This window comes from Streptomyces sp. NPDC028289, assembly GCF_055565975.1.
Genome location: NZ_JBVHTI010000003.1, coordinates 167239 through 391496 on the forward strand (window position 1 = coordinate 167239; position 224258 = coordinate 391496).

Consider the following 224258-nt stretch of genomic DNA (forward strand, 5'->3'; position numbering starts at 1 on the left):
CGGCAGCGCCCTGTGGGACCTGTCGACGTACCTCTTCTGCTGGATCCTCGGCTTCGCGCACCGCGACGGCGTGCTCCAGCGGATGAAGCCGGCCCTGGTGATCGTGGGCTCGCTCGCCGCCGTCGGCTACGGCGGCTGGTACGCCTTCTCGCACCAGGCCGACTTCGGCACCTACGACCTGGACGAGAACCCCCTCGCGCAGGCCTTCTGGTCGGCGGGGTTCGTGATGCTGCTGATGTGGGCGAAGGCGTACTTCAAGATCGACTTTGCCTGGCTGACGCGGTTCAGGAAGCTCGACCGGACGGTCACGATCTTCAACGCCCGTGCGGTGACGATCTACCTCTGGCACGAGATCGCCCTGGTCCTCGCGGTCCCGCTGATCGACCAGATGTGGAACGTACCGGCGTTCGAGAAGTGGCTCCCGCTGGACAGCCAGTGGTTCATGTTCGGCGTCGGCTGGCTCCTGATCGCGGTGTTCATCGTGGCGTGCGGCTGGGTGGAGGACGTGGCCGCGAAGAAGAAGCCGAAGCTCCTCCCCTGAGGACGTGCTGCAAGAATGGCGAGCGTGACCCGCGCTTCCCTGAACAAGCAGCCGCACGAAGTCGCCTCGATGTTCGACGACGTGGCGGAACGGTACGACCTGACCAACGACGTGCTGTCGCTGGGCCAGGACCGGCAGTGGCGGAAGGAGGTCGCCAAGGCGGTCGACGCGCGCCCCGCGCAGAAGATCCTGGACCTGGCGGCCGGCACGGGCACCTCCTCCCAGCCGTTCGTCCGGGCCGGCGCCTATGTCGTGCCCTGCGACTTCTCCCTCGGGATGCTCCAGGTCGGCAAGCGGCGCAACGCCTGGATGCCCTTCACCGCCGGGGACGCCACCCGCCTGCCGTTCGGGGACGACACCTTCGACGCCGTGACGATCTCCTTCGGGCTGCGCAACGTCCAGGACACCGACGCGGCCCTGCGCGAGATGTACCGGGTGACACGGCCCGGCGGGCGGGTCGTGATCTGCGAGTTCTCGCACCCGACCTGGGCGCCGTTCCGGACCGTCTACACCGAGTACCTGATGCGTGCCCTGCCGCCGGTCGCCCGCGCGGTCTCCTCCAACCCGGACGCCTACGTCTACCTCGCCGAGTCCATCCGCGCCTGGCCCGACCAGCCCGCCCTGGCCGGACGGCTGCGGGAGGCGGGCTGGTCGAAGGTGGCCTGGCGCAACCTCACCGGCGGGATCGTCGCCCTGCACCGGGGCTTCAAGGAGGCCTGAGCCCCGACCGGGGACTCACAGGCTGCTCACCTCGAAGGTGGTGTCCCCGGGCTGGTCCAGCTCCCGTTGCAGCCCGCCCCTGGGCGGCCGTGGGATGCGGGGCTCGCGCACGCCCCCACCGCCCTCGCCCTCACCGAAGTCGAACCACACGTACACCATCGAGTCCCGCGGCACCTCGGCACCGGGCTGCGGGAACTGGCGCACGACGTAGTCGACGACCGTGAGATGGAATTCCGGCCGGTCCGGCGCGTTGAGGAACAGGCCCCGCGACCGGGCGGTCTCGCGCGCGTCCACGGCCATCAGTCCGACCAGCCGCGGCACGCGCACTTCGGGTGTTTTGGGTGTTATATGCACAGATGTCACCCCCAGCGGTACTGGAAGGGTAACCCCCGGCATGTGGCGGCCGGAAGCTCCAAGTGTCTTTCTGTAACAGATCGTTACTCTGTGTAATCGTGGGCGGTGTTGTCCCGCAGGTCGAGCCGGAAGCAGAGCGCCTCCTCCGCGAAGCGCGGGTGCGGGAACGTCTCCGCCAGTTCCATCCCGAGGCGCCGGGTCACCGCGAGGGAGCGCTCGTTGCCCGGCCGCACCATCGCCACCACCTTCGGTACGCCGGCCGCCCGCAGCCGCTCCAGCGTCACGCGCGCCGCCTCGGTCGCATACCCCTTGCCCCAGTGGTCTCGTCCGAGCCGCCAGCCGATCTCGATCTCCCCCCTGGGGCCCCACTCCTGCGGCCACGGCTGGGCGCCGGTGAAGCCGATGACCTGCCCGGCCTCGTCGGTCATCGTCCACAGGCAGAAGCCGAGCTCGGCGTCGTGCCGGCGCTGGCGGGCGGTGAGCTCCTCGTAGACGGACAGCTCGGCGGACCGGCCGCCGTGGAACTCCATGACCTCCGGGTCGTCGAAGACCCGGTGCCAGGCGAACGCGTCCTCGTGCGTGGGTACACGCAGCCGTACCGCGGGGAGAGCTCGGTTCACAGGGGCAGCCCTTCAGCAGGGTGATCAGTACTGCTGAATAGACTGCCCATGTCCAGTGCCGGTCGGCACGCAGATTTCGAGCCTTGGGGAGACCCCGCCGTGACCGAGCCCCTCTCCGAAAACACCGCCGATGTCATCGTCGTCGGCGCGGGGCCAGCCGGCTCCACGACGGCCTACCACCTCGCCAAGTCCGGCCTCGACGTCCTCCTGCTGGAGAAGACCGAGTTCCCGCGCGAGAAGGTGTGCGGAGACGGACTCACCCCGCGCGCGGTGAAACAGCTGGTCGCCATGGGTATCGACATCTCCGAGGAGGCCGGCTGGCTGCGCAACAAGGGTCTGCGCATCATCGGCGGCGGCACCCGCCTCCAGCTGGACTGGCCGGATCTCGCCTCCTTCCCCGACTACGGCCTGGTCCGCAAGCGCGACGACTTCGACGAACAGCTCGCCCGCCAGGCGCAGAAGGCGGGGGCGCGGTTGTACGAGCGGTGCAACGTCGGCACCCCGATCGTCGACGACCGCACCGGCCGGATCACCGGCGTGCACGCCAAGCTCGGCGAGGAGAAGCGCGAAGTCACCTTCCACGCCCCGCTCGTCGTGGCCGCCGACGGCAACTCCACCCGGCTCTCCCTCGCGATGGGCCTGCACCGCCGCGAGGACCGCCCGATGGGCGTGGCCGTCCGGACCTACTTCACCTCCCCCCGTCACGAGGACGACTACCTGGAGTCCTGGCTGGAACTCTGGGACCGCCGCGGCCCCCAGGACCGTCTCCTTCCCGGCTACGGCTGGATCTTCGGCATGGGCGACGGCACCTCCAACGTGGGTCTCGGCGTCCTGAACACCTCCGACTCCTTCAAGGAACTGGACTGGCGCGAGGTCCTCAAGGCCTGGTGCGCCTCCATGCCCGAGGACTGGGGTTACACCCCCGAGAACATGACCGGCCCGATTCGCGGCGCCGCTCTCCCCATGGCCTTCAACCGCCAGCCCCACTACACCCGCGGCCTGCTCCTCGTCGGCGACGCCGGCGGTCTGGTGAATCCCTTCAACGGCGAGGGCATCGCCTACGCGATGGAGTCCGGCCAGATCGCCGCCGACGTCATCGTCCAGGCCCACGCGCGGGCCACGCCCGGCGGGCGCGAGCTGGCCCTGCAGCGCTACCCGCGCGTCCTCAAGGACACCTACGGCGGCTACTACACGCTGGGCCGCGCCTTCGTGAAGCTCATCGGCAACCCGAAGGTCATGCAGATCGCCGCCCAGCGCGGCCTGACCCATCCGCTGCTGATGAAGTTCACCCTGAAGCTCCTGGCGAACCTCACCGACCCGACCGGTGGCGACGCGATGGACCGCATCATCAACGGCCTGAGCAAGGTGGCCCCGAAGGCCTGACCGCTCCTAGGAGCCGATCGCCTCGATGTTGGCGGCCCGGCGGGCGTACACGTCCTCCCGCCGGTCCGCCACCTGCCGCAGCGCTTCCTTCCGCTCCCGCTTGGAGAGCCGGTCGAGATACACGCGCCCGTTCACATGGTCGGTCTCGTGCGCCAGGCAGCGGGCGAAGTACCCGGTTCCCTCGATGGTGAGCGGATTGCCGTCCTTGTCCAGTCCGTGCACGACCGCCCGTTCCGGTCGTGGTACGTCCATCACTGCGCCCGGTACCGACAGGCACCCCTCGCTGTCGTCGAGCAGCCGCCGCCCGGCCGGGTCGGGTGCCTCCAGGACGGGGTTGACGATGTGCCCGACATGTCGGACACCGCCGTCGTCGGGGCAGTCGTACACGAACAGCCGCAGGTCGACCCCGACTTGGTTCGCCGCGAGGCCGGCTCCCTCGGCGATGTACATGGTGAGGAACATGTCGTCGATGAGTGCGGCGAGGTCGGGACCGAACTCGGTGACGTCCCGGCACGGCTTGTGCAGGACGTCCTCGCCGGTCTCGGTGATCCGGCGCACCGAACCGCGCCGGGCCTCGGGAGCGTGCCGGGGGTAGTAGTCCATGGGGTTTCCCTGGACGAAGACGCGTGGCATCGCGGTGTCTCCTTCTCGGATCTCGGGGCCGCCGCTCCGTGCGAGCGGCCTGCACCGAGCATCCCAGGAGCCACCGGATCACGGGCGGACCTGTGGAAAACCCTCGTGGTGGCCTGCGGCCTGTGGAAAACCGGGAGAAGGGCGAGCACGCCGGAAGGGCCGCTGCCCCCGAGCGGCTGCGGCCCTACCGTGCTTGCGTGATGCCTGAGTTGTCCTGGTTGCCCGGGTTGTCAGAGCACCCGCACCGCGCCGGTCGGCGGGTCGTACGACAGCGGGTGCTCACCGACGCCGCTGGAGGGGTTCTGCGCGCCCACGAACATGCCGTCGCCCACGTACACCGCCACGTGGTAGGCGCTGCCGGCGCTGCCCCAGTAGAGGATGTCGCCGGGCTGGAGGTTGCTCAGCGAGACCTGGGTGCCCTGCGTCGACTGGTCCTGGGAGACGCGCGGCAGGCTGACGCCGACCGACTTGAAGGCGGCCTGGACGAGACCCGAGCAGTCCCACGAGTTGGGGCCCGTGCCGCCGGAGACGTAGGCGTCGCCGATCTGCGCCTTCACGAAGGCGACCACCGCGGCGGCCGAACCGGTCGCCGTGGACGCGCTCGTGGAGGTGCTGGAGCTCGTGGAGGCGCTGAGGGTGGTCCGCTCGGCACTGCGCGAGGCGGCGCGTTCCGCGGCGGCCTTACGGGCCTCCTCGGCCTTCTTCTTCTTGGCCTCGGCCTTCTGCTTCGCCTCGGCGAGGTCAGCCTTGGCCTGCTTCGCGGCATTTGCGGCGGCCGCGTCGCGCTCGGCCTGGAGGGTGTAGTTCGCCGCGGCCTGCTGCGTGGCGTCGGCGGACTGGGCCACCTGGGTGGCCAGATCGGCCGTCAGGGTGGGCAGTTCGAGCGTCTGCGTCACGGGTTCGGCGGCACTCGCCGAGGCCGCGCCCGCCGCTGCCATGCCGAGGACGCCACTGGCAACTCCGGCGCGCACGGCGATGCTTGTCGTCGCGCTGCGGCGGGGCTTCCGGTGGCTGCGTATGTGAGCGGTGTGGGACATGGGAACAACCGGTATCAGGGGCTCCTTCATATCTACAAGAAACGTGTGCTGCGCCACAGTTGCTCAATCGAGACCGTGAATCCCTCGGGTGACTTTCTTTATTGACGCCGTAACGGACATTGCGGACGCCTGTGATCAAGCCCGTGATCACGCTCTTTCGCTGGTACGTCCGGATTGCCCCCCGCTTACCATCGGTTTGGATGGTTGGCCAAGCCCCGTTCTCAGGCGCCTCTCATGGATGTGGCGGAGGTCACGGAACGGTTACCTGGAGGGGTGCGTCTCGCGCGGGATCGAGCCGGGACCGGAGCGGCGTCGGGCCGGGGCCGGATCCGGGTCGCGGTCCGCCCCGGGTTCGTGAACGCGCGCACGCGTCCACACCGCACCCCGCGCCTCCCTCTGATGTGTGAATGCGGCCCTCTATCAAGACGCTCCGTCCATCGCGAATTTGCATGCAGGGGAACTCTCTTGATATTGAGACGCTCGCCCGAGACCCCCTCCCGCCAGCATCAACGGTCGAAAATGTCACGTCTGGTGATCAGCTGAACGCTTCGGGTGTGAAGATCACCGCTCATCCGACTTCATGATCGATCGTCAGGTGGTGGAGATCACAAAGCTTGTGTAATACCCCGTGTCGCAGATCACAGAGCGGCGGGCATAAGATGCGAGGCAGTTGGGCTTGTGACCTGCTTCACATGTTCGCGATCTTCGCCCGGGACGCGCGGGGTTCGCGTGACGGACGAGGCAGGTGGGGAGCCCGATCCGAACCGCCACCAGTCAGTGCCGACTGAGAGGAGCGAGGAGCGGTGAACGCCTATGCGCCCATCCTCGTACTGGGAGCCCTCGGGGCAGGCTTTGCGATCTTCTCCGTGGTCATGGCCACGCTGATCGGTCCGAAGCGGTACAACCGCGCCAAGCTCGAAGCCTACGAGTGCGGAATCGAGCCGACCCCCACGCCGGCCGGCGGCGGGCGTTTCCCGATCAAGTACTACCTGACGGCGATGCTCTTCATCGTCTTCGACATCGAGATCGTCTTCCTCTACCCCTGGGCCGTCACCTTCGACGCCCTGGGTGTTTTCGGGCTCGTGGAGATGCTGCTCTTCGTGCTCACCGTCTTCGTCGCCTACGCGTACGTGTGGCGGCGCGGCGGCCTGGAATGGGACTGAGGGGCTTTACGTCATGGGACTCGAAGAAAAGCTGCCGAGCGGATTCCTGCTGACCACCGTCGAGCAGGCCGCGGGCTGGGTGCGCAAGGCGTCCGTCTTCCCCGCCACCTTCGGCCTCGCCTGCTGCGCCATCGAGATGATGACCACCGGCGCCGGCCGCTACGACCTGGCCCGCTTCGGCATGGAGGTCTTCCGCGGCTCACCCCGCCAGGCCGACCTCATGATCGTCGCCGGCCGGGTCAGCCAGAAGATGGCGCCGGTGCTCAGGCAGGTCTACGACCAGATGCCCAACCCCAAGTGGGTGATCTCCATGGGCGTCTGCGCGTCCTCGGGCGGCATGTTCAACAACTACGCCATCGTCCAGGGCGTCGACCACATCGTCCCCGTCGACATCTACCTGCCCGGCTGCCCGCCGCGCCCCGAGATGCTGATGGACGCGATCCTCAAGCTCCACCAGAAGATCCAGACCTCCAAGCTCGGCGTCAACGCGAGGGAAGCGGCCCGGGAGGCGGAGGAGGCGGCGCTCAAGGCCCTGCCCACGATCGAGATGAAGGGGCTGCTGCGGTGAGCGACGCGAACGGCCACAACGGGGTCAACCCCGAGAAGGACCTCGCCGCCGACAACCTCCCCGGCCGGCGCGGCCAGGGTGGTGAGGAGATCCGCGTCCAGCGCGGCATGTTCGGCGCGAACAACGGCGGCGACACCTCCGGCTACGGCGGCCTGGTCCGCTCGGTCCGGCTCCCGGGACCGGCCACCCGCCCCTACGGCGGCTGGTTCGACGAGGTCGCCGACGAGCTGGAGGGCGCCCTGGAGGAGCAGGGACTGCTCCCGGACAACGCCATCGAGAAGACGGTCGTCGACCGCGGCGAGCTCACCTTCCACATCGAACGCGAGCACCTGCCCCGCGTCGCCCGCACCCTGCGCGACGACCCCGCCCTGCGCTTCGAACTGTGCACCGGCGTCAGCGGCGTCCACTACCTCCACGACAAGGGCCGCGAGCTGCACGCCGTCTACCACCTGCGCTCGATCACCCACAACCGGCTGATCCGCCTGGAGGTCAGCGCCCCGGACGCCGACCCGCACATCCCGTCCCTGGTCTCCGTCTATCCGACCAACGACTGGCACGAGCGCGAGACCTACGACTTCTTCGGGATCGTCTTCGACGGTCACCCGGCCCTGACGCGGATCATGATGCCGGACGACTGGCAGGGCCATCCGCAGCGCAAGGACTACCCCCTCGGCGGCATCCCCGTCGAGTACAAGGGCGCCCAGATCCCGGCTCCGGACCAGCGGAGGTCGTACTCATGAGCACGCAGCACGCAACTCCGCGGGAGACCACCGAGGGCACCGTATACACGGTCACCGGCGGCGACTGGGACGAGGTCGTCCAGTCCGCGGCCCGCGCCGACGACGAACGCATCGTCGTCAACATGGGTCCCCAGCATCCGTCCACCCATGGAGTGCTCCGCCTCATCCTGGAGATCGACGGCGAGACGGTCACCGAGGCCCGCTGCGGCATCGGCTACCTCCACACCGGCATCGAGAAGAACCTCGAGTTCCGCACGTGGACGCAGGGCACCACGTTCGTGACGCGCATGGACTACCTGACGTCCTTCTTCAACGAGACCGCCTACTGTCTCGCCGTCGAGAAACTCCTCGGCATCGAGGACCAGATCAGCGAGCGCGCCGACATCATCAGGGTCCTCCTGATGGAGCTGAACCGGCTCTCCTCCCATCTGGTGTGCATCGCGACCGGTGGCATGGAGCTCGGCGCCACCACGATCATGATCTACGGATTCCGTGATCGTGAAATGATTCTCGATCTCTACGAGCTCATCACCGGCCTGCGGATGAACCACGCGTACATCCGCCCCGGCGGCCTCGCCCAGGATCTGCCGCCCGGTGCGGTCGACCAGATCCGCGAGTTCGTGAAGAAGATGAGGAAGAACCTCCCGGAGTACGACAAGCTCGCCACCGGGAACCCCATCTTCAAGGCCCGCATGCAGGACATCGGCTACCTCGACCTGGCCGGCTGCATGGCCCTCGGCGCCACCGGCCCGATCCTGCGCGCCGCCGGCCTGCCGCACGACCTGCGCAAGGCACAGCCCTACTGCGGCTACGAGACGTACGACTTCGAGATCCCGACCGCCGACACCTGCGACGCCTACGGCCGCTTCCTGGTCCGCCTGGAGGAGATGCGCCAGTCGCTCGGGATCGTCGAGCAGTGCCTGGACCGGCTCCAGCCCGGACCGGTCATGGTCGCCGACAAGAAGATCGCCTGGCCCGCCCAGCTCGCCCTCGGGCCGGACGGACTCGGCAACTCCCTCGACCACATCAAGAAGATCATGGGCACCTCCATGGAGGCCCTGATCCACCACTTCAAGCTGGTCACCGAGGGCTTCCGGGTCCCGCCCGGGCAGGCCTACGCGGCCGTCGAGTCACCCAAGGGCGAACTCGGCGTGCACGCCGTGTCCGACGGCGGCACCCGCCCCTACCGGGTCCACTTCCGCGACCCGTCCTTCACCAACCTGCAGGCCATGGCGGCGATGTGCGAGGGCGGCCAGGTCGCCGACGTCATCGTCGCGGTGGCGTCCATCGACCCCGTGATGGGAGGCGTCGACCGGTGACCACCTCTTCTTCGGAGCGCGGTGTCAGCCTGGGCATGCCCGAGCTGCCCGCACCCGCGTACCCGGACGACGTCCGGGCCCGCCTGGAGGCGGACGCGCGCGACATCGTCGCCCGCTACCCCGACTCCCGGTCCGCCCTGCTGCCGCTGCTGCACCTCGTGCAGGCGGAGGAAGGGCACGTCACGCGGACCGGGATGCAGTTCTGCGCGGACGTCCTGGAACTGACCACGGCCGAGGTCACCGCCGTCGCCACCTTCTACACCATGTACCGGCGCAAGCCCTCCGGCGACTACCAGGTGGGCGTCTGCACCAACACGTTGTGCGCGGTGATGGGCGGCGACGCGATCTTCGAGACCCTCCAGGAGCACCTGGGCGTCGGCAACGGCGGGACCACCGGCGACGGCAAGGTCACCCTGGAGCACATCGAGTGCAACGCGGCCTGCGACTTCGCGCCCGTCGTGATGGTCAACTGGGAGTTCTTCGACAACCAGACCCCGGCCAGCGCCAAGCGCCTGGTCGACGACCTGCGCGCGGGCCGGGACGTCGAGCCCACGCGCGGCGCCCGGCTGTGCACCTTCAAGGAGACCGCGCGGATCCTCGCCGGCTTCCCCGACGAGCGGCCCGGGGCCGTGGAGGAGAGCGGCAGCGCGGGACCCGCGTCGCTGGTGGGCCTGCGCCTGGCACGGGGCGAGGCCGCACCCGCGCGCGTGGTCCATCCGCGCGGAGGTCCGCAGGAGGAGACGCAGGGACGGCAGGACCGGCCGGTGCACGAGGCGTCGCCTGCCGAGCACCTCAGTTCCCATGACGCACCGCAGGAGACCTCGGCCTCCGATCCGTCGCACCCGGCAGGGCCTGCCGCTGAGGAGGGGGAGTGATGACGGTGGTACCCGACCTCAAGGACACCAGCCCCGAGAAGCTGCTGGCACCCGTGCTGTCGGCCTTCTGGGACGAGGACCGGTCCTGGACGCTCGACGTCTACCGGCGGCACGAGGGATACGAGGGGCTCCGCAAGGCGCTCGCCATGTCACCGGACGACCTGATCGCCTATGTCAAGGAGTCCGGACTGCGCGGCCGCGGCGGCGCGGGATTCCCCACCGGGATGAAGTGGCAGTTCATTCCGCAGGGAGACGGCAAACCGCACTATCTAGTTGTCAACGCTGACGAATCCGAGCCCGGGACCTGCAAGGACATCCCGCTCCTCTTCGCCAACCCGCACAGCCTCATCGAGGGCATCGTGATCGCGTGCTACGCCATCCGGTCGTCGCATGCCTTCATCTACCTGCGTGGTGAAGTCGTCCCCGTCCTGCGTCGGTTGCACGAGGCCGTACGGGAGGCCTACGCGGCCGGCTACCTCGGCGAGAACATCCTCGGCAGCGGACTCGACCTGCAACTCACCGTGCACGCCGGCGCCGGCGCGTACATCTGCGGTGAGGAGACCGCACTGCTCGACTCGCTCGAAGGCCGCCGTGGTCAACCGCGGCTCCGTCCTCCCTTCCCGGCTGTCGAAGGGCTCTATGCCTGCCCGACTGTTGTGAACAACGTCGAGTCCATCGCCTCGGTTCCCGCCATCCTGCACAAGGGCAAGGAATGGTTCAGGTCGATGGGGAGCGAGAAGTCGCCCGGCTTCACGCTCTACTCCCTCAGCGGCCACGTCGCGAGCCCCGGCCAGTACGAGGCACCGCTCGGCATCACCCTGCGCCAGCTCCTCGACATGAGCGGCGGGATGCGCCCCGGCCACCGACTGAAGTTCTGGACCCCGGGCGGCTCCTCGACCCCCATGTTCACCGACGAGCACCTCGACGTCCCGCTCGACTACGAGGGCGTCGGCGCCGCGGGTTCCATGCTCGGCACCAAAGCACTCCAGTGCTTCGACGAGACCACCTGCGTCGTCCGCGCCGTCACCCGCTGGACCGAGTTCTACGCCCACGAGTCCTGCGGCAAGTGCACCCCCTGCCGCGAAGGCACCTACTGGCTCGTGCAGTTGCTGCGCGACATCGAGGACGGCAAGGGCGTGATGTCCGACCTCGACAAGCTGAACGACATCGCCGACAACATCAACGGCAAGTCCTTCTGCGCCCTCGGCGACGGCGCAGCGTCCCCGATCTTCTCCTCGCTCAAGTACTTCCGCGAGGAGTACGAACAGCACATCACGGGCCGGGGCTGCCCCTTCGACCCGGCCAAGTCGACGGCCTGGGCGGACCGCCCGGAGGTGAACGCATGACCGTGACCACGAGTTCCCCCTCCTCGGGGGGAACGGCGGCGGTCCCGCCGGAGGACCTCGTCACGCTGACGATCGACGGCATCGAGATCAGCGTGCCCAAGGGCACCCTGGTCATCCGCGCCGCCGAACAGCTCGGCATCGAGATCCCGCGCTTCTGCGACCACCCCCTGCTCGACCCGGCCGGCGCCTGCCGCCAGTGCATCGTCGAGGTCGAGGGCCAGCGCAAGCCCATGGCCTCCTGCACGATCACCTGTACGGACGGGATGGTGGTGAAGACTCACCTCACCTCGCCCGTCGCCGAGAAGGCCCAGCACGGCGTGATGGAGCTGCTGCTCATCAACCACCCGCTGGACTGCCCGGTCTGCGACAAGGGCGGCGAGTGCCCGCTGCAGAACCAGGCGATGTCGCACGGCAACGCCGAGTCCCGCTTCGACGGCCGCAAACGCACCTACGAGAAGCCCGTCCCGATCTCCACCCAGGTGCTCCTCGACCGCGAGCGGTGCGTGCTGTGCGCCCGCTGCACCCGGTTCTCCAACCAGGTCGCCGGCGACCCGATGATCGAACTCCTGGAGCGCGGCGCGCTGCAGCAGGTCGGCACCGGCGAGGGCGATCCGTTCGAGTCGTACTTCTCCGGGAACACCATCCAGATCTGCCCGGTCGGCGCGCTGACCTCGGCGGCGTATCGCTTCCGCTCCCGGCCCTTCGACCTGATCTCCTCGCCGTCGGTGTGCGAGCACTGCTCGGGCGGCTGCGCCACCCGCACCGACCACCGGCGCGGCAAGGTCATGCGACGGCTCGCCGCCAACGATCCCGAGGTCAACGAGGAGTGGATCTGCGACAAGGGACGCTTCGCGTTCCGGTACACGCAGCAGAAGGACCGCCTGGAGACCCCGCTCGTCCGCAACGCACAGGGCGTCCTCGAACCCGCCTCCTGGCCGGAGGCCCTCGAAGCCGCCGCCCAGGGCCTGGCCGCCGCCCGCTCCCGGGCCGGCGTCCTCACCGGCGGCCGGCTCACCGTCGAGGACGCCTACGCGTACAGCAAGTTCGCGCGCGTGGCCCTCGACACCAACGACATCGACTTCCGCGCGCGCGTGCACAGCAGCGAGGAGGCCGACTTCCTGGCCGCGCGGGTGGCGGGCCGCGGTCGCGACCTGGACGGTACGGGCGTCACCTACACCTCCGTGGAGAAGGCGCCCGCCGTCCTCCTGGTCGGGTTCGAGTCGGAGGAGGAGGCGCCCGGCGTCTTCCTGCGGCTGCGCAAGGCCTGGCGCAAGCACAAGCAGCAGGTGTTCTCCCTCGCCACGTACGCCACGCGCGGGCTGGAGAAGGCCGGCGGCACACTGCTGCCGGCCGCGCCCGGCACCGAGACCGAGTGGCTGGACGCCCTCGCGAGTGGCGTCGGCCTGGAGGAGTCCGGTGCCCGGGCCGCCGAGGCGCTGCGCTCCGACGGCGCGGTGATCGTCGTAGGAGAGCGGCTGGCAGCGGTCGCCGGCGGCCTCACCGCCGCCGTACGGGCCGCCACCGCCACCGGCGCCCAGCTGGTGTGGATCCCCCGCCGGGCCGGTGAGCGCGGCGCGATCGAGGCCGGTGCGCTGCCGTCGCTGCTGCCGGGCGGCCGTCCGGCCACCGACCCACGCGCGCGTGAGGAGGTCGCCGCCGCCTGGGGCGTCTCCGAACTCCCGCTCCGCTACGGCCGCGACACCGGCCAGATCGTCGAGGCCGCCGCCCGCGGCGAACTCTCCGCCCTGCTGGTCGCCGGCGTCGAGGTCGCCGACCTGCCCGACCCGGCACGCGCGCGTGCGGCACTCGAAGCCGTCGGCTTCCTGGTCTCGCTGGAGCTGCGGCCCAGCGAGGTCACCGAGCACGCCGACGTCGTCCTGCCGGTCGCCGCGGTCGCCGAGAAGGCCGGCACCTTCCTCAACTGGGAAGGCAGGGCGCGTCTCTTCGAGGCCGCCCTCAAGCCCGAGCAGATGACCCGGCGGCTCCCGCCCACCGACGCGCGCGTGCTGCAGATGCTCGCCGACGCCATGGACGTCCACCTCGGTCTGCCCGACCTGCGCACCGCGCGGGCGGAACTGGACCGGCTCGGCGCCTGGGACGGACCCAAGGCCTCCGAACCGCTGGAGACGGCGGCCTCGCTGCCCAGGCCCGCCGCCGGGGAGGCCGTGCTCGCCGGGCACCGGCTCCTCCTCGACCAGGGTGTCCTCCAGGACGGCGACGAGGCACTGGCAGGCACCCGGCACGCCGCCCACGCGCGCGTGTCCGCGGCGACCGCCGCCGAGGCGGGCGTCGAGAACGGCGGCCTCCTCGCCGTCACCGCAGGCTCCGGCACCGTCGAACTCCCGCTCAGGATCACCGAGATGCCCGACCGCGTGGTCTGGCTCCCGCTGAACTCGGCCGGCGGCGGCGTCGCCTCCGACACCGGGGCGTTGCCCGGCTCCCTCGTCCGCATCGGCCCGGCGGCCACCGCCGGTGAGGCACCCAAGGAGGTGGAGGCATGAGCCCGTACCTCGCCGCAGAAGACCTCTCCATGTTCGGCCGCGACCCCTGGTGGATGGTCGTCATCAAGGCGGTCTTCTGCTTCGCCTTCCTGATGGTGACCGTGCTGATCTCCATCGTGATGGAGCGCAAGGTCGTCGCCTGGATGCAGCTGCGCATCGGCCCCAACCGGCACGGCCCCTGGGGCATGCTCCAGTCGCTCGCCGACGGCATCAAGCTGATGCTCAAGGAAGACGTCGTCGTCAAACGCGCCGACAAGGTCGTCTACGTCCTCGCGCCGATCGTCGCGGCCATCCCGGCGTTCATGGCCATCGCGGTCATCCCGTTCGGCCCGGCCGACAACGAGATCTCCATCTTCGGCCACCGCACCACGATGCAGCTCACCGACCTGCCGATCGCGATGCTCTACGTCCTCGCGGTCGCCTCCGTCGGCATCTACGGCATCGTCCTCGCCGGCTGGAGCTCCGGTTCCACCTACCCGCTCCTCGGCGGCCTGCGCTCCTGCGCCCAGATGATCTCCTACGAGATCGCCATGGGCGCCGCGTTCGCCTCCGTGTTCCTGTACTCCGGGTCGATGTCGACGTCGACGATCGTCGAGCAGCAGCAGGGCCGCTGGTACATCCTGCTGCTGCCGGTCTCGTTCATCATCTACGTCGTCACCATGATCGGCGAGACCAATCGCGCCCCCTTCGACATGCCCGAGTCCGAGGGCGACCTGGTCGGCGGCTTCAACACCGAGTACTCGTCGATCAAGTTCGCGATGTTCATGCTCGCCGAGTACGTCAACATGGTGACGGTCTCGGCCGTGTCGACCACCCTGTTCCTCGGCGGCTGGCGGGCCCCCTGGCCGATCAGCACCGTCTGGGCGGGCGCCAACCACGGGTGGTGGCCGATGCTCTGGTTCGTCGCCAAGGTCGTCCTGCTGCTGTTCGGCTTCGTCTGGGTGCGCGGCACGCTCCCGCGCGTGCGCTACGACCAGCTGATGAAGCTCGGCTGGAAGGTCCTCATCCCGGTCTCCGTCGTCTGGCTGATGCTCGTCGCGACGGTGCGGACCCTGCGCAACCAGAACTACGACTTCGCCGACATCGCCCTCTACGTCGGCGGCGGAGTCCTCGCCCTGCTCCTGCTGTCCTTCGTCGTCGACATCTTCCGCGACAAGGGCAAGGAGGCCGCACAGCCCGCCGCCGAACCGGCCGCGTTCGACCCGATGGCGGGCGGCTTCCCCGTACCGCCGCTGCCCGGACAGGAACTGCCGCCGGTGCCCCGGCGCACCCCCCGCCGGGAGCGAGAGCTGATTGTCAGTGGCGGACCGGACACTGTCAGTGACGGACCTACGGATGGAAAGGAGGCGTCCGATGGCTGAGGAGCCCAAGGAGACCAAGCCCGGTTTCCAGAACCCCGTCGCCGGCTTCGGCGTGACCTTCAAGGCCATGTTCAAGAAGCGGCTGACCGAGCAGTACCCGGAACAGGCGAAGACCACGGCCCCGCGGTTCCACGGACGGCACCAGCTCAACCGCCATCCGGACGGCCTGGAGAAGTGCGTCGGCTGCGAGCTGTGCGCCTGGGCCTGCCCCGCCGACGCCATCTACGTGGAAGGCGCCGACAACACCGACGAGGAGCGCTACTCGCCCGGCGAGCGCTACGGCCGCGTCTACCAGATCAACTACGCCCGCTGCATCCTGTGCGGCCTGTGCATCGAGGCGTGCCCCACGCGCGCGCTCACGATGACCAACGAGTTCGAACTGGCCGACAGCAGCCGCGCCAACCTCATCTACACCAAGGAACAGCTCCTCGCCGGCCTCGAGGACGGCATGGTCGACTCGCCCCACGCGATCTTCCCCGGGACCGACGAACAGGACTACTACCGGGGCCTGGTCACCGAGGCCGCGCCCGGGACCGTGCGCCAGGTGGCCGTCTCCAAGGGTGAGAAGCCCGGGGAGCAGGACAGGGAGGTGGACGCATGAGCCCACAGCTCGCCGCCTACGCCACCTCCACCGGCGAGGCCTTCCAGTTCTGGGTCCTCGGCACCGTCGCCGTGATCGGCGCCCTGTCCACCGTCTTCATGAAGAGGGCCGTGCACAGCGCGCTGTCGCTCGCCGGAACCATGATCGTCCTGGCGGTGTTCTACCTCGCCAACGGCGCCTACTTCCTCGGCATCGTGCAGATCGTCGTCTACACCGGCGCGATCATGATGCTGTTCCTCTTCGTGGTGATGCTGGTGGGCGTGACCGCCGCCGACTCCCTGAAGGAGACCATCAAGGGCCAGCGCTGGCTGGCCCTTCTGTGCGGGGTCGGCTTCGGCGTCCTGCTCCTCGCGGGCATCGCCAACGCCTCCCTGAAGGACTTCGCGGGCACCGGCCAGGCCAACGCCAACGGCAACGTGGAGGGCCTCGCCGCCCTCATCTTCACCAAGTACGTGTTCGCCTTCGAAATCACCGGCGCCCTGCTCATCACCGCTGCCATCGGTGCCATGGTGCTCACCCACCGCGAGCGCACCGAGCGCGCCAAGACCCAGCGCGAGCAGTCCGAGCAGCGCGTCCGCGAGGGCAAGCACCTGCCGCCGCTGCCCGCCCCCGGCGTCTACGCCCGGCACAACGCCGTCGACATCGCCGGCCTGCTCCCCGACGGCACCCCGTCCGAGCTCACCGTCAGCAAGACGCTCCGCGACCGCGGCCAGATCCGTGACGTGTCCGCCGAGGCGCTCGGCGACCTGCGGGCCCTGGAACAGCGCTCCGAGGAACGGCTGGAGCGGACCCCGGTCGAGCCCGCGCACTTCAAGCGCAGCGAGGAGGCGTCGAAGTGAACCCCGTCTACTACCTCTACCTCGCCGCCCTGTTGTTCACGATCGGCGCCACCGGTGTGCTGATCAGACGGAACGCGATCGTCGTCTTCATGTGCATCGAGCTCATGCTGAACGCCTGCAACCTCGCGTTCGTCGTCTTCTCCCGGATGCACGGCAATCTCGACGGCCAGATCATCGCCTTCTTCACGATGGTCGTCGCCGCCGCGGAGGTCGTGGTCGGGCTCGCGATCATCGTGTCGCTGTTCCGTACCCGCCACTCGGCCTCGGTCGACGACGCCAGCCTGATGAAGCTGTAAGGGGTCGCTGAATCGTGGAGAACCTGATTGCGCTGCTCATCGCGGCGCCTCTGCTCGGAGCGGCCGTCCTGCTCGTCGGCGGCCGACGCCTGGACGCCGTAGGACACTGGGTCGGCACGATCCTGTCGACGACGTCCTTCGTGTTCGGCGTCATCCTCTTCGCCGACCTGCTCGGCAAGAACCCCGAGCACCGCACCCTGATGCAGCACCTGTACACCTGGGTGCCGGTGGAGGGCTTCCAGGCGGACGTCACCTTCCGCCTCGACCAGCTGTCGATGACGTTCGTCCTGCTGATCACCGGCGTCGGCTCGCTCATCCACCTGTACTCCGTCGGGTACATGGAGCACGACGAGCGCCGCCGCCGCTTCTTCGGCTACCTCAACCTGTTCCTCGCGGCGATGCTGCTGCTCGTCCTCGCCGACAACTACCTGCTGCTGTACGTCGGCTGGGAGGGCGTCGGCCTCGCCTCCTACCTGCTGATCGGCTTCTGGCAGCACAAGCCCAGCGCGGCGACCGCGGCCAAGAAGGCCTTCATCGTCAACCGCGTCGGCGACATGGGCCTGTCGATCGCGATCATGCTGATGTTCACGACGTTCGGCACGTTCGCCTTCGGCCCGGTCCTCAGCCACGCCACCGACGCCTCCGAGGGCAGGCTCACCGCGATCGGCCTCATGCTGCTGCTCGCCGCCTGCGGCAAGTCCGCCCAGGTACCGCTGCAGTCCTGGCTCGGGGACGCCATGGAAGGCCCCACCCCGGTCTCCGCCCTCATCCACGCGGCGACCATGGTGACCGCGGGCGTCTACCTCATCGTCCGCTCCGGAGCCATCTTCAACGCGGCCCCCGACGCCCAGCTGGTCGTCACCGTCGTCGGCGCCGTCACCCTCCTCTTCGGTGCGATCGTCGGTTGTGCCAAGGACGACATCAAGAAGGCCCTCGCCGGCTCGACCATGTCGCAGATCGGCTACATGGTCCTCGCCGCCGGCCTCGGCCCTATCGGCTACGTCTTCGCGATCATGCACCTGGTGACGCACGGCTTCTTCAAGGCCGGTCTCTTCCTCGGCGCCGGCTCCGTCATGCACGGCATGAACGACGAGGTCGACATGCGCAAGTACGGCGGCCTCCGCACATACATGCCCGTCACCTTCATCACCTTCGGCCTCGGCTACCTCGCCATCATCGGCTTCCCCGGCCTGTCCGGCTTCTTCTCCAAAGACAAGATCATCGAAGCGGCGTTCGCCAAGGGCGGCACCGAGGGCTGGATCCTCGGCACCTGCGCCCTGGTCGGCGCGGCCATCACCGCCTTCTACATGACGCGCGTGATGCTGATGACGTTCTTCGGCGAGAAGCGCTGGCAGCCCGACGAGCACGGCCACGAGCCGCACCCGCACGAGTCCCCGAAGGTCATGACCATCCCGATGATCGTCCTGGCGGTCGGCTCGGTCCTCGCCGGTGGCTTCTTCAGCATCGGCGACCGCTTCCTGCACTGGCTGGAGCCGATCACCGGCCACAGCGAGGGCGACTCCCCGATCAGCGCGGGCGTCGTCACCGGCGCCACCATGGTCTGCCTGATCATCGGTGTCGGCATCGCCTACCTGCAGTACGGCCGCCGCCCCGTCCCCGCCGTCGCCCCGCGCGGCTCGCTGCTCACCCGCGCGGCCCGCCGCGACCTCCTCCAGGACGACTTCAACCACGTCGTCCTGGTCCGCGGCGGCGAACACCTCACCCGCTCCCTTGTATATGTCGACCACACCCTGGTTGACGGCGTCGTCAACGGCACGGCGGCGGGCTTCGGCGGGCTCTCCGGCCGACTGCGCAAGCTCCAGAACGGCTACGCGCGCTCGTACGCGGTCTCGATGTTCGGCGGCGCTGCCCTCCTGGTCGCCGCGACCCTGCTGATGAGGGCGGTCTGATACCGATGTCCTTTCCTCTGCTGACAGCGACGGCGGTCCTCCCGGCCGTCGGGGCGGTCGCCACGGCCGCCGTACCGGCCGCCCGGCGCACCGCCGCCAAATGGCTCGCGCTGCTGGTCTCGCTCGCCACGCTCGCCCTGGCGATCGCCGTCATGGTCCGCTTCGACCCCGGCGGCGCCCGCTACCAGCTCACCGAGTCCCACGCCTGGATCAGTGACTTCGGCGTCCGCTACGAACTGGGCGTCGACGGCATCGCGGTCGCCCTGCTCGCCCTGACCGCTCTGCTGATCCCGTTCATCATCCTGGCGGGCTGGTACGACGCCGACCCGCTGGAGACCGGCAGCAAGCGGTGGCGGCCCACCCAGGGCTTCTTCGCCCTGATCCTGGCCGTCGAGGCGATGGTGATCATCTCCTTCGAGGCCACCGACGTCTTCCTCTTCTACATCTTCTTCGAAGCCATGCTCATCCCGATGTACTTCCTCATCGGCGGCTTCGGGGACCACGCCCACGCACAGGGCGAGGAGGCCGCGTCGACGCAACGGTCGTACGCCGCCGTGAAGTTCCTCCTCTACAACCTGGTCGGCGGCCTGATCATGCTGGCCGCGGTGATCGGCCTCTACACGGTCTCCGGGAACTTCTCCCTCGCCGAGATCGCGCAGGCCCGCGCGAACGGCACGCTGCACATGGCCACCAGCACCGAACGCTGGCTGTTCCTCGGCTTCTTCTTCGCCTTCGCCGTGAAGGCGCCGCTGTGGCCGCTGCACACCTGGCTGCCCAACGCCATGCAGGAGTCCACCGCCCCCGTCGCCGTCCTCATCACCGCGGTCGTCGACAAGGTCGGCACGTTCGCGATGCTCCGCTTCTGCCTCCAGCTCTTCCCGGAGGCGTCGAAGTGGGCGACACCCACCATCCTCGTCCTCGCCCTGATCAGCATCATCTACGGCGCACTCCTCGCCGTCGGGCAGCGCGACATCAAGCGACTGGTCGCCTACGCGTCCATCTCCCACTTCGGATTCATCATCCTGGGCATCTTCGCGATGACCAGCCAGGGCCAGTCCGGCGCCACCCTCTACATGGTCAACCACGGCATCTCCACCGCCGCCCTGATGCTGGTCGCCGGCTTCCTGATCTCCCGGCGCGGCTCCCGGCTCATCGCCGACTACGGCGGTGTGCAGAAGGTCGCCCCGGTCCTCGCCGGCACCTTCCTGATCGGCGGCCTGGCCACCCTGTCCCTGCCCGGCCTCGCGCCCTTCGTCAGCGAATTCCTGGTCCTGGTCGGCACGTTCACCCGCTACCCGGCCATCGGGATCATCGCCACCTTCGGCATCGTCCTCGCCGCGCTCTACACCCTCGTCCTCTACCAACGGACGATGACGGGGCCGGTGAAACCGGCGGTCTCCGCGATGCCCGACCTGAAGGCACGCGAACTCGTCGTGGTCGCCCCGCTGATCGTCCTGCTGATCTTCCTGGGCGTCTATCCGAAGCCCGTCACGGACATCGTCAACCCGGCGGTCAAACAGACCATGTCGGACGTACACAAGACCGACCCCAAGCCCGCAGTGGAGGCGGCCAAGTGAGCGCAGCAGCCGTCCACAGCCTGTGGACAACCGCAGCCGAGCCGATCTCGAAGATCCCGGCACCGAAAATCGAGTACGGACAGCTGTCACCCACCCTGATCGTCGTCGGCGCGGCGATCGTCGGAGTGCTGGTCGAAGCGTTCGTACCGCGCAAGTCCCGCTACTACGCCCAGGTGTTCGTCTCCGCCGTGGCCCTGTGCGCCGCCTTCGCGGCGGTCGTCGCCCTGGCCGCCGACGGATACGGCACCACCAAGGCGCACATCGCCGCCATGGGCGCCATCGCCGTCGACGGACCGTCCCTGTTCCTCCAGGGCACGATCCTGCTGGCCGGCCTCGTCGGCCTGTTCACCTTCGCCGAACGCCGCCTCGACCCCGAGGCCCACGGAAACCGCGTCGACTCCTTCGCCGCCCAGGCCGCCTCCGTGCCCGGCAGCGACAGCGAACAGGCCGCCGTGAAGGCCGGATTCACCACCACCGAGGTCTTCCCGCTCCTGCTCTTCGCCATCGCCGGCATGCTGGTCTTCCCCTCCGCCAACGACCTGCTGACGCTCTTCGTGGCCCTGGAGGTCTTCTCCCTCCCGCTCTACCTGCTGTGCGCCCTGGCCCGCCGCAAGCGCCTCATGTCCCAGGAAGCCGCCGTCAAGTACTTCCTGCTCGGCGCCTTCGCCTCCGCGTTCACCCTGTTCGGCATCGCCATGCTCTACGGCTACGCCGGCTCGGTGTCGTACGCCACCATCGCCCAGGTCGTCGACGGCACCGTCACCAACGTCGACCCGGCCCTCGCCAACACCACGGGCAACGACGCGCTCCTCCTCATCGGCGCCGCCATGGTCGTCATGGGCCTGCTCTTCAAGGTCGGCGCCGTCCCCTTCCACATGTGGACCCCCGACGTCTACCAGGGCGCGCCCACCCCGGTGACCGGCTTCATGGCCGCCGCCACCAAGGTCGCCGCCTTCGGCGCACTGCTGCGCCTCCTGTACGTCGTCCTGCCCGGCATGCGCTGGGACTGGCGGCCGGTCATGTGGGGCGTCGCGATCATCACCATGCTGGGCGGCGCGATCGTCGCGATCACCCAGACCGACATCAAGCGGCTCCTCGCCTACTCGTCGATCGCACACGCCGGATTCATCCTCGCCGGTGTCATCGCGACCTCGAAGGACGGCGTGTCGTCCGTCCTCTTCTACCTGGCCGCCTACTCCTTCGTGACCATCGGAGCGTTCGCCGTGGTCACCCTGGTGCGCGACGCGGGCGGCGAGGCCACCCACCTGTCCAAGTGGGCAGGCCTCGGCCGCCGCTCACCGCTCGTGGCAGCCGTCTTCGCCGTCTTCCTGCTGGCCTTCGCGGGCATCCCGCTGACCTCCGGCTTCGCCGGAAAGTTCGCCGTCTTCAAGGCGGCGGCCGAGGGCGGGGCGGTCCCGCTCGTCGTGATCGGTGTGATCTCGTCCGCGATCGCCGCGTTCTTCTACATCCGCGTGATCGTCCTGATGTTCTTCAGCGAGCCGAGGCCCGAGGGGCCCACGGTCGCCGTGCCCTCCCCGCTCACCATGGCGGCGATCGGCCTGGGCGTCGCCGTCACCCTGGTACTCGGCGTGGCACCGCAGTACTTCCTGAACCTCGCCAGCCAGGCGGGAGTGTTCGTGCGCTGAAGCCTTCCGTGCGCCCCTGGGCCCCGGTTCCCCGCACAGGACCGGGGCCCACGCGCGCGTAGCGGGCACACCGCCACCGGGACACCGCCGCCATGGCTATGGCTACGCGGCTACGGGCACGTCACCGTGGTATTCCACTGCGCGAACAGACCGCTCGGATTGTCCTTCCAGATCCACGCGCGCAGCGTGTACACGGGCCCCGTGACACCCGGCACGGTCGTCGGCCCCTGGAACGGCTGCCCGAACAGCGTCGGCGCCGCGGTCCCGGTCCCCGCCCGCACGATCCACTCCACCCCTGCCAGGGCCCGGCCACCGTCGGCGTCGGTCTCGTAGAGGAGACCCGCGGGCTCGGCCGGGTCCAGACTGCCGACACCTGCGGTCCTCACGTAGTGGTAGCCCGCGCCACCCTTGTTGTTCCGGGTGTCCTTGTCGCAGGAGCCGGCCGGGGGGCGGGCGTACCCGTCCGTGACCGCGAACGGCTCGTACTGGTAGTCCGCCGTCGCCGTGTACGTCGGGGTCAGATCCGTCCACAGGAACGGGTCGGAATCGGGGACGGGAGCCGCGCCGGCGGGAACCGCGGCCAGAGCGAACGGCACGGCCAGCGCCAGAACGGTGCCGGCGATGCGGGACCTGAGAGACATCCTGAAGCTCCTTGGGGCGGAAGAGGCACGCGAGCGGCACCTCCGTACAACACGGGCCTCCCCGGTCCCGCCCGTGCAGCATCGCCCGCGCCTCTCCCCGGCCGCCACGCGAAGACCGCCAAAGGACTGAGGACACCGCCGGACGGGGGAACCCCGCACTCGCACCCCTCTCCCGGGCGGGCAGCCTGTGGATAACTCCGGCGCTGTCGGTCCGGACCCCTATCGTGGAGGCAGTGGTCGAAGGACGACGTACGGGGGACACGACGATGGGCGGGACGGGCGGGACCGACGAGATGCCAGGGACGACCGAGACGCCGGGGGCGCCACAGGCGCACGGCCCGGCGGACAGCGAGGCACTGGCCACGCTGCACCGGGTCTTCGGGTACGACGCCTTCCGGGGCGAGCAGGAAGCGATCATCGACCATGTGGTGGCGGGCGGCGACGCCGTCGTCCTCATGCCCACCGGCGGCGGAAAATCACTGTGCTACCAGATCCCCGCCCTGGTCAGACCCGGTACGGGCATCGTGGTCTCACCGCTCATCGCCCTCATGCAGGACCAGGTGGACGCCCTGCGCGGCCTCGGCGTCAACGCCGGGTTCATCAACTCCACCCAGGACTTCGACGAGCGGCGCGTGGTCGAAGCCCAGTTCCTCGCGGGCGAGCTCGACCTGCTCTACCTCGCCCCCGAGCGGCTCCGCCTGGACTCCACGCTCGACCTGCTCACCCGCGGCAAGATCGCCGTCTTCGCCATCGACGAGGCGCACTGCGTCTCCCAGTGGGGCCACGACTTCCGCCCCGACTACCTCACCCTCTCCCTCCTCGGCGAGCGCTGGCCCGACGTCCCGCGCATTGCGCTCACGGCCACCGCCACCCACGCCACCCACCAGGAGATCACCCAGCGGCTGCACATGCCGACGGCCCGGCACTTCGTGGCCAGCTTCGACCGGCCCAACATCCAGTACCGGATCGTCCCCAAGGCCGACCCCAAGAAACAGCTCCTCACCTTCCTCCGCCAGGAACACGAAGGCGACGCGGGCATCGTCTACTGCCTCTCCCGCAAGTCCGTCGAAGCCACCGCCGAATTCCTGACCCGCAACGGCATCGACGCCGTGCCCTACCACGCCGGCCTCGACGCGGGCACCCGCGCCGCCCACCAGTCCCGCTTCCTGCGCGAGGACGGCCTGGTCGTCGTCGCCACCATCGCCTTCGGCATGGGCATCGACAAACCCGACGTCCGCTTCGTCGCCCACCTCGACCTGCCCAAATCCGTCGAGGGCTACTACCAGGAGACCGGCCGCGCCGGCCGCGACAGCCTGCCCTCCACCGCCTGGATGGCCTACGGCCTCAACGACGTCATACAGCAACGCAAACTCATCCAGTCCGGCGAGGGCGACGAGGCCTTCCGCCGCCGCGCCCAGGCCCACCTCGACTCCATGCTCGCCCTGTGCGAGACCGCCCAGTGCCGCCGCGGGCAACTCCTCAACTACTTCGGCCAGGACCCCGACCCCGCGGGCTGCGGCAACTGCGACACCTGCCTCACCCCGCCCGAGACCTGGGACGGCACCGTCGCCGCCCAGAAGGTCCTCTCCACCGTCGTACGACTCCAGCGCGAACGCGGGCAGAAGTTCGGTGCCGTCCAGATCGTCGACATCCTGCTCGGCAAGCGCACCGCCAAGGTCATCCAGTTCGACCACGACCAGCTGTCCGTCTTCGGCATCGGCACCGACCTCGACGAAGGCGAATGGCGGGGCGTCGTCCGGCAGCTGCTCGCCCAGGGACTGCTCGCGGTCGAGGGCGAGTACGGCACCCTGGTGCTCACCGAGGCCAGCGGGACGGTCCTGCGGAGGGAACGCGAGGTCCCGCTGCGGAAGGAACCGAAGAAACCGGCGGTCTCGCGAGCGACCGGAGGCTCCGGATCCTCCGGCAAGAGCAAGGCGAAGGCAGCCGTGGCAGAGCTGCCCGAGGAACTGCTCCCCGCCTTCGAGGCCCTGCGCGCCTGGCGCGCCGAGCAGGCCCGCGAACAGGGCGTACCCGCCTACGTGATCTTCCACGACGCCACCCTGCGGGAGATCGTCAGCCGGTGGCCCGAGTCCGTCGCCGAACTCGCCACCATCGGCGGCGTCGGCGAGAAGAAGCTCATGACCTACGGAGAGGGCGTACTCGGGGCACTGGCCGCCCTGAAGACGCCGGCCACCACCCCGGCCCCCGCGACGACGGGGACCGGGGACGAGGACCACTGGCCCGAGATGGACGCGGAGCCGGAACCGGAGGACTGGATATAGCAGCCGCGGCGGCAGCGGGGGAGCCGCCTACAGCCCCCTCGCCGCATACGCCCTGACATCCGCGTCCGGGTCGGCCGTCGCCGTGGCCAGAGCCGTGCGGGCCTCCTCGGCACCGGCGTGCCGGGTCAGGGCGAGTACGGCAGCCTTGCGGACGTCGGCGTTCCTGTCGGCGAGGGACTTGGCGAGAGCCGGCACCGCCACGGCGCCGCCAGCGGCACCCAGCGCCCTGGCGGCACCGACCCGCACCTGCCACGCCGGCTCGCCCAGCGCGGCCACGGCGGCCTCGGCCAGGGGCGCCGGACAGCCGACGCCCGCCAGGGCCTCGTACGCCGCACCCCGGACCAGCACATCGGAGTCCCCGACGAGCACGGTCAGAGCATCCAGAACGCCGTCCCCTCCAGAGACGGCACCGGCGGCCCCCACCGTCCCGAGGGCCTTCGCCACCGTCACCCGCACCTCACGGGAGGGGTCGGCGACGGCACCCGCCAGGGCGTCGGCGGCATCCACCGAGACCAGGGCCCGCACCGCCTCGATCCGCACCGCCGGATCGGGGTCGGCCAGGAAACCGGCGAACAGACCGGCGTCACCCAGGCGCAGCGCCCGCAGCACGTCCAGCGCGGCCGCCCGCACCAGGGGATCGGTCACACCGAGCGCGTCGACGAGGGCGTCGCCCAGCGCCGGACCGGACGGAAGCGTCTCGACCAGCTCACGCAGCGAGGCCGCGGCCACCGAACGGACCCCGGCATCGGGATCCGCCAGCGCACCGGCCAGCGCCAGCCCGACCCCCGCCGGAGCCGTCTCCGTCAGCACCGAAACGGCGGTACGGCGCACCGAGGCATCGAGGTCGGTCAAGTACGGCTCAAGAGCAGCGAGTTCGGGCTCCTCGTCGGCGAGGGCGAGGAGCCCAAGCAGGCGGGGTGAGACCGGCGCGGCCCGCTCCGGCTCCACCGGCCGCACGGCGGCAGCCGCCACCGGCCCCGCGGCCACCGGCGGCACGTCCCGGGCACCCGCCGTGGCCACGTCCAGCGGACGCACCTCGCCGATGTGCCGGGACGGACCGCCGACCGGGGTGAACTCCTCGACCGGCACCAGATACGGAGCCACGGGACGAGCCGTGAACTCCATCGCACCAGAGGGGGACTTGTGCAGATCGAGATGGTGGAGCCAGGAGGCGTCGTCACGCTCGGGGTGATCGAGCCGGTCGTGGTAGAGACCCCAACGGGACTCGGTACGGGCCAGGGAGGCACGCGCGGCCATCTCGGCACAGTCGCGGATGAAACTCACCTCGGCACAGCGCATCAGTTCGTGCGGGGTACGGGCACCCATGGCGGCGATGTCCTCCCGCATCCGCTCGAAGGACTCCAGAGCGAGCGAGAGCCGCGCCCCGGACTTCGGCGGCGCCACGTAGTCGTTCACGAAACGGCGCAGCTTGTACTCGACCTGGGACTGCGGCGGCCCGTCCGGATGGCGCAGCGGGCGGTAGATCAACTCGTGCGCCTCACGCACCTGGCCCGTCGGCAACTCCCCCTCGTACGCCGAGTACTGGGCGGCATCAGCACCCGCCAGATCACCGAAGACGAACGCGCCGATCATGTAGTTGTGCGGGACACAGGCCAGGTCACCGGCCGCGTACAGGCGGGGGACGGTCGTACGGGCGTGGTCGTCGACCCGGACCCCGGAAGCGGAATGCCCGCCGCACAGCCCGATCTCCGAGATGTGCATCTCGATGTCATGGGTCCGGTAGTCGTGCCCCCGCCCGGAATGGAACGTGCCACGGGTGGGCCGCTCGGTGGAGTGCAGGATGGACTCCAGGGCGGAGACCGACTCCTCGGGAAGGTGGCTCAGCTTCAGGTAGACCGGGCCACGGTCCGAGGCCACCTCGGCGGCGAACTCCGCCATCATCTGCCCCGACCAGTAGTCGGAGTCGACGAACCGCTCACCGTGCCGGTTGACCTGGTAACCCCCGAACGGGTTCGCGACGTACGCGCAGGCAGGCCCGTTGTAGTCCTTGATCAGGGGATTGATCTGGAAACACTCGATCCCCGTCAGCTCCGCGCCCGCGTGGTAGGCCATGGCGTAACCGTCACCGGCATTGGTCGGATTCTCGTACGTCCCGTACAGGTACCCGGAAGCCGGCAGCCCCAGCCGCCCGGCCGCACCCGTCGCGAGAACCACCGCACCCGCGCGGACGGTGACAAAGGCCCCCGTACGGGTGTTGAACCCCGCCGCGCCCACCGCGCGCCCGCCCACCGTCAGCACCCGAACCGGCATCACACGGTTCTCGATCCGGATCCGCTCCCGCATCTCACGACGCCGCAACTGCCGGTACAGGACCTTCTTGACATCCTTGCCTTCCGGCATCGGCAGTACGTACGAACCGGAGCGATGCACCTGGCGGACCGCGTACGCGCCATGCTCGTCCTTCTCGAACTTGACCCCGTACGACTCCAGGCGCTGGACCATGGCAAAACCGCGCGTCGCCGTCTGCCGGACCGTGGACTGGTCGACGATCCCGTCGTTGGCACGGGTGATCTCGGCGACGTAGTCGTCGGGCTCGGCACGGCCCGGGACGACCGCGTTGTTGACACCGTCCATGCCCATGGCGAGCGCCCCGGAGTGACGGACATGAGCCTTCTCCAGGAGCAGCACGTTCGCACCGCGCTCGGCGGCGGTCAGCGCGGCCATGGTGCCGGCGGTGCCGCCGCCGACGACGAGAACGTCACAGGTCAGTTCCTCGGCGTCGGAGACGGCGGGAATCCCCGGAGGGGCCGGAGCGGGAGCGGGGGCGGGAGCGTTCGCGGGGGTGGTCACCGGGATGCCTTTCAGATGCCGAGCGAGGAGAGGACGGTACGGCGCAGGGCCACACGGGCCGGCTCGTCGAGGGCGCCGCGCTCACGCGGACGCGGAACATCACGCACAGAGGCCACCCGGCCGGCGGCGAGCAGGGCCACCCGATCACCGAGGAAGAGCGCCTCGTCCACGTCATGGGTGACGAAGACAACGGTCGCACCCGTGCCGCCCAGCACCTCCACCAGCAGGTCCTGCATGCCGGAACGGGTCTGGGCGTCCAGCGCCCCGAACGGCTCGTCCATCAGCACGGCACGCGGTGAACCGGCCAGCGCACGCGCCAGCTGCGCCCGCTGGCGCTGCCCACCGGACACCCGGTGCGGCAACTGCCCCGACTGCGCGGCCAGCCCGACCCGGCCCAGCCACGCCTCCGCCTGGGCACGACGCTCGGAACGCGCGACCCCCTTGATGGCGAGCGGCAGCTCGACATTGCCGCGCAACGTGCGCCAGGGCAGCAGCGCATCCTCCTGGAAGACCAGCGCCCGGTCGGCCGACGGCCCCGTCAACACCGCGCCGTCCTGCGACACCGTCCCGGCCAGCGGGGACAACAGCCCTGCGAACGTCCGCAGCAACGTCGACTTGCCACACCCCGACGGCCCGACCACGGTGAGGATCTCCCCGGGCCGGACGTCCAGCGCCACATCGTGCAGCACCGGGGCGTCCGGACGGCCGAGCACCGCCGCACCCAGCGTGAGCCGGGCCCCGCGTGCGGCATCCGGCACCGGAACGACCGTCGGCGCGGCCACCTCAGACGAAGTGCTCATCGCGCGCCTCCTGGCCGGTTTCGCCGCGGCCCTGCTGCTGGGCATCGGACTGCTTCTGGGACTCACCGTCCGCCTGCACTGCGACCGGAGCGGCGACGACGGCGGTCACCGCAGCGCGCGGCCGGCCGGCGGGGACGTACGACGTACGGGGCAGCCAGCGGGTCAGCCACCGGCCGAGGAGTTCCACGGCCGTCGAGGTGACCCAGCCGAGCACACCGATCGTGACCATCCCGACGAACACACCCGGGTAGTTGACGACCGTGTAGTCCTGCCAGGTGCGGTAACCGACCCCGTACTGGCCGGAGATCATCTCGGCGGAGATCACACAGATCCACGAGACGCCGATACCGACCGACAGCCCGCCGAGGATGCCCGGCAGCGCGCCCGGCAGCACGACCGAACCCAGGATCCGCCACCTGCCGCCCCCCATCGTGCGCACCGCCTCCTCCCACACCGGAGTGAGCGCACGCACCGCGTGCCGGGTGGAGACCATCACCGGGAAGAAGGCGGCGGTGCAGGTGATGAAGACAATGCCCTGCTCGTTGGAGGGGAACAGCAGGATCGCGACGGGCACCAGAGCGATCGCCGGGATCGGGCGGAGCACCTCCAGAACGGGGCCGAGCAGATCCTCGGCGAGACGAGAACGGGCCACGAGCACACCCGTCGCCACACCCAGCACGGCCGCCAGCGCGAAACCGCTCAGGATGCGGGTGAGGCTGTCGGTGAGATCCGTCCAGTAGTCGCCGCCGGAGACCCGGTCGGCGAAAGCACGGGCGACGTCGGTGACCGTCGGGAACTGCGAGAAACGCAGCCACAGGTCGACCTTCAGGCTGGTCAGCAGTTGCCACAGCCCCAGGGCGGCGGCCAGCGACGCCACCCGCAGTACATACCGGCTCACGACGCCCGCCGCAGCGCGTCGTCATAACTGACGACCTGCGCGCCGTCGTGCGCGTCGACGTACGCCTGCGCCGTCGCCTGCGTCACGAACGGCAGCAACTGCTCGCCGTCCGCCACCCACACCGCCTTGTCGGCGAACCAGAGGGTATGGGTGGTGGTATCGGGGACGTAGGCGGCGCGGATGCCACCGCTGTGCTTGACGACGTAGGCCAGCAGCTCCTTGGGAGAAGCGAAGCTCGTCGTCTTCTCGCTCCCCTTCGCCCAGACCTCGCTCGCAGACGTCGGCGGTGCTGCGGCGAGCCGCCTGGCGTAGTCGGTGCTGCCCAGGGCCTTCTTCACGTACTGGTCGTCGACGAACGAGTCCACGTCGACGTCACCCGTCAGCTTGGCGGCCTTCAGCACCGAGACGTCCTGCTTCAGCGCGGAGACCAGCGCAGGCTTGACGGCAGGGTCGAAGGTGGCGATGCCGTGGGCGCCGTTGTAGAGGTAGACGACCTCCGCGGGCAGGCCGGTGGCCTGGGCGACCTTCTCGGCAGCCGCCACGGGATGGGCGTTGAGGTAGTCGGTGGTCTCCGCCTGGGCCTTGAGGAAGGCTTCCAGGACGGCGGGTCGCTGCCGGGCGAAGCCTTCGCGGGCGGTGACGCCGTGGAAGGTGGGCAGGTTCAGTTGCGCGCCGTCGTAGAGCGCCTTCGCCTTGCCCTGGTAGGCGAGCAGGCCCGGCCAGGCCACGAACTGGGACAGCGCGTCGACGCTGCCCGCCGACAGCGCGGAAGCGCCCACCGCGGGCTGCTGGTTGAGCTTGGAGATGCCCTTGTCCGGATCGATGCCGGCGCGCTGCAGGGCGCGGACGAGGGTTCCGTCGGCAGCGGACCCGATGCTCGTCGAGACCTTCTTGCCCTGCAGGTCCGCCAAGGAGGTGAGCTTGGAGCCGGGTGCGGTGACCACGGTGTTGAGGCCGCCGCGGAGGTTGTAGCCGGTGACGGAGACCAGGTGGGTGGGCTGGCCGAGTTGTTTGCCGCGGGCCGCGTTGAGCAGCAGCGGGAAGTCGCCCATCGAACCGATGTCGATCTTTCGGGCGGTCATCTGCGCGGTGATCGGGGCGCCCGTGGCGTAGTCCTGCCAGTCGACCTTGTAGGTGTGGCCGTCTTGGAGGGCGTTGAGCTGCTGCTCGAAGTAGCCGAGGGAACGCAGCAGGGTGCCCGCAGTGACGGTGTTGATGGTCTTGGACTGGTAGCCGACGGTGATGGTGACCGTGTTGCCGTCTCCGGCCTGGGCGCTGCCGCCGCAGGCGGAGAGCGGCAGGAGAAGGAAGGCTGCGGATACGGCGGTCGCTTTGCGTTTCATGGGAGTTGTGGGGCCTCTCACCGGAGCAGATAGGGCATGTTGACCGTGACGGCTCCGGTGGGACAGCGGGCCGCGCACGGGCCGCAGTACCAGCACTCGTCGACGTGCATGTAGGCCTTGCCGTTGCTCTCGTCGATGGCGAGGGAGTCCAGCGGGCACATGTCCACGCAGAGGGTGCAGCCGTCGATGCACTTCGACTCGTCGATGGTCACGGGCACGTCGGCCCGCTGGGGTGCCAAAGGCATGGCTGTCTCCAGGAAACGGGTCAGGCGGGGGTGGTCAGAGGGCGCGGTGCAGGAGGCCGCTCATGGTGATGCGGTCGCCGCGGAAGCGGATGAACTCAAGGTCGACGGGACGACCGTCGGCGAGGTGCGTGAGCCGTTCCAGCATCAGGACGGCCGCTCCGCGCGGGGCCTGGAGAACGGCGGCGGAGTGGGCGTCCGCGTTCACCGCCTCCAGGGTGATCTCGGCGTGGCCCAGGGGCTGTCCGGTGATGGACTCCAGGAGCCTGAAGACGTCGTTGTTCTCCAGGTCGGCCCCGAGGAGGGCGGTACCGATGTCGAGGGGGATGTAGGTGAGGTCCAGCGAGAGGGGAAGTCCGTTCAGGCGGCGCAGGCGTTCGATGTAGAGGACGTCGGCGCCGGGCGGGACGCGGAGGCGTTCAGCGACGGGGGTGGGTGCCGCGGAGGGTCCCACGGTGCGGACCTCGTTGGTGACCTGGCCGTGTTCGTGGAGGGTTTCCGCGAGGCCCATCAGGCGGTCGAGTCCGTGTGGGTACTTGCGGGCGACGACCACGGTGCCCACGCCGGGCAGCCGGTCGACCAGCCCTTCCGCCCGCAGCAGGTCCAGGGCCTGGCGGACGGTGTTGCGGGTGGCGCGGTAGTCGTCGGCGACGGTGGACTCGTGCGGGAGGGTGCCGTCCGGGAAAGCGCCGGTGAGGATCTGGTGGCGCAGGAGGTCGGCGAGCTGCCGGGCCTGGTCCGCACGCAACCGGCGACGTGTCCGGTGGGCGGCGACCGTGGTCGCGGCGCCGTGACCGGAGTGGTCTCGGATGCGGTCGGTGGGTGGCATGGCTGGAACCATACCGACGAGGTAGGGAAGAGGGTGTTGCGGAAATGTTGCGCCACTTGAGGCACTGTCTGACGTGCCGCTGAACTGGGCTTTTAGGGCTGGCGCGGGGAAGATCTGCCACCGGGGTGCCGGTCTGCGCACCCGCGCACCCAAGGAGTCGAACCCTTCTGAGGGCGGCTCTCCGGTCCTACCGTCCGCAGACAGGCAGGCGGGCTCGCTCTAGCCGAGCGCCGTCAGTCCCGGTGCGAAGGCGATCAGGAGCGGCAGCAGGGGGACCAGGGCGGCCACCGTCGTCGTCAGGGCCCGCTGGCGGCGCAGCAGCCGTGGTGGCGGTTCCAGCAGGCGGTCGACCCGCTCGCCGAGCAGCCGGCGGCTCGACGCGCAGGACAGGACCCCGCGGTGCTGGTTCAGTTCGATCAGGGCCAGTGCGGTGGTGAGGTGGCCGCAGCGGCGGGACGCCGTGTCGTCCGCGGCGAGTTCGACGAGCCGGTGGGTCTGGCCGCAGAAGTGGGAGAAGAGCGGCACGCGCGGGAAGCCCGTGGCCAGGGCGCTGGACAGGTGGAGCAGCCAGTCGTGATGGGCGCGGGCGTGGCCCCGTTCGTGGGTGAGTACGGCGTCGAGCTGGTGGTCGGTGAGACGGTGCAGTGCCCCCGTCGTCACGACCAGCTGGGGTGGATGGCCCGGCATCCACCAGGCGTCCGGGTACTCGTCCTCCAGCACCAGCATCGGTCCGCGTGCCGCGGGCAGTCCCGCCGGCAGCTCGGGTGCCCGCTCGCGCAGGTGTGCGCGGGTCCGGTCGCGGCGGCGCCGGGCCTCGACCAGTTCGCGGGCGAGCATCGCCGTCGTCCAGGCGGCTCCGGACGCCAGCAGCACCGTGAGGGCGACCGCCCAGGCGGGCGCGACGGAGAGGTCGTACGCGGCGGTGACCGCCGGTGGCGCCGGCGCGAACACCCGGTCGCGCACGGTGTGGAAGACGGCTGCCGCGCCCAGGGTCAGTGCGGCCAGGCAGCACATCAGCACGGTGGCGACCAGGCACTGCCACACCCACAGCGCGACGACCGGTTCCCGCTCCGGCCACAGGGACCGCACCAGGGCACGCGGCGCAGGTACCGCGGCCGTCAGGGCGACGACGGTCAGCAGGAGCAGGCAGACGGTCATGCCGGGGCTCCGTTTCCTGATCGGAGATGTGTGCGGGTGGTGGGTGGTGCGGGGGCGATACGCCGTTGCGTGACATGGTGCGTGCGCCGGCGCGTCACGTGGCGCGTGCGCCGACGCCTCGCATGGTGCGCGTGCGGGCGCATCGCATGGTGCGTGTCCCGTCAGTATGACGGTGCCGGGCGCTCCGGGTCAGGTGTCGACGACGATCCGGGCGCCCCGCTCCCCGGTCCGGCAGCCCGCGCGTGGTTCCTGCTCCCGTGCCGCCTCCGGCAGCACCCCGTCCGCGGAGCCCGCCGGCCGCACCAGGCCACGAAGTCCCCGCTCACCTCGGTCGGCCGGGACGGCCCGGCGTCTCCCTCACCCCGCCACGACCCGCCCGCTGACCTCGCCGAGCCCCACCCGGCTGCCGCCCGGCCCCGGAGCCCATCCCGACATCGTCACCACGTCCCCGTCCTCCAGGTACGTCCGCTTCCCGTCCGGGAGTTCGAGCGGATCGCGTCCGTTCCAGGTCAGCTCCAGCAGTGACCCGCGCTGCCCGGGCTCCGTGCCGCTGACCGTGCCGGAGCCGTACAGGTCGCCGGTGCGCAGGGAGGCGCCGTTGACCGTCAGATGGGCGAGTTGCTGGGCGGCGGTCCAGTACATGGTGGAGAACGGTGGCTCGGACACCGTCTGTCCGTTGATCGCGATCGACATCCGCAGGTCGTAACCGGCGGGCTCCTCTGCGGCGTCGTCGAGGTACGGCAGCAGCGGATGCGTCCGCCTCGGCGGGGCGATCCGTGCCTCCTCCAGCGCGTCCAGCGGTGTGATCCACGCCGAGACCGAGGTGGCGAACGACTTGCCGAGGAAGGGGCCGAGGGGGACGTACTCCCAGGCCTGGATGTCCCGCGCCGACCAGTCGTTCAGCAGGCAGAGGCCGAACACGTGCTCCCTGAAGTCGCCCAGCGCCACCGGGCTGCCCTGTTGTGACGGGGTGCCGACGACGAAGCCGACCTCGGCCTCGATGTCCAGCCGTACCGACGGGCCGAACACCGGTGCCGGGTCCGAGGGCGCCTTCCGCTGCCCTGAGGGCCGTACGACGTCCGTCCCCGACACCACGACCGTGCCCGCGCGGCCGTGGTAACCGATGGGCAGGTGCTTCCAGTTGGGGGTGAGCGGCTCGACGGCGTCGGGGCGGAAGATGCGGCCGGCGTTCCGGGCATGGTTCTCGGAGGCGTAGAAGTCGACGTAGTCGGCGACCTCGAAGGGGAGATGCAGGGTCACCTCGGGCAGCGGGTGGAGGAGCGGGGCGAGCGTCTCCCGGTGCGCGGGCACGGTCACCCAGGCGGTCAGGGCGCGCCGTACGTCCGACCAGGCGGTGCGGCCGGCGGCCAGCAGCGGGTTGAGAGTCGGTCGGGCCAGCAGCGAGGCGTAGGGGGAGCCGAGGGCGAGGGCAGCGGCGCCGGCGTCGAGGACGTGGTCGCCGAGGCGGACGCCGACCCTCCGTTCCGTGCTCTCGGAGGTCGAGAACACGCCATACGGAAGGTTGTGCGGGCCGAAGGGATCACCCTCGGGGACCTCGAAGGGGGTCAAGGGGGGCATGGGGTGGCTGCCTCGCTCTCATCCGTGCCGCGCGGGGGACGGCCATGTGGCGACGTCGCTATGGCGTTGCGCGGCATTCCATGTGGTCGCGCCACACGTTACGGGTGAGTTGCCTGTCGTGACAGTGTCTAAAGAGTTCGCAATGTCCTAATAGGCCTTGCTGGAGTAGGCAATTCCGGCTTAGCGTCCTTTGGGGGACACGGACGGGGTGGGTCCGGTCCGTAGAGGGGGACACGTGGGGGGACCCGTGGCCAGGAATGCCGTCAGCGTGCCGTTCGAGGCGGACCGCGACGTGCCGGGCCTGATCGTCAAGTTCGGCGACTATCCGCTGCATCACGGCGGGGTCGGCGCGATTCGCAGTCTGGGCCGCCTGGGCGTTCCCATGTACGCGATAACAGAGGACGCGTACACGCCGGCGGCTTCGTCCCGTTATCTCAAACGGGCGTTCGTGTGGCCGACAACAGGCGCCGAGGAACCGGACCACCTCGTCGAGGGACTGCTGCGCATCGGCCGCCGCATCGGCCGTCCGACCGTGCTGATCCCCACCGACGAGGAGGCCGCCGTCCTGATCGCCGAGCACCAGGACGCGCTCGGCGACCGCTTCCTCTTCCCGCGCGTCGACCCGGGACTGCCCCGCCGGCTGGCGAGCAAACAGGGCCTGCACGAACTATGCGTGGAACACGGCATCCCGAGCCCGGCGGCCGCCTTCCCCGACTCGTACGACCAGATCGTCGACTTCGCGGAGAAGGCCCGCTTCCCCATCGTCGCCAAGAACCGTGAGGCGTTCGTCCGGCGCAAGCAGCCCGCCGTCAACGGGACGACGCGGATCGCCACCCGGGAGGGGCTGCTCACCCTCGCCCGTGACTGGGGCACCCATCCGGGTGTCATCCTCCAGGAGTACCTGCCGAGGGAGGAGGCCGAGGACTGGATCGTGCACGCCTACTTCGACGCCGACTCCACTCCGCGCGCCCTGTTCACAGGAGTCAAGGTCCGCTCCTGGCCGCCGCACGCCGGCATGACCGCGAACGCGTACGTCGTCGACAACCCGGAACTCGCCGACCTCGCCGCGCGTTTCATCAAGCAGATCGGCTTCACCGGCATCATCGATCTGGACCTGCGCTACGACCGGCGCGACGGCCAGTACAAGCTGCTCGACTTCAATCCGCGCATGGGCGCCCAGTTCCGGCTCTTCGAGAGCGAGTCGGGGGTGGACGTCGTCCGCGCCATGCACCTGGACCTGACCGGGCGCCGCGTCCCGGAGGGGGAACAGCGGGCCGGCCACCGGTACGTCGTGGAGAACATCGACCTGCCCGCCCTCCTCGCCTACCGCCGCAGCGGCTACACGACGCCGCACGCACCGAAGCGGCCGAGCGGGACCGAGTTGGCCTGGCTGGCGGGTGACGACCCGATGCCGTTCGTCACGATGCTCGCCCGCTTCGTGCGTCCGGGCGCGAAGCACCTCTACCAGCTGTGGCGCACCAACCGCCGCGGCTCCAGCAACGCCACGAAGTAGGCACCACGTTCCTGGGGGAGGGACTTCGTGATCGAACCGGTAGCAGTCATCGGTGCCGGGCCCTTCGGCCTGTCCACCGCCGCTCATCTGCGGGCGCGCGGCATCCCGGTCCGGGTCTTCGGCGACCCCATGGTCAGCTGGCGCGACCACATGCCGGCCGGGATGATCCTGAAGTCCACCCCGGCCGCCTCCAACCTGGACTGCCCGCAGCACGGGCACACCCTCGCCGACTACTGCGACGCCGCGGGCATCCGCCGACTGGTGACCGACGAGGACGTCATCCCGGTGGAGACCTTCATCGGCTACGGCGAGTGGTTCCAGCAGAAACTGGTGCCCCGACTGGAGCGGGTCCGGGTGGTCTCCGTGGACCGGCACAAGGCGGACCGGCACAAGGCGGACCGGCACAAGGCGGACCGGCACAACGCGCAAGGCTCGGCGGGTTTCGAACTGAAGTCGGACTCCGGGGAGTCGTTCACGGCCCGTGCGGTCGTCGTCGCCACCGGCCTGTCCGGGCTCGCCCGCCTCCCCGCCGAGCTCGCCGAGGCGGGCGCCGACGGACCCGCGGGACCGGTCTCGCACAGCTCCCAGCACCACGACCTGACCCGTTTCTCCGGCAAGGACCTGATCGTCGTCGGTGCCGGGCAGTCCGCGCTGGAGACGGCGGCCCTCGCCGCCGAGGCAGGCGCCCAGGTGCGGGTGGTCTCGCGAGGGCGCGGCAAGGTCGCCTTCGGCGCCCCGCCCTGGGACCAGCCGAAGCTGCGCCCCGAGTCGCCGTTCGGCCGTGCCTGGTCCCTGTGGGCCCTGAGCTACTACCCGCACCCCTACCGCTACCTCCCGGCGCAGGCCCGCCACTGCCTGGTCCGCCGGGTGCTCGGCCCGCTCGGCGCCTGGTGGCTGCGCGACCGCTTCGAGGGCAAGGTCGAGGTCCGCGAGGTCGCCGCCGTGACCGGCGCCGAGACCTCCGCAGGCGCCCCGGTCCTCACCGTCCGCACCCACGACGGCGGCACCGACCGCCTCACCGCCGACCACGTCATAGCCGCCACCGGCTATCGCGTGGACACCGCCGCGATGGACTTCCTCGGCCCCGGGCTGCGCACTCGTCTCGCCGTCACGCGCGGCGCCCCGAGACTCGGCGCCGGATACGTCTCCTCCGTACCCGGCCTGTACTTCACGGGCCTCCCGGCGGCCGCGTCGTACGGTCCTGTGATGCGGTTCGTGTGCGGTACGGAGTTCGCCTCTCCGCGCCTGGCCAGGCACCTGGCTGCGGCCCACGTCTGACACCCCGGGGCCGAACCGTCACCCGGCGCCCGCGAGGTACAGCCCCAACAGCCCCTGCACGCTGTCCAGTTGCACGGCATCGCCGTCTCCGTCGAACCAGAGTCCGAGCCATGGGACCTCTTCGACGTACAGCGCACCGCCGGCCGGGCCCCGGGGCAGTTGCCGGGCATCTCGGAAAACATCACGCCCGCTACTGACAGCGGCCCCATCACGGAGACGGCGGGCGCCACTTGAGGCCGAAACGCACGGTGAGTCCCCGGGCCGTGCTGTCCGTATTCTCTGATCATGGTCGCACCCTCCCCGTACTCACTGATCGCCACCGACCTGGACGGCACGCTGCTGCGCGGCGACGACACCCTCTCGGAACGGTCGCTCGCCGCGCTCGGGCGGGCCGGCCGGGCCGGAGCTCAGCACCTCGTGGTGACCGGTCGCCCGGCCCCGAGAGTGCGCCCGCTCCTCGACGACCTCGGCTGCACGGGACTCGCGGTCTGCGGCCAGGGCGCGCAGGTGTACGACGCCGGCGCGAACCGGCTGCTGTGGTCGGTCACCCTGGACCGGGAGCTGGCGGAGACCGCACTCGGCAAGATCGAGGCCGAGGTCGGCCAGGTGTACGCGGCGGTCGACCAGGACGGCGTGGACGGGCTCACGCTCATCGAGCCGGGCTATCTGATGCCCCATCCCACGCTGCCCGCGCTGCGCGTCGCCCGGCGCGACGACCTGTGGTGCGCGCCCATCAGCAAGGTGCTGTTGCGCCACCACACCCTGACCGACGACGAACTGGCGACGACCGCCCGCTCGGTGGTCGGGTCGCTGGCGACGGTCACGATGTCGGGGCCGGGGACCGTCGAACTCCAGCCGTGCGGGGTGACCAAGGCGACCGGGCTCGCGCTGGCCGCCGACCGTCTGGCGCTGAGCCCCGGGCAGGCCATCGCCTTCGGCGACATGCCCAATGACATCCCGATGTTCGAGTGGGCGGCCTACGGGGTGGCGATGGCCAACGCCCACCCCGAACTCAGGGCGGTGGCCGACGAGATCACCACGTCGAACGAGGACGACGGCATCGCCGTCGTCCTCGAAAGACTCTTCGGCTGACGCGGAACGTCGATCAGTACGCGCCGTGGACGTTGTCGATCGAGCCGTACCGCGCGGCGGCGTAGTTGCAGGCGGCGGTGATGTTCGCGACCGGGTCGTAGATGTCGAACGACGTGCCGTCCACGTGGTACGCCTTGAACGTCGGGTCGATCACCTGGAGCAGGCCCTTGGACGGGATGCCCTTGGCCGCGTTGGAGTCCCAGAGGTTGATGGCCCGCGGGTTGCCGGAGGACTCCCGCATCAGGTTGCGGTATATGCCGTTGTAGGTGCCCGGGATGTGCTTCTCCGCCATGATCGCGAGCGACTCGCGGATCCAGCCGTCGAGGTTGTTCGGGTACCCGGCGAGGGTCGTCGAGGCCGTCGTGGTGGAGCCGGCGGCGGACGCGGTCGTGGCCCCGATGAGCGGGAGGGCGAGGACGGCGGCGCCGGTTCCGACGACGGCGAGCGTGCGGACGATGCGGTTACGGCGGGGACGGCGGTGCTGAACGGCAGCAGGCATGGCGAAGTTCCTCTCCGTCGCCTGCGAGGTGAGCTGTCGGGTTCGGGCTCGGGGAGTGCCCGGCCACATCGCCCGAAGGCGATGAGGCTTCACCCCTAGCCGTTCCGGAACGACGTCTGTTCTCTGACGTCGGCCGTCCGGTCCGGCGACTTACCTGGGTCTCCCGCTCCTGCCGTGCGAATGAACTCGTCGATGGGTCACTACGGGCGGCGGCAGGATTCGGCGTCCGCCCGGCGAGCCGGAACGTATGCGAGAGCACATGTCCGAAACAAGAGGCTGATTCACACAACGTGCTGATTGACCTTGATCTGTGCCGTATGGGGCACTTGATCCTTTGCTGCCGCCAACCCTCAACTGGCCCACGGGAAAAGGAAAGGAAGGGGCGCCCCGCAGGCCGTACAAGCCTTGCGGCATTCGGGCCCGCGTGACCTACTTCACGAATTCGCAATAACGGCAAAGCGGACATGATGGATTCACGGAATCCGCCTTTTTCATGGTTCAACAGAAAACTTCACCACTTGCATTCCCGTGGAATGCCCCCTGCGGGGGCGCTTCCGACGGCCCCGATGTGAGCATTTTCGGCGAATAGTCCAGAAGTGTCGGATTAGGTATATTTCCGGCATGTTCTCCGTCGACCCCTCCGTCAACTTCGGAAGCCTCGGCTGTGCGCGCGTGTCGTCGGGCATGCCCAACGGGGAGGTCGAGGCGGATGGTTGACGGGGCCCGGCATCGAGCGTCGTTGCGTGCGCGCGTGATTCTCGTCACGTTGAGACAGGGGAGGCGCGGAACCGGTAATCCCCGGTGCGCGTGTCCAACGCGAGGGCGGAACCTCCCCTGTGGTGTGCGTCGTTGTCATGGCGGCGGCCCCGGGCGAGGCTCGAACGTGTCGACGCTCCGTGAGCCGACGGGGTGAGGTGCGGGCGCCACACGCGCGCAGGGATGCCGTTCTGCCGGCCGAGGAAATGACGGTCAAGGAGATGCGGATCGAGAGGACGTGGGTCAACGGAACGCGGAGCTCGACGTGCGAGGTCTCGTGGAGGAGAGCAGACGAGCGTGGACGGGGGCGAGGTGTTGCCGTCCGTGCATGGTGTGCCCCTGCGGGCATGGGTGGGCGGTGGAAGGGGTACGCCCGGGCAGGTGACGTCGGCCGGGGAGGTGTGGTGGTTTCCGGGCGGCGGTCATCCGGAGGGTTCGCCGCCGGACGGGCCCTCGGGCGCCTCGCCGGATCCGGACCCGGCGCGGAGCCCGGTGCGGGACACGGCCTGGGCCTCGGTTCGGGACAACTGCCCGCACTTCCTGTTAAGTCAGTGGATGTCAGGTCGTATCGGCTGATCAAAAACATAACGGTCGTGATCCGATAGCGCCCGGGGTGTAACCGTGGGCGCTATCGGTGATCGAAACCTGACCGGATACGCTGACTTGAGTGATGGCAGCGACCTATCGACAAACCGTGTAATCGCCAGTAGACACCAGCAGACAGGAGACCCCTCGTGACCGTCGTCGGGCCGTTCGGGCTGAGCGTGCGGGACCAGGCTCTGGAAGCCGATGTCCAGGCCGGATTGACGGCTGTCGAGGAAGGCTTGCTAGACGCCACCAAGAGCGAGGTCCCGTTCATCACGGAGGCCGCGCAGCACCTCGTGCGGGCCGGGGGGAAGCGGTTCCGCCCGCTGCTGGTGATGCTCGCCGCGCAGTTCGGCGACCCGTACGCCCCCGGTGTCGTGCCGTCGGCCGTCGTCGTCGAGCTCACCCACCTGGCCACGCTGTACCACGACGACGTCATGGACGAGGCCGCCGTGCGCCGCGGTGTCGACAGCGCCAACACCCGCTGGGGCAATTCGCTGGCCGTCCTCACCGGAGACTTCCTCTTCGCCCGCGCCTCCCAGATCCTCGCCGACCTCGGTCCCGAGGCGGTCCGGGTCCAGGCCCTCGCGTTCGAGCGCCTGGTGACCGGTCAGATCCTGGAGACGGCAGGCCCGTCGGACGGCCGGGACCCGGTCGAGCACTACCTCGACGTGCTCAGCGGCAAGACCGGCTCGCTGGTCGCGGTCTCCTGCCGCTTCGGCGCGATGCTGTCCGGCGCCGACGAGACGGTCGTCGACGTTCTCACCCAGTACGGTGAGCGGCTCGGCGTCGCCTTCCAGCTCGCCGACGACGTGCTGGACATCGCCTCCGACTCCCACGAGTCGGGGAAGACCCCGGGGACGGACCTCCGCGAAGGCGTGCCCACGCTTCCGGTGCTGCGGCTGCGGGAGCGGGCGGCCCGACTGGGGCTGGCCGAGGACATCGCCCTGTGCGAGCTGCTGGACTCCGACCTCACGGACGACGCGCGGCACGCGGAGGCCCTGGCGGCGCTGCGGGCGCACCCGGCGCTGGAGCAGGCCCGCCGGGACGCGGTTCGGTACGCGGAGGAGGCGCGGGCCGCGCTGGGTCCGCTGCCGGAATGCGACCCGAAGGTGGCACTGGTGGAGCTGTGCGACGCGGTGGTGCACCGAGCCGGCTAGCCCTCCGGCCGGCGTTGCGGGCTCCGGGCTCCCGGAAAGCAGCCTCCGTGTGACTCAGGTCACATTCTTGGACTGAGTCCAATCCGGGACGTGTTCCGTACTTCTCCGCAGAAGCCGACGCAGGGGGCGTCGGCTGACACAGGGGGAGAAAACGGAATCATGGTCATCGAAGCAACGCGCCGCAAGAGCCTCGTCGCCGCTGCCATCACCGTCACCGTCACCGCTCTCGGCTGTGCCGCCGTCCCGGCGTCCGCCGCCACCGGCCACAGCCACACCAGCCACAGCTCCACCACCTCCGTCGTCCTCGCCGCCAGCCTGCGCGGTGCCAACGAGGTGCCCGTCGCCGGTGGGCCCGCCGTCGGGGACAAGGACGGTGCCGCGCTGGAGTTCATCCAGGTCAAGGGGGACAAGGTGACCGTCGCCGTGACCTGGCGCGGCACCGGCAGGCCCACCGACCTGCACATCCACCAGGGCGCCAAGGGAACCAACGGCGGCGTCAAAATCGACTTCGGGAAGCTGCTGAAGAAGGCCAGGGGCCACAGTGTCGCGGGCAGCGTCAAGGTCACCGACAAGGCCCTGCTCGCGCAGCTCACCACCGACCCCGGAGCCTTCTACGCCAACCTGCACACCGCCGAGTTCCCCGGTGGAGCACTCCGCGGCCAGCTGCACGCCGTCACCACGGTCTCCGACCTCAAGGGCGGCTTCCAGGCCTCCGTCGTCACCGGCAAGCAGATCTACGAGTGCAAGCCCGCCGACGGCGGCGGCTACGCCTTCGCCCAGCGCGACGTCAGCGCCAAGCTCGGCGGCGGCATCCGCCACTCCTTCGTCGCACCGAACTCCGGTACCCCGCAGTGGGCCGCACCCGACGGCACCGCGGTCACCGGAGCCGTCCTGACCAAGACGGCGAACGGCACCGGCAACATCCCCGAACTGGACCTCAAGACCACCCGGTCCGGCAAGAAGCACGGGCTGCTCGCCCGCACCGGCGAGATCCTGCGCCTCAACACCGTCGGCGGCGTCGCTCCGGCCGGCTCCTGCACCCCGGGTGCCGTCGTCGGCGTCCCCTACCGGGCGGACTACGTGTTCGTGCAGCACTGAGCCGACACGGCACGTGAACTGAGCTGACACGGCACGTGGCAGGAGCAGGCCCGGCACGTGACAGGAGGCGTCTTCGCGGCACGACCCCTACGGGTCGGGGGAGGCGCCTCCGCCCTTGTGTCATACCGCAGGTGTACGCGGAGTTGGCTCCGTGGTCTGACGCTTGTCCGCCCCCGATTTGGTGAGATGGAAACCACGGAAATCACCACCACTCACCGATTCGGGTGAGAATGGCGGCTCAGGGTGGGACACGTGCGAGGACGGCCGCCGCCGACGACGGAGGTAAGGCACACATGGCACCGTACGAATCCGACGACAGCACGGGGGCCACGCAGGCCGACGGCGAGCTGCGCGACGAGATGCGCGCCGAGCGACGGCGCAAGGCCGCACGATACGTCGTCCCCGTCGCGGTGGTGGGCGTGGCCGCAGCCACCATCGGCCTGGTCCCGGCACTCGCCGACTCCGGCGACCCCGACCTGCCGAAGATCACCGCGCAGGAGCTCATCGACAAGATCGCCAAGTCGGACGTGCAGCAGTTGTCCGGCACCGTGAAGATCAGCACCGACCTCGGCCTGCCCGACCTCGGCGGTCTGGAGAGCAGCCTGATGTCCGGGGCGGCCCAGGGCGGCGGCGACGGCTCGTCCGCCGACCCGACCAGCAAGCTCACCGAGCTGGCCTCCGGCACGCACACCCTGCGGGTGGCCGCCGACGGCCCCGAGAAGCAGAAGGTGTCGGTACTGGAGAGCGGCGCCGAGTACAGCCTCATCCACAACGGCACCGACGTGTGGGGCTACGACAGCAAGTCGAACGAGGTCTACCACTCCACCGCCGCCGACTCCGGCAAGGCCGAGCAGCACGAAACCCCGGCCACCCCCAAGGACTTCGCCGACGAGGTCCTCAAGTCGGTCGACGACACCACGTCGGTGACGGTCGACGGCACCGCCCAGGTGGCCGGCCGGGACGCCTACCGGCTCGTCGTCAAGCCCAAGCAGTCCGGCACGACGGTCGGCGCGATCAGCATCGCGGTGGACGCCAAGACCGGTACGCCGCTGAAGTTCACACTCACCCCGTCGAGCGGCGGAGCTGCCGTCGTCGATGCCGGCTACACCCAGATCAGCTTCGCGAAGCCGGCCGTCTCCACCTTCGACTTCACCCCGCCCAAGGGCGCCAAGGTCACCGAGGGCGACAAGGCCGGCAAGGCGGGCGGGGCCGATGAGGGCACCGGGACGGACCAGGGCGGCAAGGCCTCCGAGGCGCCCGGCCACGGTTCCGCCAAGGACCTCGACAAGTCCGGCTTCGACGTCCTCGGCAAGGGCTGGAACTCCATAGCCGTCCTCGACACCGGCAGCAAGGGAGGCGTGCCCACCGGCTCCGCTTCCGGCAGCGGCGACCTGAGCGGCTTCCTCGGCTCGCTCGGCGACCCCGTCTCCGGCAAGTTCGGCAAGGGCACCGTCTTCTCCACCCGGCTGATCAACGCCCTGATCACGGACGACGGGAAGGTGTACGTCGGCGCCGTGGACAAGGCTGCGCTGGTGAAGGCGGCCGACGCGGGGTAGCAGAGGGGCAGCGCGGCTTCGGTGAGTACCCTCTGCCGCACGACGAATCGAGGGAGCCGATGGACCGACCGTCCGTCACGGAGCGGGAGCCGGAGGACCCCGGGGAATCCCCGAGCCCCGGGGAGTCCCGGCGCCCCGGGGGCCCGGACGCCCCGGGGGACGACGCGCCGGTGGCCGCGGGTGTCATCGACACCCGTGGCCTCACCAAGCGCTACCGCGGCGGACAGCTCGCCGTGGACGGTCTCGACCTGACCGTTCCCGCGGGCAGCGTCTTCGGCTTCCTCGGCCCGAACGGCTCCGGCAAGACCACCACCATCCGCATGCTGATGGGCCTGATCGCACCCACCTCGGGCACGGCCCGCGTCCTCGGCCACCCAATGCCGCGCGCCTCCCGCGTCGTACTGCCACACGTCGGTGCCCTCATCGAGGGCCCGGCGCTGTACGGCTTCCTCTCCGGCCGCGACAACCTGCTGCGGTACGACGCCGCCGACCCGGCCGCCGACCCGCGCACCCGGCGCGCCCGCGTCGAGGCCGCGCTGGACCGGGTGGGCCTCGGGGCCGCCGCGGCCAAGAAGGCGAAGGCCTACTCCCTCGGCATGAAGCAGCGCCTGGGCCTCGCCGCCGCGCTGCTCCAGCCCCGCAAGCTGCTGGTCCTGGACGAGCCGACCAACGGCCTCGACCCGCAGGGCATGCGGGAGATTCGCTCCCTGGTGCGGGAACTGGCCGGGGACGGCACCACCGTGTTCCTCTCCTCCCACCTCCTCGACGAGATCGAGCAGGTCTGCACCCACGCGGCCGTGATGGCGCAGGGACGGCTGATCGCCCAGGGCGCGGTGGCCGACCTGGCGGCCGGGGCGCGCGGTCGGCTTGTGGTGACCACCCCGGACCCCGTGGAGGCGGCCCGGGTGCTCAAGGAACAGGGCGTCGCGGACGTCGTCGTCGCCGAGGACCGGGTGACCGGCGAGCCGCCCGAGCGCGACCTCGCCGAGGTGAACGCGGCGCTCGTCACCGCGGGCGTCCGGGTCCGCGGCTTCACCGTGGAACGGGCCTCGCTGGAGGACGCGTTCGTGGCACTGACCGGGGAGGGTTTCGATGTCGCGGGCTGACCTGGCCGCCGTGGACACGGCGGCCGTACGGCCGAACCCGCTGTGGAGCCTCGGCCTGCTGCGCAGCGAACTCGTCACCACGTTCCGCCGCTGGCGCACCCTCGCCCTGCTCGGTGTACTGGCGGCGGTGCCGATCCTCGTCGGGGTCGCCGTCAGGATCGAGACGCGGGGCGGCGGACAGGTCGGCCGGGGCGGCGGCGACGGCCCGGCGTTCATCACCCAGGTCACCAACAACGGACTGTTCCTGGTGTTCACGGCGCTGGCCGCGACGCTCCCGTTCTTCCTGCCGATGGCCGTCGGGGTGGTGGCCGGGGACGCGATCGCGGGTGAGGCCGATGCCGGCACCCTGCGCTACCTGCTGGTCGCGCCGGCGGGCCGTACCCGCCTCCTGCTCGGCAAGTACGCGACGACGATGGCCTTCTGCCTGGTCGCGACCCTGGTGGTGGCGGCCTCCGCACTCGCCGTCGGCGCGCTCCTCTTCCCGCTCGGTGACCTGACGACGATCTCAGGCACCCGGATCTCCTTCGCCGACGGTCTCGGCCGCGCCCTGCTGATCGCTCTGGTGGTCGCCGCGTCCCTGGCCGGCGTCGCCGCCCTCGGCCTGTTCGTGTCCACCCTGACCAACAGCGGCATCGCGGCGATGGCGACGACCGTGGGCCTGGTCATCACGGTCCAGATCCTCGACCAGATACCCCAGTTGCACGCGCTGCAGCCGTACTTCTTCTCCCACTACTGGCTGTCCTTCGCCGACCTGATGCGCGACCCCGTCTACTGGGACGACCTGGTCAAGAACCTGGAGCTGCAGGCCCTGTACACGGCGGTGTTCGGATCGGCGGCCTGGGCGCGGTTCACCACGAGGGACATCACCGCCTAGCGGGTGCCCTAGGGTCCTGGTCAGGCCGCGCCCCGCCGGGCACTCCTTCCTGGTGCGAGGCTGTGACGTCGCGGTGACGTGCGAGCCGTGCCGAGCGGAGACACTGGACCGTACGCACGAGTACGACCTGGGTACGACCGGATGGTGACGCCGGGGGAATGAGGGCCGATGTCCCGACTCAGCCGCGAGGAGAAGCGGGAAGTCCAGCAGGAGGGGCGCCTGGCACCCGTCGACGTCCGGGTGGCGGGCGCGGCGGCGTCCGTGGACGGCGTACCGCTGCTCCCGAGCCCCGGTGAGGAGCCCCAGCAGGCGGTCCTCAACCACCTCCAGCGCCTCGCCCGCGCCAGCGGCCGCCCGGTCCTCGCCACCGTCCACGACACCCGCATCGGCTACGTCGTCCCCCTTCAGGTGAACCTGGACGGTTCCAGCAGCTTCACGGGCGACCCGGTACGACTGGCCGCACCGGCCGCCGAACCCATGGAACAACCCGCACCGAGGACATCCGCGCCGACGGCACCGGCACCGGCGCCGAAGGAACCCGCGCAGGCCGCGGCGCCGGCGTTCCCCCAGCAGGTGTTGCATGCGGCACCGCAACCGCCCGCCGCCCCGCCGGCACCGCCCGCCCCGTCGACCGTCCCGCCGGCCGTGGTCCCGCCTCTGCCGCCCGCGCCCGGCACCGTGCGGCCGCCCACCGGAGTCTTCGGCCCGCCGCCCGTCATGAGCCCTCCCGCCCCCGCGCCTGCCCCCGCTCCGTCCTCTGAGAAGGCCCCCGCCCTCGCCCCGGTAGAGCCGTTGGCAGACCGGGACCCGGACCCCGACCCGCGCTTCACCCCCACCCCCGCCCGCGGCTTCGACGCGGTCGCCGAGGAGGTGCTCGGGGACGAGCCCGTGACGCTGACGGCGGAAGGGGCCGCGCTGCTCACCGAGCCGGTGGCGCGGATCAACGAGGCCGTCCGGACGGGCCGTATCGAAGCGGCGGCCGAGCTCGCCGAGCGCACCGTCGCCAAGGCCGCCGCGGTCCTCGGCGAGGACCACACCGAGGTCCTGCACCTGGGCGAGCTGACCGCGTACATCTCCTACCTGGCGGGCGACCCGGTGCGGGCCTTCCACCTCTCCCTGGACCTGGCCCGGCAGCGCCGGCACACGCGGGACGGCGAGGCGGCGTACGGGAACGTGCGGAGCGCGGCGACCGCCTGGCGCGCGGTGCGCGACCCCGAGCACGGACTGCGCCTGGGCCGCGAGCTGATCGACCTGTGGGCGCAGCTCACCGCCGAGGGCGGACCGGCGGCCGACGACGCCGAGGAACTGGAGTCGGCCCGCGCCCGGATGGCCCGCCTCACGGAACGCGCCCGTCGCGCGGCCAGGAACGCCTGAGCGTCGCCGTCACTGCACGCAGAACTCGTTGCCCTCCGGGTCGGCCATCACGGTCCACGCCCCGGAGGGCTCGGAGACATGCCGCACCACGACCGCGCCCAGCGCCTCGAGGCGCGCCACCTCGTCCGCCCGCCTCCCCTCCCCGGCGTGCAGGTCGATGTGGAGCCTGTTCTTGCCGGACTTCGCCTCCGGCACCCGCTGGAACAGCAGCCGCCGCCCCAGTCCCGTCCCGCGCTCCTCGTCGTACGGGTCGTCCGGGTGCCGTACGGCGATCAGGTCGCGGAAGGCGGCACGGCCGTGGTACTCCAGGGTGGCCGCGCCCGGCAGCGCGCCCAGCTCCAGCAGCCGTTCCACGAACACGCTGTTGTCCTCGGCCACGTAGTGCAGCGCGGCGGCCCAGAAGTCGGCCTGCGCGTGCGGGTCACGGGCGTCGACGACGAGCTTCCAGTGCAGGGGTGCGGGCGTCTGCGTCATGCCGCCCACTTATAGCCGACGGCCCGGACGGTCACACCTGGGTTGCGGGAGTCTCCGCGACCGGGGCGGCCGGCCGTGGTAGAGGCGCCACCGCGAGTGCTCGTGCGGCCCGGCGGGCGGTGCGCAGCGCATCCCAGGTGAGCAGGGTGAGGGCAAGCCAGACCAGGGCGAAGCCGGCCCAGCGCGCGGCGGGCATCGCCTCGTGGAAGTAGAGGATGCCGAGCAGGAACTGGAAGACCGGCGCCAGGTACTGCAGAAGACCGAGCGTGGAGAGCGGCACGCGGATCGCGGCGGCGCCGAAGCAGACCAGTGGGACGGCGGTGACGATGCCGGTGGAGGCCAGCAGGGCCGCGTGCCCGGCGCCGTCGTTGACGAAGCTGGACTCGCCGTGGCCGGCCAGCCACAGCAGATAGCCGAGCGCCGGCAGGAACTGGATCGCCGTCTCTGCCGCGAGTGACTCGATACCGCCGAGGTTGACCTTCTTCTTGACGAGCCCGTAGGTGGCGAAGGAGAAGGCGAGGACGAGGGAGATCCACGGCGGCTGCCCGTAGCCGACGGCCAGCACGACGACGGCGGCGAATCCCACGCCCACCGCCGCCCACTGCGCGGGCCGCAGCCGTTCCTTCAGCAGCAGCACGCCCATGGCGATGGTCACCAGGGGGTTGATGAAGTAGCCGAGGGAGGCCTCGACCACGTGCCCGGCGTTCACCGCCCAGATGTAGACGCCCCAGTTGACGGTGATCACGGCGGCGGCGACCGTCACCAGGGCCAGTCGGCGCGGCTGCCGCAGCAGCTCGCCGGCCCACGCCCAGCGCCGTACGAAGGCGAGTGCGACGGCGACGAAGACGAGGGACCACACCATCCGGTGGGCCAGGATCTCCACCGACCCGGCGGGCTTCAGCAGCGGCCAGAACAGGGGGACCAGTCCCCACATCCCGTAGGCCGCGAAGCCGTTCACCAGTCCTGTCCGCCGCTCACCCTTCGATATGCCGGCCACCGGCCCTCCTCACACCCAGCTTCAGCACGCCGGGACGAAGGTAGCGCCGAGCACCCCGGTCTGTCATGGCCGTATCGGTATACGGTCATGACAGACCGGGGTGACCCGTTTCCGGGTGCCTTACTTGAGCGCGGCGGCGATCGCCTCGGAGATCGGGGAGGTCGGGCGGCCGGCCAGGCGGGAGAGGTCGCCGGAGTCGACGACCAGCTCGCCCTTGGCGATCGACGCGTCGACGTCGACCAGGATCCCGGCGAACATCTCCGGCACGCCGGCGCCCGTCAGGATGGACTGGAGCGCCTCGGCGGGCACGGAGTTGTAGGCGATCTCCTTGCCGGTCTGCTTCGTGAGCTCGGCCGCGTACTCGGCGAAGCTCCAGGCGACGTCGCCGCCGAGCTCGTACGTCTGGTTCTCGTGGCCCTCGCCGGTCAGCACGGCCACCGCGGCGGCCGCGTAGTCGGCGCGGGAGGCCGAGGAGACCCGGCCCTCGCCGGCGGCCGCGACGACGGCGTTGTGCTCCAGGACCGGGGCGAGGTTCTCGGTGTAGTTCTCGTGGTACCAGCCGTTGCGCAGCAGGGTGTACGGCAGGCCGGAGGCGAGCAGCACCTCCTCGGTGGCCCGGTGGTCGTCCACCAGCGAGGCGTGCAGGCTGCCCGGGGCGCTGGTGTACGCCAGCAGGGCGACGCCGGCCGCCTTGGCGGCGTCGATGACGACCTTGTGCTGGGCGGGACGGCCCTTGTCGAACTCGTTGCCGGAGATCAGCAGCACCTTGTCGCCGGCGGCGAAGAGACCGTCGAAGGTCTCGGGGGTGTTGTAGTCCGCCACGGCGATCGTCACGCCCCGGGCGGCGAAGTCGGCGGCCTTGGCCTCGTCGCGCACGACGGCGGTGATCTGCTCGGCCGGGACCTTCTCCAGCAACTGCGTCACGACGTGACGGCCGAGGTGTCCGGTGGCTCCGGTGACAACGATGCTCATGGTGTGCGATCTCCTTGTGGGGTTCCGATGCCACTAACCCTAAGGGAAGCGCTAACCACAGGAAAGTACCCACTTTGAAGTAAGGTACTGGCATGCCCGTAAGTGCCTCCGAAGCCCGAGCCGAAGTCGCAGCCCGAGCCGAAGTCGAAGTCGTAGCCGCACCGCGGACCGGGACGTACGTCGTCGGCGCGGAGATGTGCCCGTACCGCCTGGTCCTGGAGCACGTCACCAGCCGCTGGGGCGTCCTGGTCCTGATCCAGCTTCTCGACCGTCCGCACCGCTTCAGCGAGCTGCGCCGCGCGATCGGCCGGGTCAGCGAGAAGATGCTCACCCAGACCCTCCAGACCCTGGAACGCGACGGCCTCGTCCACCGCGACGCCAAGCCCGTCATCCCGCCCCGCGTCGACTACTCCCTCACCGACCTCGGCCGCGAGGCCGCCCAACAGGTGCGGGACCTGGCCCTGTGGACCGAGCGGCGGATGGCGGACGTGGAACGGGCCAGGAAGGCGTACGACGACGCCAAGCGCGCCTGACGCCTGCCCTGCAGGCCATCGCCTGCAGGCCATCGCCTGCAGGCCATCGCCTGCAGGGCAGGCTGGAAGGCCCTGAGGCCGCTGCGGACGCGAGTGGGGCCCGGACGCACCGTCCGGGCCCCACTCGCACACTCACACTCGCGACCGGTCAGCCCACGACCGTCCAGGTGTCCCCGCCGGCCAGCAGGGTCGCGAGGTCGCCCTTGCCGTGCTGTTCGACCGCGGTGTCCAGCTGCCCAGACATCTGCACGTCGTAGACGGGCCGTTCCACCGAGCGGAAGACGCCGAGGGGCGTGTGGTGCAGGGAATCGGGGTCGGCCAGCCGGGACAGCGCGAAGGCCGTGGTCGGGGAAGGGGAGTGGGCGTCGTGGACGAGGACCTCGGACTCGTTGTCCGCGGTCACGTCGACCACCTTCAGGTCACCGGTGAGCCGGTCGCGTACGACACCGCGCGCGTCGTCCGCGCCGAAGCGGATGGGCTTCCCGTGCTCCAGGCGGATCACCGCCTCCTCGGCCGACTGCTTGTCCTTGAGGGCGTCGAAGGCGCCGTCGTTGAAGATGTTGCAGTTCTGGTAGATCTCGATCAGGGCCGTGCCCGGGTGGGCGGCGGCCGCGCGCAGCACCTCGGTGAGGTGCTTGCGGTCGGAGTCGATCGTGCGGGCGACGAAGGACGCCTCCGCACCGATCGCCAGCGACACCGGGTTGAACGGGGCGTCCAGTGAGCCCATCGGTGTCGACTTGGTGATTTTGCCGACCTCGGAGGTCGGTGAGTACTGCCCCTTCGTCAACCCGTAGATGCGGTTGTTGAAGAGGAGGATCTTCAGGTTGACGTTGCGGCGCAGGGCGTGGATGAGGTGGTTGCCGCCGATCGACAGCGCGTCACCGTCACCGGTCACCACCCACACCGACAGGTCACGCCTGCTGGTCGCCAGCCCGGTCGCGATCGCGGGGGCGCGGCCGTGGATGGAGTGCATGCCGTACGTGTTCATGTAGTACGGGAAACGCGACGAGCAGCCGATGCCCGAGACGAAAACGATGTTCTCCTTCGCCAGTCCCAGTTCCGGCATGAACCCCTGTACGGCGGCCAGGATCGCGTAGTCACCGCAGCCCGGGCACCAGCGCACCTCCTGGTCGGACTTGAAGTCCTTCATGGACTGCTTCGCCTCGGCCTTGGGGACGAGCTGCAGCAGCCCGTCGTCGGCGTCGGTCGTGGCGTCGGTCATGGCGTCAGTCATGGATGGCCTCCTTGAGCGCCGTGGCGAGCTGCTCGGCCTTGAACGGCATGCCGTTGACCTGGTTGTACGAATGCGCGTCCACCAGGTACTTCGCCCGGATGAGGGTGGCGAGCTGACCGAGGTTCATCTCGGGGATCACCACCTTGTCGTACCCCCTCAGCACGGCCCCGAGATTTCTCGGGAACGGGTTGAGGTGCCGCAGATGCGCCTGCGCGATCGGCTCACCGGCCGCCCGCAGCCGCCGTACCGCCGCCGTGATCGGCCCGTACGTCGATCCCCAGCCGAGCACCAGGGTGTGCGCTCCGTCCGGGTCGTCGACCTCGAGGTCGGGGACGTCGATGCCGTCGATCTTGGCCTGCCGGGTGCGGACCATGAAGTCGTGGTTGGCGGGGTCGTACGAGATGTTGCCCGTGCCGTCCTGCTTCTCGATGCCGCCGATGCGGTGTTCGAGACCGGGAGTGCCGGGGATGGCCCACGGGCGGGCCAGCGTCTGCGGGTCGCGCTTGTACGGCCAGAAGACCTCGGTGCCGTCCTCAAGGGTGTGGTTGGGGCCGCTCGCGAACTGCACCCGCAGGTCGGGAAGCTCCTCCAGCTCCGGGATCCGCCAGGGCTCGCTGCCGTTGGCCAGGTAGCCGTCGGAGAGCAGCATCACGGGCGTCCGGTACGTCAGCGCGATCCGGGCCGCCTCCAGCGCCGCGTCGAAGCAGTCGGCCGGCGTGCGCGGGGCGATCACCGGGACCGGTGCCTCGCCGTTGCGGCCGTACATCGCCTGCAGCAGGTCCGCCTGCTCGGTCTTGGTCGGCAGCCCGGTGGACGGCCCGCCCCGCTGGATGTCGACGACCAGCAGGGGCAGCTCCAGCGAGACCGCGAGCCCGACCGTCTCCGCCTTCAGGGCGACACCGGGGCCGGAGGTCGTCGTCACCGCCAGCGAGCCGCCGAACGCCGCCCCCAGGGCCGCGCCGATGCCGGCGATCTCGTCCTCGGCCTGGAAGGTCCGCACACCGAAGTTCTTGTGCTTGGACAGCTCGTGCAGGATGTCGGAGGCCGGGGTGATCGGGTACGACCCGAGGAACAGCGGCAGGTCCGCCTGTCGGGACGCGGTGACCAGGCCGTAGGCCAGGGCCAGGTTCCCGGAGATGTTCCGGTATGTGCCGACCGGGAACGCGGTCGTCGCCGGAGCGATCTCGTAGGAGACGGCGAAGTCCTCCGTCGTCTCGCCGAAGTTCCAGCCCGCCCGGAAGGCCGCCAGGTTGGCTTTCATGACCTCGGGTTTGCGGGCGAACTTCTGCTGGAGGAATCTCTCCGTGCCCTCGGTCGGCCGGTGGTACATCCATGACAAGAGGCCGAGCGCGAACATGTTCTTGCTGCGCTCGGCCTCCTTGCGGCTGAGGTCGAATTCCTTGAGTGCCTCCACGGTGAGCGTGGTCAGCGGCACCGGATGGAGGCTGTAGCCGTCGAGTGACCCGTCCTCCAGGGGCGAGGCGTCGTAGCCGACCTTCTGCATCGCCCGTTTCGTGAACTCGTCCGTGTTGACGATGATCTCCGCGCCGCGCGGCAGATCCCCGATGTTCGCCTTCAACGCGGCCGGGTTCATCGCGACCAGTACGTTCGGCGCGTCACCCGGGGTGAGGATGTCGTGGTCGGCGAAGTGCAACTGGAACGACGAAACCCCCGGCAGAGTGCCTGCGGGGGCCCGGATCTCGGCGGGGAAGTTCGGCAGGGTGGACAGATCGTTGCCGAAGGACGCGGTCTCCGACGTGAACCGGTCACCGGTGAGCTGCATACCGTCACCCGAGTCCCCCGCGAACCGGATGATCACCCGATCGAGGCGCCGGACGGCCTTCACACCGCCCGGCTTGCGCTGCTCTCCAACGACGGTTCCGTCGGCCTGTTCCGTTGTCCTGCTGACCTGGCTGGTCACTGAACTGGACCTCCTTCGAGGCGGCTGTCCGGGCGTGGCCGTCCCACGGACCATCCCGTAATCAACCCTACGTCGGTTAGGGTCGCCTTCCCGTGCCTGCTCGCATGCTGGACGGAGTTCTGAGACGACCTGTCGCCCTGACTTGTCACGATTTTCCCTCCCCCTGGCCGCCATCCGGTGCCGACACGGTGCCGTCGGCCCGTCAGGAGTTCAGATACGTCAGAACGGCCAGAACACGCCGGTGATCACCGTCGCTCTGGGAGAGCCCGAGCTTGAGAAAGATGTTGCTGACGTGCTTCTCGACGGCTCCGTCGCTCACCACCAGCTGCCGGGCGATCGCCGAGTTCGTCCGCCCCTCGGCCATCAGCCCCAACACCTCCCGCTCCCGCGGGGTGAGGCCCGCCAGCACGTCCTGCTTGCGGCTCCGCCCCAGCAGCTGGGCGACGACCTCCGGATCGAGCGCCGTACCTCCTTCGGCGACCCGCACCACGGCGTCCACGAACTCCCGCACCTCGGCGACCCGGTCCTTCAACAGGTACCCCACGCCCCGGCTGGAACCGGCCAGCAGTTCGGTGGCGTAGCGCTCCTCCACGTACTGCGACAGCACCAGCACCCCGAGCCCCGGATACGTCTTCCGCAGCCGAACGGCGGCCCGGACGCCCTCGTCCGTGTGTGTCGGCGGCATTCGCACATCCGCGACCACGACGTCCGGCAGCGCGCCCTGGGCATCCAGGTCGGCGATGGTCTTGACCAGCGCCTCCGCGTCCCCGACGCCCGCGACGACGTCATGCCCCCGATCGGTCAGCAGCCGGGTAAGCCCCTCCCTGAGCAGCACGGAATCCTCGGCGATGACCACCCGCACCCTGTCCTCCACGATCTCCCGGCCCCCCACACCCCGTCCGGCGTACATGCCTGCCCTGTCCGAAAGTCCAGCATTCCAGCATTCGGATCGGAGTGCGTGCGGGTAACGACAGGAGGCGAACCAAAACAGGCCGCGGGGTACGGACGAATGCCGGTCCGCACCCCCTCTCGGCCCGCACTCCCTCTCAGCCCGTCCGGCTGAGGACGAGAGCCGGTCCGCACCAGCCCGTCCGGCTGAGGACGAGAGCCGGTCCGCACCCCCCCCAGCCCGTCCGGCGTTTGAGGACGAGGCCGTTCAGGCCGAAGCGGGGGTCCGGGGGCGGCAGCTCCCGAAACGGGCGGTCGAAGGGGGCCCACCCCCTGGAAGGACGGGACGGGTAGGGGCGGCGGGGGCCGAGAACCCGCCCTCAGCCACGCCAGGGCAGCTCCGCCGTCACCCGCGTAGGCCCGCCCACCGGCGAGTCCACCACCAGGATCCCGTCGACCGCGTCCAGCCGCTCGGCCAGCCCCGCCAGCCCTGACCCCCTCGCCGTGTCCGCACCCCCCACCCCGTCGTCCACGACCTGCAGCATCAACCGGTCCGCACTCCGCCACACATCCACCGTCGCCTCACTCGCCCGCGCGTGCTTGCTGACGTTCTGCAGCAACTCGGACACCGTGAAGTACGCGATCCCCTCGATCGCCGCCGCCGGCCGCTCCGCCAGATCGACCTCCACCCGCACCGGCACCGTGCACCGCGAGGCCACCGAGGACAGCGCCGCATCCAGCCCCCGGTCGGTCAGCACGGCCGGATGGATCCCGCGGGCCAGGTCCCGCAGCTCCTGCAGCGCGGTCTTCACCTCACCGTGCGCCTCGTCCACCATCCGTGCCGCGACCTGCGGATCCTCCCGCAGCTTCTCCTTCGCCAGTCCCAGATCCATGGCCAGCGCCACCAGCCGCGCCTGCGCCCCGTCGTGCAGATCCCGCTCGATCCGCCGCAGATCGGCGGCGGCGGTGTCCACGACGACCCCCCGGTCCGACTCCAGCTCCACCACCCGCGACGCCAGCTTCGACGGCCCCAGCAGCCCGTTCACCATCACCCGGTCCACCAGCGTCAGCGCCCGGACGATCCACGGCGTGGCCAGCGTGAACAGCAGTCCCACCAGCGCGGTCACCGTGATCTCGAACGGGTTGTCGAGGTAGACACTGTGGTGAGCGTCGCCGTACAGCTGGAGCCCGCCCTGCCCAGCCCACATCGGGAACACCCAGAACCACAGCGGGTACGTCAACAGGGCCCAGCCGTACGCCCAGAAGTTGAGGGCTACGACGAAGGAGAACATCGACCAGGGGAACTGCAGGACCGCATACAGCAGATGACGCCAGGACGTGCCGCTCTTCAGCACCGCGCCGACCCAGGCGAAGAACCCCGGCTTGCGCATCCGCAGCGGCTCCGGGTCGGCCACCTCCAGCTTCAGCAGCCCGCGCGCGCGTGCCCGTTCCAGTGCCCCGAAGCCACGGCACCCGGCGAGGGCCACCGCCAGCAGCGGGATCCCGACGAAGGTCACCAGCAGCCCGGCACCGAGGGACAGCATCGTCACGGTCCACACGAACAGCGTGACGCCGACCGGCAGGCCCAGCAGGACATAGCCGAACTCACGCCAGCTGCGCGCCTCGAACGGCGCCCGCAGCACCGCCGGCACCCGATGCGGGCGCTCGCCGTACGGCTCGTAGCCGTATCCGTGGTCCTGCCCGTACCCGTACTCGTGTCCGTACTCCGTGGCCATCGGCGCCGTCCCGTCCTGTTCCAGCCTCATCGGCCCTGTCCTGCGGTATCTCCACCCTGCTCTGCAGCAGATCGCGGAACCATGGAGTCCGTCGGCGTCTTGAGCGGGGGGTTTTCCCCACCCCCTGCGCCGCCTACGCCCGGTCGCGCCAGGGCAGCTCCGCGGTCACTGTCGTGGGCCCACCGGCCGGTGAGTCGACGACGAACAGGCCGTCGACCGCGCCCAGCCGGTCCGCGAGCCCGCGCATCCCGGAGCCGCCGTCCAGGCTCGCCCCGCCGCGCCCGTCGTCCCGTACCTGGATCAGCAGCCGGTCGTCGGCCCGCCACACGTCCACCGAGGCGGTACGCGCCCCACTGTGCTTGCTGATGTTCTGCAGCAGCTCGGAGACGGTGAAGTAGGCGATGCCCTCGATCGCGGGCGCCGGTCTGGACGGCAGGTCGGCGGTCACCTGGACCGGCACCGTGCAGCGCGAGGCGACCGAGGACAGCGCCGCGTCCAGCCCCCGGTCGGTCAGCACCGCCGGATGGATGCCCCGGGCGAGATCCCTGAGCTCCTGCAACGCCAGCTTCACCTCGCCGTGCGCCTCCTCGACCATCGCGGCGGCCGCGTCGGGATCCTCCAGGAGCTTCTCCTTCGCCAGGCCAAGCCCCATCGCCAGATTGACGAGCCGGGCCTGCGCGCCGTCGTGCAGATCCCGCTCGATGCGCCGCAGGTCGGCGGCGGCCGTGTCGACGACCACCCCCCGGTCCGACTCCAGTTCGGCGATACGGCGCTCCAGCTCGTCGGAGGGCGACAGCAGGCCGCGCACCATCGCCCGGTCCACGTTCGCCAGCCCGCGCGCGACGAACGGCAGTACCGGCCACAGCACGAACAGCGAGACCAGCGTGACGCAGAAGGTGAGGACGCCCCACGGCAGCCGGATGAAGTCGTACAGCAGCGTCCGCCAGCCCACCGGGTCCTTCAACGTCATCCACAGCCGCCCGGAGCGCGCACCGCGCCGGTTCCACGGCAACGGGGTCGGCTCCTCCACCCGCACCCCGAGCAGCGCACGCGCGCGTGCCCGTTCCAGCTTCCCCAGCTGCCGGGCGCCCAGCAGGGTCAGGGCGAGCAGGGGTATGCCGATCACCGTCAGCGTCAGTACACCGCTCACCCACACCGTCGTGACGACATAGACGAAGCCGAACAGCGACATCGGCAGATTCAGCAGGAGGTGCGCGATCTCCTTCCAGGTGTGACCGTCGAAGGCGAAGCGCACGGGCGGCAGTCGCTCGCGGTCCTCACCGTCGTCGGCGAAGATGGGGGATCGGGGTGCTGGTGCGGTCATATGCGCCAGCGTGCCGTGTGCCGTGGTACGACGCCATGGAGTTCCCCGCCCGGGCCACCCTGGGGAAAACCCCACCAGCCGGCCCCGGTCCCGTGTCTCCGGGGTGTCCCACCGCCTGACTGCCTGCTTACCGTGTCTTTATCAGGGCCTAGACTCCCGTGCGTACAGATCGTCGAATCAAGAGTTGACTGAGGTCACGGCACCGGGCCGGTCGGGCCCGTGGTCTGTCGAGGGAGTGAGGGACGGGCGATGCGGGAGACGGTGGGCGGTGAACCGACCGTGGTCCTCGCCGCGGACTACTTCGCGTCCTACTCGGTCGTGGGACTGCTGACGCTGGTCGGCGTGGTCTTCGTCGCCGTGGCCTTCGGCGCCGGCAAGCTGCTGCGCCCGGTTGTCCCCACCCCCGAGAAACTCCTCACCTACGAGTGCGGCGTCGATCCCGTCGGCGAGGGCTGGGCCCACACCCAGGTCCGCTACTACGTCTACGCCTTCCTCTACGTCATCTTCGCCGTCGACTCGATCTTCCTGTTCCCCTGGGCGACGGTCTTCGCCGCCCCCGGCTACGGCGCGACCACGCTCGTGGAGATGTTCGTCTTCCTCGGCTTCCTCGCCGTCGGCCTGCTGTACGCATACAAGAAGGGCGTCCTGACATGGACGTGACGCCGGAACCCGTGCCGCTGCCGGAGCCGAAGCGGCTGGGCACGCTCGCCCGCCTCGCCCCCGAACCGATGAAGGTCGTCCTCAACTGGGGCCGCCGCTACTCGCTCTGGGTCTTCAACTTCGGTCTCGCCTGCTGCGCGATCGAGTTCATCGCCGCGTCGATGGCCCGCCACGACTTCATCCGCCTCGGCGTGATCCCCTTCGCGCCGGGCCCCCGCCAGGCCGACCTGATGGTGGTCTCGGGCACGGTCACGGACAAGATGGCCCCGGCGGTCAAGCGCCTGTACGAGCAGATGCCCGAACCGAAGTACGTCATCTCCTTCGGCGCCTGCTCGAACTGCGGCGGCCCCTACTGGGACTCCTACTCCGTCACCAAGGGCGTCGACCAGATCATCCCCGTCGACGTCTACGTCCCCGGCTGCCCGCCGCGCCCCGAGGCGCTCCTCCAGGGCATCCTCAAACTCCAGGAGAAGATCGCGGCGGAATCCCTGGGTGAGCGCTACGGCACCCCCCGCCCCTCCGCCGCGGCCCTCCAGAGCGGCCTGGTCCTGCCGCCGGCCCCCACGGGGGCCGAGCACGAAGGGGACACGCGATGACGGCCCCGGCCGGCTGGCTGCCGGCCCCCGTCGAGGAACTCTTCGGCACGGACGCCACGGCCGACGAGTCCTACGACGTCCTGACGGTCGACGTTCCTCCCTCCTCCTGGCTCGCCGCCCTGGAGATCGCCCGTACGACTCTTTCCTGCACCTACTTCGACTGGCTGAGCGCGGTCGACGAACCCGGCACCGGATTCCGCGTCTCCGCCCACGTCGTCGCCCTCGCCCCGGTCCGCCGGCTGCTCCTGCGCACGACGGTCCCGCACGCCGCCCCCGAACTCCCGTCCGCCGTCGGCGTCTACGCGGGCGCCCGCTGGCACGAACGCGAGACCCACGAGATGTTCGGCGTCCGCTTCACCGGCCACCCCGGCCTGGACCACCTCCTCCTCCCGGAGACCTTCGAGGGCCACCCCCTCCGCAAGGACTTCGTGCTCGCCGCCCGCGTCGCGAAGGCCTGGCCCGGCGCCAAGGAACCGGGCGAGTCCGACCACGGCGGTCCCAAGCGCCGCCAGATGCTCCCCCCGGGTGTCCCCGACCCGAACGAGTGGGGCCCCCTCAAGGGCCAACTCCCGGCCGCCCCCGCCCGCCCGGCCCGCACCGCGGCAAGCCGCGCAGCAGGCGACCGGCCGCCCCGCGCGGCCGACGACCGCCCGGTGCGCCGCTCCCGCACGGCCGCGGAGGGCTCGGCGAGCCAAGCGGCCGAGGCCGCCGAGGCGACTGCGGCGCCGGGTGCGGCGGGGCCGACGGCCACTCCGCGCAGGGCACGGAGCGCGAGCGCGGGGTCGGCTTCGCAGCGGGCAGCCTCCGGTGCGGAGGACGCGCCCACTGAGGCCGCTCCGGAAGGCGTCGGCGCAGAGGGGACCGCTCGGGCGGCGGGGCCGTCGGCTGCTCCCCGCGGGCCACGCCGGACGCGTACTGCCTCGGGCGGCTCCACTTCCCAGCGCGCGCAGGAAACGGAGACGGAGGCAGAGACGGACACGCCGGAGGTGCCTGCCACCCCGGCCCGCCCCGCAACCCCCCGCAGCTCGGACGCGCCGTGGCACCACGCCCGTCCGGCCTTCGACGAACCGGAGGCCGGGGGGCCAGGTGGCGGAACGTCGGCCGACCCGACGGAGGGTGCCGAGACCGGGACCAGGGCAGAGGAGCCGGCGGCGGGGGAGCCGACGGCACCGGACCCGACCGGGCCGGAGCCGACCGGACCGGAACCAACGGCCTCGGCGTCGGGTTCGGATACGGGTTCGGATCCGGGGGAGTCGAACCCGGCCGCGCCCGCGGAGCCCGAGCCGAACCCTGCCGAGTCCGCGCAGCCCGGGGAGCCCGGGGCGCCCGGCTCTGAACCATCAGCCCCGGAGGCACCGGCCTCCGAAGCCCCCACCCCTGAGCCCGCGCCAGAAGCTCCTACCCCCGACGACACCGCCCCCGAACACCCTGCCCGCGACGACGACCCCCCAGGAGGCCCGCAGTGAACGACGCTCTGGACGTCGCCCTGCGACTCCTCCTCGTGTTCGTCGTCTTCCTCACCTTCCCTCTGATCGTCGGTCAGACCGAGCACAAGGTGATGGCCCATATGCAGGGCCGCCTCGGCCCGATGTACGCCGGTGGTTTCCACGGCTGGGCCCAGCTGATCGCCGACGGCGTGAAGTTCGCGCAGAAGGAGGACGTGGTCCCGGCCGGCGCGGACCGCCGCGTCTTCCAACTGGCCCCCGCGGTGGCCCTCCTCCCGTATCTGCTCGTGCTGCTCGCCATCCCGATCGGCCCGGGCGAGGGCGCGGTCGGCCAGGTCCTGGACGCGGGTGTGTTCTTCGTGCTGGCCGTGATGGGCGTCGGCGTCCTCGGCTCGCTCATGGCCGGCTGGGCCAGCGCCAACAAGTTCTCCCTCCTCGGCGGCCTGCGCACCGCCGCCCAGCTCCTCGCCTACGAACTCCCGATGCTGCTCGCCGCCGCCTCCGTGGCGATGGCGGCCGGTACCGTCTCCCTGCCGGGAATCGTCGGCGCCTTCCACTGGTGGTGGCTGCCCTGGCAGATCACCGGCGGCCTGGTCTTCTTCGTCGCCGGCCTCGCGGAACTCCAGCGGCCGCCGTTCGACATGCCCGTCGCCGACTCCGAGATCATCTTCGGCGCGTACACCGAGTACACCGGCCTGCGCTTCGCCCTGTTCCTGCTCGCCGAGTACGCCGGGATCGTCGTCCTGTGCGGCCTGACCACCGTCCTCTTCCTGGGCGGCTGGCACGGCCCGTGGGGTGCGGACGGCCTCGGCTGGCTGTGGACCCTCCTGAAGACGGCGCTCCTCGCCTTCGTCGTGATCTGGCTCCGCGTGACCTACCCCCGGTTGCGCGAGGACCAGCTGCAGAAGTTCTCCTGGACCCTCCTCGTCCCCCTTTCTCTCGCCCAGATCGCCCTCACCGGCATCGTCAAGGTGGTGATCTCCTAGTGGCCCCCATCCCTGGCTCGGGCCTGGCCAAGGGCCTGGCCGTCACCCTGCGCACGATGACCCGGAAGTCGGTCACCGAGCAGTACCCGGACGCCCTTCCCGACCTCCCGCCCCGCACCCGCGGTGTGATCGGGCTGTTCGAGGAGAACTGCACGGTCTGCATGCTCTGCGCCCGTGAGTGCCCCGACTGGTGCATCTACATCGACTCCCACAAGGAGACCGTCCCGGCGGCGGCCCCGGGCGGCCGTGAGCGCAGCCGCAACGTCCTGGACCGCTTCGCCATCGACTTCTCCCTGTGCATGTACTGCGGTATCTGCATCGAGGTGTGTCCTTTCGACGCCCTGTTCTGGTCCCCGGAGTTCGAGTACGCCGAGACCGACATCCGCGAGCTCACCCACGAACGCGACAAGCTCCGTGAGTGGATGTGGACGGTCCCGGCCCCGCCCGCCCTCGACCCCGGCGCGGAGGAGCCGAAGGAGATCACCGCCGCCCGCAAGGCCGCTGAGAAGCTCGAGGCCGCCCAAGCTGCCCAGGTCGCTCAGACCGAGCAGGCCGCCGACCGGGTCGAGCCGGGGGAGGGGGAGGCGTGAGCCCGCTCGCCCAAGCGCCGCACGGCTTCCTGTCCCCGACCGGCGTCGAGATCGCGTTCCTTCTCGTCGGCCTGGTCACCTTCGGCGCCGCCCTCGTCACGGTCACCACCCGCCAGCTGGTGCACGCCGCCCTGTGGCTGGTGGTCGCCCTCGGCGGGCTCGCCGTCGAATACCTCCTGCTCACCGCCGAGTTCATCGCCTGGGTGCAGGTCCTCATCTATGTGGGTTCCGTCGTCGTCCTCCTTCTCTTCGGTCTGATGCTCACCAAGGCCCCGATCGGCCGCTCCCCGGATGCCGACTCCGGAAACCGCTGGGTCGCGCTGGCCGTCGCCGTGGCCGCCGCGGCCGCTCTGGTCTGGGTGGTCGTGGACGCGTTCCGTACCACCTGGATCGACCTGGACGGCGCCGCCGCCGGCTCGACGAAGGTCACCGGCGCGAGCCTCTTCCAGAACTGGGTCCTGCCCTTCGAGGCCCTCTCCGTCCTCCTCCTGGCGGCCCTGGTCGGCGCGATCGTCCTGTCCCGGAAGGCGAAGGCGGAGTCGGCCCCGCCCCCCGTGAACGGACGGGTCGTCACGCAGAGTTCCCCCTCCGCCACAGATTCCGGGATTCACCCGATCGAGCAGGAAAGCGATCAGGAGAACGAGCGGGAATCCGAGCAGGAATCCGAGCAGGAAGGCGCCCGCTGATGCACCTCGCCTATCCCGCCGTTCTCTCCGCTCTCCTCTTCTGCACCGGCCTGTACGGCGTCCTCGCCCGCCGCAACGCGATCCTGGTCCTGATGTCGGTCGAGCTGATGCTCAACGCCGTCAACCTCAACCTCGTCGCCTTCGACGTCTGGCTGAGCAAGGCCGCCCGGGACGCACTGCACTCCGGCCAGGCCCTGACCCTGTTCACCATCGCCATCGCCGCCGCCGAGATCGGCATCGGCCTGGCGATCGTCCTCGCCGTCTACCGCAACCGCGGCACCTCGGACATCGACCGGCTCCGCGACACCGCCGAGGGCCACGAGGGCGGCACGCCCACGGGCGGGTCGGCCGACGAGAAGGCTGAGGCCACCGCGTGACCACGACCACCCTCGCCGTCCTCGTCCCCCTCCTGCCCTTCCTCGGCGCCGCCGCCGGACTGCTCCTGGGGCGCACCGCTCCCGGGTTCGTCCGCCCGCTGGCGGTCCTGCCGGCGCTCGCCGCGCTGGCCCTCGCCTGCACGGTCGCCGCCGACCAGGGCGGCGGCCAGGCCGTGGACGCCCACACCGAGCTCACTCCGACCGGCTCGGTCCCGATCGAACTCGCCCTGCACATCGACGGCTTCGCCGCCCTCGTCGCGGTCCTGGTCGCCTTCGTCGCCACCTGCGTGCAGATCTACTCGACCGGCTACCTCCGCGACGACCCGCGCTACCCCTCGTACGCCGCCCTCGTCTCCCTGTTCACCTCCGCGATGCTGCTGGTCGTCTACTCCGGCGACCTGATCGTGCTGCTGGTCGGCTGGGAAGTCATGGGCATCTGCTCCTACTTCCTGGTCGGCCACTACTGGGAGACTCCCGAGGCGCGCGCCGCCTCCGTCAAGGCCTTCCTGGTCACCAAGCTCGGCGACGTGCCGTTCCTGATCGGCCTGTTCGCGCTGGCCACCGATGCCGGGTCGTTCCGCATCACCACGGTCCTCGGCACCGTCGCGAACGGCGGGCTGCACCATCCGACCCTGGTCGGCCTGCTGCTCCTGTGCGGCGTGGCCGGCAAGTCCGCGCAGTTCCCGCTGCACACCTGGCTCCCCGACGCGATGGCCGGCCCGACCCCCGTTTCCGCGCTGATCCACGCCGCGACGATGGTCGCCGCCGGTGTCTACTTCGTCGCCCGTCTCCTTCCGGTCTTCGAGGCCAGTGCGGCCGTGATGGTCGTCCTCGCCGTCATGGGCGCCGTCACGATGGTCGGTTCGGCCCTCGCCGCGCTCGCCCAGGACGACATCAAGCGGGTCCTCGCCTACTCGACGATCGGTCAGCTCGGCTACATGACCGGCGCCCTCGCCGTCGGCGACCGTGGTGCCGCCGTCTTCCACCTCCTGTCGCACGGCGCCTTCAAGGCACTGCTCTTCCTCGCGGCCGGCGTGATCATCCACGCCTCGGGCACCAACTCGCTGGCCGTCATGTCCCGCACCTCCGGCCTGCGCGACCGCGTCCCGGACGCCTACTGGACGATGACCGTGGCCCTGCTCGCGCTGGCCGCGATCCCTCCCTTCAGCGGCTTCTTCTCGAAGGAGTCCGTCCTGGGCGCCGCCGAGCATGTCGCCACCGGCCACACCGAGCAAGCCCCCGGCAGCGCCGGCTGGATCGTCCTGGTCGCAGGCCTCGTCACCGCCCTGCTCACCGCCGCGTACGCGACCCGGCTGTGGCTGCTCACCTTCCGGGGCCGGGGGGCCGAGGCACCGGACCACGGCAGGCAGCCGCTGTCCATGACCGTCGTCCTGTGGGTCCTGGCCGTGCCGTCCCTCGCGTTCGGCGGGTTCGCCTACCGGTCGCTGCCCGGCTGGTTCGACAGCCGCGCCCTCACCCCGACCCTGACCACCTCGATCCTCGGCACCGGCCTCGCGCTCGCCGGCGGACTCGTCACCTACGGCGCCTGGCAGCGCACCAGGACGCCGGCCGCCCGCGCCCCGCTGGGTGCCGTCGCCGCCCACCCGGAGGGCGACGCCGGACTGGTCGAGGCCGAGGCCATCGCCGCCCACAGGCCCGCGTTCGGCGACGTGGCCTACGCACCCGATCCGGCGGACCCCGGCCGGCTGCTGCTCGGCCCGCTGCACCGGCACGCGGCCGAAGGCTTCCACCTGGATGCCGTCTACGACGCGCTGTTCGTCCGCCCGGTCCTGGCCGCGGCGAGCCTCGTCCAGTTCCTCGACCGCGAGGTCGTCGACACCTACGTCCGAGGCGCGGCCGCCGCGCCCCGCCTGCTCGGCGCCGCCGTACGGCGCGCCCAGACCGGCAACGTCCAGACCTATGTGAGCGCGCTGCTCGCCGGCACCGTCGTCCTGGCGGTCGCCGTCCTCCTCGTCGCCACGGGAGCGTGAGCAGGCGTGATCGATATCAGCGAGTCCGTGATGCAGTTCCTTCTGGCATTGATCGTCGTAGGCCCGCTTCTCGGCGCCGTCGCCGCCCTGCTGCCCGCCCCGCCCGGGCTGAAGGGGAAGACGCCCGAGCAGGCCGTACTCCGGCACGGCGTGACCGTGACCGGCGCGATCCTCGTCGCCGCGATCGTCCTCGCGCTCGGCTTCGACAGCGGCCACCCGTCGAAGATGCAGGCCACGACCGACATCAGCTGGATCCCCGCACTCGACGTGCGCATCCACCTCGGCATCGACGGCATCTCCCTCCCCCTCGTGGTCCTGACCGCGCTGCTGACCTTCCTCTGCGCGCTCTACTCGTACTTCAACCCGCCCGCGGGGCCGTCCCCGAAGGCCTTCGTCGCCCTGCTGCTCGTCCTGGAATCCGGCGTCCTCGCGAGCTTCGCCGTCCTCGACCTGCTGCTGTTCTTCCTCGCGTTCGAGACGGTGCTCATCCCGATGTACTTCCTCATCGCCCGCTGGGGCGGGGCGGGACGGACCCGGGCCGCCTGGAAGTTCATCCTCTTCACATTGCTCGGATCCGTCGTCATGCTGCTCGGCCTGCTCCTGATCGGAATCAAGGCGGGCACCTTCGACATGGTGGCACTCGCCACTGGCAACGGCCGGTCGCTGACCACATCCGTGCAGGTCATCGCCGTTCTTGCGATCGGGATCGGGCTCGCGGTCAAGACCCCGATGTGGCCGCTGCACAGCTGGCTGCCGGACGCCCACACCGCCGCGCCCACCGTCGGCTCCGTGCTGCTGGCCGGTGTCCTGCTGAAGATGGGCACGTACGGGTTCGTCCGGATCCTGCTGCCGGCCGCGCCCGACGGTTTCCGCACCTTCGCGCCCTATCTGGCCGCCTTCGCAGTCGTCGGGATCATCTACGGGTCGTTGGCCTGCCTGAACCTGGCCAAGCGCGGTGCGAAGGGCGACCTCAAACGGCTGATCGCCTACTCCTCCGTCGGCCACATGGGCTTCGTCCTGCTCGGTATCGCCACCATGACCCCGACCGGCGTCAACGGCGCCCTGTTCGCCAACATCGCCCACGGCCTCATCACCGGCCTGCTGTTCTTCCTGGTCGGCGGCCTGAAGGACCGCACCGGCACGACCGACCTGGACACCCTGGCCGAGGAGACGGGGGCCGCGCTGTACGGCAGGGCACCGCGCCTCGGCGGACTGCTCGCGTTCGCCGCCGTCGCCTCGCTCGGGCTGCCGGGACTCGCCGGGTTCTGGGGCGAGATGCTGGCCCTGTTCGGCTCGTTCAAGCCCGCCGCCGGCCTCAGCCGCCCGGCCTTCCTGACCTTCATGGCGATCGCGGCCTTCGGCACCCTGCTGACGGCCGCCTACATGCTGGCCGTGGTCCGCCGCGTGTGCATGGGCGCCGCATCGCAGGAAGTGCCGAGGCTCGCGGACGTCCGCAGCTACGAATTCGCGGCCTGGACCCCGCTCGTCGCCCTCACCGTCGTCGCCGGACTGTGGCCGAAGGCCCTGCTCGGCCTGACCGACCCGGCCGTGCAGCAGCTCCTCGCAGGAGGCACCCGATGAGCGCCCTGGCCCAGCCGCTGGCCGCGAACCTCGTCCAGTCCGTCGACTGGCTCGCCATCGCCCCGCCCACCCTCACCGCGGTCGTCGGCCTGGTCGTCCTGGTCGCCGACCTGTTCGTACCCGAGACCAGGAAGCCGCTCCTCGGCTGGATCTCGGTCGCCGGACTCGCCGCGGCCGCCCTCCTGCTGCTCCCGCTCCTCGACCACGACCGCAGCACCTTCTGCCTGACCGGCAGCACGCGCGCGTGCAGCTACACAGCTGACCGGTTCACCCTGGTCGTGCAGTTCCTCGTCCTCGGCGGTGCCCTGCTCACGGCCCTGCTGTCCGTCACCACCCTGAAGGACGGCAACCGCCGCTTCCCCCAGGGCGAGTTCTGGTTCCTGCTGCTCTCCTCGGCCGCCGGCGCCGCCCTGCTGCCCGCCTCCCGCGACCTCGCCACCCTGATCGTCGCCCTGGAGGTCGCTTCCCTCCCCGCCTTCGCCCTCGTCGGCATCCGGCACGGCGACGAGAGGTCCTCGGAAGCGGCCCTGAAGTTCTTCCTGTCCTCGGTGACCGCGACCGCCGTCAGCCTCATGGGCATCAGCTTCGTGTACGCCACCACCGGCAGCCTCTACCTCACCCAGGTCGCCGGCCGCCTCCAGCACGTCGACGGACAACTGCACACGCTCGCCCAGACGGGCGTCGTCCTCACCCTTGTGGGTTTCGCGTTCAAGACGGCCGCCGTCCCCTTCCACTTCTGGGTGCCCGACACCTACATCGGAGCCCCGCTCCCGATCGCCGCGTACCTGTCCGTCGTCGGCAAGGCCGTCGGCTTCTCCGGGCTGATCCTGGTCACCGTCGTCGCCTTTCCGTCGTACGCCGACGTCTGGGGCCCCGCGCTCGCCGCCCTGGCCGCGCTCACCATGACCATCGGCAACGTGGCGGCCCTGCGCCAGCAGGCCACGCGCGCGTACAGCGCGGTACGACTGCTCGCCTGGTCGTCGGTGGGCCAGGCCGGCTATCTCCTGGTGCCGATCGCCGCCGCCGGATACACCGCGGACGCCCAGAAGGCCGTCGGCTCCACCGTCGCCTACGCCCTCATGTACGCCGCCGTGAACCTCGGCGCCTTCGCGGTGGCCGCCGCCGTCGCCCGTACCGCGCGGCTCAACCGGATCTCCGACTATCGCGGCCTGTACGCCAGGAACCCGCTCGCCGCCCTGCTCCTGGCGTTCTTCCTGCTGTGCCTCGCCGGACTCCCGCCCGGCATCATCGGCCTGTTCGCCAAGGTCACCGTCTTCTCGGCGGCCGTCCACGCCGGCCTCGGCTGGCTCGCCGTCGTCATGGCCGTCAACGTCGTGATCGCCCTCTACTACTACCTCCAGTGGACGGCCCTGCTGTTCCGTGCCCCCGAGGGCGAGCCCGCCAGGCACCGCCTCCCCGCCCCTCTCACGGCCGCGCTCGCCCTCACCGGCACCCTCGGCGTCGTCCTCTCCGGCGCTCCGCAGCTGGTACTGCGCTTCGCCACCACCGGCCTGTTCTGAGGGGCCTCACGCGCGCGTGCGAACCCGTCTGCGCCCGGGCGCTGCCTCTCACCCGGACGGCTCACCCGGCGCACAGCGGACACAAGGGAACTAGTGGCCGTCGCCTGGCGTTGACCAGTGCGGGAGGGTCCACTGGACGTGACACCACGACACCGGTGGCATCGCAGATCGGAAGGCAGCACCTAAAGCAAAGGGTTCCCCTGCCGCACGACTTGGAGGGCGTACCGTGCACCGCCGGCACAACGGGCTCAGGACCGCAGTTCTCCTCGGGGGATTGTCGGCACTCATCATCGTCATCGGCAGCTTCTTCGGCCGAACGGGTCTGATCGTCGCGGTCCTCGTCGCCATCGGCACGAACGCGTACGCGTACTGGAACAGCGACAAACTGGCGCTACGCGCGATGCGCGCGCGCCCCGTGAGCGAGTTCGAGGCCCCGGCCCTGTACCGGATGGTCCGCGAGCTCTCCACCCAGGCCCGCCAGCCCATGCCCCGCCTGTACATCTCCCCGACGGAGGCACCGAACGCCTTCGCCACGGGCCGCAATCCGCGCAACGCCGCCGTGTGCTGCACGGAGGGGATCCTGCGCATCCTGGACGAGCGCGAACTGCGCGGCGTCATCGGCCACGAACTCAGCCACGTCTACAACCGCGACATCCTCATCTCCTCGGTCGCCGGCGCCCTCGCCTCGGTGATCATGTTCCTGGTCAACTTCGCCTGGCTCATCCCGGTCGGCCGTTCGGACGACGACGACGGCCCCGGCTTCCTCGGCCTGCTGCTGATCATGATTCTGGGTCCGCTGGCCGCCAGCCTCATCCAGCTCGCGATCAGCCGCTCCCGGGAGTACGAGGCGGACGCCTCCGGCGCCCAGCTCACCGGCGACCCGCTCGCCCTCGCCAGCGCCCTGAGCAAGCTGGACGCCGGCACCAAACAACTCCCGCTGCCCCCCGAGCCCCGGATCGAGACCGCGAGCCACATGATGATCGCGAACCCCTTCCGTCCGGGCCAGGGACTGTCCAAGATGTTCTCGACGCACCCGCCCATGGCGGAACGGATCGCCCGGCTAGAGAAGATGGCAGGTCGCCCTCAGTGAAGACCATCCTGAACATCATTTGGCTCGTCCTGAGCGGCATCTGGCTGTTCCTCGGCTACCTGCTGGCCGGCGTGATCCTCTGCATTACGATCATCGGCATTCCGTTCGGTATAGCTGCTTTTCGTATCGGCGTGTACGCCTTGTGGCCCTTCGGCTACACGACCGTGGAACGCCGCGACGCGGGTGCCCCCTCCTGCGTCGGCAACGTCCTGTGGCTGGTCCTCGCGGGCTGGTGGCTGGCCCTCGCCCACATCGTCACCGGTGTCGCGATGTGCCTGACGATCATCGGCATCCCGTTCGGCATCGCCAACTTCAAGCTGATCCCGGTCTCCCTGCTCCCGCTCGGACGCGAGATCGTCCCCACGGACCAGCCGTTCGCAACCCGCTGACCGCACCTCGTCCGACCCAACCCGGCGCCTTCGTCCGACCCGACCCGGCGCCTCCGGCACACGAGTTGTCCACAGGCCGGAGCGTCGGCGGGAGGTTGTCCACAGGCCGGGCCGACTGTCGGTGGCGGCCTGCATCATGAAGCCATGACCGAGATCGAGCAGTTGCTGACACGGGTGACCGTTCAGGCCCGCAACTCCCGGCCGTGGGGCTGGCCTTCGCTCCCCGCGCCCGTCGACGCCGCCACGCTCGACCGCGCCGGTCAGACCCTCGGCTTCCCGCTGCCGCCCCTCCTCGCCGCGCTCTACGAGCGGGTGGGCGACGGCGGTTTCGGCCCGTCGTACGGCCTGCTGCCCCTGCTCGATTCCGCGCCCTCGGGGGAACCGGCCGCCGTCGCCCAGTACCTCGCCAACCGCGAGTACGGCCGCAAGAACCCGGACTGGCCCTGGCCCGAGGGTGTCCTGCCGATATCCCACTGGGGCTGTGGCATGTACGCGTGCGTGGACTGCCGGGCCCCGCAGGCCACGGTCCTGCTCTACGAGCCCAATGCCGACGACGCCGACGGCGCCTGGTTCGTGGACGCGCCCAGCCTTACTGACTGGCTGCACATCTGGCTGGAGGGCACGGGCTGGTACGAGGAGACCGACACGGGCACGGACCTGGCGCCCTGGGCCGACTTCCGGACCCGCACGGCCCCGGAGCAGGCTCTCTGAGAGAGGGCGCCTCCGGAGCGCGGCCGCCACCGTCCCGCGCCGCAGCTCGCGGCCGCTGCCGTAGTGGCTGCCACCGTGCCTACCGGGCCGCCATCCACCGCCGTACGGCGTACGCCACCGCACCCACCGCCAGTACCGCCGCCCCCGCGGCCACCGAGGTCACCGGAAGCGCGAAAGCGAGGATCACGCACCCCAGCAGTCCCACCACCGGTACCACCCGCGCCCGCGCTGCCGGATCCAGCGTCCACGCCGAGGCGTTGGCCACCGCGTAGTACGCCAGCACACCGAAGGAGGAGAATCCGATGGCGCCCCGCACGTCCGCCGTCGCCGCCGCCACGGCGACCACCGCGCCGACCGCCAGTTCCGCGCGGTGCGGGACCTGGAAGCGTGGGTGCACCGCGGCCAGCGCCCGCGGCAGATGACCGTCGCGGGCCATGGCCAGCGATGTCCGCGACACTCCGAGGATCAGGGCCAGCAGCGAGCCGAGCGCGGCCACCGCGGCCCCCACCCGCACCACGGGCACCAGCCCCGGCACCCCGGCCGCCCGCACCGCGTCGGCCAGCGGCGCGGCCGCCCGCCCCAGCCCGTCCGTGCCCAGCACCGAGACCGCGGCCACCGCCACGCACGCGTACACCACCAGAGTGATCCCCAAGGCCAGCGGGATCGCACGCGGAATGGTGCGCGCCGGGTCCCGCACCTCCTCACCGAGGGTCGCGATCCGCGCGTACCCGGCGAACGCGAAGAACAGCAGGCCGGCGGCCTCGAGCACCCCGCCCACGCCCGCCGAGAGCCCGATGTCCAGCCGCCCCGCGTCCGCCGCCCCGGACGTCAGGCACACGACCACCACGGAAGCGAGGACCGCCAGTACCACGGCCACGATCACCCGCGTCAGCCAGGCCGACTTCTGGATGCCGCCGTAGTTCACGGCGGTCAGCGCCACCACGGCCGCGACCGCCACCGCGTGCGCCTGCCCCGGCCAGACGTACGCGCCCACGGTGAGCGCCATCGCGGCGCAGGACGCCGTCTTGCCGACGACGAACGCCCACCCCGCGAGGTACCCCCAGAAGGCGCCGAGCCGCTCCCGCCCGTACACGTAGGTGCCGCCCGACTGCGGGTACCGGGCGGCCAGGCGCGCCGAGGACATGGCGTTGCAGTAGGCGACCAGCGCGGCGACGGCCAGCGCGGGAAGCAGCCCCGACCCGGCCGCGCGGGCCGCGGGGCCGAGGGCGGAGAACACTCCGGCCCCGACCATCGAGCCCAGGCCGACGACCACGGCATCGTGCACGCCCAGTGTGCGCCGCAGACCGGAAGGAGGAGTGGAAGCCATGCGGCGCACCCTACTGATCACTGCAACCGTGCGGTATCGCGCAGGCGTCCTCGTCATCGACAGGGCACGAACACACGCGCGACGGACACATGCGGACCGCTCGACGGCCCGTCCGGCCCAACGTGTCCGGCACAGCCGGCCCGGACCTGAATCACAGGGCCGGAAGAGTGCGAACGCAGCGCGGAAGGGCAGGTTCAGGTCATGGGCATCATCAGCTGGATCATCCTGGGACTGTTGGCCGGCGCCATCGCCAAGTTCCTGCTGCCGGGACGCGACCCGGGCGGCTTCATCGGCACGACCCTCATCGGCATCGTGGGCGCGTTCCTCGGCGGCTGGATATCGGCCCGCTGGCTGGACCACCCGATCGCCAAGAACTTCTACGACGGCGCGACCTGGGTCGCGGCGATCGGCGGCGCACTGGTCCTGCTGATCGCCTACCGCATCCTGTTCGGCAACTCGCGCGACTGACCACCCTCGGCCGGAGCCGACCCACGAGAGTACGAGAAGGGCGGGCACGACGAGGTGCCCGCCCTTCTCGTACTTCGAAGGCGCTGCCTACCGGTAGTTCACGAACTGGAGCGCGAAGTCGAAGTCCTGGCCCTTCAGGAGCGCGATCACGGCCTGGAGGTCGTCGCGGCTCTTGGAGCTGACACGCAGTTCGTCGCCCTGGACCTGGGCCTTCACGCCCTTGGGGCCCTCGTCGCGGATGATCTTCGCGACCTTCTTCGCGTTCTCCTGGGAGATTCCCTCCTCGATCGACGCGAAGATCTTGTACTCCTTGCCGGAGAGCTGCGGCTCACCCGCGTCCAGCGCCTTCAGCGAGATGCCACGCTTGATCAGCTTCGACTGGAAGACGTCGAGGATCGCCTTGACCCGTTCCTCGGAGTTCGCCTGCATCAGGATCTTCTCGCCGGACCAGGCGATCGAGGCGTCCACGCCCTTGAAGTCGTAGCGCTGCGAGACCTCCTTGGCGGCCTGGTTGAGGGCGTTGTCGACCTCCTGCCGCTCGACCTTCGAGACGATGTCGAAACTGGAGTCGGCCATGTCCTGTGGCTCCTTGTATCGGGGGGTGTGACGGGATGCGTTGCGGCGCGCGGCGGCCGCCGGGCCCGGGGTGGGGACCGGGCCGCATCCGCACCAGCCTAGCCATCCCGCGTCCCGCGGGCGGCGATCAATCGGGTGGCGGAGCACCCCTGTGGATCGGGTATTGTTTACGTCGTTGCCAGGGAGCACCGCCGAAAAGCGGTTCGATCTGGTGGCAGAACCCCGGCGGTGTGCCCGAGCGGCCAAAGGGAGCAGACTGTAAATCTGCCGGCTCAGCCTTCCCAGGTTCGAATCCTGGCGCCGCCACACGGGAACGAAGGGCCCGTGACCTGCGATCAAGCAGGTCACGGGCCCTTCGTCATGTGCCCGTGCGTATGCCTTGACGCGGAAGGAGCCCCGCGGACGCGGGGCGAGGCGTGATGAAGATCATGGAGGCGCTTCGTCGGTGAGGCGGCCGGGCAGCAGTCCGTCACGGATGCCCCGCTCCGGGGCACACTGAACACATGTCCTCCCGACGCAGAACCTGCCCGGTGTGCCGCCGTGAAATCGCCGTCGTGGCGGGCCGTTTCGCACGGCACGACCCGCCCGGGGCGCGGGAGGCCGGGGAACTGGTCTCCTGCTCCGGCTCGCGGCAGCAGGCCCTGATCGGGGCCGTAGAGCCCTCGTTGGACGGTTACGTCGTGCCGGAGTTCCCCGGGCAGCTGCCGCTGTTCTGAGAACTCAGTTCCCGGCCACCGACTTCACGGCCACCGTGACCGGCGTCGACCCGCCGATCAGCTCCAGGGTCAGGCCGGCCGTCGCCGAGGTGTCCACCAACTCGGCCAGTACGGCGGCCACATCGTCGCGCGTGACCGCACCCCGGCCCGTGTGCGCCTCCAGACGCACCAGACCCGTGCCCGGCGCGTCCGTCAGCGCACCGGGGCGCAGGATCGTCCAGTCCAGGGCGTTCTGCCCGGCCACATATGCGTCGGCCGCACCCTTGGCCCGCAGATACACGTCGAAGACCTCGTCGCCCTGGTGCGCCGGATCCGCGCCCATGGAGGAGACGACCACGAAACGGCGCACGCCCGCGCGCACGGCCGCGTCCGCGAACAACACCGCCGCGCCCTTGTCCACCGTCTCCTTGCGGGCCGTGCCGCTGCCCGGGCCCGCGCCCGCCGCGAACACCGCCGCGTCCGCCCCCTGCAGAAGAGCCGCGGCCTCGTCGACCGACGCCGACTCCAGGTCCAGCAGCACCGGTTCGGCACCGGCCGCCCGCAGGTCGTCGCCCTGCTCGGCGTTGCGGATGATTCCCGCGACCTCGTCCCCGCGCGCGGAGAGCAGCCGCTCCAGCCGCAACGCGATCTGACCATGACCACCAGCGATGACAATGCGCATGTTTCAGACCGTACGCCCGAAGCCCCGCATCCGCTGCACGACTTCATGCGCCCCACACGCCCGGGTGGTTCCGCCCGGCGCGCGGGGCCGGTTCCAGCGCGCGACGGGGATCCCTCGCTCCGAGCCGCGCGCTCCCGCGCCTCGGCCCGCGCGTGGGCGGTCGCGCTCCCGTGCCCCTCAGGACAACTCCCCTCGCCCCTGCCGCGGCAGCCCCAGTTCCGCTGCCACCGCAGAGTTGCAGTACTCGCGGACCGCGCTCGTGCGTGCCACCACGCGCCCCCGGTGCACCACGATCCGGCTGTAGGCGAGCGAGAGCGCGCCGGCCAGGTGGTCGCCGCGTACCGCGAGGAGTTCGGCGGGGAAGCCGGCCTCGACGCGGACCTCGGGAAGGCCGAGGGCGGCGCGGGAGGCGGTGCTCACGGCGTCGTAGGCGTCCTCGGGGCGCAGTCCGTGCCGGGAGGCCAGGAGATAGGCGGCCTCCAGGGGGTCGCCGCGGCCGACGGGATTCGACAGGTCGCGCAGGGCGCCGCTGCCGGCGGCGATCCGTACCCCGGCCGCACGCAGCAGCCGTACCGGTGCCGTGCCACGGCGGTCCACGGCACCGCAGCCGCCCTGGGGCAGGCACACCACCGTGATGCCGGCCGCGGCGAGCTGGTCCGCGACCCGCGCGGCCACCTCGGCGGGCAGGCGTGCGAGTCCGGCGCACGGTCCGAGGGCCACGCCGGGGCGCATGCCGCCCGCCATCGCCGCGAGCCTGGCCAGCCGGGCCGGGTCGGTGGCGTCCGTGTGCAGGTCGACGGGGCAGCCGTGTTCGGAGGCCACCTCCAGGACCGCCTCCGCATAGCCGGTGGGGTCGGGGTCCAGGTCGGGGCAGCCGCCCACCACGGACGCGCCCATCTTCGCGGCGTCCCGCAGTATGGCGAGCCCGTCGGCGCCGGCGATCCCGGTCAGCACGCGCGGCATCGCGACCGCTGTGAGCTCCGCGAGCCCGCGCAGCGAGCGGCGCGCCTGGAGGACGGCGGCAAGGGCGCCCAGGCCCTGGACGTCGCCCACGCGCACGTGCGCGCGTACCGCCGTCGCACCGTGTCCCAGTTGCAGCAGGACCGCCTCGGTGGCGCGGCGCTGGACGTCCTCGGGTTCGTAGGAGACCGGGCCGTCGTGTTCGGCGGAGAGCGCGGTGTCGCCGTGGGCGTGCGGTTCGGCCGGGGCGGGGAGGAGGAGGTAGCCGGTCAGGTCCACGCGCGTGCCGCCGGTGCGGGCCGGCCCCGGGGCCAGGCTGCCGGCCGTACCCACCGCCTCGATGCGCCCGCAGCCCAGCCGTACGTCCACGGTCCGGCCGTCGGTGAGCCGTGCCCCGCACAGCAGGAGTGCGGCGGGGTCGGGCTGGCCAGAGGAACCCTGCGGGTTGGGCGACGACGAGGGCGGCTGCGGCTGGCTGTCGGGCATCGCGCTCCATGAGGGTCGGTCCAGGCATTGGACTCAAGATCACGCAGAGTGAGTCGAGCCTAGGGTGGCGAGCCGCGTGCGGCCGGGAGGAGCGCAATAGTCGTACCGGAGCCGTCGGACCTGCGGGGAACGGTTCGGCACGCGCGCGTGGGGAGTGCCGGAAGGGGCCCGGGAGGCCGTCGTGAGCCGTGCGGAAGGGGCCGGGAAGGGCGGCGGGAAACGGATTTGGGTGAACGGCGGCCGAGCGTGTAATGTCTTCATCGCTCGCCCCAATAGCTCAGTCGGCAGAGCGTCTCCATGGTAAGGAGAAGGTCTACGGTTCGATTCCGTATTGGGGCTCTGGTGTGGGAGGTTCCCGTCGCGAGGCGGGGGCCGATCTCATCAAAGCGGTGTAGCTCAGTCGGTAGAGCAAGCGGCTCATAATCGCTGTGTCACCGGTTCAAGTCCGGTCACCGCTACTGACAGTAGCCGATTGCGGGGTCGGTCCTTCGATCGGCTACTCTTTCTTGCGTTGAATCAGTCCATCCGTTCGTCTTAGGAGCACTCACGTGGCTGCCACCGACGTCCGCCCGAAGATCACGCTGGCCTGCGTGGAGTGCAAGGAGCGGAACTACATCACCAAGAAGAACCGGCGTAACAACCCGGACCGTCTTGAGATGAAGAAGCACTGCCCGCGTTGCAACGCGCACACTGCGCACCGCGAGACGCGATAGCAAACAGGCTCGTCCGTGAGGCCGTCCCCGACTCGGGGGCGGCCTCACGGCGTTTCGGCCGATGCCTTTCCCGCTACTTTGTGGGGCAGCACAGCAGACATCAGGAGGTGCCGGGCCAATGGCGCTCGACCAGTCCTTCGTGGGACGGACCTACCCACCCACCGAGCCCTACGAGGTGGGCCGGGAGAAGATCCGTGAGTTCGCCGAGGCGGTGGGTGACACCAACCCCGTGTACACGGACCCGGAGGCCGCCAAGGCACTCGGCTATTCCGATGTGATCGCCCCGCCGACTTTTGTTTTCTCGATCACCTTCCGCGCGGCTGGCCAGGTCGTCGAGGACCCTCAGCTCGGCCTGGACTACAGCCGGGTGGTGCACGGCGACCAGAAGTTCGCCTACCGGCGTCCCGTCCGCGCCGGCGACCGGCTGACCGTGACGTCGACCATCGAGGCCATCAAGTCCCTCGCGGGCAACGACGTCATCGACATCCGCGGTGACGTCCACGACGAGGCGGGCGAGCTCGTGGTGAGCGCCCTGACCAAGCTGGTGGCCCGCGCGGCCGGCGCAGAAGAAGGCGGGGCGTGAGGATCCGATGACGTCGAAGATCGCGTACGAGGACGTCGAGGTCGGCACCGAACTGCCGGCCCAGACCTTTCCCGTGACCCGCGCCACGCTGGTGCGGTACGCGGGCGCCTCCGGGGACTTCAACCCGATCCACTGGAACGAGAAGTTCGCCAAGGAGGTCGGCCTGCCGGACGTCATCGCCCACGGCATGTTCACCATGGCCGAGGCGATCCGTGTCGTCACCGACTGGACCGGCGACCCGGGTGCGGTCGTCGACTACGGCGTCCGCTTCACCAAACCCGTCGTCGTGCCGAACGACGACCAGGGTGCCCTGATCGAGGTCAGCGGCAAGGTCGCGGCCAAGCTCGACGACAACACCGTGCGCGTCGACCTGACGGCGATGAGCGCCGGGCAGAAGGTGCTGGGCATGTCACGGGTGGTCGTCCGGCTGGGCTGAGTCCGGCGGCTCGGTAAGGGGCGCCCTCCTACGCGGGGCGCTCCTTACCTGTATGTGGCGCCCGGGATACCTGTATGTGGCGCACGGGATGCAGCGGCCTGGTTCCCCGGCCCTTGACTTGGTTAGTGATTGAGTACTAACTTTCTCGCATGGTCAGGATGAGTGCGGAGGAGCGGCGCGAGAGCGTCATCCGCGCGGCGATCGCGGAATTCTCGCAGAGGGGCTACTACGGCACCTCCACCGAGGCGATCGCCAAGCGGGTCGGGGTCTCGCAGCCGTATCTCTTCCGGCTCTTCCCGGGCAAGAAGGCGATCTTCGCGGCCGCCTCGCAGCGCTGCATCGACGAGATGCGCGAGCTCTTCGAGAAGGCGGCCGAGGGGTTGCAGGGGGAAGAGGCCCTGCATGCCATGGGCGACGCGTATGTGCAGCTCATCCAGGAGCGGCCGGAGCGGCTCCAGATGCAGATGCAGACGTACATCACGGTCGCGGCCGCCGAGGCGGAGGGTGAGCACGAGTTCGGCGAGCTCGTGCGGGCCGGCTGGGGGCGGCTGTGGGACGCCGTCCATCTGCTCTCGGGGGCGGATGTCGACCGCACCACGACCTTCCTGGCCAAAGGGATGCTCATCAACACCTACGCGGCCATGGGGTTTCCGACCGGGCACCGGGTCTGGCAGGGGATGTACCCGGATGCCGGGACCACGGGGCGGCTGGACAAGTGCGGCGACGGGTGAGGGGGCCGGTCCGCCTGCCCTGGCCCGGTCTTTTCATGTGCCGGAAACTTAGTGATCGATAACTATCCACAGCACGCTCTGGGGGAGCGATGTCAGAAGAAACCGCACGTCGTGGGGGCGCCGGATGGGCGCTCGTCATCACCAGCGTCGCCGGGTTCATGGCGGCCCTCGACAACCTCGTCGTCACCACCGCCCTGCCCTCCATCCGCAAGGACCTCGGCGGAGCCCTGGACGACCTCGAATGGACCGTGAGCGCCTACACGCTCACCTTCGCCGTCCTGCTGATGTTCGGCGCCGCCCTGGGCGACCGCTTCGGCCGGCGCCGGCTCTTTCTCGCCGGGCTCACCGTCTTCACCGGCGCCTCCGCCGCCGCGGCCATGGCGCCCGGCATCGACTCCCTGATCGCCGCCCGCGCGGTGCAGGGCGTCGGCGCGGCCATCATGATGCCGCTCACCCTCACCCTGCTGACGGCCGCCGTGCCCAAGGCCAGGCGCGGAATGGCCTATGGCATCTGGGGTGCCGTCAACGGACTCGCGGTCGCCTCCGGGCCGCTCATCGGCGGCAGCCTCACCGAACACGTGTCCTGGCACTGGATCTTCTGGCTGAACGTACCGCTCGGCCTCGCCCTGCTGCCGCTCGCCCGCCTCCGCCTCGCCGAGTCGCACGGCACCGGCGCCCCGCTCGACGTCCCCGGCACCCTGCTCGCCAGCGGCGGCCTCTTCGGGATCGTCTACGGCCTGGTGCGCGGCCCCGCCGACGGCTGGACCAGCCCGCTCGTGCTCACCGGGCTGTTCGCGGGCGCCGCCCTGCTCGCCGGCTTCGTCCTCCACGGCAGCCGCGCCAAGAACCCCATGCTGCCCATGCGGCTCTTCCGATCCCGCGCCTTCTCCGGGATCAACGCGGCCAGCCTGCTGATGTTCCTCGGGATGTTCGGGTCGATCTTCCTGCTCAGCCAGTACATGCAGGGCGTGCTCGGCTACTCGCCCACCGAGGCGGGCCTCCGGATGCTGCCCTGGACGGGCATGCCGATGATCGTCGCGCCGATCGCGGGCATCCTGTCCGACCGCACAGGCGGCCGCCCCGTCGTCGCGGCCGGGCTCTTCCTGCAGGCCGCCGGGCTCGGCTACCTGGCCTCCGTCGTCACCGCAGACGCCTCCTACGGCGCCCAGCTGCCCGGCCTGATCGTCAGCGGCATCGGCATGGCCCTGTACTTCGCCCCGGCCGCCAACCTGGTGATGTCCGCCGTACGTCCGCAGGAACAGGGCATCGCCTCCGGCGCCAACAACGCGTTGCGCGAGGTCGGCGGCGCACTCGGCGTCGCGGTCATGTCGTCCATCTTCTCCGCCCAGGGCGGCTACGAGAGCGCCCAGAGCTTCGTGGACGGCCTGAAGCCCGCCCTGGTCACCGGCTCGGCCGTGGTGGCACTCGCCGGGATCGCCGCCCTGGCCATCCCCGGCCGACGTCGCGCAGCGCGGCTCGTGGCCGAGGGGGAGCCCGCCCCGGCGCTGGAGACCGTCGGCGGCTGACGACGCCGCTCGTGGCGGCCGGACCGCCGACGGCGTCTCGTAGTCTTGGGCGCGTGCAGGAACTCCACGACGCCCCCCTCGCCCCCCTCACCACCCTCCGGCTCGGCGGCCCCGCCACCCGGCTGGTCACCGCGACCACTGACGCCGAGGTGATCGCCGCCGTCCGCGCGGCCGACGACAGCGGGACCCCGCTGCTGGTCATCGGCGGCGGATCGAACCTGGTCATCGGTGACAAGGGCTTCGACGGCACCGCCTTGCGCATCGCCACCACCGGTATCGAACTGCGCGGTACGACGCTGGAGCTGGCGGCCGGCGAGGTGTGGACCGACGCCGTCGCCCGCACCGTCGAGGCGGGCCTCGCGGGCATCGAGTGCCTCGCGGGCATCCCGGGGTCCGCGGGGGCCACGCCCATCCAGAACGTGGGGGCGTACGGGCAGGAGGTCTCCTCGACCGTGACCGAGGTCGCCGCATACGACCGGCGGACCGGCGAGACGGTGACGCTGGCCAACGAGGAGTGCGCGTTCTCGTACCGCCACAGCCGGTTCAAGGCCGACCCCGAGCGGTACGTCGTCCTGCGCGTCCGGTTCGGGCTGGAGGACGCGGGCGGGCTGTCGGCGCCGGTGCGGTACGCGGAGGCCGCGCGGGCGCTCGGGGTGGAGCCGGGAGACCGGGTGCCGCTCGCCGACGCCCGCGAGACCGTGCTCAAGCTGCGCGCCGGGAAGGGGATGGTGCTGGACCCCGAGGACCACGACACCTGGTCGGCGGGCTCCTTCTTCACCAACCCGATCCTCACGGACGAGCAGTTCGCCGCCTTCCACGCGCGCGTGCGGGAGCGGCTGGGCGACGCCGCCGAGCCGCCCGCCTACCCCGCCGGGGACGGACGTACCAAGACCTCGGCGGCCTGGCTGATCGACAAGGCCGGGTTCACCAAGGGGTACGGCAGCGGAGCGGCCCGGATCTCCACGAAGCACACGCTGGCGCTGACCAACCGGGGCGGGGCCACGACCGAGGACCTGCTGGAGCTGGCGCGGGAGGTCGTCGCCGGGGTCCGCGAGGCCTTCGGCGTGACCCTCGTCAACGAGCCGGTGACCGTCGGCGTGAGCCTCTAGGAGACGGACGCGAGCCTCACCGGCTCGCCGGAGGAGGCTCAGTACGCCACCCCCACCCCCTGCTTCACCGTCCCCTGGTCCTCGGTCATCGCCAGCATCGCGTGGGCCACGTCCGCTCGTGCGATGAAGCGTCCCTTGCGCGGGAAGCCGCCCACCACCGTGCGGTAGGTACCGGTCAGCGGCTTGTCCTTCAGGCGCGGCGGGCGTACGGAGGTCCAGTCCGTGCCGCTGCGGGACAGTTCCGCCTCCATCTCGCGCAGGTCGTCGTAGACCGGCCTGAGGATCGTGGCGACCAGACCGCGCATGGTGCGGTCCAGGAGGCCGTCGTCGTCCGGTTCCGGGCCCACCGGCGCGGCGCTGACCACCACCAGCCGTCGTACGGCCTCCGCCTCCATGGCGGCCAGGACCGTGCGGGTCAGCCGGGCGGCGACGCCGGCGTCGCCCCGGCTGCGCGGGCCCAGGCCGGACAGGACCGCGTCCCGGCCGGTCAGTGCCGGGCGGATCACCTCGGGGTCGGTGAGGTCCGCGCGGACCACTTCCAGGCCCGTGCCGGTCACGGTCAGCCGGGCGGGGTCGCGGACGACCGCCGTGACCCGGTGGCCGGACGCCAGTGCCTGACGGACGATCTCCCGGCCGATCCCGCCGGTCGCGCCGAACACAGTGAGATTCATGACTGCTCCCGTTCCAGCACAGTGATGCTGACGAGGTGGGTGAGTATTCACTCACCTCTGCTTGTCTCTAGAGTGGGTAAGCACTCACTAACCCGTCAAGGCTTCTCGGGAAGTCCGTCGGAATCGCCGGAAGGGGCATGTGATCCTTGGATGCCATGGAGCAGAAACCGGCCCGCGTCCGCATCCTCGACGCCGCTCACGAGCTGATGCGCACCGTCGGGCTCGCCCGTGCCACGACCAAGGAGATCGCCAGGGCGGCCGGCTGCTCGGAGGCGGCCCTCTACAAGTACTTCCCGAGCAAGGAAGAGCTGTTCGTGCACGTGCTCACCGAGCGGCTGCCGCGGCTCCTCCCGCTCCTGGGCGAGCTCACCGTCGAACCCGGACGGGGCAGCCTGGAGGACAACCTCACGCAGATCGCCCGTCAGGCCGCCCTCTTCTACGAGGAGAGCTTCCCGATCACCGCGTCCCTGTACGCCGAGCAGCAGCTCAAGCGGAAGCTCGACGACACCCTCCGCACCATCGGCGCGGGACCGCATGTGCCGATGAGGGCTCTGGACAGCTACCTGCGCGCCGAGCAGGCGCTCGGCCGGATCCGCCCCGACGCCGACACGTCCGCGGCCGCCGCCCTGCTCCTCGGCGCCTGTGTCCAGCGCGTCTTCTCCTACGAGGCGACGGCGACCGGCGAGCGCCCGCCGGTGGACACCTTCGCCGCCCGCATCGCCCGCACCCTGCTCGGCGGGCTCTCCGTCGCCGAGGAGCCCGCCCGCCCGTGACCGTGGATCAGGACGCCGGGGCGACCAGCCAGGCGTCGATGTCCGCCAGGAGCCCGGACTTCACGTCCTCCGGCGCCGCCGAGCCGCGGACCGACTGGCGGGCCAGTTCCGCCAGTTCGGCGTCCGTGAAGGCGTGGTGCACGCGCGCGATGTCGTACTGCGCGGCCAGCCGGGAGCCGAACAGGAGCGGGTCGTCGGCGCCCAGGGCCATCGGCACACCCGCCTCGAAGAGGGTGCGCAGCGGGACGTCCTCGGGCTTCTCGTAGACGCCCAGGGCCACGTTGGAGGCCGGGCACACCTCGCAGGTGATCTCCCGGTCCGCCAGGCGCTTGAGCAGTCTCGGGTCCTCCGCCGCCCGGACGCCGTGCCCGATCCGGGAGGCGTACAGGTCGTCCAGGCAGTCCCGCACCGACGCCGGGCCGGTCAGCTCGCCGCCGTGCGGGGCCGCCAGCAGGCCGCCCTCGCGCGCGATGTGGAACGCCCGGTCGAAGTCCCGCGCCATGCCCCGCCGCTCGTCGTTCGACAGCCCGAAGCCGACCACACCCCGGTCCGCGTACCGGACGGCGAGCCGGGCCAGCGTGCGCGCGTCCAGGGGGTGCTTCATGCGGTTCGCGGCCACGAGCACGCGCATCCCGAGGCCGGTCTCCCGGGAGGTCGTCTCCACCGCGTCCAGGATGATCTCCAGGGCCGGGATCAGGCCGCCGAGGCGCGGGGCGTACGACGTCGGGTCCACCTGGATCTCCAGCCAGCGCGAACCGTCCTTCAGGTCCTCCTCGGCGGCCTCCCGGACCAGGCGCCGGATGTCCTCGGGCTCTCTCAGGCAGGAGCGCGCAGCGTCGTACAGCCGCTGGAAGCGGAACCAGCCCCGCTCGTCGGTGGCCCGCAGTCTCGGTGGTTCGCCGCTGGTCAGGGCGTCGGTCAGCGCCTCGGGGAGGCGTACGCCGTATTTGTCGGCCAGTTCCAGGACGGTTCCCGGCCGCATCGAACCGGTGAAGTGCAGATGCAGATGAGCTTTCGGCAGCTCAGAGACATCACGTACGTGCTCCATTCCAGGATCCTGCCGTACGTACCTGCCGTACCGGTAGCCGATTCCCTATTAGTGGCCTTGCTCGCACACGAGAACGCACACGAGAACGCGTACGAGAACGGGCCGCCTCCCCGGTGGGAGACGGCCCGCACGCGCGCGTGCAGCGCGAAGAGGTACCAGGCGTCAGACGTCAGTCCTTGGCCTCGGCCAGCAGCTTCTGCATCCGGCTCACGCCCTCGACGAGGTCCTCGTCACCCAGCGCGTACGACAGGCGCAGGTAGCCGGGCGTGCCGAACGCCTCGCCGGGGACGACCGCGACCTCGGCCTCCTCCAGGATCAGCGCGGCCAGCTCGACCGAGTCCTGGGGGCGCTTCCCGCGGATCTCCTTGCCGAGCAGCGCCTTGACCGAGGGGTAGGCGTAGAAGGCGCCCTCGGGCTCGGGGCAGACCACGCCGTCGATCTCGTTGAGCATCCGGACGATCGTCTGGCGGCGCCGGTCGAAGGCCTCGCGCATCGTCGCCACGGCCTCCAGGTCACCGGTGACGGCGGCCAGGGCGGCGACCTGCGCCACGTTGGAGACGTTCGACGTGGCGTGCGACTGGAGGTTCGTGGCCGCCTTGACGACGTCCTTGGGGCCGATGACCCAGCCGACCCGCCAGCCGGTCATGGCGTACGTCTTCGCCACGCCGTTGACGACGATGCACTTGTCGCGCAGCTCGGGCAGGATCGCCGGCAGCGAGGTGAACTTCGCGTCGCCGTAGACCAGGTGCTCGTAGATCTCGTCCGTGAGGACCCACAGACCGTGCTCCACGGCCCAGCGGCCGATCGCCTCGGTCTCGGCCTCGCTGTAGACCGCGCCGGTCGGGTTCGACGGGGAGACGAAGAGCACGACCTTCGTCTTCTCGGTGCGGGCCGCCTCCAGCTGCTCCACGGAGACGCGGTAGCCGGTGGTCTCGTCCGCGACGACCTCGACCGGGACACCGCCGGCCAGGCGGATGGACTCCGGGTACGTCGTCCAGTACGGGGCGGGGACGATGACCTCGTCGCCCGGGTCGAGGATCGCGGCGAAGGCCTCGTAGATGGCCTGCTTGCCGCCGTTGGTGACGAGGACCTGGGAGGCGTCGACCTCGTAGCCGGAGTCCCGCAGCGTCTTCGCGGCGATCGCGGTCTTCAGCTCGGGCAGACCGCCGGCCGGGGTGTAGCGGTGGTACTTCGGGTTCTTGCACGCCTCGATGGCGGCCTCGACGATGTAGTCCGGCGTCGGGAAGTCGGGCTCACCGGCGCCGAAGCCGATCACCGGGCGCCCGGCGGCCTTGAGGGCCTTGGCCTTGGCGTCCACGGCGAGGGTGGCGGACTCGGAGATCGCGCCGACTCGGGCGGAGACCCGGCGCTCGGTGGGAGGGGTTGCAGCGCTCATGGGGCCCATCGTTTCAGACCGGAAACCTGCCCGGCACGCCGGTTTCACGGACTGAACAACTACGGGCCGAACCATGAACAAGCGTGCGGATCCGCCCCCGGGCCAGGACGATCTTCCGTACGGTCGGCCCGGACTGCCGCTTTCTGTTCGACGCGGCGCCGCGGACCACGTACACTCTCCACTCGTTGGCCTTCAGCGGCCGTGCCTGAGCCGGTGCACACCGAGCGCCCGGCCGGATGCGGTACGTTGGGGACACAGCAAAGGGTCGTAGCTCAATTGGTAGAGCACCGGTCTCCAAAACCGGCGGTTGGGGGTTCAAGTCCCTCCGGCCCTGCTACACACACCGCCAGGATGTGTGCGCATGTACGTACAAGCATTGCACCGCCGTGCGGCTCCAGAAACCGGGCGCGGCACGGCCATGACCCGGGACCAGGTGAGGACGAATGACGGACGCCGTGGGCTCCATCGACACGCCTGATGCCGACGAGGTGCAGGAGTCCAAGAAGAAGGGCCGCAAGGGCGGCAAGCGGGCCAAGAAGGGCCCGCTGAAGCGCCTTGCCACCTTCTACCGCCAGATCATCGCGGAGCTCCGCAAGGTCGTCTGGCCGACTCGTAACCAGCTGACGTCGTACACCACCGTGGTGATCTTCTTCGTCGCCATCATGATCGCTCTGGTGACCGTGATTGACTATGGACTCAACCACGCGGCCAAGTACGTCTTCGGCTGAGCACAGAGCGAAGGGCGCCGTGGTACCGGCGCCCGTTTTCGCATGTTCCACCCCTATGTATCCAGGAAGAAGCAGCCATCGTGTCTGACCCGAACCTGAACGACGCCGTCGAGCCCCAAGAGGCCGTCGAGGACGAGCTGGACATCGTCGAGGGCGCGGACGAGCAGGACGAGTTCGAGGCTGCCGAGGCCGAACTGGGGGAGCCGGCCGAGGAGACCGCGGTCCACGTCGAGGACGAGGACACGGCGGAGGACGAGGACGCCGACGAGACCGAAGAAGCCGAAGAGGCCGAAGAGGTTCTCGAGGAAGCGCCCGCCGAGCCGGTCGACCCCGTCCAGGCGCTGCGCGAGGAGCTGCGGCTGCTCCCCGGCGAGTGGTACGTCATCCACACGTACGCCGGCTACGAGAACCGCGTGAAGACCAACCTGGAGCAGCGCGCCGTCTCGCTGAACGTCGAGGACTACATCTTCCAGGCCGAGGTGCCACAGGAAGAGGTCGTCCAGATCAAGAACGGCGACCGCAAGACGATCAAGCAGAACAAGCTGCCCGGTTACGTGCTGGTCCGCATGGACCTGACCAACGAGTCGTGGGGCGTCGTCCGCAACACCCCTGGCGTCACCGGCTTCGTCGGCAACGCGTACGACCCGTACCCGCTGACCCTGGACGAGATCGTCAAGATGCTCGCGCCGGAGGCCGAGGAGAAGGCGGCGCGCGAGGCGGCGGAGGCCGAGGGCAAGCCGGTGCCGCAGCGCAAGGTCGAGGTCCAGGTGCTGGACTTCGAGGTGGGTGACTCGGTGACGGTGACCGACGGTCCGTTCGCCACGCTGCAGGCGACGATCAACGAGATCAACCCGGACTCCAAGAAGGTCAAGGGTCTGGTGGAGATCTTCGGGCGTGAGACGCCGGTCGAGCTTTCGTTCGATCAGATTCAGAAGAACTAGAGGCAGCACCTCAGCTGCGAGCCGGTCGGGGCTGGTCGCGCAGTTCCCCGCGCCCCTTTCGGGGCGCCCGAGTGGACGTCCGTGCCAGGTCAGGTGCCTTTCTCCGGCCCCTGACCTGCTCGGTTTTTGGCCGCGCATCTATACCCGTTATCGTTGTGCGGTATGCCTGCGTTCGGGTTGGTCCCCTCGCGCAGGCAGGACCCGAAATGAAAGGACCCGGAGAGCTATGCCTCCCAAGAAGAAGAAGGTCACGGGGCTCATCAAGCTCCAGATCAACGCCGGTGCGGCGAACCCGGCCCCGCCGGTCGGCCCCGCGCTCGGTCAGCACGGCGTCAACATCATGGAGTTCTGCAAGGCCTACAACGCCGCGACCGAGTCGCAGCGCGGTTGGGTCATCCCGGTGGAGATCACGGTCTACGAGGACCGCTCCTTCACCTTCGTCACCAAGACCCCGCCGGCCGCGAAGATGATCCTCAAGGCCGCTGGTGTCGAGAAGGGCTCCGGCGAGCCGCACAAGACCAAGGTCGCCAAGATCACCCAGGAGCAGGTCCGGGAGATCGCCCAGACGAAGCTTCCCGACCTGAACGCCAACGACCTGGACGCCGCGTCGAAGATCATCGCCGGCACCGCCCGCTCCATGGGCATCACGGTCGAGGGCTGAAACCCACCTTCGTAGAACCACCGTGGTAGGGCCTGCTCGGCCCGTACACCACGACTCCTTCGGAACACACAGGAGCAAGTTGTGAGCAAGCGCAGCAAGGCTCTCCGCGCTGCGGACGAGAAGATCGACCGGGAGAAGCTGTACGCCCCGCTCGAGGCCGTCCGTCTCGCCAAGGAGACCTCCACGACCAAGTTCGACGGCACCGTCGAGGTCGCCTTCCGCCTGGGTGTCGACCCGCGCAAGGCCGACCAGATGGTCCGTGGCACCGTGAACCTCCCGCACGGCACCGGCAAGACCGCCCGGGTCCTGGTCTTCGCGACCGGTGACCGTGCCGAGGCCGCGCGTGCCGCGGGCGCCGACATCGTCGGCGCCGACGAACTGATCGACGAGGTGTCGAAGGGCCGTCTGGACTTCGACGCCGTCGTCGCCACCCCGGACCTCATGGGCAAGGTCGGCCGCCTCGGCCGCGTCCTCGGCCCGCGTGGTCTGATGCCGAACCCGAAGACCGGCACCGTGACCCCGGACACCGCCAAGGCTGTGACCGAGATCAAGGGCGGCAAGATCGAGTTCCGCGTCGACAAGCACTCGAACCTGCACTTCATCATCGGCAAGACGTCCTTCGACGACGACAAGCTGGTGGAGAACTACGGCGCGGCGCTGGAGGAGATCCTCCGTCTGAAGCCGTCCGCCGCCAAGGGCCGCTACATCAAGAAGGCCGCGGTCAGCACCACCATGGGCCCCGGCATCCCGGTCGACCCGAACCGCACCCGCAACCTCCTCACCGAGGAGGACCCGGCCGCCGTCTGAGCCCCGCGCTCGGTCCGGTAGCCGCGTCAGGGACGCGACACCAACAGGACGGGCCCCGCAACCTCTCGGTTGCGGGGCCCGTCCTGTTGTTTGAGTGACTCCCGGCGCGTTGTCGGTGCCCTGGGTTAGCGTCGGGGTACGGGGCCGGGGGACGGAAATTCATGGGGGTGGGCGGGATGAAGAGCAGGCGAGTACGCCGTACGGCCGTCTCGATCGCGGTGGCGGCCGCGCTGACCGGAGTGGCCGCCTGCAGCTCCTCGGGCGGCTCAGGAGGCTCAGGAGGCTCCGGCAAGGAGGACAAGGCCGGTGCCCGCGCCGCCACCAGGGTCAGCCCCATCGCCGCGCTGCGCTCCGCGGAGAAGTCCACCGACAAGGCCGACTCCGCCCGGGTCCGCTCCACCACGACCATGGGTTCCCTGCTGTCCATGACGACCGACGGCAGCCTCGCCTGGGACGACGGCATAACCGGCACCGTCACCATCACCTACACCGGCGGCAGCACGGCCGAGCTGATGCGGAAGCTCGGTACGACGTCGATGGAGGCCCGCTACCTGCCCGACGCCTACTACGCGAGGATGAGCGACACGTTCGCCGCGCAGACGGGCGGCAAGCACTGGATCCGGTACGGGTACGGCGACCTGGCCTCCGTCGCCGGCGGCTCGGGCGCCCTGCTCAAGGACCAGATGCAGAACACCACGCCCAACAAGTCGGTGCAGATGCTGCTCGCCTCCGGGGACGTGAAGAAGGTGGGCGAGGAGAAGGTCGACGGCCAGGCCACCACCCACTACGCGGGCACCGTGGACATGGCTGACCTGGCCGGGCGGAGCAGCAGCCTCACGGCGGGCCAGCTGGCCGCCCTGAAGAAGCAACTCACCCAGGCAGGCGTCAGCACCGAGACCGTCGACATCTGGGTCAACGGCCAGGACCTGCTGGTCAAGAAGACCGAGAAGGCCGCCACGGCGAACGGCACGATGACCCAGACCGCGCACTACAGCGACTACGGCGTCAAGATCAGCGCCCAGAAGCCCCCGGCCGGCGACACCGAGGACTTCAAGACGCTGCTCCAGAAGCAGGGCGCGACGACCGGGCTGACCTCCTGAGCAGTGGATGGCAAGGGACCGATTTGCTCGACAGTGCACAGGTCCCGTACTCTCCTACAGAAGCCAAAGACCGCTGGTCGTTGCCGTGTGCTTGCAAGAGCGTGCGGTGGCCGAAGGATCCGCTGAACCGCGGACGACCCGCGCAGGTGACTGTGGAAGTGCTCCCGGAGCCGCATGCATCGCGTGTGTGACCTCGGTCGAGCTACGCCCCGTGCGCCTGCGCCGGGGCGTTTCGTTTTCCCCAGCCCCTTCCGAGCGGTCCTCATCACCCGGAAGGAGGCCGACGCTCTATGGCAAGGCCCGACAAGGCTGCCGCGGTAGCCGAGCTGACGGAGCAGTTCCGCAGCTCGAGTGCCGCCGTGCTGACCGAGTACCGGGGTCTCACCGTGGCGCAGCTCAAGACGCTGCGCCGGTCGCTCGGTGAGAACGCCCAGTACGCCGTGGTGAAGAACACGCTGACCAAGATTGCGGCCAACGAGGCCGGGATCACGACGCTCGACGACCTGTTCAACGGTCCGACGGCGGTCGCCTTCGTCACCGGTGACCCGGTGGAGTCGGCGAAGGGTCTTCGTGACTTCGCCAAGGACAACCCGAACCTCGTCATCAAGGGCGGTGTCCTTGACGGCAAGGCGCTGTCCGCCGACGAGATCAAGAAGCTTGCGGACCTCGAGTCCCGCGAGGTTCTGCTCGCCAAGCTGGCGGGCGCCCTGAAGGGCAAGCAGACGCAGGCTGCTCAGGTCTTCCAGGCGCTCCCGTCGAAGCTCGTCCGCACCGTGGACGCGCTTCGCGCCAAGCAGGACGAGCAGGGCGGTGCCGAGTAACTCGGCTCGCGAAATGACCGCCGCCTGAGGCAGCCCGCCGAAGGCAACGGTCGTAGCGGGCCGAACGTACGCCCGCCAGACATGTACATACGGCACCAGCCGAATTAGTGGAAGGAAAGCCATCGTGGCTCTCACCCAGGACGAACTGCTCGCCGAGTTCGAGGGCATGACCCTCATCCAGCTCTCCGAGTTCGTGAAGGCGTTCGAGGAGAAGTTCGACGTCACCGCCGCCGCCGCGGTTGCCGTCGCGGGCCCGGCCGGTCCGGCCGCCCCCGCCGAGGCCGTCGAGGAGAAGGACGAGTTCGACGTCATCCTCACCGGCGCCGGCGACAAGAAGATCCAGGTCATCAAGGTCGTGCGTGAGCTGACCTCGCTCGGCCTGAAGGAGGCCAAGGACCTGGTGGACGGCGCCCCGAAGCCCGTCCTCGAGAAGGTCGCCAAGGACGCCGCCGAGAAGGCCGCCGAGTCCCTCAAGGGCGCCGGCGCCTCCGTCGAGGTCAAGTAACACCTCCGAGGTCGGCCAAGACCTCTGTGTGCTGAAACACCCCCTCGGGGGCTGTAACGCGCAGACCGCGAAGAGCGATCATCCATCCGGGTGGTCGCTCTTCGGCGTTCCTGGAAGGCCGACCACGGTTGCCTTGCACCCGCGCCGTCGGGAGGTATGGTGATCTTCGTCGTGTCACCGGGCGCACCGGGTTTGCGCAGGGGGGCCTTGACGAACCGCACGCAGCGCGCAATTCTCAGGACGCGTCGCCAGAACGGTCCGAATCCGAGGCATGGATCGGCGACGAAGAGGGCAGTATCAACGTGCGTTGAGGGCAGGCATGACGCAGGCGTTGACGATGAAGAGGGTCTCAGAAAATGGAGACTGGACATCAGTGTGCCAAGTGGCTACACTGACCCTTTGCGCTGCCTGTTAGCCTTCCCCTGCCCGTCACCAGGGGTCTGCCCTCACCCGAATGCCGACGACCGAACCTCCTCTGAACTGGGGTTTCTGTCTCTGTGTCCGGGAAGGGACCGGGGAGCGCGTAGTGAGTCCGAGCCCTCGGAAGGACCCCCTCTTGGCCGCCTCGCGCACTGCCTCGAACGCGAATATGAACAACGGCGCCAGCACCGCCCCGCTGCGCATCTCCTTTGCAAAGATCAAGGAGCCTCTTGAGGTTCCCAACCTGCTCGCGCTGCAGACCGAGAGCTTCGACTGGCTGCTCGGCAACACCGCCTGGCAGAGTCGGGTCGAGGAGGCTCTGGAGTCCGGTCAGGACGTCCCCACCAAGTCCGGTCTGGAGGAGATCTTCGAGGAGATCTCCCCGATCGAGGACTTCTCCGGGTCGATGTCGCTGACGTTCCGCGACCACCGCTTCGAGCCGCCGAAGAACAGCATCGACGAATGCAAGGAGCGCGACTTCACGTACGCCGCCCCGCTCTTCGTCACGGCCGAGTTCACCAACAACGAGACCGGTGAGATCAAGTCCCAGACGGTCTTCATGGGCGACTTCCCGCTCATGACGAACAAGGGCACCTTCGTCATCAACGGCACCGAGCGTGTCGTGGTGTCGCAGCTGGTCCGTTCGCCCGGTGTCTACTTCGACTCGTCGATCGACAAGACGTCCGACAAGGACATCTTCTCCGCCAAGATCATCCCCTCCCGGGGTGCCTGGCTGGAGATGGAGATCGACAAGCGCGACATGGTCGGTGTCCGTATCGACCGCAAGCGCAAGCAGTCCGTCACCGTCCTCCTGAAGGCGCTCGGCTGGACCACCGAGCAGATCCTCGAGGAGTTCGGCGAGTACGAGTCGATGCGCGCCACCCTGGAGAAGGACCACACCCAGGGCCAGGACGACGCGCTGCTCGACATCTACCGCAAGCTGCGTCCGGGCGAGCCGCCCACGCGCGAGGCCGCGCAGACGCTGCTCGAGAACCTGTACTTCAACCCGAAGCGTTACGACCTGGCCAAGGTCGGCCGCTACAAGGTGAACAAGAAGCTGGGCGCGGACGCCCCGCTGGACGCCGGTGTGCTGACCGTCGAGGACGTCATCTCGACGATCAAGTACCTGGTCAAGCTGCACGCGGGCGAGACCGAGACGGTCGGTGACAGCGGTGGCACGATCGTCGTCGAGACCGACGACATCGACCACTTCGGCAACCGTCGTCTGCGCAGCGTCGGCGAGCTCATCCAGAACCAGGTCCGTACCGGCCTGGCCCGTATGGAGCGCGTCGTCCGCGAGCGCATGACCACCCAGGACGTCGAGGCGATCACGCCGCAGACCCTGATCAACATCCGGCCGGTCGTCGCCTCCATCAAGGAGTTCTTCGGCACCAGCCAGCTGTCCCAGTTCATGGACCAGAACAACCCGCTGTCGGGTCTCACCCACAAGCGCCGTCTGTCGGCTCTTGGCCCGGGTGGTCTCTCCCGTGAGCGGGCCGGCTTCGAGGTCCGTGACGTGCACCCGTCGCACTACGGCCGCATGTGCCCGATCGAGACCCCCGAAGGCCCGAACATCGGCCTGATCGGCTCGCTCGCCTCCTACGGCCGGGTCAACGCGTTCGGTTTCGTCGAGACCCCGTACCGCAAGGTCGTCGACGGCCAGGTCACCGACGAGGTGGACTACCTGACCGCCGACGAGGAGGACCGCTTCGTCATCGCGCAGGCCAACGCCGGCCTCAACGACGACATGCGCTTCTCCGAGGCCCGCGTCCTGGTCCGCCGCCGTGGCGGCGAGGTCGACTACGTCGCCGGTGACGACGTGGACTACATGGACGTCTCGCCGCGCCAGATGGTGTCGGTCGCGACCGCCATGATCCCGTTCCTGGAGCACGACGACGCCAACCGTGCCCTCATGGGCGCGAACATGATGCGCCAGGCCGTGCCCCTGATCAAGAGCGAGTCCCCGCTCGTCGGCACCGGCATGGAGTACCGCTCCGCGGTCGACGCCGGCGACGTGGTCAAGGCCGAGAAGGCCGGTGTGGTCCAGGAGGTCTCCGCGGACTACATCACCACCGCCAACGACGACGGCACGTACATCACCTACCGCCTGGCCAAGTTCGCCCGGTCCAACCAGGGCACCTCGGTCAACCAGAAGGTCATCGTCCTGGAGGGCGACCGGGTCGTCGAGGGCCAGGTCCTCGCCGACGGTCCCGCCACCCAGAACGGCGAGATGGCCCTCGGCAAGAACCTGCTCGTGGCGTTCATGCCGTGGGAGGGTCACAACTACGAGGACGCGATCATCCTGTCGCAGCGCCTCGTGCAGGACGACGTCCTCTCCTCGATCCACATCGAGGAGCACGAGGTCGACGCCCGTGACACCAAGCTCGGCCCCGAGGAGATCACCCGGGACATCCCGAACGTCTCCGAGGAGGTCCTCGCCGACCTCGACGAGCGCGGCATCATCCGCATCGGCGCCGAGGTCATCGCCGGTGACATCCTGGTCGGCAAGGTCACCCCGAAGGGTGAGACCGAGCTGACGCCGGAGGAGCGCCTGCTGCGCGCGATCTTCGGTGAGAAGGCCCGTGAGGTCCGTGACACCTCGCTGAAGGTGCCGCACGGCGAGACCGGCAAGGTCATCGGTGTGCGCGTCTTCGACCGCGAGGAGGGCGACGAGCTGCCGCCGGGCGTGAACCAGCTGGTCCGCGTCTACGTCGCGCAGAAGCGCAAGATCACCGACGGTGACAAGCTCGCCGGCCGGCACGGCAACAAGGGTGTCATCTCCAAGATCCTGCCGATCGAGGACATGCCGTTCCTGGAGGACGGCACCCCGGTCGACATCATCCTGAACCCGCTGGGTGTGCCGTCCCGAATGAACCCGGGACAGGTCCTGGAGATCCACCTCGGCTGGCTCGCCAGCCGCGGCTGGGACGTCTCCGGCCTCGCCGACGACTGGGCCCAGCGGCTCCAGGCCATCGGCGCCGACCAGGTCGCCCCGCGCACCAACGTCGCGACCCCGGTCTTCGACGGTGCCCGCGAGGACGAGCTGGCGGGTCTGCTGCAGCACACCATCCCGAACCGCGACGGCGACCGCCTGGTGCAGCCGACCGGCAAGGCGCGGCTGTTCGACGGCCGCTCGGGTGAGCCGTTCCCGGACCCGATCTCCATCGGCTACATGTACATCCTGAAGCTGCACCACCTGGTCGACGACAAGCTGCACGCCCGGTCGACCGGCCCGTACTCGATGATCACCCAGCAGCCGCTGGGTGGTAAGGCCCAGTTCGGTGGCCAGCGGTTCGGCGAGATGGAGGTGTGGGCGCTGGAGGCTTACGGCGCCGCGTACGCCCTCCAGGAGCTGCTGACCATCAAGTCCGACGACGTCACCGGCCGCGTGAAGGTCTACGAGGCCATCGTCAAGGGCGAGAACATCCCCGAGCCCGGCATCCCCGAGTCCTTCAAGGTCCTCATCAAGGAGATGCAGTCGCTCTGCCTGAACGTGGAGGTGCTGTCCAGCGACGGTATGTCCATCGAGATGCGTGACACCGACGAGGACGTCTTCCGCGCTGCGGAGGAGCTCGGCATCGACCTGTCCCGGCGCGAGCCGAGCAGCGTCGAAGAGGTCTGACGGGAGTCCGGCGGGCCCTGAGGAATCAGGGCCCCGCCGACCCCCAGGCCCCCGTTTCAGACCACAGACTTACAACCCTGAGAGGGATTGACGCATAGTGCTCGACGTCAACTTCTTCGATGAGCTCCGGATCGGCCTGGCCACGGCTGACGACATCCGTCAGTGGAGCCACGGCGAGGTCAAGAAGCCCGAGACGATCAACTACCGCACGCTCAAGCCGGAAAAGGACGGGCTCTTCTGCGAGAAGATCTTCGGCCCCACCCGGGACTGGGAGTGCTACTGCGGCAAGTACAAGCGCGTCCGCTTCAAGGGCATCATCTGTGAGCGCTGCGGCGTCGAGGTGACCCGCGCCAAGGTGCGCCGTGAGCGGATGGGCCACATCGAGCTGGCCGCGCCCGTCACGCACATCTGGTACTTCAAGGGTGTCCCGTCGCGCCTCGGCTACCTGCTGGACCTGGCGCCCAAGGACCTCGAGAAGGTCATCTACTTCGCGGCGTACATGATCACGTTCGTCGACGAGGAGCGCCGTACCCGCGACCTGCCCTCCCTGGAGGCGCACGTCTCCGTGGAGCGCCAGCAGGTCGAGAACCGCCGGGACGCCGACCTGGAGGCCCGCGCCAAGAAGCTGGAAAGCGACCTGGCCGAGCTGGAGGCCGAGGGCGCCAAGGCAGACGTGCGCCGCAAGGTGCGCGAGGGTGCCGAGCGTGAGATGAAGCAGCTGCGCGACCGTTCGCAGCGCGAGATCGACCGTCTCGACGAGGTCTGGACCCGCTTCAAGAACCTCAAGGTCCAGGACCTGGAGGGCGACGAGCTCCTCTACCGCGAGCTGCGGGACCGCTTCGGCACGTACTTCGACGGTTCGATGGGTGCCGCGGCGCTGCAGAAGCGCCTGGAGTCCTTCGACCTCGACGAGGAGGCCGAGAAGCTCCGCGAGATCATCCGCACCGGCAAGGGCCAGAAGAAGACCCGTGCGCTCAAGCGCCTGAAGGTCGTCTCCGCGTTCCTGCAGACCAGCAACAGCCCCAAGGGCATGGTGCTCGACTGCGTGCCGGTCATCCCGCCGGACCTCCGCCCGATGGTGCAGCTGGACGGTGGCCGCTTCGCGACCTCCGACCTGAACGACCTGTACCGCCGTGTGATCAACCGCAACAACCGCCTGAAGCGGCTTCTCGACCTCGGCGCGCCCGAGATCATCGTGAACAACGAGAAGCGCATGCTCCAGGAGGCCGTGGACGCCCTCTTCGACAACGGTCGTCGTGGTCGCCCGGTCACCGGTCCCGGTAACCGCCCGCTGAAGTCCCTGAGCGACATGCTCAAGGGCAAGCAGGGTCGTTTCCGTCAGAACCTGCTCGGCAAGCGAGTCGACTACTCGGCGCGTTCCGTCATCGTCGTCGGCCCGCAGCTGAAGCTGCACCAGTGCGGTCTGCCCAAGGCCATGGCGCTGGAGCTCTTCAAGCCGTTCGTGATGAAGCGCCTGGTCGACCTGAACCACGCGCAGAACATCAAGTCCGCCAAGCGCATGGTGGAGCGCGGCCGCACCGTCGTGTACGACGTCCTCGAAGAGGTCATCGCCGAGCACCCGGTGCTGCTGAACCGTGCGCCCACCCTGCACCGCCTCGGCATCCAGGCCTTCGAGCCGCAGCTGGTCGAGGGCAAGGCCATCCAGATCCACCCGCTCGTGTGCACCGCGTTCAACGCGGACTTCGACGGTGACCAGATGGCCGTGCACCTGCCGCTGTCCGCGGAGGCGCAGGCCGAGGCCCGCATCCTGATGCTGTCCTCGAACAACATCCTCAAGCCCGCAGACGGCCGGCCGGTGACGATGCCGACCCAGGACATGGTCCTCGGTCTGTTCTTCCTCACCACCGACTCCGAGATGCGGGACGTCAAGGGCGAGGGCCGGTCCTTCGGCTCGGCGGCCGAGGCGATCATGGCGTTCGACGCGGGCGAGCTCTCGCTCCAGTCGAAGGTCGACATCCGCTTCCCGGTGGGCACCATCCCGCCGCGCGGCTGGACCCCGCCGGCCGTCGAGGAGGGCGAGCCGGAGTACCAGACGGGCGACAGCTTCCGCCTGCGTACGACCCTGGGCCGCGCGCTCTTCAACGAGCTGCTGCCCGAGGACTACCCGTTCGTCGACTACGAGGTCGGCAAGAAGCAGCTCTCCGAGATCGTCAACGACCTCGCCGAGCGCTACCCGAAGGTCATCGTGGCGGCGACGCTCGACAACCTGAAGGCGGCCGGCTTCTACTGGGCCACCCGTTCCGGTGTCACCGTTGCCATCTCCGACGTCGTCGTTCCCGAGGCGAAGAAGGAGATCGTCAAGGGCTACGAGGCGCAGGACGAGAAGGTCCAGAAGCAGTACGAGCGCGGTCTGATCACCAAGGACGAGCGCACGCAGGAGCTCATCGCGATCTGGACCAAGGCGACCAACGAGGTCGCCGAGGCGATGAACGACAACTTCCCGAAGACCAACCCGATCTTCATGATGGTGAACTCGGGTGCACGAGGCAACATGATGCAGATGCGTCAGATCGCCGGTATGCGTGGTCTGGTGTCGAACGCGAAGAACGAGACGATCCCGCGTCCGATCAAGGCGTCGTTCCGTGAGGGCCTGTCCGTGCTGGAGTACTTCATCTCCACGCACGGTGCCCGTAAGGGTCTGGCGGACACCGCTCTGCGTACCGCCGACTCGGGTTACCTCACCCGTCGTCTGGTCGACGTCTCCCAGGACGTCATCATCCGCGAGGAGGACTGCGGCACCGAGCGCGGCCTCAAGCTGCACATCGCGGAGGTCGGCGCGGACGGCGTGCTGCGCAAGGCGGACAACGTCGAGACCAGCGTGTACGCCCGTGCGCTGGCCGAGGACATCGTCGTCGACGGCGTGGTGCTGGCCCCGGCCAACACCGACCTCGGTGACGTGCTCATCGACGAGCTGGTCGCCCGTGGCGTCTCCGAGGTCAAGACCCGCTCGGTCCTGACCTGCGAGTCCGCCGTCGGCACCTGCGCCATGTGCTACGGCCGCTCGCTGGCCACCGGCAAGCTGGTCGACATCGGTGAGGCGGTCGGCATCATCGCCGCCCAGTCCATCGGTGAGCCCGGTACCCAGCTGACGATGCGTACCTTCCACACCGGTGGTGTGGCCGGTGACGACATCACCCAGGGTCTGCCGCGTGTCGTCGAGCTCTTCGAGGCCCGTACCCCGAAGGGTGTCGCCCCGATCTCCGAGGCCCAGGGCCGCGTGCGGATCGAGGAGACCGAGAAGACCAAGAAGATCGTCGTCACCCCGGACGACGGCAGCGACGAGATGGCCTACCCCATCTCCAAGCGTGCCCGTCTCCTGGTCAGCGAGGGCGAGCACGTCGAGGTGGGCCAGAAGCTCACCGTGGGTGCCACCAACCCGCACGACGTGCTGCGCATCCTGGGTCAGCGTGCCGTCCAGGTCCACCTGGTCGGCGAGGTCCAGAAGGTCTACAACTCGCAGGGTGTGTCGATCCACGACAAGCACATCGAGATCATCATCCGGCAGATGCTGCGCCGCGTGACGATCATCGAGTCCGGCGACGCCGAGCTGCTGCCCGGTGAGCTGGTCGAGCGCTCGAAGTTCGAGCACGAGAACCGTCGTGTGGTCCAGGAGGGCGGTCACCCGGCCTCCGGCCGTCCGCAGCTGATGGGTATCACGAAGGCGTCGCTGGCGACGGAGTCGTGGCTGTCCGCGGCCTCCTTCCAGGAGACGACCCGAGTCCTGACGGACGCGGCGATCAACGCCAAGTCCGACAGCCTCATCGGTCTGAAGGAGAACGTCATCATCGGTAAGCTCATCCCGGCCGGTACGGGTCTGTCCCGCTACCGCAACATCCGGGTCGAGCCGACCGAGGAGGCGAAGGCCGCGATGTACTCGGCCGTCGGCTACGACGACATCGACTACTCGCCGTTCGGCACGGGCTCCGGCCAGGCCGTTCCGCTGGAGGACTACGACTACGGTCCGTACAACCAGTAGTAGTTGGTTCTGAAGGGCGGTCACCCCGTTTCGTACGGGGTGACCGCCCTTCGGCGTCGGGTCAGCGTGCGGTGATCTCCAGGGCGGTGACGACCACCGTTGCCACGGCGGCCAGCGCGCCGATGCTCGCCAGCGGCCACCGCGTCCGCTCCAGGGCGTCCAGCCGCTGCTCATGGTCGGCGAGCTGCTTGTCGGTCTGGTCGCTGCGCTGGACCAGCAGCGCGAGCGAGCCGTCGACCCGGGCGAACCCGGCCTCGACGGTCCCGCGCAACCGCTCCAGCTCGACGGCGACGGCGGTCGGATCGGACAGCGAGGAAGGTGCGGAGGGTTCGTTCACGCATTCCCCCCTGCCTGGTCCGGCTCCGTCCTCGCCAGGCTCAGCAGCGCGGCGTCGGCGTTCGCCGGCGTGTCCGTCCGCAGCCACGCGGGCAGCAGCGCCTGTACGGCGGGCACGGCCATGACCCTGGTGACGCCGGCCGCGACGGCCAGCGCTCCGGCGACCCAGGGCAGGGTGTCCGGGATGCCGGCGGCGTCGACGACCGCCGGCAGCAGGACGCACAGGCCGACAGCGGTCTGGACGACGGTACGGAGGGTGCGCTTGGCGGCCTCTGACATCGTGAACCTCGTTTCTCGGAAGGCCTTTCAGCCGCTGTACGGGACCTTCAGCGCCGCCCAGGACTTCGCGCCCGGCCAGCCGTCGGCCGAGGAGCCGGTGTAGCCGAGCCTGCGCTGCCACTTCGCGTACGACGCCCGGTCGGCGTCGGTCCACTGCGGGCCGGGTCCGTCGGCGTACGCGGAGCAGCCGTTCGCGACCAGCCGCCTGCCCATCGCGGTGACGATCGCGGACTTCGGGTTCTTCCTGAACCAGTCGGCACCGGGGAAGGGCTGGTAGGCGGGGGCGCTGGGTGAGGTCTTCGTCTGCAGCCGGGCGGCGACCCGGCTGCGGAAGTCGGCCATCGCGAAACCGCGCGGGTCGATCTTGGTGTTCGTCCACTCCTTGTGGCCGATCACCGACCGTGCGCTCCAGCCGTGCGCCCGGCACAGCGCGGCCGACGCCCGGACCATGGCGTCCAGCTGGACGTCGGGCCAGGGATCCTTGCCGTCGCCGAGGTTGACGCACTCGAAGCCGTAGAAGTGGACGTTGCCGTCGGTGTCGTTCTGGTTCGGCGCCGGCAGCGAGGCGCTCTCGGCGACGACGGCGTTCAGGACGTCGCCGTCGCCGCTGCCCGCGTGGTTGGCGCGGCCGTTGCCGACCAGGTGGACCGTGCCGTCCTTGGCGATGACGCCGTGGCAGAGCGGGCCGGGCAGGTCGGAGCGGCCGTTGAAGCACATGCTGACGGAGGTACCGGTGCCGGAGGTGACGGTGTGGTGGATGATCACGCCGTTCACCGGGCCCCAGGCGCCGTGCCCGGCGCGGTTGTGGGTGCGCCAGCCGTCGTGCTCGACGACGGTGACGCCTTCGGCTCTGAGGGCGGACAGGAGGGCGTCTGCGGAGAGGGGTGTGGCCATGGGCGGGTCCTTTCGGGCGTGGTGGGCATGAAAAAACCCGGGCCGGAGTGGGCGGCTCGGGTGGTGTGCGGGCTGCGGGCTGCGGGTGGTGGGGGCTGGTCGCGCAGTTCCCCGCGCCCAAAAAAGCGGCTGCGCCGCCAAGAACGCGTCTACGGGGTGTCGGTGCCCGGGTCCGTGCTGGTGGGTGTCCACTTCGCGCACAGGGCGCTGTAAGCCGTGGTGTTCTCCTCGAAGTTGGCGAGGGCCGCGGCCACCGCGCGCTGGATGGCGGTCTGGTCGGGGACCACCGGGGCCGTGCCGACGGGCAGGACGGTGACCCGTCCGTAGCCGCGCAGCACCGAGTTGTTCGCGCCGTTCTCGGTGAACTGGGCGGTGATGTTGACGGGCGAGTACGTGCCGGTGATCGAGTCCGGGCCGATGATGTCGCTCAGGCTGGTGTCGGAGACGTTGACGTGGACGGTGTGGCCGGCCTCGGTGAGGGTGGCGCGGCCGGCGAAGTCGATGGCGAGGCCCCAGGGCTGGCTGGTGTCGATGTCCATGGCGGGCGGGGTTCCTTTCTCTGCGGTGGTTCAGGTCTGGCGGCCGTGCATCAGCACGGGGTTGACGTAGACGGTGCCGCCACTGGCGCTGACGGCGGCCTGGACCTCGACCTTGAGCAGGGCGCCGAAGACCGCGCCGAAGTCGGAACTGACCAGGCCCGTGTAGTCGAAGTCCGTGTTGGCGCTGACGACGGTGCCCCACTGGACGCCGTTGACGAGCACCTGGACGGAGCCGGTGTAGCCGGAGGTGACGCGGGTGTTCATGAGGAGCCGCATCTTCGGCTGCCAGGCGACGTTGTAGGACGTCGCGATCGTCGTCATGGACGTCGACGTGGTCCGCGGCCAGCGGGTGTAGTCGGAGTCCTGGGGCGGCAGCATGGCGAGCCAGGGCCGGGCGAGGCCGCCGTGGCCGATGTCGTCCGAGAGGATCTCGCGCTCGTCGGTGTCGTAGACACGCAGCGGCTGGTCGGAGGTGGCGGTGCCGTCGCCGTTGTACATGCTCAGGGCCCGGCTGCCGGTCTGGCGCCGGAGTTCCATCTGGTACTCGTCGCCGTTCCACCTGCCGACCCGGAAGACGGTGGTTCCGTCGGTCGGCCCGACCGAGAGGGAGCCGGAGACCGTGCTGAGGGGCGGCCGGGTGTTGACGGCGGTGGACAGCTGCTGGATCCGGCGTTCCATCTGGGTGAGCCGGTCGATGATGTCTTCGGGGAGCTGGGGCATCAGGCGGCCTCCTCCAGGTAGAGATCGGCGGTGTCGGGACGGCCGCGCTGGGCCGGGCTGACCTTGACGCCGATGATCCGGTAGCTGGCGTCCAGGCCCTCGGTGAACCACTCGTCGGTGATCCGGATGCGCGCGGTCCGGCCGAGCAGGGCGGTCGGCACCAGGTCGTCGAGCCGGATGCTGATCTCCGGGATCACCACCGCGCCGGTGGCGGCGGTCAGTTCGGCGCGGGCGAGGGCGTCCAGGGTGTTCTGGTCGGTGACGTCGTTGTGGTCGGAGGTGAGGTCGATGCGCGGGTAGCCGCCGTGTCCGGTCCCGGTTCCGATCAGCTGGTCGTCGGAGGCGACGTCGGAGGCCAGCGGCCGGGACTCGGTGGACTGGTCGTCGTTGACGGAGGCGCCCCGGGCCCGGGCGGTGGTGCCGCCGCGGGTGGCGTCGCGCGGGAAGGAGTACGACAGGATCGTGCCGGGCCGGTCCAGGACCAGGGGCGTGGAGCCGGTCTCGATCCGCGGGGAGCCCAGCACCAGCCGGCGCACCCGGGTCCCGGCGACCGGGTCGGTGTAGACGGTGATGTGGTACTCGAAGCCGTTCTCCAGGGCGGCCAGCGCGTCCAGCGCGTCCTGGTAGGAGGTCTCGTCACCGTCCCGGTAGGTGATCGTGCGAAGCACCTGCGAGGTCTCGGTGCCGGGGGTGACGAGGATGTTCCCGCCGTCGAGCTGGGTCTGCATGTGGTCCCACAGGCGGCGGGCGATGTCCAGCTGGTCGGCGTCGGTGAAGGGCAGCTTGAACAGGGGGTCGTACGTGGGGCCTTTCGCCCGGATCACCCGGCGTCCCGCGTACGACTCGAAGGTCGCCGCCTGGATGCCGAGGGTGAGGATGCCCTGGTCGTCGCTCTGCAGGGTGCTGGTCCAGATGATCCCGCCCCACCACAGGTCGGTGCCGCGCTGGAGGTAGACCGCGGTACGGCCCTCCTCGATGCGGCGGACCCGGGCGGCCATCTCCGCGTTCGGGACGGGGATCGTGCCGGACAGGGAACCGGCCTTGCCGATGTAGTCGTCGACCGTGACGTCGCGCAGCGGCAGGATGTCGATGGTGCGGTCGGTGAGCAGGTCGCAGAAGATGGCCCGGTACGGGGTGTTGGCGGTCGTGCTCATGAGGCCGCCTCGTAGGTCGCGCCGCCCCTGATGACGTTGCCGGCGGCCCAGGTCCAGGGCGTCAGGGCGTCCGCGGCACCGGTGTTGGCGAGCGCGGCCGCGCTCGGCTGGCCGGAGATGACGAGCAGTTCGAAGGTGCTGGTGGTGGCGCAGTACAGGCGGGCGGTGGCGCGGACGGTGTTGGAGACGCCGAGTTCGGCGTAGCCGAGGTGCGGTTGCACGGAGGCCGCCGTGACCGGCAGCGAGAACCGCCAGTTGTCGCTGGTCGTCGCGCCGGTGCCGTAGGTGGTGGTGCTGCCGAACGCGATCGAGAAGGTCATGTGCACGGTGGTGCCGAACTTCACGTACCGGCCGCTGACCGTGGCGTTGCCGAAGGCGGGCAGGGCGCTGCCGCTGCCGGTCGTCCAGCTCGGCGTCCAGTCCTGCCAGGTGGGCAGCACCGGGTAGTTGGTCCAGGCGGAGCCGCTCCAGCGCTGCAGCTGGCCGCCGAGGTCGCGGTACTGGCCCGGGTAAGCGCCGCCGGCGGTGTCGGTGGTGACGGGCAGGATGCCGCCGAGGCCGACGGTGGCGGTGCGCAGGCCGGTGACGGCGCTGGTCCAGGCTATGGCGCCGGCACCCGCGCCCGCGCCGGCCGGGACGGTGACCTGGTACAGCGGCAGCGACAGCCCCGGTGCGGCGGGCGTGGCCGGAGTGGCGGCGGGGGTGCCCTGGACGATCTCGACGACGGCCTCGTTGCGGCCCAGACCGTCGTACAGGTCGTCGTACACCCGCAGCACGACCAGGTCGATCCGGCCGTACTGGGCGTCGCCGTCGGCGAAGACGAGGGTGAGGGACTCGGTGAGCGCGAGCGGGTAGGCGCCCCGGGCGTCGGTGCCCTGGAGGACGGCCCGGCCGGGGCCGACCGTGGCCGTCATGGTGCCGGTGACGCCGGTCAGGGTGAAGCCGGACAGGCGGGTCTGGCCGTCGGACGAGCCGGGCAGGACGCCGGAGCGGGTGGTCACGGGCGAGGTCGGGGTGAGGGCGCCGAACGAGACGAGTCGGGTGTCCTCGCGGGTCTGGCCGTCCGGGGACAGCCAGCCGGAGCGTACGGGCATGGTGAACTCCTCTGCAGAGTAGGTAAGTTGGCCGGGCCGGCGGGGGTGGCGATGTTGTCGACGGCGCAGGTGACGACCGAGTCGCCGGACCGGTGGAGCGCGGTCACCGTGCAGCTCGTCCCGGCGGCCGGCGCGTGGCGGAAGACGGTGGAGGCGGATGCCCGGCCCGCGGTGACACGGGCGTTCAGGGTGGGAGAACCCCCGTGGTCAGGAAGCGGACTCGTAGGTGCCGTAGACGGACAGCACGTCGCCGGAGGCCCAGGTCATGGGTGCCGATTTGTCCCAGATGGCGGTGGTCGCGGCGATGCCGTCACGCAGCGAGCGGACGACGCCGCCGTTGACCGTCGCGAGCAGGCCGGTGCCCTGGTAGAACAGCTGGGCCGACGAGTCGAAGGCGACCGTGGTCAGCACCCGCCCGTCCAGCTTCCACGCGGTGGAGACCGGCGCGACCGGCAGCGAGAACGTCCAGTTGGCGTTGGCGTCCTGGGCGGAGAGGTTGGTCGTCGAGCCGATCAGCAGATAGATCCGCACGTGCACGACCGTGCCCGTCTTCACGTACGACCCGGTCAGCGTCCCGTTGCCGATGCTCGGCGCTGTACCGGTCTCCGCACGCCACACCGGCGTGTAGTCGGTCCAGCTCGGCACCGGCTGGTACGACACCCAGGCCGACCCGTTCCAGCGCTGCAGCAGCCCGCCGGAGGAGTCCCGGTACTGCCCGGTGTAGCTCGCGGTCGTGACGGCGCCGGCCGGGGCGATCCCGCCCAGCGCGCTCGGGTACGACACCCACGCCGACCCGTCCCAGCGCTGCAGCGCGCCCCCGGAGTCCCGGTACTGGCCCGGGTAGGCGCCGTTGCCGGTCTCGCCGTACACCGGCAGGATGCCGCCGACCGCGACGGTCGGGGTGCGCAGGTCGGTGAGGACGGTGGTCCAGTCCAGGCCGCCCTTGCCGGCGCTGGCCCCGGCGGGGACCCTGACCTGGTAGACCGGCAGCGCGATGGCCGGGGCGGCGGGCGCGGCCGGGGTGGCGGCCGGGGTGCCCTGGACGATCTCCAGGGCGGCCTTGGTCTGCCCGGAGTTGTCGTACAGCGAGTCGTAGATCCGGAGCACGACAAGGTCGATGCGCGGGTTGGTCGCGTCACCGTCGGCGAAGGTGAGGGTCGCGGGCTCCGGCAGGGTGACCGGGTAGGCGCCCTGGGTGGCGCCGGCCGCGATGACGGCCCGGCCCTCGTGGACGGTGGCCTTCATGCTGCCGCCGGTGCCCTCCATCCAGAAGCCGGACATCCGGTAGAGGCCGTCGTAGGACCCCGGCAGGATGCCGGAACGCACTTCGAGCGGGTTGACCGGGGTGGTCGCGCCCAGCTGGGTCAGCCGGGTGTCCTCGCGGGTCTGGCCGGTCTCGGCCACCCATGAGCTGCGCAGGTTCATCTGCTGTCTCCTGTGTCTGCTTGCGTGCGGGGGGTCAGGAACGGAGCCATTCGGCGGTGAGGCCGGTGGCGTAGCCGGAGCCGCCGAGGGTGGTGATCGTGGAGCCCGAGTTCTGCAGCCCGTAGAGCGCGAGTTTGTCGCCGGCCGCGCACTTGACCAGCGCGCCGCCGCCGACGCTGGTCGCGCCCGGACCGGCGCCGACCAGCCAGGTGGCGCGCGGCAGCCCGGAGCCGTTCTGGTAGATCCGGGCGCCGCGCGAGCCGGTCGTCGACTCGGTGAACCAGGTGATGGCCGCGGTCACCCGCCACCACCCGGCCCGGGGCACGGTGTACGTGTTCGACCCGGACCAGCCGCCGACGTCGTCCACGTCGGTGGTGGACATGGTGATCTGGGTCCAGCTGCCGGTGGCCACGGACTGGGCGGTGCCCTGCTCGACACTGAGCAGGATCTTCGAGCGGCCCTCGGCGTACTGCCACGCGCTGCCGTCCCAGCGCTGCAGCAGCCCGCTCGCGTTCTCCTGGTACTGGCCCACATAGCTGCCGGTGCTCAGCGCGCCGGTCGGGGCGATCCCGCCGACCGCCTTCGGGTACGACACCCACGCGGTGCCGTCCCAGCGCTGGAGGGTGCCCGGGGTGTCCCGGTACTGGCCGGCGTACGCGCCGTTGAAGCCGCTCGCCGGGACGATGCCGCCGAGCGCCGCGGTCGCGTAGCGAAGGCTGGTGACCGCCGTGTCCCAGGCGAGCCCACCGGTCCCGGCCGAGGCGCCGGCGGGGACGAGGACCCGGTAGAGCGGCAGGGCCTGGCCGTTCGGGGCGCTGGGCACGACGGGAGTGGCGGCAGGCGTGCCCTTCACCAGCCGTACGACCGCCGTGGCAGCCCCCGATCCGTCGAACTCGTCGTCGAGCACGGCGAGTTCGACCAGGTCGATCCGGGAGTACTGGGCGTCGCCGTCCGGCACGGTGAGGGTCTCCGGGTCCGTCACGGCCACCGGGTAGCACCCCTGGGGGATCAGCGCGCTCTGCACGAAGGCCCGCCCGGTGCCGATCGTGAACGTCATCGTCCCGGTGCCGCCGGTGAGAACGAACCCGCCGGGCACGACGCCGCCTCGTGCCTTGAGCGGGACGTTCTCGGCCGTGCTCGCGTTGACGGTGAGCAGGCCGGAGAGGGTGAGCCGGGTGTCCTGTCTGGTCTGCCCGGTGGGGCTGAGCCAGGAGGCTGCGACCGTCATGCGATCACCACTCCGCCGAGCGCCAGCGGACGGACAGCTGCGCGCCGGTGTCGTAGGTGTCGGGACGGAACGCCAGCTGGGCGCGGCCCGGTTCGAAGGCGAAGAGTTCCTCGGGGCTGCTGTCGGTGGCGGCGGTGTGGCGGCGGGAGGCGGTGGCGTTGAGGGTGACGGTGCCCTCCGCGGTGTCGACGACCAGCTCGTCGCCCGCGGCGAGGGTGATCTCGTAGCGGAGCTTGCGGCCCGAGGTCCGGTCGGTGACGGTCGGGTAGGCGCAGGGGCCGGTGAAGGTGAGCACGGGGTGGGTCGGCGCCGAGCCGTTGTTGTCGGCGTTGACGTCGCCCGTGGAGGCCGCCTGGCCCCAGTACAGCGGCCAGGTCAGCGGCCAGGTGAGCCCGCTCTCCGGCTGCGGGGCACCGGTCGCGGCCGTCTGCTCGTCGACGGCGTAGCGGCGCGGGTCCGTCGCGTACCACTGCACGGACGCCTTGGAGACGCCCTGCGTGGTGTACGTGCGGTCGGCGGCGAGCACCCGCTGGCCGACCCGGGCCCGGACGGCCAGCGTCTCGCCGTGCAGCCGCACCGCGAGCCAGCGCTCCGAGTCCCCGAGCAGCAGGGCCTGGCGCAGGGCGCGGGTCACGGAGAGGTAGGAGTCGGTGTCGTCGGACGGCGGTACGGTCCACACCGTGCCGCCGACCTTGCGGGGCTTGGCGTACCGCGCACCCGGCCAGGCGCCGTGCGCGGTGGGGTGGTCGGCGTCGGTGGTGTCGTAGTCCGGGAGGTCCTCCCAGCCGGTGAGCCCGTCACTGCCGATCTCGTACGGCGTACCGGGGCCCATCAGCAGTCCGGCCCACTGCATCTGCCCGTCGCGGGTGATGAGTGAGCCGGGGGGAACGTCGTCGGTGTATGCGGTTGTGGTCAGGTCGGCCATCGGGCCTTCACCTCACAGGGGTCAGGGACAGGCGTGGGCGGAGGCCAGGAAGAGCAGGTCGGTCGCGGTGGCGTGGGCGCCGGCGCCGTGGCTCTCGTGGAACTCCTCGATGCGGTGGGGGCTTGGGCCCACCGAGGTGGGGTGTCTGCGGGCGAGGGCGGTGAGGGGGAGCACCTTGCCCGGCCGTGCCGCGCCGGGGACGGCGACCCCGCCCTCCGCCAGCATCGGGATCTTGCTGAGATGCACGCCGAACTTCTTGCCGAAGAAGCTGAAGCTGAGCTTGTTCAGCCCGTCGATCACCCAGTTCGCGAAGGCGACGAGCCCCTGGATCGGGCCCTTGATCACCCCGGCGACGGTCTGCGCGCCGGTGGTGACGAACTGGCCCATGGCGTTGAGGGCGTGGGAGGTGGCGTCCTTGATGCGGGTGAAGCCGCGGGGGATGTCCCTCGTGATCCAGTCCAGGACCGGCCGGACGGCGCTCTTGAACCCGCTCCAGACCGCCGAGACCTTGCCGCTCAGCGCCCGGGTGTCGCCGGTGGTGAGCGCCTTGAGGACGGCGAAGCCGGAGCCGATGAGGGTGCCGAGGGCCGTGAGGACGCCGGTGATGACGGTGAGGTAGCCGGTGACGTACGTGTTCACGGCACCGGCGACGGCCTTGAGGATCGGGGTGAGGATGGTCAGGTAGCTCTGGACGTACTGGAGGATCAGCTTGGCGAGCTGGTCCATCAGGCGCTGCCCGGTCTCGGAGTTGACGGCGATGTCGATCAGCCAGCCGGCGACGGGCAGCAGGATGCCGGTGACGAAGCCGATGGGGTTGGCGCGGGTCAGGACGTTGATGAGGATCATCACGCCGGAGCCGATGGTCATGGCGGTGCCGAAGGCGTCGAGGAGACCGCCGAGGGGGCCGGCGAGATCGACGAGGCTGAGGATCAGGGACATGACGCCGCCGAGGCCGGTCAGGAGCATGCCCAGCTTCGAGCTTGCGCCCCTGGTACGGCCCTTGAGGGACTTCACCCCGCCTGCCGCGGTGGAGGCCGTCCGTCCGTTCTGGGTGACGGAACGGGCGGTCGCCTCGGCGGCCTCCTTCGTCTTCCGTACGGTCCCGACGGCCTCGGCCGCGGCTGAGGCGAGGCGGTCGACACCGATGACGGCGTCCTTGAAGCGGCTGGTGACGGTGCGCAGCGCCGTGACGCTCTGTTCGGCACGCGCGCGCAAGGACCGCACGGTGGGGATGAAACCACCGACCGGGTTGGCCGGTACGGCCCCGAGCGCGGCACTCATCCTCGCGCCTTCGCCAGGAACATCAGCGCGTCGGCGGTGCGCTGCGGGCTGCTGGTCTCGGCCGCGTAGTAGTGCTCGATGTGCAGCGCGCCGGCGCCGTCGGTGGCGCCGGACGTCCTGCCGCGCGCGGCCGCCCGCTTCAGCAGCCGGTCGAGCTTGCTCAGCGGCAGTACGGCCTCCGCCTCACCGGCCTCGGCCAGCAGCGCCGGGACACCGCCCGAGCGAGGCATGACGACACCGCCGGTGGCCAGCGCCGGGATCCTCGGCAGGCTGACGCCGAAGGTCTTGCCGCCGACCATGGGCACCCAGCCCGGGATGGAGACGTGGATGCCGTTGAGGGCGCCGATCGCGGAGTTGATGATGCCGATGACCGCGTTGATCGGGCCGCGGACCGCGCCCTTGATGCCGTCGAAGGCGCGGCTCGCGATGCCCTTGAGCCCGCCCCAGATGCTGGAGAGCCGGTCCTTGACCGCCTTGAAGGCGCTGGGGATCGCGGACTTGATCCAGCTGACGACCGGGGAGATGACGGCCTTGATGCCCTTCCACACCCCGGAGACGACCGAGCGGATCGCGTTGAGTACGCCGCTGATGATCGTCTTCCACATGGTGACGTAGGTGCGGATGACGGTGGCGACGGCCTTCACGATGTTCGTGATCGCCGTCTTGATGCCGCTCCAGACCGACTTGATCAGCTTGCCGGCGTTCTTCATGATCGGCCCGATGGCCTTCATGACGTTGCTGATCACGGTCTTGATGACCTCGAAGGCCTGCTTGAGGACCTTCTGCATGGTCTTCGAGTTGGTCACCATGTCGATGACCTTGTCGATGAGCGGCTGGAGCAACTGCATGAGCAGGCCGAAGAAGTTGCCCTTCATCGACTTGTTCATCTTGTCCTGGCCCTTGGCGGCCTTGCTCGCCCCGGACTCGTACTTCCCCAGGTTCTTCCCGGCACTGGAGCCGGTCTTGCCGGCCTTCGCGACGGATTTCTCCGCCTTGTCGGAGGCGGACTTGAGGTCCTTCAGCTCCTTTCCGGAGTCCTGGGCGGCGGACTTGAGGCTCTTGAGCTGTCCGGCACCCTTCTGACCCGCGCTGCCGACGTTCTTCGCCGCCGTACCCGCTCCAGAGGCCTTCTCCTTGAAGTCCTGGAGGGAGCCGGACGCCTTCTTCAGTGAACTGACGAGGCTCATGTGTGGTCTCCTCGGCGTGGGTGTCAGCTCGCGGCCGTGCCGGCCAGCTCGCGCATTTCGGCGTTGAGCTCACGGATCGAGCCGGCGAGTGTGTCGACGGACTGGTGGTTCTTCGCCGCGCTCTCCAACTTCTTGGCGGCGGAGGCCATCTGGCGCATCGCGCGGGGGGTGGCGAGACCGCGCACCTTTTCGCGGTAGGTACCGACCTCGGCGTTGAGGAGATTCATCGCGTCTTTGACGCGGGTGATCTCGGCAACCGAGGGAAGATTCGGCTGCTGTGCCTCGGGCTCCGGCCGCTGGAGCCCGGGAAGACCGTTCTCCCCGACACCGAAGAACCGCCGCTGTTCCTGTCGTTCCTGCGGGGTCCCGCGACTGCGACCCCAGAGGATGCCCTGCCGCTCCCGCCCGGTGAAGGCCAGCGTCAAGGCCTTTACGGCTGCTTCCAGATCGAAGAATTTGACGCCGATAGCACCGATGGCAGCGGCTGCGGCACCCAGCCCCAGAATGATTTTCGCTACCACGTCCTTGCCGTTCAGGACTTCAAGAAATGCCTTTACCGGCTCCCAGTCCTTGACCAGGTCCTGCCACCTTTTCTTCTCTTCGTCGTCCTTCTTTCCGGCGTTCTCGATGGCGGTCTTCAGGGATGCGATCTTCTTGTCCAGGTACTGCTGCGTCACGGCAGCATTTGCACCCTGCTGAGGCCGGCTCTTGTCCAGCTTCTGCTCGATGTCTGTGACCTTGTCGTAGACATCGTCCGTACTGTGCTTTCCCATGGGGCAGCCTTCTTCTTGATGTGCGGATGTCATCTGAAATCCGCACATGTCGGGTTGATTTGGAGTGGGGCGGGTATTCCTTTCGGACTCTCGCTATTGCTTGGTCGATGCAGGCCGAGTTACTCTTTACCGAGGCACTCGGAGGGGGAGGAACTGTGAGAATCCTGTTCTGGTTCATCGGGACCGGTTTTATAGTGCTCGCGTTCATCTGTTTCGTGGTCGCTGTGACCATTTGGAATACGGCGCGTACCGATCCGGATTACCCTCGGAAGCCCAAGCACGTTATTGCATGGGCCGGTGGCGGGGTTTTGAGTCTGGGTCTGATGTTGCTCTTCTATTCGCTGTGATCCGTCTCTGTCATGTCGCGGAGTGGCCCGGCGTGCTCCCCTTCGAGGCGTTGTGCAGGATCACTGAGGTGTGGGGGAAATGAGAGTCGGGCCGCTTTGATCATCTTCCTGGTGTATGCGCCGGCAGAGGGGTTCGAACCGGAGGCCGATGTGGCGGTACGAGCTGGAACGCGAACATTCCATCGACCGACGTCATTTACCGGGACGAAAGCAATGAAAGGCACTACGTCACGATGTCGGCCGAGGATCTTGGGCTCGCGGAAGACGAGTCCGTCGTCAGCGTCGTTTACGACCCTCGCAAGCCGGACCGGGCGACTACCGAAAAGGTCCTGAAGAAGGCGATGTGGAGGACTCAGGTGGGATACCTGGTCATCGTGGGTCTGTGCCTGGCCGCAGCGGCGACTGCATTGGGCGCGGTCGCTTTCTCTCAGTAGCGACCGTCTTTCTTCCCGCGCGCACTCCGCGCCTGGAGGTTCTCGTGCCCCTCGCGCCGGCGGCCCTGTTCAGCCTGGATCAGGAAAGGGCGCCTGCCGCCGCTGCGGCCACGATCAGCAGGGTGAAGAGTGACTGAACCACGACGCCCGCGCGGGAGCCGAAGGACGCGAGGTAGCGCACGCTCTCCGCGGACGACGGCTTTCGTTCCTCGTACACGACGGCGACGTCCTCTCCTTCCCACGGTGGCGGTTTCGGGGCCGTGGTCAGGAACCAGATCCACCCTGTGCTTTCGCAGCCGCCGATAGCGCAACTGCTGGGGTATGAACAGCAGCGATACGACGCCGAAGGGACGGCGTGATTCGTGCCTGCGGCGAGTGCGGTGTGCACGGGTTTACGGGGCCTCGCCGGCCGGCTGCGGGCCCAGGACGAAAAGCGCCAGGACCGTCACGCGGACTGCCGCGCCGGCCGCCAGGGCCGTGAGGAAGCCGTCCACGTGGATGCCGGAGCCCGTCCTGGCGGTGATCCACGAGACGAGGAGCCAGATCAGGGTGTCCTGGACGATGCCGATCGCCGCGAGGACCAGGAGCGGGATCGCGGGGGCGTTCCGGATGTCGCTCGGGTAGATGTGGATCAACTGGTTCAGGATGACGAAGACCAACCCGGCCACCACGAAGCCCACCCACGGCGTGTCGAAGTCCACCACGCGCACGCCGGGGAGGAGGGTGGCCAGCGCCATACCGAGGTAAGTGCCCAGGACCCGTCTTCGTTTGTACACGACAGGGATCTCGGGTCACCGGTCACCGCGGGGGCAAGGGGTGTCCCAGAGCCTCGGTGAACTTCGTCCAGGCCGCCCGCCCGACCGTGGTCGAGGGGAGATGGAGGGGGTCCTTGGAGTCGCGGATGGCGATCAGGGGGCCGGCGGCGGCTATCTCGACGCAGTTGTTCGCGGATGCCTCGGAGTACGAGGACTTGACCCACTTCAACTCGGGCACGGCGGCTTCCTCTTACAGCTCCTTGATGACGCCGAGGACGGCGTCCCTCGATTGGCTGCGATTCAACGCTACTTGTTCGACCGCGTCCATACGACGCCGGAAGTTGGCCAGTTGGCCGGGGGCGTCGATGAAGACCGCGCCGGTGGGGGAGTCCACCTGCACGGTGTCGAGGTGCGGGCTGGTGGCCGACGCGTAGAGCACGGAGTCGCCGCACATGGGGAAGCCGCCCGCGCTGAACGGGATCACGAGGAGCGTGACGTTCTCGCGCTCGCTTTCCGCGAGCAGGTGGTCGAGCTGGGCGCGGGCCACCTGCCGACCGCCCACCTGCATACGGAGCGCCGTCTCGTGGATCACGCCCCGGTACGGCACGGCCGGCTCCTTGGTGATCACCGAGTGGCGGGCGAGGCGTTGGGCGATGCGCAGTTCGACCTCAAGGCGTGGCAACGCCGGGATGAACAGGTCGAAGAGGGCGCGGGCGTGGTCCTCGACCTGGAACATGCCCGGCACGTGGGCCGTCTGGAGCGTGCGCAGCGACGCCGCGTGGTGCTCCAGCTCGGCCAGGTCCAGGAAGTCCGGGGGCACCTTGCCCCGGTACTCGTCCCACCAGCCGGAGTTGCGCCCGCCCGTCATCGTCGCCAGCGCGTCGACCAGCGTCGGATCGTCGCACTCGTAGATCGCGGCCATCCGCCGCAGGCGCTGCTCACTGATGCCGAAGCGGCCCGCCTCCGTGTTGGAGATGGTGGTGCGGTCGGTGCCCAGAAGCTCGGCCGCGCGCGGGGCCGACATCCCGATGGCTTCCCGCAGCCGTCGTAGCTCGGCGCCGAAACGGCGTTGCCGGACCGTCGGGGCCTGCCTGGGTGCCATGTCGTCCTCTCGTCGCTCGCGCACAGTCTGCCGACCTGCACCGGACCCGTCCATCGAACATCGGATTACAACTCGTTGGAGTGAACTCGGTCTCACGGGTTGGGAGTCGGCGCTACGGTGTGGCGCAAGCCACTCCTCGACTCCCGTGAGGTGAACGATGGACCCCTGCTGCTTCGACACCACCCCCACCCGCGTCGGCTGGGACGGTTCCGTTCTCGATCCGCTTCGGCCCGTTGCCGAGGCCCGGTGTCGGGCGCGGGTGTGGGTTCGGGAGCGATGGCAGTTGCCCGAGCTGGTCGACTCCGTCGAGCTGGCCGCCGGGGAGCTGTGCGCGAACGCCGTACGGCACGGGGGTGGGCTCGCCGGGCTGGAGCTGGTGCTGGGGCGGGGTGGGCGGCGGTTCGCGCCGCCGTCGCTCCGGGTGGTGGTGGTCGATCGGGAGCCGGGGCGGGTGCCTCAACTCGCCCTCAACAGCGACCCGTTGGGTGAGAGCGGGAGGGGGCTGCGGCCGGTCGAGGCGGTGTCGCGGCGGTGGGGGTGGCACCGGGCGGGGTGCGGCGAGAAGTCGGTGTGGTGCACGTTCGCCGTGTGAGCCGGGGTTCAGGGGCGGCTTCGGCGGGCTTCTGTCAGGGCGTCCGTCCAGCCGGCGGCGTAGGCGCGGGACTCGCGGGTGAGCAGTTCCTCGTACAGCCGGTCGAGCAGTGCCTCGCGGTCGGGCGCGGGGGAGTGCAGGAGGTGGGCGAGGCGGGAGTAGGTGTCGATCGGCTGCTGCGGGAAGTTGCTCGGGCCAGTCGCCATGTCGTCGTCCTGCTTTCCGGTCTGTCCGCTGGGCTGGTGGTACAGGTGGGCGCTCCTGACGCGTTCGAAGCGTCTGTTCGAACTAGTGTACGAGTAATCTGTTGGTGTCGCTCCGTGTTTGGCGAAGCCGAATTGTTTCACTCTCCGTTGCCACCGGGTCTGGACCTGCGGCGTTGCGAGGGTGCAGTGGATGTTGTGTCAGATCCGTGGAGTAGGATCCGGCCGTTCTCCCGTCGGTGAATCGAAAGTGAACGGTGCGGCCTGACAAGGGACCTGAGGGCCTGTCATACGACGGTGGACGGCCACCGGGCGGCCGTCCTCGCGCGGGGGGCGCGATGGGGCAGGGACGAGAGCAAGGCCTACGGGGTGGACGGGGACGCGAGCAGCGCGCGACAACGGCACGTGATCGACTGGCTGGAACAGGCAGCTGATCTGCCACATCTCATCGCTCGTCTCTCCGAGCTGGTGCTGAGCCTCGGCTACCAGCCCGAGGACCTGGTCATCCTGCCGCGAGGCGAGCTCGACCGGCGGGAGACGGCCGCCTACAGCGCCGGCTGGGCCGATGTGGTCGACGAGCAGCTTCCGGCCGTACGGCGGGCGTACGAGCAGCGGATCACGGCTGCCTATCTCCAGGGGCAGGAGGACGCCCGGAGCGGACGGCGACCTCGGCGCGCCCGCAGGACGGAGACGGAGAGGGAGCAGGGCGGTGATGTGATTCCGCTGCCCTATGTCCAGCTTCTGCGGCCGCCGTCCGAATTGACGCGGGTAGAGCAGCGTGGGGAGCGGGAGCGGTCCGTCGCGGACGGGACGCCGTGGGACGGCTTCGTCGACGAGGCCGACGACACTGAAGATGCCGACGACGTCGATGACGTCGACGGTGATGCCGACGCCGGGCCCGGTGCCGACACCCTGCTGTCCGCGCGGGAGGTGCGGGGGAAGCGGGCGGTGCCGGCCGCCGCCGAACGGCGTTCGGTCGTGCGGCGGAACGGACGGCCCAGTGTGCCTCCGTTGAAACGCGATGGCTCCGGCGGTGGCCGGGACAAGGGGCGTCGGGCGGAGGACCGGGGGCAGCAGGAGGCCGCCGACGCGCCCGGTACCCGGCTCTCCGACCGGGCCCGGGCCCTCGCGGACGAGCTGGAGGGCCGGGCCCCCGGTCGGCGCCGGGACGAGTGAGCGGCGGCCGACCGGGGCGCCGTACGGCCTGGTCAGCCGAAGAAGCGGGCCAGCTGGACGGCCGACGGTGCCGAATCGGAGGCGGGCGGGGCCGCGGCCGGCTCGGGGTCCTCTTCGGCCGAGGGCGGTCCCGCGTCGTCGTACGACGGCCTCGGTACCGGCGCCGGAGGCTCCGGCTGGTCGCCCTCCTCCGAGTTGACGCTCGCGAACATCCAGTTCGCGGCCGCCAGATGGTCCACCGCGGCGGCGAGGAGATGGTCGGAGACCGACCACTCGGCGGCTTCGCCGTGCAGCTCCCTGTTCAGCGCGCTCTCGCGCGGCAGGTGCTTGATGAGCAGCGCGAGACGCCGTGCGGTCAGCGTCTCGCGGTGCCAGTCGAGCAGGTCGATGCCGTAGTAGCGGAGCAGGTCCGCTTCGAGGGCCTCGGCGTGTTCGTCCACGAACCCGACGAGGCTCAGCCTTCCCCCAGGCCGAGCCCCGTCTCCTTGCCGTAGGCCTCCAGGATGGCGGCGATGTCCTGCATGGTGACCTCGTGCTGTTCGAAGCGGGTGAACTGCTTCTCGCCGAGCAGCAGGCGCAGCAGCCCGTCCACGTCGTTGTCGTCGAGCTTGCGCAGGGCCTTCGCGGTCGCGCGCGTCAGCTCCGTGGGCAGGGTGTAGCTCTCGCTGTCGAGTTCGAACGACCAGGTACGGCCGAGGGCTTCGAGGCGCTGGGCGCGCGCGGCGTTGACGTCGAAACGGGCCATGGGGACTCCTTGGGCAGAGAAGGAAAGAGGAGGAGGCAGGGGTGGGGCGGACCGGGGTCCGCCCCACCCCGGGGGGGGTCAGGACGCGGCGTACGCGGCGTCCTTCATCACGAAGCTGGCCAGCGCCGAGCCGTCGGCGGCGGCCATCGCGGTGTAGGTGATGCCGAGCTGGGCCGCCGACTTGCGGGCCAGCTTGATGTCGTCCGCCGCGGTGACCTGGCCGCGCGGGATGCCGAAGCGGTAGGTCACGGTGGTGCCGTCGCTCGCCCGGACGTCCGTGAACTCCAGGCCGAGGGCGCGCACGTCGGCGAACGGGCGGTCGGCGATGTCGTACTTGTAGACACCGGTCGAACCGGTCACCGCGTCCACCGTGCCGCCGCCCATGAAGAACGGCAGCGTGTCCTCGTTGAACTGCATCAGCGAGAACTTCAGGGTGAGGTCGCGGTCCGAGTACACGAAGTGCACCGGGCTGACGGCCTGCCACACGTCGACCGGCTCCAGCTTGTCCTTCTTGGAGAAGGTGACGCCGTCACCGGAGGTGAAGCCGAGGTTCTTCCAGCTCGCCCAGTCGGTGGCGGTGTCGGAGGAGAAGGTCGTCGGCACCTTGGTGTCGGCGGTGGCGACGTAGAGGCGGCCTACGCCGGCGATGCGGATCTCGGAGGAGTTGGTTCCGGCCATGGTGGTTTCTCCTTGTTATGAGGTGGGTTGTTCGGGTGGGGTGCCGTACCCGGCGGTGTCCGGGTACGGCGAAGGCCCCGCCGGGGTGGCGGGGCCTTCGGTCTGTGGGGTGCGGAGCGTCGTCCGCCGGTCGTCCGTCAGTAGACGTCGACGTACACCTTCATCACGGTGACGTAGCGGTTGGCCGCCGAGTAGAGGTAGTCGGGCAGCCAGCGCGGGCCGTCCTGTTCCTCGACCTCCGTGACGAGGTTCGTGCCGTACCGGTTGTTCGCCATCGACAGCAGGATCTGCCGGGCGTCGTTGGCCAGGACGTGTGCGGCCTGCTTGGTCGGGCCGTACACCTCCAGCTCGATCAGCGGCTGGTCGACGTGGCGTTCGCCGACCCAGGCGCCGCCGCGGCGGTTCACGAAGACGGCGGGGGTGGTGCCGTCGAAGCCGGTCGGCGCCTGTACGGCGACGGTGGCGCCGGAGAGCCGGGGGTCGTCGGCCAGGACGTCGACGATCATCGCCTCGACGTCGGGGAACGAGGCGGGTGGGGTGGGTGTGGTCATGCGTCACCTCGGGGCAGCGGGTGGGATGCGTGCGGAGGGGGCGGGGCGCCGGGCACAGCTCCGCCGCTGCACCAACTGTGACAGAGAGCGTGCGCGCACGCAACTAAATCTGTGAGGTGGTTGAAGGGAGGGATGGGGTTCCCTGAGGTGGGGGGCGCTGCGGGTGGTGGGGGCTGGTCGCGCAGTTCCCCGCGCCCCTCACGGGGCGCCTGCGCCACCCCCCGTGAAGAGCACCCGTCGGCCCACGGGTCTCCTTGATGGCGCGTCCAACAAAAAGGCGTTCAGTCCGCGGTCGTCGTCGCCGCGTCCACCGGCTGGTCGTGTGCGTCGTTCGGCAGGAACTGTTCCACCACCCGCACGAACATCTCCCGTCGGTCCGACGGCACCCCCAGCAGGTCGGCCACCTCCTCCAGTGTCGGCCGGCGGGCGAACTCCGCGCTCGGTGCGGGCGCGGCCAAGTAGTCGTGCGGGTCGGCCAGTTCCTCCGCCGTCAGGCGGCCGGATCGGATCAGCATCTCGCGGACCGGGACGCCCAGCACGCGGGCGAGCCGGCGCGTCGTCTCCAGGTCCGGCATGCTCTGGCGCTGCAGTAGACGGGTGACGGCGGCCCGGTGGACCCCCGCTTCGTCCGCTATCCGCGACTTGCCGCCGCCGCGCGGGCTGTCGATGTCGTAACCGCGGTCGCGCATCAGGTCTTCGACCCACGCGGCGAACGCGTCCAGATCCTGGCTGGTCATCTGAGGGCTCGCTTCCTTTAGAGGGCAGCAAGTTTAGCTTGCTTGCGCGCACGGAATTACGTGCTCTCGTGCAAGCACTGAGGAAAGTCCGCGCAATGCGGGGAGATTCGGTGGTGGCGCATGCCCGAGTGGTCCCGATCCTTCCATGATCTCCCGAATGGGTCAGGGGCATATTTGTTGCGGGCGCGCGCGCAATCTGTAAGTCTGGACGGCGCTCGCCTCACACCAGCCCCACTGGAGCCACATTGGGAGGCCCCATGACCGTCACCGGCAGCTCATGCCCACCACCCGCCTGGCAGGCCGCGGCCGCCTGCGCGGGGCTTCCGCCCCGGGTCGTCTTCTCGAAGAAGGTGAAGGAGGCCGCCCCCGCGTTGCGCGCCTGCGCCCGCTGCCCGGTCCGGCGTGACTGCGAGGAGGCCGTCGCCCCCGCCGACAACTGGTTCGACGGCGTCTGCGGCGGCCGGCTGTGGCGCCGCGGTCGTCCCGTCGAGATCCCCGCGCACCTCCTCCCGGCCATGCAGAGCCCGGTCGTCCAGGGCGCCCTGCGCCGCGGAGGCTCCGTTGCCTGACCGTCGTACGACCCCCGCACACCCACCCTCCGAAGACCGCGCCGCCGACAACGCCGCCGACAACGCCGCCGACAACGCCGCCCTCTGGATCGGCCTGCTCCTCCAGCAGTTCCCCGAGCTGGCCGTCGAGCTCGCTCCCGGCCGCGGCGCCATCCCGGCCCACCGGATCACGCCCGCCCCGCCCCCCGCGGACCTCGCCGGCCGGCTCCGGGAGGAGCGCGCCGAGGCGCTGCTGCTCCAGCAGGCCCATGGACTCGTCGCCCCCGGTCACAGCGCCGCGCCCCTGCGGCTGCACATCTCCGACACCATCCGCGACATCACCGACGGGGTCGTGGAGCTGGAGGAAGCGGTACGGGACCGGCTCGGGCTGCCCCGTGTCCGCCGTGCCCCGGTGCCCGAGCGGCTGCGCCGGATCGTCGGGCTCCTCGACGGCATCGCCGCCGACCCCGTCCTCGCCGCCCACGTCCGGGACGAGACCCGCCGGATGGCCCGGCGCTGCGCCCGCGCCCTGGGTGACACCGAGACCGTCGTCCGCGTCTCCGGGCGCTGCCCCTGGTGCGACTCCGTCTCCCTGCGTGCCTTCCCGGACCGCGCCGCCGTCCTCTGCGTCAACCCGGCCTGCCGGTGCACCGACCCCGACTGCGGCTGCCACGACGACCCCGCCTACCGGCACACCTGGGACGAGGGGGAGTGGAGCCACCGGTGAAGACGGCCCAGGGTTCCCCCACCCTCATCCCCGGCTCCCTCGCCGCGCAGGAGGCCGGCGTCGCCCCGGCGACCATCCGCAAGTGGGTCCAGCTGGGCCACCTCACGGCCGCCGGCAAGGCGGGCCGGGCGGCGCTGTTCCGCCTGGAGGACGTCTTCGCGGCGGAACGGGCGGCCGCCCGTCGCCCGTAGCGCCCATAGCGGACGCAGCGGACGCAGCGGACCAGGGGCGGGGGCCACCGTGGCCCTCGCCCCTCCGCTCGTATCCGCCCCTACGGAATCCCCAACTCGAAGATCACGTAGTGCGCGTACCACCCCGAGGCCACCGCGGCCGTGGAGAAGAACACCGCGAGGGCCGGCCACCGCAACCGGCTCATCGCCGCCGCCGGAGCCAGCAGCAGCGGGAAGACGGGGAGCAGGTAGCGCGGGGTGTTGCCGAACATCTGCTGGGTGCCGAGGATCGTCACGATCGAGGCGAGGGTGTAGGCCGTCAGCACCAGCGGTGGCCGTTTCCGCAGCAGGAGCGCGACGAGGAACGGCAGCGCCACCACCACCTGCACGGCGATCAGGTCCGGGACCGAGTAGGCGAAGAGGTAGTCGCCGTGGCCCACCGCCACGTTCCGCAGCACGTCCAGGGTGTACGCGCCGAAGTCGAAGTAGTGGGCCCAGGCCTCGCGCTGGAGCGAGAAGTACGCGCCCGGGCCGCCCATCGACCAGCCGACCCAGGCGATGTAGGTGAGCAGGCCGAGGGGTGCGGCGACCGCCGCGTACAGCGGGGCCGCGACGCCCTGCTCGCGCCTGCTGTCCCGGCGCAGCAGCGTCGCCAGCGCCGCCAGGCCGACCGCGCCGATCAGTACGGCCGCCGTGGGACGGCTCAGGCCGGACAGGAAGGCGAGCAGGCCCGCCGCCACCCAGCGGCGTCTCATCACGGCGTGGCAGGTCCAGGCGGCGATCGCCACGAACAGGGACTCCGTGTAGACCGCCCACTCGACGCCGGCGGCGGGAGCCACGGCCCACAGGCCGGCCGCGATGGTGCCGGCCCGGGCGCCGGCGAGCAGCGAGATCACCGCGTAGATGCCGGCCGCCGCGACGAAGGAGCAGAGGACCGAGACGAGGATCGCCGCGCCGTACAGGCCGAGGCCGGTGACTTCCGAGACGGCCCGGACCAGACCCGGGTACAGGGGGAAGAACGCGACCGAGTTCTGCTCGGCGCTGAACTGGCCGCCCGGGGCCAGGGGCCGGAGCGGCTCGGGGTGGTAACCCTTCTGCGCGACCTGGAGGTACCACCAGCCGTCCCAGGTGGACAGGACGTCCCACCAGTGGGCGCCGCCGCCGAAGCGGGGGTCCTTGGTGCGGTAGTCACCGGCGGACGTCAGCAGCCAGGCGAAGACGAGGAGGCCGGTGAGCTTGGCGGCGCCGTAGAGGGCGAGGGGCGGGAGGTAGGGGCGGGCGGCCGACGGGAGCGGGAGACGGAGGGGACGCTGCGGGTTCGCGGTGGTCGGCGCGGTGTCGCTCTGAGCTGCGCTCATGACTGTGAAGCCCCCATAAGGAATGCGCCGCGCGCAGTGCCGCGAATGGCCTCCGGGCGTCTGCGGGTCCGTCGTGGCTGGTCGCGCAGTTCCTCCCCCAGCCTTCGGCCGGGGGTGCCCCCAGCGCCCCCTACGGGGCGCTCCTGGGGACCGGCGATCAGAAGATCTGATCAGCGTCGCACAGCTGTGAATCCGATCGGCGTCAGCTCGCGCCGCTCTCCGTTCGCGTGTCGTTCGTCTCCGTGGTATAGCAGAAGGCGCCCCAAAACCCCAGCTCACGCCCCACGCAACCGGTCCCCCTTCTTTTGTTTTGACCGGAGTGATTGCGCTGGGTACGCTCAGACCTTGTGCCTGGGGTGTGCCCTGACCCTCGTGCGTGCCTTCAAACCGCACCGGAGTGACGAAGCGGCCACCGCGATCCGCGCCCCCTTCTGCCTCGCGGCAGGAGTCCGCGGAATCCGACACACCCGACCGCGTGGGTCGGCGACGTTCCAGGTTAGCTTCACCATTCGGCACACAGAAACCGGAGAAGTAGTGCCTACGATCCAGCAGCTGGTCCGCAAGGGCCGGCAGGACAAGGTCGAGAAGAACAAGACGCCCGCACTCGAGGGTTCCCCTCAGCGTCGTGGCGTCTGCACGCGTGTGTTCACGACCACCCCGAAGAAGCCGAACTCGGCCCTGCGTAAGGTCGCGCGTGTGCGTCTGACCAGCGGGATCGAGGTCACCGCTTACATTCCGGGTGAGGGACACAACCTGCAGGAGCACTCCATCGTGCTCGTGCGCGGCGGCCGTGTGAAGGACCTGCCGGGTGTTCGCTACAAGATCATCCGCGGCTCGCTCGACACCCAGGGTGTCAAGAACCGCAAGCAGGCCCGCAGCCGCTACGGCGCCAAGAAGGAGAAGTAAGAATGCCTCGTAAGGGCCCCGCCCCGAAGCGCCCGGTCATCATCGACCCGGTTTACGGCTCCCCTCTGGTGACCTCCCTGATCAACAAGGTGCTGCTGAACGGCAAGCGCTCCACCGCCGAGCGCATCGTCTACGGCGCCATGGAGGGTCTGCGTGAGAAGACGGGCAACGACCCGATCATCACGCTGAAGCGCGCGCTGGAGAACATCAAGCCGACCCTCGAGGTCAAGTCCCGCCGTGTCGGTGGTGCGACGTACCAGGTTCCGATCGAGGTCAAGCCCGGTCGCGCCAACACCCTCGCGCTGCGCTGGCTCGTCGGCTACTCCCGCGCCCGTCGCGAGAAGACCATGACCGAGCGTCTGCTCAACGAGCTTCTCGACGCTTCGAACGGCCTCGGTGCGGCCGTCAAGAAGCGCGAGGACACGCACAAGATGGCCGAGTCCAACAAGGCCTTCGCGCACTACCGCTGGTAGTCGCTACCCCCATCGAGACCGAGAGAAGACCGAAGCCTTATGGCTACCACTTCACTTGACCTGGCCAAGGTCCGCAACATCGGGATCATGGCCCACATCGACGCGGGCAAGACGACCACCACCGAGCGGATCCTGTTCTACACCGGTGTGTCGTACAAGATCGGTGAGGTCCACGACGGCGCTGCCACCATGGACTGGATGGAGCAGGAGCAGGAGCGTGGCATCACGATCACCTCTGCTGCCACCACCTGTCACTGGCCGCTGGAAGACGTCGACCACACCATCAACATCATCGACACCCCGGGCCACGTCGACTTCACCGTCGAGGTGGAGCGTTCGCTGCGCGTGCTCGACGGTGCCGTGACGGTGTTCGACGGCGTCGCCGGTGTCGAGCCGCAGTCCGAGACGGTGTGGCGTCAGGCGGACCGCTACGGCGTTCCGCGTATCTGCTTCGTCAACAAGCTCGACCGGACCGGTGCCGAGTTCCACCGCTGCGTCGACATGATCAGCGACCGCCTGGGCGCTCAGCCGATCGTCATGCAGCTCCCGATCGGTGCCGAGGCCGACTTCCAGGGCGTCGTGGACCTCGTCCGCATGAAGGCGCTCGTGTGGTCCGCCGAGGCCACCAAGGGCGAGATGTACGACGTCGTCGACATCCCGGCCACCCACACCGAGGCTGCCGAGGAGTACCGCGGCAAGCTGCTGGAGGCCGTGGCCGAGAACGACGAAGAGATCATGGAGCTGTACCTGGAGGGCGAGGAGCCCTCCGAGGAGCAGCTGTACGCCGCGATCCGTCGTATCACCATCGCGTCCGGCAAGTCCGACGGCACCACGGTCACCCCGGTGTTCTGCGGTACCGCGTTCAAGAACAAGGGTGTTCAGCCCCTGCTCGACGCGGTCGTGCGCTACCTCCCCTCCCCGCTCGACGTCGAGGCCATCGAGGGCCACGCCGTGAACGACCCGGAGGAGGTCGTCAAGCGCAAGCCGTCCGACGACGAGCCGCTGTCCGCGCTGGCGTTCAAGATCATGAGCGACCCGCACCTCGGCAAGCTCACCTTCGTCCGGGTCTACTCGGGCCGCCTGGAGTCCGGCACCGCCGTGCTGAACTCCGTCAAGGGCAAGAAGGAGCGCATCGGCAAGATCTACCGCATGCACGCGAACAAGCGTGAGGAGATCGAGTCGGTGGGCGCCGGCGACATCATCGCCGTCATGGGTCTGAAGCAGACCACGACCGGTGAGACGCTGTGCGACGACAAGCAGCCGGTGATCCTGGAGTCCATGGACTTCCCGGCCCCGGTCATCCAGGTCGCCATCGAGCCCAAGTCGAAGGGCGACCAGGAGAAGCTCGGCGTCGCGATCCAGCGCCTGGCCGAGGAGGACCCGTCCTTCCAGGTCCACTCGGACGAGGAGACCGGCCAGACCATCATCGGTGGCATGGGCGAGCTGCACCTCGAGGTGCTGGTCGACCGTATGCGCCGTGAGTTCAAGGTCGAGGCCAACGTCGGCAAGCCGCAGGTGGCGTACCGCGAGACGATCCGCAAGGCCGTCGAGCGCGTCGACTACACCCACAAGAAGCAGACCGGTGGTACCGGTCAGTTCGCGAAGGTGCAGATCGGCATCGAGCCCCTCGAGGGCGGCGACACGTCGTACGAGTTCGTGAACAAGGTGACCGGTGGCCGTATCCCGAAGGAGTACATCCCTTCGGTGGACGCCGGTGCGCAGGAGGCCATGCAGTTCGGCATCCTCGCCGGTTACGAGATGACCGGTGTCCGCGTGATCCTGCACGACGGTGCCTACCACGAGGTCGACTCCTCCGAGCTCGCGTTCAAGATCGCCGGTTCGCAGGCCTTCAAGGAGGCCGCGCGCAAGGCGTCCCCCGTGCTCCTTGAGCCGATGATGGCCGTCGAGGTCACCACGCCCGAGGACTACATGGGTGAGGTCATCGGCGACATCAACTCCCGCCGTGGTCAGATCCAGGCCATGGAGGAGCGGGCCGGTGCCCGCGTCGTGAAGGGCCTCGTGCCCCTCTCGGAGATGTTCGGTTACGTCGGCGACCTGCGCAGCAAGACGTCCGGCCGGGCCAGCTACTCCATGCAGTTCGACTCCTACGCCGAGGTTCCGCGGAACGTCGCCGAGGAGATCATCGCGAAGGCCAAGGGCGAGTAAGTACCGCGTTTAACACGGCGCGCACACACGCCTTAGGCTTGACCCCGGAGCCTCACGGGTCGTTCCTCCGCATTCGTGGTGGAACGACCCGGGGCCCGGGACCCAACAGCAAAGATCACCTGGCGCCGACTGAACCTAGGCGTACAGAACCACTCCACAGGAGGACCCCAGTGGCGAAGGCGAAGTTCGAGCGGACTAAGCCGCACGTCAACATCGGCACCATCGGTCACATCGACCACGGTAAGACGACCCTCACGGCCGCCATTACCAAGGTGCTGCACGACGCGTACCCGGACCTGAACGAGGCGACCGCGTTCGACAACATCGACAAGGCGCCCGAGGAGCGTCAGCGCGGTATCACCATCTCCATCGCGCACGTCGAGTACCAGACGGAGACCCGTCACTACGCGCACGTCGACTGCCCCGGTCACGCGGACTACATCAAGAACATGATCACGGGTGCCGCGCAGATGGACGGCGCGATCCTGGTCGTGGCCGCCACCGACGGCCCGATGCCGCAGACCAAGGAGCACGTGCTCCTGGCCCGCCAGGTCGGCGTTCCGTACATCGTCGTCGCCCTGAACAAGGCCGACATGGTGGACGACGAGGAGATCATGGAGCTCGTCGAGCTCGAGGTCCGTGAGCTCCTGTCCGAGTACGAGTTCCCGGGCGACGACCTGCCGGTCGTCCGTGTCTCCGCGCTGAAGGCGCTGGAGGGCGACGCCGAGTGGACGCAGTCCGTGCTCGACCTCATGACCGCCGTCGACGAGAACATCCCGCAGCCCGAGCGTGACGTCGACAAGCCGTTCCTGATGCCGATCGAGGACGTCTTCACGATCACCGGTCGTGGCACCGTCGTCACCGGTCGTATCGAGCGTGGTGTCCTCAAGGTCAACGAGACCGTCGACATCATCGGCATCAAGACCGAGAAGACCACCACCACGGTCACCGGCATCGAGATGTTCCGCAAGCTGCTCGACGAGGGCCAGGCCGGTGAGAACGTCGGTCTGCTGCTCCGTGGCATCAAGCGCGAGGACGTCGAGCGCGGCCAGGTCATCATCAAGCCGGGCTCGGTCACCCCGCACACCGAGTTCGAGGCGCAGGCCTACATCCTCTCCAAGGACGAGGGTGGCCGCCACACGCCGTTCTTCAACAACTACCGTCCGCAGTTCTACTTCCGTACGACGGACGTGACCGGCGTCGTGACCCTCCCCGAGGGCACCGAGATGGTCATGCCGGGTGACAACACCGAGATGAAGGTGGAGCTCATCCAGCCCGTCGCCATGGAAGAGGGCCTGAAGTTCGCCATCCGCGAGGGTGGCCGCACGGTCGGCGCCGGCCAGGTCACCAAGATCAACAAGTGATCTCGGCCCGCAAGGGCTGACCTGGCAGGTCTGAAGGGGCCCGTACGACTTCGGTCGTACGGGCCTCTTCGCTGCTTCGGCAGGAACTCACTGCATGTTCTGCACGGGTGGATGGTCGTACGACGCCTCGCACACGTACACCTGGAGGCTGTAGCCGCGCCCGATGGTGATCTGCGTGTCCAGCGCCGGTCCGAGGGAGTGGTAGCCGGTGTATCCCACGTCCTCCACCGGTGCCCAGCTGCCGCTGCCGCCGTCCCACTCGGTGCCGTCGATCGTGAGCAGGGGCCGCACCCCGGCGCCGCACTCGGCGCAGGCCATGGGGAACGGGTCGGAGAAACTCCAGGGCGCGTGTCCCCCGAGCTTCCATCCCGGGGCGACGGCCAGGTCGTACTGGTAGCAGACCTCCGGCTCCTCGTCCTCGCCCTCGATGCCCTCCTCCCACTCGTGGATCCGGTCCGCCAGCTCCTGAGGCAGCTCGTGCGGGGCCGGGTACTCGGTGACGGTCTCGGGGTGCAGCACACACGGCTCGGGCAGATAGTCGTCGCTGCCGATGACGGCGGGCCGCGGGGGAGCGGCGAGCGCGGTCACGACGTCGGCGGCCCGGCGCCAACGCAGCTCGACCCTCGGCGAGTAGTCGTCCTCGGGATGGTCGAAGGCGCACCACAGCACCTGGAGCAGATCGGCGCCCTCGGGCCGGGGCAGTGTCGGCACATCCGCGGCACGTATCTGCGCGACCGGCACCAGCGGCACCGGCCCGTCCAGGGCTGCCCGGTACGGCGTGGTCCCCCGGTCGACCAGCGCGCGCTCCTCCTCGGTCAGCAGGTCGGCGCCCTCGGCGCGCGGCCGGGCCCAGGCCTCGCGCAGGACACGCCGGCCGACGTGGACGTCGTCCGGCGCCACACCGTGCTGCCAGGGACCCGCATGCTCCGGACAGGTCGGCCACGGCTCCTCGGCCGGCCACAGCAGGGGCCCGCCGACGGAACTGCCGGCCGCGGTGGGCACACCGGCGCGGGGATGCAGACGGACGGCGGTGCGGGCGAGCGGAGCCAGTTCGGGGAAGACCGCGGTGATGTCCAGGGGGCGGGGCGGCGTCGTACGGGTCGTCATGGCCGGAGGCTACCGGCCCGGTCTGACAGCACCGCCTCGAAAGTATTCGTCGCGTACGACCCGTTCCCCCCAAGGGCCCCTCGCTCCACTATTTGTCATGCCGCTGACCAAATTCGGGTGGAGGGGTGAGGCATGTCCGTGCGTCGTAGGACCGTCCTGGGTGCGGGGCTGGCCGCCGTGCCCGTACTGTCGTCGGGCGTCGCGTGGGCCGGGGGCGACGGCGCACCGCGGGCGACCGACCCCGGCGCGTACATCTCCTTCACCGGCGGGGCGTTCTCGCTGGTCGGCGCCCCGGTCGTGGTGAGCGCCGACGACCACCCCGGAGTCGTCCGGGTGGCGGGCGACCTCCGTGACGACATCGAGCGGGTGACGGGCGTACGCCCGGCCGCGACGATCGCCCGCCGAGCGGTCCTCGTCGGCACGATCGGCCGCAGCCCGCTGATCGACGCCCTGGTGGCATCCGGCAAGCTGGACGTGACGGGGATCCGGGGCCGCTGGGAGACCTCGCTCCAGGCGGTCGTCGACCACCCCATGCCCGGTGTGGACAAGGCGTTCGTCATCGCGGGCAGCGACCCGCGCGGCACGATCTTCGGGGCCTACGACGTCTCGTACGGGATCGGCGTCTCGCCCTGGCACTGGTGGGACGACGTCCCCCCGGTCCACCGCGACCAGGTGTGGGTGCTCCCCGGCAGGTTCACGCAGGGCACGCCGGCGGTGAAGTACCGCGGCTTCTTCATCAACGACGAGAACCCGGCGCTCGGCACCTGGGCCCCGGCGTACTTCGGCCCCGGCAAGACCCCGGGCTATCCCGGTGGCTTCAACGCCGACTTCTACGCGAAGGTCTTCGAGGTCCTGCTGCGGCTGAAGGGCAACTACCTCTGGCCCGCCGTCTGGGGCCGGGCGTTCGCGGAGGACGACCCGGCGAACCACCGCACGGCGTCGGCCTACGGTGTTGTCATGGGCACGTCCCACGAGGCGCCCATGATGCGGGGGATCGAGGAGTGGAACCGCCACGCGGCCGGCGGCACCGACCCCTACGGAGGCACGGGCGAGTGGTCCTACCTCCGCAACGCCGAGGCCATCCGCGCCTACTGGCGGGCCGGCATCCAGCGCATGGTCGACGAGGGCATCGAGGGCGTGGTCACCCTCGGCATGCGCGGCAACGGCGACACCGGCCTCCCCGACGGCGACGGCATCGAACTGATGCAGGAGATCATCGCGGCGCAACGCCAGATCATCGAGGAGGTGACGGGAAAGCCGGCCGCCGAGACCCCCCAGGTGTGGACCCTGTACAAGGAGGTCCAGCGCTACTGGGACCGCGGGCTGCGCGCCCCCGAAGACGTCACGGTGGTGCTGACGGACGACAACTGGGGCAACATCCGCAAGCACCCCTCGCCCGAGGAGCCGCGCGATGGCGGTTACGGCCTCTACTACCACTTCGACTACGTCGGAGCGGGCCGCAACTACAAGTGGGTCGACACCGCGAACCTCCGCAACGTCTGGGACCAGCTCCACCAGGCCCACGCCTACGGCAACCACGGCCTGTGGGTGGCCAACGTGGGCGACCTGAAGGGCAACGAACTCCCGACGGAGTTCTTCCTCGACTACGCCTGGAACCCGGACCGCTGGCCCTTCGACCGGCTGGACGAGTGGGAGCGGAGATACGCCCGCCAGAACTTCGGCGCGGAGGCGGCGCCGGAGATCGCCGAACTTCTTGCCGCGTACGGCCGGTTGCAGGCGCGCCGTAAGCCGGAGCTGCTCAACCGCCGCATCACTCTCTCCGGCGCCGGCGAGGTGGTCTACGACGACCGGCAGACGCCCTTCTACTTCGGCCACGACGAGCTGGAGCGGGTGGCGGAGGAGTGGCGGGACCTGGGGAGACGGGCGAAGCGGATCGCCCGGCGGCTCCCGGCGGCCGTCCAGGACGCGTGGTTCGAGCTGGTCGGTTACGAGGTGACGGCGACCGCGAACCTGTACGCGCTGCGCGAGGCCGAGTTCACGAACCTGCTCTACGCCCGCCAGGGCAGGGCCGCGACGAACGACCTGGCGGCGCAGGCGGAACAGGGCCTGGCGGCCGATCTCGCCCTTGCCGAGCGCTTCAACACCCAGGTGGCGGGCGGCAAGTGGCAGGGCTTCCAGACCCAGCCGCACATCGACTACGGGGACGTGGACCGGTACGGCCCCAACGCGCCCTGGCAGCAACCGGAGAAGGACAACGTGGCCCTCCCGGACGTGCTCTTCCCGGCGGTACGGCGGATCGAGGTGCCGGAGGCGGCCGGACTGGGAGTGTCGGTGGACCCCGACGCGGGGTCCATGACCCTGCCGCCGTTCAGCCCCTACCAGACCAGGCCGCAGCAGTACGTCGAGATCTTCAACCGGGGCCGTACGCCCTTCGACTACCGGGTGTCGGTGTCGGCGCCGTGGCTGACGGTGGACCGTCCCCGTGGCCGGGTGACGGACCAGGTGCGGGTGGTGGTGCGGGTGGACTGGTCCCGGGCCCCGGCCGGCCGTGCGGAGGCGACGCTGACGGTGAGCGGGGCGGGGGAGTCGGTGACGGTGGGGTGCGTCGCCGAGCGGCCGTCTCCTCGTGGGCTGCGGGGGTTCGTGGAGGCGGGCGGCTATGTGGCGGTCGAAGCGGAGCACTACGACCGCGCGGTCGGCGAGTGGCGCCGGCTGGACGGGATCGGCCGCACCGGGGCGGGGATGACGGCGTGGCCGGTGACGGGCGGCCGGGGCGACTCCCCGGACTCCTGGCCCCGGCTGGAGTACCAGGTCAGCCTGGTGTCGGACGGCGAGGTGACGGCGTGGGCGTACCTGTCCCCCCGCAACCCGGCGCTGCCGACGGGCACCGGTCTGCGCTACGCCCTGTCCTTCGACGACGAGGCGCCCCGGCCCGTCGACATCACGGCCGGCGCGGACGACGGCCTCCTGAACGCGGTCTGGGCCCGCAACACCTCCGACAACGTGAACCGCACGGCGACTCGGCACACCGTGGGATCCGGCGTCCACCGCCTGACGTTCTGGTCGGTGGACCCCACGGTGGTGGTGCAGCGGCTGGTACTCGACACGGGCGGCCTCACGCCGACGTATCTGGGGCCGCTGGAGAGCCGGCGGCTGTAGTGGCCGCCGGCTCCGCGGGACCCAGGGCTCAGCCGAAGGCGAGCTTTCCTGTCCAACTGCCGATCACCGTGCTGTAGCCGCCGATCGCAGCCTTACCGCCGAAGTAGAGGCGCACGCTGCCGCTGCTCATGTGGGCGTACAGGTCGGGGATCCCATCGGCGTTGACGTCCGGGACGGCGAAGAAGCGCGGCACGTCGGTGCTGGACCAGCCGCTCGCCGCGTATTCGGCGTCGAAGCCATCAGCACTCGCCGCCGCGGTGGCGAGGGAGAGGAGGTCGACGCCGGTGCCGGCCGAGTTGGCCTTGCCCTTGCGCAGGAGCAGCCGTCCGGAGTCCGAGCGGTAGATCATGTCCGGGATGGGGACTGTCCTAAAGATTGTGTATGCCCCGGTGTGACCCGTCTGGCATGAGGTGTCCCCTCTGCTGGGAAGGATCACGGATGGGCATCAAGGACGAACGGCCCCGCGAGAGTTCGCACATCGTACGCACGGGGGCCGAGTTGGCGAGACTGACCGAGCTGGACCAGGAGTTGGCCGAGCAGCTGGTGAACCGGGCCCGCACTGAGGGGGTGAACCTGGTCGGGGAGAACGGCCTGCTGAAAGGATTGGTGAAGCTGGTCCTGGAGGGCGCGCTGGAGGCCGAGATGACCGAGCACCTCGGCTACGAGAAGGGCGATCGGGCCGGTGCCGGCTCGGGCAACTCGCGCAACGGCACCTCCCGCAAGCGGGTGCTGACCGATGTCGGCCCGGTCGAGCTGGACGTCCCGCGCGATCGGGCGGGAAGTTTCAGCCCGCAGATCGTGCCCAAGCACACGCGCCGCGTCGAGGGGTTCGACGAGGCCATCCTGTCCCTCTACGCCAAGGGCCTGACCACCGGCGAGATCCAGGCGCACCTGGCGGAGATCTACGACGTGGACGTCTCCCGCGATCTGATCTCGCGGGCCACCGACAAGGTCACCGAGGAGCTCGAAGCCTGGCGCCAGCGGCCGCTGGACCGCGTCTATGCCGTCCTCATGATCGACGCGATCGTCCTGAAGATCCGCGACGGTGCAGTCGCCAACCGGCCCGTCTACATCGCGGTGGGTATCAATCTCGAAGGCGAACGGGACGTGCTGGGCATGTGGGTGGGCTCCGGCGGCGAGGGCGCCAAGCAGTGGATGGCCTGGCTGGCCGAGCTGAAGAACCGCGGCGTCGAGGACGTGCTGATCGCCTGCTGCGACGGGCTCAAGGGCCTGCCCGACTCGATCAGCAGCATCTGGCCCCTGGCCGACATCCAGCTCTGCGTGGTCCACATGGTCCGCAACAGCCTCAAGTACGCCTCCACCAAGCACTGGTCACAGATCGCCAAGGAACTCCGACAGGTCTACACGGCCGCCACCGCGGCTGCCGCTGAGCAGCGGTTCGCCGAGTTCGAAGAGACGTGGGGCGGCCGATATCCGGCCCTGATCGCGGTCTGGCGCAGAAACTGGGAACACTTCGTCATGTTCCTCCGCTTCCCACCCGAGATCAGAAAGATCGTCTACACGACGAACATGATCGAGAGCCTCAACTCCCGCTTCCGCCAGGCCACCCGCAGGCGCGGGCATTTCCCGAACGACGAGGCGGCTCTCAAGGTGCTCTACCTCGTCATCCGCGACCGCCAGCCCAACCGGCGCAACCCCCACCGGCCGGACCCATAACTGGAAGGAGGCCATCAACATCCTCGCCGGCTACTACGGCGACCGCGTCACCGACAACCAGTAGCACCGCCACACCACACAGAAGAAGCGTCAGCACCAGGGCTTACACAAAGAAAAAGACACTCCCCACCGGCGAGCTCGACGGCGAGTTGGTCTATACGGTCAACCGGAGCAAGATCAATCCTGACGCCCATGCTCTGGCCGAGAGCCTTGGATATCGACGGGTCTATGGTGTACGGCTCGCCGGCCCAGGCCAGACGGATGCGGAGCAGATCATGCTCAACGCGGTGGATCGAGGCGAGGTTGGGTCGAGCGGGCGCATAGCTACATCGCGGGTTCCTTGTGGCCCAGAGCGCCAGGATTGCGGTGGAAGAATTGGCGGTGGGGCGTATCCAGATATTCGAGTGGTGGGCAGATGGGGTGTCGGAACTGGCTAGTGAGATTGAGGACTGAGCGTGTACCTGTGGGATCGTGAGATGCAGTCATATCGTGACCGGCTGCAGAGTATTCCTCCATCTGGAAGACTCGCTCTCGCTGTGTCTGTGATGGATTGGACGCTTGGCGAGATGGGGCAATTGACGGCTGGGCCTGTCAAGGACTATATCGATGAAGGCATGCGGGCCGCTCAAGTGGCAGTCCAGTCAGGGGCTGAGGAGTTGACGCTTTCCGAGGAAATGCTCGACTCCTGGAATGACGTCGACGACCAGGCCGATGAACCTGGCACCACGCACATAATGTCGGCCCTTCTCGCGTGTTCGGATGCGCCAGAAGGACTCTCAGGAGAAGTACTCTTCGGAGTTCTGTGCTTCTGCTATGAGGCATTGAGGGAGAGGTTTGAAGTCTCGGTGGGTAGTCTGGAGGCCGAGCTGGCGAACCCCAAGTGCGTCGAGGCGATTTCCTTTCAGAAGGCTCGTATCGCGGAGTTCCTCGTAGGCGGATGACCGCGTTGGACGCTGAGGCAATAAATTTCAGCCATGGCCGCTACCAGTCCGAACAGGCCATTTGATCAGCCAGCTTACTTCCTCCTCGTATGCTAGGAGCACTATGCTCGCCCGCAATTCCCGTGGTCATACCCTCGTGGCGGTAACAGCGACTGCGGTCGTCGCCTTGGCCCTTCCGCTCCTGGCGGCCACCGCTTCTGCCGCAACCCCCGCCAAATACGCTGACGACTTCAACGGCGACGGCTACCGCGACTACGTGACGGGTGGCAGTGGCTCGTTCGCGGTCACGTACGGGACGGCGAACGGACCTGGCACCACCACCAAGACGTTCACGCAGAACAGTCCGGGCATACCGGGGAAGACCGGGGACGCGGGAGGGTACGCGGATGCCTTCGGTGAGTCCCTGGCGACTGCCGACTTCGACCGGGACGGGTACGCCGACGTGGCCGTGGCCGACAAGACCGAGAAGGTGGGCGGCAAAGTAACGGTCGGCGCGGTCACCATCGTGTGGGGGTCGAAGGCGGGACTGGCATCGAGCGCGACCCGTCTGCCGCTCAAGTCCCCCCACGCGAATTACGAGTTCGGCTGGTCCATCGCGGCCGGCGACTTCAACGGCGACGGCAAGCCCGACCTGGCGGTCGCCGACGTCAGTGAGGTGTACGTCTATCGGGGCGGCTTCGCGAAGTCCGGCAGCACCGGCAAGATCACCCAGCATCGCCCCAGCCGGGGCGTCAGCGAAGTCTTCGAACCCACCGGCCTCGTCGCCGGAAAGGTGACGAAGGACAAGGCCACCGATCTGTACGTGCTCGGGCAGGGTGAGAAGAACGGGCACATGACACAGGCTGCGTGGTTCCTGAAGGGCGGTTCCACGGTCACCTCCGGCACGTTCACGACGTACGACAAGACCTCGCCGGACTGGGGCCCGACCGGTGTCGTCGCGGACTTCGACAAGAACGGTTACGGCGATCTCGCCGTCAGCGACATCCCGTACAACAACCACGCCGGCTCCGTGGTCGTCATACGTGGCGGGACCAAGGGTGCCGTGAGTTCGTACCGTCTTACGCAGTCCACCACCGGTATAGCCACCGCGGCAGCCAAGGACGAGCAGTTCGGTCATTCCATCTCTGCGGGTGACAGCAACCGGGACGGCTACCCGGACCTCGCCGTCGGTGTGCCGTACGAGAAGGTGGGCTCCGCCAAGGAGGCCGGTGGTGTGCACGTACTGCGCGGCAGCCGGAAGGGCCTGACTGGCGCGGCCTCTCAGTGGTTCACCCGTACAACAGCGGGCGTGCCGGGCGATGCCGTTCAGTATGCGGCCTTCGGTGTCCATGTCCGCCTGCGTGACGTCAACCGTGACGGCTACGCCGACCTCCTGGTCTCCGATCAGTTCGAGAACTACGACACCAGTGTTCTTCTCCCAGCCGGTACGAAGGGTGTGGGAACGACCGGGAGCCGCGAACTGGCCGTGCGGGCCGACTTTCCGCAGTGACCGACGGTCAGTGACCATGTCATGACCTGTGCTCCCGCAACAGCTCGACCGCCCGGTCGAACGCCGAGTCCCGCCCCTTCGCGAACTCCTCGGCTGTCTAGGCGGGAGGTGGGGGGGCAACCACTCGCGATGGTGACCTCCGGCACGTGATTGACGCTTCCGCCTCAGAGCGCCGGACGCCGGGTAGCCCCGGCGATCCGGTAGGCGGAAGCCAGGAGCAGCCTTAGCCCCGCGGCGCGAAGAGCAGGTTGCGGGTGTGTGGTGGCCGGGGCTCGTTCCAGGGGACCAGCGCGCCGTCGTGCTCGGCGATCCAGTGGACGTCGTAGCCGAGTGGTTCGAACTCGGCGATGAGGTCGTCGAGGGCGGCGTCGACCAGGGCCTCCATCACCAGGGTCGGCCGGTCCCGCTTCAGCACCTGGCGGGCCCCGCGGAGCACCGACATCTCGTGCCCCTCCACGTCGATCTTGACGAGGTCCAGCTTGGTCTCGGCGAACACCTCGTCGAGGGTGAGCAGTTGGATGCGCTTCCGCTGGGCGTCGGGGGCGGCACCGCCCTCCAGGGTGGAGCCGGTGGAGAGCAGGTTCCCGGAGAAACGGACGCTGATGTCGGCCCAGCCGGGCTCGCTGGAGACACCGGCCTGGTGGAGCTTGACGTTCTGGACGCCGTTGGAGCGGACGTTCACCGAGAGCCGGGCGTGGATCTGGTCGACCGGCTCGAAGGAGTGCACCTTCGCCTTCGGGTTGGCGTGTGCGGCGATCATCGAGAAGTAGCCGACATGGGCGCCGACGTCCGCGATGGTCGAGCTCTGCGCGGCCAACCGCGACCAGGTGGCGAGCGTGCCGGGCTCGTAGCCGAACGTCCCGTTCCACAGGGTGTCCATGGCTACCGCATCGTCGTTCACGCAGAACATCACGAACGGCGGACAGTACGGCGACTCGATCTCCACGTAGCCCCGGTAGGGGAATTTCTTGCGGTGCACGCGGATGATGTCCCCGGTGGCGGCAGGCCGGACCGACGGTGCGTGGGCCAGCATGCGGGCGTTGGCGGCTTCGACCTCGGAAATACGCATTGGGCGATGGTAAAGCCGGGGTCAGAAAATGTCACAGGGTTTGGAAATGATCAGAAAGGGCAGCGCGCAGGTTTTACGGGCGGCGAATTCGGAGGTTGTTCATTTCGAATAACCTGGAATTAACCTGCCTTTTCGCTCGGGCTGCCTACCCCTCTGTGTCTGCGAAGAGTTCGGTCGTGGTGGTGGCCGTGGCGGCGCGGGTCAGCCACGTGGTGAGGGTGTCGTGGTCGTCGCAGGTGGTGATGCGGTCGCGGGCTTCGTCGCTGACGTCGATGCCGCGGCCGCTGAGGACGACGAGGAGGGCTTCGGAGAGGCCTTCGGCGCGCAGGGCCTGGGCCGTCTGGGACTGGAAGATGGAGAGGTCGACGGCCATGAGGTGCCTCCAAAGGTCCGCGGCGGGCGTCTTGCCCAGGCCTTGTTCGGTGAGCTCGATGTAGATGCTCGCGGTGTCTTCGTCGTCGGCCTGCAGGCCCTTCAGGGCGGCTGCCAGTGCTTTCAGTATGGCATCGGACTCAGGCGCGCGGCTGTGCAGCGCGGAGGACAGCACGGCGAGGGAGATGTCCTTGGCGGCCGCTTCCGGCGTGTCGATGACGGGCACGGTGTCCGGGCCCAGGACGAGTGGGCGCAGGGTGAGGGTGGGCCACTGCGGGGGACCGAGGCAGACCTGCCGCGCCGCCCAGGCGGCCGTGTGCCTGTCCTGGCAGACGACCAGCAGTACCGCCGGCATCTTGTACTTGGCGTAGAGATACGCCAGGTAGTAGGCCCAGCTGGCGGGCTTGTCGGCGTCCTGACCTCCCTGGGCCTCCACAGCGAGCAGGAAGCTGTCGTCCTTCACCGTGTCGAGGCGGAGGAGGGTGTCGACGCGGCGTTCCAGGGGGCGGTTCTCCGTCAGGTCCGTGGGAAACGGCGACGCCGAGAGCGGATCGCTGAAGGAGACGCCGAGCGCCCTTACGGCTCGGGGGAAGAGCCCCGGATCCTGCTGGAAGATCCGGTGCATCGCTTCGTGCGGGGAGCTGACCATGAGGAGGGCTCGGGACCTCTCGGCGTGGGGATTGGGCTGGTCATGCCGCTCTCGTTAGCGGCTGGTGGGTGCGGCAGTCCCGGCAGCGGCCGGGTTGGGCCGCGCGGAACGGGCGGTCGCAGCCGTCGCAGTCCTGGAAGGGGAGCGGACGCGGCGGGGCGGGCGGTGGTGGCGGTGGCAGGAGCTCCGTGAGGCGGTGGGCCAGGAGGCCCGCCGGGTGGAGGAGCGGCTCGGCCGGGAGGCAGGACGTGAGGGCGCGGCGTACGGCTTCGGGCGAGGCGCCGCGCTCCAGCCAGGCGTCGACGGCCGGGGCGAGCCGTCGTACCTCGCGTTCGGGGAGGAGGAGACGTGGGTCGTCGTGGTGGAGGCGGGAGAGGAGGGTGGTGGCCGCGCGCTGCGCATCGGGCGTGCCGAGGGTGCTGCGCGTGGGTTCCGGCAGAGGTGGCTTCGGAGGGCCGGGCGCCGGTGCCGGAGGATGCGCCCGATCCGGGCGGGGCGCCGGTGCCGATGCCGGAGGGGGTGGTGGTGGCGGTGGCGGCGTAACCTCTCGTACCTCCTCCGCCCCCGTCGGCCGGTTGTACGACACCGTCCGTGAGACCACCCGGCCGTTCGGCAGCCGTTCGCGCGTCCGGGACAGGTAACCGTGGGCTTCCAGTTCGCGCAGCGCCGCCGCGATCCGCACCTCGCCCTCCGGGAAACGCCCGGTCAGCGACTTGATGTCCACGCGGGCGCCGGTCGGCAGCGACTGGATGTGGCCGGCGAGTCCGATCGCGGTGAGGGAGAGTTCGCGGTGCTGGAGGAGGCGGTTGTCGACCACCGTGTACCGCGTGGTGAGCCGGACGTTGACGTGGGTCACCCCGTACGAGGGGTTCGACCCCGGAACGACTGACCCGGCGCGCGAGGGCGCGCTAGTGTGCTCTGCATCCATCGGGAAGGTACTGCTTCCTGGGTGGTCAGGCCCTCGATCGGGATCGCTACTCCCGGCCGGGGGCCGTCGTATGTGCGGGGGGTGCGCCGTCTGCGTGCTCGCATGGTCACCCGGTGTTGTCGCGGCGAGCATATGCCGGGCAACCGGCACCGAATCCAGCCCAGTTGGCCATGTTCACTCCGGAGAGTGACGGGCGGCGCCGGGGAGGCGGGTGGGGTTGGGGAGGGGGATTTCCCTGGGGTTTTTAACTACTTGGCGGCGGGCGTCACCGTCTCGCGGCGGACCGCGTGACGGTCAGTTCGGCCCAGACGGTCTTGCGGGGGCGGGGCCCGAGGGAGACGCCCCAGCGGTCGGCGAGGGCCTCGACGATCACCAGTCCGCGGCCGTTCTCGTCCTCCCCGGAGGGGAGGTGCAGGCGGGGGCGGCGCTCCTCGCAGGTGTCCGTGACCTCGATGCGGACCGTGTTCCCGACGACGTACATCAGCAGCCGGAAACCACGGCCCGCCGTCCGCCCGTGCGTCGCCGCGTTGGCCGCCAGTTCCGCGACGACGTGCGCCGCGTCCTCCGACGGCAGCCCCCACGACCGCAGTTGCTCGGTCGCCAGCAGCCGCGCCAGCCGGGCTCCTCTGCGTGTGGGTGACAGCAGCACGCTGAAGTTGCGGATCGGGCAGTCGAGGGGGGTGGAGATTTCCTGGTTCACGTCACTCAGCGTGGCCGTCCGTGCCTACCGTGAACAGTGACGAAGTCGTTGCGTACGGTCACTGTCCGCTGCTTGTCCGGTGCTGTCCGGGCTGTCGGACGCGGGCGTACGGGTAGGGCGTCGTCGAGGCACGGTCGTACGACGGAGGGGTGCGGGATGAGCGTGGAAGGCGCGGTGGCGCGGCTCAGGAGCGAGGCGGACGAGCCGGGTTGGGAGGTGGATCCCGATGACGAGTGGGGCGTCGCAGTCATCGCGACCGTCGGGCGGCAGCTGAAGCTGCGGCGGGAGGCGGTGGGGATGCGGGCCGCCGAGTTCGGGGTGGCGGTCGGGTACGGCGAGGACATGGTCTACAAGATCGAAGGTGGGAAGCGGATTCCCCGGCCGGAGTATCTGGACAGGGCGGACGAGGTGCTGGGGGCGGAGGGGCTGCTCTCGGCGATGAAGGAGGACGTACGGCGGGTCCGGTACCCCAAGAAGGTGCGCGACCTGGCGCAGCTGGAGGCCAGGGCGGTCGAGCTCCAGCTCTACGACCCGCTCCACATCCACGGGTTGCTGCAGACACCCGAATACGCGCGCGGGCTGCTCCGGATGCGTCGCCCGGCATACAGCGGGGACGAGGTGGAGCGGTTCATCGCCGCGCGCGTGGCCCGCAAGGCCGTCTTCGAGCGGGACCCGGCGCCCGAGCTCAGCTTCGTTCTGGAGGAGTGGACGCTTCGGCGTCCGCTCGGCGGGCGGGCGGTGCTCCGTCAGCAGCTGGAACACCTGCTGGAGGCAGGGCAGTTGCGGAACGTCGAGCTTCAGGTGATGCCGATGGATCGTGAGGAGCACGCGGGGGTCGACGGCGGAATCGAGGTGCTGAAGTCCGAGGACGGCTCGGCGGTGGGGCGTTCGCCCGCGGTGGCCAACGGCCGACCGGTGTCCGATGCGAAGCAGCTCCGTATCCTTGAACTGCGGTACGGCATCATCCGGGCGCAGGCGCTCACACCACGTGAGTCGACGGCCTTCATCGAACAACTGCTGGGGGAGACATGATCCGCAGGACCTCGGCCGAGGACGCCTCCGGTCTGACGTGGTTCAAGAGCAGTTACAGCAGCGGCAGTGAAGGCGACTCCTGCGTCGAAGTCGCCATCAGCCCCGCCACCGTCCACATCCGCGACTCCAAGAACACCGCGACCCCCTCCCGCGGTCCCCACCTCACCTTCCCGCCCGCCACCTGGACGGCCTTCCTCTCCCACACGGCCGCCGCCGGGGAGTGAGGTACGCCCGCAGGTACGCCCGCGAGTTGTTCGCGCCGCTGGGGGCGGTCGTCGCCGTGGGCGCGCTGAACGCCACCGGCACGTGGTCGTTCGCGGATGTCTCGGTCGGCGCGTTCCTGGCGGGCAGACGGCAGCAGTGGGACCGCCTCTTCGCCGCGGTCTGCTAGAAGACCGGCACGTCGGCCGCGCGGGCCCGATCCGCCGGCTCGGCGACCTTCCCCAGGCAGGCCTCGCCGTTGTGGACGTCCTTCAACAGGGCGCGCCGCATGTCGATGACGAGCAGTGCGGTGCCCGGCATGCCGTGCGCCTGTTCGCGGTGGCCGCCGACTACTCCGCCTTGTTCCCGCCACCACCCTGTTGCTGCTGACCCTCCGGCCGCACCGCGTCCTTCGCCTTCTTCGCGAGGTCGTCGTCCAGCTTCTTGAACTCGCGGACCACGGTGTCGGACATGTCGGCGAGGGAGTCGATCTGCTTGGTGATGTCCTCGCGGCCGTCGTGCCAGTTGGACTCGAAGTCGTCGAGGGCGTTGTAGACGGTGCTGCTGCCGACGTCGTCCTGGTAGGACTCGAACATCTTCTTGGTGTGGTTGAGGCGTTCCTTGATGGAGCGCAGCTTGCGGCCGTAGTCCTCAAGCTCGCTCAGCGGTATGGCGAGATCGCTCTTGCCGTTGCCCACGTGACCGTCCCCCGTTCGCGCGTCTCGTAGTCTGGGCCGCACCGTATATCAGATCATCGGGGGAGGGGTGGCGTACAGCATGGCCCGCTACATGGAGACGCTGACCATCGAGCGCGGCGGTTTTCGGATCAAGGTGCCTGAGTCGTGGTGGGAGTTCGACGTGCGGCCGGAGTCGCGGGACGACTCGATCCGGCGGATGGTGAACGAGCGCATCGCCCAGCATCCGGAGCTGGCGCAGTACCGGGACACGTACGTCGGCTTCCTGCGCAAGTCCGCGGCCGACGCGTGGAAGTCGGGCGCGATGTACTGCGGCTGCATGGCGGAGAGCTTCGGCGGCGACACCCCGATCACCGGCTCGGTCACGGTCTCGCTGGTCGGCGGCCGTACCCGCGAGGGCGCGCCGCTCTCCAACGACCCTGCCGCCATCGCCGCCCAGCTCGCCCCCAAGGAGGCCCACCGGGAGGGCGACTCCTGGCGCAAGGTGACGACTGTCGACATCCCCGGCGTGGGTCCCGCCGCCCGGACCTACGGCATCGAGGACATCCCGATCCCCGAGGACAGCCTGGGCCGCACCATCCGCGCCGTCCTGATGCAGACCTTCATCCCGGTCCCAGGCCAGGAGGGCAAGGTCGCCCTGGTGGCCGGCAGCAGCCAGGTCCTCGACCTCGCCGACTCCTTCTTCGACATCTTCGACGCGATCACGTCGACGTTCCGGTTCGCGGACTGACCCTTTGCGGTGGGAGACGCGGTGGCGGACCGGCGAGGGTCTGCTGGGGTTCGACGACCCTGCGGAGTGGGACGCCGCGTTCGAGCGCGGCGAGGATCATCTCGGTACGGCGGTGATCGGGCTGGCGTTCCACTGCCCGCTGGAGGAGGCGTCTCCCCGGATCGTGAGCGCGATGAGACTCCCGGACCAGGAGGAGCGAGGTTACGCCTGCACCGCGGCGGGCACTGCGGCCCGCCTCAACCGCCGGCTGACCCCCGAGCTGTTCGCCGCGCTGCACGCCGAGGGGCCGGGCGGACCGGCCGGGGACGCGATCGGCGACACGCTCACCTTCGTGCCGTTCCTGGACCTGCCACCGTGGTTCAAGCGCCAGTGGGTGTACGTGACCGTGCGCGGCACGCTGGAGCACTGGTGGCTCCACTCCGTGGACGCCATCTGGGACGGTCGGCGGACCCTGCGCGGACACCGACGCTGAGCCCCTGTCGGGCACGACCCACTCGACCGTCGGGCTTCACCTCGAACGTCCGTTCCTTGTAAGTTCGCGTGTGCACAGGTTTGTTGACGGGGCGTACGCGACGGGGGTTGCGGGATCATGGCGGGGTACCGACCGGCGGACTGGCATCCACTCGACCTGGACAGGGACCCGACCCCCGGCGATCCGCAGCGCGTCCGTACCCTCGCCGCGCAGCTGCACGACTTCGCCGACGACGTCTCCGATGCCCTGCGTCTGGTCAAGGGCATGGCCGGTGAGGACACCCTCCTGCAGTGGGCGGGCAAGTCGGCGGAGGTGTTCAAGGAGCAGTTCAAGGACGTTCCGAAGAACCTGAAGAAGCTGAAGAAGTCCTACGAGATGTGCGGGGACGCCCTCGCGGACTACTGGCCGAAGCTGGAGCGGGCGCAGGCGCTTGCCGACAAGGCTCTGGCCAAGGCGAAGGAGGCGCAGTCGGACCTGTCCTCGGCCAAGTCCCGGCTCTCCTCCGCCGATTCCTGGGTGACGCGGGCGACGAAGGAAGCGGACAAGTACAAGGACGACCCCACCGGCAGCAAGTCCACCGCGGACAAGCCGGACGAGGGTAAGGTGCGGGCGGCCACCCGGGACGTGCAGAGCGCCAAGTCCGCCCACACCCAGGCCCAGTCGGACGTCACCAGCGCGCAGAGTGCCCTCGACGCGGCGAAGAAGATGGCCGAGGACGCGCGGAAGATGCGCGACGACGCGGCCGGGGAGGCGAAGCGGAAGATCGACGAGGCCTCGGATGCCGGTATCCCGAACCGGCACTGGTGGCAGGACGTCGGGCACTGGTTCGAGGACAACTGGGACACCATCGTCACCGTCTGCAAGGTCGTCGTCGCGGTCGTCGGGATCATCGCGATGATCATCGGCGGGCCCATCCTCGGCGCGATCGTGCTGGTGGCCGCGCTCGTCGTGCTCGCGGACACGCTCTACAAGTACTCAAAGGGCCAAGCGTCGCTGTGGGATGTGGCGTTCGCCGCGCTGGACTGCATACCCGGCGGCAAGGGCATCACGAGCCTGGGCAAAATCGCCAAGGGGCTCCGGACCTTCGGGAAGACCGGGCTCAAGGGCATGGCGCTGGGGGTGAAGGGGCTCGGCAGGAACGTCCGTGAGCTCGGCAGGCCGATGAAGAAGCTCTTCACCTGCGGTGACCCGATCGACATGGCCACGGGACAGATGGTCATGCACGAGACCGATGTGTCCCTCGACGGGGCCCTGCCGTTGCTCCTGGAGCGCAGCCATCGTACGGGGGTGGCGACGGGCAGGCTCTTCGGCTCCGCCTGGACCAGCACGCTCGACCAACGGTTGCTGCTCGACGCCGCCGGTGTACGCCTCGTCTGCGCCGACGGCATGGTTCTGCACTACCCGATGCCCGATCCCGACGTCCCCGTCCTTCCGGTCGCGGGTCCGCACTGGCCACTGAGCGTGGACGAGGCGGCGGGCGGCGTGTTCACGCTGGAGCAGCGCGAGAGCGGCCATATCCTCACCTTTCGGTCGCAGCCCGGCACAGCCGCCGACGAGGTGCCGCTGTCTGGGATCAGCGACCGCAACGGCAACACGATCACGCTGCGGTACGCGGACGGGCTGCCCAACGAGATCTTCCATCACGGCGGTTACCGCATCGACGTAACCTGCGAGGAGGGACGGATCACTGACCTGACGCTCGCCAGCCACCCCGACCGGCCGAGCCTCGCCCGTTACGGCTACGACCGGAACGGGGACCTCGTCGAGGCCCACGACTCGGGTGAACTTCCCCTGAAAATCGCCTACGACGCCGACCACAGGGTCACGGGCTGGGAGGACCGCAACGGAGCGTGGTACCGGTACGCGTACGACTCCGCCGGGCGGTGCGTGTCCGTACGCGGCATCGACGGAATCCTCGACTACACCTTCGAGTACGACGAGGAGTCACACCGGACGGTCGCCGTCGACTCGCTCGGAAACGTCACGCGGTACCAGTTCAACGACGTCTACCAGATGATCGCCGAGACCAACCCGCTCGGCCACACCGTCCGCCACGAGTGGAGCGAGCGCGACCAGCTGCTGTCCCGCACGGACGCTCTGGGACGCACGATGACCATGGACTGGGACCACGCCGGACGTCTCGTCGCCGTCCGGCTGCCCGACGGGCGCGCCTCCACAGCCCGGTACGACGACCTGGGCCTGCCCGTCGAAATCACGGACTACGACGGCACGGCGATCCACCAGGAGTGGGATGCGCGGGGCAACTGCTTGTCCCTGACGGAAGCCGGCGGAGGGACCACCCGCTTCACGCGCGACCGGACGGGGGCAGTGGCCTCGATGACGGACGCCCTGGGAGCGGTGACCCGGTTCGAGAACAACGCGGCAGGCCAACCCGTACGCGTGACCGATCCGCTGGGTGCTCGGACCCTGCTGCGCTACGACGCCCTCGGACACAACACGGAGATCGTCGACCCGCTGGGCAGGACGACCCACCAGACCTGGACCGTCGAAGGCCGCCTCACCTCACGGACCACCCAGGACGGGGCCCGCGAGGCCTGGAGTTACGACGCGGAGGGCAACCGCACCGCCCACAGTGACGCGCTGGGCCGGACCACCCGGTTCGAGTACGGCGCGTTCGACATGCTCTCGGCGCGCATCACGCCGGACGGTTCGCGATACGCCTTCCGCTACGACAGCGAACTGCGCCTCACCCAGGTCATCAACCCTGACGGCCGCACCTGGGGCTACACCTTCGACGCGGCCGGCAACCTCCTGAGCGAGTCCGACTTCGACAGTCGTACCGTCGGCTACGCGTACGACGCGGCGGGACAACTCGTCGGTCGGACCAACGCCATGGGCCAGACCGTCCGGTTCGGCTACGACTCGGTGGGCAACCAGACCGAGAAGAGGGTGGACGGCCTGGCCACCGTCTACCGGCACGACGGCGCCGGGCGGCTCACCGGCGCCATCGGACCGGTCAGCACTCTCACACTGCGCTACGACCCCGCGGGCAACATCGTCAGCGAGGCCGTGGACGGCCATGAACTCACGACGGCGTACGACGTTCTCCAGCGTCCCGTGCGGCGTACCACACCAGCCGGCGTCGTGACGACGTACTCCTACGACGCGGCAGGCAACCGGGTCGCCCTGAGCACCGAGGGCCATGTCCTGACCTGCGCATACGACGCCACGGGCCGCGAGATCACGCGTCGGCTCGACAGTGGCTGCGTGCTCACCTCCATCTGGAACACGGGCGACCGTCTCGCTGAGCAGAGCCTGACGCGCCCCGGATCCGCCGAGCCGGCGCTGCACCGGTCCTACGCATACGCGGCCGACGGGAACCTCACCGCTGTGCAGGACCGGTTCCTCGGCCGGAGGTCCTTCGGCCTGGACCCGATGGGCCGGGTCACCTCGGTCCGGGCCGAAACCTGGACCGAGGCGTACGCGTACGACGTGGTCGGCGGCATCACACGCGCCGACTGGCCGGACAGGCAGCCCGAACCGGAGGCCCGTGGCGACCGGGTTCACGCCGGCGGCCGTGTCGTCCGGGCAGGTGCCCTCCGCTACGAGTACGACGCCGCGGGCAGAGTCGTCCTGCGGCGCAGGAGTCGGCTGTCCCGGAAGCCCGACGTGTGGCATTACGAGTGGGACGCCGAGGACCGGCTCGTCTCCTGTACCACACCGGACGGCACCCGCTGGCGCTACCACTACGACGCGCTCGGCCGACGGGTCGCGAAACAGCGGCTGGGACCGGACGGGGAGACCCCCGTGGAGGAGACCCGCTTCGTGTGGGACGGTCCGCACCTGGTGGAACAGACCACCCGGACGCCGGATGACGAGATGACGCTCACCTGGGAGCGCGACGACATGACGCCCCTGACCCAGTTGGAACGCCGCAGGTCGGACGCGCTTTCCCAAGACGAGGTCGACCGGCGTTTCTATGCGGTCGTCACCGACGTGGTCGGCACCCCGACCGAGCTGGTGGACCACAGCGGGGAAACCGCGTGGCGGGCACAGACCACCCTCTGGGGGCTGACCCGTACTGAAGCTGCCGCGGGTACTGGTACCCCCCTGAGGTTCCCCGGCCAGTACGAGGACATCGAGACGGGGCTCCATTACAACTGCTTCAGGCACTACGACCCGGCCACCGGGGTGTACATCAGCCCCGATCCGCTGGGCACGGAAGCCGGCCCACGGCCGCACGGGTACGTGCTCAACCCGCTGACCTGGGTGGACTACCTGGGACTGAAATCGTGCTCCCAGCTCCTGCGGGAGAACATGGTCAGGGAGGGCCGGCTCGTCAACCCGGGTCAGGCGGCGGCCCACATCGTCCCCTCCGGCTTCAACCGCTCGGGCGGTCCTCGCATGCGGGCCCTCCTGTCGAAGTACAAGGTCGACGTCAACGACGCGGCCAACGGCATCGCCCTCGGCCACCCCCGCCCGCACAACTTCACCCACACCGACCGGTTCCTGGGCCGTCTCGACGCCCATCTCCACAACGTGGTGGCCGACCGTGTCGCACGCGGATACGGGGACCGGGCCATCCGTACCGTTCTGCGCCGGGAACTGCGGAGCGTCGGAAAGCAGATCGAGGGCGAACTCGCCGGTGTCACGCACGCCGTGCCGAGTACCGCCTACTGGACGGCATAAGGATGACTCCATGACCTCTGACCCGACCTCCGTATCGGACCCCTCGGCCCCCTCCGCGGTGTACCGCCTCCTGGCCGGCAAGCGGAACCTGCGGACGCTGCGCCTGGGAGATGCGCTGATCGATCTCAAGCGCCGGCAGTTCCAGGGACCGCAGGTCGCTCTGCCGGACGTGTTCGAGGCCGAGTGGACCGGTGACCCCAAGGCGCGCAAGGCCGAGTTCGCCTCCGACTATCCGGGTGCGCCGATCCTGAGCCGGCGTCTCGTCGACCGGGTCGGGCAGGAGCGGCTGGAGCAGGCCGGGCGGCTGGTCCCCGTCCGTACACCGGGCCCCGACCCGGACGAGTACGCCCTGTACGTGGTGGAGCCTCTCGTGGACTGCGTGGACACTCGCAGGTCGGACCGGCCGAAGAAGGCCACCGGGGAGATGAGGAAGATGGTCTTCCGTCCGGAGGCGGTGCCTGCCGAGTTGCCGGCGTTCCGGGTTCCGCAGTTCCCTGTCGCGGTGTGCTGGACCGGCTGGATGCGTGATCTGCTGGGCGAGATCCTCGGAGACCATCTGGAGGCCCGCCTGCTGTGGTCACCGGAGCCCTCGGCCGCTCCACACCCCGATCCGTGGGGGTTGTGATCCCGGCACACGCAGCGCTCCCGATCGGCCGGTCCTCTGGCTTGTATGGATGGTGACGCGATGTCTGGCATGTCCCGACGGGGCCCGGCGGTCTACCGGCTTCTGCCGAGCCTGAGCGACTACGAGACGCTGCGTCTGGACGGGACGGACCAGAGCCGGCTCATGCGCTGGCAGCGTCTGGGCGGCGAAGAGGAGCGACCCACCTGGCTGCGTGCCGAATGGCTGGACGACGACGGCACTCCCAGGAGTGAGTTCCCCAGCGGCAGTCCCGGAGCGCCCGTGCTCAGCCGCCGTCTGGCCGAGGGGTTCGGGGACGAACTGCTGTCGGCCGGGAACCTGGTACCCGTCGAGATCCGCAACGGCAAGGGCGACGACTACGTCCTGTACCTCGTCGATCAGGTGGTCGACTGCCTCGATCAGCGCAGGTCGTCCAAGCCGAAGCGGAACGGCGAGATCAAGAAGCCCGTGTACCGTCCCGAGGCCCTGCCGACCCGGCTGCCTGCGTTCCGCCTGCTGCAGTTCCCCCGTGCCGTCCAGTGGAACGGCTGGGCCGTCGACCGGCTGCTCGACCTCACGGGGGACCAGATCGAGGCTCGTCTGACCTGGTCCGAGGACCCCGCGGCCAAGCCTCACCCCGACCCCTGGGGATTCTGATCGCGCCCTGTCCGACGCCGAGCGTCAGCGCAGGGTCGGTACCCCGCCCCCCTCGGCCCGCGTCAGTGTGACTCCGGTCAGACCGCGCAGTCGGCGCTCCGCGAGAGCCGCGAGCTGGCCGGCGCCCGGCGGGGCGGAGCCCAGACCGATGGCGTAGCGGACCGGGTTCGTGGTGAAGGGGCGGGGCCAGGCGTGGCAGTCGGGGACCGACGTGGAGAGGTCGCTGAGGAGGGCTCGCATCCTGCCCCGCACCCGGCCCTCGTCCGCGTCCCGGCCCACGGTCAGGACCGCCCAGGCCGCGTGGCGGCGGTGGAGCGGGGGCGGGGCGAGGAGTTCGGCCCGGGGACAGGGGTCCGCGGTTCCTTCCAGCAACTCCCAAGCGCGGAACAGCTCTTGGGCCACCAGGTCACGCATGCCCGCCGTCACCTGGTCGGTGCAGGGGCGTACGGGGGCGGAGGGGGTCGTGACGGTGAGGGGGAGGAGGGGCTGGGTCGGATCGGGTGTCCGGCCCACCGGTTCCCGCCAGTCCCAGGCCGCCCAGGTCGCGAAGAAGTGCCGTAGGAGATCGCCCGGCGCGAGGTCGCCGGCCTCGGCCGTGGTGCGGGCGGCCAGGACGGACCAGGCCAGGCCCGGCAGGCCTCCGAACGGCGCCGAGTCCAGGCCCCGGGCCTTCGCCCACGCCTTGACCTGCGTGGCCAGCCGGGCGAAGGCAGGCCCGCGCCCGCCCACCGAGGCCAGCACCGCGTCGGCGTCGCTCACCGCGCTGAGCGCGATCGCGGCCTCCTCGCCCAGCTCGGTCCGGCGTGAAACCGCCTCCGCGGGGTCCGTCGAACCTGTGGTGACCACGACCAGGTCCACGTCCAGCCCGTCGATCCGCAACCGCAGACCGGGTACGCGGGCCCCGACCACCTCGCGCACGTCCGTCGCCTCGGGGAGAGCCGCCGCCCACCGTGCCCTTATGGCGGGGAGCCCGACCGTGCCGGGCAGCACCGCCACCAGGTCCAGGTCCGCACCGGGCAGCGCGCAGCCCATCCGCCGGGAGCCGACGACGTGTACGACGGCCTCGGGGAACGCGTCCTCGATGCGGCGGGTGGTCTCCTCGGCCACCCGCGCCACCGTGTCCTCGTCCTCCGCCCCGCCCCGCGCGGCCTCCTGCGCCCACCGCACCTCGCCCGTCCCCAGCGTCACCGTGGCCCGCACCCGCATCGGCTCGTCCCCGCGCCGCGAGAGCAGTGTCAGCTCGCCGACCCTGACCGGCATCGGGGCGAGCCGGGCCGCGCAGGCGTCGGCCAGGGCGTTCGGGTCGGTGGTGCGGCCCAGGCTGAGGTGAGGGGTGAACCCCGGGTGGCGGCCGCCGCAGCGGGGGAAGTGGCGCAGGAGCGTGCGGTGCAGGTCGGCCCAGGGCTCCTCACCCGCGGCGGCGGGGTCGAGCCAGACGGTCGCGTCGTCCCGGTGGCCGAACCACTGCACCCCCTCCAGCCGGGCGTCGAAGGGAGCGGTCGCGGCCGTCGCGAGCACCGCCGCCGCCCGCTCGAAGGCGTGTTCCGGTACGAATCCGAAGAGCAGGTTCACATGCGGGGGCCAGCGGTGGATCTGCGGGTCGTGGTCCCGGCGGATCTCCTGGAGCGGGGCCCACAGCTCCTCGGGCGGGAGCCACGCCAGCGCCGTGCGGGGCGTCGGTCGTTCGGCAAGGGACTCCGGGGCGTCCGTCTCCCGAGCGCCCACCGCGAGCTCGGCCAGCACACCGTAGTGATCGGAGATGAACGTCCCCTCCGCCGACGGCACGTCACCGCACAGTTCGGCGCGCCGTACCCGCAGCCCCTCCCCACGCAGCAGCAGCCGGTCCAGCCGCGAGGCCCGGCCCGTCAGCGAGGAGATCGCGGCCAGCGGATTGCCGCCCGGGTCGAAGGTCGGGGTGGTGTCGTCGGCGCCGTGCACCTCGCTCCACGCGTCCCGCAGGCCCAGCGTCACCTGCGGTGTGGAGCCGCCGTCGTTGAAGTCGCCCATCAGGAGCAACTCGGCGTCTACGCCCGCCAGGCCCTCGGCGATGCGGGTGAGCTCCGCCGTGCGCCGGTCGGCGCCGTTCTCCGAGTGGTCGCTGCTCAGATGGGTCGCCGCGATGACCACGGGCCGCCCGGCCGCCTCCACGACGAGGGCGGTCACCGCCTTGTGCGGGCCCAGTTCGTGGTGCGCGGCCTCGATGACGGGGAGCCGGCTCAGGAGCAGCAGGCCGCACGTGTCGACGTCCCGCCCGCGCGGGTCCGTGCCCAGGGTCCAGCCCGCCCGCACCCACTCCTCGCCCAGCAGGAGGGCGAAAAGTTCGGCCTCGACCTCCTGCAACGCGATCACGTCCACGTCCGCTTCGCGCAGGGCCCGCGACAGGAGAGGTCTGCGCCTCGCGGTGTCGATGCGGTCGCCGTCGTACCGGTCCCAGAGCGTGTTCCAGGTCAGTACCCGCACACCCCCGGACGCCCGCACACCCCCGGACGCCCGCACACCCCCGGACGTGTCCCCCCGCCGCGAGGGCACGGCCCCCCAGTCCGCGCCGTCCCACGCGTACGGCGTACGTGCCGTGAAGAACGGCGCCCTGAGCAGCCGGGCCTCCCGGACCCGCCCTGCCTCCGTCGCGTCGATCCGGTCCGCCCCCGTGGCCCGGTCCCACACCACCTCGCCGTCGGCCTCGATGAACAGGACCCGGTGCCAGGGGATCTCGCCCCCGGGCACGAACGCGGGCAGCGGAACACGCTTGGGCGCGGCACCGCGCTGGAGGACGCCCAGCACGAAGCGCGCCGGGTCGAAACGCGCGTCCCAGCGCACCCGGTGGTAGATCTCCTCGCTCGTACGCACGCGTCAGACCTCTTCCTCGACGGTCCCGCCCGCCCCGATGTACCAGGTGCGATGGGCGTCGCCGGGGTACGGCGGGACGAACCGCCGCAGCTGGCCGGTGAGCACGTCGGGCGGCACCGGGTGCTCGCGGCGGGCGTTGCGCCGTACCAGCTCGTCCTCGTCGACCAGGACCACGGCGTGCGTGATCAGGGCGTCGTGGCGGTGGGCGATCCCGTGCACGAGCGAGCGCTGCTGCTTGGTGAGGGACGTGGCGTCCCACACCGCGGTCCCGCCGCCGGCCAGGGCCCGGTCCAGCCGGCCGAGCCCCTCGCGGAGGACCTCGCCGTTGGCCCGCTGGTCGGCGCGTGAGCCGCGCGCCTCGCGCAGGTCGTCCAGGGAGACGTACGCCTCCACGCCCGGGAGCCCCCGTGCGAAGGTGCTCTTGCCGCTGCCGGCCGGGCCGACCGTCTGGACCAGCTTCGGGAACGCGCCGGACCGCCACCGCCAGGTCGCGGCGACGGCCTCGTCGGCACTGCCGATCCGCCCCAGCGCGTACGCCTCCCGGGCTTCGGCCCGGCACCGGGCGGCCGCGTCGGCCGGCAGCCCGGCGAACGCCTCCCGCAGCCCGAGGCTCCGCACGTCCTCGGCGTGCAGCGCCGACCACTCCACCTGCTCGCGCGCCGCGTCCGTGCGCGCGGTGGCCCGGGCCACCGCATGCAGCAGACCCAGGTCGGCGGCGTACGACAGGCGTACCAGACCGGCCCGCCGGTCCTCGTCCGGATACGGCCGGTGCAGCGCCGGGTGCAGCCCCACGAGGTCGGCGACCCGGCGGGCGAGCGGTATGCCCGCCACCGTGGCGAGCCGCGCCGCCAGCCGCCCCCGCCGCACCCCGTGCAGCAGCGCGGCCAGGACGCCGGCCAGCAGGTCGTCCCCGGACCGCCCCGCCGGATCGAAGCGGCCGACGGCCCGTGCGTCGCCCTCGCCGGGCAGCCCCACGGCCTCCTCCAGCGCCCGCACGTCGACGGCCGCTCCCGACCGCACCGCCCACAGGGCCGCCCCGGCCCCGAGCCCGTTCTCGACGACGGCCGCGTGCATCCAGTGCGTGTCCGTCCGCACGTGTCCCGCCCGCACCCACTTGGCCACGCGGTCCCCGAACTCCCGCGCGTCGAACCCGTCCGCGACCCGGACGACGTAGCCCTCCTGACGCCCGGGATCCAGCCGCAGAGCGCGCAGCGCGCGCTCGTGGAACACGCCTCGCCACAGCACCCGGGGAACGGGAACGCCGAGCCCGCGCAGGAAGACCACCGTCCGGTCCCAGTCCAGGCAGCGTCCCTCCGCGTCCCAGACCGAGAAGCCGTAGAAGTAGCTCTCCAGGTCGTCGTACGCGATCGAGTGCCGGGCGAACATGTTCTCCCCGCACACCCGCCACCCGTCCGGGAGGGCGTGGCCGATCCGGGCCTGGAGTGCCTTGACCCAGGCGCGGGAGGGATGATGGGCCGAGTCCGGCGAACGGGCGTGCAGGCCGTCGGCGTAAAGGGTGGTGTTCTCGCCGTCGAGCTTCTCGGTCACGACGACCTCGCGGCCGCGCAGGCCGGACAGGTCGGTGACCCGGAGATCGTCGGAGGTCGCGCCGGGCGACCAGGGCAGATGCCGGGTCCGCGGATAGTGCGTGCGCATGGTGAACGTCCCCCGTGACAGCTGTCGTCCCTGTTCAGCGTAGGGGTGCGGGGTGGCGGCGGGCGAGCGGATTACGGTGCGGCCGGGACCGGCCGAGGCCCCCGGGAACGTCGCTGCGGAGGGTCCCGGTTTGACCTGCGTCACTCCGGGGGTATGCTCCCCGGCCCGATTGGCCAGCCCCCCGCCCTCTATGGCAGACTGTCCGAGTTGCTCGGTCGAGTGTTGATGCTGCGCGCCTCCCGCCGGGAGGACCGGAAGCGAGTCCCACAGTACTCGTCGTCCTAACTGCCACTACGGCAGCACTGGGGCGGACGTACGGGAATCTTTCGGGAAGTGCGGTGCGGCACCGGCCAGGCACCCGGTGGGCCTTCCGCCCCCGGCTTGCGGTTCCGGAAGGGCCGTGTGCATTCCCCGCAGGGATGTTCGAACAAGGGGCATCTGTGTCAGCGGGAGCGCGACACGCCCGACCGCGTGGGTCGGAGAAGAGAAGCAGTCACCGGGTTCCAGAGCGTGCAGAGAAGGACTACTGAGTAGCCATGGCGGGACAGAAGATCCGCATCCGGCTCAAGGCCTACGACCACGAGGTCATCGACTCCTCGGCGAAGAAGATCGTCGAGACGGTGACCCGCACTGGTGCGTCGGTCGCGGGCCCGGTGCCGCTGCCCACTGAGAAGAACGTGTACTGCGTCATCAAGTCGCCGCACAAGTACAAGGACTCGCGCGAGCACTTCGAGATGCGCACCCACAAGCGCCTGATCGACATCCTCGACCCGACCCCCAAGACCGTTGACTCTCTGATGCGACTCGACCTCCCGGCCGGTGTCGACATCGAGATCAAGCTCTGAGGCCGGTGATCTGAGAATGGCTAAGCAGATCAAGGGCATCCTGGGCGAGAAGCTCGGCATGACGCAGGTGTGGGACGAGAACAACCGTGTTGTTCCGGTCACCGTCGTCAAGGCCGGCCCCAACGTCGTCACCCAGGTCCGTACCAACGACGTCGACGGCTACGAGTCGGTCCAGATCGCCTTCGGCGAGATCGACCCGCGCAAGGTGAACAAGCCCCTCAAGGGCCACTTCGCCAAGGCCGACGTCACCCCCCGCCGTCACCTCGTCGAGATCCGTACGGCCGACGCCTCCGAGTACACCCTCGGTCAGGAAGTCACCGCCGAGGTCTTCGAGGCCGGCGTGAAGGTCGACGTCACCGGCAAGAGCAAGGGCAAGGGCTTCGCCGGTGTCATGAAGCGTCACAACTTCAAGGGCCTCGGCGCCGGTCACGGCACCCAGCGCAAGCACCGCTCGCCCGGTTCCATCGGTGGCTGCGCCACCCCGGGCCGCGTGTTCAAGGGCCTCCGCATGGCGGGTCGCATGGGCAACGAGCGTGTCACCACCCAGAACCTGACCGTCCACGCCGTTGACGCGGAGAAGGGTCTGCTGCTCATCAAGGGCGCGGTTCCCGGTCCGAACGGCGGCCTCGTCCTGGTCCGCACCGCGGCCAAGGGGGCCTGAGGTAACCGATGAGCACTGTTGACATCCTTTCGCCTGCCGGCGAGAAGACCGGTAGCGTCGAGCTCCCCGCGGAGATCTTCGGCGTGGAGAAGGTCAGCATCCCGCTGATCCACCAGGTCGTCGTCGCGCAGAACGCGGCCGCCCGCCAGGGCACGCACAAGACGAAGACCCGTGGCGAGGTCCGTGGTGGTGGCAAGAAGCCTTACCGCCAGAAGGGCACCGGCCGCGCCCGTCAGGGCTCGACCCGCGCGCCGCAGTTCGCCGGCGGTGGCGTCGTCCACGGCCCGCAGCCGCGTGACTACTCGCAGCGCACCCCCAAGAAGATGAAGGCTGCCGCTCTGCGTCACGCCCTCACCGACCGGGCGCGTCACAACCGCATCCACGTCGTCACCGGCGTGGTCGAGGGCGAGACCCCCAGCACCAAGGCCGCCAAGTCGCTGTTCGGCAAGATCTCGGAGCGCAAGAACCTGCTCCTGGTCGTCGACCGCGCCGACGAGGCCGCGTGGCTCTCCGCCCGCAACCTGCCCCAGGTCCACATCCTGGAGCCGGGCCAGCTGAACACGTACGACGTGATCGTCTCGGACGACGTGGTCTTCACCCAGGCCGCTCTCGAGTCCTTCGTCGCCGGCCCGAAGGCCAACGACACCGAAGGGACCGAGGTCTGATGGCTATCCGTCACCCGAGCATCGCCTCGAAGGCCGCCAAGGCGGCCAAGGCCGCGCGCGTCGCCAAGGCGCGCCGCCACGAGGCCGAGGGCAAGAACACCGTCGAGACGCCGCTCAGCAAGTCGTACACGGACCCCCGTGACGTGCTGCTGAAGCCGGTCGTCTCGGAGAAGAGCTACGCGCTCCTGGACGAGAACAAGTACACGTTCGTCGTCGCCCCGGGCGCCAACAAGACCCAGATCAAGCAGGCCGTCCAGGCGGTCTTCTCGGTCAAGGTCACCGGGGTCAACACCCTCAACCGCCAGGGCAAGCGCAAGCGCACCAAGACCGGTTTCGGTCAGCGCGCGGGCTCCAAGCGCGCGATCGTGACCCTCGCTGAGGGCGACCGTATCGACATCTTCGGCGGTCCGACCGCGTAAGCGGGTCGGATCGTCCGATATCGGACGAGGACTGAGAAATGGGAATCCGCAAGTACAAGCCGACTACGCCGGGCCGTCGTGGCGCCAGCGTCGCCGACTTCGTCGAGGTCACGCGGTCCACGCCGGAGAAGTCGCTGGTCCGCCCCCTGCACAGCAAGGGCGGCCGTAACAACGCCGGTCGTGTGACCGTTCGCCACCAGGGTGGCGGACACAAGCGCGCCTACCGAGTGATCGACTTCCGTCGTCACGACAAGGACGGCGTGCCGGCGAAGGTCGCGCACATCGAGTACGACCCCAACCGCACCGCGCGCATCGCGCTGCTGCACTACGCGGACGGCGAGAAGCGCTACATCCTCGCCCCGCGCAACCTGCAGCAGGGCGACACCGTGGAGAACGGTCCCGGGGCCGACATCAAGCCGGGCAACAACCTGGCCCTCCGCAACATCCCGGTCGGTACCACGGTCCACGCGATCGAGCTCCGTCCCGGTGGTGGCGCCAAGTTCGCCCGTTCCGCGGGTGCCTCGGTGCAGCTGCTCGCCCGTGAGGGCGCCATGGCGACCCTCCGTATGCCGTCCGGCGAGATCCGCATGGTGGACGCGCGCTGCCGCGCCACCGTCGGTGAGGTCGGCAACGCCGAGCAGTCGAACATCAACTGGGGCAAGGCCGGCCGCAAGCGGTGGCTGGGCGTCCGCCCGACCGTCCGTGGTGTCGTGATGAACCCGGTCGACCACCCGCACGGTGGTGGTGAGGGCCGGACCTCCGGTGGCCGTCACCCCGTGTCCCCGTGGGGCAAGAAGGAAGGCCGTACTCGTTCGCCCAAGAAGGCGTCGAACAAGTACATCGTCCGCCGCCGCAAGACGAACAAGAAGCGCTAAGGACGGGTTGAGATGCCTCGTAGCCTGAAGAAGGGGCCCTTCGTCGACGACCACCTGATCAAGAAGGTGGACGCCCAGAACGAAGCCGGCACCAAGAACGTCATCAAGACCTGGTCCCGTCGCTCCATGATCGTCCCGGCCATGCTGGGGCACACGCTCGCGGTGCACAACGGCAAGACCCACATCCCGGTGTTCGTCACCGAGTCGATGGTCGGCCACAAGCTCGGCGAGTTCTCGCCGACGCGCACCTTCCGGGGTCACGTCAAGGAAGACCGGAAGTCGAAGCGCCGCTAGTAGCGGATCGCATTCAGACACGTAAGTAACTGAGAGGGACAACCATGGAAGCCAGGGCCCAGGCGCGGTACATCCGCGTTACGCCCATGAAGGCCCGCCGCGTGGTGGACCTTATCCGTGGCATGGATGCCACGGAGGCTCAGGCTGTTCTGCGATTCGCTCCGCAGGCAGCCTCCGTGCCGGTCGGCAAGGTGCTCGACAGCGCCATCGCCAACGCCGCGCACAACTACGACCACACCGACGCCGACAGCCTCTTCATCTCCGAGGCCTACGTCGACGAGGGCCCGACCCTGAAGCGGTTCCGGCCGCGCGCCCAGGGCCGTGCCTACCGGATCCGCAAGCGGACCAGCCACATCACCGTGGTCGTCAGCAGCAAGGAAGGAACCCGGTAATGGGCCAGAAGGTTAACCCGCATGGGTTCCGGCTCGGTGTCACCACGGACTTCAAGTCCCGGTGGTACGCCGACAAGCTGTACAAGGACTACGTCAAGGAAGACGTCGCCATCCGTCGGATGATGACGTCCGGCATGGAGCGCGCCGGCATCTCCAAGGTCGAGATCGAGCGCACCCGTGACCGCGTCCGCGTGGACATCCACACCGCGCGTCCGGGCATCGTCATCGGCCGCCGTGGCGCCGAGGCCGACCGCATCCGCGGCGACCTCGAGAAGCTCACGGGCAAGCAGGTCCAGCTGAACATCCTCGAGGTCAAGAACCCCGAGACGGACGCTCAGCTGGTTGCCCAGGCCGTTGCCGAGCAGCTCTCCTCCCGCGTCTCCTTCCGCCGTGCCATGCGCAAGAGCATGCAGTCGGCGATGAAGGCCGGCGCCAAGGGCATCAAGATCCAGTGCGGCGGCCGCCTCGGCGGCGCCGAGATGTCCCGCTCGGAGTTCTACCGCGAGGGCCGCGTGCCCCTGCACACGCTCCGCGCGAACGTGGACTACGGCTTCTTCGAGGCCAAGACGACCTTCGGCCGTATCGGTGTGAAGGTCTGGATCTACAAGGGCGACGTCAAGAACATCGCCGAGGTCCGCGCCGAGAACGCCGCTGCCCGCGCCGGCAACCGCCCGGCCCGTGGTGGTGGCGCTGGTGACCGCCCGGCCCGTGGTGGCCGTGGTGGCGAGCGGCGCGGTCGCAAGCCGCAGCAGGCTCCCGCTGCCGAGGCCCCCCAGGCCGAGGCCGCCGCCGCTCCGGCTGCTGAGAGCACCGGAACGGAGGCCTGACCGACATGCTGATCCCCCGTAGGGTCAAGCACCGCAAGCAGCACCACCCGAAGCGTCGCGGTGAGGCCAAGGGCGGTACGACGGTCGCGTTCGGCGAGTACGGCATTCAGGCCCTCACGCCGGCGTACGTGACCAACCGCCAGATCGAGGCGGCCCGTATCGCGATGACCCGCCACATCAAGCGTGGCGGCAAGGTCTGGATCAACATCTACCCGGACCGCCCGCTCACGAAGAAGCCCGCCGAGACCCGCATGGGTTCCGGTAAGGGTTCTCCGGAGTGGTGGATCGCGAACGTGCACCCGGGCCGGGTCATGTTCGAGCTGTCCTACCCCAACGAGAAGATCGCCCGTGAGGCCCTGACTCGCGCAGCCCACAAGCTGCCGATGAAGTGCCGGATCGTCAAGCGCGAGGCAGGTGAAGCGTGATGTCGGCCGGTACCAAGGCGTCCGAGCTGCGCGAGCTGGGCAACGAGGAGCTTCTGGGCAAGCTCCGCGAGGCCAAGGAAGAGCTGTTCAACCTCCGCTTCCAGGCGGCCACGGGTCAGCTCGAGAACCACGGCCGTCTGAAGGCGGTCCGCAAGGACATCGCGCGGATCTACACCCTGATGCGCGAGCGTGAGCTGGGCATCGAAACGGTGGAGAACGCCTGATGAGCGAGAGCAATGTGACTGAGAAGACCGAGGCGCGCGACAGCTTCCGCAAGACCCGTGAGGGTCTCGTCGTCAGCGACAAGATGGACAAGACCGTCGTCGTCGCCGTCGAGGACCGCGTCAAGCACGCCCTGTACGGCAAGGTCATCCGCCGTACGAACAAGCTCAAGGCGCACGACGAGCAGAACGCCGCGGGCGTCGGCGACCGTGTCCTCCTCATGGAGACCCGGCCGCTGTCCGCGACGAAGCGCTGGCGCGTCGTCGAGATCCTCGAGAAGGCCAAGTAAGTCTCCTGCGGGGCATCCCTCGCAGGACAGTTCCGCCAGGCTCGGCAGGGGCCCTCGTCACTGAGGCCCCTGCCGGGAACCGGCAGACAAACAGGAGATAGACGTGATCCAGCAGGAGTCGCGACTGCGCGTCGCCGACAACACTGGTGCGAAGGAGATCCTTTGCATCCGTGTGCTCGGTGGCTCCGGTCGCCGCTACGCGGGCATCGGTGACGTCATCGTCGCCACCGTCAAGGACGCGATCCCCGGTGGCAACGTGAAGAAGGGTGACGTCGTCAAGGCGGTCATCGTTCGCACCGTCAAGGAGCGCCGCCGTCCGGACGGCTCGTACATCCGCTTCGACGAGAACGCCGCCGTCATTCTGAAGAACGACGGCGACCCTCGCGGCACCCGCATCTTCGGCCCGGTCGGCCGTGAGCTGCGCGAGAAGAAGTTCATGAAGATCATCTCGCTCGCGCCGGAGGTGCTGTAAGCATGAAGATCAAGAAGGGCGACCTGGTCCAGGTCATCACCGGTAAGGACAAGGGCAAGCAGGGCAAGGTCATTGCCGCTTACCCGCGCGACGAGCGTGTCCTGGTCGAGGGTGTCAACCGGGTCAAGAAGCACACCAAGGCCGGTCCGACCGCTCGCGGTTCGCAGGCCGGCGGCATCGTCACCACCGAGGCGCCGATCCACGTCTCCAACGTCCAGCTGGTCGTTGAGAAGGACGGCAACAAGGTCGTCACGCGTGTCGGTTACCGCTTCGACGACGAAGGCAACAAGATCCGCGTTGCCAAGCGGACGGGTGAGGACATCTGATGGCTACCACCACTGCTCCGCGTCTGAAGCTGAAGTACCGCGAGGAGATCGCGGGCAAGCTGCGTGACGAGTTCAAGTACGAGAACGTCATGCAGATCCCCGGCCTCGTCAAGATCGTGGTCAACATGGGTGTCGGCGACGCCGCCCGTGACTCGAAGCTGATCGAGGGCGCGATCCGCGACCTGACCACCATCACCGGTCAGAAGCCGGCCGTCACCAAGGCCCGCAAGTCCATCGCGCAGTTCAAGCTGCGTGAGGGTCAGCCGATCGGTGCCCACGTCACGCTCCGTGGCGACCGCATGTGGGAGTTCCTGGACCGCACCCTGTCGCTCGCGCTGCCGCGCATCCGCGACTTCCGTGGTCTGTCCCCCAAGCAGTTCGACGGCCGTGGCAACTACACCTTCGGTCTCACGGAGCAGGTCATGTTCCACGAGATCGACCAGGACAAGATCGACCGTACCCGGGGTATGGACATCACCGTGGTGACCACGGCGACCAACGACGCTGAGGGCCGCGCGCTCCTTCGTCACCTCGGCTTCCCGTTCAAGGAGGCGTGAGCGAGATGGCGAAGAAGGCTCTGATTGCCAAGGCCGCCCGCAAGCCCAAGTTCGGTGTGCGTGGCTACACGCGCTGCCAGCGCTGCGGCCGTCCGCACTCCGTGTACCGCAAGTTCGGCCTGTGCCGCGTGTGCCTTCGTGAGATGGCTCACCGTGGCGAGCTGCCGGGCGTGACCAAGAGCTCCTGGTAATCCCGACTTTTAGGGATTCCTGAAGCTCTCGGTAAGCAATGGGCGTGTCAGGCGTCCGCCCCTTCATGGCTTAGGCTTGGAGGGTTGGGCGCCTGACGGTCGCCTTTACGACTTACTACGCCGTAGGTCCACCGCACCGCACCCGCCTCGTCTCGGATCGAGGAGAGGGATGGGCACCTGGAAACCCCGGCGAGAGAGGCCGAAGGCCAATTCATGACCATGACTGATCCGATCGCAGACATGCTTACGCGTCTGCGGAACGCGAACTCGGCATACCACGACTCCGTGACGATGCCGGCGTCCAAGATCAAGTCTCACATCGCGGAGATCCTCCAGCAGGAGGGCTTCATCACGGGCTGGAAGGTCGAGGACGCCGAGGTCGGCAAGAACCTCGTCCTGGACCTGAAGTTCGGTCCCAACCGTGAGCGCTCCATCGCGGGCATCAAGCGCATCTCCAAGCCCGGTCTCCGGGTGTACGCGAAGTCCACCAACCTGCCGAAGGTGCTCGGCGGCCTGGGCGTGGCGATCATCTCCACGTCGCACGGGCTCCTCACCGACAAGCAGGCCGGCAAGAAGGGCGTAGGCGGAGAAGTCCTCGCCTACGTCTGGTAGCAGAAGGGAACGGAGGAAACAGCTATGTCGCGCATCGGCAAGCTCCCCATCGCGGTTCCCGCCGGCGTGGACGTCACCATCGACGGCCGCACGGTGAAGGTCAAGGGCCCCAAGGGCGAGCTGACCCACACCATCGTGGCTCCGATCGACATCGCCAAGGGCGAGGACGGCACTCTCGCGGTGACCCGCCCCAACGACGAGCGTCAGAGCAAGGCCCTGCACGGCCTGTCCCGCACGCTGGTGGCGAACATGATCACCGGCGTGACCCAGGGTTACGTGAAGAAGCTCGAAATCAGCGGTGTCGGTTACCGCGTGACCGCCAAGGGCTCGAACCTCGAGTTCGCGCTCGGTTACAGCCACCCGATCCTGGTCGAGGCCCCCGAGGGCATCACCTTCAAGGTCGAGGCTCCGACCCGTTTCTCGGTCGAGGGCATCGACAAGCAGAAGGTCGGCGAGGTCGCGGCCAACATCCGCAAGCTGCGCAAGCCCGACCCGTACAAGGCCAAGGGCGTCAAGTACGAGGGCGAAGTCATCCGCCGCAAGGTCGGAAAGGCGGGTAAGTAAGCCATGGCATACGGGCAGAAGATCCTCAAGGGCGACGCCTACAAGCGCGCCGCGATCAAGCGCCGTCACATCCGGATCCGCAAGCGGATCGCCGGTACGGCGGAGCGTCCCCGTCTGGTCGTGACCCGCTCCAACCGCCACATCGTGGCGCAGGTGATCGACGACCTGAAGGGCCACACCCTGGCCTCCGCGTCCACGCTGGACGCGTCGGTCCGTGGTGGCGAGGGCGACAAGTCCGCGCAGGCCAAGCAGGTCGGCGCCCTGGTCGCCGAGCGTGCCAAGGCCGCCGGTGTCGAGGCCGTGGTGTTCGACCGTGGTGGCAACCAGTACGCCGGGCGCATCGCCGCCCTGGCGGACGCCGCCCGCGAGGCCGGGCTCAAGTTCTGAGCCGCTTGTAGCTAGCGGAAAGAGAGAGGTAATCCAATGGCTGGACCCCAGCGCCGCGGCAGCGGTGCCGGTGGCGGCGAGCGGCGGGACCGGAAGGGCCGTGACGGCGGCGCTGCTGCCGCCGAGAAGACCGCGTACGTTGAGCGCGTCGTCGCGATCAACCGCGTCGCCAAGGTTGTGAAGGGTGGTCGTCGCTTCAGCTTCACCGCGCTGGTCGTGGTGGGCGACGGTGACGGCACCGTGGGTGTCGGTTACGGCAAGGCCAAGGAGGTGCCGGCCGCCATCGCCAAGGGCGTTGAGGAGGCCAAGAAGCACTTCTTCAAGGTCCCGCGTATCCAGGGCACCATCCCGCACCCGATCCAGGGTGAGAAGGCTGCCGGCGTCGTTCTCCTCAAGCCGGCCTCGCCGGGTACCGGTGTTATCGCCGGTGGTCCCGTGCGTGCCGTCCTGGAGTGCGCCGGTATCCACGACGTGCTGTCGAAGTCGCTCGGCTCCGACAACGCGATCAACATCGTGCACGCGACCGTGGAGGCCCTGAAGGGCCTGCAGCGTCCCGAGGAGATCGCGGCCCGCCGCGGTCTGCCCCTCGAGGACGTCGCCCCCGCGGCTCTGCTCCGTGCGCGTGCCGGGGCGGGTGCGTAATCATGGCGCAGCTCAAGATTACGCAGGTCAAGTCCTACATCGGCAGCAAGCAGAACCACCGTGACACCCTGCGCTCCCTTGGTCTCAAGGGCATCAACACGCAGGTCGTCAAGGAGGACCGCCCCGAGTTCCGCGGCATGGTGCACACCGTCCGCCACCTCGTGACGGTCGAGGAGGTCGACTGATCATGGCGGAGCAGAACCCGCTCAAGATCCACAACCTCCGTCCGGCCCCGGGCGCCAAGACCGCCAAGACCCGTGTCGGTCGTGGTGAGGCGTCGAAGGGTAAGACGGCTGGTCGTGGTACCAAGGGTACGAAGGCCCGTTACCAGGTTCCGGAGCGCTTCGAGGGTGGCCAGATGCCGCTCCACATGCGCCTCCCGAAGCTGAAGGGCTTCAAGAACCCGTTCAAGACCGAGTACCAGGTCGTGAACCTCGACAAGCTGGCCGCGCTGTACCCGGAGGGTGGCGAGGTCACCGTCGAGGGTCTCGTCGCCAAGGGTGCCGTTCGCAAGAACAGCCTCGTCAAGGTCCTCGGCCAGGGTGAGGTCTCCGTGGCGCTGCAGGTGACGGTCGACGCCGTCTCCGGCTCCGCCAAGGAGAAGATCACCGCCGCCGGCGGCACCGTCACCGAGCTCGTCTGATCGTTTCGGACGTCTCGATGACGTAAGCATTTCCCGACCGGGGATACCTCACAATGGGGTATCCCCGGTTGGTCGTTCCTCGGGGGGCAGTACGGCCGGTAAGGTGGCCAGCACTGTTCTTTTTCCCATTCGTCGAACCTCAAGACCGTCACCCTTGACGCACTTGCGCGGGGGTCGCAGGAGGCACCGTGCTCACCGCGTTCGCCCGGGCGTTCAGGACGCCCGACCTGCGCAAGAAGCTGCTCTTCACGCTGGGCATCATCGTGGTCTACCGGGTCGGTACGCACATCCCGATCCCGGGTGTGAACTACACGTCTGTGCAGCAGTGCGTGAAGGAGGCCTCGGGCAACCAGGGTCTCTTCGGCATGATCAACATGTTCAGCGGCGGCGCGCTGCTGCAGATCACGATCTTCGCGCTGGGCATCATGCCGTACATCACGGCCAGCATCATCCTTCAGCTGCTGACCGTGGTCATCCCGCGCCTGGAGGCCCTGAAGAAGGAGGGCCAGGCCGGTACGACGAAGATCACGCAGTACACCCGGTACCTGACGGTGGCCCTCGCCATCCTCCAGGGCACCGGTCTGGTCGCCACCGCGCGCAGCGGCGCGCTCTTCAACGGCTGCTCGGTCGCGTCGAGCATCGTCCCGGACCAGTCGATCTTCACGACGATCACGATGGTCGTCTGCATGACCGCCGGTACGGCCGTCGTGATGTGGCTCGGCGAGCTCATCACCGACCGCGGCATCGGCAACGGCATGTCGATCCTGATGTTCATCTCGATCGCCGCGACCTTCCCGTCCGCGCTGTGGGCCATCAAGAAGCAGGGCACCCTGGCCGACGGCTGGATCGAGTTCGGCTCGGTCATCGCGATCGGCCTGGTCATGGTCGGGCTCGTCGTCTTCGTCGAGCAGGCGCAGCGCCGCATCCCGGTGCAGTACGCGAAGCGCATGATCGGCCGTCGTTCCTACGGTGGTACGTCCACGTACATCCCGCTCAAGGTGAACCAGGCGGGTGTGATTCCCGTCATCTTCGCCTCGTCGCTGCTGTACATCCCGGCCCTCGTGGCGCAGTTCGCGGGCGGCAGCTCGGGCTGGAAGAGCTGGATCGAGCAGAACCTGACCAAGCAGGGGGACAGCCCCACGTACATCACCCTGTACTTCCTGCTCATTGTTTTCTTCGCGTTCTTCTACGTGGCGATCTCCTTCAACCCCGAGGAAGTCGCCGACAACATGAAGAAGTATGGTGGCTTCATCCCGGGCATCCGGGCTGGCCGACCGACCGCTGAGTACCTGTCGTACGTGCTCAACCGGATCACCTGGCCGGGTTCGCTGTATTTGGGACTGATCGCTCTCGTACCGACAGTGGCGTTGGTGGGCTTCGGGGCGAGCCAGAACTTCCCGTTCGGCGGGACCAGCATCCTCATCATCGTGGGTGTCGGTCTCGAGACGGTGAAGCAGATCGAGAGCCAGCTCCAGCAGCGCAATTACGAAGGGTTCCTCCGCTGATGCGTATCGTCCTCGTCGGGCCGCCGGGTGCCGGTAAGGGAACGCAGGCCGTCCGCCTCGCCGAGATGCTGGCCATTCCGCACATCTCCACGGGCGACTTGTTCCGCGCCAACATCAGTAAGCAGACCGAGCTCGGCAAACTCGCCAAGTCCTACATGGACGCCGGTGACCTCGTACCCGACGAGGTCACCATCGCGATGGCCAAGGACCGCATGGAGCAGCCGGACGCGGAGAACGGCTTCCTGCTGGACGGCTTCCCGCGCAACGTCTCGCAGGCCGAGGCGCTGGACCGGCTGCTGAGCGACGAGGGCATCGTGCTGGACGCCGTCCTGGACCTGGAGGTCCCGGAGGCGGAGGTCGTCAAGCGGATCGCCGGCCGGCGCGTCTGCCGCAACGACTCCTCGCACGTCTTCCACGTGACGTACAGCCCGCCGAAGCAGGAAGGCGTGTGCGACATCTGCGGCGGCGAGCTGTACCAGCGCGACGACGACTCCGAGGACACCGTCCGCACCCGGCTCGAGGTCTACCACACGCAGACCGAGCCGATCATCGACTACTACAAGGCGCAGGGGCTGGTCGTGACGATCTCCGCCCTGGGCCCGGTGGACGAGATCACGCAGCGGGCGCTGGAGGCGCTGAAGCGCGAGAAGGCCGAGAACAACTAGATCGCGGTTCTTCCGGCCGCGGCGCCCTTCCCCGGACCTCGTCCGGGGCCCCGGGGTGCCGCGGCCGTAGTGTTGTACAGGTAACCCAGTCCACGTGAGTGACGGAGAGCGCAGGCCGCCCATGGTGCAGATCAAGACCCCCGAGCAGATCGCCAGGATGCGTGCGGCGGGGCTGGTCGTGGCCGCGATCCACGCGGCGACCCGCGAGGCCGCGGTTCCCGGCGCCACCACCAGGGACCTGGACGAGGTTGCCCGCAAGGTGCTCGCCGAGCACGGCGCGAAGCCGAACTTCCTCGGGTACGGCGGCTTCCCCGCGACGATCTGCACCTCGGTCAACGAGGTCGTGGTCCACGGCATCCCCTCCGACGACGTCGTCCTGAAGGACGGCGACATCATCTCCGTCGACGCGGGCGCGATCGTCGACGGCTGGCACGGTGACGCCGCCTACACCGCCTTCGTGGGCTCGGGTCACGCCCCTGAGCTGATCGAGCTCTCCCGGGTGACCGAGGAGTCGATGTGGGCCGGCATCGCGGCCGTCAGGCAGGGCAACCGCCTGGTCGACGTCTCCCGGGCCATCGAGACCTACATCCGCCGGCAGCCCAAGCCCGGCGGTGGCCGCTACGGCATCATCGAGGACTACGGCGGCCACGGCATCGGCACCGAGATGCACATGGACCCGCACCTGCTGAACTACGTCGACCGCCGCCGCGGCAAGGGGCCCAAGCTGGTCACCGGCTTCTGCCTCGCGATCGAGCCCATGGTCTCCCTCGGCACGCCCAGGACCGAGGTCCTGGAGGACGACTGGACGGTCATCACGACGGACGGCACCTGGTCCTCGCACTGGGAGCACTCCGTCGCCCTCACGGAGGAGGGCCCGTTGGTGCTGACGGCTCCCGACGGGGGCCGGGCGAAGCTGGCGGAGCACGGGGTCACGGCGGCGCCCGACCCGCTGGGCTGAAGATCGCAAAGAGAGCACAAAGCCCCCTGAGAATCGATCCTGTGTTCTACCTATGAGGATATGATCATGGGCGACCGGCAGGGGGCGGTCGCGTGGTGCTGTCTGCCTCGCTGTGCCTGCTTCCCTGTCATGCACATGATGAAAGGGAAAACGGTGGGTTCCACTCTGAAGCGAACGGTCGGCATCCTCGCGGGGGCGGCCGCTCTGGCCATCACGACCGGCACCGCGCCCGCGTTCGCGTCCGCGGCCGGGTGCCACGGCGGCGCCTGTGTCCGGGTCGACGGCTCCGGCCTCAAGGTCAACTGGATCCAGGCCTACTCGGGCGACGAGACCTTCCACGGCAAGTTCAAGATCTACGCCGAGAAGATGGGGTACGTGAAGTACTCGCCGCTGACGACGTACTACAACAACGGCAACCACTTCACGTACTACCGGGTTCCGATCAACGCGAACTGGAAGGACGGCACCGACATCTGCGTGCAGGCGCTCCTGGACGGCACGCACGACGACGGCACCGCCTGCGAGACCGTCGAGAAGTAGGCGTCGGGAAGCAAGCAGCCAGAAGTAGGCAGTAGTGAGCGGCCGGGGGAACGGCCGCTCGCCCCGCCCCGTCCGTCGCGCATAACGCGCCGACGGGCGGGGCATTGTCATGGGCAGGTGCGGACTGCGAGTGAGTTCGTCTTTTTCTGGGCGCTGACGTAGACTGACTCGTCGGCTCTCGTGCACCCGCATGTCCGCATGCCCCTCGTGAGTCGATCAAGGTAGTCGATTCGAAGGGCGAAGCGTGGCCAAGAAGCAAGGTGCCATCGAGATCGAGGGCACTGTCGTCGAGTCTCTTCCGAACGCCATGTTCAAGGTCGAGCTCCAGAACGGCCACCAGGTCCTGGCACACATCAGCGGCAAGATGCGTATGCACTACATCCGCATCCTCCCTGACGACCGGGTCGTGGTGGAGCTGTCTCCGTACGACCTGACGCGTGGCCGGATCGTCTACCGATACAAGTAGATCTTGCCCACGTCCCGCGTGAGCGGGGCCGCCGGCAACTGACCCGGAGAACCTCAATCCCATGAAGGTCAAGCCGAGCGTCAAGAAGATCTGCGACAAGTGCAGGGTGATCCGCCGTCACGGTCGGGTCATGGTCATCTGCGAGAACCCGCGCCACAAGCAGCGCCAGGGCTGACGCACGACCGATCCCTCTGCATCCATCGCAGAGATTCGCGCGACGCAAGCTGAACATGTTCATACGCAGAATCCAGGTGCCACGGCGCCTGACACCCCCGGTTCGGAGGCCGGGGACCCAGTACGTACCTGATACGGCGGCTGGGAACCGGTTCTGCGGAAGACCTCCGAAGATCACCAGGAGCCATTGAATGGCACGCGTTTCCGGTGTTGACATCCCGCGCGAAAAGCGCGTGGAGGTCGCGCTCACCTACGTGTTCGGCATCGGCCGGACACTCTCGCAGCAGACGCTGGCCGAGACCGGCATCGACCCGAACACCCGCGTTCGCGACCTGACCGAAGAGCAGCTGGTCGCCATCCGCGAGTACGTCGACAACAACATCAAGACCGAGGGTGACCTCCGTCGCGAGATCCAGGCCGACATCCGCCGCAAGGTCGAGATCGGCTGCTACCAGGGTCTGCGTCACCGTCGCGGTCTGCCCGTCCGCGGTCAGCGCACCAGCACCAACGCCCGCACCCGCAAGGGTCCGCGTCGCGCCATCGCCGGCAAGAAGAAGCCGGGCAAGAAGTAGTCCGCAGCGGACAACGCTTCATCAGCGGTCTTCGCTGTAGGACCGACCACCTCCCCGTAGGAGTTACTAGATGCCCCCCAAGGGTCGTCAGGGCGCTGCCAAGAAGGTGCGCCGCAAGGAAAAGAAGAACGTCGCTCACGGCCACGCGCACATCAAGAGCACGTTCAACAACACGATCGTCTCCATCACGGACCCGTCCGGCAACGTGATCTCCTGGGCCTCCGCCGGCCACGTCGGCTTCAAGGGCTCCCGGAAGTCCACGCCGTTCGCCGCGCAGATGGCCGCCGAGTCGGCTGCCCGCCGCGCCCAGGAGCACGGCATGCGCAAGGTCGACGTGTTCGTGAAGGGCCCGGGTTCCGGTCGCGAGACCGCGATCCGCTCCCTGCAGGCCACGGGCCTCGAGGTCGGCTCCATCCAGGACGTCACCCCGACCCCGCACAACGGCTGCCGTCCGCCGAAGCGCCGTCGCGTCTGACGTCGCTCCGCAGGGCTGCTCGGGCGGTACGGCTCCGTAAGGGTCGTGCCGCCCGTACCCTTGCAGTACCCGCACTCTCACGGGCGCGGTTCCGTCGGGCGTCAAATAGCGGGCGTCCACGAAAGAAGGATCTGATCCGAACATGCTGATTGCTCAGCGTCCCTCGTTGACCGAAGAGGTCGTCGACGAGTTCCGGTCCCGGTTCGTGATCGAGCCGCTGGAGCCGGGCTTCGGCTACACCCTCGGCAACTCCCTCCGTCGTACCCTCCTCTCGTCGATCCCCGGCGCTGCTGTCACCAGCATCCGGATCGACGGCGTGCTGCACGAGTTCACCACCGTGCCGGGCGTCAAGGAGGACGTCACCGACCTGATCCTCAACATCAAGCAGCTGGTCGTCTCCTCGGAGCACGACGAGCCCGTGGTGATGTACCTGCGCAAGCAGGGTCCGGGTCTGGTCACCGCCGCCGACATCGCGCCTCCGGCCGGTGTCGAGGTGCACAACCCCGATCTGGTCCTGGCCACGCTGAACGGCAAGGGCAAGCTGGAGATGGAGCTGACGGTCGAGCGTGGCCGCGGTTACGTCTCGGCCGTGCAGAACAAGCAGGTGGGTCAGGAGATCGGCCGTATCCCGGTCGACTCCATCTACTCGCCGGTGCTGAAGGTCACGTACAAGGTCGAGGCGACCCGTGTCGAGCAGCGCACCGACTTCGACAAGCTGATCGTCGACGTCGAGACGAAGCAGGCGATGCGGCCGCGTGACGCCATGGCCTCCGCGGGCAAGACCCTGGTCGAGCTGTTCGGTCTCGCCCGCGAGCTGAACATCGACGCCGAGGGCATCGACATGGGCCCGTCCCCGACGGACGCCGCCCTCGCCGCCGATCTGGCGCTGCCGATCGAGGAGCTGGAGCTCACGGTCCGCTCCTACAACTGCCTCAAGCGCGAGGGCATCCACTCCGTGGGTGAGCTCGTGGCGCGTTCCGAGGCCGACCTCCTGGACATCCGCAACTTCGGTGCGAAGTCCATCGACGAGGTCAAGGCGAAGCTGGCCGGCATGGGCCTGGCCCTGAAGGACAGCCCGCCCGGATTCGACCCCACCGCTGCGGCGGACGCGTTCGGCGCGGACGACGACGCGGATGCGGGCTTCGTGGAGACCGAGCAGTACTAAGAGCTCGGGCCTTCCGGTCCGTACTCGGGTGCGGGTGCGCTGTGGCTTGTCGCGCAGTTCCTCCCCCAGCCTTCGGCCGGGGGTACCCCCAGCGCCCCTTCCGGGGCGCCCCTTCGGGGACGCCCCGGATCTCCGACAGACAACCGTCTGCTCGGATACTGACCCCGGTACCTGACACGGCCGGGGCAGACACACAGGAGAAGAACCATGCCGAAGCCCACCAAGGGTGCCCGTCTGGGCGGCAGCGCCGCGCACGAGAAGCTGCTCCTCGCGAACCTCGCGAAGTCGCTCTTCGAGCACGGCCGTATCACCACCACCGAGGCGAAGGCCCGCCGCCTGCGCCCGTACGCCGAGCGTCTGGTCACCAAGGCGAAGAAGGGCGACCTTCACAACCGCCGTCAGGTGCTCCAGGTCATCACGGACAAGAGCATCGTGCACACGCTCTTCACCGAGATCGGCCCGCGGTACGAGAACCGCCCGGGTGGCTACACCCGTATCACCAAGATCGGTAACCGTCGTGGCGACAACGCGCCCATGGCTGTCATCGAGCTGGTGGAGGCGCTGACCGTCGCCCAGCAGGCGACCGGTGAGGCCGAGGCCGCGACGAAGCGCGCGGTCAAGGAGGCCGAGGAGACCAAGGTCGAGGAGACCAAGGTCGACGAGGCTCCGGCCGACGAGGCTGCCGAGGAGTCCAAGGAGGCGTAAGCGTCCTTTGGCTGCGGCGCCGTCGTGGTTGCTCGCGCAGTTCCCAGCGCCCCTTGAGGGGCGCGTCAGTGGGCCCGTTCCTTTCGAGGGGCGGGCCCGCTTTTCTTGCCCTGAGAGGATTCTCCTGTGAGTGACGACGTTCAGCCCGGCCATGTGCGCATCCGTCTCGACCTGTCCTACGACGGCACCCACTTCCACGGCTGGGCCAAGCAGGCCGGCGGGAAGCGGACCGTGCAGGGGGAGATCGAGGATGCGCTGCGGGTCGTCACGCGGTCGCAGGACACGGTGTACGAGCTGACCGTGGCCGGGCGCACGGATGCCGGGGTGCACGCGCGGGGGCAGGTGGCGCATGTCGATCTGCCGGCCGGGGTGTGGGAGGAGCAGCGGGAGAAGCTGCTGAAGCGGCTCGCGGGGCGGCTGCCGAAGGACGTGCGGGTGTGGTCCGTCGGCGAGGCGCCGGCCGGGTTCAACGCGCGGTTCGCGGCGCTGTGGCGGCGGTACGTGTACCGGGTCGGGGACCGGCCGGGAGGCGTGGACCCGCTGCTGCGCAACCACGTGCTGTGGCACGACTGGGAGCTGGATGTGGCGGTCATGGACGCCGCCGCGAAGTCACTCGTCGGGGAGCACGACTTCGCCGCCTACGCGAAGAAGCGTGAAGGGGCGACGACGATCCGGGAGATCCTCGGCTTCGGCGTGAGCCGACGCGGCGACGGGGTCGTCGAGATCGAGGTCCGGGCCGACGCCTTCTGCCACAACCAGGTGCGGTCGATGGTCGGCGCGCTGTTGTTCGTGGGGGACGGGCACCGGGGCGTGGAGTGGCCGCGGAAGGTGCTGGACGCGGGGGTGCGGGACAGCGCCGTGCACGTCGTACGGCCGCACGGGCTGACCCTGGAGGAGGTCGCGTACCCGGCGGCCGACCAGCTGCTGGAGAGGCAGCGGCAGGCACGCCGGGTACGGGTGCGGACGGTCTGAGGGGTCAGCCGGCCAGGGCCTTCTTCACTGTCGGCTTGAGGAAGGGCGCCAGGGACTTGGCGTAGCTGCCCGTCATGTGGCTGTTGTCGAAGTAGACGATCTGGTCGGCGATCACGGTCGGGCAGACGTTGTCGGCGCAGAACGCGGGCAGTGAGTCGATGACCGTGGCGCCGTGGCGTTCCGCCACCTTCTGCTCGATGACACGGAAGTCGGCGTATTCGACCGCCGTCTTCTCGTCGGGACTGCAGGCGGTGACGTCGTGGATGTGGGTGGCGAGGCAGTCCGGGACGTTCCGGCCGGGCTGCGGGGTGTCGGTGATGTAGATGAGCTTGGCGCCGGAGGCCTCGAACTTCTTGAACGCCTTCTCAGCGCCGGCCTCGGTCACCTCGCGGCGGATGCGGCTGGTGACGACGATGACGTCCGGCTTGAGGTCCTCGATGCTCTGGAACGCCGACTCCCGCCAGCTGTCGCACTCGGAGTACTCACGGTTCAGCTCGGGGTTCTTGATCGCGTAGACCTCGGGGGAGCAGCCACCCTTCGCCATGGTCACGACCTTCACGTGCAGCGACTGCCCGAGCTCGTTGAACGCGTCACCCCACTGCCAGGCGTGCGAGTCGCCGATCACGACGAGCGTGCGCTTCCCCGTCTTGTCGCCGATGACGCAGTTGTCGCGCATGACGAACTTCTCGACGTCCGTGTTGTCGATGCAGCCGTAGTGGGTCGCGTCCTTGGGAGCCGTCGCCAGCGCGTTCAGTGCGGTCCCCGACAGTTCGCTCTGGGTCACGGCTTTCTGCACCGACGCCTCGCCGGCGTACCCGGTGGCGCCCCCGTTCACGGCGGCGGCCGAGGTGGCGAGGTTGAGAGGGATGAACAGGGCGCATGCCGTGGCCGCGGCGGCGCTCGCGGTCGCCGTGCCGCCGGCGAAGATGCCCTTCCAGGGGGTCGCCACCAGCTGCGGGTTGTTCCGGAACCGGGCCTCGACGGCGTAGTACATGAAGACGGCCAGGATGAAGGACAGCGAGAGCACCCGGAAGCGGTCCGAGTAGGTGATGTCCCGTCCCACGACGTCGGGCCACAGGACCAGGATCGGCCAGTGCCAGAGGTACCAGCCGTAGCTCACGTTGCCGACGTAGTTGGTCACCGGGTTGTGCAGGATCCGCTCCACACCGAGGCGGGGATTGGCGCAGCCACCGGCGATGATCATGCAGGCGCCCAGCACGGGGCCGGCCACCGCGTAGCCCGGCAGCGGGGTCTCCTTGGTGATGACGAGCGCGGTGCCGATGGTGGTCACCAGGCCCAGCCAGGAGATCACCGCCGCCAGCCCCTGGTTCATGCGGGAGAGCAGCGGTGCGCCGAGGGCCAGCAGGATGCCGGAGGCGAGCTCCCAGATACGGGTCTGGGTGCCGAAGTAGGCGAGGGGCTGGTTCTCGGCGGTCTGCTTGACCGAGAGGTACAGCGACCCGCCGATCGCAGCCACCAGGAACAGCCCCACCAGGGCGCGGTTGCGGAAGATCTTGCGGGACAGCCAGGCCGTGACGACCAGGACGATCGGAGCGGCCACATAGAACTGCTCCTCGATGCCCAGCGACCAGAAGTGCTGGTAGGGGGACTGCGTCCCGTCGTTCGCGAAGTAGTCCGTGCCCGTCTCGACGAGGCGCCAGTTCATGAAGCTGAGCGCTGCGCTGAGACCGTCCTTCATGGTCTCGCGGAACCTGAGCGGGCTGGCGTACAGCCAGGCCACGACCGCCGTGGTGATGACCACGACGGCCATGCCCGGGGCGAGCCGCCGCATCCGGCGCGCCCAGAACTTGCTCAGCGACACCTTGCCGGTCTTGTCGATCTCGGCGAGGAGCTGGCTGCCGATGAGGAAGCCGCTCAGCACGAAGCTGACGTCCACGCCGCCGTGGATGTCGAGCAGACCGACGTGCATCGTGACCACCATCATGATGGCTACGGCACGCAGGCCCTGGATGTCCGGCCGGTACTTGCGCAGGCGTTCCGCCTGCGTGGCCGGTGAGCGATGGCTGGTCAACGGTTCTCCAGTAACTGTGTCCGGTCGGACCGGCGACTTCAGTGGGCCGTCAGGCAGGCGGCAGCCGTACCGCTGACGCGCACCCCTTGGCTGGGAATGCGGATGCCGCACGACAACCGCAGCTGGGCGGGCAGCTCGTTCTCGGCGCCGACGTGCGCGTGGCAGCCCACCACGACCTCGCGGAGAAACGATTCGTTGCCGATCGACGAGTCGTGGTCGACCACGGATTCGTGGATCCGGGCGCCCTCGGCCACGGTGACGTGCGCGCCGATGATGGAGCGGTCGACGACCACACGCGGGCCGACGACCGCGTAGGGGCCGACCGTCGAGCCGCCGGTGACACGGGCGCTCGGGTGCACGGTGGCCGTGGGATGGACCAGCGCCTCGGCCGGCGGCCCCACCAGGGGCGAGGTCGCCCTGCCGGTGACCAGGTCGGCCGACCCCTGGACGAAGGCCAGCGGGGTGCCGAGGTCGCGCCAGTAGTCGTCCGTGGTGTGGCCGAAGACCCGCCCGCCGTCCGCGACGAGCCGGGGGAAGGTCTCCTGCTCGACGCTGACCTCCCGGTCGCCGGGGATGGCGTCCAGGACGGACCGGCGGAAGACGTAGCAGCCGGCGTTGATCTGGTCGGTGACGCACTCCTCCTGGGTCTTGGGCTTCTCCAGGAAGGACAGCACCCGTCCGGACCCGTCGGTGGGCACCAGGCCGAAGGCCCGGGGATCGGCGACCCGGGTGAGGTGCAGCGTCACGTCGGCCTCGTTGGCCTCGTGGTACGCCAGGACGCCGCGCAGGTCCACGCCGGAGAGGATGTCGCCGTTGAGGACGAGCACCGGGGCGTCGGCCGGGCCGCGCAGCAGCCGTCCGGCGTTGCGGATCGCCCCACCCGTGCCCAGCGGGACCTCCTCGACGGCGTAGGAGATGTCCAGGTCCCGTGAGAAGCCCCGGAACTCCTCCTCGAAGAGGCCGGCGAGATAGGACGTGGCGAACACCAGGTGCTCGACACCGGCGTCCATCAGCTTGGCCACCTGGTGGCGGATGAAGGAGGAGCCCGCGACGCCCAGTAGCGGCTTCGGGGTGTGGTTGGTCAGTGGACGCAGGCGGGTTCCCTTGCCGCCCACCAGAATGATGGCTTCCTGCATGAATGCCTCGCTCGGTCAGCTAGCGGTGGTGGTTCCGGGACCTGCGTAGTCCGAGGTGAAGCACGTCTTGATCGCTTTCTCGGACTGAGGGCGGCCGGCGAAGTCGAGCCGGGAGGCGACCTTGTCGTCGGGCTTGGTGTTGGGGTCGTCGTCGAAGTAGATCGACCACCAGTAGACGCCGCTCATCTTCCGTTCCTGGACGACCTTGCAGACGGCGGTGTACCAGTTGGCCTGCACCTCGGGGTTGACCGCCCGCTTGGTGTAGAAGTCGCCCGGGGCGTGGTAGGCGCCGTTCATGGCGCCGATGCCGGCCTCGGCGACGGTGATCTTGGGGAGGGAACCGGTGGCCTTCCTGTTCAGCCACTTGTTCCAGCCGGCGACCAGGTCCTGCACCGAGGCGTCGTCGTCGACCTTGACCGGGAAGTAGGCGTCGATGCCGAGATGGTTCACCGGCATGGTGATGGGTCCCTCGACGTAGTTGTCCCAGTTCGCGTCGTAGGCGACCTCGCCGCTGAACACCTTCTCGGCGTCGTCCACGACGGTCTCCCAGTGCGGGTCGCCCTCCAGGGAGTTCAGCTCGGTGCCGATGACGAACGTGGCCGCCTTCTCGCTCTCGGCCGCCTTCAGGTACGGGGTGACGAACTTCTCGTACGAGGCGAACCAGGCGCTGCGGTCGGCGGGCTTGATGGAGCCGCGCCAGCCGTCCTCGGCCTTCAGGGAGTGCTCGTCCATCAGCGGCCGGATCGTGGTGCGCAGCCCGGCCTCGTGGAAGATCTCCAGGACGCGGGCGAGCCGGTCGGGGGTCGGGGTCTTGTCACCCCGGCTGACCGCCGTCGAGGCGAGCTTCCCGGTGAAGAACGGGAAGGAGACGCTGACCGAGTTGGCGTGCAGGCCGACCAGGTAGTTCGCGTGCAGCCGGGCCTGCTTCTCGATGTAGGCGAGGGAGTGCTTGGGGTTGTCCTCCCAGTAGAGCTGGGCGCCCCACTGCGGCATGCCCTTCTTCCACTCCTTGTCCACCTTGGCGACCTCGGTGGTCGGCGAGGGTGCCGCGGAGGTCCTGCCGTCGCCGCTCGTGGAGCCGGCCGGTCCGCTGTGCTCCTTGCCGTCGAGCACCAGGTGGGGCACGAACGAACCGGACGACCACTGCAGCGGGTGGTCGCCGACCACGAAGGGGGTCGCCACCACGAGGGCGATGACGGTGACGGGGAGCACGGCGAGCAAGGGCAGGCGTGCGCGCTTCATGACTGTGGGGTCTCTTCCGGGTCAGGCGGGCTTGGCGATGACGACGAACTTGTTCTCCTCGCGGCGAATGAACTTCCACAGGCCCTTGATGCCGCCGATGCCCTCGATGAGGGAGAAGAAGGGCAGCATGACGAGGACGGCCATGGGTTCCCACCACCTGCGCCTGCCGTTGAGGGAGGCGATCGCGTTGAGCCGCAGCCCTTCCCAGTACGCCCAGATCACGTAGGCGAAGCTGATCGACCAGAGGACGACCACGGACTGGGTCACGGGGGAGGTGTTCATGTCGCCGATGAACCAGGCCACGAACAGGATCGTGCCGACGTGCTGGAGCGGACCGAGGATCCAGCTCGTCACGCAGATGGTCAGGAACCAGCGGTAGCGCAGCGGCACCTTGCGGTTGAAGCAGAGGGCGACCAGGCCCCAGGCCCAGCGCTCGCGCTGCTTGATGAAGTCCTGGGTGTTGGCGGGCGAGGCGCCGTAGCAGCGGCCGTTGAACCAGTCGCTGCGCCCCGGGTAGAGGCGGCAGAAGGTCAGGGCCAGCCGGGCGTCCTCGACGATCTCCTTGGGGCCGAAGTCCCAGCCGATCTCCGCCTCGATGGAGGCACGGATGACGAGCAGCTCGCCGTGCACGCCGGCGGCCGGGGTACCGAGGCCTGTGAAGGCGCGGAACCGGGCGATGTCGTCGGCGGGACGGATCGCGTCGGCGAACCAGGTGAGCATGGACACGGCGTTCTCGCGCGGGTACGTCAGGATGCCCTGCGCCATGTGCTTGACCTCTTCGGGGGTCGCACGGCGCTGCCGGTTGATGAACTGGGCCAGGGACGCGGCGGTGTCGGGGCCGACCCCGGTGTCGTCGTCCATGTGCAGCACCCACACGTGGTCGAGGGCCTCGCCCTCCTCGATGCGCAGTTCGTGGGCGTAGTTGTTGGCGCGGGCCTTGAAGCGGGTGCCGTTCTTGGTCTGGTAGGCCTTCGGGACCGTGACCACGCGGATCAGGTGGCTGGTCGCGGCCAGCGCGTCGATGCGCTCGGCGGCCTCGCAGCCCTCCTCGGTGAGCACGTCCACGCGCATGTACGGGAACCACTCCGGCAGGTGCTCCACGTAGGAGAGGACGGAGCGCTCCAGGGCCGGGTAGGTGTCGTGGCGCCCGATCGTCGGCACCAGCACGGTCAGGAAGTCCTGCTCGACCAGGGCCGGCGGGGTCATCAGATGGGCCTTGCGGATCCGGCGGCGGATGAGCAGGAAGCCCTGGATCGACACCAGCACGCCGGGCACCGGAAGGGCCCAGCAGATGGTGATCAGCCAGGCCAGCGGCGAGTCGCTGGGGGTGTAGGACCACAGGCTGAAGAGGGTCAGGAACACCAGCGGGATCAGGAACGGGAGGATGCCCGGTTTCCAGTCAGCAGTGCGCTTGGCCAGCTTCGCGTTGTGTCGCGAATGCGGGGTTCCCCCGTCGACCACTGTCGATGCCATACGGCTACATGCTCTTCCGTGAGATCGGTGGCTGCCGGACGGCATGGCTCGGCGACGGGTGTGGTGACACGAGAAACCTCGTCTCGCCGCACACGTTGCGGGCCGTGATGTTGCCCCCGGTGCCGTCTTCGGCGTTCTGCGGCCGGCTCAGATGCCCCCCCGGGCGACCTGCGCCCCGGCCATGCAAGAAAACAAATCCTGCCACGTAAGAATCAGCCAAGAAACATCTGTGAGCAAGATGTAGTGGGAAAGTAATAATTCTATGGCTTGTGCAACGAAGCCCAGTCGAAGCCGGAGTGCTCGCCTCCGGTGCCGGTGATGACCTGCGAAGACGTGTACGTCCATTTCACGTCTTCTGGGGTGTTTTTCCCGCTCGGACCGGAGACATTGGTGTAGGTCAGGGCCTGGCCCCACACCGTCCAGAGCACCCACGGGGTGTCCGAAAGTGTGCTGTGCTGAGCGGAGCCGAGCGGAACGTAGAAGGACTCGGCCAGGATGCGGGGGCGGTCGTAGCGCTCCAGGCCCCGGTGCCAGACGTCGGTCCAGGGCCTGCCGTGGAACGGTCGCCGCGGGGTGTCGCTGTAGTCGTCCACGCCCACGACGTCGACGTACCGCCCGCCCGGGTAGTAGGCGCCGGGCTCCCGCGCGAAGGTGCCCTCCCAGGCGCTGGGGGCCCAGACGAAGAGCAGGTTGTGCAGGCCGCGGTCGTGCACCAGGTAGTCGTATGTGACATGCCACAGCTTCCGGTAGGCCGCCGGATCCTGCCCCGCCCACCAGAACCCGTGCCCCGGCCTGGCGTTCATCTCGTGGTACGGCCGTAGCAGGACCGGCACCCCGTGCTCCGCGAGGTAGCCGAGGTGGTCGGCGAGATAATCCAGGTCCAGCAGCAGGGCCCGGTGCTCGGCGGTGCCCGGGGTGACCACCCGGCCGAACCAGCCGCTGTCCCGGGCCGCCGGGGAGTTCTGGTAACGGGTCTGCTCGAAGCCCTTGACGGTGCTGCCCGGGTAGGGCTGGTGGAAGGAGAAGCCGACGATGCCCGCCGGGCCGCCCCCGTTCTGCGGCAGGTTCACCCGGGTCCCGGAGGCGCAGTCGAGGTGCGTGCCAGAGGGGTGGTAGGAACCGTCCGCCGGCCGCGGCAGCCCCGCCCACACGCCGAGCGCCAGGTCCACCGCGTCCTCGACGTACCCCCAGCACCTGCGGCAGCTCGGCCACGAGGAGCGGGAGTACGTGCGCGGCTCGCCCACCGCCCAGCCCGGCTGTCCGTACCCGGGCCCCAGGTCCACCTCCACGAACCCCGGGAACCTGCCGGTGATGTCGTGGGCCTTCTTGTAGTAGTAGCCGGGCTGCTTGGTGCCCCGGTAGTCGCCGTACGACGCGTTGTAGCGCTCGTTGTGCAGCTCGACGTGCTGGCCGATAACCGTCCGTGACGGTTCGCCGCGCCGCGCCCGGTTCTCCAGGCCGGCGAGCAGGGCGTAGACGCGGCGGGCGGCGGGCGTCGCCTCGGGATCGCGGTTCCGCAGTTCGGTGGGGACGAGCGAGGGGGGCCGCGGGGAGTCCCCGGCGTCCCGCCAAGCCCACCACACAGCCGACGGACCCAGTAGCCCGGCGGCGGCACCCGCCCCTATGAGCGCGACCCGTCTCCGCATGCGCATGACCCCCGCCCGCCCCCGTATCTCTCCCCGACCGGCCCCCGCCCTCTGGCCGAAACCATTCTGCCCCGCCCCGAGCAGGGCGCACGGGAGGGGCAGCGTCCTGTAAGGGGCGCTGGGGGTACCCGGCCGAAAGCTGGGGGAGGAACTGCGCGACCAGCCACGATGGCGGCGCCGCAGTGCACCTGGTTGAGCTGGAAGCCGGCCGCGTCGATGGCGTTCTGGATGGCCGGCTGGTCGTCGGTGGAGTCGTCGCCGAGGGCGCCGTACGCGGTGTCCCGCACGTTCAGCCGGCCCGCGGCGGCCGCCTCCGGCACCGGCGCGGGCCGGCGAGCAGTCTGCGTCTGGACGTGTCCGTCATGAGTCCCCCCAAGGGCGCGACGACCGGTGATGGCCCTGATCACCGGTCAGGTAGGGGGAGGCTCTCACGCGCCTCGCGGACGGGTCACCGGTCGGCCGCCGCCGACGCCTGGGCCTCGCCGCGGCGGTGGATCTGGCGGAAGGTGAACTCCGCCAGGTCGTCGCCGGCCTGGAAGACCTTGGTGTCCTTGGTGGTGACGTCCTTGCCGTTCAGGAAGCCGGCGGTGGTGAAGTACGCGTAGCGGCCGTACGCGTTGGTCGTCGTACGGCAGACGCCGGAGTCGCAGAAGGCCTTCACGCCGGAGCCGGCCAGGGCGGTCACGAAGCCCTTCTTGTCGGCCTCGGTCTTGGCCTTGCTCGCCTGCGCCTCGGTGTTGAACACGGCCACGCCGACCGTGACCGCGACGCCGTCCTTGGAGTAGGTGACCCGCAGCAGGCGGGTGCAGCCGTCCTTGTCGAGGACGGTCGGGAGGGTGCCCTTGGCGGCCGTGGAGCACTTCTTCGTGTCGGCCGTGGCGCCCTTCTTGTAGACCGTCCCGCCCATGGTCAGCTGGGTGCCGGGGAAGAGGGTCTCGGCGCTCAGCGGTGCCGTGTCCTTCTGCACACTGGATATGAACTCCTGCGGGTCCAGCGGTGGCGGCGCGCTGGTCGGCGCGAAGGACGGCGCCGAGCCGGCCGTGTCGCTGGGCAGCGAGCCGCTGGCCGGCAGGTTGGTGGGCGTGCCGGAGGCCTTGTTGTCGCCGTTCGCGGACACCACGGCCATCGCGACGGCGGTGCCGATCGCCAGCGTGGCGACCACGCCACCGCCTATGAACAGCACTCTGCGCCGCTTGTTCCGCGTTTCCGAGGCCTCGGCGAGCGACGCCCAGTCCGGAGTCTGGCCGGTGCCGCTGCCCCACGGCTGCTGAGACTGCGGTTTCCACGGATCCCACTGGGACTGAGGTCCCCCCTGCCCATAACTCATGGGGCGCATCTTAGACGGGGGCCGGGCGGTACCGGTGCGACTGTACGAACGGAGAACGGGGACCTTCAGGAGACCTTTGGGGGACCTTTGGGGGCAGGACGGCGCATCCTGGTACGGCCGTGCTCCCGGGATTTCCCGCCGCGGTCGGCGACGGCTCGTCCGGATGTCGGCGGGAGCTCGTTTTGACCCGTCCGGGGCCACCCTTGTACGCTTGCTCTTCGTTGTGTATTGGCTCGCTCGTTCTCACGGGAGTGGCCTCTACCTAGGTTCCCTGGAGCAGTTACCAGTGGGCGGCATACGGGCAGCGTCCCCGGCATTGTCGTCCCCAGCTGCACGATCGCTTCAGTGATGCCATGTGTCAGCACCCATCCACTGAAGAAGAAGGCTGCGAAGTGCGTACGTACAGCCCCAAGCCCGGCGATGTGACTCGCCAGTGGCATGTCATTGACGCTCAGGACGTCGTCCTGGGCCGTCTCGCCACCACCGCCGCGTCCCTTCTCCGCGGCAAGCACAAGCCGATCTACGCGCCCCACGTCGACACCGGTGACTTCGTCATCATCATCAACGCCGACAAGGTGCACCTGTCCGGCAACAAGCGGACCCAGAAGATGGCGTACCGCCACTCCGGCTACCCGGGCGGTCTGCGCTCCGTCCGCTACGACGAGCTGCTGGACAAGAACCCCGAGAAGGCCATCGAGAAGGCCGTCAAGGGCATGCTCCCCAAGAACACCCTGGGCCGTCAGATGCTCACCAAGCTGAAGGTCTACCGAGGCGAGAACCACCCGCACGCTGCGCAGCAGCCGGTTCCGTTCGAGATCACCCAGGTCGCGCAGTAATCCCGGCCACCCCCTAAGACTGAAGAGAATCTGAGGAGCATCGTGGCCGAGACCACTGCCGAGCAGCCGCTCGAAGAGCTTGACATCGACAGCTACACCACGGAGTCGGACGTCCCCGTCGAGGGCGAGTACACCTCCGAGTCCCTCGCGTCCCGCTTCGGCGAGCCGCAGCCGGCCGCCGGCCTGGGCCGTCGCAAGAACGCCATCGCCCGCGTCCGGATCGTCCCGGGCACCGGCAAGTGGAAGATCAACGGTCGCACCCTCGAGGACTACTTCCCGAACAAGGTGCACCAGCAGGAAGTCAACGAGCCCTTCAAGGTGCTCGAGCTCGAGGGCCGTTACGACGTCGTCGCCCGCATCGCCGGTGGCGGTGTCTCCGGTCAGGCCGGTGCGCTCCGTCTCGGTGTCGCCCGCGCGCTGAACGAGGCCGACGTCGACAACAACCGCGGCCCGCTCAAGAAGGCCGGCTTCCTCAAGCGCGACGACCGTGCGGTCGAGCGCAAGAAGGCCGGTCTGAAGAAGGCCCGCAAGGCCCCGCAGTACAGCAAGCGCTAATCACCAGCTGCCTGCACGTACTCCGAACGCCCCGGCGGCACGCCACATGTGCCGTCGGGGCGTTCGTTTATCCCGGTCAAGGGCGTATAACGACACAAGACGCTCAAAGGCTGGTGTGATCGCATGACTAAGCGCCTGCCATCATTTCCTGGCAGCAAAGACGCTTCTTCAGGAGGACAAGTGGGACGACTCTTCGGCACGGACGGCGTGCGCGGTGTCGCCAACGCGGACCTGACCGCCGAAATGGCGCTCGGCCTGTCCGTCGCGGCGGCGCACGTGCTGGCCGAGGCGGGTACGTTCGAGGGCCACCGGCCGACGGCGGTCGTCGGACGGGACCCGCGCGCGTCCGGGGAGTTCCTGGAGGCGGCCGTGATCGCCGGTCTGGCGAGCGCGGGCGTCGACGTCCTGAGCGTGGGCGTCCTCCCGACCCCCGCCGTGGCCTTCCTCACCGGCGCGCTCGGCGCCGACCTCGGCGTCATGCTCTCCGCCAGCCACAACGCCATGCCCGACAACGGCGTCAAGTTCTTCGCCCGCGGCGGCCACAAGCTCGCCGACGAGCTGGAGGACCGGATCGAGGCGGTCTACGACTCCCACCGGCACGGCGAGCCGTGGGAGCGGCCGACGGGTGCGGGCGTGGGCCGGGTGCGGTCGTACGGCGAGGGCTTCGAGCAGTACGTCGGCCACCTCCTGTCGGTCCTGCCCAACCGGCTCGACGGGCTGAAGATCGTCCTGGACGAGGCGCACGGCGCGGCCGCGGGGGTCTCGCCGGAGGCGTTCCGCCGGGCCGGCGCCGAGCTCGTCACCATCGGCGCGGAGCCGGACGGGCTCAACATCAACGACGGCTGCGGGTCGACCCACCTCGGCAAGCTCAAGGCCGCGGTCGTCGAGCACGGCGCGGACTTCGGCATCGCGCACGACGGGGACGCGGACCGCTGCCTCGCCGTCGACCACACCGGCGAGGAGGTCGACGGCGACCAGATCCTCGCGGTGCTCGCGCTCGCCATGCGGGAGCGCGGTGAGCTGCGCGCCGACACCGTCGTCGCCACCGTCATGTCCAACCTCGGCTTCAAGCTGGCGCTGGAGCGGGAGGGGCTGCACCTCGTGCAGACCGCGGTCGGCGACCGGTACGTGCTGGAGGAGATGAAGGAGCACGGGTACGCCCTCGGCGGCGAGCAGTCCGGCCACGTCATCATCCTCGACCACGCGACGACCGGCGACGGCACGCTGACCGGGCTGCTGCTGGCGGCGCGGGTCGCCGAGACCCGGCGGTCGCTGCGGGAGCTGGCGGGCGTGATGGAGCGGCTGCCGCAGGTGCTGATCAATGTGCCGGACGTGGACAAGTCACGGGTGAAGACGTCCGGGGACCTGGCGGCGGCGGTCGCGGAGGCGGAGCGGGAGCTGGGGGGGACGGGGCGTGTGCTGCTTCGCCCTTCGGGGACCGAGCCGTTGGTGCGGGTGATGGTCGAGGCGGCCGACATCGAGCAGGCCCGGTCGGTGGCCGGGCGGCTGGCCGACGCGGTGAAGTCGGCGCTGGGTTGAGCTGCAAGGCGTAGCAAAAAGTGCGCGACTGATCACTGGCTGTTTCTCTTGCGTCGAGGCCGCTCTGTGCGGCGCCCCTCGACGGAAGAGAGACACAGCATGAAGTTCGCGAGCACAGTCCTGAAGCGAGCGGCCGGTCCGGTTCTGGTGGCGGGTCTCGTCGTCACCTCGTCCGCCACTCCGGCCGCCGCCCAGGCGCCGGGCTCCACGGCGTTCCGTATCCTCGGCGGACTGGTCGTACTCCAGGCGCGCGCCGGAGTGAACAACCAGGTCACGGCCGACACTTCCACCGGCCGACTGGTCCTCACGGACACCACGGGCATCGCGATCGGCCCGGGCTGCACCCGGGTGAGCGCCACCAGCGCGGACTGCGGCAGCGCCGCCACGGTCAGCCGACTCGCGGTACAGCTGGGCGACGGGGACGACACCTTCAACGGCTCCAACGCTGCCGTCAGCACCACCGTCGATGCCGGTACGGGCGTCGACAAAGTGACCACCGACGGCCGCAGCGACGTCATCAGCGTGGAGGACAACGCCGGTGGTGACACGGTGGACTGCGGCGCCGGCGCCGACACGGTGTTCGCCGACCCCGGCGACACCGTCGTGAACTGCGAGAGGCGGCTCTAGGGGCCGCCGGAAGCCGCCGGGCTTCGCCGTACGTGCACGCTGCCCGGCCCGGAGCAACTTCCGGGCCGGGCAGCGGCACTTGGGCGCCCTACAGCTTGCGGAGCCGCAGCCGCTGCACCTTGTGGTCCGGTCCCTTGCGGACGACCAGGGTGGCGCGGCCGCGGGTCGGGGCGATGTTCTCCACCAGGTTGGGCTTGTTGATGGTCCGCCACAGGCCGCGGGCGTAGTCGACCGCCTCCTCCTCGGACACCTGGGTGTACTTCCTGAAGTGCGAGTCCGGGTTCTGGAAGGCGGTCTGACGGAGCTTCCTGAAGCGGTTGAGGTACCAGCGCTCGATGTCCTCCGCGTTCGCGTCGACGTACACGCTGAAGTCGAAGTAGTCGGCCAGGCCGACGCGGGTACGGCCGTCCTGGCCGGGGAGAGCGGGCTGCAGGACGTTGAGGCCCTCGACGATGAGGATGTCGGGGCGGCGGACCGTGAGCTTCCGGTCCGGGACGATGTCGTAGATGAGGTGGGAGTAGACGGGGGCGGTGACCTCGTCCTTGCCGGCCTTGATGTCGGCGACGAAGCGGGTCAGGGCCCGGCGGTCGTACGACTCGGGGAAGCCCTTGCGCGACATCAGGCCGCGCGCTTCGAGCTCCTTGGTCGGGAGCAGGAAGCCGTCCGTCGTCACCAGCTCGACGCGCGGGTGCTCGGGCCAGCGGGACAGCAGCGCCTGGAGCAGACGGGAGACGGTCGACTTGCCGCAGGCCACGGAGCCGGCGACGCCTATCACGAACGGGGTTCCGGACTGGGAGCCCTGCTCGCCGAGGAAGGTGTTCAGGGCGCCTCTGAGGCCGTCCGTGGCCCCGACGTAGAGGTTGAGCAGCCGCGACAGCGGGAGATAGACGTCCCGCACCTCGTCGAGGTCGATGACATCGCCGAGACCGCGCAGCTTCTCGACCTCCTCGGCGGTGAGCGGCAGCGGCGTCTTGTCGCGCAGCGCGCTCCACTCGGCACGGGTGAGGTCGACGTAGGGAGTCGCCTCCGGCTTGTGCCGGTGGGCGCTCCGGGGCATCGGGGAGACCGGAGAGATCACATTCCATTGTTAACGGAGTTTGAACGGCGCGGGGGGTGGGGTCGGTCACGTGGGGGTTCTGATCATGCGCAGTCGGCGCAGGCGAGGTGGACGCCGCAGACCCGGCACCGGAAGAGGCGGGCGGTGATGGGTCGATAATTTCCGATTTCGGGCACGCTGAGCCGTGTTCGGGCCGGGGGCGGCGCTTAGGCTGCCGGTCATGTGCGGAATCGTGGGATACGTGGGGGCGCAGTCTGCGCTCGATGTGGTGGTCGCCGGGCTCAAGCGGCTGGAGTACCGGGGGTACGACTCGGCGGGGGTCGCCGTGCTCGCGGACGGTGGGCTGGCGTCGGCGAAGCGGGCCGGGAAGCTGGTCAACCTGGAGAAGGAGCTGACGGAGCGGCCGCTGCCGGCCGGTGCCACCGGTATCGGGCACACCCGCTGGGCCACGCACGGCGGGCCGACGGACGCCAACGCGCATCCGCACCTCGACAACGCGGGCCGGGTCGCCGTCGTCCACAACGGGATCATCGAGAACTTCGCCGCGCTGCGGGGGGAGTTGGCCGAGCGCGGGCACGACCTCGCGTCCGAGACGGACACCGAGGTGGTCGCGCATCTGCTCGCCGAGGAGTTCTCCGCCACCGCCGACCTCGCCGAGGCGATGCGGCTGGTGTGCCGGCGGCTGGAGGGCGCGTTCACGCTGGTCGCGGTGCACGCCGACGAGCCGGACGTGGTCGTGGGCGCGCGCCGGAACTCCCCGCTCGTGGTGGGCGTCGGAGAGGGCGAGGCGTTTCTCGCCTCGGACGTCGCCGCGTTCATCGCCCACACGCGGTCGGCGATCGAGCTGGGCCAGGACCAGGTGGTGGAGCTGCGTCGGGACGGCGTGACGGTGACGGGCTTCGACGGCGCCCCGGCGGACGTCCGCTCGTACCACGTCGACTGGGACGCGTCGGCGGCGGAGAAGGGCGGGTACGACTACTTCATGCTCAAGGAGATCGCCGAGCAGCCCAAGGCGGTCGCCGACACCCTCCTGGGCCGCATCGACGCGAACGGCTCGCTGACGCTGGACGAGGTCCGGATCGGCGCCGCCGAGCTCCGGGAGGTCGACAAGGTCGTCATCGTCGCCTGCGGTACGGCCTTCCACGCCGGCCTGATCGCCAAGTACGCCATCGAGCACTGGACGCGCATCCCGTGCGAGGTGGAGCTGGCGAGCGAGTTCCGGTACCGGGACCCGATCCTGGACTCGCGCAGTCTCGTCATCGCCATCTCCCAGTCCGGCGAGACCATGGACACGCTGATGGCCCTCAGGCACGCCCGCGAGCAGGGCTCGAAGGTCCTCGCGATCTGCAACACCAACGGCTCGACGATCCCGCGCGAGTCGGACGCGGTGCTGTACACCCACGCCGGACCGGAGGTCGCGGTCGCCTCGACCAAGGCGTTCCTCACCCAGCTGGTGGCCTGCTACCTGGTGGCGCTGTACCTCGGCCAGGTGCGGGGCACCAAGTGGGGCGACGAGATCAGCGCGGTGATCCGGGACCTCTCGCACATCTCCGGCGAGGTCGAGCGGGTCCTGGAGACCATGGAGCCGGTACGGGCGCTGGCACGGTCGCTGGCGGACAAGAAGACCGTGCTGTTCCTCGGCCGGCACGTCGGCTACCCGGTCGCCCTCGAAGGCGCCCTGAAGCTCAAGGAGTTGGCGTACATGCACGCCGAGGGCTTCGCGGCGGGCGAGCTGAAGCACGGGCCGATCGCGCTGATCGAGGCGGACCTGCCGGTGGTGGTCGTGGTCCCGTCCCCGCGTGGTCGCTCGGTGCTCCACGACAAGATCGTGTCCAACATCCAGGAGATCCGGGCCCGCGGCGCCCGCACCATCGTGATCGCGGAGGACGGCGACGAAGCGGTCGTACCGTACGCCGACCACCTGATCCGGATCCCCGTCACCCCCACCCTCCTGCAGCCGCTGGTCGCCACGGTCCCGCTCCAGGTCTTCGCCTGCGAACTGGCCACCGCCCGGGGCAACGAGGTGGACCAGCCGAGGAATCTCGCCAAGTCGGTCACCGTGGAGTGAGCGTGGCGTGACCTTAGGGTGCTGACCATGAGCATCATCGGGGTAGGCATCGACGTCGCCGAGATCGACCGGTTCCGGGAGTCGCTGGAGCGGACTCCCGGGCTGGCCGGGCGGCTTTTCGTGGAGCGGGAGTTGTATCTGGCGAGCGGGGAGCGGCGCGGTGTCGCCTCGCTCGCGGTGCGGTTCGCGGCCAAGGAGGCGTTGGCCAAGGCTCTCGGCGCGCCGCCGGGGCTGCTCTGGACGGACGCGGAGGTGGTCGTCGAGGACAACGGCCGGCCGCGACTGCAGGTGAAGGGGAGCGTGGCCGCCTGCGCGGCGGAACTCGGGGTGCGGTCGTGGCATGTGTCGCTCAGTCACGACGCCGGGGTGGCGTCGGCGGTGGTGATCGCCGAGGGGTGACACGGGCGGGGCGGGGCGGATGCGCGTCCCGCGGGTTCCGGGGGAGACTCGGGGCATGCGGACTGCTTACAGCGTGGAGACGGTACGGGCGGCCGAGCGGGAGCTGATGGCGCGGCTGCCGGAAGGGGCGCTGATGCAGCGGGCCGCCGCCGGGCTGGCCGCCGCCTGCGCCCAGTTGCTCGGACGGGTGTACGGCAGCCGGGTGGTCCTGCTCGTCGGCAGCGGGGACAACGGCGGGGACGCGCTGTACGCCGGGGTACGGCTGGCGCGCAGAGGGGCGGGGGTCGCGGCCGTACTGCTCGCGCCGGAGCGTACGCACGAGGGCGGCCTGGCGGCGCTGCGCCGGGCCGGCGGGACCGTCGTACGGGACGGCGGCGCCGAGGAGTTGCTCCTGCGGGCCGATCTCGTCGTCGACGGGATCGTGGGGATCGGCGGGAAGGGCGGGCTGCGGCCCGAGGCGGCCGCGCTGGTGGCGGTCGTGGAGCGGTCCCGGGCCGCCGTCGTCGCCGTGGACCTGCCGAGCGGCGTGGAGGCGGACAGCGGTGAGGTGCGCGGGGCGGCCGTACGCGCGGACCTGACCGTGACCTTCGGGACCCACAAGCCGGGGCTGCTGATCGATCCGGCGCGGGAGTACGCCGGTTCGGTACGGCTGGTCGACATCGGGCTCGAACTGCCCGAGGAGGCCGAGCTGGAGGCGTTGCAGGACGTGGACGTGGCGCGGCTGCTGCCGGTGCCGTCGGCGGAGAGCGACAAGTACCGGCGGGGAGTGGTGGGCATCGTGGCCGGCTCGGCGCGCTATCCGGGGGCGGCCGTGCTGGCTGTCGCCGGGGCGCTGCGGGGCGGGGCCGGGGCCGTACGGTACGTCGGTCCGGCCAAGGACGAGGTGCTGGCCCGCTTTCCCGAGACGCTGGTGTCGGACGGGGGACCGCGCAAGGCCGGGCGGGTCCAGGCGTGGGTGGCCGGACCGGGGGTCGGGGACGACGCCGACGCCGTCGCCGAGGTGCTGGAGGCGGACGTGCCGGTGCTGGTCGACGCGGACGGGCTGCGGCTCGCCGACCGGGACACGGTGCGCGGCCGTACGGCGCCGACCCTGATGACGCCGCACGCCGGGGAGGCGGCGGCCCTGCTGGGGGTACGGCGGGAGGAGGTCGAGGACGGTCGGCTCGCGGCGGTGCGGGAGCTGGCGGCGGCGTATCGGGCGACGGTGCTGCTGAAGGGGTCGACGACGTTGGTGGCGGCGGCCGGGGGAGGGGTCGCCACCGTCCGGGTGAACGCGACGGGGACGCCCTGGCTCGCCACCGCCGGGAGCGGGGATGTGCTGTCGGGGCTGGCGGGGTCGTTGCTGGCGGCGGGGCTGGACGGGCGGGACGCGGGGAGTGTGGCGGCGTATCTGCACGGGCTCGCGGGGCGGTTCGCGGCGGAGGGGGCGCCGACGGTGGCTCACGCCGTCGCCGACGAGTTGCCGTCGGCCTGGCGGGGCGTCTTCCCACCCGCCCACCCGACTCGCTAGGCCGAGCCCGCACCGTCACGGGGCTCCGCCCCGGGCCCCGGCCCGACGCCCGACGGTCGGGTGCGGGCGGGTAGGGGCTGGTCGCGCAGTTCCTCCCCCAGCCTTCGGCCGGGGGTACCCCCAGCGCCCCTTACGGGGCGCCCTGCATCCCCCGGGTGACCTCCCCGCGCGGCTTCCCGGAATCCCGGATGCTGCGGGGTTGTCTGATCGCATGATTAGTGGACGAATTGTGTGTCAGCGGGGCGGTCTTGCGCGGGGTGCCGCAGGAACCCTCGTCGCTGCCGTGGCCGTTCTCTCGCTGGGTGCCGGGACCGGGGTCGCGGACGGTGGGGTTCCCGGACCGGGCGCCGCCGTCCCCGAGTCGGAGCTGGTACCGGGGGTCGCGCCGGGGCCCGCGCAGCCCTGGCAGATCGACACCCCCGACCAGATGCTGGCGCCGAAGGTGTACACGCCCAGCGCCAAGGAGGACGCCGTCGAGCCGAAGGCGGCGGCGCCGGGGACGTACGACCTCATCGAGTACGTGCCGCTCAGCGACGCCGTCTCCAAGGTGAGCTGCTCCAAGCTCACCGGGCCGTATCAGAAGCAGATCGAGCAGTGGCTGAAGCTGAAGGCGGACGGGAAGCAGTCCGCCGCCGACTGCAAGGCCATCCAGAAGTTCCAGAAGACGTACAAGATCAAGCCGGCGATCGGGTTCGCCGGGCCCGTGACCTGGTACCAGATGATGCTCCTGTCGGCGAAGAAGAACCCGAACGCCGCCAGGAACTGCCCCGTGAAGTCGTACCGGGTCGCCTGCGTCGACCTCAACCGGCAGGTCACCTGGGTGCAGAAGGGCAGCAAGGTGGTCTACGGGCCGGTGCAGATGCGCAGCGGGCGGAAGGGGTACGCGACCCGGGCCGGGTGGCACACCGTCTACTGGCGGCACAAGAACCACTGGTCGACCCTGTACAACTCGCCGATGCCGTACGCCCAGTTCTTCGACGGCGGACAGGCCTTCCACGCCGTCTACGGCTCCATCTACACCACCGTCGGCTCCTGGGGCTGCGTGAACCTCAAGCTGGGCGACGCGAAGAAGCTGTGGGGCGTGCTGAAGAAGGGCGACAAGGTGTACGTGTGGGGGCACCGGACCGGTACTTGAGTCCGTGATCGGCGGGTACCCGAGGACGGCCGGTGCTCAACCAGGGGCTGTGCCGGAGGGCTGTCGGAGGCCTCTGAGACACTGGGGGCGCGATGAGTGATACACCGACTGCGCAGACCGCACCGACCGCGCCCCTGCGCGCCCGCGCCGAGATCGACCTGGCCGCCCTGCGGGCCAATGCGCGGACCCTGCGTGCCCTCGCGCCGGGCGCGGCCCTGATGGCCGTCGTGAAGTCCGACGCGTACGGCCACGGGGCCCTGCGGTGTGCCCGCGCGGCCGTCGAGGCGGGCGCGGGCTGGCTGGGCACGGCCACCCCGGAGGAGGCCCTGGCGCTGCGCGCGGACCCGGGGCTGCCCGCGGACGTGCGGATCATGTGCTGGCTGTGGACCCCGGGCGGGCCCTGGCGGGAGGCCGTCGAGGCCGACCTCGACGTGTCCGTGAGCGACATGTGGGCCCTGCGGGAGGTGACCGAGGCGGCCCGGGCGGCAGGCCGGCCGGCCCGCGTGCAGCTCAAGGCCGACACCGGACTCGGGCGCAACGGCTGCCAGCCCGCCGACTGGCCCGAGCTGGTCCGCGAGGCGCTGCGCGCCGAGGCGGCGGGGCTGGTCCGGATCACCGGGCTGTGGTCGCACTTCGCCTGCGCCGACGAGCCCGGCCATCCCTCCATCGCCGCCCAGCTCACCCTCTTCCGCGAGCTGCTCGGGTACGCCGAGGAACAGGGCGTGCGCCCCGAGGTGCGGCACATCGCCAACTCGCCGGCCACCCTCACCCTGCCCGAGACCCACTTCGACCTCGTCCGCACGGGCATCGCGCTCTACGGCCTCTCGCCCAGCCCCGAGCTGGGCAGCGCGGCCGACTTCGGCCTGCGCCCCGTGATGACGCTGTCCGCCTCCCTCGCCCTGGTCAAGCACGTACCGGGCGGGCACGGGGTCAGCTACGGGCACCACTACGTCACGCCCGGCGAGACCACCCTCGGACTCGTCCCCGTCGGCTACGCGGACGGCATCCCGCGGCACGCCTCCGGCGCCGGGCCCGTCCTGGTCGGCGGCAAGTGGCGGACGGCCGCCGGGCGCATCGCCATGGACCAGTTCGTCGTGGACCTCGGCGGCGACGAGCCGGAAGCCGGCGCGGAGGCCGTGCTCTTCGGTCCGGGCGACCGGGGCGAGCCCACCGCCGAGGACTGGGCCCAGGCCGCGGGCACGATCGCATACGAAATCGTCACCCGCATCGGAACCCGGGTTCCCCGCGTCTATGTGAACGGGGAACCGACTGGGCAAGAACCAGGGGACGGCGCCTGACCTTCGGGGTTCGGCGGCGGCACGACCCGGTTACACCTGTATCAACAGCAACATCAGCAACAGGCATCGCGTCAGCATCACCCGTGTTCACCTGAGCAGCGAACTGCAGTACGGCGAAGAGGAGCGGTACGTGAGCGAGAGCAGTGCGGAGGCCGTAGCGGAAGCCGCCGCGGCGGCCGTCGTCGCCTCGGCCACGGGGGCGGCCTCCGGCAGCTGGCGCAAGGTGACGGGCGTCGCCGGAGCCGCCATAGGAGTGCTCGCCGCCGGTGCCGCGGCCGGCGTCGCCGTGGAGCGGATGACCGTCGGCCGCGGGATGCGCCGCAAGGCCCGGCTGGCACTGGACTCGGCAGGCCCGTACGGCACCCTGCGCGGCACCCCCGGCAAGGCGTACGCCGACGACGGCACCGAGCTGTACTACGAGGTCGACGAGGTGGAACCCGACCCCGGCCCCGCCGTCTCGCCGCGCCGCCGCCGGCTCTTCGGCCGCAAGGCGCCCGCGCCCGTCACCGTCGTCTTCAGCCACGGCTACTGCCTCAACCAGGACTCCTGGCACTTCCAGCGGGCGGCCCTGCGCGGGGTCGTGCGCACCGTGCACTGGGACCAGCGCAGCCACGGCCGCTCCGGACGGGGCGTCGCCCAGCACGAGGACGGGGTGGAGCTCACCATCGACCAGCTGGGCCGGGACCTGAAGGCCGTCCTGGACGCGGCCGCGCCGCAGGGGCCGATCGTGCTGGTCGGGCACTCCATGGGCGGCATGACGGTGATGGCGCTGGCGGCGCAGTATCCCGACCTGATCCGGGAGCGGGTGGTCGCCACCGCCTTCGTCGGTACCTCGTCCGGGCGGCTCGGCGAGGTCAACTTCGGGCTGCCGGTCGCCGGGGTCAACGTGGTGCGCCGGGTGCTGCCCGGGGTGCTGAAGGCGCTGGGCACGCAGGCCGCGCTGGTGGAGAAGGGGCGGCGGGTCACCGCCGACCTCTTCGCCGGGATCATCAAGCGGTACTCGTTCGCGTCCAAGGACGTCGACCCGGCGGTGGAGCGGTTCGCGGAGCGGATGATCGAGTCGACGCCGATCGACGTCGTCGCCGAGTTCTATCCGGCCTTCACCGACCACGACAAGACCGCCGCGCTCGCCTACTTCCAGAACCTGCCGGTGCTGGTGCTGGCCGGGGTGCAGGACCTCGTCACGCCCAGCGAGCACAGCGAGGTCATCGCCGACCTGCTGCCCGACGCCGAGCTGGTGCTCGTCGCGGACGCCGGGCACCTGGTCATGCTGGAGCACCCGGAAGTGGTCACCGACCGCCTCGCCGACCTGCTCACCCGCGCGGGTGCCGTGCCGGCAGGGGCTACGGTAAGTGGCTATGGAAGCACCAGCAGCACGGCACAGCCAGGCTGAGACCGAGTTGATCGTCACCTCCCCCGAGCAGATGGGGGAGCTGGGCCGCCGACTGGCGAAGTTGCTGCGCGCCGGTGACCTCGTGATGCTCAGCGGGGAGCTCGGCGCCGGCAAGACGACGTTGACGCGCGGGCTCGGGGAAGGGCTCGGTGTGCGCGGGGCCGTCACGTCGCCGACGTTCGTCATCGCCCGCGTGCATCCCTCCCTGGGAGGCGGGCCGCCGCTCGTCCATGTGGACGCCTATCGCCTGGGCGGCGGGCTCGACGAGATGGAGGACCTGGACCTCGACGTCTCGCTGCCCGAGTCCGTGGTCGTCGTGGAGTGGGGCGAGGGCAAGGTCGAGGAGCTGACCGACGACCGGCTCATGGTCCGGATCCACCGGGCGGTCGGCGACACCGCCGACGAGGTGCGGCACGTGACCCTGGCGGGGCTGGGGGAGCGGTGGGACGGGGTGGATCTCGGGGTGCTGTCCGCCTGAGCACCGTGTGAACGTTCCGACAAGGCGTCGGCAAGATATTGCGCCGGACGTATCGGGCGTGGTCACATGGTACCCAGTCCGTAGTTAGGTCTACCTAACTACGTCCGCCCCCGCACCTCAGGAGGCGCCAGTGTCCGTGTCCCAGTCCGAGGAGCGGCGACCGGCCGTGGTCGCCGTGGCCCCCGGTGTCTCCATGCGCGAGCTGCTGGCGGCCTGTGTGGCGGCCGACGCGGTGTCCCGGCCGCCGAGAGCGCCGGAGCTGCCTGCGAAGCCGATTTCGGCAGCGCCCCGAAGGGGCGCGGGGAACTGCGCGATCAGCCACGACGGCGCGGCAGCCGGCGGATCGCAGTACTTGCCGCGGAGCGCTTAGGCGGGTTCGGCCGGTAGGTCCGTGCGGGCCGGTGGGGGCTGGTCGCGCCCACGCGGCGGAGCCGCACATCAGATACGGCCCCGCGCCCCCGGGCGGCGGCTGCGCCGCCGATCAGGGGTGCGTCAGCGGATCACGATCACCTTCACCCCGATCGTCGCGAAGTTCCACATCGCGTTGCCGTCCTGGCGGGTCTCGCGGATGCCACCCGTCTTCACCGTCGGGTCGGGGGGTGCGGCGGCGCGCTGGGCGGTGACGGCGCTGAAGCCGATCGCCGAGCCGTCCTTCGTGGTGGTGAAGCGGACCACGTGTTCGATGGGGAGGCCGTCCGTGCCCGTGACGGCCTTCGAGCGGGACGTCACCCAGTACGCGCCGAGCGGCGGGTCGACGGTGCCGGGGCTCACCTTGAAGGTGCGCTCGACGCGGCCCCGCTCGCTGACGAGCCAGACCCGGTCGTCGTCCACCGAGTACACCACCCGTTCACCCGTCCCGGAGGTGTTCGGCAGCGCGGTGGGGTGACGGCGGTCCCGGGGCGCCTTGGCGCCCGGCGCTCCGGGCGCGGGGCTCGCCGACGACCGGCTGCCGAGACCGGGCGGGACGGTGGCCGAGGCCTGGTAGGCGAGGAATCCGACCGCCCCGACGGCCGCAGCGGTGAGGCCGGCCACGACTCCCGAGCTGGTCCCTGCCACGTGCGCCACCTCTGCCTGCCGTAGAGCCTCACGGGGAGTCTCGCCGTATATGTCGTACTTCGTGCAGACCGTAGCAGTCAGTGACCGTCCGACCGGGCCGGGCGTGCTCGCGGCGCCGGAGCCGTAGGCTGTTCGCGTGCTCTTGCTCGCTCTGGATACCGCCACCCCCGCCGTCACCGTCGCCCTGCACGACGGTACGGCCGTCATCGCCTCGTCGAGCCAGGTGGACGCGCGCCGGCACGGCGAGCTGCTGCTGCCGGCCGTCGACCGCGTCCTCGCCGAGGCCGGGGTATCGCTGGACGCCGTCACCGAGATCGTCACCGGCATCGGTCCCGGCCCCTACACCGGCCTGCGGGTCGGTCTGATGACCGCGGACACCTTCGGGCTCGCGCTCGGCGTGCCCGTCCACGGCCTGTGCACGCTCGACGGGCTCGCCTACGCGGCCGACATCGAGAAGGGCCCGTTCGTCGTCGCGACCGACGCCCGCCGCAAGGAGGTCTACTGGGCGGTGTACGAGGACTCGCGCACCCGGCGCACGGACCCCGCCGTCGACCGGCCCGCCGACATCGCCGAGAAGGTGGCCGGGCTGCCCGCCGTCGGCGCCGGGGCGCTGCTCTACCCCGACACCTTCCCGGTCGTCCACGAGCCCGAGCACGTCTCCGCCGCGGCCCTCGCGTCGCTGGCCGTCGCGAAGCTGGCCGCGGGCGAGGAACTGCCCGCGCCCCGGCCGCTGTACCTGCGCCGGCCGGACGCCCAGGTGCCCAAGAACTACAAGGTGGTCACCCCGAAGTGACCGCACAGCTGCGCGAGATGCGCTGGTGGGACATCGACCCGGTCCTGGAGCTGGAGAAGGACCTGTTCCCCGAGGACGCCTGGTCGCGGGGGATGTTCTGGTCCGAGCTCGCACACGCGAGGGGACCCGGGGCGACCCGCCGGTACCTGGTGGCCCTGGAGGGCGACCGGATCGTCGGGTACGGAGGGCTCGCCGCCCAGGGCGCCGCCGCCGACGACAGCGGCTCCGCCCCGGTCGGCGACATCCAGACCATCGCCGTACGCCGTGACCAGTGGGGCACCGGGCTCGGCGCGGAGCTGCTCACCGAGCTGCTGCGGGCCGCGACCGCCTTCGAGTGCGCCGAGGTCATGCTGGAGTGCCGGGTCGACAACATCCGCGCCCAGAAGCTCTACGAGCGGTTCGGCTTCGAGCCCATCGGGTTCAGACGCGGCTACTACCAGCCGGGGAACGTGGACGCCCTGGTGATGCGCCTGACGACCGGGCAGCCCGGCAGTGGCTCCGCCACCGGGCCCACCTCCGAACAAGGAACCGAGATCAATGGCTGACGAACCCCTGGTTCTGGGGATCGAGACCTCCTGCGACGAGACCGGCGTCGGCATCGTCCGGGGCACCACCCTGCTCGCCGACGCCGTCGCCTCGTCCGTCGACGAGCACGCCCGCTTCGGCGGAGTGGTGCCCGAGGTGGCGTCCCGGGCCCACCTGGAGGCGATGGTCCCGACCATCGAGCGTGCGCTGAAGGACGCGGGCGTGAGCGCGAAGGACCTCGACGGCATCGCGGTCACGGCGGGCCCCGGCCTGGCCGGCGCGCTGCTGGTCGGCGTCTCGGCGGCGAAGGCGTACGCGTACGCGCTCGGCAAGCCGCTCTACGGCGTGAACCACCTCGCCTCCCACATCTGCGTCGACCAGCTCGAACACGGCCCGCTCCCGGAGCCGACGATGGCCCTCCTGGTCTCCGGCGGCCACTCCTCCCTCCTCCTCTCCTCGGACATCACCTCCGACGTACGGCCGCTCGGCGCCACCATCGACGACGCGGCCGGCGAGGCCTTCGACAAGATCGCGCGCGTCCTGAACCTGGGCTTCCCGGGCGGCCCGGTCATCGACCGGTACGCGAAGGAGGGGGACCCGCAGGCCATCGCCTTCCCGCGCGGGCTCACCGGGCCCCGCGACCCCGCCTACGACTTCTCCTTCTCCGGGCTCAAGACGGCGGTGGCCCGCTGGATCGAGGCCAAGCGGGCGGCGGGCGAGGAGGTCCCGGTCCGCGACGTGTCCGCCTCCTTCCAGGAGGCGGTCGTCGACGTCCTGACCCGCAAGGCCGTCCGGGCCTGCCGTGACGAGGGCGTCGACCACCTGATGATCGGCGGCGGGGTCGCCGCCAACTCCCGGCTCCGCGCCCTCGCGGCGGAGCGCTGCGAGGCGGCCGGCATCCGGCTCCGGGTGCCGCGCATGAAGTTGTGCACGGACAACGGTGCGATGGTGGCCGCGCTCGGCGCGGAGATGGTCGCACGCAACCGGACCCCGTCCGGCTGGGACCTCTCGGCGGACAGCTCCCTGCCGGTGACGGACCCGCACGTCCCCGGCAGCCACCACCACGACCACGTGCACGAGGTCAGCAAGGAGAACCTCTACTCTTGACGGTCGCCTCGATGTGGGAGGCGCGGGCGGCGGAGGGCCGGGGCGCCGAACTCCTCGCGTGGGCGCGGAAGCAGGTGCTCGCGCGGGAGCCGGCGCGCCGGGAGACCTTCCGCGCGCCGCAGGACCGGGTGCTCGTGATCACGTGGTGGGAGTCGTCGTACGACGACCCGGACCTCCCCGAACTCCCGGACCCGCCCGGCGACCTGGTGACCCGGCCGGTCCACCGCTGGCGCTTCGAGGCCGTCGGCGAGGGCTAGGGCCGGGTTTGGAGTCGGCGCCGGGTATGGGTCGGTTCCGGTGGACGGCGCTGAAGAGTCGCCGTGGGGGGCGCCCGCTTCTCGGCCAGTGTCGTGCTTCCGCGGATCGAGTCAAGGGCGCTGCGCGTCGCCTTCGGCGATGGGCCTGCGGCCCACCCTTGACACGCCCCGCTCCAGCACGGCGAAGAAGCGAGCGGGCGGCCCGGAAAGACGGGTGGCCCACCCTCGTCCTTCCTGGAGCACGTTGCCCACTGACCGGCGTAAGGAACGCGACCGCCCCGCGTGGGCACGCCGGGTGGCCTTGGCGGCGAGCGTGGGTGGGTGGATCGCCGGCGAGAGGCGCCCCGGATCGTCACTAGGGCGGAGAGTGGAGGATCTGTGTCAGGTGGCCTTCGGAAGTAGGGCCGGCGCAGGGGTGATTGGTGGCACGCATCCACCAATCACGCCCCGGGGCGAACCTCGCGTGGCACCGGGCGGTGGTCGCCGAACTGCCCGGCGTGCCCGGTGGAGCCGGTGCGCCCGTCGGCTCGCGGTGCGTACGCAGCCCTCGGCTGACCGCGAACCCCGCCTGGCCACCCGACTTTCCGGGCCGTTCGCTCGCTTCTTCCCCGTGCTGGAGTGAGCTGGGTCAAGGGTGGGCCGCAGGCCCGTCGCCGAAGGCGACGCGCAGCGCCCTTGAGGCAGGTCGCGGAAGCGCGACACTCAGAGGAAGCGGGCGGCCCCGACGGCCACTTGTGGACAGCGGGACCGCAGTGCCGTCACCCTGAGTGCATGAGTGGTGGCGCTGAGGTGAACGGTGAGCCCGAGTCGTCGGACAGCATGAAGACCTTCGGGGCGTTCGTGCAGGGGCTGCGGGAGCACGCGGGGCTGAGCCGGGAGGAGTTCGGGGCGAGGGTCCACATGTCCAAGCACTCCGTGGCTTCGATCGAGCTGGGGAGGAGGCTGGCGGACCAGAGTTTCGTGGATGCGGCGGAGGGGGTGCTGGGGAACACGGGGGCGTTGCGGAAGGCGTTCGGGAGGGTGGCGCGGCAGCCGGGGTTCGCGGTGTGGTTCCGGAAGTGGGCCGCGTTGGAGCAGGAAGCGGTGAGCCTGGCCACGTATGAATGCCGTCTGGTTCCGGGGTTGCTGCAGTCCGAGGCCGTATGCGCGGGTGGTGTTCGGCAACAGCATTCCGCCCTTGTCCGACGAGCAGGTGGAGGCACAGGCCGAGGCTCGGATGGCGCGTCAGTTGATGCTTCGGGAGCGGCCCAACACTTCCTTCAGCTTCGTCATGGACGAGCACATCGTGCGGCGACGCCTGGGTGGCGGCGAGGTGGCCCGCGCCCAACTCGATCACATGCTCCGCTACGCCCAACTCCGCAACGTGGAGATCCAGATCATGCCGCTCGACTGCCAGGTCCATGCGGGGCTGGACGGTCCGCTCGCCTTGTTGGAGACACCCGAGGGCGGGCATCTCGCCTACTCGGAAGGCCAGAAGACCGGTCGGCTGATCGTTGACCCGAAAGAGGCGGCCATCCTGCATCGCCGTTATGCGACACTCCGCTCGCAGGCCCTGAGCCCCCTGGAATCGGTGAGTCTGTTGAAGCGCATCCAAGGAGAGCTATGAGCGACACCGTCGAACTGGCGTGGTTCAAGTCCAGCTACAGCGGCACCGAGGGCGACAACTGCGTCGAAGTCGCCCTGGCGTGGCACAAGTCCAGCTACAGCAGCGATCAGGGCGACAACTGCGTTGAAGTCGGCTTGGCCTGGCACAAGTCCACCCACAGCACCGACCAGGGCGACGACTGCATAGAAGTAGCCGCCACCCCCACCACCATCCACCTCCGCGACTCCAAAGACCGCACCCGCCCCCACCTCGCCCTCACCCCCGCCGCCTGGGCCCCCTTCGTCGTGCACGCGGCGGGCGCGGCCTGACGGTCAGTGCACCTCCGTCTCGCAGCGGAGCACCCGGTCCGGCCCCAACCGTCGTACCGGCCCCGTCAGTCGGAGTCGGGTCACCGCCCGTACCTCCGCGCTCGAAGCCCCCACCCGCAGCTCCAGGTCCCCCGGCTCCACCACCCGCGCCCCCTCCCGGTCCGTGAACGCCGAGAGGTCCGCGTGGAAGTGGAAGGTCAGGCTTCGGGATTCGCCGGGGGCGAGGTCCACGCGCTGGTAGCCGATCAGGCGGACGTCCGGGCGGGTGACCGAGGCCACCGGGTCGTGGAGGTAGAGCTGGACGACCTCGGTGCCCGCGCGGTCGCCCGTGTTGCGGACGGTCACGGTCACGTCGTAGGAGCCGTCCGTGCCGATCTCCGCCGTGTCCGGTGAGGCGAGCTCCCACGCGAACGCCGTGTACGACCGGCCGTGCCCGAAGGCGTACAGCGGGGTCGGGTCCAGGTTGCTGACCTCGCCCGCGAGGCCCAGCGGGGGCTGGAGGTAGGTCCAGGGCTGGCCGCCCGGTATGCGCGGGACGCTGACCGGGAGACGGCCCGAGGGGTTGACCCGGCCCGACAGCACTCCCGCCACCGCCGGGCCGCCCTCCTCGCCGGGGAAGAACGCCTGCACCACCGCGCCGAGCCGGCCGTGCCAGCGGCCCAGTGCGTACGGGCGCCCGGTGAGGAGGACGAGGACCACCGGTACGCCCGTGGTGAGCAGCGCGTCCAGCAGGTCGGACTGGACGCCGGGCAGGTCCAGGTCCGTCACGTCGCAGCCCTCGCCCGACGTGCCGCGCCCGAAGAGGCCGGCGCGGTCGCCCAGGACCGCCACGCACACGTCCGCCTCCGCGGCGCGCGCCACCGCCTCCTCGAAGCCGGCGGTGTCGGGGTCCGAGACGTCGCAGCCCTCGGCGAACGTCACCTTCGCGTCCGGGAGTTCGGTGCGCAGGGAGTCGAGGACGGTAGGGATGGCGATGCCCAGGTCGACCTCGGGGTGGTGGGTCAGGACGTGGGACGGGAAGGAGTAGCAGCCGAGCATGGCGAGGGCGTCGGCGGCGCGCGGGCCCACCACCGCTATGCGGGTGTCGGGGGCGAGGGGGAGCGCGCCGTTCGGGTTGTCCAGCAGGACCACGGACTCCTCGGCCAGGCGGCGGGCCAGCGCGCGGTTCGCCGTCGAGTCGAGGTCGATCGGGCCCTCCCGCGACGGCTCCGGGGTCCAGTCCTCGTCCAGCAGGCCCAGCTCGCACTTCTGGAGCAGGACCCGGCGGGCCGCGCGGTCGACGAGTGACTCCCGGATCGCGCCTTCCCGCACCGCCGCCACCAGCGGACGCCCGTAGCACTTCAGCGTCGGCAACTCGACGTCGATGCCCGCCGCCAGGGCGAGATGGGCCGCCTCCGCCTCCGTACCGGCGACCCGGTGCAGTGTCTGCAGGAAGCCGATGCCGAAGTAGTCGGCGACGACCGTGCCGTCGAAGTCCCATTCCGTGCGCAGGAGGTCGGTCAGGAGGCGGGGATCCGCGGAGGCCGGGACGCCGTCGGTCTCGTTGTACGCCGCCATCACCGAGCGGGCCCCGCCCTCCCGGAGCGCCATCTCGAACGGGGGGAGGGTGACATCCGCGTACTCCCGTACCCCGGCGCGGACCGGGGCCAGGTTGCGGGCGCCCGCGGAGGAGGCGTAGCCGGCGAAGTGCTTGAGGGTGGCGATCACCCCGGCCGACTCCAGGCCCCGGACGTACGCGGAGCCGATGGTGCCGACGAGGTACGGGTCCTCGCCGATCGTCTCCTCGACCCGGCCCCAGCGCGGGTCGCGGACCACGTCCAGGACGGGAGCCAGGCCCTGGTGGACGCCGACCGAGCGCAGGTCCTCGCCGATGTGCCGGCCCAGCTCCTCGACAAGGGGCGGGTCGAAGGCGGCGCCCCAGGCGAGCGGGACCGGGTAGGCCGTCGCCTGCCAGGCGGTGAAGCCGGCCAGGCACTCCTCGTGGGCGATCGCCGGGATGCCGAAGCGGCCGGCCGCGGTGATCCGGCGCTGGGCGCGGGCCAGTGCTCGCGCGCCCAGCGCCGGGTCCACCGGGGCGGTGCCGAAGGAACGCGTCAGCTGGCCGATGCCGAGGGTGATCAGCTCGTCCCAGTCATAGTCGGCGGTCATCTCGCGTTGCAGCGGGGCGACCCCGTCGCCGTCCGTGGCGGCGCCCACCCAGACGCCGTACAGCTGGGCGGTCTTCTCCTCCAGCGTCATCCGGGTGAGCAGGTCGTCGACACGGGTGGCGGCGGGCAGTGCGGGGTCGCGCCAAGGAGCGGAGGTCATGAAACTCCCGTCTCTGTTCTCTGCTACGAACGCTGCTACGAATGTTTCGTACCACACACCGAATGTTCCGGGAACCTATGGCGTGCGAGGGTCTTCGTCAAGGGGGAGCGCAGGGATACGATCGCGGGCATGACGCCTCCGAAGCCCGCAGAACCGCAGACGGCGACGCTCGCCGAAATCGCCCGTGAGGCCGGTGTGTCCGCTCCGACTGTTTCGAAGGTCCTCAACGGGCGCGCCGACGTCGCCCCGGCGACCCGCACCCGGGTCGAGGAACTGCTGCGCGCCTACGGCTACCGGCGGCGGCGCGCCGAGGCCTCCCGGTCGCCGCTGATCGACCTGGTCTTCCACGAGCTGGAGAGCGCCTGGGCGATGGAGGTCATCCGGGGGGTGGAGAACGTGGCCCGGGACGCCGGGCTGAGCGTCGTGCTCAGCGAGAGCGCCGGGCGGCTCACCCCGGGGCGGACCTGGGCGGACCAGGTGGCGGCGCGGCGGCCGCACGGGGTGGTGCTGGTGCTGTCGGGTCTTGACGAGTCGCAGCGGGCGCTGCTGCTGAGCCGCTCCATTCCGTTCGTGGTGATGGATCCGGCGGGGGATCCGGGGCCGGACGTGCCGTCCATCGGGGCCACCAACTGGCAGGGCGGGCTCGCCGCCACCCGGCACCTCGTCGAACTGGGGCACCGGCGCATCGGGGCGATCAGCGGGCCGTCCCGGATGATGTGCAGCCGGGCCCGGGTGGACGGGTACCGGGCCGCGCTGGAGACCGCCGGGCTGCCGGTGGACCAGGCCCTGGTCAAGGCCGGCGACTTCCACCACGACGCGGGCTACCGGCTCGGCCTGGAGTTGCTGCGCATGCCCGACCGGCCCACCGCGATCTTCACCGGCAACGACCTGCAGGCCCTCGGGCTCTACGAGGCCGCGCGTGAGCTGGGGCTGCGCATCCCGGAGGACGTGAGCGTCGTCGGGTTCGACGACCTGCCGGTGGCCCGCTGGGTGGGGCCGCCGCTGACGACCGTACGGCAGCCGCTGACCGAGATGGCCGAGGCGGCGGCGCGGCTGGTCCTCGAGATGGGGCGGGCGGAGGAGGCGACGACCGCGACCCGGGTGGAGCTGGCGACCAGCCTGGTGGTGCGGTCGAGCACGGCGGCGCCCGCGGCCGGGTGAGGCGGGCTTGGCCAAAAGTTGACGTATTGACGGGTGGTGCGGGCGTCTCCACACTCCTCCGAAGCCAATCGGTTGGACGACCGAAAGTTTCGGAGGTACCCGCAATGAGATCTCTGAGAACAGGCTTGTCCCTGGCGGCACTGGTGACAGGCGCCGCGCTGCTGTTCACGGCGCCGTCGGCGCACGCCGCCGACACCCCGCTGCGCGACCTCGCCGCCGCGAAGGGCAAGGTCATCGGCACCGCGGTCACCGGCTCCAAGCTCACCGGCACCTACGGCGACCTGGCCGGCAGCCAGTTCAGCTCGCTGACCCCGGGCAACGCCATGAAGTGGGGGACGGTCGAGCCCACTCAGGGCACGTTCAACTGGACCGAGGCCGACCAGATCGTCGCCTTCGCCCAGGCCCACAACCAGCAGGTGCGCGGCCACACCCTGGTCTGGCACAGCCAGAACCCCAGCTGGCTCACGAACGGCACCTGGACCTCCGCCCAGCTCGGCAGCCTGCTGCAGAACCACATCAGCACCGAGGTCGGCCGCTACAAGGGGAAGATCGCCGCCTGGGACGTCGTCAACGAACCCTTCAACGAGGACGGCACCTACCGGTCGACGATCTGGTACAACGGCCTCGGCTCCGACTACATCGCCAACGCCCTGACCTGGGCACACGCGGCCGATCCGGCCGCCAAGCTGTACATCAACGACTACAACGTCGAGGGCGTCAACGCGAAGAGCACCGCCCTGTACAACCTGGTCAAGGACCTGAAGAGCCGGGGCGTCCCGATCGACGGGGTCGGGCTGCAGGCCCACCTGATCCTCGGCCAGGTGCCCGCCACCCTCCAGCAGAACATCCAGCGCTTCGCCGACCTGGGCGTCGACGTGGCGATCACCGAGCTCGACATCCGGATGGCACTGCCCTCCGACAGCACCGAGCTCGCCCAGCAGAAGGCCGACTTCAAGTCGGTGGTCGCCGCGTGCGTGGCGGTGAGCCGCTGCGTCAACGTCACCGTGTGGGGCTTCACCGACTCCGACTCCTGGGTGGACAGCACCTTCCCGGGCTACGGCGCGGCGACCCCGTACGACGCCAACTACGCGCCGAAACCGGCGTACTACGGCATCGCCGAGGCGCTCGGCGGCACCACGACCACCCCGCCGCCGACCGGTGCCTGCACCGCCGCCTACAGCGTGACCAGCCAGTGGAACACCGGGTTCACCGGCCAGGTGACGATCTCCTGTTCAGGGGCCGCGCTGAGCTCCTGGCACGTGAGCTGGACGTACGCCGCAGGGCAGCAGATCACGCAGGCCTGGAACGCCGGCTGCACCCAGTCGGGCGCGGTCGTCTCCTGTGCGAACGCCTCCTACAACGGGACGGTGGCGGACGGGAGTTCGGTCACCTTCGGGTTCAACGCGTCCTGGAGCGGGAGCAATCCGGTGCCCGCGGTCACCCTGGGCTGAAGCCCGAGTGAGAAGGGTGAGATTTTCCGAAGAAAACCGCTTCGCGGCGCTCGCGCTAACAGTCCCCTAATAATTCGGACTTACGTTCCTGCCTTGTGACGGGACACGAGGAGCAAGGCGGCGCGGGCAGACGGGTGGGCCGGCGGTCGAGAGCGCTGAAGATCGTCGGCCTCACCCTGGCGGGGGTCATGACGCTCGGCATCGCCGGCGCGGGGTGGGTCTACTGGCACCTCAACGACAACATCAAGAGCGTCGACATCAACAGCGCGCTCGGGGACGACCGCCCGGCGAAGGCGGTGACGACACCGACGGCCGCCGCGTCCGCCTCGGCCTCCGCGTCCCCGCTGCCCACCGGCTCGATGAACATCCTGGTGCTGGGCTCGGACTCGCGCAGCGGCAAGGAGAACAAGAAGCTCGGCGGCGGCAGCAGCTCGGGTGCCCGCTCCGACACCGCGATGGTCGTCCACATCGACGACGGCCGGACCTCCGCCACGATCGTCAGCATCCCGCGCGACACCCTGGTCACCCGGCCCTCCTGCCCGCTCTCCTCCGGCGGCTCGACGTCCGTGGCCTACAACGCGATGTTCAACAGCGCCTACTCGGTGGGCGGGGCGGTGTGCGCGGTCAAGACGGTGGAGTCGATCACCGGCGTCCGCATGGACCACTACCTGGAGATCGACTTCTCGGGCTTCGCGAAGCTGGTCGACGCGCTCGGCGGGGTGACCGTGACCACCGACCAGGACATCGACGACGACGACAGCCACCTGCACCTGAAGAAGGGCACCCACCACCTCGACGGCACCCAGGCCCTGGCGCTCGCCCGCACCCGGCACGGCATAGGCGACGGCAGCGACCTGGGCCGGATAGGTCTCCAGCAGAAACTGGTGAAGGCGCTCCTGGACCAGATGGCCTCCATCAGCCTGCTGACCGACCCGGCCAAGCTCTACGAGGTCGCCGACGCGGTCACCTCCAGCCTCACCACCGACACCGGCCTGGACTCGCTCAGCGAGCTGATGCGGCTCGGGCAGAGCCTGAAGGGACTGACCTCCGAGCACACGAAGACGGTGATGATGCCGGTGGTGACCGCGCCCTCCGACCCCAACCGGGTGATCGCGAAGGAGCCGGCGGCGAACGAGCTGTGGGACTCGCTGCGCTAGGCCGGAAAAAAACCCCGGGGAATTCCGGCGGGTGTGTCGATCCGGTGGCGGGCCGTTCGACGCAAGGGTGAGATGCGGGGAGAGACCCCGCCGGAACCCGAGGAGTCACCATGCCCCGTTACCTGTCGCTCGTGCGCATCGACGAGACCACCGCCCCCGCCGAGGGCCCCAGCGAGGCGCTGATGCAGCGGATGGGCGAGCTGATCGAGGAGATCACCAAGGCCGGCGTGATGCTGGACACCGCCGGCCTGACGCCGACCGCCGACGGCACCCGGGTGCACTGGGAGGGCGGGAAGATCTCCGTCACCGACGGGCCGTTCACCGAGGCCAAGGAGGTCATCGGCGGCTACGCGATCATGCAGTGCAAGGACAAGGCCGAGGCCCTGGAGTGGACCAAGCGGTTCCTCCAGGTGCACGAGGAGTTCTGGACCGTGACCTGCGAGGTCCGGGAGATCGCGGAGGGCTGACCCTCCTGGCGTACGTCCGGCGGTGGGTGTTGCATGGGGGGCTGTGAGCACACAGCCCCCCGCCGACGCCCCCGCGGACGCCCAGGCCGACCCCCGCCACGCCATCGAGACCGTCTTCCGGCTCGAGTCGCCCCGCGTGATCGCCGGCGTCGCCCGGATCGTCCGGGACCTCGGCATCGCGGAGGAGCTGGCGCAGGACGCGCTGGTCGCAGCCCTGGAGCAGTGGCCCCGGGACGGGGTGCCCGGCAATCCGGGCGCCTGGCTCATGGCGACCGCCCGCCACCGCGCCGTCGACCTGGTCCGGCGCCGGGAGAACTACGCCCGCAAGCTCGCCGAGATCGGCCGCAGCACCGAGACCACGACCCCGCCGGAGGAGCCCGCCGACCCGGAGGACATCGACGACGACCTGCTCCGGCTCGTCTTCACCACCTGCCACCCGGTGCTCTCGCCCGAGGCCCGCACGGCCCTCACCCTGCGCCTCCTCGGCGGCCTGACCACGGCCGAGATCGCCCGTGCCTTCCTCGTCCCCGAGCCGACGGTCGCCCAGCGCATCGTCCGCGCCAAGCGCACCCTCGCGACGAAGAACGTCGCCTTCGAGGTGCCGTACGGCCCCGACCGCGAGGCCCGGCTCGGCTCGGTCCTGGACGTCATCTACCTGATCTACAACGAGGGGTACGCGGCCACGGCGGGCGACGACTGGCTGCGCCCGTCGCTCTGCGAGGACGCGCTGCGGCTGGCCCGGGTGCTGTCGGGGCTCATGCCGAAGGAGCCGGAGGTGCACGCCCTCGCCTCGCTCCTGGAGTTCCAGTCCTCCCGCACGGCCGCCCGCACCGGCCCCGACGGCGAACCGGTCCTGCTCAGGGACCAGAACCGCCGCCGCTGGAACCGCATGCTCATCGCCCGCGGCATCAGGGCCCTGGCCCGCGCGGACGCCACGGCGACCGGCGTCCCGGGGCCGTACGCCCTCCAGGCGGCCATCGCGGCCTGCCACGCGCACGCGTACACGTACGAGGAGACCGACTGGAGGGCCATCGCCACCCTGTACGGGCTGCTGGCGGCCCGCTCCCCGTCCCCGGTCGTCGAGCTGAACCGGGCGGTGGCCGTGTCGATGGCCGAGGGCCCGGCGGCCGCCCTGGAGATCGTGGACCCGCTGACCGCGGAACCCGCCCTGAGCGACTACCACCTGCTGCCGAGCGTCCGCGCCGACCTGCTGGCCCGCCTCGGGCGTACGGCGGAGGCCCGCACGGAGTTCGAACGGGCCGCGGGCCTCGCGCGCAACGAGCGGGAACGGGAGCTGCTGCTGGCCAGGGCGCGGGAGTGCGCTTCGTAACCTTCGGCAGACTGCTGTTCAAGCGACGCGCACAGCACGGAGTACGTCGACCTGACCACCGGCGCGTTCACCCCGGTCCCGACCGCCTGGGAGGGCAGCAACCCCAGCTGGGAGCCGGTCCGCAAGAACACCACCGCCCGGGTCTGGGGCGCCGACGCGAACGGCACGGTCGTCGGCTCCTCACGCTGGAGCCGGAACACGGTCGGCCAGAGCCAGGCGGGCCTGCTGGACGCCAAGTCCGCCGTGCTGCTCAACCAGGACGACCCGGCCGACGCGCCGACCGCGACCGCGCTGGCCGGCAAGCGGCAGGGCCCGGTGCTGCTGAGCTCGACGACCGGGCTGTCGACGGCGGTGCAGAACGAGCTGAAGCGCACCCTGAAGAAGGGCGCGAACGTCTGGATGGTCGGCGGCACCTCGGTGCTCACCACCAACGTCTCGACCCAGCTGAGGTCCCTCGGCTACGTCCCGAAGCGGGTCTCCGGCACCGACCGCTACGACACCTCGGTCAAGGCGGCGAAGACGCTCACCACCAGCCCGGCCTACGTCTTCCTGGCCGGCGGCACCGACTACCAGGCGGCCCTCCCGGCGGCCGCCGCGGCCGGCGCCGACGGCACGGGCAGCGCGGGCAGCGTCGTCCTGACCAACGGCAAGTCGCTGACCTCGTCGGTGAAGTCGTACCTCAACAGCCTCGACCCGGCGAAGACCATGGTCATCACGGTCGGTGCGGACGCGAAGTACGCGCTGACCCACGGGTCGTTCTCGAAGTGGCCGTCGACGTACTACTACCCGGTCACGGGCGCCGACAGCGAGGCGGTCGGTGGCCGTCGCCGGGTTCTGGTGGACCACGCCGGGCCAGGTCGCGCTCGCCTGCGCCGGGTCCTGGCGCGACGGCGTCTCCGCGGGCTCCGCGGGCTCCGCGATGAACATCTACGGGCCCGTGCTGTGGACCTCCCGGCCCGCCCTGTCCGACGAGGTCAAGAGTTACCTGCTGCGCGAGTCGGCCGGCACTCAGGCCGCCATCGCCTTCGGTGGCACCGGTTCGGTGACGGCGGGTGCGCTGAACACGGCCGGCTCGTCGATCAGCGCGAGCGGGAACGCGACGAAGAGCGCCCTGGCGCTGCGCACGGACGCCGGTGCGCCCGCCGCGGCCCCCACCAGGTCCGGTACGGCGGCCGACCGGAACCTCGCGCCGCTCAGGACCGCCCAGCACCAGTAGCCGGCTGCGCGGGGGCGCCGACGAGCATGGTCGGCGCCCCCGCCACCCGGGTCAGGAACACGGTCGCCGCGTTCGGTCCCTGCGGCTTGACCTTCCTGCGCAGTTCCTCGGGCTCCACCGCAGAGCCGCGCTTCTTCACGGTCAGGTTCCCGACCTCGCGCTCGCGCAGCAGGGCCTTCAGCTTCTTGACGTTGAAGGGGAGTTCGTCGGTGATCTCGTACGCCGTCGCGCAGTCGGTGGCTTGGAGGGTGTCGGCCGTGACGTACGCGATCGTCGGGTCGATCAGGCCCGCGTCCAGCTCCTCGGCCACCTCGGCGACCAGGTGGGCGCGGATGACGGCGCCGTCCGGCTCGTACAGGTAACGGCCGACCGGGCGGACGGCGGGGTCGGGCAGGCCGCGGCCGAGCAGGGTGCGCGGGCCGGGGAGGAGGGTGGCGCGGACGGCCCCCGGGGCGCCGGTGCCGAACCAGAGGACGGCTTCCTTGACGTCGCCATGGTCCGAGATCCACTCGGCCTCGGCCGCCGCCGGGACCGCCTCGTGCGGGATGCCGGGGGCGATCTTCAGCGCGGCCACGCGGGCGGCCGACGCGGTGGCGACCGCCCAGGACAGCGGCGGTGAGTAGGCCTCCGGGTCGAAGATGCGGCCACGGCCGCCGCGCCGGGCCGGGTCGACGAAGACGGCGTCGTGGCCGGCCGTGTCCACCTCCTGGACGTCCGCCTCCCGTACCTCGATCAGGCCGGCCAGCCCGAGCGCCTCGGCGTTCGCGCGGGCGGCGGCCGCCGTCACCGGATCCCGGTCCACGGCGAGGACGCGGATACCGGCCCGGGCGAGCGCGATCGCGTCGCCCCCGATCCCGCAGCACAGGTCGGCCACCGAGGTCACCCCGAGCGCCTTCAGCCGCCCCGCCCGGTACGCGGCGACACTCGCCCGCGTCGACTGCTCGACCCCGTTCGGCGTGAAGAACATGCGGCCCGCGTCCGCCCCCCCGAACTTCGCCGCCGCCCGCTGCCGCAGCCGGGCCTGGGCCAGCGCCGCCGACACCAGCTCGGCGGGGTGCTCGCGGCGCAGCCGGGTGGCCACGGCCAGCTCGTCGGCGGGCGCGGTGCCGCGCACCTCGTCGAGGAGGGCGTGGCCCTCGGGGGTGAGGAGGGGGGAGAGGAGGTCGTTCACCGGGTCATTGTCGGCCAGTCGGTGGATGGTTCGCCTCCGGCCGCGGTGTCTGCCGGGGTTCCGGGGAGAGGGCTGGAAAGATCCGAGGCCATGCGAGCAGTCGTACAAAATGACAAAAATAGGGTGGTTTTGGCCATGGCCGCCCTCGCCGCCGTGGCGGCCGTCACCGTCGTCTCCGGCTGCGCCGGACCGGAGGACGAGGCCGGGGTCCGTCCCGCCGCGGGCCAGCAGGCCCATCGGGCCGCCGCCGCCCCCGACGACCACGCCGCCCTGGTCGCCGCCGCCCGGCGCTGGGGGCTGGACGCGGTCCCGCTGCGGCCCCCGGCCCCGCCGAAGTACAAGCCGAGGATCACCGCTCGCGACGGCTTCGAGGTGGACGGCCAGGTGGAGGACGACCTGCCCCCGGTCTTCACCACCGTCCCCACCAGGAAGAAGGTCGTCTTCCTCACCATCGACGACGGCTCAGAGAAGGACCCGGACTTCCTGCGGATGATGAGCGAGCTGCGGATCCCCTACACCGCGTTCCTCAGCAACTACCTGGTCAAGGACGACTACGGCTACTTCCGCCGGATGCAGGCCGAGGGCCACACCCTCAACAACCACACCCTCACCCATCCCTACATGCCCGGTCTGACCTACGAGGAGCAGAAGCACGAGATCTGCGGCATGCAGGACATCATGAAGCGGCAGTTCGGCAAGGCGCCGACGGTCTTCCGGCCGCCCTACGGCAACTACAACGGCGACACCCTGCGCGCCGCCAAGGCCTGCGGCATCAAGTACGCGCCGATCTGGGACGAGGAGGTGTTCGTCGACCACTGGGAGTACCGCGAGTGGGACCGCGGACTGCACCCCGGTGACATCGTCCTCACGCACTTCCGGGGCCGGAACGACTGGGACGGCACCATGGTCGACGACATGCGCCGCTTCCTGAACAAGGTCACCCGCGACGGCTACGCGGTGGCGCGCCTGGAGGACTACCTGTGAGCCGACCGAGGGCGACGGCCGCTGTCCTGGCCGCCGCCCTCCTCCTGTCGGCCTGCGCGCCGTCCGTCGACCCCATCGAACGGCTCGGCAGGAAGGCCGCCGACCGGGTGCACCCGCACGGCCCGTCGGGCGAGCCGCCGTACCGCCGCTGGGGCTTGACCGCGCCCCTCTCCCCGGCCCCACGCCCGCCGCTCCACCCGCTGTCCCTCCGCACCACCCGCCCCCCGGTCGTCGACCACATCCCCACCTCCGACCGGGTGGTCTTCCTGACCTACGACGACGGCGCCGAGAAGGACCCCCGATTCGTCGACATGGTCCGCGAACTGCGGCTGCCGGTGAGCATGTTCCTCACGGACAGCGTGGTCGGCCCCGGCTACGGCCACTTCGCCCGCCTGCAGTCGGTCGGCGCGAGCGTCCAGAACCACACCCTCGACCACCCGGCCATGCCCGGCCTGCCGTACGCCGGCCAGCACGCCGAGATCTGCGGCCAGCAGGAGAAGCTGAAGTCCCGGTTCGGCATCCGCCCCCGCCTCTTCCGCCCGCCCTACGGCATCTACGACACCACCACCCTGCGCGCGGCGGCGGACTGCGGGGTCGCCGCGGTGGTCCTGTGGCGGGCGGCGATGACCCCCGACGGCATCACCTACCGCACCGGCGACAAGCAGCTCCGCCCCGGCGACATCATCCTGGTCGGCCCCGACGAGGCCCTCGGGCCGACCCTCAGGAGCCGCACCGCCCGCCTCCTGCGCCGCGTCCAGGCGGCCGGCCTGACGGTGGGCCGGCTGGAGGACTACCTGTAGTGCTACCTCCGGGCTCGGCCGCACATCCCGCCGGTCGGGTGTCTGACGACGGCGCTCGGCCACAAAATCCAGCCCGTCCGGCGTTTGGGGACGAGGCCGAAGGCCGACAGGCGGGGGTCTGGGGGCGCCAGCCCCCAGGGACGGTCACCGCAACACCGCGCGACCCGGTTTTTCGGCGCCGCGCCGCAGGCAATTGGCACTCCGCTTGACCGAGTGCTAATCGCGGTCATAGTCTCGGCTCTGGCACTCGGCAGATGAGAGTGCCAACAACGCGACGGGCAGGTCCGGCACCCGCGACGACGGATCCACCTGGTCGCCACCTCAGACAGTTAACCCCGTGAGATCTCCGAAGGGGGAGGTCGGATCGTGACGACCGCCAGCTCCAAGGTTGCCATCAAGCCGCTTGAGGACCGCATCGTGGTCCAGCCGCTCGACGCCGAGCAGACCACGGCCTCCGGCCTGGTCATCCCGGACACCGCGAAGGAGAAGCCCCAGGAGGGCGCCGTCCTCGCCGTGGGCCCGGGCCGTTTCGAGAACGGCGAGCGCCTGCCGCTCGACGTCAAGGTCGGCGACGTCGTGCTCTACAGCAAGTACGGCGGCACCGAGGTGAAGTACAACGGCGACGAGTACCTCGTCCTCTCGGCTCGCGACGTGCTCGCGATCATCGAGAAGTAAGCCTGCGACTTACACCTCAAGCACTCCGTTTGAAGCTGCGCCCCTGGCCCCCGCGATCCTCCAAGAAGCCGGGCGCCAGGGGCGCAGTCTTGTTCACCCCAGATTTCCGAGAGGGCATCCGCTGCCATGGCGAAGATCCTGAAGTTCGACGAGGACGCCCGTCGCGCCCTTGAGCGCGGCGTCAACAAGCTTGCCGACACGGTGAAGGTGACGATCGGCCCCAAGGGCCGCAACGTCGTCATCGACAAGAAGTTCGGCGCCCCCACCATCACCAACGACGGTGTCACGATCGCCCGCGAGGTCGAGATCGAGGACCCGTACGAGAACCTCGGCGCGCAGCTGGTGAAGGAGGTGGCGACCAAGACCAACGACATCGCGGGTGACGGTACGACCACCGCCACCGTGCTGGCCCAGGCGCTCGTCCGCGAGGGCCTGAAGAACGTCGCCGCCGGTGCCTCCCCGGCCGCCCTGAAGAAGGGCATCGACGCCGCGGTCGCCGCCGTCTCCGAGGACCTGCTCGCGTCGGCCCGCCCGATCGACGAGAAGTCCGACATCGCCGCCGTCGCCGCGCTGTCCGCCCAGGACCAGCAGGTCGGCGAGCTCATCGCCGAGGCGATGGACAAGGTCGGCAAGGACGGTGTCATCACCGTCGAGGAGTCCAACACCTTCGGTCTGGAGCTGGACTTCACCGAGGGCATGGCCTTCGACAAGGGCTACCTGTCGCCGTACTTCGTGACGGACCAGGAGCGCATGGAGGCCGTCCTGGAGGACCCCTACATCCTCATCAACCAGGGCAAGGTCTCCTCCATCGCGGACCTGCTGCCGCTGCTCGAGAAGATCATCCAGTCCAACGCCTCGAAGCCGCTGCTGATCATCGCCGAGGACGTCGACGGCGAGGCCCTGTCGACCCTGGTCGTCAACAAGATCCGCGGCACCTTCAACGCGGTCGCGGTCAAGGCCCCCGGCTTCGGTGACCGCCGCAAGGCGATGCTGGAGGACCTGGCGATCCTGACCGGCGCCACGGTCGTCTCCGAGGAGGTCGGCCTCAAGCTCGACCAGGTCGGCCTGGACGTGCTCGGCTCCGCCCGCCGCGTCACCGTCACCAAGGACGACACCACGGTCGTCGACGGCGCCGGTGACTCCGGTGCCGTGACCGGCCGCGTCGCCCAGATCAAGGCCGAGATCGAGAACACCGACTCCGACTGGGACCGCGAGAAGCTCCAGGAGCGCCTCGCGAAGCTGGCCGGCGGCGTGTGCGTCATCAAGGTCGGCGCCGCCACCGAGGTGGAGCTGAAGGAGAAGAAGCACCGTCTGGAGGACGCCATCTCCGCGACCCGCGCCGCGGTCGAGGAGGGCATCGTCTCCGGTGGTGGCTCCGCGCTCGTCCACGCCGTGAAGGTCCTCGAGGACAACCTCGGCAAGACCGGCGACGAGGCCACCGGTGTCTCCGTGGTCCGCAAGGCCGCCGTCGAGCCGCTGCGCTGGATCGCCGAGAACGCCGGCCTGGAGGGCTACGTCATCGTCTCCAAGGTCGCCGAGCTGGAGAAGGGCAACGGCTACAACGCCGCCACCGGCGAGTACGGCGACCTGGTCAAGGCCGGCGTCATCGACCCGGTCAAGGTCACCCGCTCCGCCCTGGAGAACGCCGCCTCCATCGCCTCCCTGCTCCTGACGACCGAGACCCTCGTCGTCGAGAAGAAGGAAGAGGAAGAGGCCGCCGCCGCGGGCCACTCGCACGGCCACTCGCACTGAGGCAACAGTCTCTGAGCTGAGGAAGCCCCCGCTCCCGGTCGTCCGCCGGGAACGGGGGCTTCGCCCCTCGCGGGTACTTCGATGGTCGGCCTACTTCGCCAGTGCGTCCAGCGCACCCAGCTGTGCCAGCAGTCCCATCCGGTCGTACTGCAGCCAGCCCTCGGCCATCTTCCCGTTCGCGTCGAAGCGGTGGATCGTGGTCCCGGCCATGGCGACCTGCCGGCCGGTGTTCGGGACCCCCATGAACGGCCCCTGGTGCACGCCCGTCCAGAGCCACCTGGTGCACACCCGGTCGCCCTGGGCGATCTGGTCCTCGATGCGGAACGTGAAGTCGAAGGCGCCCCGCCACATCTCCAGCTTGCGCCGCATCGCGTCCATGCCGATGGTGTCCTGTCCCTCGACCGGATCGTGGTCGTGGTAGTCCTCGGCGAGCAGGCCGTCCAGCGGAGCCAGCGGGCCGGCCGCCGCGATCGTCTCGAAGAACCGCCGCGCGGTGCCGGTGTACAGCCCCTCGTCGCGCACCACGTCCAGATCGGTGAACGTCGGCGTCCCCTCGCACAGCGCCAGCAGCTCGTGGAAGACCTTGTCGGTCTCCGGGAGCCGTGAGTTCCGCATCGCCTCCTCGTACGACGGGAACTCCACGATCTCCACGACGTGCTCCGCGTCGCTGCGGTCCTTGCCGACCAGCGTGTGCGTCGCCGTCCGCTTCCCCTTGGTCTGCTCGACCCACCTGTCCATCAGCCGGTCCATCTCGTCGAACCGCCTGGTCCTGCACTCGATGAGCTGCACGAACGTCATGAAACCGCCTCCGGCCCCCCTGCGGGCGCGACCGAACCACACCATCGTCTCACCGGCCCCGTTCCGGTGGGTCCCGGTGCGCCCTGGCGCAGCCCGGCCGGCTCCCTACTGCGGCCCGTACTTGCGGCCCGTCTTCGAGCTGATGCCGCCCACCAGCCCGCGCGGCGCCATCTTCGCCAGGCCCGTCAGCACCTTGTAGCGGGGATCCGGGATCGACAGCGTCTTCCCGCGCGCGAGGTCGGCCAGCGCCGCCGCGACCAGCTTGTCGGCGTCCAGCCACATCCAGCCCGGGATGTTGTCCGTGCCCATCCCGGCCCGCTGGTGGAACTCCGTACGGACGAACCCCGGCGCCAGTGCCATCAGCCGCACCCCGGTGCCCGCGAGGTCGCGCGCGGCGCCCTGGGTGAACTGCACGACCCACGCCTTGGAGGCGCCGTACGTCCCGCGCGGCACGAAGGCCGCCACCGAGGCCACGTTGACGACACCGCCGCGGCCGCGCTCGCGCATCGCCTCGGCCGCCGCCGAGGTCAGCCGCAGCACCGCCTCGCAGTGCACCTTGAGCATGCGCAGCTCGTCGGCCATCGAGACGTCCAGATAACGGCCCTTGTTGCCGAAGCCGGCGTTGTTGACCAGCAGATCGACCGGGTTCTTGCGGTCCCCGAGCCGGGCGGCCACCGACTCGATGCCGGCGTCCTCGGCGAGGTCGGCGGTGAGCACCTCCGCCTCGATGCCGTGCCGGTCGTGCAGCTCGGTCGCCTGCTCGCGCAGCCGCTTGGTGTCCCGCGCCACCAGGACGAGGTTGTGCCCGTCAGCCGCCAGCCGCCGCGCGAACGCGGCACCGATCCCCGCGGTCGATCCCGTAATCAGAGCCGTTGTCATGGACCAAGGGTAGTTACCCGGACTGACGGCGTCCGCTGTGCGCACCGGCTCTCCCTAACGGTGAAGTGCCGGTGAACGGCCTGCGCGTGACAGCCGTTCAGCCGCTCTGCGCCGCCACGTACTTCCGGGCCTGCGCCAGCGCCTCCGGGTGCAGCGCCGCGCCCGCCGCGAGCAGCCGGGGCAGCAGCTCCCGCTCGGTGGTGGTCGCGCGGAACTCCATCGCCGCCGTCACCCCGTGCTCCGGCAGGTGGATGATCTCGATGGGGTCGCCGGCCCGGATCTCACCCGGTTCGATCACCCGGAGGTAGGCACCGGTGGCACCCTTCCGCGTGAATCTCTTCACCCATCCCCGCTCGCCCAGATGGCCCTGAAAAGTACGGCACGGGATGCGCCCCGAGGTGACCTCCAGTACTACCCCGGAGCCGATCCGCCAGCGCTCGCCGATCAGGGCCCCCGACACGTTCAGCCCGTTTGTCGTGAGGTTCTCACCGAAACAGCCGTTCGGCAGCGGCCGGCCGAGCTCCTTCGCCCAGTGGTCGAGGTCCTCGCGCGCGTACGCGTAGACCGCCTGGTCGTCGCCGCCGTGGTGGCGCAGCTCGCACACCGCGTCCCCGGCCAGCCCGCTGCCCGCGGTCCCCTTGGGCCCGGGCGCCGCCACCCGCACCGGCCCGTCCACCGGCCGCTTGTCGATGCCGGTCACGCCGTCGACCTGGTCCGTGTGCGGCGACGGCGTCGGACGGCCGAGGTTCACCGAGAGAAGCTCCATGCTCCGACGGTACGGGAGCAGCCTCAAACCGTCGACGCATTTTCGGGCGCCCTGTCCAAGCCCGTCTTATGCTCAAGAGATGATCGAGGCACGTCATCTCCGCGTCCTGCGCGCCGTCGCCACCACCGGGTCCTTCTCGGCGGCGGGGCGCGAACTGGGCTGCACCCAGCCCGCCGTCAGCCAGCAGATGAAGGCCCTGGAGACCTCCGTGGGCACCCCGCTGCTGGTCCGCAACGGCCGCGAGATGCGCCTGACCCAGGCCGGCGAGGCCCTGGTCCGGCACGCCTCCGGGATCCTCGCCGGGCTCACCGCCGCCGAGGAGGAGGTCGCCGCGATCGCCGGGCTGCGCGCGGGCCGGGTGCGCCTGGTCTCCTTCCCGAGCGGCAGCTCCACGCTGGTCCCGACGGCACTCGCCGCCCTGCGCGCCGCCCACCCCGGCACCCGCGTCTCCCTGGAGGAGGCCGAGCCGCCGAAGTCCGTGGAGCTGCTGCGCGCGGGTGACTGCGACATCGCGCTGGCCTTCCGCTACGAAGGTGCCGCGGACGCCGAGGAGTGGGACGACCTGGTGGTACGGCCGCTGCTCACGGACCGGCTCGTCGGCCTGGTGCCGGAGCGGCACCGGCTGGCCCAGGCGGAGTCGGTCGCCCTCGAGGAACTCGCAGACGAGCCCTGGATCGCGGGCTGCCCGCGCTGCCGGGGGCAGCTCGTCCAGGCGTGCGAGAGTGCGGGCTTCACGCCCCGCATCGACTTCGCCACCGACGACTACCCGGCCGTGGTCGGCCTGGTCGGGGCGGGGCTGGGCGTCGCCGTGCTGCCGCGGCTGGCGGTCCAGTCGGTACGGCCGAGAGGCGTCCGCACGGTGGTCCTCGAGCCCGCGGTGCGGCGGGAGATCGTCGCCCTCACCCTGGCCGACCTGGCGCAGGTGCCGGCGGTGGCGGCGACGTTGGAAGAGCTGGGCCGGGCGGCCCGGCGGGCGTAGCGGCTCACAGGGCGTCGGGGGCGCAGGCGCGGCCCGGCGAGGGCACCCACGCGCGCGTGCCCGGTCGTCGGCAGATGCTCAACGAATTGTCAACAGATTGCAGAAACGTTCTTTCATGTGTCGGAGGCGGAGCTTCTCAGGTGTCGGAGGCGGCGCCGCCGCTGGTCGTCGACGCCGACACCAGCCTGTTGCGCGCCCGCCCCATGAGCTCTTCACGCTCGTCCTCGGTCAGGCCGCCCCACACGCCGTACGGCTCGCGGACCGCCAGCGCGTGCGCCGCGCACTCCGCGCGGACCGGGCACCTCATGCACACCTCCTTGGCCGAGTTCTCACGGGCACTCCGAGCCGCCCCGCGCTCGCCCTCGGGATGGAAGAAGAGCGAGCTGTCGACCCCACGGCAGGCAGCCAGGAGCTGCCAGTCCCACAGGTCCGCGTTCGGTCCGGGAAGGCGGGAGAAATCTGCCATTACGTGACCCCTTGTAGCCGTTCTGGGCGGATACGGTGCCAATAACCGTATATCTCCGGTCTAGAGAGATGAAAATATGACTCATTGGCAATCTAGCCCCAGACACCGTGAAACGGGAAGAAAAAGGTCTAAATGGGGCATTGGTTGTGATGAAAAGTTGAGGGTCTGACGTCCATGTCTGCACCGTGTCCGCACCCTCACGTAGAGTGCCGAAGACGGCATGCAGCCCCGTAACTCTTTCGAGTGACCGTCGTTGAGAGTGCGGTGGCGGTTGAAGCAACAAGCGCTCGGGCAGGCGTCCGAGACGTTCGACCGCACAGGTGACGATTCCGTACCAGCCTGGAGGCTCAAGGTGACGCGCATCAGCTGCGGAGGGCGGTCATGACATCCGTCCTCGTCTGCGACGACTCCCCGCTTGCCCGAGAGGCGCTGCGCCGCGCGGTGGCGACCGTGCCCGGCGTCGAGCGTGTGACGACGGCGGCCAACGGCGAGGAAGTCCTCCGCCGCTGGGGCGCCGACCGATCCGACCTGATCCTGATGGACGTGCGCATGCCCGGACTGGGCGGCGTCGAGACCGTGCGCCGGCTGCTGTCCGCCGACCCCGGCGCGCGCATCATCATGCTCACGGTCGCCGAGGACCTGGACGGCGTGGCCCTGGCCGTCGCCGCCGGCGCCCGCGGGTACCTGCACAAGGACGCCTCGCGCGCCGAACTGCGGGCAACCGTGACCCAGGCCCTCGCCGACCCGACCTGGCGGCTGGCCCCGCGCCGCCTCCGCTCGGCCGAGATGGGCGCCGCGCCCACCCTCACCGCGCGCGAGATCCAGGTCCTGGAGGGCATGAGCCACGGCCGTTCCAACGCCGAGATCGGCCGCGAGCTGTTCCTCTCCGAGGACACGGTGAAGACCCACGCCCGCCGGCTGTTCAAGAAGCTCGGAGCGTCCGACCGCGCCCACGCGGTGGCCCTCGGCTTCCGCTGGGGACTGGTTCGCTGACACGGCGGTGAGCTGCACCGCAGCGGAGAAGCGGACCGACCGGACGCCCCCGCCTACCCCAGGGCGGGCGGGGTCCACAAGACGGAGCGCCGGAGGCGCGCTGCTCGTTTCGGCGCGGATGCCGCATCCTTGAGGTGTGGAGTCTCTCGGGGACGAGTCGTTCGAGCGGAAGGGGAGGGCGCAGGAGATGAGTTCCGGCGCACCTGCTCATAACGCTTCGGTGCACAACGAAGGACGCGATGCCACGCCGCCGACGGCAGCAGGGCACCATGGACCGATGCGCGACGACGAGGCGGTCACCGCCGTAGGGACGATCGGCGCTCTCGTCCATCGCGCCGTAGACGGGGACGAGCAGGCCACGCACGACCTGCTCGCCCATGTCCACCCCCTCGCGCTGCGCTACTGCCGTACCCGCCTGTCCCGCCTCCCGGGCGACGCCCGCCACTTCGTCGAGGACCTCGCCCAGGAAGTCTGCGTGGCGGTCCTGCTGGCCCTGCCCCGCTACCGCGACACCGGCCGCCCCTTCGAGGCCTTCGTCTTCGCGATCGCCTCCCACAAGGTCGCCGACCTGCAGCGCGCCGCCATGCGCCACCCGGGCTCCACGGCCGTCCCCTCGGACGAGATGCCGGAACGGCCCGACGACTCCCTCGGCCCCGAGGAGCGCGCGCTGCTCAGCAGCGACGCCGAGTGGGCCAAGAAACTCCTGGCCAACCTCCCGGAGAACCAGCGCGAGCTGCTGCTGCTCCGCATCGCCGTGGGGCTCACGGCCGAGGAGACCGGCCAGATGTTGGGAATGTCACCGGGCGCGGTGCGCGTCGCCCAGCACCGGGCCCTGAGCCGGTTGCGGGCGCTGGCGGAGCAGTAGGCGACCGGGCCCCGCCCTGCGGCCTACGGGCCCCGCTCCCTGGAGCCGACGGGTCCACCTCCTCCCCGATGAACAGGCGCGCCCTCGTTCCCGTACGAACATACGAAGCCCGAAGCTGAGTCGTACCGTGGAATTTGGGAGCCGTGCTTCCCGTTAGCATGGACATCCGCACCGATCAAGGCCATTTGGGGAAGGTGTCATGACCACCAACGTCGACGGAGTGCCCGACAAATTCGCCACCCTCGGGCTGACCTACGACGACGTGCTGCTGCTGCCGGGAGCCTCCGAGGTCCTCCCGAACGCGGTCGACACCTCGTCCCGCATCTCTCGCAACGTCCGGGTCAACATCCCGCTGCTGTCCGCGGCGATGGACAAGGTGACCGAGTCCCGCATGGCGATCGCGATGGCCCGCCTCGGCGGTGTCGGCGTGCTGCACCGCAACCTCTCCGTCGAGGACCAGGTCAACCAGGTCGACCTGGTCAAGCGGTCCGAGTCCGGCATGGTCACCGACCCGATCACGGTGCACCCGGACGCGACCCTCGCCGAGGCCGACGCACTGTGCGCGAAGTTCCGGATCAGCGGTGTCCCGGTCACCGACCCCGACCGGAAGCTGCTCGGCATCGTCACCAACCGCGACATGGCCTTCGAGAGCGACCGCTCCCGCCGTGTCCACGAGGTCATGACGCCGATGCCCCTGGTCACCGGCAAGGTCGGCATCTCCGGCACCGAGGCCATGCAGCTGCTGCGCAAGCACAAGATCGAGAAGCTGCCGCTCGTCGACGACCAGGGCGTCCTCAAGGGCCTGATCACGGTCAAGGACTTCGTCAAGGCCGAGAAGTACCCGAACGCCGCCAAGGACTCCGAGGGCCGCCTGCTCGTCGGCGCCGCCGTCGGCGCCAGCCCCGAGGCCCTGGAGCGGGCCCAGGCGCTCGCCGAGGCCGGCGTGGACTTCCTGGTCGTCGACACCTCGCACGGCCACAACAGCAACGCCCTCAGCTGGATGGCGAAGATCAAGTCGAGCGTGGACGTCGACGTGATCGGCGGCAACGTCGCCACCCGCGACGGCGCGCAGGCGCTGATCGACGCCGGTGTCGACGGCATCAAGGTCGGCGTGGGCCCCGGCTCGATCTGCACCACCCGGGTGGTCGCCGGCATCGGCGTCCCGCAGGTCACCGCCATCTACGAGGCCTCCCTCGCCGCCCGCCCGGCCGGCATCCCGCTGATCGGCGACGGCGGCCTGCAGTACTCCGGCGACATCGGCAAGGCGCTGGCGGCCGGCGCCGACACGGTGATGCTGGGCTCCCTCCTCGCGGGCTGTGAGGAGTCCCCGGGCGAGCTGCTCTTCATCAACGGCAAGCAGTTCAAGTCGTACCGCGGCATGGGCTCGCTGGGCGCCATGCAGTCGCGCGGCCAGGGCCGGTCGTACTCGAAGGACCGCTACTTCCAGGCCGAGGTCTCCTCCGACGACAAGCTCGTCCCCGAGGGCGTCGAGGGTCAGGTGCCCTACCGCGGCCCGCTGGCCAACGTGCTGCACCAGCTGGTCGGCGGCCTGCGCCAGACCATGGGCTACGTGGGCGCGGCCACCGTCGACGAGATGGAGTCCAAGGGCCGCTTCGTGCGGATCACCGCCGCGGGCCTCAAGGAGAGCCACCCGCACGACATCCAGATGACGGTCGAGGCGCCGAACTACAGCCGCAAGTAGTCGCCCGAGCCTCTTCAGGGCCTTTCCAGGGCGGTCCCGGGCGTACCGGGGCCGCCCTTGCCGTACCCGTCGGCAAGGGCGTATCCGTCCGCGTCGTCCATTGCCGCAACAGGCAACATCGCCCGCTCTCGGAGCTGGGAATCGGGGCTGCTGCGGGTGGAATTGTCGCGTAGCCTGCACGGCTGTGGACAGGGAACGGAGTGCTCGGCAGCTCCGGCTGATCGACGAGACGGTGGAGATCGCGAAAGTCCTCGGTGCGGAGGTGTGGCTCCGCGGGGGTTGGGCCATGGACTTCTTCATCGGCGAGGTCACGCGTGACCATGTGGACATCGACTGGTTCGCCTGGGCGAAGGACGCCTCTGCTCTGACTGCTGGTCTGCTGCGTTCCGGCTATGAACCTCTGTCCGGGCCGCCTGCCGACCAGCAGCTCGATTTCCGCAAGCAGGGCGTGGAGAGCAGCTTCGCTCTTTTGGCCGCGGACCTCTTCGGGCGCGTTGTGGTCGCTGGCGGCCCCTGGGCCGGAGAAGCGTGGCCGGAGGGCATGCTCGATGCTTCTGCCGGCCGCATCGGGGCACTGCGGTGCCGGATCATCAGTCCCCGCGCCCAGATCGAGATCAAGCAGATGATGCCCGTCTGGGTTCCGGGACGGCCCCGCCGCATGAAGGACACCGAGGACATCAGCCGGCTGGAAGCGGCCCTGCGGGAGCAAGGCACCAGCCCGGCATGAGGGCTTGAAGGCGATCGCGATCGTGCTCGACACGCCAGCCAAGCGAACGTTGCCTGATGCGGCGCTAAGGGCTGTCCCGTAATCCCTGGTGGATCAGCGCGCGGCGTCAGATGCGGTGCATCGCAAGGCGGAGGGTCGTCCTCATACTGGGCGTATTCGGGCGAGCCCGACAACGCTGCGAGGTGCCGTAGCTGTCGTCGTGCGCCCGCCGGGGATTACGGGACAGCCCTTAGGTGGACCCACGCTGACGGGCGGGATGAGCGGCCCGCCACGAGTCGAGTTCCGTTGCCTGCCACAAGAGCGTGCGGCCGATCCTGGTCGGCTGAGGGAAGCCGTCGAGGCGGCGGGCGAACGTGTAGATCGACTCGGTTTTGATGCCAAGCCGCTCGGCTGCCTGCTCGGTGGTGAGAAAACCATCGAAGTTCACAGTCACCACGATAGGAGTGCTACGTTATTCACAGTCACTGTGAATAACAAGGACACGGTGAGGTGAAGATGTTCAAGCCGAGAGCCGGTTTTGTCGTCCAGGCGTACCGGTTCGCGCTCGATCCCAATGCGGGCCAAGAGCGCGCGCTCGGCTCCCATTGCGGCGCTGCCCGGGCGGCCTACAACTGGGCAGTGGCACATGTGCTGGCCGCGTGGCGGCAGCGCATGGCTGAGAAGACGTACGGGGTTCCTGAGGATCGACTCACGGAATGGCGTTCATGGTCGTTGCCGGCCTTGCGACGTGCCTTCAACAGGACCAAACGCACTGACCCGCGGTTCGCCTCATGGTGGGAGCAGAACTCCAAGGAGGCCTACAACACAGGTCTGGCGAACGCTTCTGCGGCATTCGACAACCACGTGCGATCGCAGAACGGTCTGCGTAAGGGGCGCATTGTGGGGTGGCCCCGGCCCAAGTCGAAGAGGAACGCGCGTCCGGCCTGCCGCTTCACCACAGGGGCGATCCGTGTCGAGGCCGACGGCAGGCATGTCACGCCGCCGAGGATCGGCACGATCCGGATCCACGAACGCGCGGACGTCCTTCAACGGAGCCTGGCTGCCGGCGCGGCGCGGATTCTGGCGGCCACTGTTCGGTATGAGAGGGGTCGCTGGTTCGTGGCCTTTCAAGTCGAGGTGAAGCGTGAGCTGGTCCCGGTCTCCCGCCCGCGCGTTGCGGTGGGGATCGACCTCGGAGTGAAGACTCTCGCGGTCCTGGCCGACAGCACGGGCGCCGTCCGGTACATCGAGAACCCGAAATTCCTCGATCGTGCGCAAAGGCTTCTCCGGCGCCATGACCGTCGCGTATCCCGTCGGCAGGGGCCGGATGGTCGGACGGGACGGCGGCCCTCGAAGCGATGGGACAAGGCGAACGCCGAGCGGAACAAGGTCCATCACCGCGCTGCCAATTTGCGTGATGACGCGATCCATAAACTCACGACGGCGGTAGCGGCCGAGTTCGGCACGGTGGTCGTAGAGGATCTGAATGTTGCGGGGATGCTCGGGAACCGGCGACTGGCCCGCAAGGTGGCAGATGCCGGATTCGGTGAGATTCGCCGGCAGCTCATGTACAAGACCAGGAGAAACGGCTGTCGCCTTGTGCTCGCCGACCGCTGGTACCCGTCGTCGAAGCGATGCTCGCACTGTGGTGTGGTGAAAGCCAAGCTGCCCCTCGGTGTCAGGGTCTTCGCATGCGAGACTTGCGGCTTTGTCGCGGATCGGGACGCCAATGCGGGGCACAACCTGGCAGCCCTGGCAGAAGCAGTGACAGGTACCGGAGTGGCCGGAGACCTGGGGGCGACTACGGTTGCCTCGAAGCCCCGTGGAGCCGACCGTAAGACCCGCGCCACCCGATCAGGCTGTAAGGCCGGACCGGGGCGGGCAGGCGGCGAAAACCCTGCACTGAGCAGGCAGGAAACGGGAGACCGTCGACAGGGCACCACAGCGCCTACGCTGTGGTGACAACCGTCACGGACCATCCCGTCAGAAATGCCGGGATTGCTGGGATCCTTGAGGATCTGAACAACGGAAAGGCCACAGACGTGACTGAGATCGAGATCGGGCGCGGCAAGCGCGGCCGCCGGGCGTACGCCTTCGACGACATCGCCGTCGTCCCCAGCCGCCGTACGCGGGACCCGAAGGAGGTCTCGATCGCCTGGCAGATCGACGCCTATCGCTTCGAGCTGCCGTTCCTGGCCGCCCCCATGGACTCGGTCGTCTCCCCGGCCACCGCGATCCGCATCGGAGAGCTCGGCGGCCTCGGCGTCCTGAACCTCGAAGGCCTCTGGACGCGGCACGAGGACCCGCAGCCGCTGCTCGACGAGATCATCGGGCTGGACGCCGACACCGCCACCCGCCGCCTCCAGGAGATCTACTCCGCCCCCATCAAGGAGGAGCTGATCGGCGCGCGCATCAAGGAGGTGCGCGACTCCGGCGTGGTCACGGCGGCCGCGCTCTCCCCGCAGCGCACCGCCCAGTTCTCCAAGGCGGTCGTGGACGCGGGCGTCGACATCTTCGTCATCCGCGGTACGACGGTCTCCGCGGAGCACGTCTCGTCCTCGCACGAGCCGCTGAACCTGAAGCAGTTCATCTACGAGCTGGACGTCCCGGTGATCGTCGGCGGCTGCGCCACGTACACGGCGGCCCTGCACCTGATGCGCACGGGCGCGGCGGGCGTGCTCGTCGGCTTCGGCGGCGGCGCGGCCCACACCACGCGCAACGTGCTCGGCATCCAGGTCCCCATGGCCACCGCGGTCGCGGACGTGGCCGCCGCCCGCCGCGACTACATGGACGAGTCCGGCGGCCGCTACGTCCACGTCATCGCCGACGGCGGTGTCGGCTGGTCCGGCGACCTCCCCAAGGCGATCGCCTGCGGCGCCGACTCGGTGATGATGGGCTCCCCGCTGGCCCGCGCGACCGACGGTCCCGGCAAGGGCCACCACTGGGGCATGGAGGCCGTCAACGAGGAGCTCCCGCGCGGCAAGAAGGTCGACCTCGGCACGGTCGGCACCCTCGAGGAGATCCTCACCGGCCCGTCCCACACCCCCGACGGCTCGATGAACCTCTTCGGCGCCCTGCGCCGCGCCATGGCCACCACCGGCTACAGCGAGCTGAAGGAGTTCCAGCGCGTCGAGGTGACCGTCGCGGACTCGCAGCACAAGCGGTAGCCGCCGCACGACGGACGGAGGGCCGGTCACCCCGGGCGGGTGACCGGCCCTTTCGTATGCCCGAGTGCGCTGGTGGGGGCGCGTTGTGCGGGGGAGGGGCGTGCGGTTGCGCCGACTTCTGCGAGCACCGGGCCCGCTCAGAGCCGGTGCGCCGCCCCCGTCGGGGTCGCCCCGCGCGTGTCCAGCAGCAACTGGGCCTTCACCGACAGGCCCTGCAGGTCGTACGTGCGGTGCTGCTGGACCAGGATCGTCAGATCGGCGTCGGCGGCGGCCTCGTAGAGGGAGTCCGCGCGCGGCACCGGGCGGTCCAGGACGCTCCAGGAGGCGACGTGCGGGTCGTGGTAGCTGACCGAGGCGCCCAGCTCCATGAAGCGGATCGCGATCTCCTGGGCGGGGCTGCTCTGCTGGTCGGCGAGGTCGGCCTTGTAGGTGACGCCGAGCAGCAGCACGCGCGCGCCGCGCGCGGACTTGCCGTGCTCGTTGAGGAGGGCGGCGGCGCGCTGCACGACGTACCCCGGCATCCGGCTGTTGACCTGCTGGGCCAGTTCCACCATGCGCAGGCCGCGGCCCGCGCGGCCGGACAGGTCCTGGGCGACGCCGTGGCCGCCGACACCGGGGCCGGGGCGGAAGGCCTGGAAGCCGAACGGCTTGGTCTCCGCGCAGCGGATGACGTCCCACAGGTCGACGCCCAGGTCGTGGCAGAGGACGGCCATCTCGTTGACGAGGGCGATGTTGACGTGCCGGAAGTTGGTCTCCAGGAGCTGCACGGTCTCGGCCTCGCGCGGGCCACGCGCGCGTACCACCTTGTCGGTGAGCCGGCCGTAGAACGTGGCGGCCGACTCCGTGCACGCGGGCGTGAGGCCGCCGATGACCTTCGGGGTGGTGGCCGGCGTGAAGTCGCGGTTGCCGGGATTCACCCGGCTGGGCGAATAGGCGAGGTGGAAGTCGCGGCCCGCGCGCAGGCCCGAAGCCTCCTCCAGCAGGGGCCGCAGGAAGTCCTCGGTCGTTCCCGGACGGACCGGGGACTCCAGGATCACCGTCGTGTGCGGACGCAGCCGCTCGGCCAGGGTGCGCGCGGCGGCCTCCACCTGGCTCAGGTCGAGCCCGCCGTCGGCGCCGCGCGGGGTCGGCGCGCAGATCACGGCGGTGCGCACCCGCCCCAGCTGTGCCGGGTCCTCGGCCACCCGGAAGCCCTTCGCGAGCATCCGGCGCAGCTCGGCGGGGCTCAGCGAGCCCGCCTCGGGGCCCGTGGCGTAGCCGATCGTGGAGACGCCGGCGGCCACGGCGGCCTGGGCGAGGGGCAGGCCGTAAGGGCCGAGTCCGATGACGGCGAGGTCTGCGGGCATGGTGGTGGGCCGTCCTTCCCAGTAACCGAAGCGGGACAGGTGCGCAAGCCCGGTGGACAGGATGAGCGAGGCGCACGGTCAGACTAGGAGTAAATATGACCGTTATGCGGGATTGTGTTCATGTGTCTTCCGTGGGTTCGGTGACCGTTGTCCACAGGCTGGGGGTGAGTGGTGGCTGAAGCCGGGCAAGCCGGTCAGAATTTGGGCAGGGGCCACGCCCGCCGGGGGCGCGGCCGACGCGACCGATGACCGACGACGCGACCGACGACCTACGACGCGTTCGACGCCGGACGACGCGATCGACGACGCGATCTGCGGCGCAGTCGACGACGCGATCGACGGCCGACGACGACCAGTGACCGACATCGACCCAAGACCGACGGGTACCAGTAACCGATGGCGGTTGATCGCCGGGGGCGCCCGACGACCCACGGCGGTCGACGGCCGCCGGCGAGCGGTGGCCCACGGTGAGCGACGGCCGCCGGCGAGCGGTGGCCCACGGTGAGCGACGGCCGCATGGCGGCAGAGCGGGAGGCAGCGGTGAGGACAGCGACACTGGGGCCGGAGCAGCGAGCGGCGTCCCTGGCGGCCATGGCAGAGCGCGAGCTGGACGTGCTGGTGGTGGGCGGTGGAGTGGTCGGCGCGGGCACCGCGCTGGACGCGGTCACCCGAGGCCTGAACACCGGCATCGTCGAAGCCCGCGACTGGGCCTCCGGCACCTCCAGCAGGTCCAGCAAGCTGATCC

The 224258-nt window shown here is 69.9% G+C and carries 224 protein-coding genes, 4 tRNA genes, 3 pseudogenes and 1 riboswitch (2 of these 232 only partly in view); of the genes and pseudogenes, 152 read left to right on the forward strand and 79 right to left on the reverse strand.

Going from position 1 to position 224258, the window contains the following annotated elements; all coding sequences use genetic code 11:
- Together ACZ4UV_RS14860 and ACZ4UV_RS14865 are read left to right on the forward strand one after the other, a co-directional pair.
- Window positions 1-541: the final stretch of an acyltransferase family protein gene (locus ACZ4UV_RS14860; RefSeq protein WP_467838197.1), read on the forward strand. 839 nt of this gene lie to the left of the window's left edge; only the last 541 of its 1380 coding nucleotides appear in the window; its start codon lies beyond the left edge, outside the window; it ends in the stop codon at window positions 539-541.
- A gap of 24 nt (window positions 542-565) precedes the next feature.
- Complete coding sequence (locus ACZ4UV_RS14865) at window positions 566-1261, forward strand: demethylmenaquinone methyltransferase (RefSeq protein WP_351487518.1); 696 nt, start codon at window positions 566-568, stop codon at window positions 1259-1261.
- A 15-nt stretch (window positions 1262-1276) separates the two neighbouring features.
- Here the strand turns inward: ACZ4UV_RS14865 and ACZ4UV_RS14870 are convergent, their stop codons facing one another.
- On the reverse strand, window positions 1277-1588 hold the full coding sequence (locus ACZ4UV_RS14870; RefSeq protein ID WP_351487521.1) for a PASTA domain-containing protein: 312 nt from the start codon (window positions 1586-1588) through the stop codon (window positions 1277-1279).
- A gap of 110 nt (window positions 1589-1698) precedes the next feature.
- Entirely contained in the window at window positions 1699-2235 is a 537-nt protein-coding gene (locus ACZ4UV_RS14875; RefSeq protein ID WP_451016100.1) for a GNAT family N-acetyltransferase, read from the reverse strand.
- A gap of 48 nt (window positions 2236-2283) precedes the next feature.
- On the opposite strand from ACZ4UV_RS14875, the gene ACZ4UV_RS14880 reads away from it, so the two are divergent.
- Window positions 2284-3618 (forward strand): geranylgeranyl reductase family protein, encoded by a 1335-nt coding sequence (locus tag ACZ4UV_RS14880; protein WP_467838202.1) that lies wholly within the window; start codon window positions 2284-2286, stop codon window positions 3616-3618.
- A gap of 6 nt (window positions 3619-3624) precedes the next feature.
- Here the strand turns inward: ACZ4UV_RS14880 and def are convergent, their stop codons facing one another.
- Window positions 3625-4251, reverse strand: coding sequence for a peptide deformylase (gene def / locus ACZ4UV_RS14885; RefSeq protein WP_451016098.1), 627 nt, complete (start codon window positions 4249-4251; stop codon window positions 3625-3627).
- Between the two features lie 230 nt (window positions 4252-4481).
- On the reverse strand, window positions 4482-5288 hold the full coding sequence (locus tag ACZ4UV_RS14890; protein WP_390043260.1) for a C40 family peptidase: 807 nt from the start codon (window positions 5286-5288) through the stop codon (window positions 4482-4484).
- An 803-nt stretch (window positions 5289-6091) separates the two neighbouring features.
- Between ACZ4UV_RS14890 and ACZ4UV_RS14895 the strand changes: the two genes are divergently transcribed.
- From ACZ4UV_RS14895 to nuoN, 14 genes are read left to right on the forward strand one after another with little or no spacing between them, the layout of a single operon-like run.
- On the forward strand, window positions 6092-6451 hold the full coding sequence (locus tag ACZ4UV_RS14895) for an NADH-quinone oxidoreductase subunit A (RefSeq protein ID WP_007383963.1): 360 nt from the start codon (window positions 6092-6094) through the stop codon (window positions 6449-6451).
- A gap of 13 nt (window positions 6452-6464) precedes the next feature.
- Window positions 6465-7019, forward strand: a complete 555-nt coding sequence (locus ACZ4UV_RS14900; RefSeq protein WP_152885510.1) for a NuoB/complex I 20 kDa subunit family protein — start codon at window positions 6465-6467, stop codon at window positions 7017-7019.
- Entirely contained in the window at window positions 7016-7759 is a 744-nt protein-coding gene (locus ACZ4UV_RS14905; RefSeq protein ID WP_390043262.1) for an NADH-quinone oxidoreductase subunit C, read from the forward strand. The genes ACZ4UV_RS14900 and ACZ4UV_RS14905 overlap by 4 nt, the downstream gene beginning before the upstream one ends.
- Window positions 7756-9078 carry an NADH-quinone oxidoreductase subunit D gene (locus ACZ4UV_RS14910; RefSeq protein WP_390043264.1) on the forward strand — a complete coding sequence of 441 codons (1323 nt, stop codon included), beginning with the start codon at window positions 7756-7758 and terminating at the stop codon, window positions 9076-9078. Before ACZ4UV_RS14905 ends, ACZ4UV_RS14910 begins: the two co-directional genes overlap by 4 nt.
- A complete protein-coding gene (gene nuoE, locus ACZ4UV_RS14915; RefSeq protein WP_467838210.1) occupies window positions 9075-9953 on the forward strand; it encodes an NADH-quinone oxidoreductase subunit NuoE in 879 nt (292 codons plus the stop codon). Before ACZ4UV_RS14910 ends, nuoE begins: the two co-directional genes overlap by 4 nt.
- A complete protein-coding gene (gene nuoF / locus ACZ4UV_RS14920; protein WP_390043268.1) occupies window positions 9953-11299 on the forward strand; it encodes an NADH-quinone oxidoreductase subunit NuoF in 1347 nt (448 codons plus the stop codon). Before nuoE ends, nuoF begins: the two co-directional genes overlap by 1 nt.
- Window positions 11296-13800: an NADH-quinone oxidoreductase subunit G gene (locus ACZ4UV_RS14925; protein ID WP_467838214.1), complete on the forward strand. Its 2505-nt coding sequence runs from the start codon at window positions 11296-11298 to the stop codon at window positions 13798-13800. Before nuoF ends, ACZ4UV_RS14925 begins: the two co-directional genes overlap by 4 nt.
- Complete coding sequence (nuoH, locus tag ACZ4UV_RS14930; protein WP_451016096.1) at window positions 13797-15161, forward strand: NADH-quinone oxidoreductase subunit NuoH; 1365 nt, start codon at window positions 13797-13799, stop codon at window positions 15159-15161. Before ACZ4UV_RS14925 ends, nuoH begins: the two co-directional genes overlap by 4 nt.
- The gene (gene nuoI, locus ACZ4UV_RS14935) at window positions 15154-15762 is read left to right on the forward strand and encodes an NADH-quinone oxidoreductase subunit NuoI (RefSeq protein WP_451016095.1); all 609 of its coding nucleotides are present in this window, start codon (window positions 15154-15156) and stop codon (window positions 15760-15762) included. Before nuoH ends, nuoI begins: the two co-directional genes overlap by 8 nt.
- Entirely contained in the window at window positions 15759-16601 is an 843-nt protein-coding gene (locus ACZ4UV_RS14940) for an NADH-quinone oxidoreductase subunit J (RefSeq protein ID WP_352354359.1), read from the forward strand. The genes nuoI and ACZ4UV_RS14940 overlap by 4 nt, the downstream gene beginning before the upstream one ends.
- Entirely contained in the window at window positions 16598-16897 is a 300-nt protein-coding gene (gene nuoK, locus ACZ4UV_RS14945) for an NADH-quinone oxidoreductase subunit NuoK (RefSeq protein ID WP_046726439.1), read from the forward strand. The genes ACZ4UV_RS14940 and nuoK (ACZ4UV_RS14945) overlap by 4 nt, the downstream gene beginning before the upstream one ends.
- A gap of 14 nt (window positions 16898-16911) precedes the next feature.
- Window positions 16912-18807 carry an NADH-quinone oxidoreductase subunit L gene (gene nuoL, locus ACZ4UV_RS14950; RefSeq protein ID WP_351487558.1) on the forward strand — a complete coding sequence of 632 codons (1896 nt, stop codon included), beginning with the start codon at window positions 16912-16914 and terminating at the stop codon, window positions 18805-18807.
- A 5-nt stretch (window positions 18808-18812) separates the two neighbouring features.
- Window positions 18813-20384 (forward strand): NADH-quinone oxidoreductase subunit M, encoded by a 1572-nt coding sequence (locus ACZ4UV_RS14955; RefSeq protein WP_451016094.1) that lies wholly within the window; start codon window positions 18813-18815, stop codon window positions 20382-20384.
- The gene (gene nuoN / locus ACZ4UV_RS14960; RefSeq protein ID WP_390043282.1) at window positions 20381-22030 is read left to right on the forward strand and encodes an NADH-quinone oxidoreductase subunit NuoN; all 1650 of its coding nucleotides are present in this window, start codon (window positions 20381-20383) and stop codon (window positions 22028-22030) included. Before ACZ4UV_RS14955 ends, nuoN begins: the two co-directional genes overlap by 4 nt.
- 110 nt (window positions 22031-22140) lie before the next feature.
- Here nuoN and ACZ4UV_RS14965 read toward each other — a convergent pair whose 3' ends face one another.
- Complete coding sequence (locus ACZ4UV_RS14965) at window positions 22141-22671, reverse strand: hypothetical protein (protein ID WP_467838221.1); 531 nt, start codon at window positions 22669-22671, stop codon at window positions 22141-22143.
- A gap of 266 nt (window positions 22672-22937) precedes the next feature.
- Between ACZ4UV_RS14965 and recQ the strand changes: the two genes are divergently transcribed.
- Window positions 22938-24953, forward strand: coding sequence for a DNA helicase RecQ (gene recQ / locus ACZ4UV_RS14970; protein ID WP_451016107.1), 2016 nt, complete (start codon window positions 22938-22940; stop codon window positions 24951-24953).
- Between the two features lie 27 nt (window positions 24954-24980).
- Here recQ and ACZ4UV_RS14975 read toward each other — a convergent pair whose 3' ends face one another.
- From ACZ4UV_RS14975 to fahA, 8 genes are all read right to left on the reverse strand, one after another.
- On the reverse strand, window positions 24981-27764 hold the full coding sequence (locus ACZ4UV_RS14975) for a fumarate reductase/succinate dehydrogenase flavoprotein subunit (RefSeq protein WP_451016092.1): 2784 nt from the start codon (window positions 27762-27764) through the stop codon (window positions 24981-24983).
- A gap of 11 nt (window positions 27765-27775) precedes the next feature.
- Complete coding sequence (locus ACZ4UV_RS14980) at window positions 27776-28564, reverse strand: ABC transporter ATP-binding protein (protein WP_451016091.1); 789 nt, start codon at window positions 28562-28564, stop codon at window positions 27776-27778.
- Window positions 28548-29462 carry an ABC transporter permease gene (locus tag ACZ4UV_RS14985; protein ID WP_451016090.1) on the reverse strand — a complete coding sequence of 305 codons (915 nt, stop codon included), beginning with the start codon at window positions 29460-29462 and terminating at the stop codon, window positions 28548-28550. Before ACZ4UV_RS14985 ends, ACZ4UV_RS14980 begins: the two co-directional genes overlap by 17 nt.
- Entirely contained in the window at window positions 29459-30805 is a 1347-nt protein-coding gene (locus ACZ4UV_RS14990; protein WP_451016089.1) for an ABC transporter substrate-binding protein, read from the reverse strand. Before ACZ4UV_RS14990 ends, ACZ4UV_RS14985 begins: the two co-directional genes overlap by 4 nt.
- A 17-nt stretch (window positions 30806-30822) precedes the next feature.
- Window positions 30823-31050, reverse strand: coding sequence for a 4Fe-4S dicluster domain-containing protein (locus ACZ4UV_RS14995; RefSeq protein WP_010986276.1), 228 nt, complete (start codon window positions 31048-31050; stop codon window positions 30823-30825).
- A gap of 34 nt (window positions 31051-31084) precedes the next feature.
- The gene (locus ACZ4UV_RS15000) at window positions 31085-31876 is read right to left on the reverse strand and encodes a GntR family transcriptional regulator (RefSeq protein WP_451016088.1); all 792 of its coding nucleotides are present in this window, start codon (window positions 31874-31876) and stop codon (window positions 31085-31087) included.
- Between the two features lie 219 nt (window positions 31877-32095).
- Entirely contained in the window at window positions 32096-33034 is a 939-nt protein-coding gene (locus ACZ4UV_RS15005; RefSeq protein WP_467838228.1) for a M56 family metallopeptidase, read from the reverse strand.
- A 357-nt stretch (window positions 33035-33391) separates the two neighbouring features.
- A complete protein-coding gene (gene fahA / locus ACZ4UV_RS15010; RefSeq protein ID WP_451016106.1) occupies window positions 33392-34603 on the reverse strand; it encodes a fumarylacetoacetase in 1212 nt (403 codons plus the stop codon).
- A gap of 277 nt (window positions 34604-34880) precedes the next feature.
- Here fahA and ACZ4UV_RS15015 point away from each other — a divergent pair, with 277 nt between their 5' ends.
- From ACZ4UV_RS15015 to ACZ4UV_RS15025, 3 genes are all read left to right on the forward strand, one after another.
- Window positions 34881-36125, forward strand: a complete 1245-nt coding sequence (locus ACZ4UV_RS15015; protein WP_467839365.1) for a carboxylate--amine ligase — start codon at window positions 34881-34883, stop codon at window positions 36123-36125.
- A 27-nt stretch (window positions 36126-36152) separates the two neighbouring features.
- The gene (locus tag ACZ4UV_RS15020; RefSeq protein WP_467838233.1) at window positions 36153-37403 is read left to right on the forward strand and encodes an FAD-dependent oxidoreductase; all 1251 of its coding nucleotides are present in this window, start codon (window positions 36153-36155) and stop codon (window positions 37401-37403) included.
- A gap of 285 nt (window positions 37404-37688) precedes the next feature.
- Entirely contained in the window at window positions 37689-38495 is an 807-nt protein-coding gene (locus ACZ4UV_RS15025) for an HAD family hydrolase (protein WP_451016085.1), read from the forward strand.
- Between the two features lie 13 nt (window positions 38496-38508).
- Here ACZ4UV_RS15025 and ACZ4UV_RS15030 read toward each other — a convergent pair whose 3' ends face one another.
- Window positions 38509-38994: a transglycosylase SLT domain-containing protein gene (locus ACZ4UV_RS15030; protein ID WP_390043292.1), complete on the reverse strand. Its 486-nt coding sequence runs from the start codon at window positions 38992-38994 to the stop codon at window positions 38509-38511.
- Window positions 38995-38997: 3 nt separating this feature from the next.
- Window positions 38998-39196, reverse strand: a riboswitch (cyclic di-AMP (ydaO/yuaA leader).
- A 1288-nt stretch (window positions 39197-40484) separates the two neighbouring features.
- On the opposite strand from ACZ4UV_RS15030, the gene ACZ4UV_RS15035 reads away from it, so the two are divergent.
- The 6 genes from ACZ4UV_RS15035 (at window position 40485) to ACZ4UV_RS15060 (ending at window position 47503) form a co-directional block, all read left to right on the forward strand.
- Window positions 40485-41495: a polyprenyl synthetase family protein gene (locus ACZ4UV_RS15035; RefSeq protein ID WP_451016084.1), complete on the forward strand. Its 1011-nt coding sequence runs from the start codon at window positions 40485-40487 to the stop codon at window positions 41493-41495.
- A 159-nt stretch (window positions 41496-41654) separates the two neighbouring features.
- Window positions 41655-42593, forward strand: coding sequence for a CHRD domain-containing protein (locus ACZ4UV_RS15040; protein WP_467838240.1), 939 nt, complete (start codon window positions 41655-41657; stop codon window positions 42591-42593).
- A 293-nt stretch (window positions 42594-42886) separates the two neighbouring features.
- Window positions 42887-44149, forward strand: a complete 1263-nt coding sequence (locus tag ACZ4UV_RS15045; protein WP_451016082.1) for a LolA family protein — start codon at window positions 42887-42889, stop codon at window positions 44147-44149.
- A 59-nt stretch (window positions 44150-44208) separates the two neighbouring features.
- Entirely contained in the window at window positions 44209-45255 is a 1047-nt protein-coding gene (locus ACZ4UV_RS15050) for an ABC transporter ATP-binding protein (protein WP_467838243.1), read from the forward strand.
- Entirely contained in the window at window positions 45242-46129 is an 888-nt protein-coding gene (locus ACZ4UV_RS15055) for an ABC transporter permease (RefSeq protein ID WP_390043302.1), read from the forward strand. Before ACZ4UV_RS15050 ends, ACZ4UV_RS15055 begins: the two co-directional genes overlap by 14 nt.
- Before the next feature lie 168 nt (window positions 46130-46297).
- Window positions 46298-47503 (forward strand): tetratricopeptide repeat protein, encoded by a 1206-nt coding sequence (locus ACZ4UV_RS15060; protein ID WP_451016080.1) that lies wholly within the window; start codon window positions 46298-46300, stop codon window positions 47501-47503.
- 9 nt (window positions 47504-47512) lie between these two features.
- Here ACZ4UV_RS15060 and ACZ4UV_RS15065 read toward each other — a convergent pair whose 3' ends face one another.
- The 3 genes from ACZ4UV_RS15065 to ACZ4UV_RS15075 form a co-directional block, all read right to left on the reverse strand.
- Window positions 47513-47977: a VOC family protein gene (locus ACZ4UV_RS15065; protein WP_351487613.1), complete on the reverse strand. Its 465-nt coding sequence runs from the start codon at window positions 47975-47977 to the stop codon at window positions 47513-47515.
- Window positions 47978-48008: 31 nt separating this feature from the next.
- Window positions 48009-48974 carry an EamA family transporter RarD gene (gene rarD / locus ACZ4UV_RS15070; protein WP_451016079.1) on the reverse strand — a complete coding sequence of 322 codons (966 nt, stop codon included), beginning with the start codon at window positions 48972-48974 and terminating at the stop codon, window positions 48009-48011.
- Window positions 48975-49094: 120 nt separating this feature from the next.
- The gene (locus ACZ4UV_RS15075; RefSeq protein ID WP_467838249.1) at window positions 49095-49946 is read right to left on the reverse strand and encodes an SDR family oxidoreductase; all 852 of its coding nucleotides are present in this window, start codon (window positions 49944-49946) and stop codon (window positions 49095-49097) included.
- A gap of 194 nt (window positions 49947-50140) precedes the next feature.
- On the opposite strand from ACZ4UV_RS15075, the gene ACZ4UV_RS15080 reads away from it, so the two are divergent.
- Entirely contained in the window at window positions 50141-50479 is a 339-nt protein-coding gene (locus ACZ4UV_RS15080; protein WP_390043471.1) for a winged helix-turn-helix transcriptional regulator, read from the forward strand.
- A 148-nt stretch (window positions 50480-50627) separates the two neighbouring features.
- Here ACZ4UV_RS15080 and ACZ4UV_RS15085 read toward each other — a convergent pair whose 3' ends face one another.
- The 5 genes from ACZ4UV_RS15085 to ACZ4UV_RS15105 form a co-directional block, all read right to left on the reverse strand.
- Window positions 50628-51701 carry a 2-oxoacid:ferredoxin oxidoreductase subunit beta gene (locus ACZ4UV_RS15085; protein ID WP_451022971.1) on the reverse strand — a complete coding sequence of 358 codons (1074 nt, stop codon included), beginning with the start codon at window positions 51699-51701 and terminating at the stop codon, window positions 50628-50630.
- Between the two features lie 4 nt (window positions 51702-51705).
- Window positions 51706-53634 (reverse strand): 2-oxoacid:acceptor oxidoreductase subunit alpha, encoded by a 1929-nt coding sequence (locus ACZ4UV_RS15090; protein ID WP_451022970.1) that lies wholly within the window; start codon window positions 53632-53634, stop codon window positions 51706-51708.
- Between the two features lie 202 nt (window positions 53635-53836).
- A complete protein-coding gene (locus tag ACZ4UV_RS15095) occupies window positions 53837-54544 on the reverse strand; it encodes a LuxR C-terminal-related transcriptional regulator (RefSeq protein WP_467838252.1) in 708 nt (235 codons plus the stop codon).
- A gap of 358 nt (window positions 54545-54902) precedes the next feature.
- Window positions 54903-56258: a sensor histidine kinase gene (locus tag ACZ4UV_RS15100; RefSeq protein WP_390043473.1), complete on the reverse strand. Its 1356-nt coding sequence runs from the start codon at window positions 56256-56258 to the stop codon at window positions 54903-54905.
- 133 nt (window positions 56259-56391) lie between these two features.
- Window positions 56392-57582 (reverse strand): sensor histidine kinase, encoded by a 1191-nt coding sequence (locus tag ACZ4UV_RS15105; RefSeq protein ID WP_451020419.1) that lies wholly within the window; start codon window positions 57580-57582, stop codon window positions 56392-56394.
- Between the two features lie 249 nt (window positions 57583-57831).
- Here ACZ4UV_RS15105 and ACZ4UV_RS15110 point away from each other — a divergent pair, with 249 nt between their 5' ends.
- The 13 genes from ACZ4UV_RS15110 (at window position 57832) to ACZ4UV_RS15170 (ending at window position 70204) form a co-directional block, all read left to right on the forward strand.
- The gene (locus tag ACZ4UV_RS15110; protein ID WP_390043316.1) at window positions 57832-58242 is read left to right on the forward strand and encodes an NADH-quinone oxidoreductase subunit A; all 411 of its coding nucleotides are present in this window, start codon (window positions 57832-57834) and stop codon (window positions 58240-58242) included.
- Window positions 58233-58838, forward strand: coding sequence for an NADH-quinone oxidoreductase subunit B (locus ACZ4UV_RS15115; RefSeq protein ID WP_390043318.1), 606 nt, complete (start codon window positions 58233-58235; stop codon window positions 58836-58838). Before ACZ4UV_RS15110 ends, ACZ4UV_RS15115 begins: the two co-directional genes overlap by 10 nt.
- Window positions 58835-60304, forward strand: a complete 1470-nt coding sequence (locus ACZ4UV_RS15120; RefSeq protein WP_451020420.1) for an NADH-quinone oxidoreductase subunit C — start codon at window positions 58835-58837, stop codon at window positions 60302-60304. The genes ACZ4UV_RS15115 and ACZ4UV_RS15120 overlap by 4 nt, the downstream gene beginning before the upstream one ends.
- A complete protein-coding gene (locus tag ACZ4UV_RS15125) occupies window positions 60301-61269 on the forward strand; it encodes a complex I subunit 1/NuoH family protein (RefSeq protein ID WP_390043322.1) in 969 nt (322 codons plus the stop codon). The genes ACZ4UV_RS15120 and ACZ4UV_RS15125 overlap by 4 nt, the downstream gene beginning before the upstream one ends.
- Complete coding sequence (locus tag ACZ4UV_RS15130; RefSeq protein WP_451020421.1) at window positions 61269-61859, forward strand: NuoI/complex I 23 kDa subunit family protein; 591 nt, start codon at window positions 61269-61271, stop codon at window positions 61857-61859. Before ACZ4UV_RS15125 ends, ACZ4UV_RS15130 begins: the two co-directional genes overlap by 1 nt.
- Entirely contained in the window at window positions 61856-62545 is a 690-nt protein-coding gene (locus tag ACZ4UV_RS15135; protein ID WP_390043326.1) for an NADH-quinone oxidoreductase subunit J family protein, read from the forward strand. The genes ACZ4UV_RS15130 and ACZ4UV_RS15135 overlap by 4 nt, the downstream gene beginning before the upstream one ends.
- Entirely contained in the window at window positions 62545-62922 is a 378-nt protein-coding gene (gene nuoK, locus ACZ4UV_RS15140; RefSeq protein ID WP_451020422.1) for an NADH-quinone oxidoreductase subunit NuoK, read from the forward strand. The genes ACZ4UV_RS15135 and nuoK (ACZ4UV_RS15140) overlap by 1 nt, the downstream gene beginning before the upstream one ends.
- Window positions 62919-64913 (forward strand): NADH-quinone oxidoreductase subunit 5 family protein, encoded by a 1995-nt coding sequence (locus ACZ4UV_RS15145; RefSeq protein WP_467838260.1) that lies wholly within the window; start codon window positions 62919-62921, stop codon window positions 64911-64913. The genes nuoK (ACZ4UV_RS15140) and ACZ4UV_RS15145 overlap by 4 nt, the downstream gene beginning before the upstream one ends.
- A gap of 6 nt (window positions 64914-64919) precedes the next feature.
- Window positions 64920-66494, forward strand: a complete 1575-nt coding sequence (locus tag ACZ4UV_RS15150; protein WP_467838262.1) for a complex I subunit 4 family protein — start codon at window positions 64920-64922, stop codon at window positions 66492-66494.
- On the forward strand, window positions 66491-68014 hold the full coding sequence (locus ACZ4UV_RS15155) for an NADH-quinone oxidoreductase subunit N (RefSeq protein ID WP_451020425.1): 1524 nt from the start codon (window positions 66491-66493) through the stop codon (window positions 68012-68014). Before ACZ4UV_RS15150 ends, ACZ4UV_RS15155 begins: the two co-directional genes overlap by 4 nt.
- A 226-nt stretch (window positions 68015-68240) precedes the next feature.
- Window positions 68241-69104: a zinc metalloprotease HtpX gene (htpX, locus tag ACZ4UV_RS15160; RefSeq protein WP_390043334.1), complete on the forward strand. Its 864-nt coding sequence runs from the start codon at window positions 68241-68243 to the stop codon at window positions 69102-69104.
- Window positions 69101-69493: a YccF domain-containing protein gene (locus ACZ4UV_RS15165; RefSeq protein ID WP_451020426.1), complete on the forward strand. Its 393-nt coding sequence runs from the start codon at window positions 69101-69103 to the stop codon at window positions 69491-69493. The genes htpX and ACZ4UV_RS15165 overlap by 4 nt, the downstream gene beginning before the upstream one ends.
- 144 nt (window positions 69494-69637) lie before the next feature.
- Entirely contained in the window at window positions 69638-70204 is a 567-nt protein-coding gene (locus ACZ4UV_RS15170) for an SMI1/KNR4 family protein (RefSeq protein ID WP_451020427.1), read from the forward strand.
- A 79-nt stretch (window positions 70205-70283) separates the two neighbouring features.
- Here the strand turns inward: ACZ4UV_RS15170 and ACZ4UV_RS15175 are convergent, their stop codons facing one another.
- Window positions 70284-71531, reverse strand: a complete 1248-nt coding sequence (locus ACZ4UV_RS15175; RefSeq protein WP_451020428.1) for an APC family permease — start codon at window positions 71529-71531, stop codon at window positions 70284-70286.
- Between the two features lie 201 nt (window positions 71532-71732).
- On the opposite strand from ACZ4UV_RS15175, the gene ACZ4UV_RS15180 reads away from it, so the two are divergent.
- On the forward strand, window positions 71733-71999 hold the full coding sequence (locus ACZ4UV_RS15180; protein ID WP_451020429.1) for a GlsB/YeaQ/YmgE family stress response membrane protein: 267 nt from the start codon (window positions 71733-71735) through the stop codon (window positions 71997-71999).
- Window positions 72000-72086: 87 nt separating this feature from the next.
- Here ACZ4UV_RS15180 and ACZ4UV_RS15185 read toward each other — a convergent pair whose 3' ends face one another.
- The gene (locus ACZ4UV_RS15185) at window positions 72087-72575 is read right to left on the reverse strand and encodes a YajQ family cyclic di-GMP-binding protein (RefSeq protein ID WP_093499708.1); all 489 of its coding nucleotides are present in this window, start codon (window positions 72573-72575) and stop codon (window positions 72087-72089) included.
- Window positions 72576-72799: 224 nt separating this feature from the next.
- Here ACZ4UV_RS15185 and ACZ4UV_RS15190 point away from each other — a divergent pair.
- Together ACZ4UV_RS15190 and ACZ4UV_RS15195 are read left to right on the forward strand one after the other, a co-directional pair.
- A tRNA-Tyr gene (locus tag ACZ4UV_RS15190) sits at window positions 72800-72881 on the forward strand.
- 197 nt (window positions 72882-73078) lie between these two features.
- Window positions 73079-73291, forward strand: coding sequence for a hypothetical protein (locus ACZ4UV_RS15195; RefSeq protein ID WP_467838269.1), 213 nt, complete (start codon window positions 73079-73081; stop codon window positions 73289-73291).
- Window positions 73292-73295: 4 nt separating this feature from the next.
- On the opposite strand, the gene ACZ4UV_RS15200 is transcribed toward ACZ4UV_RS15195, so the two are convergent.
- Both ACZ4UV_RS15200 and ACZ4UV_RS15205 read right to left on the reverse strand, forming a co-directional pair.
- Complete coding sequence (locus tag ACZ4UV_RS15200) at window positions 73296-73952, reverse strand: SDR family oxidoreductase (protein ID WP_451016346.1); 657 nt, start codon at window positions 73950-73952, stop codon at window positions 73296-73298.
- Between the two features lie 177 nt (window positions 73953-74129).
- Entirely contained in the window at window positions 74130-75398 is a 1269-nt protein-coding gene (locus ACZ4UV_RS15205; protein ID WP_390043351.1) for an amidohydrolase family protein, read from the reverse strand.
- A gap of 266 nt (window positions 75399-75664) precedes the next feature.
- Between ACZ4UV_RS15205 and ACZ4UV_RS15210 the strand changes: the two genes are divergently transcribed.
- The 8 genes from ACZ4UV_RS15210 to ACZ4UV_RS15245 all read left to right on the forward strand — a co-directional run bounded on the left by ACZ4UV_RS15210 (window position 75665) and on the right by ACZ4UV_RS15245 (window position 80496).
- Window positions 75665-75737 (forward strand) — tRNA-Thr (locus ACZ4UV_RS15210).
- 46 nt (window positions 75738-75783) lie between these two features.
- A tRNA-Met gene (locus tag ACZ4UV_RS15215) sits at window positions 75784-75856 on the forward strand.
- 90 nt (window positions 75857-75946) lie between these two features.
- Complete coding sequence (gene rpmG, locus ACZ4UV_RS15220; protein WP_003948671.1) at window positions 75947-76111, forward strand: 50S ribosomal protein L33; 165 nt, start codon at window positions 75947-75949, stop codon at window positions 76109-76111.
- 118 nt (window positions 76112-76229) lie between these two features.
- Entirely contained in the window at window positions 76230-76694 is a 465-nt protein-coding gene (locus ACZ4UV_RS15225) for a MaoC family dehydratase N-terminal domain-containing protein (RefSeq protein ID WP_351487208.1), read from the forward strand.
- Between the two features lie 7 nt (window positions 76695-76701).
- Entirely contained in the window at window positions 76702-77130 is a 429-nt protein-coding gene (locus ACZ4UV_RS15230; RefSeq protein ID WP_451016348.1) for a MaoC family dehydratase, read from the forward strand.
- 149 nt (window positions 77131-77279) lie between these two features.
- The gene (locus ACZ4UV_RS15235) at window positions 77280-77861 is read left to right on the forward strand and encodes a TetR/AcrR family transcriptional regulator (RefSeq protein WP_451016349.1); all 582 of its coding nucleotides are present in this window, start codon (window positions 77280-77282) and stop codon (window positions 77859-77861) included.
- 89 nt (window positions 77862-77950) lie between these two features.
- Window positions 77951-79387 (forward strand): DHA2 family efflux MFS transporter permease subunit, encoded by a 1437-nt coding sequence (locus tag ACZ4UV_RS15240; RefSeq protein ID WP_451016350.1) that lies wholly within the window; start codon window positions 77951-77953, stop codon window positions 79385-79387.
- A 53-nt stretch (window positions 79388-79440) separates the two neighbouring features.
- Entirely contained in the window at window positions 79441-80496 is a 1056-nt protein-coding gene (locus tag ACZ4UV_RS15245; RefSeq protein ID WP_451016351.1) for a UDP-N-acetylmuramate dehydrogenase, read from the forward strand.
- Between the two features lie 38 nt (window positions 80497-80534).
- Here the strand turns inward: ACZ4UV_RS15245 and ACZ4UV_RS15250 are convergent, their stop codons facing one another.
- Window positions 80535-81167 (reverse strand): NAD(P)-dependent oxidoreductase, encoded by a 633-nt coding sequence (locus ACZ4UV_RS15250; protein WP_467838277.1) that lies wholly within the window; start codon window positions 81165-81167, stop codon window positions 80535-80537.
- Window positions 81168-81322: 155 nt separating this feature from the next.
- Between ACZ4UV_RS15250 and ACZ4UV_RS15255 the strand changes: the two genes are divergently transcribed.
- A complete protein-coding gene (locus ACZ4UV_RS15255) occupies window positions 81323-81940 on the forward strand; it encodes a TetR/AcrR family transcriptional regulator (RefSeq protein ID WP_451016353.1) in 618 nt (205 codons plus the stop codon).
- Window positions 81941-81947: 7 nt separating this feature from the next.
- Here the strand turns inward: ACZ4UV_RS15255 and ACZ4UV_RS15260 are convergent, their stop codons facing one another.
- Together ACZ4UV_RS15260 and ACZ4UV_RS15265 are read right to left on the reverse strand one after the other, a co-directional pair.
- Window positions 81948-82988 (reverse strand): adenosine deaminase, encoded by a 1041-nt coding sequence (locus tag ACZ4UV_RS15260; RefSeq protein ID WP_390043362.1) that lies wholly within the window; start codon window positions 82986-82988, stop codon window positions 81948-81950.
- Between the two features lie 169 nt (window positions 82989-83157).
- Window positions 83158-84384 carry a pyridoxal phosphate-dependent aminotransferase gene (locus tag ACZ4UV_RS15265; protein ID WP_390043364.1) on the reverse strand — a complete coding sequence of 409 codons (1227 nt, stop codon included), beginning with the start codon at window positions 84382-84384 and terminating at the stop codon, window positions 83158-83160.
- A gap of 261 nt (window positions 84385-84645) precedes the next feature.
- On the opposite strand from ACZ4UV_RS15265, the gene ACZ4UV_RS15270 reads away from it, so the two are divergent.
- The 10 genes from ACZ4UV_RS15270 to ACZ4UV_RS15315 all read left to right on the forward strand — a co-directional run bounded on the left by ACZ4UV_RS15270 (window position 84646) and on the right by ACZ4UV_RS15315 (window position 97986).
- Window positions 84646-84718, forward strand: a tRNA-Trp gene (locus tag ACZ4UV_RS15270).
- Between the two features lie 109 nt (window positions 84719-84827).
- Entirely contained in the window at window positions 84828-85112 is a 285-nt protein-coding gene (secE, locus tag ACZ4UV_RS15275) for a preprotein translocase subunit SecE (RefSeq protein ID WP_093499675.1), read from the forward strand.
- Between the two features lie 80 nt (window positions 85113-85192).
- A complete protein-coding gene (gene nusG, locus ACZ4UV_RS15280) occupies window positions 85193-86053 on the forward strand; it encodes a transcription termination/antitermination protein NusG (protein ID WP_390043366.1) in 861 nt (286 codons plus the stop codon).
- 226 nt (window positions 86054-86279) lie between these two features.
- Window positions 86280-86714 carry a 50S ribosomal protein L11 gene (rplK, locus tag ACZ4UV_RS15285; protein ID WP_132857189.1) on the forward strand — a complete coding sequence of 145 codons (435 nt, stop codon included), beginning with the start codon at window positions 86280-86282 and terminating at the stop codon, window positions 86712-86714.
- Between the two features lie 81 nt (window positions 86715-86795).
- On the forward strand, window positions 86796-87521 hold the full coding sequence (rplA, locus tag ACZ4UV_RS15290) for a 50S ribosomal protein L1 (RefSeq protein ID WP_351487233.1): 726 nt from the start codon (window positions 86796-86798) through the stop codon (window positions 87519-87521).
- A gap of 176 nt (window positions 87522-87697) precedes the next feature.
- Window positions 87698-88621 carry an SCO4651 family lipoprotein gene (locus ACZ4UV_RS15295; protein ID WP_451016354.1) on the forward strand — a complete coding sequence of 308 codons (924 nt, stop codon included), beginning with the start codon at window positions 87698-87700 and terminating at the stop codon, window positions 88619-88621.
- Between the two features lie 290 nt (window positions 88622-88911).
- Complete coding sequence (gene rplJ / locus ACZ4UV_RS15300) at window positions 88912-89442, forward strand: 50S ribosomal protein L10 (protein WP_046731104.1); 531 nt, start codon at window positions 88912-88914, stop codon at window positions 89440-89442.
- 121 nt (window positions 89443-89563) lie between these two features.
- Entirely contained in the window at window positions 89564-89947 is a 384-nt protein-coding gene (rplL, locus tag ACZ4UV_RS15305; RefSeq protein WP_351487370.1) for a 50S ribosomal protein L7/L12, read from the forward strand.
- Window positions 89948-90503: 556 nt separating this feature from the next.
- Window positions 90504-93989: a DNA-directed RNA polymerase subunit beta gene (gene rpoB, locus ACZ4UV_RS15310; RefSeq protein ID WP_351957568.1), complete on the forward strand. Its 3486-nt coding sequence runs from the start codon at window positions 90504-90506 to the stop codon at window positions 93987-93989.
- Window positions 93990-94086: 97 nt separating this feature from the next.
- Window positions 94087-97986 carry a DNA-directed RNA polymerase subunit beta' gene (locus ACZ4UV_RS15315; RefSeq protein WP_451016355.1) on the forward strand — a complete coding sequence of 1300 codons (3900 nt, stop codon included), beginning with the start codon at window positions 94087-94089 and terminating at the stop codon, window positions 97984-97986.
- Between the two features lie 61 nt (window positions 97987-98047).
- Here the strand turns inward: ACZ4UV_RS15315 and ACZ4UV_RS15320 are convergent, their stop codons facing one another.
- The 17 genes from ACZ4UV_RS15320 to ACZ4UV_RS15400 all read right to left on the reverse strand — a co-directional run bounded on the left by ACZ4UV_RS15320 (window position 98048) and on the right by ACZ4UV_RS15400 (window position 112459).
- Complete coding sequence (locus ACZ4UV_RS15320) at window positions 98048-98323, reverse strand: hypothetical protein (RefSeq protein ID WP_351487246.1); 276 nt, start codon at window positions 98321-98323, stop codon at window positions 98048-98050.
- Entirely contained in the window at window positions 98320-98601 is a 282-nt protein-coding gene (locus ACZ4UV_RS15325) for a hypothetical protein (RefSeq protein WP_451016356.1), read from the reverse strand. The genes ACZ4UV_RS15320 and ACZ4UV_RS15325 overlap by 4 nt, the downstream gene beginning before the upstream one ends.
- A gap of 27 nt (window positions 98602-98628) precedes the next feature.
- Window positions 98629-99495, reverse strand: coding sequence for a peptidoglycan-binding protein (locus ACZ4UV_RS15330; RefSeq protein ID WP_467838289.1), 867 nt, complete (start codon window positions 99493-99495; stop codon window positions 98629-98631).
- Between the two features lie 149 nt (window positions 99496-99644).
- Entirely contained in the window at window positions 99645-100034 is a 390-nt protein-coding gene (locus ACZ4UV_RS15335; protein ID WP_451016357.1) for an ATP-binding protein, read from the reverse strand.
- Window positions 100035-100064: 30 nt separating this feature from the next.
- Window positions 100065-100754, reverse strand: a complete 690-nt coding sequence (locus ACZ4UV_RS15340) for a hypothetical protein (protein WP_351487256.1) — start codon at window positions 100752-100754, stop codon at window positions 100065-100067.
- A complete protein-coding gene (locus ACZ4UV_RS15345) occupies window positions 100754-101908 on the reverse strand; it encodes a hypothetical protein (protein ID WP_351487259.1) in 1155 nt (384 codons plus the stop codon). Before ACZ4UV_RS15345 ends, ACZ4UV_RS15340 begins: the two co-directional genes overlap by 1 nt.
- Entirely contained in the window at window positions 101905-103002 is a 1098-nt protein-coding gene (locus ACZ4UV_RS15350; protein ID WP_451016358.1) for a hypothetical protein, read from the reverse strand. Before ACZ4UV_RS15350 ends, ACZ4UV_RS15345 begins: the two co-directional genes overlap by 4 nt.
- Window positions 103003-103209: 207 nt before the next feature.
- Window positions 103210-104427 (reverse strand): hypothetical protein, encoded by a 1218-nt coding sequence (locus ACZ4UV_RS15355; RefSeq protein ID WP_451016359.1) that lies wholly within the window; start codon window positions 104425-104427, stop codon window positions 103210-103212.
- Window positions 104428-104461: 34 nt separating this feature from the next.
- Window positions 104462-105655, reverse strand: a complete 1194-nt coding sequence (locus ACZ4UV_RS15360; protein ID WP_451016360.1) for a hypothetical protein — start codon at window positions 105653-105655, stop codon at window positions 104462-104464.
- Between the two features lie 4 nt (window positions 105656-105659).
- On the reverse strand, window positions 105660-106580 hold the full coding sequence (locus ACZ4UV_RS15365; RefSeq protein ID WP_390043385.1) for a phage distal tail protein: 921 nt from the start codon (window positions 106578-106580) through the stop codon (window positions 105660-105662).
- A gap of 21 nt (window positions 106581-106601) precedes the next feature.
- Window positions 106602-107861 (reverse strand): phage tail family protein, encoded by a 1260-nt coding sequence (locus ACZ4UV_RS15370; protein ID WP_467838295.1) that lies wholly within the window; start codon window positions 107859-107861, stop codon window positions 106602-106604.
- Entirely contained in the window at window positions 107858-109048 is a 1191-nt protein-coding gene (locus ACZ4UV_RS15375; protein WP_451016362.1) for a phage tail protein, read from the reverse strand. Before ACZ4UV_RS15375 ends, ACZ4UV_RS15370 begins: the two co-directional genes overlap by 4 nt.
- 23 nt (window positions 109049-109071) lie before the next feature.
- Window positions 109072-109821 carry a hypothetical protein gene (locus ACZ4UV_RS15380; RefSeq protein ID WP_451016363.1) on the reverse strand — a complete coding sequence of 250 codons (750 nt, stop codon included), beginning with the start codon at window positions 109819-109821 and terminating at the stop codon, window positions 109072-109074.
- A gap of 860 nt (window positions 109822-110681) precedes the next feature.
- Window positions 110682-110819 carry a hypothetical protein gene (locus ACZ4UV_RS15385; protein ID WP_451016365.1) on the reverse strand — a complete coding sequence of 46 codons (138 nt, stop codon included), beginning with the start codon at window positions 110817-110819 and terminating at the stop codon, window positions 110682-110684.
- A 175-nt stretch (window positions 110820-110994) separates the two neighbouring features.
- Window positions 110995-111378: a hypothetical protein gene (locus tag ACZ4UV_RS15390; protein WP_451016366.1), complete on the reverse strand. Its 384-nt coding sequence runs from the start codon at window positions 111376-111378 to the stop codon at window positions 110995-110997.
- Window positions 111379-111400: 22 nt separating this feature from the next.
- Window positions 111401-111595 (reverse strand): DUF397 domain-containing protein, encoded by a 195-nt coding sequence (locus ACZ4UV_RS15395; protein WP_451016367.1) that lies wholly within the window; start codon window positions 111593-111595, stop codon window positions 111401-111403.
- A 12-nt stretch (window positions 111596-111607) separates the two neighbouring features.
- The gene (locus ACZ4UV_RS15400; RefSeq protein WP_451016368.1) at window positions 111608-112459 is read right to left on the reverse strand and encodes a helix-turn-helix domain-containing protein; all 852 of its coding nucleotides are present in this window, start codon (window positions 112457-112459) and stop codon (window positions 111608-111610) included.
- Window positions 112460-112616: 157 nt separating this feature from the next.
- On the opposite strand from ACZ4UV_RS15400, the gene ACZ4UV_RS15405 reads away from it, so the two are divergent.
- Window positions 112617-113051, forward strand: coding sequence for an ATP-binding protein (locus ACZ4UV_RS15405; protein ID WP_467838300.1), 435 nt, complete (start codon window positions 112617-112619; stop codon window positions 113049-113051).
- 8 nt (window positions 113052-113059) lie between these two features.
- Here ACZ4UV_RS15405 and ACZ4UV_RS15410 read toward each other — a convergent pair whose 3' ends face one another.
- A complete protein-coding gene (locus ACZ4UV_RS15410; protein WP_390043397.1) occupies window positions 113060-113257 on the reverse strand; it encodes a hypothetical protein in 198 nt (65 codons plus the stop codon).
- A gap of 294 nt (window positions 113258-113551) precedes the next feature.
- On the opposite strand from ACZ4UV_RS15410, the gene ACZ4UV_RS15415 reads away from it, so the two are divergent.
- Window positions 113552-114430 (forward strand): hypothetical protein, encoded by an 879-nt coding sequence (locus ACZ4UV_RS15415; protein ID WP_451016370.1) that lies wholly within the window; start codon window positions 113552-113554, stop codon window positions 114428-114430.
- A 32-nt stretch (window positions 114431-114462) separates the two neighbouring features.
- Here ACZ4UV_RS15415 and ACZ4UV_RS15420 read toward each other — a convergent pair whose 3' ends face one another.
- The 5 genes from ACZ4UV_RS15420 to ACZ4UV_RS15440 form a co-directional block, all read right to left on the reverse strand.
- Complete coding sequence (locus tag ACZ4UV_RS15420; protein ID WP_351487372.1) at window positions 114463-114819, reverse strand: hypothetical protein; 357 nt, start codon at window positions 114817-114819, stop codon at window positions 114463-114465.
- 65 nt (window positions 114820-114884) lie between these two features.
- Window positions 114885-115175: a hypothetical protein gene (locus ACZ4UV_RS15425; protein ID WP_351487295.1), complete on the reverse strand. Its 291-nt coding sequence runs from the start codon at window positions 115173-115175 to the stop codon at window positions 114885-114887.
- 78 nt (window positions 115176-115253) lie between these two features.
- Window positions 115254-115853: a phage tail tube protein gene (locus ACZ4UV_RS15430; protein ID WP_351487298.1), complete on the reverse strand. Its 600-nt coding sequence runs from the start codon at window positions 115851-115853 to the stop codon at window positions 115254-115256.
- Window positions 115854-115990: 137 nt separating this feature from the next.
- Window positions 115991-116404 (reverse strand): hypothetical protein, encoded by a 414-nt coding sequence (locus ACZ4UV_RS15435; protein ID WP_451016371.1) that lies wholly within the window; start codon window positions 116402-116404, stop codon window positions 115991-115993.
- Between the two features lie 281 nt (window positions 116405-116685).
- Window positions 116686-117141, reverse strand: a complete 456-nt coding sequence (locus ACZ4UV_RS15440; RefSeq protein ID WP_390043402.1) for a helix-turn-helix domain-containing protein — start codon at window positions 117139-117141, stop codon at window positions 116686-116688.
- Window positions 117142-117398: 257 nt separating this feature from the next.
- Here ACZ4UV_RS15440 and ACZ4UV_RS15445 point away from each other — a divergent pair, with 257 nt between their 5' ends.
- The 3 genes from ACZ4UV_RS15445 to ACZ4UV_RS15455 are packed head-to-tail and all read left to right on the forward strand — an operon-like array spanning window position 117399 to window position 118607.
- On the forward strand, window positions 117399-117710 hold the full coding sequence (locus tag ACZ4UV_RS15445; protein ID WP_351487307.1) for a WhiB family transcriptional regulator: 312 nt from the start codon (window positions 117399-117401) through the stop codon (window positions 117708-117710).
- Window positions 117703-118416 carry a hypothetical protein gene (locus ACZ4UV_RS15450; protein WP_467838306.1) on the forward strand — a complete coding sequence of 238 codons (714 nt, stop codon included), beginning with the start codon at window positions 117703-117705 and terminating at the stop codon, window positions 118414-118416. Before ACZ4UV_RS15445 ends, ACZ4UV_RS15450 begins: the two co-directional genes overlap by 8 nt.
- Window positions 118413-118607, forward strand: coding sequence for a MerR family transcriptional regulator (locus ACZ4UV_RS15455; RefSeq protein WP_467838309.1), 195 nt, complete (start codon window positions 118413-118415; stop codon window positions 118605-118607). The genes ACZ4UV_RS15450 and ACZ4UV_RS15455 overlap by 4 nt, the downstream gene beginning before the upstream one ends.
- Before the next feature lie 80 nt (window positions 118608-118687).
- On the opposite strand, the gene ACZ4UV_RS15460 is transcribed toward ACZ4UV_RS15455, so the two are convergent.
- Window positions 118688-119944 carry a glycosyltransferase family 39 protein gene (locus ACZ4UV_RS15460; protein ID WP_451016372.1) on the reverse strand — a complete coding sequence of 419 codons (1257 nt, stop codon included), beginning with the start codon at window positions 119942-119944 and terminating at the stop codon, window positions 118688-118690.
- Window positions 119945-120478: 534 nt separating this feature from the next.
- Here ACZ4UV_RS15460 and rpsL point away from each other — a divergent pair.
- The 4 genes from rpsL to tuf all read left to right on the forward strand — a co-directional run bounded on the left by rpsL (window position 120479) and on the right by tuf (window position 124853).
- Window positions 120479-120850: a 30S ribosomal protein S12 gene (rpsL, locus tag ACZ4UV_RS15465; RefSeq protein WP_003948652.1), complete on the forward strand. Its 372-nt coding sequence runs from the start codon at window positions 120479-120481 to the stop codon at window positions 120848-120850.
- Window positions 120851-120852: 2 nt separating this feature from the next.
- Complete coding sequence (rpsG, locus tag ACZ4UV_RS15470; protein ID WP_003992340.1) at window positions 120853-121323, forward strand: 30S ribosomal protein S7; 471 nt, start codon at window positions 120853-120855, stop codon at window positions 121321-121323.
- A gap of 39 nt (window positions 121324-121362) precedes the next feature.
- On the forward strand, window positions 121363-123489 hold the full coding sequence (gene fusA / locus ACZ4UV_RS15475) for an elongation factor G (RefSeq protein ID WP_351957571.1): 2127 nt from the start codon (window positions 121363-121365) through the stop codon (window positions 123487-123489).
- A 170-nt stretch (window positions 123490-123659) separates the two neighbouring features.
- Window positions 123660-124853, forward strand: a complete 1194-nt coding sequence (gene tuf, locus ACZ4UV_RS15480; protein ID WP_093499665.1) for an elongation factor Tu — start codon at window positions 123660-123662, stop codon at window positions 124851-124853.
- 87 nt (window positions 124854-124940) lie between these two features.
- Here tuf and ACZ4UV_RS15485 read toward each other — a convergent pair whose 3' ends face one another.
- The gene (locus ACZ4UV_RS15485; protein WP_467838315.1) at window positions 124941-125960 is read right to left on the reverse strand and encodes a hypothetical protein; all 1020 of its coding nucleotides are present in this window, start codon (window positions 125958-125960) and stop codon (window positions 124941-124943) included.
- A 132-nt stretch (window positions 125961-126092) separates the two neighbouring features.
- Here ACZ4UV_RS15485 and ACZ4UV_RS15490 point away from each other — a divergent pair, with 132 nt between their 5' ends.
- Window positions 126093-129080: a glycosyl hydrolase 115 family protein gene (locus ACZ4UV_RS15490; protein WP_467838318.1), complete on the forward strand. Its 2988-nt coding sequence runs from the start codon at window positions 126093-126095 to the stop codon at window positions 129078-129080.
- A 28-nt stretch (window positions 129081-129108) separates the two neighbouring features.
- Here ACZ4UV_RS15490 and ACZ4UV_RS15495 read toward each other — a convergent pair whose 3' ends face one another.
- Complete coding sequence (locus ACZ4UV_RS15495; RefSeq protein WP_467838321.1) at window positions 129109-129429, reverse strand: hypothetical protein; 321 nt, start codon at window positions 129427-129429, stop codon at window positions 129109-129111.
- Between the two features lie 89 nt (window positions 129430-129518).
- On the opposite strand from ACZ4UV_RS15495, the pseudogene ACZ4UV_RS15500 reads away from it, so the two are divergent.
- From ACZ4UV_RS15500 to ACZ4UV_RS15510, 3 genes and pseudogenes are all read left to right on the forward strand, one after another.
- Window positions 129519-130821 (forward strand): annotated as a pseudogene (locus ACZ4UV_RS15500) (IS256 family transposase).
- A 391-nt stretch (window positions 130822-131212) separates the two neighbouring features.
- A complete protein-coding gene (locus ACZ4UV_RS15505; protein ID WP_467838324.1) occupies window positions 131213-131698 on the forward strand; it encodes a hypothetical protein in 486 nt (161 codons plus the stop codon).
- Between the two features lie 166 nt (window positions 131699-131864).
- Complete coding sequence (locus ACZ4UV_RS15510; protein WP_467838327.1) at window positions 131865-133187, forward strand: FG-GAP and VCBS repeat-containing protein; 1323 nt, start codon at window positions 131865-131867, stop codon at window positions 133185-133187.
- Window positions 133188-133410: 223 nt separating this feature from the next.
- Here the strand turns inward: ACZ4UV_RS15510 and ACZ4UV_RS15515 are convergent, their stop codons facing one another.
- From ACZ4UV_RS15515 to ACZ4UV_RS15530, 4 genes are all read right to left on the reverse strand, one after another.
- Window positions 133411-134256: an FkbM family methyltransferase gene (locus ACZ4UV_RS15515; protein ID WP_467838329.1), complete on the reverse strand. Its 846-nt coding sequence runs from the start codon at window positions 134254-134256 to the stop codon at window positions 133411-133413.
- Between the two features lie 145 nt (window positions 134257-134401).
- Entirely contained in the window at window positions 134402-135277 is an 876-nt protein-coding gene (locus ACZ4UV_RS15520) for a hypothetical protein (RefSeq protein ID WP_467838332.1), read from the reverse strand.
- Window positions 135278-135317: 40 nt separating this feature from the next.
- Complete coding sequence (locus ACZ4UV_RS15525; protein WP_451020579.1) at window positions 135318-136205, reverse strand: helix-turn-helix domain-containing protein; 888 nt, start codon at window positions 136203-136205, stop codon at window positions 135318-135320.
- A 265-nt stretch (window positions 136206-136470) separates the two neighbouring features.
- Window positions 136471-136905: an ATP-binding protein gene (locus ACZ4UV_RS15530; protein ID WP_451020580.1), complete on the reverse strand. Its 435-nt coding sequence runs from the start codon at window positions 136903-136905 to the stop codon at window positions 136471-136473.
- A 156-nt stretch (window positions 136906-137061) separates the two neighbouring features.
- Between ACZ4UV_RS15530 and ACZ4UV_RS15535 the strand changes: the two genes are divergently transcribed.
- Genes ACZ4UV_RS15535 through ACZ4UV_RS15545 form a run of 3 tightly spaced genes read left to right on the forward strand, consistent with a single transcriptional unit; the run spans window position 137062 to window position 138328 of the window.
- Complete coding sequence (locus tag ACZ4UV_RS15535) at window positions 137062-137937, forward strand: helix-turn-helix domain-containing protein (protein WP_451020581.1); 876 nt, start codon at window positions 137062-137064, stop codon at window positions 137935-137937.
- Window positions 137934-138161 carry a DUF397 domain-containing protein gene (locus tag ACZ4UV_RS15540; RefSeq protein WP_451020582.1) on the forward strand — a complete coding sequence of 76 codons (228 nt, stop codon included), beginning with the start codon at window positions 137934-137936 and terminating at the stop codon, window positions 138159-138161. Before ACZ4UV_RS15535 ends, ACZ4UV_RS15540 begins: the two co-directional genes overlap by 4 nt.
- Entirely contained in the window at window positions 138158-138328 is a 171-nt protein-coding gene (locus ACZ4UV_RS15545) for a hypothetical protein (RefSeq protein ID WP_467838337.1), read from the forward strand. The genes ACZ4UV_RS15540 and ACZ4UV_RS15545 overlap by 4 nt, the downstream gene beginning before the upstream one ends.
- Here the strand turns inward: ACZ4UV_RS15545 and ACZ4UV_RS15550 are convergent.
- Together ACZ4UV_RS15550 and ACZ4UV_RS15555 are read right to left on the reverse strand one after the other, a co-directional pair.
- Window positions 138325-138459, reverse strand: a complete 135-nt coding sequence (locus ACZ4UV_RS15550; RefSeq protein ID WP_451020584.1) for a cysteine hydrolase family protein — start codon at window positions 138457-138459, stop codon at window positions 138325-138327. The genes ACZ4UV_RS15545 and ACZ4UV_RS15550 overlap by 4 nt on opposite strands.
- A 29-nt stretch (window positions 138460-138488) precedes the next feature.
- Window positions 138489-138836, reverse strand: a complete 348-nt coding sequence (locus tag ACZ4UV_RS15555) for a hypothetical protein (RefSeq protein ID WP_390642267.1) — start codon at window positions 138834-138836, stop codon at window positions 138489-138491.
- Between the two features lie 79 nt (window positions 138837-138915).
- Here ACZ4UV_RS15555 and ACZ4UV_RS15560 point away from each other — a divergent pair, with 79 nt between their 5' ends.
- The 5 genes from ACZ4UV_RS15560 to ACZ4UV_RS15580 all read left to right on the forward strand — a co-directional run bounded on the left by ACZ4UV_RS15560 (window position 138916) and on the right by ACZ4UV_RS15580 (window position 145964).
- Window positions 138916-139563: a hypothetical protein gene (locus tag ACZ4UV_RS15560; RefSeq protein ID WP_451020586.1), complete on the forward strand. Its 648-nt coding sequence runs from the start codon at window positions 138916-138918 to the stop codon at window positions 139561-139563.
- A gap of 4 nt (window positions 139564-139567) precedes the next feature.
- Complete coding sequence (locus ACZ4UV_RS15565) at window positions 139568-140035, forward strand: hypothetical protein (RefSeq protein ID WP_467838340.1); 468 nt, start codon at window positions 139568-139570, stop codon at window positions 140033-140035.
- A gap of 117 nt (window positions 140036-140152) precedes the next feature.
- A complete protein-coding gene (locus tag ACZ4UV_RS15570; protein ID WP_467838343.1) occupies window positions 140153-144685 on the forward strand; it encodes a DUF6531 domain-containing protein in 4533 nt (1510 codons plus the stop codon).
- Window positions 144686-144695: 10 nt separating this feature from the next.
- Window positions 144696-145310, forward strand: a complete 615-nt coding sequence (locus ACZ4UV_RS15575) for a hypothetical protein (RefSeq protein ID WP_467838346.1) — start codon at window positions 144696-144698, stop codon at window positions 145308-145310.
- Between the two features lie 60 nt (window positions 145311-145370).
- Entirely contained in the window at window positions 145371-145964 is a 594-nt protein-coding gene (locus ACZ4UV_RS15580) for a hypothetical protein (protein ID WP_450470859.1), read from the forward strand.
- Window positions 145965-145988: 24 nt separating this feature from the next.
- Here the strand turns inward: ACZ4UV_RS15580 and ACZ4UV_RS15585 are convergent, their stop codons facing one another.
- Both ACZ4UV_RS15585 and ACZ4UV_RS15590 read right to left on the reverse strand, forming a co-directional pair.
- Window positions 145989-148811 (reverse strand): poly(A) polymerase, encoded by a 2823-nt coding sequence (locus tag ACZ4UV_RS15585; protein WP_467838349.1) that lies wholly within the window; start codon window positions 148809-148811, stop codon window positions 145989-145991.
- Between the two features lie 3 nt (window positions 148812-148814).
- Entirely contained in the window at window positions 148815-150467 is a 1653-nt protein-coding gene (locus tag ACZ4UV_RS15590) for an RNA ligase family protein (RefSeq protein WP_467838352.1), read from the reverse strand.
- 536 nt (window positions 150468-151003) lie between these two features.
- On the opposite strand from ACZ4UV_RS15590, the gene rpsJ reads away from it, so the two are divergent.
- From rpsJ to truA, 32 genes are all read left to right on the forward strand, one after another.
- A complete protein-coding gene (gene rpsJ, locus ACZ4UV_RS15595) occupies window positions 151004-151312 on the forward strand; it encodes a 30S ribosomal protein S10 (protein WP_003948644.1) in 309 nt (102 codons plus the stop codon).
- A gap of 16 nt (window positions 151313-151328) precedes the next feature.
- The gene (gene rplC / locus ACZ4UV_RS15600) at window positions 151329-151973 is read left to right on the forward strand and encodes a 50S ribosomal protein L3 (protein ID WP_062706771.1); all 645 of its coding nucleotides are present in this window, start codon (window positions 151329-151331) and stop codon (window positions 151971-151973) included.
- A gap of 8 nt (window positions 151974-151981) precedes the next feature.
- Window positions 151982-152638 carry a 50S ribosomal protein L4 gene (gene rplD, locus ACZ4UV_RS15605; protein ID WP_390043438.1) on the forward strand — a complete coding sequence of 219 codons (657 nt, stop codon included), beginning with the start codon at window positions 151982-151984 and terminating at the stop codon, window positions 152636-152638.
- Window positions 152638-153057, forward strand: coding sequence for a 50S ribosomal protein L23 (rplW, locus tag ACZ4UV_RS15610; RefSeq protein ID WP_390043439.1), 420 nt, complete (start codon window positions 152638-152640; stop codon window positions 153055-153057). The genes rplD and rplW overlap by 1 nt, the downstream gene beginning before the upstream one ends.
- A 38-nt stretch (window positions 153058-153095) precedes the next feature.
- A complete protein-coding gene (gene rplB, locus ACZ4UV_RS15615; protein WP_093499642.1) occupies window positions 153096-153932 on the forward strand; it encodes a 50S ribosomal protein L2 in 837 nt (278 codons plus the stop codon).
- 12 nt (window positions 153933-153944) lie between these two features.
- Window positions 153945-154226 carry a 30S ribosomal protein S19 gene (gene rpsS, locus ACZ4UV_RS15620; protein ID WP_023547380.1) on the forward strand — a complete coding sequence of 94 codons (282 nt, stop codon included), beginning with the start codon at window positions 153945-153947 and terminating at the stop codon, window positions 154224-154226.
- Window positions 154227-154270: 44 nt separating this feature from the next.
- Window positions 154271-154618, forward strand: coding sequence for a 50S ribosomal protein L22 (rplV, locus tag ACZ4UV_RS15625; protein WP_003974262.1), 348 nt, complete (start codon window positions 154271-154273; stop codon window positions 154616-154618).
- Window positions 154618-155445: a 30S ribosomal protein S3 gene (rpsC, locus tag ACZ4UV_RS15630; protein WP_093499641.1), complete on the forward strand. Its 828-nt coding sequence runs from the start codon at window positions 154618-154620 to the stop codon at window positions 155443-155445. Before rplV ends, rpsC begins: the two co-directional genes overlap by 1 nt.
- Window positions 155446-155450: 5 nt before the next feature.
- Window positions 155451-155870 (forward strand): 50S ribosomal protein L16, encoded by a 420-nt coding sequence (rplP, locus tag ACZ4UV_RS15635; RefSeq protein WP_030788270.1) that lies wholly within the window; start codon window positions 155451-155453, stop codon window positions 155868-155870.
- Entirely contained in the window at window positions 155870-156094 is a 225-nt protein-coding gene (rpmC, locus tag ACZ4UV_RS15640) for a 50S ribosomal protein L29 (RefSeq protein WP_018564811.1), read from the forward strand. The genes rplP and rpmC overlap by 1 nt, the downstream gene beginning before the upstream one ends.
- Window positions 156094-156381 (forward strand): 30S ribosomal protein S17, encoded by a 288-nt coding sequence (gene rpsQ, locus ACZ4UV_RS15645; protein ID WP_093499639.1) that lies wholly within the window; start codon window positions 156094-156096, stop codon window positions 156379-156381. The genes rpmC and rpsQ overlap by 1 nt, the downstream gene beginning before the upstream one ends.
- 103 nt (window positions 156382-156484) lie before the next feature.
- A complete protein-coding gene (gene rplN / locus ACZ4UV_RS15650; RefSeq protein WP_003998823.1) occupies window positions 156485-156853 on the forward strand; it encodes a 50S ribosomal protein L14 in 369 nt (122 codons plus the stop codon).
- Between the two features lie 2 nt (window positions 156854-156855).
- Window positions 156856-157179, forward strand: coding sequence for a 50S ribosomal protein L24 (gene rplX / locus ACZ4UV_RS15655; RefSeq protein WP_053674523.1), 324 nt, complete (start codon window positions 156856-156858; stop codon window positions 157177-157179).
- A complete protein-coding gene (rplE, locus tag ACZ4UV_RS15660; protein ID WP_093499638.1) occupies window positions 157179-157736 on the forward strand; it encodes a 50S ribosomal protein L5 in 558 nt (185 codons plus the stop codon). Before rplX ends, rplE begins: the two co-directional genes overlap by 1 nt.
- 5 nt (window positions 157737-157741) lie before the next feature.
- Window positions 157742-157927: a type Z 30S ribosomal protein S14 gene (locus ACZ4UV_RS15665; RefSeq protein ID WP_003948630.1), complete on the forward strand. Its 186-nt coding sequence runs from the start codon at window positions 157742-157744 to the stop codon at window positions 157925-157927.
- Between the two features lie 213 nt (window positions 157928-158140).
- Window positions 158141-158539, forward strand: a complete 399-nt coding sequence (gene rpsH, locus ACZ4UV_RS15670; protein ID WP_030420829.1) for a 30S ribosomal protein S8 — start codon at window positions 158141-158143, stop codon at window positions 158537-158539.
- Window positions 158540-158563: 24 nt separating this feature from the next.
- Window positions 158564-159103, forward strand: a complete 540-nt coding sequence (gene rplF / locus ACZ4UV_RS15675) for a 50S ribosomal protein L6 (protein ID WP_093499637.1) — start codon at window positions 158564-158566, stop codon at window positions 159101-159103.
- 3 nt (window positions 159104-159106) lie between these two features.
- Entirely contained in the window at window positions 159107-159490 is a 384-nt protein-coding gene (gene rplR / locus ACZ4UV_RS15680; RefSeq protein ID WP_030860987.1) for a 50S ribosomal protein L18, read from the forward strand.
- 36 nt (window positions 159491-159526) lie between these two features.
- Complete coding sequence (gene rpsE / locus ACZ4UV_RS15685; protein ID WP_019753099.1) at window positions 159527-160132, forward strand: 30S ribosomal protein S5; 606 nt, start codon at window positions 159527-159529, stop codon at window positions 160130-160132.
- Between the two features lie 2 nt (window positions 160133-160134).
- Window positions 160135-160317, forward strand: a complete 183-nt coding sequence (gene rpmD / locus ACZ4UV_RS15690; RefSeq protein ID WP_003974250.1) for a 50S ribosomal protein L30 — start codon at window positions 160135-160137, stop codon at window positions 160315-160317.
- Window positions 160318-160319: 2 nt separating this feature from the next.
- Window positions 160320-160775 (forward strand): 50S ribosomal protein L15, encoded by a 456-nt coding sequence (rplO, locus tag ACZ4UV_RS15695; RefSeq protein WP_030745257.1) that lies wholly within the window; start codon window positions 160320-160322, stop codon window positions 160773-160775.
- 188 nt (window positions 160776-160963) lie between these two features.
- A complete protein-coding gene (secY, locus tag ACZ4UV_RS15700; protein ID WP_351487356.1) occupies window positions 160964-162280 on the forward strand; it encodes a preprotein translocase subunit SecY in 1317 nt (438 codons plus the stop codon).
- On the forward strand, window positions 162280-162945 hold the full coding sequence (locus ACZ4UV_RS15705; protein WP_351487359.1) for an adenylate kinase: 666 nt from the start codon (window positions 162280-162282) through the stop codon (window positions 162943-162945). Before secY ends, ACZ4UV_RS15705 begins: the two co-directional genes overlap by 1 nt.
- Window positions 162946-163066: 121 nt before the next feature.
- Window positions 163067-163903, forward strand: a complete 837-nt coding sequence (gene map, locus ACZ4UV_RS15710) for a type I methionyl aminopeptidase (protein WP_467839371.1) — start codon at window positions 163067-163069, stop codon at window positions 163901-163903.
- Window positions 163904-164056: 153 nt separating this feature from the next.
- Window positions 164057-164443 (forward strand): hypothetical protein, encoded by a 387-nt coding sequence (locus tag ACZ4UV_RS15715; protein WP_451023245.1) that lies wholly within the window; start codon window positions 164057-164059, stop codon window positions 164441-164443.
- A 244-nt stretch (window positions 164444-164687) separates the two neighbouring features.
- Window positions 164688-164909, forward strand: a complete 222-nt coding sequence (gene infA / locus ACZ4UV_RS15720; RefSeq protein ID WP_003948620.1) for a translation initiation factor IF-1 — start codon at window positions 164688-164690, stop codon at window positions 164907-164909.
- 61 nt (window positions 164910-164970) lie between these two features.
- Window positions 164971-165084, forward strand: a complete 114-nt coding sequence (gene rpmJ, locus ACZ4UV_RS15725; RefSeq protein WP_003998809.1) for a 50S ribosomal protein L36 — start codon at window positions 164971-164973, stop codon at window positions 165082-165084.
- Between the two features lie 190 nt (window positions 165085-165274).
- On the forward strand, window positions 165275-165655 hold the full coding sequence (gene rpsM / locus ACZ4UV_RS15730; protein ID WP_031167100.1) for a 30S ribosomal protein S13: 381 nt from the start codon (window positions 165275-165277) through the stop codon (window positions 165653-165655).
- A gap of 70 nt (window positions 165656-165725) precedes the next feature.
- Complete coding sequence (rpsK, locus tag ACZ4UV_RS15735) at window positions 165726-166130, forward strand: 30S ribosomal protein S11 (protein WP_003956432.1); 405 nt, start codon at window positions 165726-165728, stop codon at window positions 166128-166130.
- 142 nt (window positions 166131-166272) lie between these two features.
- Window positions 166273-167295 carry a DNA-directed RNA polymerase subunit alpha gene (locus ACZ4UV_RS15740; RefSeq protein WP_003966937.1) on the forward strand — a complete coding sequence of 341 codons (1023 nt, stop codon included), beginning with the start codon at window positions 166273-166275 and terminating at the stop codon, window positions 167293-167295.
- A gap of 207 nt (window positions 167296-167502) precedes the next feature.
- Window positions 167503-168000 (forward strand): 50S ribosomal protein L17, encoded by a 498-nt coding sequence (gene rplQ, locus ACZ4UV_RS15745; protein WP_467838371.1) that lies wholly within the window; start codon window positions 167503-167505, stop codon window positions 167998-168000.
- A gap of 126 nt (window positions 168001-168126) precedes the next feature.
- Entirely contained in the window at window positions 168127-168972 is an 846-nt protein-coding gene (truA, locus tag ACZ4UV_RS15750) for a tRNA pseudouridine(38-40) synthase TruA (protein ID WP_467838374.1), read from the forward strand.
- Window positions 168973-168976: 4 nt separating this feature from the next.
- Here truA and ACZ4UV_RS15755 read toward each other — a convergent pair whose 3' ends face one another.
- The 6 genes from ACZ4UV_RS15755 to ACZ4UV_RS15780 all read right to left on the reverse strand — a co-directional run bounded on the left by ACZ4UV_RS15755 (window position 168977) and on the right by ACZ4UV_RS15780 (window position 177828).
- Window positions 168977-171004: an acyltransferase family protein gene (locus ACZ4UV_RS15755; RefSeq protein WP_467838377.1), complete on the reverse strand. Its 2028-nt coding sequence runs from the start codon at window positions 171002-171004 to the stop codon at window positions 168977-168979.
- A 38-nt stretch (window positions 171005-171042) separates the two neighbouring features.
- Complete coding sequence (gene manB, locus ACZ4UV_RS15760; protein WP_451020094.1) at window positions 171043-172140, reverse strand: mannose-1-phosphate guanylyltransferase; 1098 nt, start codon at window positions 172138-172140, stop codon at window positions 171043-171045.
- A gap of 15 nt (window positions 172141-172155) precedes the next feature.
- Window positions 172156-173382, reverse strand: coding sequence for a glycoside hydrolase family 113 (locus ACZ4UV_RS15765; protein WP_467838380.1), 1227 nt, complete (start codon window positions 173380-173382; stop codon window positions 172156-172158).
- Window positions 173383-173403: 21 nt separating this feature from the next.
- Window positions 173404-174855, reverse strand: coding sequence for a glycosyltransferase family 2 protein (locus tag ACZ4UV_RS15770; RefSeq protein ID WP_451020096.1), 1452 nt, complete (start codon window positions 174853-174855; stop codon window positions 173404-173406).
- Window positions 174856-175115: 260 nt separating this feature from the next.
- Window positions 175116-176507, reverse strand: a complete 1392-nt coding sequence (locus tag ACZ4UV_RS15775) for a glycosyl hydrolase (RefSeq protein ID WP_467838383.1) — start codon at window positions 176505-176507, stop codon at window positions 175116-175118.
- A 442-nt stretch (window positions 176508-176949) separates the two neighbouring features.
- Window positions 176950-177828 (reverse strand): hypothetical protein, encoded by an 879-nt coding sequence (locus ACZ4UV_RS15780; protein ID WP_451020098.1) that lies wholly within the window; start codon window positions 177826-177828, stop codon window positions 176950-176952.
- Window positions 177829-178220: 392 nt separating this feature from the next.
- On the opposite strand from ACZ4UV_RS15780, the gene rplM reads away from it, so the two are divergent.
- The 4 genes from rplM to ACZ4UV_RS15800 all read left to right on the forward strand — a co-directional run bounded on the left by rplM (window position 178221) and on the right by ACZ4UV_RS15800 (window position 181385).
- On the forward strand, window positions 178221-178664 hold the full coding sequence (gene rplM, locus ACZ4UV_RS15785; RefSeq protein ID WP_351714121.1) for a 50S ribosomal protein L13: 444 nt from the start codon (window positions 178221-178223) through the stop codon (window positions 178662-178664).
- A 42-nt stretch (window positions 178665-178706) separates the two neighbouring features.
- On the forward strand, window positions 178707-179219 hold the full coding sequence (gene rpsI, locus ACZ4UV_RS15790) for a 30S ribosomal protein S9 (RefSeq protein WP_351502659.1): 513 nt from the start codon (window positions 178707-178709) through the stop codon (window positions 179217-179219).
- Window positions 179220-179399: 180 nt separating this feature from the next.
- Window positions 179400-180758 (forward strand): phosphoglucosamine mutase, encoded by a 1359-nt coding sequence (gene glmM / locus ACZ4UV_RS15795; RefSeq protein WP_451020099.1) that lies wholly within the window; start codon window positions 179400-179402, stop codon window positions 180756-180758.
- Window positions 180759-180857: 99 nt separating this feature from the next.
- Window positions 180858-181385: a hypothetical protein gene (locus ACZ4UV_RS15800; protein ID WP_451020100.1), complete on the forward strand. Its 528-nt coding sequence runs from the start codon at window positions 180858-180860 to the stop codon at window positions 181383-181385.
- Between the two features lie 88 nt (window positions 181386-181473).
- Here ACZ4UV_RS15800 and coaA read toward each other — a convergent pair whose 3' ends face one another.
- On the reverse strand, window positions 181474-182442 hold the full coding sequence (gene coaA, locus ACZ4UV_RS15805; RefSeq protein WP_467838389.1) for a type I pantothenate kinase: 969 nt from the start codon (window positions 182440-182442) through the stop codon (window positions 181474-181476).
- 220 nt (window positions 182443-182662) lie between these two features.
- Between coaA and glmS the strand changes: the two genes are divergently transcribed.
- From glmS to tsaE, 7 genes are all read left to right on the forward strand, one after another.
- Window positions 182663-184510 carry a glutamine--fructose-6-phosphate transaminase (isomerizing) gene (gene glmS, locus ACZ4UV_RS15810; RefSeq protein ID WP_451020102.1) on the forward strand — a complete coding sequence of 616 codons (1848 nt, stop codon included), beginning with the start codon at window positions 182663-182665 and terminating at the stop codon, window positions 184508-184510.
- Between the two features lie 27 nt (window positions 184511-184537).
- Window positions 184538-184909, forward strand: coding sequence for a holo-ACP synthase (locus ACZ4UV_RS15815; protein ID WP_390044018.1), 372 nt, complete (start codon window positions 184538-184540; stop codon window positions 184907-184909).
- A gap of 55 nt (window positions 184910-184964) precedes the next feature.
- Window positions 184965-186419 (forward strand): NAD(P)H-hydrate dehydratase, encoded by a 1455-nt coding sequence (locus ACZ4UV_RS15820; protein WP_451020103.1) that lies wholly within the window; start codon window positions 184965-184967, stop codon window positions 186417-186419.
- Between the two features lie 211 nt (window positions 186420-186630).
- Window positions 186631-187554, forward strand: coding sequence for a L,D-transpeptidase (locus tag ACZ4UV_RS15825; protein WP_467838393.1), 924 nt, complete (start codon window positions 186631-186633; stop codon window positions 187552-187554).
- Window positions 187555-187646: 92 nt separating this feature from the next.
- On the forward strand, window positions 187647-188852 hold the full coding sequence (gene alr, locus ACZ4UV_RS15830) for an alanine racemase (protein ID WP_467838396.1): 1206 nt from the start codon (window positions 187647-187649) through the stop codon (window positions 188850-188852).
- 130 nt (window positions 188853-188982) lie between these two features.
- A complete protein-coding gene (locus ACZ4UV_RS15835; protein ID WP_390044025.1) occupies window positions 188983-190245 on the forward strand; it encodes an alpha/beta fold hydrolase in 1263 nt (420 codons plus the stop codon).
- Window positions 190211-190723 carry a tRNA (adenosine(37)-N6)-threonylcarbamoyltransferase complex ATPase subunit type 1 TsaE gene (tsaE, locus tag ACZ4UV_RS15840; RefSeq protein WP_351491242.1) on the forward strand — a complete coding sequence of 171 codons (513 nt, stop codon included), beginning with the start codon at window positions 190211-190213 and terminating at the stop codon, window positions 190721-190723. The genes ACZ4UV_RS15835 and tsaE overlap by 35 nt, the downstream gene beginning before the upstream one ends.
- Window positions 190724-191215: 492 nt before the next feature.
- Here the strand turns inward: tsaE and ACZ4UV_RS15845 are convergent, their stop codons facing one another.
- A complete protein-coding gene (locus ACZ4UV_RS15845) occupies window positions 191216-191779 on the reverse strand; it encodes a hypothetical protein (RefSeq protein WP_451020482.1) in 564 nt (187 codons plus the stop codon).
- Between the two features lie 136 nt (window positions 191780-191915).
- Between ACZ4UV_RS15845 and tsaB the strand changes: the two genes are divergently transcribed.
- The 6 genes and pseudogenes from tsaB (at window position 191916) to ACZ4UV_RS15875 (ending at window position 196375) form a co-directional block, all read left to right on the forward strand.
- Window positions 191916-192572 (forward strand): tRNA (adenosine(37)-N6)-threonylcarbamoyltransferase complex dimerization subunit type 1 TsaB, encoded by a 657-nt coding sequence (tsaB, locus tag ACZ4UV_RS15850; RefSeq protein WP_351491246.1) that lies wholly within the window; start codon window positions 191916-191918, stop codon window positions 192570-192572.
- Window positions 192573-192589: 17 nt separating this feature from the next.
- Entirely contained in the window at window positions 192590-193117 is a 528-nt protein-coding gene (rimI, locus tag ACZ4UV_RS15855) for a ribosomal protein S18-alanine N-acetyltransferase (protein ID WP_451020486.1), read from the forward strand.
- Window positions 193110-194204, forward strand: coding sequence for a tRNA (adenosine(37)-N6)-threonylcarbamoyltransferase complex transferase subunit TsaD (tsaD, locus tag ACZ4UV_RS15860; RefSeq protein WP_390044032.1), 1095 nt, complete (start codon window positions 193110-193112; stop codon window positions 194202-194204). The genes rimI and tsaD overlap by 8 nt, the downstream gene beginning before the upstream one ends.
- Window positions 194201-194461: a hypothetical protein gene (locus ACZ4UV_RS15865; RefSeq protein WP_451020480.1), complete on the forward strand. Its 261-nt coding sequence runs from the start codon at window positions 194201-194203 to the stop codon at window positions 194459-194461. The genes tsaD and ACZ4UV_RS15865 overlap by 4 nt, the downstream gene beginning before the upstream one ends.
- Window positions 194462-195232: 771 nt before the next feature.
- Window positions 195233-196067, forward strand: a pseudogene (locus ACZ4UV_RS15870) (helix-turn-helix domain-containing protein).
- Window positions 196064-196375 (forward strand): DUF397 domain-containing protein, encoded by a 312-nt coding sequence (locus ACZ4UV_RS15875; protein WP_451020478.1) that lies wholly within the window; start codon window positions 196064-196066, stop codon window positions 196373-196375. Before ACZ4UV_RS15870 ends, ACZ4UV_RS15875 begins: the two are co-directional and overlap by 4 nt.
- A gap of 3 nt (window positions 196376-196378) precedes the next feature.
- Here ACZ4UV_RS15875 and ACZ4UV_RS15880 read toward each other — a convergent pair whose 3' ends face one another.
- A complete protein-coding gene (locus ACZ4UV_RS15880; protein ID WP_451020477.1) occupies window positions 196379-198682 on the reverse strand; it encodes a beta-xylosidase/alpha-l-arabinosidase in 2304 nt (767 codons plus the stop codon).
- Window positions 198683-198811: 129 nt separating this feature from the next.
- Here ACZ4UV_RS15880 and ACZ4UV_RS15885 point away from each other — a divergent pair, with 129 nt between their 5' ends.
- The 7 genes and pseudogenes from ACZ4UV_RS15885 (at window position 198812) to ACZ4UV_RS15915 (ending at window position 205464) form a co-directional block, all read left to right on the forward strand.
- Window positions 198812-199843: a LacI family DNA-binding transcriptional regulator gene (locus tag ACZ4UV_RS15885; RefSeq protein ID WP_390044038.1), complete on the forward strand. Its 1032-nt coding sequence runs from the start codon at window positions 198812-198814 to the stop codon at window positions 199841-199843.
- 104 nt (window positions 199844-199947) lie between these two features.
- On the forward strand, window positions 199948-201294 hold the full coding sequence (locus ACZ4UV_RS15890; RefSeq protein WP_451020476.1) for a glycoside hydrolase family 10 protein: 1347 nt from the start codon (window positions 199948-199950) through the stop codon (window positions 201292-201294).
- Window positions 201295-201389: 95 nt separating this feature from the next.
- Window positions 201390-202451: an LCP family protein gene (locus ACZ4UV_RS15895; RefSeq protein WP_467838404.1), complete on the forward strand. Its 1062-nt coding sequence runs from the start codon at window positions 201390-201392 to the stop codon at window positions 202449-202451.
- A 110-nt stretch (window positions 202452-202561) separates the two neighbouring features.
- The gene (locus ACZ4UV_RS15900; protein WP_390044044.1) at window positions 202562-202918 is read left to right on the forward strand and encodes a YciI family protein; all 357 of its coding nucleotides are present in this window, start codon (window positions 202562-202564) and stop codon (window positions 202916-202918) included.
- Window positions 202919-202961: 43 nt separating this feature from the next.
- A complete protein-coding gene (locus ACZ4UV_RS15905; protein ID WP_467838408.1) occupies window positions 202962-204248 on the forward strand; it encodes an RNA polymerase sigma factor in 1287 nt (428 codons plus the stop codon).
- A gap of 51 nt (window positions 204249-204299) precedes the next feature.
- Window positions 204300-204911: pseudogene (locus ACZ4UV_RS15910) on the forward strand (cell wall-binding repeat-containing protein); the annotation flags it as partial.
- 154 nt (window positions 204912-205065) lie between these two features.
- A complete protein-coding gene (locus tag ACZ4UV_RS15915) occupies window positions 205066-205464 on the forward strand; it encodes a hypothetical protein (RefSeq protein WP_467838413.1) in 399 nt (132 codons plus the stop codon).
- On the opposite strand, the gene ACZ4UV_RS15920 is transcribed toward ACZ4UV_RS15915, so the two are convergent.
- Entirely contained in the window at window positions 205442-206635 is a 1194-nt protein-coding gene (locus tag ACZ4UV_RS15920) for a THUMP-like domain-containing protein (RefSeq protein WP_467838416.1), read from the reverse strand. The two genes, ACZ4UV_RS15915 and ACZ4UV_RS15920, sit on opposite strands and share 23 nt — an antisense overlap.
- A 90-nt stretch (window positions 206636-206725) precedes the next feature.
- Here ACZ4UV_RS15920 and ACZ4UV_RS15925 point away from each other — a divergent pair, with 90 nt between their 5' ends.
- The 4 genes from ACZ4UV_RS15925 to groL all read left to right on the forward strand — a co-directional run bounded on the left by ACZ4UV_RS15925 (window position 206726) and on the right by groL (window position 210846).
- Window positions 206726-207619, forward strand: coding sequence for a polysaccharide deacetylase family protein (locus ACZ4UV_RS15925; protein WP_451021364.1), 894 nt, complete (start codon window positions 206726-206728; stop codon window positions 207617-207619).
- Window positions 207616-208419 carry a polysaccharide deacetylase family protein gene (locus ACZ4UV_RS15930; protein WP_451021363.1) on the forward strand — a complete coding sequence of 268 codons (804 nt, stop codon included), beginning with the start codon at window positions 207616-207618 and terminating at the stop codon, window positions 208417-208419. The genes ACZ4UV_RS15925 and ACZ4UV_RS15930 overlap by 4 nt, the downstream gene beginning before the upstream one ends.
- Before the next feature lie 366 nt (window positions 208420-208785).
- Window positions 208786-209094: a co-chaperone GroES gene (groES, locus tag ACZ4UV_RS15935; protein ID WP_004955293.1), complete on the forward strand. Its 309-nt coding sequence runs from the start codon at window positions 208786-208788 to the stop codon at window positions 209092-209094.
- A gap of 126 nt (window positions 209095-209220) precedes the next feature.
- Window positions 209221-210846, forward strand: a complete 1626-nt coding sequence (gene groL, locus ACZ4UV_RS15940) for a chaperonin GroEL (RefSeq protein WP_351491273.1) — start codon at window positions 209221-209223, stop codon at window positions 210844-210846.
- Window positions 210847-210936: 90 nt separating this feature from the next.
- On the opposite strand, the gene ACZ4UV_RS15945 is transcribed toward groL, so the two are convergent.
- The 3 genes from ACZ4UV_RS15945 to ACZ4UV_RS15955 all read right to left on the reverse strand — a co-directional run bounded on the left by ACZ4UV_RS15945 (window position 210937) and on the right by ACZ4UV_RS15955 (window position 213289).
- Window positions 210937-211644, reverse strand: coding sequence for an ester cyclase (locus ACZ4UV_RS15945; protein WP_451021361.1), 708 nt, complete (start codon window positions 211642-211644; stop codon window positions 210937-210939).
- Window positions 211645-211749: 105 nt separating this feature from the next.
- Window positions 211750-212523, reverse strand: a complete 774-nt coding sequence (locus ACZ4UV_RS15950) for an SDR family NAD(P)-dependent oxidoreductase (protein ID WP_451021360.1) — start codon at window positions 212521-212523, stop codon at window positions 211750-211752.
- A 97-nt stretch (window positions 212524-212620) separates the two neighbouring features.
- Window positions 212621-213289, reverse strand: a complete 669-nt coding sequence (locus ACZ4UV_RS15955; RefSeq protein ID WP_451021359.1) for an MOSC domain-containing protein — start codon at window positions 213287-213289, stop codon at window positions 212621-212623.
- Window positions 213290-213368: 79 nt separating this feature from the next.
- On the opposite strand from ACZ4UV_RS15955, the gene ACZ4UV_RS15960 reads away from it, so the two are divergent.
- Entirely contained in the window at window positions 213369-214268 is a 900-nt protein-coding gene (locus tag ACZ4UV_RS15960; protein ID WP_467838424.1) for a LysR family transcriptional regulator, read from the forward strand.
- A gap of 136 nt (window positions 214269-214404) precedes the next feature.
- Here ACZ4UV_RS15960 and ACZ4UV_RS15965 read toward each other — a convergent pair whose 3' ends face one another.
- Window positions 214405-214734 carry a WhiB family transcriptional regulator gene (locus ACZ4UV_RS15965; RefSeq protein WP_390044064.1) on the reverse strand — a complete coding sequence of 110 codons (330 nt, stop codon included), beginning with the start codon at window positions 214732-214734 and terminating at the stop codon, window positions 214405-214407.
- 381 nt (window positions 214735-215115) lie between these two features.
- Here ACZ4UV_RS15965 and ACZ4UV_RS15970 point away from each other — a divergent pair, with 381 nt between their 5' ends.
- From ACZ4UV_RS15970 to ACZ4UV_RS15985, 4 genes are all read left to right on the forward strand, one after another.
- The gene (locus tag ACZ4UV_RS15970; RefSeq protein ID WP_003948568.1) at window positions 215116-215727 is read left to right on the forward strand and encodes a response regulator transcription factor; all 612 of its coding nucleotides are present in this window, start codon (window positions 215116-215118) and stop codon (window positions 215725-215727) included.
- Window positions 215728-216004: 277 nt separating this feature from the next.
- Entirely contained in the window at window positions 216005-216592 is a 588-nt protein-coding gene (locus tag ACZ4UV_RS15975; RefSeq protein WP_089099378.1) for a sigma-70 family RNA polymerase sigma factor, read from the forward strand.
- Window positions 216593-216791: 199 nt separating this feature from the next.
- A complete protein-coding gene (gene guaB, locus ACZ4UV_RS15980) occupies window positions 216792-218294 on the forward strand; it encodes an IMP dehydrogenase (protein ID WP_451023049.1) in 1503 nt (500 codons plus the stop codon).
- A gap of 184 nt (window positions 218295-218478) precedes the next feature.
- Window positions 218479-219021, forward strand: coding sequence for a nucleotidyltransferase domain-containing protein (locus tag ACZ4UV_RS15985; RefSeq protein WP_451023048.1), 543 nt, complete (start codon window positions 218479-218481; stop codon window positions 219019-219021).
- 229 nt (window positions 219022-219250) lie between these two features.
- Here the strand turns inward: ACZ4UV_RS15985 and ACZ4UV_RS15990 are convergent, their stop codons facing one another.
- Window positions 219251-219457, reverse strand: a complete 207-nt coding sequence (locus tag ACZ4UV_RS15990; protein ID WP_451023151.1) for a helix-turn-helix transcriptional regulator — start codon at window positions 219455-219457, stop codon at window positions 219251-219253.
- A gap of 59 nt (window positions 219458-219516) precedes the next feature.
- Between ACZ4UV_RS15990 and tnpB the strand changes: the two genes are divergently transcribed.
- Both tnpB and ACZ4UV_RS16000 read left to right on the forward strand, forming a co-directional pair.
- Entirely contained in the window at window positions 219517-220962 is a 1446-nt protein-coding gene (tnpB, locus tag ACZ4UV_RS15995) for an IS607 family element RNA-guided endonuclease TnpB (RefSeq protein WP_467839375.1), read from the forward strand.
- Window positions 220963-221042: 80 nt separating this feature from the next.
- Window positions 221043-222167, forward strand: coding sequence for a GuaB3 family IMP dehydrogenase-related protein (locus ACZ4UV_RS16000; protein WP_132893015.1), 1125 nt, complete (start codon window positions 221043-221045; stop codon window positions 222165-222167).
- 137 nt (window positions 222168-222304) lie between these two features.
- On the opposite strand, the gene ACZ4UV_RS16005 is transcribed toward ACZ4UV_RS16000, so the two are convergent.
- Entirely contained in the window at window positions 222305-223513 is a 1209-nt protein-coding gene (locus ACZ4UV_RS16005) for a nucleotide sugar dehydrogenase (protein ID WP_451019489.1), read from the reverse strand.
- A 540-nt stretch (window positions 223514-224053) separates the two neighbouring features.
- Between ACZ4UV_RS16005 and ACZ4UV_RS16010 the strand changes: the two genes are divergently transcribed.
- On the forward strand, window positions 224054-224258 hold the beginning of the coding sequence (locus ACZ4UV_RS16010; RefSeq protein WP_451019490.1) for a glycerol-3-phosphate dehydrogenase/oxidase. Its footprint extends 1502 nt past the window's final position; the window shows 205 of its 1707 coding nt (coding positions 1-205); the start codon lies at window positions 224054-224056; its stop codon lies off the right edge, out of view.

Excerpts from the sequence above, each read along its gene's own strand:
- ACZ4UV_RS14880 (WP_467838202.1), top strand. The coding sequence starts at position 2,284 with ATGTCCAGTGCCGGTCGGCACGCAGATTTCGAGCCTTGGGGAGACCCC.
- def (WP_451016098.1), bottom strand. The coding sequence starts at position 4,251 with ATGCCACGCGTCTTCGTCCAGGGAAACCCCATGGACTACTACCCCCGG.
- ACZ4UV_RS14890 (WP_390043260.1), bottom strand. The coding sequence starts at position 5,288 with ATGTCCCACACCGCTCACATACGCAGCCACCGGAAGCCCCGCCGCAGC.
- ACZ4UV_RS14900 (WP_152885510.1), top strand. The coding sequence starts at position 6,465 with ATGGGACTCGAAGAAAAGCTGCCGAGCGGATTCCTGCTGACCACCGTC.
- ACZ4UV_RS14910 (WP_390043264.1), top strand. The coding sequence starts at position 7,756 with ATGAGCACGCAGCACGCAACTCCGCGGGAGACCACCGAGGGCACCGTA.
- nuoF (WP_390043268.1), top strand. The coding sequence starts at position 9,953 with ATGACGGTGGTACCCGACCTCAAGGACACCAGCCCCGAGAAGCTGCTG.
- ACZ4UV_RS14925 (WP_467838214.1), top strand. The coding sequence starts at position 11,296 with ATGACCGTGACCACGAGTTCCCCCTCCTCGGGGGGAACGGCGGCGGTC.
- nuoH (WP_451016096.1), top strand. The coding sequence starts at position 13,797 with ATGAGCCCGTACCTCGCCGCAGAAGACCTCTCCATGTTCGGCCGCGAC.
- nuoI (WP_451016095.1), top strand. The coding sequence starts at position 15,154 with ATGGCTGAGGAGCCCAAGGAGACCAAGCCCGGTTTCCAGAACCCCGTC.
- ACZ4UV_RS14940 (WP_352354359.1), top strand. The coding sequence starts at position 15,759 with ATGAGCCCACAGCTCGCCGCCTACGCCACCTCCACCGGCGAGGCCTTC.
- ACZ4UV_RS14955 (WP_451016094.1), top strand. The coding sequence starts at position 18,813 with ATGTCCTTTCCTCTGCTGACAGCGACGGCGGTCCTCCCGGCCGTCGGG.
- ACZ4UV_RS14965 (WP_467838221.1), bottom strand. The coding sequence starts at position 22,671 with ATGTCTCTCAGGTCCCGCATCGCCGGCACCGTTCTGGCGCTGGCCGTG.
- recQ (WP_451016107.1), top strand. The coding sequence starts at position 22,938 with ATGGGCGGGACGGGCGGGACCGACGAGATGCCAGGGACGACCGAGACG.
- ACZ4UV_RS14980 (WP_451016091.1), bottom strand. The coding sequence starts at position 28,564 with ATGAGCACTTCGTCTGAGGTGGCCGCGCCGACGGTCGTTCCGGTGCCG.
- ACZ4UV_RS14990 (WP_451016089.1), bottom strand. The coding sequence starts at position 30,805 with ATGAAACGCAAAGCGACCGCCGTATCCGCAGCCTTCCTTCTCCTGCCG.
- ACZ4UV_RS14995 (WP_010986276.1), bottom strand. The coding sequence starts at position 31,050 with ATGCCTTTGGCACCCCAGCGGGCCGACGTGCCCGTGACCATCGACGAG.
- ACZ4UV_RS15000 (WP_451016088.1), bottom strand. The coding sequence starts at position 31,876 with ATGCCACCCACCGACCGCATCCGAGACCACTCCGGTCACGGCGCCGCG.
- ACZ4UV_RS15005 (WP_467838228.1), bottom strand. The coding sequence starts at position 33,034 with ATGACCGTCTGCCTGCTCCTGCTGACCGTCGTCGCCCTGACGGCCGCG.
- ACZ4UV_RS15025 (WP_451016085.1), top strand. The coding sequence starts at position 37,689 with ATGGTCGCACCCTCCCCGTACTCACTGATCGCCACCGACCTGGACGGC.
- ACZ4UV_RS15030 (WP_390043292.1), bottom strand. The coding sequence starts at position 38,994 with ATGCCTGCTGCCGTTCAGCACCGCCGTCCCCGCCGTAACCGCATCGTC.
- ACZ4UV_RS15040 (WP_467838240.1), top strand. The coding sequence starts at position 41,655 with ATGGTCATCGAAGCAACGCGCCGCAAGAGCCTCGTCGCCGCTGCCATC.
- ACZ4UV_RS15045 (WP_451016082.1), top strand. The coding sequence starts at position 42,887 with ATGGCACCGTACGAATCCGACGACAGCACGGGGGCCACGCAGGCCGAC.
- ACZ4UV_RS15050 (WP_467838243.1), top strand. The coding sequence starts at position 44,209 with ATGGACCGACCGTCCGTCACGGAGCGGGAGCCGGAGGACCCCGGGGAA.
- ACZ4UV_RS15055 (WP_390043302.1), top strand. The coding sequence starts at position 45,242 with ATGTCGCGGGCTGACCTGGCCGCCGTGGACACGGCGGCCGTACGGCCG.
- ACZ4UV_RS15060 (WP_451016080.1), top strand. The coding sequence starts at position 46,298 with ATGTCCCGACTCAGCCGCGAGGAGAAGCGGGAAGTCCAGCAGGAGGGG.
- ACZ4UV_RS15065 (WP_351487613.1), bottom strand. The coding sequence starts at position 47,977 with ATGACGCAGACGCCCGCACCCCTGCACTGGAAGCTCGTCGTCGACGCC.
- ACZ4UV_RS15075 (WP_467838249.1), bottom strand. The coding sequence starts at position 49,946 with ATGAGCATCGTTGTCACCGGAGCCACCGGACACCTCGGCCGTCACGTC.
- ACZ4UV_RS15080 (WP_390043471.1), top strand. The coding sequence starts at position 50,141 with ATGTGCCCGTACCGCCTGGTCCTGGAGCACGTCACCAGCCGCTGGGGC.
- ACZ4UV_RS15085 (WP_451022971.1), bottom strand. The coding sequence starts at position 51,701 with ATGACCGACGCCACGACCGACGCCGACGACGGGCTGCTGCAGCTCGTC.
- ACZ4UV_RS15095 (WP_467838252.1), bottom strand. The coding sequence starts at position 54,544 with ATGTACGCCGGACGGGGTGTGGGGGGCCGGGAGATCGTGGAGGACAGG.
- ACZ4UV_RS15100 (WP_390043473.1), bottom strand. The coding sequence starts at position 56,258 with ATGGCCACGGAGTACGGACACGAGTACGGGTACGGGCAGGACCACGGA.
- ACZ4UV_RS15105 (WP_451020419.1), bottom strand. The coding sequence starts at position 57,582 with ATGACCGCACCAGCACCCCGATCCCCCATCTTCGCCGACGACGGTGAG.
- ACZ4UV_RS15110 (WP_390043316.1), top strand. The coding sequence starts at position 57,832 with ATGCGGGAGACGGTGGGCGGTGAACCGACCGTGGTCCTCGCCGCGGAC.
- ACZ4UV_RS15115 (WP_390043318.1), top strand. The coding sequence starts at position 58,233 with ATGGACGTGACGCCGGAACCCGTGCCGCTGCCGGAGCCGAAGCGGCTG.
- ACZ4UV_RS15120 (WP_451020420.1), top strand. The coding sequence starts at position 58,835 with ATGACGGCCCCGGCCGGCTGGCTGCCGGCCCCCGTCGAGGAACTCTTC.
- nuoK (WP_451020422.1), top strand. The coding sequence starts at position 62,545 with ATGCACCTCGCCTATCCCGCCGTTCTCTCCGCTCTCCTCTTCTGCACC.
- ACZ4UV_RS15155 (WP_451020425.1), top strand. The coding sequence starts at position 66,491 with ATGAGCGCCCTGGCCCAGCCGCTGGCCGCGAACCTCGTCCAGTCCGTC.
- ACZ4UV_RS15170 (WP_451020427.1), top strand. The coding sequence starts at position 69,638 with ATGACCGAGATCGAGCAGTTGCTGACACGGGTGACCGTTCAGGCCCGC.
- ACZ4UV_RS15175 (WP_451020428.1), bottom strand. The coding sequence starts at position 71,531 with ATGGCTTCCACTCCTCCTTCCGGTCTGCGGCGCACACTGGGCGTGCAC.
- ACZ4UV_RS15180 (WP_451020429.1), top strand. The coding sequence starts at position 71,733 with ATGGGCATCATCAGCTGGATCATCCTGGGACTGTTGGCCGGCGCCATC.
- ACZ4UV_RS15185 (WP_093499708.1), bottom strand. The coding sequence starts at position 72,575 with ATGGCCGACTCCAGTTTCGACATCGTCTCGAAGGTCGAGCGGCAGGAG.
- ACZ4UV_RS15195 (WP_467838269.1), top strand. The coding sequence starts at position 73,079 with ATGTCCTCCCGACGCAGAACCTGCCCGGTGTGCCGCCGTGAAATCGCC.
- ACZ4UV_RS15200 (WP_451016346.1), bottom strand. The coding sequence starts at position 73,952 with ATGCGCATTGTCATCGCTGGTGGTCATGGTCAGATCGCGTTGCGGCTG.
- ACZ4UV_RS15205 (WP_390043351.1), bottom strand. The coding sequence starts at position 75,398 with ATGCCCGACAGCCAGCCGCAGCCGCCCTCGTCGTCGCCCAACCCGCAG.
- ACZ4UV_RS15225 (WP_351487208.1), top strand. The coding sequence starts at position 76,230 with ATGGCGCTCGACCAGTCCTTCGTGGGACGGACCTACCCACCCACCGAG.
- ACZ4UV_RS15230 (WP_451016348.1), top strand. The coding sequence starts at position 76,702 with ATGACGTCGAAGATCGCGTACGAGGACGTCGAGGTCGGCACCGAACTG.
- ACZ4UV_RS15235 (WP_451016349.1), top strand. The coding sequence starts at position 77,280 with ATGGTCAGGATGAGTGCGGAGGAGCGGCGCGAGAGCGTCATCCGCGCG.
- ACZ4UV_RS15240 (WP_451016350.1), top strand. The coding sequence starts at position 77,951 with ATGTCAGAAGAAACCGCACGTCGTGGGGGCGCCGGATGGGCGCTCGTC.
- ACZ4UV_RS15250 (WP_467838277.1), bottom strand. The coding sequence starts at position 81,167 with ATGAATCTCACTGTGTTCGGCGCGACCGGCGGGATCGGCCGGGAGATC.
- ACZ4UV_RS15255 (WP_451016353.1), top strand. The coding sequence starts at position 81,323 with ATGGAGCAGAAACCGGCCCGCGTCCGCATCCTCGACGCCGCTCACGAG.
- ACZ4UV_RS15260 (WP_390043362.1), bottom strand. The coding sequence starts at position 82,988 with ATGGAGCACGTACGTGATGTCTCTGAGCTGCCGAAAGCTCATCTGCAT.
- ACZ4UV_RS15265 (WP_390043364.1), bottom strand. The coding sequence starts at position 84,384 with ATGAGCGCTGCAACCCCTCCCACCGAGCGCCGGGTCTCCGCCCGAGTC.
- secE (WP_093499675.1), top strand. The coding sequence starts at position 84,828 with ATGACGGACGCCGTGGGCTCCATCGACACGCCTGATGCCGACGAGGTG.
- rplK (WP_132857189.1), top strand. The coding sequence starts at position 86,280 with ATGCCTCCCAAGAAGAAGAAGGTCACGGGGCTCATCAAGCTCCAGATC.
- ACZ4UV_RS15295 (WP_451016354.1), top strand. The coding sequence starts at position 87,698 with ATGAAGAGCAGGCGAGTACGCCGTACGGCCGTCTCGATCGCGGTGGCG.
- rplJ (WP_046731104.1), top strand. The coding sequence starts at position 88,912 with ATGGCAAGGCCCGACAAGGCTGCCGCGGTAGCCGAGCTGACGGAGCAG.
- ACZ4UV_RS15325 (WP_451016356.1), bottom strand. The coding sequence starts at position 98,601 with ATGTCAGAGGCCGCCAAGCGCACCCTCCGTACCGTCGTCCAGACCGCT.
- ACZ4UV_RS15330 (WP_467838289.1), bottom strand. The coding sequence starts at position 99,495 with ATGGCCACACCCCTCTCCGCAGACGCCCTCCTGTCCGCCCTCAGAGCC.
- ACZ4UV_RS15335 (WP_451016357.1), bottom strand. The coding sequence starts at position 100,034 with ATGGACATCGACACCAGCCAGCCCTGGGGCCTCGCCATCGACTTCGCC.
- ACZ4UV_RS15340 (WP_351487256.1), bottom strand. The coding sequence starts at position 100,754 with ATGCCCCAGCTCCCCGAAGACATCATCGACCGGCTCACCCAGATGGAA.
- ACZ4UV_RS15345 (WP_351487259.1), bottom strand. The coding sequence starts at position 101,908 with ATGAGCACGACCGCCAACACCCCGTACCGGGCCATCTTCTGCGACCTG.
- ACZ4UV_RS15350 (WP_451016358.1), bottom strand. The coding sequence starts at position 103,002 with ATGCCCGTACGCTCCGGCTGGCTGTCCCCGGACGGCCAGACCCGCGAG.
- ACZ4UV_RS15355 (WP_451016359.1), bottom strand. The coding sequence starts at position 104,427 with ATGAACCTGCGCAGCTCATGGGTGGCCGAGACCGGCCAGACCCGCGAG.
- ACZ4UV_RS15360 (WP_451016360.1), bottom strand. The coding sequence starts at position 105,655 with ATGACGGTCGCAGCCTCCTGGCTCAGCCCCACCGGGCAGACCAGACAG.
- ACZ4UV_RS15365 (WP_390043385.1), bottom strand. The coding sequence starts at position 106,580 with ATGGCCGACCTGACCACAACCGCATACACCGACGACGTTCCCCCCGGC.
- ACZ4UV_RS15370 (WP_467838295.1), bottom strand. The coding sequence starts at position 107,861 with ATGAGTGCCGCGCTCGGGGCCGTACCGGCCAACCCGGTCGGTGGTTTC.
- ACZ4UV_RS15375 (WP_451016362.1), bottom strand. The coding sequence starts at position 109,048 with ATGAGCCTCGTCAGTTCACTGAAGAAGGCGTCCGGCTCCCTCCAGGAC.
- ACZ4UV_RS15380 (WP_451016363.1), bottom strand. The coding sequence starts at position 109,821 with ATGGGAAAGCACAGTACGGACGATGTCTACGACAAGGTCACAGACATC.
- ACZ4UV_RS15400 (WP_451016368.1), bottom strand. The coding sequence starts at position 112,459 with ATGGCACCCAGGCAGGCCCCGACGGTCCGGCAACGCCGTTTCGGCGCC.
- ACZ4UV_RS15405 (WP_467838300.1), top strand. The coding sequence starts at position 112,617 with ATGGACCCCTGCTGCTTCGACACCACCCCCACCCGCGTCGGCTGGGAC.
- ACZ4UV_RS15410 (WP_390043397.1), bottom strand. The coding sequence starts at position 113,257 with ATGGCGACTGGCCCGAGCAACTTCCCGCAGCAGCCGATCGACACCTAC.
- ACZ4UV_RS15425 (WP_351487295.1), bottom strand. The coding sequence starts at position 115,175 with ATGGCCCGTTTCGACGTCAACGCCGCGCGCGCCCAGCGCCTCGAAGCC.
- ACZ4UV_RS15430 (WP_351487298.1), bottom strand. The coding sequence starts at position 115,853 with ATGGCCGGAACCAACTCCTCCGAGATCCGCATCGCCGGCGTAGGCCGC.
- ACZ4UV_RS15435 (WP_451016371.1), bottom strand. The coding sequence starts at position 116,404 with ATGACCACACCCACCCCACCCGCCTCGTTCCCCGACGTCGAGGCGATG.
- ACZ4UV_RS15440 (WP_390043402.1), bottom strand. The coding sequence starts at position 117,141 with ATGACCAGCCAGGATCTGGACGCGTTCGCCGCGTGGGTCGAAGACCTG.
- ACZ4UV_RS15445 (WP_351487307.1), top strand. The coding sequence starts at position 117,399 with ATGACCGTCACCGGCAGCTCATGCCCACCACCCGCCTGGCAGGCCGCG.
- ACZ4UV_RS15460 (WP_451016372.1), bottom strand. The coding sequence starts at position 119,944 with ATGAGCGCAGCTCAGAGCGACACCGCGCCGACCACCGCGAACCCGCAG.
- rpsG (WP_003992340.1), top strand. The coding sequence starts at position 120,853 with ATGCCTCGTAAGGGCCCCGCCCCGAAGCGCCCGGTCATCATCGACCCG.
- fusA (WP_351957571.1), top strand. The coding sequence starts at position 121,363 with ATGGCTACCACTTCACTTGACCTGGCCAAGGTCCGCAACATCGGGATC.
- ACZ4UV_RS15485 (WP_467838315.1), bottom strand. The coding sequence starts at position 125,960 with ATGACGACCCGTACGACGCCGCCCCGCCCCCTGGACATCACCGCGGTC.
- ACZ4UV_RS15490 (WP_467838318.1), top strand. The coding sequence starts at position 126,093 with ATGTCCGTGCGTCGTAGGACCGTCCTGGGTGCGGGGCTGGCCGCCGTG.
- ACZ4UV_RS15495 (WP_467838321.1), bottom strand. The coding sequence starts at position 129,429 with ATGATCTACCGCTCGGACTCCGGACGGCTGCTCCTGCGCAAGGGCAAG.
- ACZ4UV_RS15515 (WP_467838329.1), bottom strand. The coding sequence starts at position 134,256 with ATGCGTATTTCCGAGGTCGAAGCCGCCAACGCCCGCATGCTGGCCCAC.
- ACZ4UV_RS15520 (WP_467838332.1), bottom strand. The coding sequence starts at position 135,277 with ATGGTCAGCTCCCCGCACGAAGCGATGCACCGGATCTTCCAGCAGGAT.
- ACZ4UV_RS15525 (WP_451020579.1), bottom strand. The coding sequence starts at position 136,205 with ATGGATGCAGAGCACACTAGCGCGCCCTCGCGCGCCGGGTCAGTCGTT.
- ACZ4UV_RS15535 (WP_451020581.1), top strand. The coding sequence starts at position 137,062 with ATGAGCGTGGAAGGCGCGGTGGCGCGGCTCAGGAGCGAGGCGGACGAG.
- ACZ4UV_RS15540 (WP_451020582.1), top strand. The coding sequence starts at position 137,934 with ATGATCCGCAGGACCTCGGCCGAGGACGCCTCCGGTCTGACGTGGTTC.
- ACZ4UV_RS15550 (WP_451020584.1), bottom strand. The coding sequence starts at position 138,459 with ATGCCGGGCACCGCACTGCTCGTCATCGACATGCGGCGCGCCCTGTTG.
- ACZ4UV_RS15560 (WP_451020586.1), top strand. The coding sequence starts at position 138,916 with ATGGCCCGCTACATGGAGACGCTGACCATCGAGCGCGGCGGTTTTCGG.
- ACZ4UV_RS15570 (WP_467838343.1), top strand. The coding sequence starts at position 140,153 with ATGGCGGGGTACCGACCGGCGGACTGGCATCCACTCGACCTGGACAGG.
- ACZ4UV_RS15575 (WP_467838346.1), top strand. The coding sequence starts at position 144,696 with ATGACCTCTGACCCGACCTCCGTATCGGACCCCTCGGCCCCCTCCGCG.
- ACZ4UV_RS15580 (WP_450470859.1), top strand. The coding sequence starts at position 145,371 with ATGTCTGGCATGTCCCGACGGGGCCCGGCGGTCTACCGGCTTCTGCCG.
- ACZ4UV_RS15590 (WP_467838352.1), bottom strand. The coding sequence starts at position 150,467 with ATGCGCACGCACTATCCGCGGACCCGGCATCTGCCCTGGTCGCCCGGC.
- rpsJ (WP_003948644.1), top strand. The coding sequence starts at position 151,004 with ATGGCGGGACAGAAGATCCGCATCCGGCTCAAGGCCTACGACCACGAG.
- rplC (WP_062706771.1), top strand. The coding sequence starts at position 151,329 with ATGGCTAAGCAGATCAAGGGCATCCTGGGCGAGAAGCTCGGCATGACG.
- rplD (WP_390043438.1), top strand. The coding sequence starts at position 151,982 with ATGAGCACTGTTGACATCCTTTCGCCTGCCGGCGAGAAGACCGGTAGC.
- rplW (WP_390043439.1), top strand. The coding sequence starts at position 152,638 with ATGGCTATCCGTCACCCGAGCATCGCCTCGAAGGCCGCCAAGGCGGCC.
- rplB (WP_093499642.1), top strand. The coding sequence starts at position 153,096 with ATGGGAATCCGCAAGTACAAGCCGACTACGCCGGGCCGTCGTGGCGCC.
- rpsS (WP_023547380.1), top strand. The coding sequence starts at position 153,945 with ATGCCTCGTAGCCTGAAGAAGGGGCCCTTCGTCGACGACCACCTGATC.
- rplV (WP_003974262.1), top strand. The coding sequence starts at position 154,271 with ATGGAAGCCAGGGCCCAGGCGCGGTACATCCGCGTTACGCCCATGAAG.
- rpsC (WP_093499641.1), top strand. The coding sequence starts at position 154,618 with ATGGGCCAGAAGGTTAACCCGCATGGGTTCCGGCTCGGTGTCACCACG.
- rplP (WP_030788270.1), top strand. The coding sequence starts at position 155,451 with ATGCTGATCCCCCGTAGGGTCAAGCACCGCAAGCAGCACCACCCGAAG.
- rpmC (WP_018564811.1), top strand. The coding sequence starts at position 155,870 with ATGTCGGCCGGTACCAAGGCGTCCGAGCTGCGCGAGCTGGGCAACGAG.
- rpsQ (WP_093499639.1), top strand. The coding sequence starts at position 156,094 with ATGAGCGAGAGCAATGTGACTGAGAAGACCGAGGCGCGCGACAGCTTC.
- rplX (WP_053674523.1), top strand. The coding sequence starts at position 156,856 with ATGAAGATCAAGAAGGGCGACCTGGTCCAGGTCATCACCGGTAAGGAC.
- rplE (WP_093499638.1), top strand. The coding sequence starts at position 157,179 with ATGGCTACCACCACTGCTCCGCGTCTGAAGCTGAAGTACCGCGAGGAG.
- ACZ4UV_RS15665 (WP_003948630.1), top strand. The coding sequence starts at position 157,742 with ATGGCGAAGAAGGCTCTGATTGCCAAGGCCGCCCGCAAGCCCAAGTTC.
- rpsH (WP_030420829.1), top strand. The coding sequence starts at position 158,141 with ATGACCATGACTGATCCGATCGCAGACATGCTTACGCGTCTGCGGAAC.
- rplF (WP_093499637.1), top strand. The coding sequence starts at position 158,564 with ATGTCGCGCATCGGCAAGCTCCCCATCGCGGTTCCCGCCGGCGTGGAC.
- rplR (WP_030860987.1), top strand. The coding sequence starts at position 159,107 with ATGGCATACGGGCAGAAGATCCTCAAGGGCGACGCCTACAAGCGCGCC.
- rpsE (WP_019753099.1), top strand. The coding sequence starts at position 159,527 with ATGGCTGGACCCCAGCGCCGCGGCAGCGGTGCCGGTGGCGGCGAGCGG.
- rpmD (WP_003974250.1), top strand. The coding sequence starts at position 160,135 with ATGGCGCAGCTCAAGATTACGCAGGTCAAGTCCTACATCGGCAGCAAG.
- rplO (WP_030745257.1), top strand. The coding sequence starts at position 160,320 with ATGGCGGAGCAGAACCCGCTCAAGATCCACAACCTCCGTCCGGCCCCG.
- ACZ4UV_RS15705 (WP_351487359.1), top strand. The coding sequence starts at position 162,280 with ATGCGTATCGTCCTCGTCGGGCCGCCGGGTGCCGGTAAGGGAACGCAG.
- map (WP_467839371.1), top strand. The coding sequence starts at position 163,067 with ATGGTGCAGATCAAGACCCCCGAGCAGATCGCCAGGATGCGTGCGGCG.
- rpmJ (WP_003998809.1), top strand. The coding sequence starts at position 164,971 with ATGAAGGTCAAGCCGAGCGTCAAGAAGATCTGCGACAAGTGCAGGGTG.
- rpsM (WP_031167100.1), top strand. The coding sequence starts at position 165,275 with ATGGCACGCGTTTCCGGTGTTGACATCCCGCGCGAAAAGCGCGTGGAG.
- rpsK (WP_003956432.1), top strand. The coding sequence starts at position 165,726 with ATGCCCCCCAAGGGTCGTCAGGGCGCTGCCAAGAAGGTGCGCCGCAAG.
- ACZ4UV_RS15740 (WP_003966937.1), top strand. The coding sequence starts at position 166,273 with ATGCTGATTGCTCAGCGTCCCTCGTTGACCGAAGAGGTCGTCGACGAG.
- rplQ (WP_467838371.1), top strand. The coding sequence starts at position 167,503 with ATGCCGAAGCCCACCAAGGGTGCCCGTCTGGGCGGCAGCGCCGCGCAC.
- manB (WP_451020094.1), bottom strand. The coding sequence starts at position 172,140 with ATGCAGGAAGCCATCATTCTGGTGGGCGGCAAGGGAACCCGCCTGCGT.
- ACZ4UV_RS15765 (WP_467838380.1), bottom strand. The coding sequence starts at position 173,382 with ATGAAGCGCGCACGCCTGCCCTTGCTCGCCGTGCTCCCCGTCACCGTC.
- ACZ4UV_RS15770 (WP_451020096.1), bottom strand. The coding sequence starts at position 174,855 with ATGGCATCGACAGTGGTCGACGGGGGAACCCCGCATTCGCGACACAAC.
- ACZ4UV_RS15775 (WP_467838383.1), bottom strand. The coding sequence starts at position 176,507 with ATGCGCATGCGGAGACGGGTCGCGCTCATAGGGGCGGGTGCCGCCGCC.
- ACZ4UV_RS15780 (WP_451020098.1), bottom strand. The coding sequence starts at position 177,828 with ATGAGTTATGGGCAGGGGGGACCTCAGTCCCAGTGGGATCCGTGGAAA.
- ACZ4UV_RS15800 (WP_451020100.1), top strand. The coding sequence starts at position 180,858 with ATGAAGTTCGCGAGCACAGTCCTGAAGCGAGCGGCCGGTCCGGTTCTG.
- coaA (WP_467838389.1), bottom strand. The coding sequence starts at position 182,442 with ATGCCCCGGAGCGCCCACCGGCACAAGCCGGAGGCGACTCCCTACGTC.
- glmS (WP_451020102.1), top strand. The coding sequence starts at position 182,663 with ATGTGCGGAATCGTGGGATACGTGGGGGCGCAGTCTGCGCTCGATGTG.
- ACZ4UV_RS15815 (WP_390044018.1), top strand. The coding sequence starts at position 184,538 with ATGAGCATCATCGGGGTAGGCATCGACGTCGCCGAGATCGACCGGTTC.
- ACZ4UV_RS15820 (WP_451020103.1), top strand. The coding sequence starts at position 184,965 with ATGCGGACTGCTTACAGCGTGGAGACGGTACGGGCGGCCGAGCGGGAG.
- ACZ4UV_RS15825 (WP_467838393.1), top strand. The coding sequence starts at position 186,631 with ATGATTAGTGGACGAATTGTGTGTCAGCGGGGCGGTCTTGCGCGGGGT.
- alr (WP_467838396.1), top strand. The coding sequence starts at position 187,647 with ATGAGTGATACACCGACTGCGCAGACCGCACCGACCGCGCCCCTGCGC.
- tsaE (WP_351491242.1), top strand. The coding sequence starts at position 190,211 with ATGGAAGCACCAGCAGCACGGCACAGCCAGGCTGAGACCGAGTTGATC.
- rimI (WP_451020486.1), top strand. The coding sequence starts at position 192,590 with ATGCGCTGGTGGGACATCGACCCGGTCCTGGAGCTGGAGAAGGACCTG.
- tsaD (WP_390044032.1), top strand. The coding sequence starts at position 193,110 with ATGGCTGACGAACCCCTGGTTCTGGGGATCGAGACCTCCTGCGACGAG.
- ACZ4UV_RS15875 (WP_451020478.1), top strand. The coding sequence starts at position 196,064 with ATGAGCGACACCGTCGAACTGGCGTGGTTCAAGTCCAGCTACAGCGGC.
- ACZ4UV_RS15880 (WP_451020477.1), bottom strand. The coding sequence starts at position 198,682 with ATGACCTCCGCTCCTTGGCGCGACCCCGCACTGCCCGCCGCCACCCGT.
- ACZ4UV_RS15885 (WP_390044038.1), top strand. The coding sequence starts at position 198,812 with ATGACGCCTCCGAAGCCCGCAGAACCGCAGACGGCGACGCTCGCCGAA.
- ACZ4UV_RS15890 (WP_451020476.1), top strand. The coding sequence starts at position 199,948 with ATGAGATCTCTGAGAACAGGCTTGTCCCTGGCGGCACTGGTGACAGGC.
- ACZ4UV_RS15900 (WP_390044044.1), top strand. The coding sequence starts at position 202,562 with ATGCCCCGTTACCTGTCGCTCGTGCGCATCGACGAGACCACCGCCCCC.
- ACZ4UV_RS15925 (WP_451021364.1), top strand. The coding sequence starts at position 206,726 with ATGCGAGCAGTCGTACAAAATGACAAAAATAGGGTGGTTTTGGCCATG.
- groL (WP_351491273.1), top strand. The coding sequence starts at position 209,221 with ATGGCGAAGATCCTGAAGTTCGACGAGGACGCCCGTCGCGCCCTTGAG.
- ACZ4UV_RS15945 (WP_451021361.1), bottom strand. The coding sequence starts at position 211,644 with ATGACGTTCGTGCAGCTCATCGAGTGCAGGACCAGGCGGTTCGACGAG.
- ACZ4UV_RS15950 (WP_451021360.1), bottom strand. The coding sequence starts at position 212,523 with ATGACAACGGCTCTGATTACGGGATCGACCGCGGGGATCGGTGCCGCG.
- ACZ4UV_RS15955 (WP_451021359.1), bottom strand. The coding sequence starts at position 213,289 with ATGGAGCTTCTCTCGGTGAACCTCGGCCGTCCGACGCCGTCGCCGCAC.
- ACZ4UV_RS15960 (WP_467838424.1), top strand. The coding sequence starts at position 213,369 with ATGATCGAGGCACGTCATCTCCGCGTCCTGCGCGCCGTCGCCACCACC.
- ACZ4UV_RS15965 (WP_390044064.1), bottom strand. The coding sequence starts at position 214,734 with ATGGCAGATTTCTCCCGCCTTCCCGGACCGAACGCGGACCTGTGGGAC.
- ACZ4UV_RS15970 (WP_003948568.1), top strand. The coding sequence starts at position 215,116 with ATGACATCCGTCCTCGTCTGCGACGACTCCCCGCTTGCCCGAGAGGCG.
- ACZ4UV_RS15975 (WP_089099378.1), top strand. The coding sequence starts at position 216,005 with ATGCGCGACGACGAGGCGGTCACCGCCGTAGGGACGATCGGCGCTCTC.
- guaB (WP_451023049.1), top strand. The coding sequence starts at position 216,792 with ATGACCACCAACGTCGACGGAGTGCCCGACAAATTCGCCACCCTCGGG.
- tnpB (WP_467839375.1), top strand. The coding sequence starts at position 219,517 with ATGTTCAAGCCGAGAGCCGGTTTTGTCGTCCAGGCGTACCGGTTCGCG.
- ACZ4UV_RS16005 (WP_451019489.1), bottom strand. The coding sequence starts at position 223,513 with ATGCCCGCAGACCTCGCCGTCATCGGACTCGGCCCTTACGGCCTGCCC.